The organism is Roseovarius sp. 217 (assembly GCF_000152845.1).
In the GTDB taxonomy this organism is placed as follows: domain Bacteria; phylum Pseudomonadota; class Alphaproteobacteria; order Rhodobacterales; family Rhodobacteraceae; genus Roseovarius.
In genome coordinates this window covers 2189432-2369619 of record NZ_CH902584.1, presented here as the reverse complement: position 1 = coordinate 2369619, position 180188 = coordinate 2189432, and the positions used below count along the sequence as shown (strand labels likewise).

Annotated in this window: 157 protein-coding genes, 1 other RNA gene and 1 pseudogene (1 of these 159 cut by a window edge); 64 read left to right on the top strand and 95 right to left on the bottom strand. The window is 61.6% G+C overall.

From position 1 onward, the window contains the following. Nucleotides 1-776, bottom strand: a 776-nt coding sequence (locus ROS217_RS11290) for a c-type cytochrome (protein ID WP_157046688.1), incomplete at its 3' end; no start/stop codon positions are given. Nucleotides 777-993: 217 nt separating this feature from the next. Here ROS217_RS11290 and ROS217_RS23185 point away from each other — a divergent pair. From ROS217_RS23185 to ROS217_RS11260, 6 genes are all read left to right on the top strand, one after another. After that, the gene (locus tag ROS217_RS23185; protein ID WP_009817876.1) at nucleotides 994-1560 is read left to right on the top strand and encodes a helix-turn-helix transcriptional regulator; all 567 of its coding nucleotides are present in this window, start codon (nucleotides 994-996) and stop codon (nucleotides 1558-1560) included. Nucleotides 1561-1676: 116 nt separating this feature from the next. After that, entirely contained in the window at nucleotides 1677-1994 is a 318-nt protein-coding gene (locus ROS217_RS11280) for a hypothetical protein (RefSeq protein WP_009817875.1), read from the top strand. A 61-nt stretch (nucleotides 1995-2055) separates the two neighbouring features. Then, nucleotides 2056-2526: a DUF2271 domain-containing protein gene (locus tag ROS217_RS11275; RefSeq protein WP_009817874.1), complete on the top strand. Its 471-nt coding sequence runs from the start codon at nucleotides 2056-2058 to the stop codon at nucleotides 2524-2526. Nucleotides 2527-2538: 12 nt separating this feature from the next. Further along, entirely contained in the window at nucleotides 2539-4746 is a 2208-nt protein-coding gene (locus ROS217_RS11270) for a PepSY domain-containing protein (protein WP_009817873.1), read from the top strand. Further along, on the top strand, nucleotides 4727-5707 hold the full coding sequence (locus ROS217_RS11265) for an FAD:protein FMN transferase (RefSeq protein WP_040650548.1): 981 nt from the start codon (nucleotides 4727-4729) through the stop codon (nucleotides 5705-5707). The genes ROS217_RS11270 and ROS217_RS11265 overlap by 20 nt, the downstream gene beginning before the upstream one ends. A 5-nt stretch (nucleotides 5708-5712) precedes the next feature. Beyond that, nucleotides 5713-7596, top strand: coding sequence for a heavy metal translocating P-type ATPase (locus ROS217_RS11260; protein WP_040650546.1), 1884 nt, complete (start codon nucleotides 5713-5715; stop codon nucleotides 7594-7596). A gap of 59 nt (nucleotides 7597-7655) precedes the next feature. On the opposite strand, the gene ROS217_RS11255 is transcribed toward ROS217_RS11260, so the two are convergent. Together ROS217_RS11255 and ROS217_RS11250 are read right to left on the bottom strand one after the other, a co-directional pair. Continuing rightward, nucleotides 7656-10001 carry a Tex family protein gene (locus ROS217_RS11255; RefSeq protein ID WP_009817870.1) on the bottom strand — a complete coding sequence of 782 codons (2346 nt, stop codon included), beginning with the start codon at nucleotides 9999-10001 and terminating at the stop codon, nucleotides 7656-7658. A 75-nt stretch (nucleotides 10002-10076) separates the two neighbouring features. After that, nucleotides 10077-10547, bottom strand: a complete 471-nt coding sequence (locus ROS217_RS11250) for an RrF2 family transcriptional regulator (protein WP_009817869.1) — start codon at nucleotides 10545-10547, stop codon at nucleotides 10077-10079. Between the two features lie 142 nt (nucleotides 10548-10689). Here ROS217_RS11250 and ROS217_RS11245 point away from each other — a divergent pair, with 142 nt between their 5' ends. The 8 genes from ROS217_RS11245 to ROS217_RS11210 are packed head-to-tail and all read left to right on the top strand — an operon-like array spanning nucleotide 10690 to nucleotide 19777. Further along, complete coding sequence (locus ROS217_RS11245) at nucleotides 10690-11076, top strand: hypothetical protein (protein WP_009817868.1); 387 nt, start codon at nucleotides 10690-10692, stop codon at nucleotides 11074-11076. Nucleotides 11077-11087: 11 nt separating this feature from the next. Further along, a complete protein-coding gene (locus tag ROS217_RS11240) occupies nucleotides 11088-13307 on the top strand; it encodes a 4Fe-4S binding protein (protein WP_441295878.1) in 2220 nt (739 codons plus the stop codon). Nucleotides 13308-13309: 2 nt separating this feature from the next. Continuing rightward, nucleotides 13310-15262, top strand: a complete 1953-nt coding sequence (gene nosZ / locus ROS217_RS11235; protein WP_040651354.1) for a TAT-dependent nitrous-oxide reductase — start codon at nucleotides 13310-13312, stop codon at nucleotides 15260-15262. A gap of 3 nt (nucleotides 15263-15265) precedes the next feature. After that, nucleotides 15266-16600, top strand: coding sequence for a nitrous oxide reductase family maturation protein NosD (locus ROS217_RS11230; protein WP_009817865.1), 1335 nt, complete (start codon nucleotides 15266-15268; stop codon nucleotides 16598-16600). Next, nucleotides 16569-17462 carry an ABC transporter ATP-binding protein gene (locus ROS217_RS11225; protein ID WP_040650544.1) on the top strand — a complete coding sequence of 298 codons (894 nt, stop codon included), beginning with the start codon at nucleotides 16569-16571 and terminating at the stop codon, nucleotides 17460-17462. The genes ROS217_RS11230 and ROS217_RS11225 overlap by 32 nt, the downstream gene beginning before the upstream one ends. Beyond that, nucleotides 17459-18292 carry an ABC transporter permease gene (locus ROS217_RS11220; protein ID WP_009817863.1) on the top strand — a complete coding sequence of 278 codons (834 nt, stop codon included), beginning with the start codon at nucleotides 17459-17461 and terminating at the stop codon, nucleotides 18290-18292. The genes ROS217_RS11225 and ROS217_RS11220 overlap by 4 nt, the downstream gene beginning before the upstream one ends. Further along, a complete protein-coding gene (locus ROS217_RS11215; RefSeq protein WP_009817862.1) occupies nucleotides 18289-18861 on the top strand; it encodes a nitrous oxide reductase accessory protein NosL in 573 nt (190 codons plus the stop codon). The genes ROS217_RS11220 and ROS217_RS11215 overlap by 4 nt, the downstream gene beginning before the upstream one ends. Nucleotide 18862: 1 nt before the next feature. Beyond that, nucleotides 18863-19777: an FAD:protein FMN transferase gene (locus tag ROS217_RS11210; protein WP_009817861.1), complete on the top strand. Its 915-nt coding sequence runs from the start codon at nucleotides 18863-18865 to the stop codon at nucleotides 19775-19777. Nucleotides 19778-19786: 9 nt separating this feature from the next. Here the strand turns inward: ROS217_RS11210 and argE are convergent, their stop codons facing one another. Together argE and ROS217_RS11200 are read right to left on the bottom strand one after the other, a co-directional pair. Then, complete coding sequence (gene argE, locus ROS217_RS11205) at nucleotides 19787-20953, bottom strand: acetylornithine deacetylase (RefSeq protein WP_009817860.1); 1167 nt, start codon at nucleotides 20951-20953, stop codon at nucleotides 19787-19789. 2 nt (nucleotides 20954-20955) lie between these two features. Continuing rightward, the gene (locus ROS217_RS11200; RefSeq protein WP_009817859.1) at nucleotides 20956-22776 is read right to left on the bottom strand and encodes an ABC transporter ATP-binding protein; all 1821 of its coding nucleotides are present in this window, start codon (nucleotides 22774-22776) and stop codon (nucleotides 20956-20958) included. Nucleotides 22777-23076: 300 nt separating this feature from the next. On the opposite strand from ROS217_RS11200, the gene ROS217_RS11195 reads away from it, so the two are divergent. From ROS217_RS11195 to ROS217_RS11185, 3 genes are all read left to right on the top strand, one after another. After that, a complete protein-coding gene (locus ROS217_RS11195) occupies nucleotides 23077-24777 on the top strand; it encodes a peptide ABC transporter substrate-binding protein (RefSeq protein ID WP_009817858.1) in 1701 nt (566 codons plus the stop codon). An 89-nt stretch (nucleotides 24778-24866) separates the two neighbouring features. Further along, nucleotides 24867-25874, top strand: coding sequence for an ABC transporter permease (locus ROS217_RS11190; protein WP_009817857.1), 1008 nt, complete (start codon nucleotides 24867-24869; stop codon nucleotides 25872-25874). After that, nucleotides 25867-26799: an ABC transporter permease gene (locus ROS217_RS11185; RefSeq protein ID WP_009817856.1), complete on the top strand. Its 933-nt coding sequence runs from the start codon at nucleotides 25867-25869 to the stop codon at nucleotides 26797-26799. The genes ROS217_RS11190 and ROS217_RS11185 overlap by 8 nt, the downstream gene beginning before the upstream one ends. Before the next feature lie 244 nt (nucleotides 26800-27043). Here the strand turns inward: ROS217_RS11185 and ROS217_RS11180 are convergent, their stop codons facing one another. The 8 genes from ROS217_RS11180 to ROS217_RS11150 all read right to left on the bottom strand — a co-directional run bounded on the left by ROS217_RS11180 (nucleotide 27044) and on the right by ROS217_RS11150 (nucleotide 35550). Next, a complete protein-coding gene (locus ROS217_RS11180; protein WP_157046589.1) occupies nucleotides 27044-27613 on the bottom strand; it encodes a hypothetical protein in 570 nt (189 codons plus the stop codon). 158 nt (nucleotides 27614-27771) lie between these two features. After that, nucleotides 27772-28929 (bottom strand): endolytic transglycosylase MltG, encoded by a 1158-nt coding sequence (gene mltG / locus ROS217_RS11175; protein ID WP_009817854.1) that lies wholly within the window; start codon nucleotides 28927-28929, stop codon nucleotides 27772-27774. After that, nucleotides 28929-30188 carry a beta-ketoacyl-ACP synthase II gene (gene fabF, locus ROS217_RS11170; RefSeq protein WP_040650542.1) on the bottom strand — a complete coding sequence of 420 codons (1260 nt, stop codon included), beginning with the start codon at nucleotides 30186-30188 and terminating at the stop codon, nucleotides 28929-28931. The genes mltG and fabF overlap by 1 nt, the downstream gene beginning before the upstream one ends. Nucleotides 30189-30372: 184 nt before the next feature. Next, complete coding sequence (locus ROS217_RS11165; protein ID WP_009817851.1) at nucleotides 30373-31302, bottom strand: dihydroneopterin aldolase; 930 nt, start codon at nucleotides 31300-31302, stop codon at nucleotides 30373-30375. A 152-nt stretch (nucleotides 31303-31454) separates the two neighbouring features. Beyond that, nucleotides 31455-33128, bottom strand: coding sequence for a cytochrome c oxidase subunit I (gene ctaD / locus ROS217_RS11160; protein ID WP_009817850.1), 1674 nt, complete (start codon nucleotides 33126-33128; stop codon nucleotides 31455-31457). A gap of 317 nt (nucleotides 33129-33445) precedes the next feature. Then, complete coding sequence (rlmJ, locus tag ROS217_RS11155; protein ID WP_009817849.1) at nucleotides 33446-34225, bottom strand: 23S rRNA (adenine(2030)-N(6))-methyltransferase RlmJ; 780 nt, start codon at nucleotides 34223-34225, stop codon at nucleotides 33446-33448. A gap of 79 nt (nucleotides 34226-34304) precedes the next feature. Next, entirely contained in the window at nucleotides 34305-34616 is a 312-nt protein-coding gene (locus tag ROS217_RS25000) for a cation:proton antiporter domain-containing protein (protein ID WP_009817848.1), read from the bottom strand. Further along, the gene (locus ROS217_RS11150) at nucleotides 34582-35550 is read right to left on the bottom strand and encodes a cation:proton antiporter (protein WP_009817847.1); all 969 of its coding nucleotides are present in this window, start codon (nucleotides 35548-35550) and stop codon (nucleotides 34582-34584) included. The genes ROS217_RS25000 and ROS217_RS11150 overlap by 35 nt, the downstream gene beginning before the upstream one ends. A 169-nt stretch (nucleotides 35551-35719) precedes the next feature. Here ROS217_RS11150 and proS point away from each other — a divergent pair, with 169 nt between their 5' ends. From proS to folP, 6 genes are all read left to right on the top strand, one after another. Then, nucleotides 35720-37075, top strand: a complete 1356-nt coding sequence (gene proS, locus ROS217_RS11145) for a proline--tRNA ligase (RefSeq protein ID WP_009817846.1) — start codon at nucleotides 35720-35722, stop codon at nucleotides 37073-37075. Between the two features lie 276 nt (nucleotides 37076-37351). Beyond that, entirely contained in the window at nucleotides 37352-38638 is a 1287-nt protein-coding gene (locus tag ROS217_RS11140; RefSeq protein ID WP_009817845.1) for a lipoprotein-releasing ABC transporter permease subunit, read from the top strand. Further along, on the top strand, nucleotides 38631-39314 hold the full coding sequence (locus tag ROS217_RS11135; protein WP_009817843.1) for an ABC transporter ATP-binding protein: 684 nt from the start codon (nucleotides 38631-38633) through the stop codon (nucleotides 39312-39314). Before ROS217_RS11140 ends, ROS217_RS11135 begins: the two co-directional genes overlap by 8 nt. 71 nt (nucleotides 39315-39385) lie before the next feature. Further along, on the top strand, nucleotides 39386-39790 hold the full coding sequence (locus ROS217_RS11130; protein ID WP_009817842.1) for a c-type cytochrome: 405 nt from the start codon (nucleotides 39386-39388) through the stop codon (nucleotides 39788-39790). Nucleotides 39791-39843: 53 nt separating this feature from the next. After that, entirely contained in the window at nucleotides 39844-40242 is a 399-nt protein-coding gene (locus tag ROS217_RS11125; RefSeq protein WP_009817841.1) for a DUF4864 domain-containing protein, read from the top strand. A gap of 282 nt (nucleotides 40243-40524) precedes the next feature. Then, nucleotides 40525-41535 carry a dihydropteroate synthase gene (gene folP / locus ROS217_RS11120; RefSeq protein WP_009817840.1) on the top strand — a complete coding sequence of 337 codons (1011 nt, stop codon included), beginning with the start codon at nucleotides 40525-40527 and terminating at the stop codon, nucleotides 41533-41535. Between the two features lie 132 nt (nucleotides 41536-41667). Here the strand turns inward: folP and ROS217_RS11115 are convergent, their stop codons facing one another. Then, nucleotides 41668-42585, bottom strand: a complete 918-nt coding sequence (locus ROS217_RS11115; RefSeq protein ID WP_009817839.1) for a DMT family transporter — start codon at nucleotides 42583-42585, stop codon at nucleotides 41668-41670. A 66-nt stretch (nucleotides 42586-42651) separates the two neighbouring features. Beyond that, nucleotides 42652-43674: a ketol-acid reductoisomerase gene (ilvC, locus tag ROS217_RS11110; protein ID WP_009817838.1), complete on the bottom strand. Its 1023-nt coding sequence runs from the start codon at nucleotides 43672-43674 to the stop codon at nucleotides 42652-42654. 127 nt (nucleotides 43675-43801) lie between these two features. Between ilvC and ROS217_RS11105 the strand changes: the two genes are divergently transcribed. From ROS217_RS11105 to ROS217_RS11095, 3 genes are all read left to right on the top strand, one after another. Then, the gene (locus ROS217_RS11105) at nucleotides 43802-44257 is read left to right on the top strand and encodes an Lrp/AsnC family transcriptional regulator (RefSeq protein WP_040651353.1); all 456 of its coding nucleotides are present in this window, start codon (nucleotides 43802-43804) and stop codon (nucleotides 44255-44257) included. Further along, a complete protein-coding gene (locus ROS217_RS11100; RefSeq protein ID WP_009817836.1) occupies nucleotides 44254-44712 on the top strand; it encodes an Lrp/AsnC family transcriptional regulator in 459 nt (152 codons plus the stop codon). The genes ROS217_RS11105 and ROS217_RS11100 overlap by 4 nt, the downstream gene beginning before the upstream one ends. Before the next feature lie 64 nt (nucleotides 44713-44776). Beyond that, nucleotides 44777-45904 (top strand): aminotransferase class V-fold PLP-dependent enzyme, encoded by a 1128-nt coding sequence (locus ROS217_RS11095; protein ID WP_009817835.1) that lies wholly within the window; start codon nucleotides 44777-44779, stop codon nucleotides 45902-45904. Nucleotides 45905-45907: 3 nt separating this feature from the next. Here ROS217_RS11095 and ROS217_RS11090 read toward each other — a convergent pair whose 3' ends face one another. From ROS217_RS11090 to ROS217_RS11080, 3 genes are all read right to left on the bottom strand, one after another. After that, nucleotides 45908-47110: a UbiH/UbiF family hydroxylase gene (locus tag ROS217_RS11090; RefSeq protein ID WP_009817834.1), complete on the bottom strand. Its 1203-nt coding sequence runs from the start codon at nucleotides 47108-47110 to the stop codon at nucleotides 45908-45910. A 33-nt stretch (nucleotides 47111-47143) separates the two neighbouring features. Beyond that, a complete protein-coding gene (locus ROS217_RS11085; protein ID WP_009817833.1) occupies nucleotides 47144-47362 on the bottom strand; it encodes a hypothetical protein in 219 nt (72 codons plus the stop codon). 84 nt (nucleotides 47363-47446) lie between these two features. Further along, nucleotides 47447-48091, bottom strand: coding sequence for a pyrimidine 5'-nucleotidase (locus ROS217_RS11080; RefSeq protein ID WP_009817832.1), 645 nt, complete (start codon nucleotides 48089-48091; stop codon nucleotides 47447-47449). Between the two features lie 101 nt (nucleotides 48092-48192). On the opposite strand from ROS217_RS11080, the gene ROS217_RS11075 reads away from it, so the two are divergent. Further along, entirely contained in the window at nucleotides 48193-48843 is a 651-nt protein-coding gene (locus tag ROS217_RS11075; RefSeq protein WP_009817831.1) for a GntR family transcriptional regulator, read from the top strand. On the opposite strand, the gene ROS217_RS11070 is transcribed toward ROS217_RS11075, so the two are convergent. Next, entirely contained in the window at nucleotides 48784-50718 is a 1935-nt protein-coding gene (locus ROS217_RS11070) for a glycosyltransferase family 2 protein (RefSeq protein ID WP_040651351.1), read from the bottom strand. The genes ROS217_RS11075 and ROS217_RS11070 overlap by 60 nt on opposite strands. Before the next feature lie 95 nt (nucleotides 50719-50813). After that, on the bottom strand, nucleotides 50814-51962 hold the full coding sequence (gene carA / locus ROS217_RS11065; RefSeq protein WP_009817829.1) for a glutamine-hydrolyzing carbamoyl-phosphate synthase small subunit: 1149 nt from the start codon (nucleotides 51960-51962) through the stop codon (nucleotides 50814-50816). A gap of 161 nt (nucleotides 51963-52123) precedes the next feature. On the opposite strand from carA, the gene ROS217_RS11060 reads away from it, so the two are divergent. Beyond that, nucleotides 52124-52582: a GatB/YqeY domain-containing protein gene (locus ROS217_RS11060; RefSeq protein WP_009817828.1), complete on the top strand. Its 459-nt coding sequence runs from the start codon at nucleotides 52124-52126 to the stop codon at nucleotides 52580-52582. A 151-nt stretch (nucleotides 52583-52733) separates the two neighbouring features. Here the strand turns inward: ROS217_RS11060 and ROS217_RS11055 are convergent, their stop codons facing one another. From ROS217_RS11055 to gatC, 6 genes are all read right to left on the bottom strand, one after another. After that, nucleotides 52734-53240, bottom strand: coding sequence for a DUF2244 domain-containing protein (locus tag ROS217_RS11055; RefSeq protein ID WP_009817827.1), 507 nt, complete (start codon nucleotides 53238-53240; stop codon nucleotides 52734-52736). Between the two features lie 36 nt (nucleotides 53241-53276). Continuing rightward, nucleotides 53277-53708: RNase P RNA component class A (rnpB, locus tag ROS217_RS23250), an RNA gene on the bottom strand. Between the two features lie 12 nt (nucleotides 53709-53720). Beyond that, a complete protein-coding gene (locus ROS217_RS11050; RefSeq protein WP_009817825.1) occupies nucleotides 53721-54353 on the bottom strand; it encodes an N-acetylmuramoyl-L-alanine amidase in 633 nt (210 codons plus the stop codon). Between the two features lie 64 nt (nucleotides 54354-54417). Next, nucleotides 54418-55149, bottom strand: a complete 732-nt coding sequence (locus tag ROS217_RS11045; RefSeq protein WP_009817824.1) for a hypothetical protein — start codon at nucleotides 55147-55149, stop codon at nucleotides 54418-54420. 38 nt (nucleotides 55150-55187) lie between these two features. After that, nucleotides 55188-56675: an Asp-tRNA(Asn)/Glu-tRNA(Gln) amidotransferase subunit GatA gene (gene gatA, locus ROS217_RS11040; protein ID WP_009817823.1), complete on the bottom strand. Its 1488-nt coding sequence runs from the start codon at nucleotides 56673-56675 to the stop codon at nucleotides 55188-55190. Next, nucleotides 56675-56962 (bottom strand): Asp-tRNA(Asn)/Glu-tRNA(Gln) amidotransferase subunit GatC, encoded by a 288-nt coding sequence (gene gatC, locus ROS217_RS11035; protein ID WP_040651348.1) that lies wholly within the window; start codon nucleotides 56960-56962, stop codon nucleotides 56675-56677. The genes gatA and gatC overlap by 1 nt, the downstream gene beginning before the upstream one ends. Nucleotides 56963-57109: 147 nt before the next feature. On the opposite strand from gatC, the gene ROS217_RS11030 reads away from it, so the two are divergent. Continuing rightward, on the top strand, nucleotides 57110-57802 hold the full coding sequence (locus tag ROS217_RS11030; protein WP_009817821.1) for a metal-dependent hydrolase: 693 nt from the start codon (nucleotides 57110-57112) through the stop codon (nucleotides 57800-57802). Nucleotides 57803-57893: 91 nt separating this feature from the next. On the opposite strand, the gene ROS217_RS11025 is transcribed toward ROS217_RS11030, so the two are convergent. The 4 genes from ROS217_RS11025 to betI form a co-directional block, all read right to left on the bottom strand. After that, nucleotides 57894-58574: a thermonuclease family protein gene (locus ROS217_RS11025; protein ID WP_009817820.1), complete on the bottom strand. Its 681-nt coding sequence runs from the start codon at nucleotides 58572-58574 to the stop codon at nucleotides 57894-57896. 63 nt (nucleotides 58575-58637) lie between these two features. Next, nucleotides 58638-60296 (bottom strand): choline dehydrogenase, encoded by a 1659-nt coding sequence (gene betA, locus ROS217_RS11020; RefSeq protein WP_009817819.1) that lies wholly within the window; start codon nucleotides 60294-60296, stop codon nucleotides 58638-58640. Nucleotides 60297-60369: 73 nt separating this feature from the next. Continuing rightward, nucleotides 60370-61878 carry a choline-sulfatase gene (betC, locus tag ROS217_RS11015; RefSeq protein WP_009817818.1) on the bottom strand — a complete coding sequence of 503 codons (1509 nt, stop codon included), beginning with the start codon at nucleotides 61876-61878 and terminating at the stop codon, nucleotides 60370-60372. Beyond that, on the bottom strand, nucleotides 61875-62462 hold the full coding sequence (gene betI / locus ROS217_RS11010; RefSeq protein ID WP_254656409.1) for a transcriptional regulator BetI: 588 nt from the start codon (nucleotides 62460-62462) through the stop codon (nucleotides 61875-61877). Before betI ends, betC begins: the two co-directional genes overlap by 4 nt. Before the next feature lie 244 nt (nucleotides 62463-62706). Between betI and ROS217_RS11005 the strand changes: the two genes are divergently transcribed. The 4 genes from ROS217_RS11005 (at nucleotide 62707) to choV (ending at nucleotide 67226) form a co-directional block, all read left to right on the top strand. After that, nucleotides 62707-64260, top strand: coding sequence for an ABC transporter substrate-binding protein (locus tag ROS217_RS11005; protein ID WP_009817816.1), 1554 nt, complete (start codon nucleotides 62707-62709; stop codon nucleotides 64258-64260). Between the two features lie 103 nt (nucleotides 64261-64363). Continuing rightward, a complete protein-coding gene (gene choX, locus ROS217_RS11000; RefSeq protein ID WP_009817815.1) occupies nucleotides 64364-65293 on the top strand; it encodes a choline ABC transporter substrate-binding protein in 930 nt (309 codons plus the stop codon). A gap of 71 nt (nucleotides 65294-65364) precedes the next feature. After that, nucleotides 65365-66201: a choline ABC transporter permease subunit gene (gene choW, locus ROS217_RS10995; protein WP_009817814.1), complete on the top strand. Its 837-nt coding sequence runs from the start codon at nucleotides 65365-65367 to the stop codon at nucleotides 66199-66201. Continuing rightward, nucleotides 66198-67226, top strand: a complete 1029-nt coding sequence (gene choV / locus ROS217_RS10990; RefSeq protein ID WP_009817813.1) for a choline ABC transporter ATP-binding protein — start codon at nucleotides 66198-66200, stop codon at nucleotides 67224-67226. The genes choW and choV overlap by 4 nt, the downstream gene beginning before the upstream one ends. A gap of 12 nt (nucleotides 67227-67238) precedes the next feature. Here choV and ROS217_RS10985 read toward each other — a convergent pair whose 3' ends face one another. Beyond that, nucleotides 67239-68159 carry a DMT family transporter gene (locus ROS217_RS10985; protein ID WP_009817812.1) on the bottom strand — a complete coding sequence of 307 codons (921 nt, stop codon included), beginning with the start codon at nucleotides 68157-68159 and terminating at the stop codon, nucleotides 67239-67241. Between the two features lie 95 nt (nucleotides 68160-68254). Next, a complete protein-coding gene (locus tag ROS217_RS10980) occupies nucleotides 68255-68848 on the bottom strand; it encodes a LysE/ArgO family amino acid transporter (protein ID WP_009817811.1) in 594 nt (197 codons plus the stop codon). Between the two features lie 118 nt (nucleotides 68849-68966). Between ROS217_RS10980 and ROS217_RS10975 the strand changes: the two genes are divergently transcribed. Then, nucleotides 68967-69857, top strand: coding sequence for a LysR family transcriptional regulator ArgP (locus ROS217_RS10975; protein ID WP_009817810.1), 891 nt, complete (start codon nucleotides 68967-68969; stop codon nucleotides 69855-69857). Here ROS217_RS10975 and dusA read toward each other — a convergent pair. The 5 genes from dusA to ROS217_RS23530 form a co-directional block, all read right to left on the bottom strand. Next, nucleotides 69847-70872 (bottom strand): tRNA dihydrouridine(20/20a) synthase DusA, encoded by a 1026-nt coding sequence (gene dusA, locus ROS217_RS10970; RefSeq protein WP_083781539.1) that lies wholly within the window; start codon nucleotides 70870-70872, stop codon nucleotides 69847-69849. The two genes, ROS217_RS10975 and dusA, sit on opposite strands and share 11 nt — an antisense overlap. A 332-nt stretch (nucleotides 70873-71204) precedes the next feature. Beyond that, entirely contained in the window at nucleotides 71205-72206 is a 1002-nt protein-coding gene (locus ROS217_RS10960; RefSeq protein ID WP_009817807.1) for an IS30-like element ISRssp4 family transposase, read from the bottom strand. A gap of 661 nt (nucleotides 72207-72867) precedes the next feature. Next, nucleotides 72868-73278: a helix-turn-helix domain-containing protein gene (locus ROS217_RS24995; RefSeq protein ID WP_009817805.1), complete on the bottom strand. Its 411-nt coding sequence runs from the start codon at nucleotides 73276-73278 to the stop codon at nucleotides 72868-72870. Then, nucleotides 73278-73790 carry an Lrp/AsnC family transcriptional regulator gene (locus ROS217_RS10950; RefSeq protein WP_217623016.1) on the bottom strand — a complete coding sequence of 171 codons (513 nt, stop codon included), beginning with the start codon at nucleotides 73788-73790 and terminating at the stop codon, nucleotides 73278-73280. Before ROS217_RS10950 ends, ROS217_RS24995 begins: the two co-directional genes overlap by 1 nt. A 52-nt stretch (nucleotides 73791-73842) precedes the next feature. Further along, nucleotides 73843-74611 (bottom strand): IS5 family transposase gene (locus ROS217_RS23530; protein ID WP_157046586.1). Its coding sequence is split into 2 segments (ribosomal slippage): nucleotides 73843-74290 and nucleotides 74289-74611, totalling 771 coding nucleotides; the frame shifts between segments, so codons are not numbered across the junction. Between the two features lie 171 nt (nucleotides 74612-74782). Between ROS217_RS23530 and ROS217_RS10935 the strand changes: the two genes are divergently transcribed. Genes ROS217_RS10935 through ROS217_RS10920 form a run of 4 tightly spaced genes read left to right on the top strand, consistent with a single transcriptional unit; the run spans nucleotide 74783 to nucleotide 77440 of the window. After that, the gene (locus ROS217_RS10935) at nucleotides 74783-75526 is read left to right on the top strand and encodes a YqcI/YcgG family protein (protein ID WP_198134885.1); all 744 of its coding nucleotides are present in this window, start codon (nucleotides 74783-74785) and stop codon (nucleotides 75524-75526) included. Next, entirely contained in the window at nucleotides 75523-75879 is a 357-nt protein-coding gene (locus tag ROS217_RS10930) for a cupin domain-containing protein (protein ID WP_009817801.1), read from the top strand. Before ROS217_RS10935 ends, ROS217_RS10930 begins: the two co-directional genes overlap by 4 nt. Beyond that, entirely contained in the window at nucleotides 75872-77131 is a 1260-nt protein-coding gene (locus ROS217_RS10925) for an APC family permease (RefSeq protein WP_009817800.1), read from the top strand. The genes ROS217_RS10930 and ROS217_RS10925 overlap by 8 nt, the downstream gene beginning before the upstream one ends. A gap of 9 nt (nucleotides 77132-77140) precedes the next feature. After that, a complete protein-coding gene (locus tag ROS217_RS10920; protein ID WP_009817799.1) occupies nucleotides 77141-77440 on the top strand; it encodes a hypothetical protein in 300 nt (99 codons plus the stop codon). A gap of 72 nt (nucleotides 77441-77512) precedes the next feature. On the opposite strand, the pseudogene ROS217_RS24390 reads toward ROS217_RS10920, so the two are convergent. Both ROS217_RS24390 and ROS217_RS10910 read right to left on the bottom strand, forming a co-directional pair. Continuing rightward, a pseudogene (locus ROS217_RS24390) lies at nucleotides 77513-77725 on the bottom strand (IS3 family transposase); the annotation flags it as partial. Between the two features lie 118 nt (nucleotides 77726-77843). Continuing rightward, entirely contained in the window at nucleotides 77844-78071 is a 228-nt protein-coding gene (locus ROS217_RS10910) for a hypothetical protein (protein ID WP_157046585.1), read from the bottom strand. 99 nt (nucleotides 78072-78170) lie between these two features. Here ROS217_RS10910 and ROS217_RS10905 point away from each other — a divergent pair, with 99 nt between their 5' ends. Together ROS217_RS10905 and ROS217_RS23525 are read left to right on the top strand one after the other, a co-directional pair. Then, nucleotides 78171-78608 carry a hypothetical protein gene (locus ROS217_RS10905; RefSeq protein WP_157046584.1) on the top strand — a complete coding sequence of 146 codons (438 nt, stop codon included), beginning with the start codon at nucleotides 78171-78173 and terminating at the stop codon, nucleotides 78606-78608. Continuing rightward, a complete protein-coding gene (locus ROS217_RS23525) occupies nucleotides 78609-78782 on the top strand; it encodes a winged helix-turn-helix domain-containing protein (RefSeq protein ID WP_009817794.1) in 174 nt (57 codons plus the stop codon). Between the two features lie 70 nt (nucleotides 78783-78852). Here the strand turns inward: ROS217_RS23525 and cysG are convergent, their stop codons facing one another. From cysG to ROS217_RS10855, 10 genes are all read right to left on the bottom strand, one after another. Continuing rightward, nucleotides 78853-80256: a siroheme synthase CysG gene (gene cysG, locus ROS217_RS10900; RefSeq protein ID WP_040650537.1), complete on the bottom strand. Its 1404-nt coding sequence runs from the start codon at nucleotides 80254-80256 to the stop codon at nucleotides 78853-78855. A 13-nt stretch (nucleotides 80257-80269) separates the two neighbouring features. After that, nucleotides 80270-81196 carry a glycosyl transferase family protein gene (locus ROS217_RS10895; RefSeq protein WP_009817792.1) on the bottom strand — a complete coding sequence of 309 codons (927 nt, stop codon included), beginning with the start codon at nucleotides 81194-81196 and terminating at the stop codon, nucleotides 80270-80272. Then, nucleotides 81193-83823, bottom strand: coding sequence for a nitrate reductase (locus ROS217_RS10890; RefSeq protein ID WP_009817791.1), 2631 nt, complete (start codon nucleotides 83821-83823; stop codon nucleotides 81193-81195). The genes ROS217_RS10895 and ROS217_RS10890 overlap by 4 nt, the downstream gene beginning before the upstream one ends. Next, the gene (gene nirD, locus ROS217_RS10885; protein WP_009817790.1) at nucleotides 83823-84152 is read right to left on the bottom strand and encodes a nitrite reductase small subunit NirD; all 330 of its coding nucleotides are present in this window, start codon (nucleotides 84150-84152) and stop codon (nucleotides 83823-83825) included. The genes ROS217_RS10890 and nirD overlap by 1 nt, the downstream gene beginning before the upstream one ends. Further along, a complete protein-coding gene (gene nirB, locus ROS217_RS10880) occupies nucleotides 84149-86581 on the bottom strand; it encodes a nitrite reductase large subunit NirB (RefSeq protein ID WP_009817789.1) in 2433 nt (810 codons plus the stop codon). Before nirB ends, nirD begins: the two co-directional genes overlap by 4 nt. 4 nt (nucleotides 86582-86585) lie before the next feature. Next, nucleotides 86586-88271: an ABC transporter ATP-binding protein gene (locus ROS217_RS10875; RefSeq protein WP_009817788.1), complete on the bottom strand. Its 1686-nt coding sequence runs from the start codon at nucleotides 88269-88271 to the stop codon at nucleotides 86586-86588. Nucleotides 88272-88276: 5 nt separating this feature from the next. Continuing rightward, on the bottom strand, nucleotides 88277-89353 hold the full coding sequence (locus ROS217_RS10870; protein WP_009817787.1) for an ABC transporter permease: 1077 nt from the start codon (nucleotides 89351-89353) through the stop codon (nucleotides 88277-88279). Between the two features lie 75 nt (nucleotides 89354-89428). Further along, nucleotides 89429-90796, bottom strand: a complete 1368-nt coding sequence (locus tag ROS217_RS10865; RefSeq protein WP_009817786.1) for a CmpA/NrtA family ABC transporter substrate-binding protein — start codon at nucleotides 90794-90796, stop codon at nucleotides 89429-89431. A gap of 267 nt (nucleotides 90797-91063) precedes the next feature. Next, on the bottom strand, nucleotides 91064-92236 hold the full coding sequence (locus ROS217_RS10860; protein WP_009817785.1) for a CmpA/NrtA family ABC transporter substrate-binding protein: 1173 nt from the start codon (nucleotides 92234-92236) through the stop codon (nucleotides 91064-91066). Next, nucleotides 92233-92817 carry an ANTAR domain-containing response regulator gene (locus ROS217_RS10855; protein WP_009817784.1) on the bottom strand — a complete coding sequence of 195 codons (585 nt, stop codon included), beginning with the start codon at nucleotides 92815-92817 and terminating at the stop codon, nucleotides 92233-92235. The genes ROS217_RS10860 and ROS217_RS10855 overlap by 4 nt, the downstream gene beginning before the upstream one ends. Nucleotides 92818-92921: 104 nt before the next feature. Here ROS217_RS10855 and ROS217_RS10850 point away from each other — a divergent pair, with 104 nt between their 5' ends. Further along, nucleotides 92922-93230 carry a hypothetical protein gene (locus tag ROS217_RS10850; RefSeq protein WP_009817783.1) on the top strand — a complete coding sequence of 103 codons (309 nt, stop codon included), beginning with the start codon at nucleotides 92922-92924 and terminating at the stop codon, nucleotides 93228-93230. A gap of 360 nt (nucleotides 93231-93590) precedes the next feature. Here ROS217_RS10850 and ROS217_RS23175 read toward each other — a convergent pair whose 3' ends face one another. Beyond that, entirely contained in the window at nucleotides 93591-98639 is a 5049-nt protein-coding gene (locus tag ROS217_RS23175; RefSeq protein WP_009817782.1) for an ExeM/NucH family extracellular endonuclease, read from the bottom strand. A gap of 756 nt (nucleotides 98640-99395) precedes the next feature. On the opposite strand from ROS217_RS23175, the gene ROS217_RS10840 reads away from it, so the two are divergent. Together ROS217_RS10840 and ROS217_RS10835 are read left to right on the top strand one after the other, a co-directional pair. Next, the gene (locus tag ROS217_RS10840; protein ID WP_009817780.1) at nucleotides 99396-100028 is read left to right on the top strand and encodes a LysE family translocator; all 633 of its coding nucleotides are present in this window, start codon (nucleotides 99396-99398) and stop codon (nucleotides 100026-100028) included. A gap of 33 nt (nucleotides 100029-100061) precedes the next feature. Continuing rightward, nucleotides 100062-101117, top strand: coding sequence for an Atu2307/SP_0267 family LLM class monooxygenase (locus ROS217_RS10835; protein ID WP_009817779.1), 1056 nt, complete (start codon nucleotides 100062-100064; stop codon nucleotides 101115-101117). Here ROS217_RS10835 and ROS217_RS10830 read toward each other — a convergent pair. After that, nucleotides 101104-102006 carry a LysR family transcriptional regulator gene (locus ROS217_RS10830; RefSeq protein ID WP_009817778.1) on the bottom strand — a complete coding sequence of 301 codons (903 nt, stop codon included), beginning with the start codon at nucleotides 102004-102006 and terminating at the stop codon, nucleotides 101104-101106. The two genes, ROS217_RS10835 and ROS217_RS10830, sit on opposite strands and share 14 nt — an antisense overlap. Nucleotides 102007-102144: 138 nt before the next feature. On the opposite strand from ROS217_RS10830, the gene ROS217_RS10825 reads away from it, so the two are divergent. Both ROS217_RS10825 and ROS217_RS10820 read left to right on the top strand, forming a co-directional pair. Beyond that, nucleotides 102145-102777 (top strand): glutathione S-transferase, encoded by a 633-nt coding sequence (locus tag ROS217_RS10825; RefSeq protein ID WP_040651342.1) that lies wholly within the window; start codon nucleotides 102145-102147, stop codon nucleotides 102775-102777. A 27-nt stretch (nucleotides 102778-102804) separates the two neighbouring features. Beyond that, nucleotides 102805-104439 (top strand): pyridoxamine 5'-phosphate oxidase family protein, encoded by a 1635-nt coding sequence (locus ROS217_RS10820; protein WP_157046583.1) that lies wholly within the window; start codon nucleotides 102805-102807, stop codon nucleotides 104437-104439. Here the strand turns inward: ROS217_RS10820 and ROS217_RS10815 are convergent. After that, entirely contained in the window at nucleotides 104409-105983 is a 1575-nt protein-coding gene (locus ROS217_RS10815; protein ID WP_009817774.1) for a VOC family protein, read from the bottom strand. The genes ROS217_RS10820 and ROS217_RS10815 overlap by 31 nt on opposite strands. 271 nt (nucleotides 105984-106254) lie before the next feature. Between ROS217_RS10815 and ROS217_RS10810 the strand changes: the two genes are divergently transcribed. After that, nucleotides 106255-106656, top strand: a complete 402-nt coding sequence (locus ROS217_RS10810; protein ID WP_009817773.1) for a RidA family protein — start codon at nucleotides 106255-106257, stop codon at nucleotides 106654-106656. Nucleotides 106657-106724: 68 nt separating this feature from the next. Here the strand turns inward: ROS217_RS10810 and ROS217_RS10805 are convergent, their stop codons facing one another. The 9 genes from ROS217_RS10805 to ROS217_RS10765 form a co-directional block, all read right to left on the bottom strand. Then, nucleotides 106725-107687 (bottom strand): pirin family protein, encoded by a 963-nt coding sequence (locus tag ROS217_RS10805; RefSeq protein WP_009817772.1) that lies wholly within the window; start codon nucleotides 107685-107687, stop codon nucleotides 106725-106727. A gap of 31 nt (nucleotides 107688-107718) precedes the next feature. Continuing rightward, nucleotides 107719-109314, bottom strand: coding sequence for an MFS transporter (locus ROS217_RS10800; RefSeq protein WP_040650536.1), 1596 nt, complete (start codon nucleotides 109312-109314; stop codon nucleotides 107719-107721). Beyond that, entirely contained in the window at nucleotides 109298-109597 is a 300-nt protein-coding gene (locus tag ROS217_RS10795) for a GNAT family N-acetyltransferase (RefSeq protein ID WP_009817770.1), read from the bottom strand. Before ROS217_RS10795 ends, ROS217_RS10800 begins: the two co-directional genes overlap by 17 nt. After that, nucleotides 109594-109986, bottom strand: a complete 393-nt coding sequence (locus ROS217_RS10790) for a DoxX family protein (RefSeq protein WP_009817769.1) — start codon at nucleotides 109984-109986, stop codon at nucleotides 109594-109596. The genes ROS217_RS10795 and ROS217_RS10790 overlap by 4 nt, the downstream gene beginning before the upstream one ends. A 46-nt stretch (nucleotides 109987-110032) precedes the next feature. After that, nucleotides 110033-111997 (bottom strand): amidohydrolase, encoded by a 1965-nt coding sequence (locus ROS217_RS10785; RefSeq protein ID WP_254656407.1) that lies wholly within the window; start codon nucleotides 111995-111997, stop codon nucleotides 110033-110035. 61 nt (nucleotides 111998-112058) lie between these two features. Continuing rightward, nucleotides 112059-112748 (bottom strand): hydrolase, encoded by a 690-nt coding sequence (locus ROS217_RS10780; RefSeq protein ID WP_009817767.1) that lies wholly within the window; start codon nucleotides 112746-112748, stop codon nucleotides 112059-112061. Between the two features lie 37 nt (nucleotides 112749-112785). Continuing rightward, complete coding sequence (locus ROS217_RS10775; RefSeq protein WP_050766383.1) at nucleotides 112786-113775, bottom strand: alpha/beta fold hydrolase; 990 nt, start codon at nucleotides 113773-113775, stop codon at nucleotides 112786-112788. Beyond that, nucleotides 113772-114056: a XapX domain-containing protein gene (locus tag ROS217_RS10770; protein ID WP_009817765.1), complete on the bottom strand. Its 285-nt coding sequence runs from the start codon at nucleotides 114054-114056 to the stop codon at nucleotides 113772-113774. The genes ROS217_RS10775 and ROS217_RS10770 overlap by 4 nt, the downstream gene beginning before the upstream one ends. Nucleotides 114057-114788: 732 nt before the next feature. Beyond that, on the bottom strand, nucleotides 114789-115412 hold the full coding sequence (locus ROS217_RS10765) for a TetR/AcrR family transcriptional regulator (protein ID WP_157046582.1): 624 nt from the start codon (nucleotides 115410-115412) through the stop codon (nucleotides 114789-114791). A 196-nt stretch (nucleotides 115413-115608) separates the two neighbouring features. Between ROS217_RS10765 and ROS217_RS10760 the strand changes: the two genes are divergently transcribed. From ROS217_RS10760 to ROS217_RS24090, 3 genes are read left to right on the top strand one after another with little or no spacing between them, the layout of a single operon-like run. Beyond that, on the top strand, nucleotides 115609-116133 hold the full coding sequence (locus tag ROS217_RS10760) for a TetR/AcrR family transcriptional regulator (protein ID WP_009817762.1): 525 nt from the start codon (nucleotides 115609-115611) through the stop codon (nucleotides 116131-116133). Beyond that, entirely contained in the window at nucleotides 116130-117299 is a 1170-nt protein-coding gene (locus ROS217_RS10755; RefSeq protein ID WP_009817761.1) for an MFS transporter, read from the top strand. Before ROS217_RS10760 ends, ROS217_RS10755 begins: the two co-directional genes overlap by 4 nt. A 15-nt stretch (nucleotides 117300-117314) precedes the next feature. After that, entirely contained in the window at nucleotides 117315-117488 is a 174-nt protein-coding gene (locus tag ROS217_RS24090; protein WP_157046581.1) for a hypothetical protein, read from the top strand. A gap of 31 nt (nucleotides 117489-117519) precedes the next feature. Here the strand turns inward: ROS217_RS24090 and ROS217_RS10750 are convergent, their stop codons facing one another. Continuing rightward, entirely contained in the window at nucleotides 117520-118431 is a 912-nt protein-coding gene (locus ROS217_RS10750) for a LysR family transcriptional regulator (protein ID WP_217623015.1), read from the bottom strand. Nucleotides 118432-118488: 57 nt separating this feature from the next. Between ROS217_RS10750 and ROS217_RS10745 the strand changes: the two genes are divergently transcribed. Genes ROS217_RS10745 through ROS217_RS10720 form a run of 6 tightly spaced genes read left to right on the top strand, consistent with a single transcriptional unit; the run spans nucleotide 118489 to nucleotide 125412 of the window. Then, nucleotides 118489-119886 (top strand): aspartate aminotransferase family protein, encoded by a 1398-nt coding sequence (locus ROS217_RS10745; RefSeq protein ID WP_009817758.1) that lies wholly within the window; start codon nucleotides 118489-118491, stop codon nucleotides 119884-119886. Then, nucleotides 119883-120335, top strand: coding sequence for a cobalamin B12-binding domain-containing protein (locus tag ROS217_RS10740; RefSeq protein ID WP_009817757.1), 453 nt, complete (start codon nucleotides 119883-119885; stop codon nucleotides 120333-120335). The genes ROS217_RS10745 and ROS217_RS10740 overlap by 4 nt, the downstream gene beginning before the upstream one ends. After that, nucleotides 120332-121333 carry a methylmalonyl Co-A mutase-associated GTPase MeaB gene (gene meaB / locus ROS217_RS10735; protein ID WP_009817756.1) on the top strand — a complete coding sequence of 334 codons (1002 nt, stop codon included), beginning with the start codon at nucleotides 120332-120334 and terminating at the stop codon, nucleotides 121331-121333. Before ROS217_RS10740 ends, meaB begins: the two co-directional genes overlap by 4 nt. After that, nucleotides 121330-123021, top strand: coding sequence for a methylmalonyl-CoA mutase family protein (locus ROS217_RS10730; protein WP_009817755.1), 1692 nt, complete (start codon nucleotides 121330-121332; stop codon nucleotides 123019-123021). The genes meaB and ROS217_RS10730 overlap by 4 nt, the downstream gene beginning before the upstream one ends. A 10-nt stretch (nucleotides 123022-123031) precedes the next feature. Beyond that, complete coding sequence (locus tag ROS217_RS10725) at nucleotides 123032-123781, top strand: enoyl-CoA hydratase/isomerase family protein (RefSeq protein WP_009817754.1); 750 nt, start codon at nucleotides 123032-123034, stop codon at nucleotides 123779-123781. Beyond that, the gene (locus ROS217_RS10720) at nucleotides 123781-125412 is read left to right on the top strand and encodes an AMP-binding protein (RefSeq protein WP_009817753.1); all 1632 of its coding nucleotides are present in this window, start codon (nucleotides 123781-123783) and stop codon (nucleotides 125410-125412) included. The genes ROS217_RS10725 and ROS217_RS10720 overlap by 1 nt, the downstream gene beginning before the upstream one ends. A 72-nt stretch (nucleotides 125413-125484) precedes the next feature. Here the strand turns inward: ROS217_RS10720 and ROS217_RS10715 are convergent, their stop codons facing one another. Beyond that, entirely contained in the window at nucleotides 125485-126405 is a 921-nt protein-coding gene (locus ROS217_RS10715; RefSeq protein ID WP_009817752.1) for a LysR family transcriptional regulator, read from the bottom strand. 185 nt (nucleotides 126406-126590) lie between these two features. On the opposite strand from ROS217_RS10715, the gene bla reads away from it, so the two are divergent. Then, nucleotides 126591-127475, top strand: a complete 885-nt coding sequence (gene bla / locus ROS217_RS10710; RefSeq protein WP_157046580.1) for a class A beta-lactamase — start codon at nucleotides 126591-126593, stop codon at nucleotides 127473-127475. Nucleotides 127476-127539: 64 nt separating this feature from the next. Here bla and ROS217_RS10705 read toward each other — a convergent pair whose 3' ends face one another. From ROS217_RS10705 to ROS217_RS10675, 7 genes are all read right to left on the bottom strand, one after another. Then, nucleotides 127540-128226, bottom strand: coding sequence for a class I SAM-dependent methyltransferase (locus tag ROS217_RS10705; protein ID WP_198134883.1), 687 nt, complete (start codon nucleotides 128224-128226; stop codon nucleotides 127540-127542). Beyond that, a complete protein-coding gene (locus tag ROS217_RS10700; protein ID WP_009817748.1) occupies nucleotides 128226-129125 on the bottom strand; it encodes a trypsin-like serine peptidase in 900 nt (299 codons plus the stop codon). The genes ROS217_RS10705 and ROS217_RS10700 overlap by 1 nt, the downstream gene beginning before the upstream one ends. Then, nucleotides 129119-129808 carry a JmjC domain-containing protein gene (locus ROS217_RS10695; protein WP_009817747.1) on the bottom strand — a complete coding sequence of 230 codons (690 nt, stop codon included), beginning with the start codon at nucleotides 129806-129808 and terminating at the stop codon, nucleotides 129119-129121. The genes ROS217_RS10700 and ROS217_RS10695 overlap by 7 nt, the downstream gene beginning before the upstream one ends. Beyond that, the gene (locus ROS217_RS10690; protein ID WP_009817746.1) at nucleotides 129805-131019 is read right to left on the bottom strand and encodes a SagB family peptide dehydrogenase; all 1215 of its coding nucleotides are present in this window, start codon (nucleotides 131017-131019) and stop codon (nucleotides 129805-129807) included. The genes ROS217_RS10695 and ROS217_RS10690 overlap by 4 nt, the downstream gene beginning before the upstream one ends. Beyond that, nucleotides 131012-131971 (bottom strand): aKG-HExxH-type peptide beta-hydroxylase, encoded by a 960-nt coding sequence (locus ROS217_RS23170; RefSeq protein WP_198134882.1) that lies wholly within the window; start codon nucleotides 131969-131971, stop codon nucleotides 131012-131014. Before ROS217_RS23170 ends, ROS217_RS10690 begins: the two co-directional genes overlap by 8 nt. A gap of 142 nt (nucleotides 131972-132113) precedes the next feature. After that, complete coding sequence (locus ROS217_RS24085; protein ID WP_009817744.1) at nucleotides 132114-133496, bottom strand: hypothetical protein; 1383 nt, start codon at nucleotides 133494-133496, stop codon at nucleotides 132114-132116. A 122-nt stretch (nucleotides 133497-133618) separates the two neighbouring features. After that, a complete protein-coding gene (locus ROS217_RS10675; protein ID WP_254656479.1) occupies nucleotides 133619-134095 on the bottom strand; it encodes a GNAT family N-acetyltransferase in 477 nt (158 codons plus the stop codon). On the opposite strand from ROS217_RS10675, the gene ROS217_RS24380 reads away from it, so the two are divergent. Further along, nucleotides 134079-134291 carry a hypothetical protein gene (locus ROS217_RS24380; protein WP_198134930.1) on the top strand — a complete coding sequence of 71 codons (213 nt, stop codon included), beginning with the start codon at nucleotides 134079-134081 and terminating at the stop codon, nucleotides 134289-134291. The two genes, ROS217_RS10675 and ROS217_RS24380, sit on opposite strands and share 17 nt — an antisense overlap. Before the next feature lie 192 nt (nucleotides 134292-134483). Here ROS217_RS24380 and ROS217_RS10670 read toward each other — a convergent pair whose 3' ends face one another. From ROS217_RS10670 to denD, 9 genes are all read right to left on the bottom strand, one after another. Beyond that, nucleotides 134484-149108: a tandem-95 repeat protein gene (locus ROS217_RS10670; protein ID WP_009817742.1), complete on the bottom strand. Its 14625-nt coding sequence runs from the start codon at nucleotides 149106-149108 to the stop codon at nucleotides 134484-134486. Nucleotides 149109-150587: 1479 nt separating this feature from the next. Beyond that, on the bottom strand, nucleotides 150588-151361 hold the full coding sequence (locus tag ROS217_RS10665; protein ID WP_009817741.1) for a hydroxypyruvate isomerase family protein: 774 nt from the start codon (nucleotides 151359-151361) through the stop codon (nucleotides 150588-150590). After that, nucleotides 151361-152005 (bottom strand): 3-oxo-tetronate 4-phosphate decarboxylase, encoded by a 645-nt coding sequence (otnC, locus tag ROS217_RS10660; protein ID WP_009817740.1) that lies wholly within the window; start codon nucleotides 152003-152005, stop codon nucleotides 151361-151363. The genes ROS217_RS10665 and otnC overlap by 1 nt, the downstream gene beginning before the upstream one ends. Beyond that, nucleotides 152002-153243: a 3-oxo-tetronate kinase gene (otnK, locus tag ROS217_RS10655; protein ID WP_009817739.1), complete on the bottom strand. Its 1242-nt coding sequence runs from the start codon at nucleotides 153241-153243 to the stop codon at nucleotides 152002-152004. Before otnK ends, otnC begins: the two co-directional genes overlap by 4 nt. Next, nucleotides 153243-154133, bottom strand: coding sequence for an L-threonate dehydrogenase (gene ltnD / locus ROS217_RS10650; RefSeq protein WP_009817738.1), 891 nt, complete (start codon nucleotides 154131-154133; stop codon nucleotides 153243-153245). The genes otnK and ltnD overlap by 1 nt, the downstream gene beginning before the upstream one ends. After that, nucleotides 154130-155416 carry a TRAP transporter large permease gene (locus tag ROS217_RS10645; RefSeq protein ID WP_009817737.1) on the bottom strand — a complete coding sequence of 429 codons (1287 nt, stop codon included), beginning with the start codon at nucleotides 155414-155416 and terminating at the stop codon, nucleotides 154130-154132. Before ROS217_RS10645 ends, ltnD begins: the two co-directional genes overlap by 4 nt. Next, a complete protein-coding gene (locus tag ROS217_RS10640; RefSeq protein ID WP_009817736.1) occupies nucleotides 155413-155913 on the bottom strand; it encodes a TRAP transporter small permease in 501 nt (166 codons plus the stop codon). The genes ROS217_RS10645 and ROS217_RS10640 overlap by 4 nt, the downstream gene beginning before the upstream one ends. Nucleotides 155914-155974: 61 nt before the next feature. Next, nucleotides 155975-156943 (bottom strand): TRAP transporter substrate-binding protein, encoded by a 969-nt coding sequence (locus tag ROS217_RS10635; RefSeq protein ID WP_009817735.1) that lies wholly within the window; start codon nucleotides 156941-156943, stop codon nucleotides 155975-155977. Between the two features lie 57 nt (nucleotides 156944-157000). Further along, a complete protein-coding gene (gene denD / locus ROS217_RS10630) occupies nucleotides 157001-157984 on the bottom strand; it encodes a D-erythronate dehydrogenase (RefSeq protein WP_009817734.1) in 984 nt (327 codons plus the stop codon). Between the two features lie 232 nt (nucleotides 157985-158216). On the opposite strand from denD, the gene ROS217_RS10625 reads away from it, so the two are divergent. Both ROS217_RS10625 and ROS217_RS10620 read left to right on the top strand, forming a co-directional pair. Further along, nucleotides 158217-159242 carry a LacI family DNA-binding transcriptional regulator gene (locus ROS217_RS10625; protein WP_009817733.1) on the top strand — a complete coding sequence of 342 codons (1026 nt, stop codon included), beginning with the start codon at nucleotides 158217-158219 and terminating at the stop codon, nucleotides 159240-159242. Nucleotides 159243-159330: 88 nt separating this feature from the next. After that, nucleotides 159331-160653, top strand: a complete 1323-nt coding sequence (locus ROS217_RS10620; RefSeq protein WP_009817732.1) for an ABC1 kinase family protein — start codon at nucleotides 159331-159333, stop codon at nucleotides 160651-160653. A 21-nt stretch (nucleotides 160654-160674) separates the two neighbouring features. Here the strand turns inward: ROS217_RS10620 and ROS217_RS10615 are convergent, their stop codons facing one another. Beyond that, the gene (locus tag ROS217_RS10615) at nucleotides 160675-162126 is read right to left on the bottom strand and encodes a S8 family serine peptidase (RefSeq protein ID WP_009817731.1); all 1452 of its coding nucleotides are present in this window, start codon (nucleotides 162124-162126) and stop codon (nucleotides 160675-160677) included. A gap of 105 nt (nucleotides 162127-162231) precedes the next feature. Between ROS217_RS10615 and ROS217_RS10610 the strand changes: the two genes are divergently transcribed. After that, nucleotides 162232-162777 (top strand): RNA polymerase sigma factor, encoded by a 546-nt coding sequence (locus tag ROS217_RS10610; protein WP_009817730.1) that lies wholly within the window; start codon nucleotides 162232-162234, stop codon nucleotides 162775-162777. After that, on the top strand, nucleotides 162767-163513 hold the full coding sequence (locus ROS217_RS10605; protein ID WP_009817729.1) for a hypothetical protein: 747 nt from the start codon (nucleotides 162767-162769) through the stop codon (nucleotides 163511-163513). The genes ROS217_RS10610 and ROS217_RS10605 overlap by 11 nt, the downstream gene beginning before the upstream one ends. A gap of 171 nt (nucleotides 163514-163684) precedes the next feature. Here ROS217_RS10605 and ROS217_RS10600 read toward each other — a convergent pair whose 3' ends face one another. Next, nucleotides 163685-164572, bottom strand: a complete 888-nt coding sequence (locus tag ROS217_RS10600) for a LysR family transcriptional regulator (protein ID WP_009817728.1) — start codon at nucleotides 164570-164572, stop codon at nucleotides 163685-163687. Nucleotides 164573-164697: 125 nt separating this feature from the next. Between ROS217_RS10600 and ROS217_RS10595 the strand changes: the two genes are divergently transcribed. Together ROS217_RS10595 and ROS217_RS10590 are read left to right on the top strand one after the other, a co-directional pair. After that, nucleotides 164698-165294 (top strand): amino acid synthesis family protein, encoded by a 597-nt coding sequence (locus ROS217_RS10595; protein WP_009817727.1) that lies wholly within the window; start codon nucleotides 164698-164700, stop codon nucleotides 165292-165294. Continuing rightward, the gene (locus ROS217_RS10590; RefSeq protein WP_009817726.1) at nucleotides 165295-166089 is read left to right on the top strand and encodes an alpha/beta fold hydrolase; all 795 of its coding nucleotides are present in this window, start codon (nucleotides 165295-165297) and stop codon (nucleotides 166087-166089) included. 2 nt (nucleotides 166090-166091) lie between these two features. Here the strand turns inward: ROS217_RS10590 and ROS217_RS10585 are convergent, their stop codons facing one another. The 6 genes from ROS217_RS10585 to ROS217_RS10560 all read right to left on the bottom strand — a co-directional run bounded on the left by ROS217_RS10585 (nucleotide 166092) and on the right by ROS217_RS10560 (nucleotide 170761). Next, a complete protein-coding gene (locus ROS217_RS10585) occupies nucleotides 166092-166607 on the bottom strand; it encodes a GNAT family N-acetyltransferase (protein WP_009817725.1) in 516 nt (171 codons plus the stop codon). A 53-nt stretch (nucleotides 166608-166660) separates the two neighbouring features. Continuing rightward, entirely contained in the window at nucleotides 166661-167653 is a 993-nt protein-coding gene (gene acuI, locus ROS217_RS10580) for an acryloyl-CoA reductase (RefSeq protein WP_009817724.1), read from the bottom strand. A 106-nt stretch (nucleotides 167654-167759) separates the two neighbouring features. Further along, the gene (locus ROS217_RS10575) at nucleotides 167760-168869 is read right to left on the bottom strand and encodes a dimethylsulfoniopropionate demethylase (RefSeq protein WP_009817723.1); all 1110 of its coding nucleotides are present in this window, start codon (nucleotides 168867-168869) and stop codon (nucleotides 167760-167762) included. After that, the gene (locus ROS217_RS10570; RefSeq protein WP_009817722.1) at nucleotides 168866-169381 is read right to left on the bottom strand and encodes a DinB family protein; all 516 of its coding nucleotides are present in this window, start codon (nucleotides 169379-169381) and stop codon (nucleotides 168866-168868) included. The genes ROS217_RS10575 and ROS217_RS10570 overlap by 4 nt, the downstream gene beginning before the upstream one ends. Further along, nucleotides 169381-170010 (bottom strand): DUF1326 domain-containing protein, encoded by a 630-nt coding sequence (locus ROS217_RS10565; protein WP_009817721.1) that lies wholly within the window; start codon nucleotides 170008-170010, stop codon nucleotides 169381-169383. The genes ROS217_RS10570 and ROS217_RS10565 overlap by 1 nt, the downstream gene beginning before the upstream one ends. A gap of 16 nt (nucleotides 170011-170026) precedes the next feature. Next, nucleotides 170027-170761, bottom strand: coding sequence for a DUF2182 domain-containing protein (locus tag ROS217_RS10560; RefSeq protein WP_009817720.1), 735 nt, complete (start codon nucleotides 170759-170761; stop codon nucleotides 170027-170029). Between the two features lie 85 nt (nucleotides 170762-170846). Between ROS217_RS10560 and ROS217_RS10555 the strand changes: the two genes are divergently transcribed. Next, nucleotides 170847-171581, top strand: a complete 735-nt coding sequence (locus tag ROS217_RS10555) for a FadR/GntR family transcriptional regulator (RefSeq protein ID WP_009817719.1) — start codon at nucleotides 170847-170849, stop codon at nucleotides 171579-171581. Nucleotides 171582-171587: 6 nt separating this feature from the next. On the opposite strand, the gene ROS217_RS10550 is transcribed toward ROS217_RS10555, so the two are convergent. From ROS217_RS10550 to ROS217_RS10520, 8 genes are all read right to left on the bottom strand, one after another. Continuing rightward, nucleotides 171588-172949, bottom strand: coding sequence for a sigma-54-dependent transcriptional regulator (locus tag ROS217_RS10550; RefSeq protein ID WP_009817718.1), 1362 nt, complete (start codon nucleotides 172947-172949; stop codon nucleotides 171588-171590). Continuing rightward, the gene (locus ROS217_RS24375) at nucleotides 172946-173083 is read right to left on the bottom strand and encodes a hypothetical protein (RefSeq protein WP_009817717.1); all 138 of its coding nucleotides are present in this window, start codon (nucleotides 173081-173083) and stop codon (nucleotides 172946-172948) included. The genes ROS217_RS10550 and ROS217_RS24375 overlap by 4 nt, the downstream gene beginning before the upstream one ends. 4 nt (nucleotides 173084-173087) lie before the next feature. Further along, on the bottom strand, nucleotides 173088-174398 hold the full coding sequence (locus ROS217_RS10545) for a c-type cytochrome (protein WP_009817716.1): 1311 nt from the start codon (nucleotides 174396-174398) through the stop codon (nucleotides 173088-173090). A gap of 2 nt (nucleotides 174399-174400) precedes the next feature. After that, nucleotides 174401-175612 (bottom strand): formate dehydrogenase subunit gamma, encoded by a 1212-nt coding sequence (locus ROS217_RS10540; protein ID WP_009817715.1) that lies wholly within the window; start codon nucleotides 175610-175612, stop codon nucleotides 174401-174403. A 131-nt stretch (nucleotides 175613-175743) separates the two neighbouring features. Then, entirely contained in the window at nucleotides 175744-176340 is a 597-nt protein-coding gene (gene fdh3B / locus ROS217_RS10535) for a formate dehydrogenase FDH3 subunit beta (protein ID WP_008279844.1), read from the bottom strand. 12 nt (nucleotides 176341-176352) lie between these two features. Further along, on the bottom strand, nucleotides 176353-179322 hold the full coding sequence (locus tag ROS217_RS10530) for a formate dehydrogenase subunit alpha (protein ID WP_009817714.1): 2970 nt from the start codon (nucleotides 179320-179322) through the stop codon (nucleotides 176353-176355). Between the two features lie 104 nt (nucleotides 179323-179426). Next, on the bottom strand, nucleotides 179427-179618 hold the full coding sequence (locus tag ROS217_RS10525; RefSeq protein ID WP_009817713.1) for a ubiquinol-cytochrome c reductase iron-sulfur subunit N-terminal domain-containing protein: 192 nt from the start codon (nucleotides 179616-179618) through the stop codon (nucleotides 179427-179429). Between the two features lie 54 nt (nucleotides 179619-179672). Beyond that, nucleotides 179673-180188 carry the 3' portion of a TorD/DmsD family molecular chaperone gene (locus ROS217_RS10520; protein WP_009817712.1) on the bottom strand. 114 nt of this gene lie beyond the right edge of the window, so the window shows 516 of its 630 coding nt (coding positions 115-630); its start codon lies off the right edge, out of view — the gene reads right to left on this strand; the stop codon is at nucleotides 179673-179675.

Sequence of the window (180188 nt, the reverse complement as noted above, 5' to 3'; positions counted from 1 at the left end):
CTGACACGGTCCTGCACTGAAAACGCGCGCATGTTGATCATCGCAGCCCCCGGATGCGCGTTCGAAATCTTGTTGTAAACCTCGTCGGGCAATTCGGTGGCCTCGGTTCCCACGAAATTATGTGCCTCCCCCTCGCCCCAATCCATGGCGCGCCCGTCAAAGCCGTGGCAGGCGGCGCAGGTGGTCTGAAAGATGGCACGCCCACGCGTGAAATCTCCGGCCCCGGGAATGACCGTCCGCGTCTCATAGTCGACGAACGCGCGCATATCGGTCAGTCCCTCGCTGATAAAGGTTGCGACGCGCAGCATTTCCTCATCCGTGATCATCTCGGGCGTGTAGGGATGGTTGCCATCGCGCAGGGTTGCCATCAGGGATTCCGCAGGTCTGCCGCGCATGCCCATGACCCCCTTGATGCCGGTGAAATGACTGCCTTGCCTGTAGATGCCTTCAGCGCCCAGATAATCCCAACCGTGACATTCCTTGCATCGCCACGTTCCAGTTCCTTTCTGTTCCGCGCTGACGGGATAGGCCGGGTTGATTGCCTCGGGCGCTGGACGATCCAGCGCTTCCCACCAATTGTCATAGATCCGGCCACCGGCGGCCAGCGTCCATTCGAGTGACGGCAACTGTGGCGCGCCATGCACGAACTCCTGCTGGTTCGCCCCGTGTTCTTGCGGCTCAGCTGAAACGTCTGCGGCCACGGTCTGCGCACTGATCATGAGTGCGGCAAGCGCCCCAAAGGCAGCACTTTTGAGCATCAATCCCCTGAAATTCATCAAATCCCCTCCCAAAGATTAGCGAGGGCTGTGGGTGTTATCGTGGCGCTATAACGAGACGCGCGGCACAGCCTCTGGTCGCTATGGTCAGGTCTCTCTGGTGTTCCTGACAAGAGACAAAGCCGCGCATTCCTATGGTTGCGGGACCATGTTAGACTTTGGTTTAGAAGATTTCCGGCGTTTTTCTACCTAGGGTTTGGTTGAGCGGTGACATAGGATGACAGGTGAGAACAGCCATGATGCGAAACCACGCCGGGCCTCCAGCCGCACGGCCTCATTACGCTCGGAAAGGCTGACGTTTTGGCTGGCGGTCATTCAGTTGGTCTGTGCCTTCGTGTTTCTGTTTGATCTTATCGACGAGTTTCCGGACCCGCGCTATTGGCGCAATATCTCGCCAAGCGGGATGGTTCACCTGATCACGGAACTGACGATCATGGGTCTGCTTTTGCTCGGCGTCGCCATGGCGCGCCGCTCTCATCTTGATCTTGTGTCGCAACGCGATGGGCTGGAACGCAACCTCAGATCTCTGCGTGAAGATTTCGACGGCATCCTGACCACGCATTTCCAGACATGGGATCTGACACCGGCGCAGCGCGATATCGCCCTTTTGTGTCTGCGTGGCTTGCGCATCAAGGACATCGCAAGCTTGCGCAAATGTGCCGAAGGCACCGTCAAGGCGCATATGAGCGCGGTGTTTCGGGCCGCCGGTGTGCGCACGCGGGGCGAATTTGTCGGCCTGTTCATGGAAGAATTCCTTGATCACGGATCGACGTTCGGCGGCTGAAAGCGCGCCCCTCTCACAAACCTGACGCCAAGCTGAAGCGGAAATCGCTGCGCTGTCAGCGTGTCCTCAGGTCTACGCGCGAGATTGGGATCAGCAGACGAAAAGGAAACCCTGCCATGAAGAAAATACGCACCCTTCTTGTCGCCTCGACCGCGCTCACTGCCGCCATTGGCGTCCCGGCTTGGAGTGCGCTGCGCGCCTCTGAGGGCGAGGACCTCTGGCCGCTCGCCGCGCTTTTTGACGAGGGGTCACAAGCGCTGCCGCTCCTGCGCGTTAGCGGTAACGACGATGACCGTGATGACGACGAGAACGAGGACGAGGACGAGGACGATCATCGCGGTGGGGCGCGCAATCCTGCCCCCGCCGGAACGGTCGCGCCACCGCAGAACGGTCTCTTCGGCACCGGCACCCCGCCGCAAGTCAAGGTGAACTAACCATCGCTGCGGCGCTGTGCCCGCGTTCAATCTTACTCTATGAATTTGAAGGACCCACGCAATGAAATCAGTTCTTGCAACCCTCGCGCTGACAACGGCCCTGACCATGCCCGGCCTGGCCATGGCCCGTCCGGTGACACTGACCACCACCCTCAACAGCTATGGCGGCGACGGTGCCTATCTCGCGCTTTATGTGACCGATGCCTCTGGCGCCTATGCCGGTAGCCTGTGGATGGCCGGTGGAAAATCCAAATATTACAAACACCTGACCGACTGGCATCGTGCCACGGCGGGCGACGCAGCACAGGTCAACGGCATCACGGGGGCCAGCGTCGGCGCAGGCCGGACGCTTGAGATTACGCTCGACCTTGCCGATGCGCTCTTTGATGCGGGCTATACGCTTCATATCGACGCCGCCGTCGAGGACATGCGCGACAGCCCCAACGAAGTCGCTGTGCCGCTGACGACCCAAGGGGCGGGCACACCTGTGCGCGGTCGCCGTTACGTCGCTCGTTTCACCTACGACATGTAAGGACACAGGGCCATGATCCGCGCAATCCATCGTTGGCCGGGTCTCTTGGCCCTGGCCCTTGTCACGGTGCTCAGCCTGAGCGGCGCGGCCTTGTCGGTCTTTCCCGCCGCTGACCGACTTACCGCGCAACAGGTCGAGGCGGGCCTGAACATGGCCACGCTCGCCACCCGCATTCAGATCGCCTATCCGGGGGTCGAACAGATCCGCCGTGCGGCCTCTGGTCAGATCACCGCCTACTGGTTCGATCAGGGTGCGCCCGGTGCCGCCGTGATTGATCCCGCAACAGGACTGGGCGTTGCCTCTGCCGACCCTAATCCAGTGGAACACTGGCTCACCAACCTGCACAGATCGCTGTTTCTGGGGGATGGCGGTCGCATTGCAATGGCGGCTGGGGCGGCGGCTATGGTCTTTGTGTCGCTCACGGGCGCGGCGCTGGTTGCGCGGCGCACCGGGGGCTGGCGTCGCTGGTTCGCGCCGCTGCGCGGGCCGCTTTCGCATCGGCTGCATGTCGAGATTGCGCGCATCGCAGTGGCGGGCCTCTTGCTGTCGTCCATCACTGGCTTGTGGATGACGGCCTCAACCTTTGGTCTCTTGCCCGAGGCAGACAGCACACCGGCCTTTCCGGCGGATGTGAGTGGCCAAACCAATGTGGACCTTTTTGACATGCCGACGCTGGTCAGCACCTCTGTCACAGATCTGCGCGACCTCAGCTTTCCCTATCCCGGTGACGCGTCAGACGTCTTCACCCTCACGACTGACCGAGGCACCGGACATATTGATCAGGGCACTGGCGCGCTTCTGACCTGGGCTGATCTCAATGGATTAGAACGCGTGTCGGAAACGATCTACATGCTCCATACCGGTCAGGGCGCGGCAGCCCTCGGGCTGGCGCTCGGGCTCATGGTGCTCGGCGTGCCCGTGATAGGGGGAACCGGTGTGCTGATATGGCTTGCAGGTCGGCGCGGCCGCCCCCGCATCCGTGGCAATCAGCGCGCAGCCCAGGCCGATACGATCCTGCTTGTCGCCAGCGAAGGCGGCAGCACATGGGGCTTTGCCGCAACGCTGCACGCGGCGCTCACGCAAGCTGGACAAAAGGTCCACACAGCGCCCATGTCGGCGTTTGCACCGGGCAGCTACGCCCACGCCGCGCGGATCATCGTGCTGGCAGCAACCTATGGCAACGGGGACGCACCGGCCTCGGCCAAAGGTTTTCTCGACCGGCTCAAGGCTCTCGACGGCGAAACCCTTGCACCACTCGCCGTGCTTGGCTTTGGCGACCGTAGCTTTCCGGCCTATTGCGCCTTTGCCGAGACCATCGCGGCGACAGCCGAGGCACAAGGCTGGCGGGCATTGCTGCCCCTCGACACCATAGATCGCCAATCGCCGCAGGATTTTGCACGCTGGGGGCGGACCCTTGGGCAGGCCTTGGGGATCGACCTTGATCTCGTCTACCATCCGATCCGGCCCACAGCCGAGACGCTGACCTTGGTGTCGCGGCGTGACTATGGCGCAGAGGTGCAGGCCCCGACCGCAATCCTGCGCTTTGCCCTGCCGCGTGCATCGCTGTGGCACAGGCTGACCGGGGCGGGCTTTGCCCGGTTCAACGCAGGCGACCTGATCGGCATCCTGCCCGAGGGCAGCCCCCTGCCCCGCCTCTATTCGCTCGCCTCTGCGCGCCGCGACGGGTTCGTCGAAATCGTGGTCAAGAAACATCCGGGCGGCCTGTGCTCTGGTCAACTCAACGCGCTGAAACCGGGCGACACCATGAGCGCCTTTCTCCGCCGTAACCCCGGCTTTCAGCCGGGACGGGGCCACGCCCCGTTGATCCTGATCGGCGCGGGCACCGGCATCGGGCCGCTGGCCGGGTTTGTGCGCGCAAACGCGCGGCAGCGCCCCATCCACCTCTTCTTCGGCATGCGCCACCCAGACAGTGACTTCTTCTATAGTGACGAACTACCGACATGGCAGAGGGAGGGCCGGCTGGCCCAACTGGTTACCGCTGTCTCACGCGGGGCGCGACCCAACTACGTGCAAGAGGCGTTGCGCGGCGACGCCGCCGAGGTCGCCCGGCTGATCTTGGATGGCGCCCGCGTGATGGTCTGTGGCGGGCGCGACATGGCCGCAGGCGTCGCCGACGCGCTGACCGAGATACTCGCGCCAACCGGGCTGACCCCTGCGGTGCTCAAGGCGGAGGGTCGATATGTCGAAGATGTTTACTGAACAACAGCGCTTTGCCTTGAACGGCCCGACGATGGGCACCCGCTGGACGGCGCTCTTCTTTGCCCCAACCGGCCTTGACCCTGCCCCTGTCCGGATCGCCCTGCAATCCGCCGTCGATTGCGTGGATGCGCAGATGTCGACCTGGAGACCCGACAGCGACCTCATGCGCCTCAACGCCGCCCCAGTGGGACCATGGGTGCCCGTGCCGGAGCATCTGCGCCGCGTTTTGCTGCTCGGTCTCGAGATCGGGCGGGCCTCTGGTGGCGCATTCGACATTTCTATGGGCGATGCGGTCACCGCCTGGGGTTTCGGACCCGAGACCGCTGCCCCCGACCGTATCCGCAAGGCGATGACAGGCAAACGCACGTCGGCACAGGACGCGCTCGACATAAGCGAAATCGGCATCCGCAAATCGGCGCCTGTATCCATCGACCTCAATGGCATCGCCAAGGGCTACGGCGTTGATCGTCTGGCCGACACCTTGCAGGCGCAAGGGATCAACGCCGGGCTTGTCGGCATCGACGGCGAGATGCGGGCGCTGGGACTTCGACCGGATGGGACGGCTTGGACCATCGCGGTAGAGAAGCCGGATTCCACGCGCCGCGCGGCACATTCCATCCTTGCGCTGGAGAATGCCGCCGTCGCGACCTCTGGCGACTATCGCCATTGGGTCGAGGTTCAGGGACGCCGCCTGTCGCACACCATGGACCCGCACCGGGGCGCGCCCCTGATTGCCGCTCCAGCCTCGGTCACCGTCGTCGCCCCAAGCTGCGCCGAGGCCGACGCTTGGGCGACGGCCCTCATGGTGCTTGGGCCGCAAACCGGCGCACGCAGGGCCAAAGAGCGCGGACTCGACGCCCTCTTCCTGCTGCGCAATGATGCAGGCGAGGTGACAGAGGTCAGAGTCGGCCCGCTTTTCTCTCAAGACCCGGCGGCAGGTGCCTCAAACATGGGAACGTGAACGGCATGGACAAGATCGGCACCGACCGGTTCAAGACGGCGCTTCTGCTCTTCGCCGTGGCTGGATTGATCGCCGGTCTCGGGGTCTATGCCGCGGGCCAGCAGCATCTCGCAACCCTCGCATGGACCGCCGGGGTCACGCCCGTCCTCGCCACCCTCGTGGTTGAAATCCTGCGCAGCCTCAGGCGCGGCGAAGTTGGACTCGATATCGTGGCGGCGCTGTCGATGACAGCGGCCCTCGCCTTTGGCGAGACACTGGCAGCCGCAGTCGTCGCGGTGATGTTCTCCGGCGGAACCTTTCTCGAGAGCTTCGCCGAGGGGCGTGCCCGCCGCGAAATGCACAGCCTCTTGGCGCGCGTGCCCCGCACAGCCACCCGGCACCGCAAGGGCGGATTCGAAGAGGTGCCGCTCGACGCCATAGAACCGGGCGACCGACTGCTGATCCGTCAGGGCGATGTGGTGCCTGTGGATGGCAATCTGGTCTCTGCGTCCGCCTTTCTTGACCGATCCGCCATCAGCGGCGAATCGTTGCCCCTGCACATTTCGCGCGGCGCAGAGGCGCTGAGCGGGTCAACCAATGCCGGCGACGCCTTCAACCTTGTGGCGACGCAACGCGCAGCTCAGAGCACCTATGCTGGCATCGTGCGATTGGTCGAAGAGGCGCAACGCTCCAAGGCCCCGATGTCACGGCTGGCCGACCGTTGGTCACTGGGGTTTCTGGCGGTTACGGTCGCCATTGCCTGTGCCGCATGGTGGCTCACCGGCGATCCGATCCGCGCCGTCGCCGTGCTGGTCGTGGCGACCCCCTGTCCGCTGATCCTCGCCGTTCCGGTGGCCCTTGTCGCGGGCCTGTCGCGTGCCGCGCATTTCGGGGTGCTGATCAAGGGCGCTGGCCCATTCGAGACCATGGCGCGCATTCGCACGCTTATTCTCGACAAGACCGGCACCCTGACCGACGGACGACCGCAGATCGTCGCAATCGAGAGCCGGGATAACATGTCCCAAGACGAAATCCTGCGGCTGGCCGCAGCGCTCGATCAGGCCTCCAAACACCCTGTCGCACAGGCGCTTGTCACCGCCGCCAAGGCGCGTGGCCTCATGCTGCCGATCCCGTCCGAGGTTGCAGAGGTTCCCGGCGAGGGTGTGATCGGACTGGTCGAAGGTCGCCGGGTCAGTGTTGGGGGCATAGGCTTTGTGACCCACCATAGCGAAGCCGGATCTGGCGGCCATCCGGCGCTCGCGGCGGGGTCCGTGCTTGTCGCCCTCGCCGTTGACGGGCGCATGGCCGGACATCTGGTGATGTCCGACCCTCTGCGCGCAGGCACCGGGGCGATGCTCGACAGCCTGCGCCGGGGTGGGATCAGCCGCATCCTCTTGGCCACGGGTGACCGGATCGAGGTGGCAGAGCGCATAACCAAAGGGCTCGGTCTCGACGGTCTGCGCGCGGGCCTCACGCCGGATCAAAAGGTCTTGCTGGTTCTCACCGAGCGCAAGAACGGCCCGGTGATGATGGTCGGGGACGGCGTGAACGATGCACCCGCCCTCGCAGCGGCCGATGTCGGCGTTGCGATGGGCGCGCGCGGGGCAGCGGCCTCGGCAGAGGCGGCCGATGTCGTGCTGCTTGTTGACCGGATTGACCGGATCGGCCCCGCGCTCGATATCGCGCGGGCCTCCCGGCGGATTGCAATCGAAAGCGTGGTCGCCGGGATCGGTCTTTCGGTACTCGGCATGATTGCCGCAGCCTTCGGGTATCTCAGCCCGGTGCAAGGCGCGCTCTTGCAAGAGGTGATCGACGTGGCCGTGATCCTGAATGCCCTGCGCGCTCTGCGGATCACGCCGCAAGACCCCGCGACATCCGCCGTCGACACCAAAGACAGGACGGCGTCCTGATACCTGAATGATCCAGCCCGGATTGCCCGACACGGCGTCAGGCGTCAGGTCCGCCCCATTTATGACTTGCCACGCATCGCGGCACGCAGGGCATCGGCCAAGGCCCCCTGCCCCGCCTGCGACTCGGGCTTGGGAGTGCGCGCCGCCTCACCCTTTGCTCGCGCGCGGCCATCGGGTTTGCCCGCCTTTGACGGCTTGGCCCCAGCGGCCGCCTCCCGGGCCCGTTCCTCCGGCGCACTGCCGTCCTTGCGCATGCTGAGACCGATGCGTTTGCGGGCCACATCGACCTCGGTCACACGCACCTTGACCACATCCCCCGCCTTGACCACCTCATGCGGGTCCTTGACAAACCTATCGGCCAACTGGCTGACATGCACCAACCCGTCCTGATGCACGCCAATATCGACAAAGGCACCAAACGCCGCAACATTGGTCACAGTGCCCTCCATCATCATGCCCGATTTGAGATCCTTGATATCGTCTACCCCATCGGTGAACCGTGCGGTGACAAAGCTGGGGCGCGGATCGCGGCCGGGCTTTTCCAGCTCTGTCAGAATGTCCCGCACCGTGGGCAGGCCGAATGTCTCATCGACAAAATCCTCAGCCCGCACGCCGGTCAGCGCCTCGGGCGTCCCCATGATGGCGCGAATGTCGCGCCCGCAGGCCTTCACGATCCGGCGCGCCACGCCATAGGCCTCGGGGTGAACCGAGGTCGCGTCCAAAGGCTCGGCACTGTCCCGGATACGCAGAAACCCGGCGCATTGCTCGAACGCCTTGGGACCCAGCCCCGACACTTTCAAGAGCGCCTTGCGCGACGGGAACGCGCCCTCGGTGTCGCGATGCGCTACAATCGCCTGCGCCAGGGACGCCCCCAGCCCTGCCACCCGCGCCAAGAGCGGAGCAGAGGCCATATTGAGATCGACACCGACCGCATTCACCGCATCCTCGACCACGGCATCGAGCGTCTGCACCAAACGCCGCTGATCCACGTCATGCTGATACTGCCCCACGCCGATCGACTGCGGCGTGATCTTGACCAGTTCGGCCAGCGGGTCTTGTAACCGCCGCGCAATCGACACCGCGCCGCGCAGGCTGACATCGAGACCGGGAAATTCCTGCGCCGCCAGTTCCGAGGCGGAATAGACCGAAGCCCCCGCCTCGGACACGATCACGCTCATCGGTCGCTTGGCCCCCTGCGGCAAGAGCTTGAGCGCCTCCGCCACCATCCGCTCCGTCTCGCGGCTGGCGGTTCCGTTGCCGATGGCAATCAATTCCACGCCATGCTTGCGCACCAACTCCAGCACAGCCACCTGCGCGCCGCGCAAGTCGTTCTTGGGTTGGAACGGATAGAGCGTCGCGGTCGCGAGCAACTTGCCCGTGGCATCCACCACCGCCGCCTTGACGCCCGTGCGGATGCCGGGATCAAGGCCCAGCGTCGCACGCGGTCCGGCTGGGGCAGCCAGCAGCAAATCCTTGAGATTGCGCGCAAAGACCGTGATCGCCTCATCATGGGACCGCTTGCGCAATTCGCCCATCAGATCGACATACATCGACAGGCTCAGCTTGACCCGCCAGGTCCAGGCCGCCACGCCGCGCAACCACATATCCCCCGGACCCTTGCCCGGAATACCGATTGCCGCCTCGATCATGGCCACGGCACGCGGCGCGCCGGTGTCGGGATCGGGGGCGATATCCAACGTCACGATCTCTTCCTTGGCCGCGCGCAGAATGGCCAAGGCGCGGTGCGAGGCGATCTTTGACCAAGGCTCGCGGTGATCGAAGTAATCCGAGAACTTGGCCCCCGCCTCTTCCTTGCCCGGCAGCACACGCGCGCTGATCATCGCCTCGGCGCGCATGAACGCGCGCAAGCGGCCCAGAAGCGTGGCATTCTCGGTCAATTCCTCGGCCAGAATGTCGCGCGCGCCCTCCAGCGCCTCTTTCACGGTCGCCACGGTTTCACTGAGATAGCCTGCGGCCAGCTCCTCGGGCACGGCGGACCGCTCGGCCAGAATCGCCCGCAACAGCGGCTCCAGCCCGTTTTCGCGCGCGATCATCGCCTTGGTGCGGCGCTTTGGCTTGAAGGGCAGGTAAATATCCTCGAGCACCGCCTTGGTCTCGGCCCCGGCGATGGCACGCGCGAGCGGCTCTGTGAGCTTGCCCTGATCCTTGATCGAGCCAAGGATAACCGCGCGCCGCGCCTCCAATTCGCGCAGATAGGTCAGGCGCTCGGCCAGATTGCGCAATTGCGTATCGTCCAGACCGCCCGTCACCTCTTTGCGATAGCGGGCAATGAACGGCACCGTCGCGCCCCCATCCAAGAGCGTCACGGCAGAGGCCACCTGCGCCGGGCGTGCGTTGATTTCGGTGGCGATGAGGCGGGCGATGCGCTCGGCTGTGTCTGTCACTCTGGACTCCCTCGGATGATCTGAGAGATCAGTGATAGTCTCTGCGCGCCGGGACGCCAAGAGGGCGAGGTGGGATCAGAGGGAGTCAGACAGGTTTGGGCCGCGCTGCGGATAGCTCTCTTGCTCCGGCAATCCAAAGTATCGCGGCGCAAGCGCCACATCTGCCAGCGTGAAATCGTCGAATGTCTTGAGGAAATTGGACAGCGCCAAATTCAAAACGATCGGCAAACGACAGCCTTTTGTGACCCGACAGGCATTTTCCGGCAGGAAACATTCCGCCAGAGCAAAATCCGGCTCCGTCTTGCGCAAAAGCTGCCCGAGATTGATTTCATGGGCGGGCATGGCCAGCCGAAACCCGCCACTCCGCCCGCGCACACCTTCCAGAAATCCCTCATGGATAAGCCCGAGCACCACCTTCTTGAGATGCGCGCGCGAAATACCATAGAGGTTGGATGTCTCTTCTATCGTCGTCAGTTGCTTCGGCTTCAACGTCGCCGCATACAAAAGAACACGCAAGGAATAATCTGTAAACTTTGTTAGACGCATCTCAGGCTCCCGTTACTGTACATGATCCTGAAAGACCGGAATTTGGCAAGGGGCTGCGCCTGCGACATATACCTCATTAAAGAGATATTTAGATTGATCCATATCAAGATCGACTCGCGTCGGCTTTGGTAAAGTCTGCCTCATGAAACGGATCACTGGCCCCTTCATGCTCTGCCTGCTGCTGGCGCTTTCCATGGCGCTCGGCGGTATTGCCGCGGGCCGTGCTGCAGGGCGTGCGGTGCTTGAGGCGACCCTCACAGAACTGGTGATCTGTGCCGATGGCGAGGGGCATAAAACCGTCCATCTCACCCGCGATGGCACGCCTGTGGAACTGCCGAACTGCACCAAGATGCTCTGCGACCACTGCTTGCAGGCAGGCGCACAGGCGACCCTTGGCACCGCCGTATCCCACGCGGGCGTGGCCCGTGAAACCGCCGGAACCGCCCGGCCCGGCACCGCCCTGCATCACCCCAGCACCGTCTTGCAGCCGCGCAGCCGCGCGCCCCCGGCCCCGAAGGCCACTGTATGAAAGTCTTCTCAATGCCCCGCGCCTACCTCGATCCGACGTGCCGCACCATTGGCTTCGTTGTCGTATGGACCCTTGCCATCTGGATCATCCTGATGACCTCCGTCACGGCGGGTCTGGCGCAATCCCCGTATCTCGCAACCTATCTGACGGACGTGCCCGCGGCGACGCTGGTCGAGGGCGCCGACAGCTATGGCGCGATGCGCAGCGACCTGCCCGTGGCCCCGGTGCTGCGCGGCGGAGAAACCATTGGCTGGGCCTTCATCACGTCCGATTTCGTGGGCACAACAGGATATTCCGGCAAACCCATCCAGGTGATGGTCGCCGTCGGCCTTGACGCCAAACTGACCGGAGTCAAGCTGGTCAAACACTCTGAACCCATCGTCCTGATCGGCATCCCCGAGGCCAAGGTGGCCAAGCTGGTCGCGGATTTCGTCGGCCTCGATCTGGTGGCCGAGGCCGAAGCAGGCGGATCGGCGCATGAGTTGGACATCATTTCCGGCGCGACCGTCACCATCATGGTGATCGACGATTCGATCACCCGCTCAGGCATCCGGGTGGCACGGGCGCTCGCGCTGGGCGGCCTTGCACCGCTCACCGCCCCCTCTGGCCCGACGTTCGAACTAAACCCCGACGCAGAGGCCGCCGATGACTGGTTTACCCTCACCGGGGACGGCACGCTGCGCCGCATGTCGCTGGATGTGGGACAGGTCAACGCCGCCTTTGCCGCTATGGACGATCCCCGCGCCGCCGCCCGCCCGATCACCGCGCCCGAGGGCGACACCTATATCGACATGTATGCCACGCTCATCAGCGTGCCCGCCATCGGGCGCAAACTGCTGGGCGCGGCGGAATATGCCAATCTGACAGACTGGCTGGACGAGGGCGAGCATGCCATTCTGGTGGCCGCCCGTGGCCTCTACTCCTTCAAGGGCTCAGGCTATGTGCGCGGCGGTGTGTTCGACCGCATCATTCTGGTGCAGGGCGAGGACTCAGTGCGCTTTCGCGACCGGGGTCACCGCCGCGTGGGCGAGATCATGGCCGATGGCGTGCCGGTGCTCTCGGAGATGGATATCTTCAAGATCCCCGCAGAGGCTGGCTTTGACCCCGCAGAGCCGTGGCGCCTGCAACTGCTGGTGCAACGCGATGTCGCCGCGATCGAACGGGTCTTTACCACCTTCGACCTCGGCTATCAGTTGCCCGCGCCCTACCTGCGCGTCCTTGCCGCCCCGGCCCCGGCTGCCCCGCTGGCGCAAGTGTCCGATACCGAGAGCGCCGCCCAAACCGCCCTTTGGACCCGCATCTGGCGCGACAAAACCGTCGAGATCGTGGGGCTTGGCATCATGCTGACGCTCCTCACCCTCGCGTTCTTCTTCCAGAGCTATCTCGTGCGCTCCGAGCGGATCACAACATGGTTCCGCATGGGGTTTCTCACGGTCACGCTGGTGTTTTTGGGCTGGTATGCCAATGCGCAGCTTTCGGTCGTCAACCTGATGGCGCTCTTTGGTGCGCTGACCACGGATTTCAGCTGGCAGGCGTTTTTGCTTGATCCGCTGACCTTTATCCTCTGGTTCGCGGTTGCGGCCTCGCTGATCTTCTGGGGGCGCGGGGCCTATTGCGGCTGGCTCTGCCCGTTCGGCGCGCTGCAAGAGTTGACCAACCGTATCGCCCGCAAATTGGGCGTGCCGCAATGGACCCTGCCTTGGGGTCTGCATGAACGCCTCTGGCCGATCAAATACATGATCTTCCTCGGGCTTTTCGGGGTCTCACTCGCCTCGATCGAACAGGCCGAACATCTGGCCGAGATCGAGCCGTTCAAGACCGCCATCGTGCTCAAATTCGCCCGCGCCTGGCCCTTTGTCGCCTACGCACTGGCCCTCTTGGCGGCGGGGCTCTTCGTCGAACGGTTCTATTGCCGCTACCTCTGCCCCCTGGGCGCGGCCCTCGCAATCCCCGCCCGCCTGCGCATGTTCGATTGGCTCAAGCGCTACCGCGAATGCGGCAACCCCTGCCAGACCTGCGCCCATGAATGCATGGTGCAGGCCATCCATCCCACTGGCGAGATTAACCCGAACGAGTGCCTGAACTGTCTGCACTGTCAGGTTCTCTACCAGTCGGAGACCAAATGTCCGGTCGTCATCAAACAACTGAAGCGCCGCAAGAGCGCCTCTGACAGCGCGGCAGCGCTGGACCGGATGATCGCAAACCACCCAAACATGAAGAAAGGACAATGATCATGTCAACCGATGCCAAGAAAACCGGGATCAGCCGCCGGGGCCTGTTGGGCGCCACCGCAGGCGGCGCCGCTGCCCTCGGGGCCATGGGCGCGTCGCGCATGGCGCTTATGGGCGGGGCCGCCGGTGTCGCAACCGCCGTGGCGACCGCACCCACTCAGGCCACAGCCGCCGCTGCCTCGTCGCATCTCGCCCCCGGCGAACTCGATGAGTATTACGGCTTCTGGTCCTCGGGCCAGACCGGCGAGGTCCGTATCCTCGGTATCCCGTCGATGCGCGAATTCATGCGGATTCCCGTGTTCAACCGCTGCTCCGCCACCGGCTGGGGCCAGACCAACGAATCCCTCAAGGTGCTGACCGACGGGATGTCTGAGCGCACCAAGAATTACCTCGCCGCCAATGGCAAAAAGGTGCATGACAATGGCGACCTGCACCACGTCCACATGTCCTTCACCGAGGGCAAATACGACGGGCGCTTCCTCTTCATGAACGACAAGGCCAATACCCGCGTCGCGCGCGTCCGCCTCGACGTGATGAAGGCCGACAAGATCCTTGAGATTCCAAACGCCAAGGCCATCCACGGTCTGCGCCCGCAGAAATGGCCACGCACCAACTATGTCTTTGCCAATGGCGAGGATGAAGGCCCGATGGTCAACGATGGTCAGATCCTCGACGATCCGTCGCAATATGTGAACTTCTACACCGCCATCGACGCCGACAAGATGGAAGTGGCGTGGCAGGTGATGGTCTCGGGCAACCTCGACAACACCGATGCCGATTATGACGGAAAATATGCCTTTTCGACCTCCTACAACTCGGAAATGGGCATTTCTCTGGCCGAAATGACCGAATTCGAGCGCGATCACGTCGTCGTCTTCAATCTCGCCGAGATCGAGAAAGGCATCGCAGCGGGCGACTTTGTCGAGTTGAACGGCGTCAAGGTGATCGACGGCCGCAAAGGCCAGAACAAGACCTACACCCGCTATATCCCGGTGCCCAACAACCCGCATGGTTGCAACATGGCGCCCGACAAGATTCACCTCTGCATCGGCGGCAAGCTCTCGCCCACGGTCACGGTGATCGACGTGCGCAAACTTGATGCGGTGTTCTTTGACGGGGCCGATCCGCGCTCTGTCGTGGTGGCCGAGCCGGAATTGGGCCTCGGGCCGCTCCACACCGCCTTTGACGGTAAGGGCAACGCCCTGACCACGCTCTTTCTCGACAGCCAGATCGTCGTCTGGAACATCGAGGATGCGGTCAAGGCCTATGCAGGCGAGACGGTCGATCCGATCCGATCCAAGGTGGATGTGCATTACCAGCCCGGCCACAACTCGACCTCGATGGGCGAGACGCTGGACGCGGATGGCAAATGGTTCATCTCGATGAACAAGTTCTCCAAGGACCGGTTCCTCAACGTCGGCCCGCTCAAGCCTGAGAATGAACAGTTGTTCTCAATGGACGGCACCAATCTCACGCTTCTGCACGACAGCCCGACCTTTGCCGAACCGCATGACAGCATCATCGTTCACCGCTCTGTCGTGAACCCGCGCAACAACTGGGACCGCAACGATCCGATGTGGGCCGAAACCCGCGCGCAGGCCGAAAAGGACGGTGTGAATATCGACGATTGGGCCGATACGATCATTCGCGACGGCAACAAGGTGCGGGTCTACATGTCCAGTCAGGCACCGTCGTTCAGCCTTGAGAGCTTTACCGTCAAGGAAGGCGATGAGGTCACGGTCATCGTCACCAATATCGACGACATCGACGACCTCACGCATGGTTTCTGCATGGGCGATCACGGCGTTGCCTTTGAGATCGCACCGCAGGCCACCGCCTCCGCCACCTTTGTCGCGGCCAAACCGGGGGTTTACTGGTACTATTGCCAGTGGTTCTGCCACGCGCTGCACATGGAAATGCGCGGCCGCATGTTCGTCGAACCGAAAGGCGCCTGAGCCATGTTGCGCGCTCTCCTCGGCCTGATCCTGTTTCTCGGCGTGGCGACCTCGGTCACCGCTGCCGAACGGCATGTTCCGGCCCAGACCGGGGCGCTTGCCACTGCCATCGCCGGGGCATTGCCCGGCGATGTGCTCACCCTCGCGCCGGGCCAGCACAACGGCCCGGTGACACTTGACCAAGCCATCACACTCGACGGGCAAGGCGCAGCCACCATCGACGCCGACGGCACCGGCTCTGTCATCACCATCACCGGCAGCGATATCACCGTGCGCGGCCTCACCCTGACCGGATCAGGCAGCGACCATGACGCCATCGACAGCGGCGTGCAGATCACCCGGACCGCGGCGCGCGTGCTAGTCGAGGACAACGACATCCTCGGCAATCTCTACGGGGTCGATGTGCATGGTCCCAAACAGGCCACCGTGCGCGGCAACCGCATTGTCGGGCGCACCGATCACCATATGAACAGCCGGGGCAATGGCGTATATGTGTGGAACGCCCCCGGCACCGTCATCGAGGATAATGACATTCGCCTTGGTCGGGACGGCATTTTCGTGAACGCTTCCAACGATGGCATATTCCGCCGCAACCTGATGCGCGACCTGCGCTTTGCGGTGCATTACATGTATGCCAACAATTCCGAGGTGTCGGGCAATATCTCAATCGGCAATACCCTCGGCTTTGCGCTGATGTTCTCGAACCGTATCACTGTGCATAACAATCTCAGCCTCGCGGACCGCAGCCACGGCCTGATGCTCAATTATGCCAACAACGCCGATATTCGCGGCAATCTGGTGCGCGGCGGCACCGAAAAATGCACCTTCATCTACAACGCCCACCGCAACCTGATCTATGACAACCGCTTTGAGGGCTGCGAGATCGGTATCCATTTCACCGCCGGATCGGAACGCAACGCCATCACCGGCAACGCCTTTCTCGGCAACCGGACGCAAGTGAAATACGTCGGCACGAAGCATGTGGAATGGAGCCATGACGGGCGCGGCAACTATTGGTCGGACCATCCCGCCTTTGATCTGGATGGCGACGGCATCGCCGATGCCAGCTTTCGGCCCAATGATCTGATGGATCACATCCTGTGGTCCCAGCCCGCCGCCAGCCTCCTGATGGGCGCGCCTGCCGTGCAACTGATCCGCTGGGGTCAGAAACATTTCCCCGCCTCGCTGCCCGGCGGCGTGCTGGACAGCGCCCCCCTGATGCGGCCCGTCATCGTGACGGTGCCGGACGCTATCGCCGCGATGGAGGCCCGCGCCATGGCCACCGCGCGTAACAGAAAGACAGATGATGAACAGTTTGACCCTCTCGCACGTCACTAAGCGCTACGATGGCGTGACCGCCCTTGACGCGGTCGGCTTTACCGTGGCCCCCGGTGAACGGGTGGCACTCTTGGGCCATAACGGGGCTGGAAAATCCACGCTGATGAAGATCATCCTCGGCCTCATCCCCGCCACCTCTGGTCAGATCGAGGTATTGGGGGCCGCCCCCGGCAGTCCGAGCGCCCGCGAGGGCACTGCCTATCTACCTGAAAACGTAGCCTTTCACCCGGCCTTGACCGGGCTAGAGCAAATCCGCCTCTACCTGCGCCTGCGCGGCTGCGACCCGGCACAGGCGATGGATTTGTTGAGCCGCGTTGGATTGGACGACGCCGCCCGCCGCCGCATCGGCACCTATTCCAAGGGCATGCGGCAGCGCGTGGGTCTTGCTCAGGCGCTGATCGGCCAGCCGCGCCTCCTGATCCTTGACGAGCCAACCAGCGGGCTCGATCCGGTGTCACGCCGCGAATTCTACGCCATTCTCGACAGCTTGGCCGCAGAAGGGGCGGCGATCCTGCTCTCCTCCCATGCCCTGACCGAGGTCGAGGCCCGCACCGACCGCATCGTGATCCTGTCCCAAGGCCGCCTGATGGCCAATGACTCGCTCAGCGCCCTGCGCCGCCGTGCCGCCTTGCCGATCCGCTTGCAGGTCTCGGCCAGACCGGGGGCAGCGGACCGCGTGGCCGCGCAACTGTCAGGCGGACGGCGCAATGGCGTCATGGTCGATCTGACCTGCGCCCATGACGAGAAACTGACCCGTTTGGGCGATATCGCCGCGATCCAAGACCTGATCGACGATGTCGAGATCATCCCCCCCAGCCTCGAAGACCTCTACAGTCATTTCAGCCGGAGAGACGACCAATGACCGCCCTCCTCAGACCCGTGGCCGCCCTCGGCGCCACCGAATTCCGCATCGCCCTGCGCAACCGCTGGGTGACGATCACTGTGGCGCTGATGGCGCTCTTTGCCCTCGTGCTCTCCGCCGCAGGCAGCGCGCCCACCGGCGATGTCGGCGTGGATGCGCTCTCGGTCACGGTGGCCAGCCTGACTTCGCTCGGCGTCTACCTCGTGCCGCTGATGGCGCTTCTGATGGCCTTTGACGCCGTGGCCGGCGAGGTAGAGCGCGGCACGCTCTCGCTCACACTAACCTATCCGGTGTCGCGCTCCGGCATCCTCTTGGGTAAATTCGCAGCGCATCTGGCGGTGCTGACGATTGCCGTTGGCGTGGGCTATGGGCTGGCCGCCATCACAGCCCTTGCAACTGACCCCGAGGCGGTGACAGGCCTACCCGCGCTGCTACGCCTCTTCTGGTCTTCGATCCTCTTGGGCGCGGTGTTTCTCGCCTTGGGCTATGCGCTCTCATCCATCGCGCGGCGTCCGGGGACAGCGGCAGGGCTTGCCATTGGCGTCTGGCTTGCCCTCGTCGTGCTCTATGATCTCGGGCTCTTGGCGGCGGTCGTGGCCGATGGCGGCGGCGTGTTTACCTCCCGCGCCCTGCCTTGGCTCTTGCTGGCCAATCCCGCCGACGCCTTCCGCCTCTACAACCTCGCCGCCTCCGAGGCGACGGCAGCGGCCTCTGGCCTTGGCGGCGCGGCCCAGACCATTCCGGCAGCGCATGCGCTGATCTCGGTCCTCTTATGGCCTCTGGCCGCCTTCGGGTTGGCGGCCGCCGCCCTTCGGAGGGTCACGCCATGAAACTCCTGCCAATCCTCCTGTTGCCCCTCGCCCTTGCCGCCTGCAAGGAAGAGGTGGCGACCCGCCCCGACGCGGTGTCCCTCACGGCAGAGGCTGTCGGCCATTACTGCCAGATGGACCTGCTCGAACATCCCGGCCCCAAGGCGCAGGTGCATCTTGAGGGCTTGGATCACCCCCTCTTCTTCAGTCAGGTGCGCGACGCCATCGCCTATCAGCGCATGCCCGAACAGAGCCACGCCATCACCGCCATCTATGTCAACGACATGGCCGCCGCCGCCAGTTGGGACCAGCCCGGGGCCGAAAACTGGATCGACGCCACGGGGGCGCATTACGTGATCGGCTCGGATGCAACGGGTGGCATGGACGCGCCCGAACTGGTGCCGTTTCTCGGCGCAAAGGATGCTGCGGCCTTTGCAGAGGCACGCGGCGGGCATGTCCTGCGGCTGGCCGAGGTGGCGGATAGCGACGTTCTGTCGGCAGTGCCCATCGCGACCGGCATCACGGACCGCGCCGAAGAGGACGAATTCGAGGCCCGCCTGAACCAACTGTCCCGCGAAAGGCAGAATTGACATGACCCTCTCCCGTCGCCGTTTCCTGACCATCTCTGCCGCTGCCCTGACCTGTGCGCCGACCGCTCAGGCCACGACCCTGCATCGCTGGCAGGGCACCGCCCTTGGCGCACGCGCCACGATCACCCTCAGCCACCCCGAGGCCACGCGCATCACAAAGGCCGCCCGCGCCGAGATCGAGCGATTGGAGCAGATCTTCAGCCTCTACCGCACCAGTTCCGCCCTGAGCCAACTCAATGCCACCGGCCATCTCGACGCGCCCCCTTTTGAGTTGCTCGACTGCCTGTCTCTGGCCGCCACGGCACACCGCGCAACCCTCGGGCTGTTTGATCCCACCGTGCAACCACTCTGGGATCTCTATGCCCGCAGCCACAGCGCGGGCCATGCGCCCTCCGACACCGAAATCGCAGCGGCGCGCGCCCATGGCGCATGGTCTGATCTGCGCTATGACGCCAGCGCCATCACCCTGCGCCCCGGCATGGCGCTCACCCTCAATGGCATCGCACAGGGCTATATCGCGGATCGCATCGCGCATCTCTTGCAGGCCGAAGGGCTGAGCGACATCCTGATCGACACCGGCGAATTGCGCGCCCTTGGTGGCACTCCGCAGGGCGGCGACTGGCCGGTGACGCTCGACGCACCCGACCGCCCGCACATCAGCCTGCGCGACCGCGCTCTGGCCTCCTCCGCGCCTTTGGGCACCGTCTTCGATGTCGAGGCCACAGCAGGCCATATCCTCGATCCCCGGACCGGCAAACCCGCAACGCCACGCTGGCACCTCATCAGCGTCACCGCTGACAGCGCAGCACTCGCCGACGCGCTCAGCACCGCCATGTGCCTGATGTCAAAAGAGGAAATAGACGCCGCAGCTTCTGCTCTCAAAGGTGCAGAGGTGGTGCATCTCGCCCCCGCCTGAGCCAGTTTCTCACGCGCTCTTGAGCCGCTCCAACAACGCGCGCATGAAATCATGCCCGGCCTCGAACTGCGCCACGGTGATAAATTCATCCGGCTGATGTGCCTGCGCAATGTCGCCGGGACCACAGATCACCGCAGAATACCCGCGCTCCTGAAACTGCCCGGCCTCGGTGCCGTAGCTGACCACATGCCGCCCATTATCGCCGGTGATCTGCCGCACCAAGCCCTCAGCCGCGCCCGCCTCTTCGGGTTTCAACCCCGGCACCTGAAACTTGGGCCGCAGATCAATCCGGGCCTCCGCGTGCACCGCCCGCATATCGGCCTCCGCCTCAGCCACCCGCGCCTCGAACCGCCGCCCCCAGTCTTCGGGGTCCTCACCCGGCACAACCCGGAAATCCATGCCGAACCGGCAATCCTTGGCGGTGATGTTATGCGCGGTGCCGCCCGCAATCTGCCCCACATGCAAGGTGGTCCACGGCGGCTCAAACATCGACGCCAGTTCCGAAGGCCTGCGCGCCCGGTTCTCGGCATTCTGAACATTGGCCCAGTCGATCAAGGGCGCCGCCGCCATGATCGCATTGACCCCGCGATGCATGATCGAGCTATGCACCTCGAACCCCACCATATGCACCTCATAGCCCAGCCCGCCCTTGTGCCCCGTCACCGCCTGCATCATCGACGGCTCGCCGATGATCGCCAGATCCGCGCGTGGCAGCACCTCCAGCATTCGCTCGATCATCGGCGGCGCACCGACACAGCCCACTTCCTCGTCATAGCTCAGCGCCAGTTGCAGGGGCCGCGCCACACCGGCGTGCTGCGCCTCGACCAGCGCCCAGATCGCCAACGCATCAAACCCCTTCATGTCGCAACAGCCGCGCCCGTAATATTTGCCGTCGCGCTCCACCACCACAAAGGGATCGCTGGCCCAGGGCTGCCCATCCACCGGCACCACATCGGTATGCCCCGAGAGCACGACACCGCCCGCCACCTCCGGCCCAACATGCACGAAAATCGCCGCTTTCTCGCCGGTCTCGTCATAATGGCGATGGGCGGGTATGCCATGGCCCGCCAAATAATCCTCGACCCAGTCAACCAAGGGCAGATTGCTGTCACGGCTCACGGTTGGAAAAGCCACCAGCCGTTCCATGATCTCGAACGGCGTCAAACGCTCGGCCATGCTCAATACCCGCTCTCGGACGTCAGCACGAAATGCCCCGGATCGACCTCTTTATACACCGACGGCCCCGGCTCATACCCGACCCGGTGGATCGGCGAGGGGATCGGCTTGAAGTTCAGATCCTTTTCGGATTTCCGCCGCCGTGGATCGGCAATCGGCACCGCCTTCATCAACGCTTGCGTATAGGGATGCTGCGGGTTCTCGAACACCGCCGCGCGCGGTCCCCGCTCCACGATCCGGCCCAGATACATGACGCCCACATCATGACTGACCCGCTCAACCACCGCCATATCATGGCTGATAAAGAGGTAACTCAGCCCCAGATCGGCCTGCAATTCCATCATCAGGTTGAGCACCTGCGCCTGCACGCTCACATCCAAGGCGCTCACCGCCTCATCCGCGACAATCAGCTTGGGATTGAGCGCCAGCGCGCGGGCAATCGCCACCCGCTGCCGCTGTCCGCCGCTCAACTCATGCGGAAACCGCCGCAGGAAAGAGCGCGGCAACTCCACCCGGTCAAACAGCATCGCCACCCGATCCTCAATCTCGGACCCGGTCGCCAGCCCATAATTGCGCATCGGTTCGGCCACCTGCGCCGCCAGCTTCATCTGCGGATTGAGGCTCGCGAACGGGTCTTGAAACACCATCTGCATATCCACCCGCGCGCGGCGCAACTCGGGCGGCGTGAGCGCCATGATATCCACTCCGCCCAGCCGCACCTCGCCCGAGGTTGGCTCGATCAGCCGCAGGATCGACCGCCCGGCGGTGGATTTGCCACAGCCCGATTCCCCCACAAGGCTCAGCGTGCGCCCGCGTGACAACGTGAACGACACATCCTCGACCGCGTGCACATTGGCCAGTGTCCGGCGAAAGAACCCGCCCTTGACCGGGAACCGCGTGGTCAAACCGCTGACATGCAACAATTCGTCATCGTAGCCCTTGATCGGCTTGATCTCATGCGCATCGGACCCCAACAGGCGCATCGGCTCGGGATAGGCCTTGCCCCGCATCTCGCCAAGTTTCGGCACAGCGGCCAAGAGCGCGCGGGTATACTCATGCGCCGGGGCCTCGAATATCTGCTCCACCGTGCCCTCTTCGACCTTGTTGCCGCGAAACATCACGACCACCCGGTCAGCCATCTGCGCCACCACCGCCATGTCATGGGTGATGAACACCACCGCCGTCCCGGTCTCGCGCTTGAGCCGGTCAATCAGCGCCAGAATCTCGGCCTGAATCGTCACATCAAGCGCCGTCGTCGGCTCATCCGCAATCAACAGGCGCGGCGCGCAGGCCAGCGCCATGGCAATCACCACCCGCTGCCGCATCCCGCCCGACAATTCGTGTGGATATTGATCAAGCCGCCGCTCCGGCTCGGGAATGCGCACCTCGCGCAACAGGTCCAGCGCGCGCGCCCGCGCCTCTGCCTTGCTCAAACCGCGATGCACCCGCAACCCTTCGGACAATTGCCGCCCCACGGTGAACACCGGGTTAAGCGCCGTCATCGGCTCCTGAAAGATCATCCCGATCTCATTGCCCCGGATCGTGCGCATCAGGCTTTGATCCGTCTGAGCCAGATCAATCGCCCCACCCTCCTTGCGATCAAAGATCATCTGCCCGCCGGCAATCGTGCCACCGCCATATTCCACCAGCCGCATTAGCGACAGCGACGACACCGACTTGCCCGACCCGGATTCACCGACGATGCACACGGTCTCACCGGCATTGACTGTAAAGGAGACATCCTCGACCCCAACCACCTGCCCATCCCGTGTCTCGAACTCAACCCGGAGATTCTCGATCCGGACAATCGGGGTATCCAGCATGCGCCGCGACCTCTCACCTTTGGGGAACACTGCTCAAACGCTACTCACTTTGCCGCCTCCGAGTCAAATAACACGGGGATTGTGATGCTCCTTTGCGCACACGCCCAAATGGAATGCTTGCAATTTAAACTTATCCGGTCTGAGATGCCCCATGTCGTCTGGGGATGCGGCAGCCTGACACCGACGGTGCGGGCGGCTTCTCTTTGCGGCACTCGCCCGGTCACGTCCCTGACGCGCCGGGAAAAAAGCGAATGAGATGGCACAACAAACCGCTGTCCAACACCGGAGGAAGACCCACCCATGACACTGAAATCCCTACTCCTTGGCGCGACCGCCGCCACCAGCCTCGCCTCTGTCGCGATGGCAGAGCGCGGCGCGGATGGCCATGTCAATCTGATCTATTGGCAAGCGCCCTCGATCATGAATCCCTATCTCTCGGGCGGCACCAAAGAGGTCGAGGCCGCCAGCCTCGTGATCGAACCCTTGGGCCGCTACAACACCAAGGGCGAGATGATCCCCTATCTGGCCGAAGAAATTCCAACCGTCGAGAATGGCGGCGTGTCCGAGGATCTCACCTCCATCACATGGAAGATCAAGCCGGGCATCCTGTGGTCGGACGGCACGCCCTTTACCGCCACGGACGTGAAATTCACCGCCGAATACTGCATGCACCCCGAGGGCGGCTGCGCCCAGCTTGGTAAATACGAAGGCGTGGAGTCGGTCGAGGTCATCGACGACCTGACGGTCAAGGTCAACTTCTCACAGCCCACCCCGGTGCCCTACGGCCCGTTTATGGGCGGTCAGGCCCCGATCATTCAAGCCGCGCAATTTGCCGAATGCCTTGGCCCCAAGGCCCCGGAATGCACCGATGCGAATTTCTCGCCCATCGGCACCGGCCCGTTCACGGTGGACGAATTCCGGCCCAATGACGTGATCTCGCTCTCGGCCAACCCGAATTACCGCGACCCGGCCAAGCCGCGCTTTGCCACCATGACCTTCAAGGGCGGCGGCGATGCCACGGCGGCAGGGCGCGCGGTGCTGGAAACCGGCGAATTCGACTATGCGTGGAACCTGCAACTCGCCCCCGACGTGATCGCCAATATGGAGGCGGCAGGCAAGGGCGTGGCCATGTCGGCCTTTGGCACGCTGGTCGAGCGGATCGAGATGAACATGACCGACCCCTCGCCCGACCTGCCCGAGGGCGAGCGCGCCACGGCCAAGCACCCGCATCCGATCCTGACCGACATACGCGTGCGTCAGGCGCTCTCAATGGCAATTGACCGCGAATTGCTGGTCGAAGTGGGCTATGGCAAAGCAGGCCGCGCCACCTGCAATCTGGTGCCCGCACCGGAAATTTTTGCCTCCGACAACACCGACTGCTTGGTGCAGGATATCGAAGGCGCCAAGGCGCTTTTGGAAGAGGCGGGCTGGACCGTTGGCGGGGACGGCATCCGCGAAAAGGACGGCAAGAAACTGTCGCTGCTCTATCAGACCTCGACCAATGCGGTGCGTCAGGATTTTCAGGCCCTGATCAAACAGTGGTGGTCGGAAATCGGTGTCGAAACCGAACTGCGCAATATCTCGGCCTCTGTCTTCTTCGGCAGCGATCCGGGCAGCCCCGACACCTTCCCGAAATTCTACTCCGATGTGGAAATGTACGCCAACAACTTTGACGGCACCGATCCGCAGTCCTATCTGGCGGGCTACACCTGCAACAAGGCACCGCGCCCCGAAACCCAGTGGCAAGGCGAGAATATCAACCGCTTCTGCGACCCGGCCTATGACGAGTTGATCAAGGAACTCGGCCGCACCGCAGAGCTGGATAAGCGCGCGGAAATCGCCAAAACCCTCAACGACATGCTGACCAAGGACAGCTACACCATCGTGCCTCTGGTGGACCGTGGCCGCGTCTCGGCCCGCTCCAACACGCTGGGCGGGGTCGAGTTGAACACTTGGGACACCGAGCTTTGGAACGCTGCGGACTGGTTCCGGATCAAGTGATCTGATCCGAAACGGCTGCCCCGGATCACCTCCGGGGCGGCCCCTTGATTGCCCGACAACGATAAGAACGACCGCATAAGGCGCCGCGCATGCTGACCTATACGATCCGACGGCTTGTCCTCGCGATCCCGACGCTGCTGTTTATCAGCCTCGTGATCTTTCTCCTGCTCGAACTGGCCCCCGGCGACCCGATGGCACAGGTGCCGCTGACCGTGCCGCCTGACGTCAAGGAAAAGATGCGTCTGGCGCTGGGGCTGGGCGAACCCACCCATATCCGCTTTGTCAAATGGATGTGGCAATTCTTCGTGGTCGAGCCGATGATGTTCATCGACTGGCTGTTTGGCACGGCCTTGGCCGAAGGCCAGCAGCGCGTGCTCAGCTGGCAATTCCGCTCGCCGGTGATGGATGTGGTCGTACAGCGCATGCCGCAAACCCTCTGGGTGGTGGCCATGTCCTATGTGGTGGGTATCCTCATTGCCCTGCCCATCGGCATCTATTCCGCCTACCGGCAGTATTCCGTGTTCGATCAGACCGGCACCTTCATCACCATGGTCGGCTATTCGGTGCCGCCTTTTTTCTCCGGCGTGCTGGTGATCGTGATCTTTTCGGTGCAACTGGGCTGGCTGCCCTCGATCTATGACACCACGCTGGTGGTGGTCGACTGGCAAACGTTCAAACTGCAACTGATGCAGATGGTGATGCCGGTGATGGTGCTGGCGCTGCAAACAACCGCACAGATCAGCCGCTTCATGCGCGCCTCGATGCTCGACAATCTCAATCAGGACTATGTGCGCACCGCCCGCGCCAAGGGGCTTTCGGAATGGTCAGTGGTCATGGTGCATGTGCTGCGCAACTCGATGATCCCGGTGATCACGGTCATCGCCCTCGGCGTGCCGTCGATCTTTGGCGGCGCGATCATCACCGAACAGATATTCAAGGTGAACGGCCTCGGCCAACTCCTGATCACCGCCATTCAGGCGAATGACCTGCCGATGGTGCAGACCGTGACCTTCATCATCGCGGTGCTGATCGTGTTCTTCAACATCATCGCCGATGTGCTCTACGGCGTGCTCGACCCGAGGATACGTTATGACTGAGACCCCCAAACCCATCGCGGCCCTCGCCGATACTGGCCCCACCGCCCCGCCGCGCAGCCAGTGGCGCGATGTCTGGGACCAGTTCAAGAGCCACCGGGGCGCCCTCGCCGGGGGGGTTATCCTTGTGCTTATCATCGTTGCCGTGTTCATCGGACCCCATGTCTGGCCCTATGACGCCACCTTCATCGACATCCGCGCCCGCAATCAGGGGCCAAGCTGGGCCCATCCCTTTGGCACCGACCAGTTGGGCCGCGATACGCTGGCGCGGATGATGGCGGGCGGGCAGACCTCGATTGCGGTGGGTCTGACGGCGATGTTGCTGGCCTTGGTGCTCGGCTCACTTGTAGGCGTGCTCGCGGGCTTCTTCCGCCGCCTCGATGGACCGCTCATGCGCCTCACCGACCTCTTCCTGTCGCTACCACTTCTGCCGCTATTGCTCGTGATGGTGCTCTTGTTCCGCGAGGCGCTCAACGGCACCTTTGGTCCCGAGCGAGGTATTTTCATCCTGATCGTGGTGGCCATCGGCGTGACAAGCTGGATGCCCACCGCCCGCATCGTGCGCGGCGATGTGCTGGCGCTGAAAGAGCGCGAATTCATCCTCGCCGCCCGCTCCATCGGCACCACCAATTTCGGCCTCATCACCCGGCATATCCTGCCCAATGTGATGTCGCCGATCATGGTCTCGGCCACGCTGGGCATCGCCAATGCGATCATTACTGAGAGCGCGCTCAGCTTTCTTGGTCTGGGCTTTCCCCCCGATTTCCCGACCTGGGGGCGGCTCTTGAACGACGCCACACAGTATCTACAGGACTACCCCGAGCGCGTGTTCTGGCCCGGCCTTGGCATCTCGCTCACGGTGCTGTCGATCAACTACATGGGCGATGGCCTGCGCGATGCACTTGACCCGAGGATCAGGGGGCGGTGACGGGGGAGCAGACTTGGGGCTCGCCTGACATGGACATTTCGTTGCACGGTCACCGTGCCGCGTGATCTCCAGACCGCGGTTTGGCGATGAAACGGCGGCAACTGCCACTTTATGCCAGCCAAGTCAGTGTAACCTCGAAGCGCTGCGCTTCGCTGCAAAATCGCCAGACCGGGGGGCGGTCTGGCGATCGCGCGGCACCTTCGGTGCTATTCGCGCGAATGGCCCCATCCCCATGCGCCTTCCCTCAAGAGGACTTGCCATAAATCCGCCCCTTGGTTTTCTTAGCCAGATCCGCCGCAGCCAATTGCACCTCCATCGCAGGTGCCTTGATCGCCGCCGCGCCAAAGATGGTGGGCCGCGCCCCCGAACTTCCGGTCACATCCATGCCGCGCCCGACCTGCGCGCCAGTATCCGTGCGCCGCAGAATCGTCTTGGCGGTGATGGAACTGGCCCCGCTGCCCATCAGGATGGCGGCGGCCCCGTTGGTGATAAAGACATTGAGCACGGTCACTTCGGCCGTCACCGGCACCGTTCCGCCGGGATTGGCCGCCGGCAGCGTCCGCAGCATCGCGGCCTTGACCTCTGCCAGAATTGCGTCGTTGGGATGGTCAAAGGTCCGACCTGATTGCGTGATATGGTCGACGAATTTCACATCGACATCCACGATCCGAACATCGGCCATTGCAACGGTGCCATCAGTGACAGGGGCCGTTGCAGGGGCCTTGGACGAAGGGGCGCTGCCCCCCGTGGTTGTCTGACAGCCTGCCACAAGACCGGCAAACGAGACCCCCAGAAACACTCTACGATTTATCATGGGATAGACCTTTCAACCTACATACCTACCAATTCCGACAGGCTGAACTGCCTATTCCGCTGATTTCAAAAGAATACAAGGGGGCTCAGCGCAAATTTTCCGTAGCGTGCAAAATGGCGTCGGCAGAGTGGGACAAGACGTCAAAGCCCCAGCCCCCCTCAGTTATTCCCGCGCTCCGCCTCGATCTCACGCCAGCGGGCGACGTTGCGGTTATGCTCATCCAAGGTCTCGGCAAAGGCATGGCCACCAGAGCCATCGGCCACAAAGAACACGTAGTCCGTGCTATCCGGGTTTACCGCCGCCTCGATGCTGGCGCGGCCCGGATTGGCGATGGGCGTCGGCGGCAGCCCCTCGATCACATAGGTGTTCCAAGGCGTCGCGCCGCGCAATTCGCTCTGCCGCAAACCCCGGCCCAAGACGCCCTTGCCCTCGGTCACGCCATAGATCACCGTCGGATCGGTCTGAAGCCGCATACCCCGATTGAGCCGGTTGACAAAAACGCTGGCCACCTGCCGCCGCTCATCCGCCACGCCGGTTTCCTTCTCGATGATCGAGGCCAGAATCAGCGCCTCTTGCGCCGACTCGAGCGGCAGCCCCTCGGCCCGCCCCTGCCAGGCCTCTGCCAGAATGACCGCCTGCGCCTCGCTCATCCGCGCCAAAACGCTCTCGCGCGTGTCATCCACGCTCACCTCATAGCTGTCGGGGGCCAGCGTGCCCTCGGGCGGCACCTCGGCCACCTCGCCGGTCAGCACATCAACGGCCTTCAACGCCTCGACCACCTGCCAGCTTGTGACCCCCTCGGCTAGGGCCACACGGTAGCGCGTATCGGCCTGTTCGCGCACGCGGGTGAAGTCCTCCGGGATTTCGCCCTCGGCGGCGGGATCGAACTTGGCGCGTTCCTCATACCGGCCCGTGGCCGCATCCAATTCGCGCACCACCACCTCGGAACTGGTCACGCCCAAGCGGTACACCACCTCGGTGCCACAGGTGCTGGCCCCGCCGCGTGTGATCAGATCCGTGATCTCGGCCATGCTCGCCGCTTCAGGGATAAGCCAGCTTCCAGCCTTGAGCAGCCCGGTCTTGTCCCCATATTCCGCGCCGATGCGGAAAATCGCGCCGCTGCTGACCGCGCCCTCGGTTTCCAGCTTCGACGACACCCGGCGCATGTTGCTGCCGGGATCAACCCGCAGACAGATCGCATCTGACAAGGGACCGCGCGCCGAATATTGCTGTTGCCCCCAGAGGATCACGCCCCCAAGCAGAAACACCGCCACCACCAGTAGCGTCAGAAAGTTTGAAACGATGTGTCGCCACATCAGCGCGGTTTCCCGACAATCAGCGCCGCATTGGTGCCGCCAAAGCCAAAGCTGTTGGAGAGCGCCACGTCAATCTTGCGCTCACGCTTGGCATTGGGGGCCAGATCAAGCGGGGTCTCCACCGCCGGATTGTCCAGATTGATCGTCGGCGGGGCCACCTGATCGCGGATCGCCAGAATGCAGAAAATCGCCTCGACAGCACCTGCCGCCCCAAGAAGATGCCCGACCGAGGATTTCGTCGAGCTCATCGTCACATTGGCCGCCGCACTGCCCAAGAGCCGCTCAACCGCCTTCAACTCGATGGTATCGGCCATGGTCGAGGTGCCATGCGCGTTGACATAATCAATATCCGACGCGGTCAGCCCGGCCCGGTTCAGCGCCGCCTGCATCGCCCGGAACCCGCCATCGCCCGTCTCGGACGGGGCGGTGATGTGATAGGCATCCCCCGAGAGACCATAGCCCAGAATTTCGGCATAGATTTTCGCGCCCCGCGCCTTGGCATGCTCGTATTCCTCAAGCACCACCACGCCCGCGCCCTCGCCCATGACAAACCCGTCGCGGTCTATGTCATAGGGGCGGCTTGCGCCCTTTGGATCATCCGCGCGCTTGGTCGACAGCGCCTTGCAGGCGTTGAATCCGGCAATCCCGATCTCGCAGATCGAGGCCTCGGCCCCCCCCGCCACCATCACATCGGCGTCGCCCCATTGAATGAGCCGCGCAGCATCGCCAATCGCATGCGCGCCCGTGGCGCAGGCAGTCACGACCGAATGGTTCGGGCCTTTGAAGCCATAGCGAATGCTCACCTGCCCCGAGATCAGGTTGATCAGCGCGCCGGGAATAAAGAACGGCGACACCCGCCGCACACCTTTTTCGCGGATGATGCCCGCCGTTTCCTCGATCGAGCGGAGCCCGCCGATGCCCGATCCCAGCATGACGCCGGTGCGCTCGCGCGCGGCCTCATCCTCGGGCATCCAGCCCGAATCCTCGACCGCCTGCTGTGCTGCGGCAATGCCATAGAGGATGAAATCATCGACCTTGCGGCGCTCTTTCGGCTCCATGTATTTGTCGGAATGAAAGGTGCCATCGGTGCCATCACCCAAGGGAATCTGGCAGGCGTATTTCGTCACCACATTGACCGGGTCAAATCGGATGATCGTCCCCGCCCCGGATTGACCCGCCAAAAGACGACTCCAAGTCAGTTCGACCCCATCGGCCAGCGGGGTCACCAGACCCATACCTGTGACAACGACACGCCGCATGATGCTGCCTCTCCCTTGGTTGTGCTTTTGCTGCTCTTACCCCGGCTTTACCCCAAGGAGCAAGAGCATCACACCGTCACGCGCATGGCCTTGCCGGTCAAGGGGGCAAAACAGGCTGCGGTGACTTGGATGTGATGGTCAGCAGCGGCCAAGTCTTCGCGCAGAGCGGTGCCAATGACCTCTGTCACAGACCCGATTGCGCCACGTCCTGAAACAGCACCGGCACACGACAGGACTTCGGCGGAGCCTCTCCGATCATCAGCAGATCCGACGCCTCGATATACCCCGCAAACCATGCCGCAAGCGCCACCGGATCATCCGTCGCCACCCCCGGCCCATCCACGGCGTCAAGCACGATCTTTGAGGGGGCCCAAACGCTGATCTGCCCGTGTTTCATCGACCAATCCAGCTCGGTGCGGGTCGCCACCACGACGCAGCGCTCATCGCGCCCCGCCAGCACCCAGGCATTCTGCTCCATCGCCAAGAGATCCACGCGACGTTGCGTCATCCGGTGCCCGGTCTGTGGCGCGGGTTGATCGGCGCGTCCGACGCAGAGGATCACCGGCTCTGCCCGCGCCTCAAGCTGGTCAAGCCAGCGGCCAAGATTGGGCGAGCCGATCGCGGTATTGGTCAGGAACACCACATGCGGATGCGGCGTGGTGGCGGCATGCGGCGTGATCGGCTTGGTCTTGAGATCATTGACCGAGCGCACGATCTCGACACCCAACGCCCCCGGTCCCCGGTCCAGTTTCTCGATCCGCACAAAGGTGCGCACCGCCTGTGGTTCCCACAGGATGCGCTCTGCGATACGTTCGGCGAGGGTTTCCAGCAGGTTCAGCCGCTCCTCCGCCAGTTCGGCGGCAATCGCCTCTGTTACCTTGTCATAGCTCAGGATGCGGTCCACATCATCCTCGATGGCATCGGTCAGCGGGCGCACCTCGACCACGACATTAAAGCAAAGACGCTGCGTCGTGCCACGCTCGGCCTGAAAGGCACCGATCTCGACCGCGACCACATGGTCGCGCACCGAAATGCGATCCAGTGGCCCATCGGGCGAGGTGGCGCGCGCGCGGGCCGACGGATGCTCAAAAGCGAGGCGGATTTCTTGGGTCATGGCATGGTTCCTGCGTAACTTGGGCAAGGGGATAGCATGCGGACCAAAGCCCTTGAAAGGGCGAATGCGACAGTCGGGGAACGCCGCGCGGCAGCCGCAACGCAAAAGGCCCCGGATATGTCCGGGGCCTTTGCCGTATCATGTCGTCCCGTTCAGTGCGCGGGCTGCTTGTCCCAGTCTTCACGCTTGGGGAGCGTCTCAAACGTATGCTCCGGCGGCGGCGATGGCAGGGTCCATTCCAGCGTGTCCGCATATTCGTTCCACGGATTCGGCCGCGTCTCACGGGCACCGCGCAGCAGCGTGTAGACCACCAGACCTATGAAGAACACGAAGGAGGCAAAGGACAGGAATGCTCCAATCGACGACCACCAGTTCCAGACCGCAAAGGCCTCCGGATAGTCGATATAGCGACGCGGCATGCCCTGACGACCCAAGAAGTGCTGCGGGAAGAATGTCAGGTTCGCACCGATGAACATCGCCCAAAAGTGCAGCTTTCCGGCCCACTCCGGCAACATGCGTCCGGTCATCTTGGGGAAGTAAAAGTATATCCCCGCAAAGATGGCAAACACCGCGCCAAGGCTCATCACATAGTGGAAATGCGCCACGACATAATAGGTGTCGTGATAGGCGCGGTCGATCGCGGCCTGGCTGAGCACGATGCCGGTGACGCCGCCGACGGTGAACAGAAAGAGGAAGCCGAACGCCCAGAGCATCGGCGTCTTGAACTCGATCGAGCCGCCCCACATGGTGGCGATCCACGAGAACACCTTGACGCCTGTCGGCACCGCGATGACCATCGTGGCCAGCATGAAATAGCTCTGCTGGGTCAGCGACATGCCCACCGTGTACATATGGTGCGCCCAGACGACAAAGCCCAGAACCCCAATCGCGATCAACGCCCAGACCATCGGCAGATAGCCAAAGATCGGCTTGCGCGAGAAGGTGGCGATCACATGGCTGATGATGCCGAAACCGGGCAGGATGATGATATACACTTCCGGGTGGCCAAAGAACCACAGGATGTGCTGATAGAGGATCGGATCGCCGCCGCCCGAGGGATCAAAGAAGGTGGTCCCAAAATTGCGGTCGGTCAGAAGCATGGTGATCGCCCCCGCCAGAACCGGCAGGCTGAGCAGGATCAGCCAGGCTGTGACAAAGATCGACCACGAGAAGAGCGGCACCTTAAAGAGCGTCATGCCCGGCGCACGCATGTTGAGGAAGGTGGTGATCATGTTGATCGCACCCAGAATCGAGCTTGCACCCGACACGTGGACCGCGAAAATCGCCAGATCCATCGACATGCCGGCCTCATTGGTCGAGAGCGGCGGATAGAGCACCCAGCCCACACCCGAGCCCAACTGACCATTGCCACCCGGTGCCAAGAGCGACGCCACACCCAGCGAGGTGCCCGCGACATAGAGCCAGAACGACAGGTTGTTCATGCGCGGAAACGCCATATCCGGCGCGCCGATCTGCAACGGCATGAAATAGTTGCCAAACCCTCCAAAGAGCGCCGGGATGACGACAAAGAACATCATCAAAACGCCGTGATAGGTGATCATCACGTTCCAGAGGTGGCCGTTGGGCGTACAGTCCGCGACATCAGAGGCGATGAACCGCGCGCCTTCCATGCACATATACTGAACGCCCGGTTCCATCAGTTCCATCCGCATGTAAACGGTGAACATGACCGAGATCAGGCCGACGAAAGCCGAGACGATCAGATAGAGGATACCGATATCCTTGTGGTTCGTGGACATGAACCACCGGGTGAAAAACCCGCGCTGATCTTCGTGTTCGTGGCCGTGAATGGCTGCATCTGCCATTGTTTGCCTCCTGCTGGTGTTAGTGCCGCAGCATGCAGAACGATTGAGTCCCACCTGCCCGTGATCTATTTGGGTTTTAGAATGTCCGGTGGGGCGCGGCAATGCGCGAAATTGATGCAGATCAAAGAATTTTGTCGCACCCCCTTGCGCTTGGGGCGCGGGATGACGGGGGAATTTCAGGATGTCCGTCATCCTCGGGCCCGACCCGAGGACCTCCCACCGCAAACACCCCCGTCATCCTCGGGCTCGACCCGAGGACCTCCCGCCTCCAGAGATCCTCGGGTCAAGCCCGAGGATGACAACACCACAAATCTCCCTCACCCCCGCGCCGCGAAGACCTCCGTCACCCGCGCCAACTCCGCCTCCAACCCATAGGGCGCATTGACCACGAAGAGCCCCGAGCCCACCATCCGGTGCCCTGCCCGCACCGGCGCAAATCGGACCTCGTGGCGCAGCGCCTCCGGAAAGGCCGCGCCGAGGTGGGTGAGCATCCCCTCATGCGCCCCGCTGGTCAGGATCGGATACCAAAGCATCAGAATACCCACATTCCATTTGCGGGCGATCTGGGTCAGGTGCCGGGGAATGCTCTCGTATTCGGTCTTCACCTCATAGCTCGGATCAACCAGCAAGAGGCCGCGCCGGGGCGTCGGCGGGCAGATCTCCTGCGCCATCTCGAACCCGTCCTGCTGGCGGATCTTCACGTCATAGCCCGCCAGATTGCGGCGCAGATGGGCATTCTCGCCGGGATGCAACTCCGCCAGATGCAGGCTGTCCATCGCCCGCAGGCTCTGTGCCGCAATCAGGGGCGAGCCGGGATAGGCCTGCGCGCCCAGCGCCAATCGGGTCTCCTTCAAACGCAGGAGGTAAGGATGCGCCACAGCAAATCCCGCCTCCAGCCGCCCGATGCCCTGCGCCGCCTCGCCGGTTTTCAGCGCCGCCGCATCGCCCAGATCATAGAGCCCCCGCCCGGCATGGGTCTCGATATAGCTGAGCGGCTTGTCCTTCTGCGTGAGATAGTCAAGCACCCACGCCAAGCCTGCGTGCTTGTGAACATCCGCCGGATTGCCCGCGTGATAATGGTGCTGATAACTGAGCATGCGGGCTGGTAGCAGGTGCGGCGGGGTTGGGGAAGAGGGGCAGATGTGTCACGGCACAACGCCCGCCCATCCGACACCCTCACGCGTCCTCGAGACCGTCCATCGCCCGTCCAACACTGAACCCGTGCAGGATGGTGGAAATCAGGATGACCAGAGCGATAAGGGACCACAATTGCGCCTCATTGGCGAAATCCACATGACCCGCCGCGTAGCAGAGATAGTAGATCGAGCCGATGCCACGCACCCCGTAGACCGACACCACCGCCCGGCTCCGACGGTCGAGATCCGATCCCCAGAGCGCCACCCAGCCCGCCAGCGGGCGGATCACCAGAATGAGCAGCGCCGCCATGCCCACATCAACCCACCTCAGGTCCACGAACAGCAGCGGCATCACGCTGCCCAGCGCAATGAAGCAGCACGGCGGTCAGCGCATGCTCGATGGAGTCCGAGAAATCGTGCAGCCGCCGATGGAAATGGTGCTCCGTCTCGATGCGCCGCAGGGTCAGCCCCATGACCGCAACGGCAATGAAACCATACCCCTCGATCAATTCGGTCGACCCGTAACAGAGCAGAACCCCCGCCAGCGCAATGATCCCCGAGCTGGTTTCCGCAAGCGCGGCATCCTTGGGCACCGAGAACAGGATATAGCCCAAGGCCCGCCCCCCGAGCCAACCCATCGCAACCCCCAGAACGATCCGATAGACGACATCGCGCAGCAGCCACTCCACAGCCCAGGCTCCCGGGTTCGCCCCTTCGACCGCCACGATCAAACCGAGATAGACAAACGGAAACGCCAGACCGTCATTGAGACCGGCCTCCGTGGTCAGAGTAAAGCGCACCGGATGCTCGCCACCCTCTTGCGGCGGTCCCACCTGCACATCGGCGGCAAGCACCGGATCGGTCGGTGCCAGCACCGCCCCCAGCAGGATCGCCCCGGCGAGCGTAAGCCCGGCCAAACCAACCCCGAGGAGAGCGATGGCCAGTATGGTCAGCGGCATTGCGATGGCAAGCATGCGCACCGTCGGCATCCAGCGCCTCCAAGGACGCAAGCCGTCGATGCGCATGCCGGTGCCGAACAAGGCCACGATTACGGTCAGTTCACTCACCAACTCCCACGGCAGCGGCGCCTGACGCGGGTCCGGCACTGTCGGCAGCCCGGGGATCACGAGCGTCGCCGCCGCGCCGAACAGGATCATCAGCGGCGCGGACGCCGGTTCGCGGTTCGAGACCAGCCGCGGCAGCCACCGCGCGGCGATCACGGTCAGGCCGATCACAGCCAGCGCGATGTGATAGGAATTCAGCGCAAAAAGGGGTTCGTCCTGCATGTCTCGCGTCGATCCTCACCAGTGATACCGCATCTCCTATAGGGAAATGCCCGCAACGGCCAGTTGACGCATGCCAAGGGATCGCACCAAACCGCTCAACGCTTGCGGTGCTCCGCGCCCTAGGATACTCGAGGGCAACCAAGCATTTCATCTCAAAGGTGCCCTGCCCATGCGTCTGAGCCGTTATTTTCTGCCTGTTCTCAAGGAAACCCCCTCGGAGGCGCAGATTGCCTCGCATCGGCTGATGCTGCGGGCGGGGATGATCAAGCAGGCGAGCGCCGGGATCTATTCCTGGCTGCCCTTGGGCTTCAAGATCCTGCGCAAGCTGGAAAACATCGTGCACGAAGAACAGGTGCGCGCCGGGCATATTCCGGTGCTGATGCCGACGCTGCAATCGGCGGATCTGTGGCGCGAGTCCGGGCGCTATGACGATTACGGCGCGGAAATGCTGCGGATCAAGGACCGGCACGACCGCGACATGCTCTATGGTCCCACCAACGAGGAATTGATCACCGATATTTTCCGCGCCCATGTCGGCAGCTACAAAGACCTGCCGCTGACGCTCTATCATATCCAGTGGAAATTCCGTGACGAGGTCCGGCCGCGCTTTGGTGTGATGCGCGGGCGTGAATTCCTGATGAAGGACGGCTACAATTTCGACCTGACCAAGGACGACGCGCTGCATGCCTATAACCGCCACATGGTCAGCTACCTGCGCACCTATGAGCGCATGGGGCTTCAGGCCATTCCGATGCGGGCGGATAGCGGCCCGATCGGCGGCGATGACACGCATGAATTCCTCGTGCTGGCCGATACCGGCGAGTCGGAGGTGTTCTATGATAGTGCCATCACCGATCTGAGCCTTGGCGACCGGGTGGTGGACTATGCCAGCCGCGCGGAATGCGCGGCCATCGTCACCGAATGGACCACGCCCTATGCGCGCACCGACGAGACCCATGATGCGGCGCTCTATGACGCCATCCCCGAGGCGCGACGCCGCGCCAGCCGGGGCATCGAGGTGGGGCAGATTTTCTACTTCGGCACCAAATATTCCGAGCCGATGGGCGCCAATGTGCAAGGGCCGGATGGCAAATCCGTGCCGGTCCATATGGGCAGCCATGGCATCGGCGTGAGCCGTCTGGTGGGCGCGATCATCGAGGCCAACCATGACGACAAGGGCATCATCTGGCCCGAAGGCGTCACGCCCTTCCATGCCGGGATCGTCAATCTCAAGCAGGGCGATGCCGAGGCGGACGCCGCCTGCGAAGCGATTTACGCCTCTTTGACAGCCCTCGGGATGGAGCCGCTCTATGATGACCGCGACGAGCGGGCGGGCGGCAAGTTTGCCACGATGGACCTGATCGGCCTGCCTTGGCGGATCACGGTGGGGCCGCGCGGCCTCAAGAATGGTGTCGTCGAATTCACCAGCCGCCGCACGGGGATAAGCGAAGAACTGCCGCCCGAGGAGGCGGTGGCGAAGCTGGTGCAGATCTATGCGGGGCATGTGCTCCGGCCGAGCCTGTGAGGGTGTAAAGGGGGGTGAGCCGCGCGGAATCAAGGCGCGGAACGCGCCGCCGCGCGATCGCTGGGCCGTCCCGCGGCCTAGCGATTTCGAGAGGGCGCGCATCACTGAGGGGTTACACGGACTCGGCAGGCATAAAGTGGCAGTCACGTCCGTTGCTTCGCTAGTCCCCGGCCCAGCGACCGCGCCGCTCATCGCTCGGGGCGGAGGTTACCCCCTCCCTTGACGCCCCCACCCGAAACCCCCACTCTCCGCCCAACCCAAGACCAAGGAACCGCAATGGCACGCACGCCCCCTCCCTTTGCCGCCTTCGAATGGATGATCGCCTGGCGCTACCTGCGCGCCAAGCGCGCCGAGGGCGGCGTCAGCGTCATGACCTGGATCAGCCTGATCGGCATCACGCTTGCGGTCTTTGCCCTCATCGCCACGCTCGCCGTGCGCTCGGGCTTTCGCGCGGAATTTGTCGATACGATCCTCGGGGCAAATGCGCATGTGACGGTCTACAACTCCGGCTCGGTCGATGCCTCGGGCCGGGTGGATCGCAGCCTCGAGGATTATGCCGCCATGGCCGACCGGGTGCGCGCCGTCCCCGGCGTCACGCGCGTCGCGCCCCTGGTCAAGGGTCAGGTCATGGCCAATGCCAGCGACCGCAACGCCGGTGTGCAGGTCTATGGTATCACGCCCGAGGATCTGCAAACCATCCCCCGCGTCGCCGATCCCGAAACCTCCCAAGGTGACATCGCGCGCTTTTCCCAAGGCATCGCCATAGGCTCCGGTGTGGCGCAGGAATTGGGCATCACACTGGGCGACCGGATCAAGCTCATCTCCCCCAACGGGGTCAAGACGCCCCTCGGCACCAGCCCCCGCGTCAACGCCTATGAGGTGGTCTATATCTTTTCCGCCGGGCGCTACGACATTGACCGGGTCCGCGCCTATCTCCCCTTCGAAGAGGCACAGAGTTTCTTCAACCGCGATGGCCGCGCCGATGAGCTTGAGGTGATGGTGGAAGACCCCGAAACCGTGGACAGCCTGACCCTGCCGCTCTTGCAGGCGGCGGGCGAGCGCGCAATGCTCTGGACGTGGCAAGACGCCAGCGGGTCGTTTTTGCGCGCCCTCGAGGTCGAGGATAACGTGATGTTCGTGATCCTGTCGATCCTCGTGCTGATCGCCGCGATGAACATCACCTCCGGCCTCATCATGCTGGTCAAGAACAAGGGCCGCGACATCGGCATCCTGCGCACCATGGGCCTGACCGAGGGGTCTGTTCTGCGGGTGTTCTTCATCTGCGGCGCCTTCACCGGCATGATCGGCACGGCGATGGGCGTGATCCTCGGCTGCCTCTTTGCGCTCTATATCGACCCGATCTTCAGCTTTGTGAACATGGCGATGGGCGGTCAGGTCTGGGACCCCTCCATTCGCGGCATTTACCGCCTGCCCGCGCAACTGAGGTCCGAGGATGTGCTCTCAGCCGTGATGCTGTCGCTGGGCCTCAGTTTTGTGGTCACGATCTTTCCGGCGCGGCGCGCGGCGCGGATGAACCCGGTGGAGGCGCTGCGCTATGAGTGACGCAATGCTGCGCCTCATGGGCGTCGAGAAAATCTACAATCGCGGCCTCAGCTCTGAAGTCCGGGTCTTGAACGGCGTCGACCTGACCCTCGCACGCGGCGAGATGGTGGCGCTGGTCGCCCCCTCCGGCGCGGGCAAATCGACGCTTCTGCATATCGCGGGGCTGCTCGATACGCCGGACGCAGGCCGGGTCGAGATCGGGGCTGAGGACATGACCGGCCTCAACGACAGGCGGCGCACGGCGGTGCGGCGGCAAGAGGTGGGCTTTGTCTATCAGTTCCACCATCTTTTGCCCGAGTTCAGCGCGCTGGAAAACGTCGTGTTGCCGCAACTGGCCAATGGCGTTGCCCGCCGCACCGCAGAGGCGCGCGCGCAAGAGTTGCTGGAACAGGTGGGCGTTGGGCCGCGCGTCGCGCACCGGCCCTCGGCCATGTCGGGGGGCGAGCAACAGCGCGTGGCCTTTTGCCGGGCGCTGGCCAATTCCCCCCGTGTGCTCTTGGCGGATGAACCCACCGGCAACCTTGATCCCGGCACCTCGGATCAGGTGTTCGAGGCGCTCACAGGGCTGGTGCGCGGCACCGGCCTCTCGGCCCTCATTGCCACCCACAACCTTGATCTGGCCGCCCGGATGGACCGCATCTTGCGATTGGATCAGGGACAGGTCGTGCCGGGCTGATGTGGATCAAGGTGCGTGCCCCGAAAATCGGGCACCATCCAGAAACACGATCAGCAGCAAGGAGGCCACTTATGCGGGCGACATTCTGCACATTGACCCTCGTCACCCTCAGCCTGATGCACCCCGCACAGGCGCAGGACACCCGCGCGGGCGAGCAAACCTTTGAGCGCTATTGCGCCGCCTGTCACGGGCTGGACGCCACCGGAATGGGACCGATGCAAGTGGTCCTCTCGGTGCAGCCGACAGACCTGACCATGTTGCAGGCCAAGAACAACGGACAGTTCCCCGTCGAACGGGTGGTGCGTCGGATCGACGGGCGTGACCCGCTGGTCTCGCATGGCAGCCCGATGCCGATCTACGGCAGTTTCTTCGAGGATCGCGATATCGGGCTCATGACCGAACGCGGACAGACCATCCTGACCAGCCAACCGGTTGTCGATCTGGTGACCTATCTGCAAGGGCTGCAAAAATCCTGAGCAGTTGACGCAGGCCAGCGCAGGGCTATCTCTACCCGAAACGGAGGTGCGCCATGCGGTATTTGATCCTGTCTCTGGCTCTGGCCCTTGGTCTGGCCGCTCCCCTACGCGCCGATGAGGGCGCACAGGCCATCATTTCCGCCCAGATCGAGGCATTTCTGGCACAGGACGTGGCGCGCGCCTATGGCTACGCCACCCCCTTTATCCAGCAGAAATTCGGCACCCCGGAACAGTTCGGCGCGATGGTGCGCGATGGCTATCCGATGGTGTGGAAACCGTCCGATGTCATCTTTCTCGACGCCAAGGACATCGCCGGCAAACTCTGGCAGAGCGTGAGCCTGCGGGACGCGACCGGCGCGGGCTGGATCGTTGAATACGAGATGGTCGAAACCCCGGATGGCTGGCGCATCAATGGCGTGCGGGTCACGCCTGCGCCTGACGCCACCGCCTGAGCCTGCATCCGCCCCACCACAGGCCCAAATCTCCGGCCCCATCCTGGTCCCATCACAGGCCCAATCTCCGGCCCCATCACAGGCCCCATCTCTGGCACCATCTCTGGTCCCATCACAGGCCCAAGCTCGGGCCCCATCACAGGCCCCATCGCCGACCCAATCTCTGGCACCATACCGGGCCCGATCTCCGGCCCCATATCCGGCCCCATCCCAGGCCTTGACCCCGCGACTGCACCCGCTTACCTCACCGGTTCAACGCTCCGCGTCGTTCCGAGGTCGCTCATGCCCTATTACCGCCCGATCCCCCGCACCGATCCTGCCCGCCCAACCGGCGCCTTGACCCTTGCGGGCGGCTGGTGCTGGTTCGATACGGTCGAGGTGTTGGACCGAGGCGCGCCCTCCTCTCTGATGCCCGCCTCGGACCTGCCAGCCGACGCGTTGCATCACCTCACCACCCCGCGCGCGCCCATCGCCTCGCTCGACATGGCCACGCCCCAGATCATGGGTATCCTCAATGTCACCCCGGACAGCTTTTCCGATGGCGGTCGGCATTTCGATCCCGAGATCGCGCTCGCCCATGCCCGGCAGATGGCGGCTGATGGGGCCAGCATTCTTGACGTGGGCGGTGAATCCACCCGCCCCGGCGCGGCCCCGGTGCCCATCAAGGACGAAATCGCCCGCACCGCCCCGGTGATCGCGGCCCTGCGCGCGGGCCTCAGCACCCCCATCTCCATCGACACCCGCAAGACGCCAGTGGCCAGTGCCGCCCATGCCGCAGGGGCCAACCTGATCAACGATGTGGCGGGCTTTACCTATGATGCCGCCCTCGCCCCCTTTGCCGCCACCCACGCCCTGCCCGTTTGCGTGATGCACGCTCAGGGCACGCCCGAAACCATGCAGGCCGACCCACGCTATGACACCGTGCTGCTCGATGTCTACGACTGGCTCGCAGCCCGGATCGAGGCGCTCATCGCCTTGGGCATCCCCCGCACCCAGATCATCACCGACCCCGGCATCGGCTTTGGCAAGACCGTGGCGCATAACCTGACCCTCCTGCAAAACCTCTCGCTCTTTCACAGCCTCGGCTGCCCCATCCTGCTCGGTGCGTCGCGCAAACGCTTTATTGGCGACATCAGCAGAACCCCGGTCGCCGCCGACCGCGTCCCCGGTTCAATCGCCGTCGCTTTGGCAGGTCTTGCGCAGGGCGTTCAGATCCTGCGCGTGCATGACGTGGCCGCAACCCGCGCGGCGTTCGATCTCTGGCGTGCAACACTCTCTGCTCCTCGATTTTGAGCTTGTCTGAATCAGACCTTCGCCTGACACTTACCCAAAGATAATCCGGGAATAGTTACCAAAACCTTACATTTTTGGACGATGGACGCGATTGCGTACATTTCACGCCCGAAAATGTACCGCCTGTACGCATCACCCCCGGCCAAACACCCGCCGCAGAGCGCCCCATTGGCTCATCCCGACGCCGATCAAGATCAACGTCATCGCCGCCAGCAAACTCGGCGGCAGCGCCTCGGACAAGACCAAAGCGCCAAGGATCACCGACCAGACCGGCACCATGTAATTGACAAGACTAAAGAAACTCGGCCCTGCCTCGCGATTGACCTGCACCAACAACAATTGCGCCACCCCTGTGGGCAGGATACCAAGATAGAGGAGGGCCAATAAACTCTTCATATTCAACGCCGTAGGCCAGCCCTCGACCACCATCGCCACCGGCACGATAATCCCCGCAGCCAGCATCAGGACCAAGGCGGACAGGGACAAACGGTCCACTTCCGGCGACAACCGCGTCGCAATCGAGCCGATCGCATAGCCGCCCGCAGCACCTAGGCAGGCCAATCTTGCCAAGGATTCCAGATCCTTACCGGTCGATGTGAAAGCATCCGGCCCGATCAGAACCACGACGCCCACGGTCCCAAGGACGAACCCCACCAACCGGCGCAAACTCATCCGCTCTCCCGGCACCAGAAAATGCGCCAAGGGCAAGATCAAGAGCGGCACCGCCGCCATGCAGACCCCGGCAAACCCCGAGGCCACGGATTGTTGTGCCCAAGACAAAAGGATGAAAGGAAAAACGTTTGAAAACAACGCCATGATCAGGGCAAATCGCCAAATTCTCTGACCATCTCCCTGACGTAAAGGTGGCAGTTTCCGCCCCTTGATCCGCAATAGGCACAGCAGAAACCCCGCCCCCAACACGATCCGCACCGCCGCCAAAAAGAACGGCCCCACCCCGGTCAACGCGACCGAGACAAACATGAAGGACGCCCCCCAGATCATGCCCAACGCACCAATTCTCAACCAGTTGAGTGCTGAAATCTCTTGCATGGGCATCCCCTCAGACACAAAAGGGCACCCACAAGGGATGCCCTTTCGCGTTATATTTCAATAGGTTCAGTTCTTCTCTTGATCTACGAGCTTGCCCGCCGAAATCCAGGGCATCATGCCACGCAGCTTGGCCCCGACGTCTTCGATCTGATGCGCGTCGTTCATCCGGCGCGTCCCCTTGAAGAACGGCTGCCCAACGGCGTTTTCCGTCATGAAATCACGGACAAAACGCCCTGTTTGAATGTCGGTCAGAATGGCCTTCATCCGCGCCTTGGTCTCGTCATAAGGCAGCACACGCGGACCGCTGACATATTCGCCATACTCAGCCGTGTTCGAGATCGAATAGTTCATGTTGGCGATGCCGCCCTCATAGATCAGATCGACGATCAGCTTGACCTCGTGCAAGCACTCAAAGTAAGCCATTTCAGGGGCATAGCCCGCCTCAACCAGCGTCTCAAAGCCCATGCGGATCAGTTCCACAAGGCCACCACAGAGCACAGCCTGCTCGCCGAACAGGTCGGTTTCGCACTCTTCACGGAAGTTGGTCTCGATGATCCCCGAGCGTCCGCCGCCGATCGCCGAGCAATAAGAAAGCCCCAGTTCCAAGGCCTTACCAGAGGCATCGTTGTTGACCGCCACAAGGCAGGGCACGCCGCCGCCCTTGACATATTCACCGCGCACCGTGTGACCGGGGCCCTTGGGCGCCATCATGATGACATCGACGCCCTCTTTCGGCTCGATCAGGCCGAAATGGATGTTGAGACCGTGGGCAAATGCAATCGCCGCACCGGGCTTGATGTTATCATGAACATATTTGCGATAGGTCTCGCCCTGCAATTCGTCGGGCATGGTGAACATCATCAGATCACACCAGGCGGCCGCTTCTGCGATGCCCATGACCTTGAGGCCCTCTGCCTCGGCCTTCTTGGCCGATTTCGATCCCTCACGCAACGCAACCACAAGGTTTTTTGCCCCTGAATCCCGCAGGTTAAGCGCATGGGCGTGGCCTTGGCTGCCATAGCCCAGAATGGCGACTTTCTTGTCTTTGATCAGGTTGATGTCACAGTCACGATCGTAATAGACGCGCATGGCGTTCTCCTCTTTCATTGGATAGCCGCAGCATAGTGACTCCACGCGCAAAGACGCATGTGAATTCGGTTTGAAATTCGGTAATTTTTGTGCAATCATTCACAAACTCACAATTGACAAAAATATCATGTTCGACGACACAGACCGCCGCATTCTGCGGCAATATCAGCATGCACCGACTCTTGGCCCCGCCGAGTTGGCGGAGCGATCAGGTGTGGCACCTGCGACCTGCACACGTCGGTTGGAACGTATGCAGGAAGAGGGAATACTGCGTGCCAACCGCGCCGTCATCGACTGGCGTGCCCTTGGCTATGAAGTCGAGGTTTCGCTTCGCATAACGTTGGACAAAACCCAGCCACGCGCCTTTGACGAATTCATGGCAGCGGCCAGAAATGTCCCGGAAGTTCTTGAAATTCAAACATTTCTCGGTCGCGTCGATCTTCGACTGTCGATCATAGCCCGCGATATGGGGCATTACCAACAGCTGTATCGCAGCGCCATTCTCACCCTGCCCCATATCGCCGATATCGAGGCGCTCATGCATGTCGCCCGGATCAAATCCGACGAGGTGTTGCCGCTATGATCGAACTCGACACCACCGACCGCCTGATCCTGCGTGAACTCGTGCGTGACGCCACCCAATCCGCAAGCGCTATCGGCCGCATCCTCGGCCTGTCGCAACCTGCGGCTTGGCGGCGCATCAACCGCCTGCGCGAAACCGGCGTGATCAAAGGGCAACGCCTTGAATTGGATCACGAAAAGCTGGGCTTTGGGGTCACGGTGTTCCTTGGCGTCAAACTCGCCACCAAGGGCCGGGTCAGCCTGGAGGATTTCGAGCGTGCGGTATCGGCCATCCCCGAGGTACAGACGGTCGAACATATCCTGGGCCTCTATGACTATCGCCTGCGCGTGGTGGCTCGCGACATTTCCGATTTCGAGCGCGTGCTGCGCCGCCGGATCATGACCCTACCTGGGGTCGGCGATGTCGAGGCCAATGTGCTCTTGAGCGAGGAACGTCGTCCGGGACCGATTGGCTGACGTGACGCACTGGACTTATGGGCCATCCCGCGCCATCTTGCCCGCAAGATAGAGGAGACATCCCATGACTGCCCTGCTCGACCACGTCGACCCCGATGGCCTGCTGGAATATTCGGTGGTATTCACCGACCGCTCGCTCAACCATATGTCCGCCTCTTTTCAAGAGGTTATGCGCGACATTTCATCCTTGCTCAAGGACGTCTATGCCGCCGATGCCGTGGTGCTCGTGCCCGGCGGTGGCTCTTATGCGATGGAATCCGTGGCGCGGCAATTCGGGCGCGGCGCGCATGCGTTGATCGTGCGCAACGGCTGGTTTTCCTTTCGCTGGAGCCAGATTTTCGACGCGGGCCAATTCACCTCAGACACCACCGTGTGCATGGCGCGGCAAACCGGCAACGGGGCGACCACGCCCTTTGCGCCCGCACCTATCGACGAGGTCGTGGCCAAGATCCGCGAAGCAAAGCCCGATGTGGTCTTTGCCCCGCATGTGGAAACCTCTGCCGGTCTGATCCTGCCCGATGACTATATTACGGCCTTGGCCGGGGCCGCACATGAGGTGGGCGCGCTGATGGTGCTGGATTGCATCGCGTCGGGCTGTGCCTGGGTCGATATGCGCGCCACGGGCGTCGATGTGCTGATTTCCGCGCCGCAAAAGGGCTGGTCGGCCTCTCCCTCCGCCGGTCTCGTGATGCTCTCGGCGCGCGCGGTGGCGCGGCTGGAAGAGACCACGTCGGACAGTTTCGCGCTCGACCTCAAGAAATGGCGCGCGATCATGCAGGCCTATGAAAATGGCGGTCATGCCTATCACGCGACCATGCCCACCGATGCGCTGCGCGGGTTCCGCGATACGATGATCGAGACTCGCGATTATGGATTCGAGCGGTTGCGGACTGCGCAATGGGAATTGGGCAATGGCGTGCGCGCCATGCTGGCCGCGCGCGGCGTGACCTCTGTTGCCGCCGAGGGATTTGGCGCGCCCGGTGTCGTCGTGAGCTACACCAGCGACCCCGACATTCAGAACGGCAAAAAATTCATGGCAGAAGGCATGCAGATCGCCGCTGGCGTGCCACTGCAAGTGGGTGAACCCGAGGGTTTCCGTACCTTCCGCCTCGGGCTTTTCGGCCTTGATAAGCTCTACGATGTGCCCGCAGCGCTGAAACGGCTGGAGGTGGTGATCGCTAAGGTGCTCTGAGCCTCACCCCCGTGCCCCAAGTCCCATCTTCATCAGGGTCTTGCGCACCGGGGCAAGCGAATAGATCGCGCTCAGCGCCTGCGCGCGTGCATCCCGCAGGGGCTGTGCGCTCAGCATCGAGGCGCGGTTAAGCAGGTCGATCCCCGTCACGCGCGCCTGCACTTCCCAATGCCTGCGGCGATGGTAGGTGTCGAGCATCTGGCGGTCGCCCAAACGCTCGGGGTTCGCCTCGGCCAGGTCCAGCAGCACCCGCATATCGCCAAGCGACATGTTCAGACCCTGTGCGCCAATCGGCGGCACCACATGCGCAGCCTCAGCCACAAGCGCCACCCGCTCGGTTGACATGCGCTCGGCCACTTGGCTGATGATCGGCCAGACGCTGCGGCGCGACGCCAGCGTCAGGAGGCCAAAGAGCTGACAGGAGCGGGCGTTCATCGTCGCTTCGAATTCGGCCACCGGCAGCGCGGCCAGGCGCGCCACCTCTGGCCCCTCTTCCATCCAGACCACCGCCGACGACGGCCGTCCCTCATGGTCAGGGAGCGGCACAAGAGTGAACGGCCCACCAGAACGGTGAATTTCGGTCGATACATTGTCATGCGGGATCGGATGCGTGACGGCAAAGGCAAGCGCCTTTTGCCCATAACGTGTTGTTTTCACACGAATGCCTGCTGCTTCGCGGATCGGCGAATTGCGCCCGTCGGCGGCAATCACCAAACGGCATCGCACGCGGGCACCGTCAGTCAGCCCCACGCGTGCCTCTGCCTCGCGGGTAAAGAGCGTGGTGGTGCCGGTGCCGGGCCTGAACGTGACCGAGGGCAGGCTTTCCAGATGCGCCACCATCTCGCGGCGCAAGAGCCAGTTGGGCAAGTTCCAGCCAAAGGGACGCTCGGAAATATCGCTGGCGTTGAATTCTCTTACAACGCGTGGCTCAGCCACTTCTCCGCCCGCATCAACGATCCGCATCACTTGCAGGTCGGTGGCAAACGGGGCTAGCCGCGCCCAGAGACCTGCCTGATCCAAGAGTGCCTGGGCGGGTTGCAAGAACGCCGTAGTGCGCAAGTCAGACCCTTCGGCATCACGCGCGGTCACCGGCGGCGCGGGATCAACGCAGAGCACGGAAAAGCCCGCGTGGCCAAGGACCGCAGCCGCCGTCAGACCGGCAACCCCGCCGCCCGAGACCACGATATCATAGTCTGCCTGCGCCATTCTCAGAGCCTCCGAAAGCGGTCGAGTGCTTGCTCAGCCGCGCGAGATCAAAATCAGCATCACCCAGATCACCGGGACAAGGGCCAGTGCCGGAATATAAAGCCCCGGAATGCCCCAAAGCACAATGCTTGTGGCCCATCCGGCCAGAAAAACCGCCACGCTCAACAGGATCGGGCCAACGGCGGCGGCGTCGGGATCATGGCTCTTGGCGGGGGCTTGCTTGGCATCGCTGGGGGCTGCGGTCGCGGTCATGTCGGGCCTCTTGGTCTAAGATGAATCTCGTGACGCATAAATATGCCCCCCCCCCGCGTTCAAAGGGACGTATCGCCGCAGCGCTCAGACCAGACCCGCCAGAAATCCACCTAAATCATCGGTGTGATGATGAATGTGCGCTGCCTCGATCCGTTCGGGGGCCACATGCACGGTGCGCATTCCCATGGCATGCGGCGCCGCAAGATTGCGCGGGTCATCCTCGAACATTGCCGCAGTTTGAGGCGCGCTCCCATCCTGCCTCAGTATGATCTCAAACGCTTCGGCCTCGGGTTTCGGCCGATATCCGGCATGTTCCACGCCGTAAACCGCGTCAAACGTCCCCGTCAGTCCGCGCACCGTGATCACCCGTTCCGCATAGGGGGCTGAGCCGTTGGTATAGACGATCTTGCGCCCCGGCAGCGCGCGAATAGCTGCATTCAGCGCGGCGTCCGGCTCCAGATGATCAAGCGAGATATCGTGGACAGCCTGTAGATATGGTCCCGGATCAAGATCATGCAGCCGCATCAACCCCGCCAGTGTCGTACCATGCTCGCGCCAGTAGTGATGCCGCAACTTATCCGCCTCGGCATGGGTCACGCGGAGCGTTTCCATCACAAACCGCGTCATCCGCACTTCGATCTGGTCAAAGAGCCGTGCCGAAGGAGGATAGAGTGTGTTGTCGAGGTCAAAGACCCATGTGTGGATGTGAGAAAAATCTGTCTTGGACATGGCGCAGATATAGGCGGCCGCGACATTGGGCGCAATCGCCCAAGGCTTGATCCCGCGCCCAAAGCGCGTAAGGTTCCCACCAACAATCAGAAGAAACGGACATGCTGATGAAACCGCCCCCTACCGATGCCTATTCGCTCATCCTTGAGGCGATAGATGTTGGCATCTTCAAACCCGGTGACCGACTGGTCGAGAGCGATCTTGCCGAACGCTTCGGCGTCTCGCGCACGCCCATCCGTGAAGCGCTGCAACGACTCGAGACGCAATCCATGCTCAGCCGCGACGGTCGCAGCCTGATCGTGTCGTCCCTGGACTACAACCAGTTGGCCGAACTCTACGTGGTGCGCGCCGAATTGGAGGGTCTGGCCGCGGAACTGGCCGCACGCCATGCGACCCCCGAAGAGGTGCGCGTGTTGCGCGACATGGTCGAGGATGATCGCACGCTCTTGGGCAAACCGGTTGAGTTGGCACGCGCCAACCGGCGGTTTCACAAGCAGATTCACTTGGCCTCGCACAACCGCTTTCTGGTGCAACAACTCGATCTTGTGCATCGCTCGATGGCGCTTTTGGCGACCACGTCCCTTGCGGCGGTGGGGCGGGATGAGGATGCGCTGCGCGAACATGACGCGATCGTCGTCGCCATCGAGGCCCATGATGGCAAGGGTGCGGCACAGGCCCTGCGCGATCACATCTCAAAGGCCTTTGTGACCCGGCTCAAGCTTGATTCCGGAGAGGTCAAATCCACCGTCTGACGTGCGCCGCCCTCGGGCGGCGACCGACAGGCCATGCGCGGTCTTATCCCAGAAAAACGGCTTGAGGATCAGCTCGTACAGCGCCTTATAGGCGGCAATAGCCCCCAAAGGTGAGTAAAAATGCATGGTCGGGGCCCACGCCATCAGATGTCGGTGACGCGGCCCCGCGACAGAGGCCATGTGAATGCAGACATTCAGAACCTCGACCGTCAGAAAGAGGCTGCCTAACCCCACCAGCACCCAATGCGGCAGAACCGGGTCGAGCGGATGCGGCAGACCAAACAGCACCAGCCAGAAGGACCATAGGAACGGCGCCAGCAGAAATTGCGAGAGCGCCGAGACGAAATGTGCCTGGAACCCCCAGAACTTGCGCGGTCCGAGCTGCGCATAAAGAAATCGGGGCTGGCGCATATGCACGAGATAGGTGGTCATATAGCCCTTGAGCCAGCGGGAGCGTTGCTTGATCCAAGGCCAAACGCGGCAATTGGCCTCTTCCTCGGTCACGGTCTTGATCATTTCGGTGCGGTAGCCATGCCGTGCCAGACGAAAGCCCAGATCGGCATCCTCGGTCACGTTATGCGCGTCCCAGCCGCCCAATTCTTCTAGCACATCGCGCCGAAAGTAGAGCGTGGTGCCCCCAAGCGGAATGGCCAGCCCCAGCCGCGCCATGCCGGGCATAAGAGTGCGGAACCAGGTGGCGTATTCGATGGTAAAGCAACGCGCCAACCAGTTCTGTGTGGGGTTGTAGTAATCCAATATCCCCTGCAAGCAGGCCACCTCACGCGGCACCTGCTGAAACCGGCGGGCAACAACAGTGATCTGATCAGCCTCAGGCGCGTCCTCGGCATCGAAAATGCCGATGATGTCGCCTTCGCAGAAATCCAACGCATAGTTCATCGCGCGCGGCTTGGTGCGCGGTTTGCCATCGGGCACGATCACGGGCCGCACCCACGGCGGCAGGTCGATACCCGCCAGCGTCTGACGGGTCAGATCATCCTCCTCTTCGAGCACGAGGATCACGTCGAGCAGGCATTTCGGGTATGTGAGACGGCTCAGCCGGGCAATGAGCGCATGGGCGATTTCGGTTTCGCGAAAGAGCGGCACAAGGATCGACACCTTGGGAAGGGGACGTTGGGATCGAGGATCGAGCGCCGGAGTCGCCGTCTTGGCCACACGATGCGCCACAAAGGCAGCGATCTTGAGCCCGGCAGACACCACAAGGGTCAAGCACGCCCAAAAGGCAAACAGAGCGAAAATCATCACCGGAAACGCAAGGCTGAGCAGTGCGATTCCGGCCAGACCGGCCAATGTTATCCGCAGGCGGCGGTCAAACGCCCCCTCCCAAGTGCGGCAACTCTCAGTCTCCGCCACGCGGGCCTCTGCCCGCGCTCGCAAGAGGTCACGGTGCTCTTGGGCGATGCGGTCCTGAATCGCGTGGCGCGGCGCCATCACTGCACGCGCACGCGCCAACGATTTGGGCAAGGATGGGCGCAACGCCGCAAGGCTCTCTGGCCCACCCGTGGCCAGAACCGTCGCCCCAGAGGCGGCGGTCAGAGGCAGCACGCCATATTTGAGCAGGATGCGTGGGTCGAGGCCCGCGTCAACCGGCTCGGCAACCGCGAGGTCTTGGACCGTCCACCGTTGGCTGGACAGGCGGCGGGCGTGGGCCGCGAGCAAATCGTCTTCGGTCGCCAGCCCCTCGGCCTGCAGAATACGGTCGAGGGACGTATCGCAATGCCGCCGCACCATCTCGGCCAAGGCGGCATCGGATCGGCTGATGGCACCGGCCCGCACCAGGGCGCGCCCCAGCGGATTGATCGGCACCCGCGCACCAGGCCCGTGCGCGCCCATATGGCGGAGTTCGGAAATTCCCATGCTGCGCCCTTTCCCCATTCGGTTCAAGGAACGCTAGCGCGCCGTTGGTTAACGATGTTTTAAGGAGAAGTTAACAGATACGAATTTCTGCCGGCTTAACCCGCCATTGAGGCCGCAAACCGCTCGAACAGATAGAAACTGTCTTGCGGTCCGGGGCTGGCCTCGGGGTGATGCTGAACCGAAAACACAGGACGATCCTTGATCCGGATGCCACAATTCGATCCGTCAAAAAGCGAGACATGCGTCTCGACAACCCCTGCAGGCAGGGTCTGACTATCAACGGCAAAGCCATGATTCATAGAGGTAATCTCGACCTTGCCGGTTTCCAGATCCTTGACCGGGTGGTTGGCCCCGTGATGTCCGTGGTTCATCTTGATCGTTTCCGCCCCAAGCGCCAGTGCCAACATCTGATGCCCGAGACAGATACCAAAAAGCGGTAGCCCCGTCCCCAGAACACCCTGAATCATCGGCACGGCATATTTTCCGGTCGCCGCCGGATCTCCGGGTCCATTGGACAGGAACACACCATCCGGTGAATGGGCCAGCACATCCTCGGCGGTCGCCGTCGCAGGCAGGACGGTCACGTCACACCCGGCACTTGCCAAACAGCGCAGGATGTTGCGTTTGGCGCCGTAATCGACCGCGACAACCTTATACCGTGCCTCGGTCTGACGCAGATATCCGTCGGGCCAGGCCCAGCGCATTTCATCCCAGCGATAGGATTGCGCGCAGGTCACATCCTTGGCCAGGTCCATGCCCTCGAGCCCGCCAAAGCCGCGGGCCCGTGCCACCAACGCCTCAACGTTGAAATTTCCCTCAGGATCATGGGCAAGGGCCACATGCGGCGCCCCCTGCTGCCGGATGGCGCGGGTGAGACGACGGGTATCTACCCCCCCGATCGCAATCCGACCGCGCCGGGCCAACCAGCTTGTCAGATGCTCTTGCGCGCGCCAATTGCTCGGCTCGGTCGGGTCCCATTTCACCACCATACCTTCGGCGACAGGCTCGGCGGTCTCATCATCCTCGATGTTCACTCCGGTGTTGCCGATATGCGGAAAGGTGAAGGTCACGATCTGCCCGGCATAGCTGGGATCGGTCATGATTTCCTGATAGCCCGTCATCGCGGTATTGAAGCACAGCTCTGCCGTGGTCACGCCCACCGCGCCAAACCCGTAGCCGTAAAAGAGCGAACCATCCGCGAGGGCAAGGCAGGCAGTCGGGCGGGGAGTGGAGGCGTGGGCCATGGGTGCGAGTCTCCGGCGCGGGCAAATTTGCGCATACCTACGGGCGTGCCCCGGTCGGGTCAAGGCCCAGTTGCCCGGCAGACCGACACGTCAGGCAGTTGCCATCACACCCCATTAACGTTAGGCTCCTCCTCTTGTAAAGATCATGGGGATGAACTGGAATGGAATTGCGCAACCGGGTCGATCAGGCCCTGAAACAGGCCATGCGGGACAAGGCGGCAAGCCGACTGGCAACGCTGCGCCTGATCAACGCTGCAATCAAGGATCAAGAAATCGCCGGCCGAAGCGCTGACGGAGCCACGCCCGTCGGCGATGCCGATATCTTGGCCATTCTCGCCAAGATGACCAAGCAACGCAACGAGAGCGTACGCGCCTATGAAGAGGGCGGGCGTCTTGATCTGGCCGAACGGGAACGCGACGAAATCAAGGTCATCGAGGAATTTTTGCCACGTCAACTGACAGAGGACGAGGTCAGCGCAGCCATCGACAAGGCAATCAGCGACGTTGGGGCCAGCACGATCCGCGACATGGGCAAGATCATGGGCAAGCTCAAGGATCGTCATGCCGGACAAATGGATTTCGGCGCGGTCGGCCCACAAGTCAAAGCCCGGCTCGGTTAGGCGCATCGACCGGGCGGTTCGTCCGTGATGACCAATTGCTGCCTTTCCCCTGCCCTCCGGACGCAGACCAATGCGGCGATATGCACTGCGGTGCAAGGGTCATGGCAAGATCATGCTCGCGGAATCATCAGGCCCAATGGTTCGCGCCCCCTTACCCGGCCAGCGGCGTAGGCGGGCGCAGCGCGTGCGCCAATTCGCCGTAAAGCACCTTGCGCTCCTCCTCGGACAGAAACGCGCCGATCTCAACCTCGCGCCCGGCCCCCTTGAGCGTGAGGTAATGCGCCACCGGCCCGCCTTGGTCATGCATGTTGACCTGCGCCCAATAGCGATTGCAGGTCCATTCCTGCACATCACCGCGCGGATTGGTGCGCACCAGATGCACGTCTTCCGGCGCGATGGTCAAAACCTCACTCAGCCGCGCGGTGCGATAGCTATGCTCCAGCGCCCACCACACGCCCCCGACCGCCAAGAGCAAAAATGGCAACAGCCCCCAGAGCACCGCCGTGCCAAGCAGCGGATAGAGGGGCACGGTGATGAGCGTGAAAGTGGTCAGCACAAAGGCGGCAAACCCCCGACGCGGCAGCGACCGGTGCGGCCAGAGAGACAGGGTAACTTCTTGATCAGCCTCGGCGCGAGGCCCGGTCCATTTATACGGCATATCAGGGTTTTAGCCTGCCTGTCGGAAATGAAAAGAGCGCGCGGAGGGCCTATAAGCCGGATTCTGTCCACCCCGGACCGTGATCCGGGGTTGGATGACCATTCCTCTTGAGACGTTGTTGCCAACGCCCCTCTAGCTGCCAACCCGGACCGCCGGGCCAAGACGTGCCTGCGGGCGGTATCGGTTGCCCGACCTGTCCCCACGCGCGGTCCCTATTTGGCATTGCTCCCGGTGGGGCTTGCCGTGCCGGTCCGGTTGCCCGTCCCGCGGTGGGCTCTTACCCCACCGTTTCACCCTTACCCGTGCGCAGTCTCCCTTGGCGAACCGCAGGTGCGACGGGCGGTTTCTTCTCTGTGGCGCTTTCCCTTGGGTTACCCCAGCCGGGCGTTACCCGGCACCGTTGTCTTGTGGAGTCCGGACTTTCCTCGTCACCCCTTTGGGGGATGCCGCGGCCATCCGGCCCTCCGCGCAAGCGCTGACTTAGGCGCTTGGCGCGGTGCGGTCAACGGCGAAGCGTGCGGCGAGATCTGCCATCATCGCGCAATCCTCCGGCTCCAGCGGGCCAGTGACATGCGGGCGAAACCGCAGGCGAAAGGCGCGCAGGATATCGGCGTCGCTGACGCCTTCGGCCCTGATGTAGCCAAAGCGCCCGGCATCGCGGGCGAATTGCGCGGCCGTGGCCTCGCCCCCTGCCCCAAGCTCTGGCCAGATCGACAGCCCCTGCCGCGCCAGCCGCCGCCAGTCGAAACGTGGCCCCGGATCGCTCTTGCGCGCAGGCGCCATATCGGAATGGGCAATGACGCGCGCGGGCGCAATATCCCAGCGCGCCATGATCCCCGCCATCACCCCTTCAAGCGCCGCCATCTGCGGCTCGGAAAAGGGATGCGCCCCAGTGTTCGCCAACTCAATTCCAATGGAGCGCGAATTGACATCCGTCACATCCCCCCATTGCCCAGCCCCGGCATGCCAGGCGCGCGCGCCCTCCTCGACCAGATGCCAGACGCGGCCATGTGGGCAGATGAGGTAATGCGCCGACACCTCGGCCTGCGCATCACAGAGCCGCTCCAGCGCCGCCTCTGTGGTCGCCATCGCCGTGTAATGCAAGACAATCATGTCCGGCCACACGCCCCCTCGGCGCGGACCGAAATTGGGCGAGGGCCGCGAGATCACGGGCCTGTCAGCCGCGCACCGCATTGCGGTACGGGCGCGGATCCCACCCGCAAGCATAGCCATCGCCATCGGGGTCAAGACCTTGGCGGTCCTTCTCCGGCCCACCACGCCGCAGGAAATCCAACTGCGCCTGATCCGCCGAGGGGTATTGCGCGCAATTCCGCTCGAACTTGCTCGACGCACTCAATCCCATCCGTCGATAGACCGGCGTGCCCACGGCATGTTTACTGCTCAGCGCATATTCCACGATATTGGGACCAACGTCATTGGGACGGCTGCCAATCGCCTGCGGCTGGACCACCTGATATTGCGCGCGATTATTGGCAATCCGCGCAGCATCCTCTTCGATGGAACGCTCTGCGCCAACGGCATCAAAATTGTTCTCTTCTGAGATCCCGGCAGCATTCTCGACTGCGGGCGGAGGGTTGGACGGGCTTGCCTGTAACGGCACCTCACCGGAATTGGCCGCCGCCGCATCAAGAGCGGCGCGCGCGTCAGCCGCGATGGCCGCTGCATCATCGGTCCCCGCCGACATGGCCTGTCCTGTGGCGTTCAGCGGTTCGGTCGACACCGCATCGGGCGGTGGCAACGCCCCTTGCGCCAAGGCGGCTTCGCGCGCCGCTTTCTCGCGCTCGTAGGTGCCATAGTCCTCAAACCCGACCCCAGCACCGCTGTCGGGAACTGCGGGCGCGCAGGCCACAAGCGCCACGAGGGCGACCAAACCGAGAGTGAACCGCATCTGTCCTAATCCTGCCAAAATCTCTATCGACCCGCGCCTTACCACCATTTTGCGGGCTTGGCCACAAAGCCTGCGGCCTCTTCCAGCGCATAAGCGGTGTTGAGCAGATCGCCCTCTTCCCAAGGTCGCCCAATCAGTTGCAGCCCCAAAGGCAGCCCCTGCGCGTTCAGCCCCGCAGGAACAGCAACGCCCGGCAAACCGGCCAGATTGACCGTCACGGTAAAGACATCGTTGAGATACATCTGCACCGGATCGGCATCCGTCATTTCACCCAGACCAAAGGCCGCACTTGGCGTGGCGGGTGTGAGGATCGCATCGACGCCAGCGGCAAAGGCCTCGTCAAAGTCGCGCTTGATCAGCGCGCGCACCCGGCGGGCGCGGTTGTAATAGGCATCATAGAACCCGGCAGAGAGCACATAGGTGCCCACCATCACGCGGCGCTGCACCTCATGGCCAAAGCCTTCGGCGCGGGTTTTCTCATACATTTCCGTGATGCCATCGCCCTGCGCTAGCTTGGCGCGGTGGCCATAGCGCACCCCGTCATAGCGCGCGAGGTTGGAGGACGCCTCGGCTGGCGCAATCACGTAATAGGCGGGCAGCGCATATTTCGTGTGCGGCAGGCTGATGTCGCGAATCTCTGCCCCGGCATGGCGCAGCATATCGGCCCCATCGGACCACAGCTTTTCGATCTCGGCGGGCATGCCCTCCATCCGGTATTCGCGCGGAATCCCGATCACCTTGCCGCGAATATCCCCCGTCAGCAGTGCCTCGAAATCGGGCACAGGCATGTCGGCCGAGGTGCTGTCTTTTGGATCAAAGCCACACATCGCGCCCAGCATGATCGCGCTATCGCGCACCGTCTTGGTCATCGGCCCGGCCTGATCGAGGCTTGAGGCAAAGGCCACGATCCCCCAACGCGAACAGCGGCCATAGGTGGGCTTGATGCCGGTGATGCCGGTGAAGGCCGCAGGTTGGCGAATCGAGCCGCCCGTGTCGGTGCCCGTCGCACCCAGGCAGAGATCGGCGGCCACGGCACTGGCCGACCCGCCAGAGGAGCCACCGGGCGTAAGCTCGGTCGCGTCATTGCCACGCCGCCACGGATTGACGGCATTGCCATAGCATGAGGTCTCGTTCGACGATCCCATGGCAAACTCGTCCATGTTGAGCTTGCCCAACATGACCGCACCCGCATCAAACAGGTTCTGCGACACGGTCGACTCATACTCAGGCAGGAATCCTTGCAGAATCCGGCTCGCAGCTTGGCTTGGCACACCCTTGGTGCAGAAAAGATCCTTGATGCCCAAGGGAATGCCACACATCGCGGGCGCATCGCCCTTGGCAATCCGCGCATCCGCCGCCTGCGCCTGTGCCCGCGCCAGATCGGGCGTGTGATGCACAAAGGCATTGAGCGCCCCGGCACCCTCGACTGCCGCGAGACAGGCCTCGGTCAGCTCAACGCTGGTCACATCCCCCTTGCGCAGCGCATCGCGCGCCTCGGCAATCGTCAGTCTGTTCAGCTCGGTCATTATTCAACCACCTTCGGCACGGCAAAAAAACCCTCGCGCGCATCCGGCGCGTTCGACAGCACCGCCGTCTGCTGATTGCCGTCATTGACCACATCCTCGCGCCGCCGCAACCGCATCGGCGTCACAGAGGTCATCGGCTCCACGCCCGACACATCAACCTCGTTCAACTGCTCGATAAAACCGAGAATCGTGTTGAATTCATCGGCCAGCGCCGGCAGCGCCTCGTCCTTGACGGCTATCCGCGCCAGCTTGGCCACCTTGGCGGCGGTTTCGAGATCAATCGACATGAGCCTCTCCCATGATCCGTTTGCCCTGCGTTTACCGCCGGGGCCGCGCGGGCGCAAGCGGATCGCGGCGCGCAGCGTCATCCGCCCCTTTCCTTGAGCGGCTGGACCGCTAAGATAACGCAATCAGGAAACCACGCGGAGATAACAATGCAGATCACATGGCTCGGCCACAGCTCTTTCCGGATCGAAATCGGTGGACAGGTCCTGCTCCTTGACCCTTGGCTGGGCGGCAACCCGATGCTGCCCGAGGATCAACATGGCCCCGCCACAGAGGGTGCCACCCATATCCTGCTCACCCACGCGCATTTCGACCATGTCGCCGATGTTCTGCCTCTGGCCAAACGCCTCGGCGTGCCGGTCGTGGGGCAATATGACCTCATGTCCCATTGGGAGACCAAGGAGAGCATCCAAACCCTCGGCTTCAACAAGGGCGGCACGGTCGATCTGGGCGGCATTCAGATAACCATGGTGCACGCAACCCACTCCACCTCGATCGCCACGGATGCCGGACCGCAGGTCACGGGCAGCGAATGTGGCTATATGATCGCAGGCGAGGGCCACGTGATCTATGTCTCGGGCGATACCGATGTGATGGCCGATATGGGCGTCTTCAACGCGCTGCATGCGCCCGATATCGGCATTCTCTGCGCGGGCGGGCATTTCACCATGGACATGCGCCGCGCTGCTTATGCGGCCCGGACCTTCTTTGATTTCAAGACGGTGATCCCCTGCCATTACCGGACCTTCCCGATCCTCGAGCAATCCGCCGAGAAGCTCGCCGCGGCCCTGCCGGGGGTCGATGTGATCGAACCGCAGGTGATGCAGCCGATCACGCTCTGACCGACCCGCCCCCGCCGTGAAGGGGCAGGTCCCCCGCCCCTTTCACTGTTCCAAAAATACTCAAAAATCCGGCCTGCCCGCCCGATCCGCCTCAGCGTTTGGCGCGCCGCCATCCGGCGGCCCGCGCCTCGGCCTCAGAGCAAAACCAGCGCTCGCCCTTGGCCTCGGTGATGACCGTAGCGTCATAATCCGCCTGTCCGGGCATGTGATAGATGCGCCGGTCCGATCCGCTGCGGTTGCCCTTGATATTACAGCCCGCTCGGGCTGCGGGCGCATTGGCGCTGGCCGCCGCCGCGCGCTCTTCGCGCACCATGCGGCGGTGATCCTCGGGGCGGGCCATCAGCGCCTCATGCAGCCCGCGCCCGGCGATCACAGCCGCTTTCTCGTCCAGATCATAGGCCATGGAATATTTGCGATAGGCCAGCGCCAGACCGTCCGCCACCAGCATCCGGCCCAGATCTTGCCCCACCACCTCGCAACGTGCGACGGTGCGGTCATATCTGTCGGTATCCACCGCCTCGCAGCGCGCCTCGCGCCCCTCGATCCGGGCGCGCACCTCTTCGGCCACCCATGTGCCGCAATCCCAGGTCCCGCCATCAGGGTTGGTGCAGATCTGCCCCAGTTCCGGCGCGTCGATCCCGTGCAGGCGCACACGCGTTTCCCCCACGTCAAACGTGTCGCCGTCGATCACCCGGATCAGACCGCCAAACCCCTCAGCCGCCGCAGAGAGCGGGACCAGACCAAGACCGATGAGTAAACAAATTCTTAACATGCCCCCTTATGCAAGAGGCCGCGCCGGTCATTCAAGACAGAAGGTGAACAAAAGGTTAACGGATCACCGCTGGCTCTGTGCCCAGTCGGGATGCATCCAGGGCTCTGCATTCTCGGGCGGCAGCGGGCTGCGGCCCAGCACGGCATCGGCGATCTTTTCGCCCACCATGATCGAGGGCGCGTTGAGATTGCCATTGGTGATGCGCGGGAACAGGCTCGAATCCGCGACGCGCAGACCGTCGACCCCAATCACCCGGCCCTCTGGGTCGACCACCGCCGTCGGGTCGCTGGCGCGTCCCATCTTGCAGGTGCCGCAGGGGTGATAGGCGCTCTCGGCATGCTCGCGGATGAACTCATCCAGTTCATCGTCGCTCTGCACCGCCGCACCGGGCTGAATCTCATGCCGGACAAAGGGCGCAAAGGCCTCTTGCGCGAAAATCTCGCGGGTGAGGCGGATACATTTGCGGAAATCCTCCCAATCCTGTGCGTCGCTCATATAGTTGAAGCGGATCACCGGATCATCGGCGGGATCGGCACTGCGCAGGGTCACAGCGCCGCGCGACGGGCTGCGCATCGGGCCAACATGCGCCTGAAACCCATGCCCCTCGGCGGCCGCCTTGCCATCATAGCGCACGGCGATCGGCAGGAAATGATACTGGATGTCCGGATAATCCACACCTGCCCCGGACCGGATAAAGCCACAACTTTCAAACTGGTTGCTCGCCCCCGGCCCGCTCTTGGACAAGAGCCACTGCGCCCCCACCCAAGCCTTGCCAAAGAGGTTCCAGTATTTGTAGAGGCTGACGGGCTGGCTGGCGGCCATCTGGATGTAAAGCTCCAGATGATCCTGAAGGTTCTGTCCGACGCCGGGGCGGTCGGCGACCACCGGGATGCCATGGTCCGCCAGATGCGCAGCCGGACCAATCCCGGACAACATCAAGAGTTTGGGGGAATTCAGCGAGGAGGCAGCAAGGATCACCTCTTGTCGGGCCCGCACGACCTGCTTGTGGCCCTTGATGATCACCTCGACGCCCACCGCGCGCCCCTCTTCGATCACCACGCGGGTGACAAGCCCCCGCAGCAGATCGCAAGCCTCGCGTTTCAGCGCGGGCCGCAGATAAGCATTGGCCGCCGACCAGCGCTGACCTTTGTGGACGGTCATCTCAAAGGGGCCAAACCCCTCTTGCTGATGGCCGTTGTAGTCATGCGTCTCGGGATAGCCCGCTTGCTTGCCCGCCTCGACAAAGGCGCGCACCAGCGGATTGTCCCGCTGCCCCCGGCTGACATGCAGCGGGCCATCATGGCCGCGCCAGCCCGCATCGCCGCCATGACCGCCGTCGTGCCAGTTTTCCATCCGCTTGAAATAGGGCAGCACATCGGCATAGCCCCAGCCGTCGCAGCCCTGATCGCGCCAATGGTCATAGTCGCGCGCATGGCCGCGCACATAGACCATCCCGTTGATGCTGCTGGAGCCACCAATCACCTTGCCGCGCGGACAGGCGAGGCGACGATTGCCCAGATGTGGCTCGGGCTCGCTCAGATAGCCCCAGTCATAGCGCTTCATGTTCATCGGGTAGCTCAGCGCGCCGGGCATCTGAATGAAAGGGCCCGCATCGGTGCCGCCATGCTCGATCACGAGCACGGATTTTCCGGCCTCGGCCAGACGGTAGGCCATGGCACAGCCTGCGCTGCCCGCGCCCACGATGACATAATCGGCTTGCATCAGTCTCTCTTTCCTTGCGCGCAATCCCTGCCGAAACCGGCCGAAATTGAGTATTTAAAGAACGATGAACGCATCACTCGCCCCGCGGGAAGCGCTTGCTTTCCTCCAGCACGTTGAGGTCCATGTGGTTGCGCATGTACCGCTCAGAGGCCTTTTGCAGCGGCTGGTAATCCCAAGGGTAATAGCCGCCCTTGCGCAGCGCCTCGTAAACCACCCAGCGGCGCGCCTGACTTTCGCGCACGGCGGCGTCAAAGGCACTGAGATCCCAGCGCGCCGCGGCCTTGGCCTGCAATTGCGCGAGCGTTCCGGCATGGGCGGGGTCATTCGCCAAATTGCGCAGCTCATGCGGATCGGCCTCCAGATCAAACAGCTGATCGGGATCAAGCGTGCAGCGGTTGTATTTCCACTTGCCATAGCGCAGCGACACCAGCGGCGCTTGTGACGCCTCGGCGGCATATTCCATCGCCACAGGCGCCTCGCGTGTGCCCCCCTGCCCCAGATAGACCAGCGATTGCCCTTCGGTCCAAGGGGCCACCTCGGACATATCAGCCCCTGCCAGATCGCAAAGCGTCGGGCAGACGTCGATATTGCTGACCGGATCGGTGATCAGCCCCGGTGCCATGCCGGGGGCCGAGATCATCAGCGGCACGCGGGCAGAGCCCTCGTAGAAACACATCTTGAACCACAGCCCGCGCTCGCCCAGCATATCGCCATGGTCCGAGACAAAGAGGATGATCGCCTCTTGCCGGGTGCTCTCCAGCGCCTCCAGAACCTCGCCGATCTTGTCGTCAAGATACGAGATATTGGCGAAATAGGCGCGGCGCGAACGGCGGATGTCCTCCTGCGAGATGTTGAAATTGCGCCAGTCATTAGCGTCAAAGATCCGGCGTGCATGGGCATCGTGATCCGCATAGTCCATCGCCGGAACCTCTGGCTGCAGATGGTCACAGTCCTCATAGAGGTCCCAATATTTCTTGCGCGCCACATAGGGATCATGCGGATGGGTGAAACTGACCGTCAGACACCAGGGCCGCGCGTCCAGGCCCCGCGCCAGATCATAGACTTTGGCGCGTGCGTTATACGCCACCTCGTCGTCATACTCCATCTGGTTCGAGATTTCCGCGACCCCAGCGCCCGTCACCGAGCCCATATTGTGATACCACCAGTCGATCCGCTCTCCGGGTTTGCGATAATCCGGCGTCCAGCCGAAATCGGCGGGGTAGATGTCGGTCGTCAACCGCTCCTCGAACCCGTGCAACTGATCGGGGCCGACGAAATGCATCTTGCCGCTCAGGCAGGTCTGATAGCCCGCGCGGCGCAGGTGATGCGCATAGGTGGGAATATCGGCGGCGAATTCCGCGGCATTGTCATAGACGCGGGACCGCGACGGCAGCAGCCCCGACATGAAACTCGCCCGTCCCGGCGCACAGAGCGGCGAGGCGGTATAGGCATTGGCAAAGCGCGTGGACCGCGCCGCCAACGCCTTGAGATTGGGCGCGTGCAACCAGTCGGCCGGACCATCGGGAAAGAGGGTGCCATTCAACTGATCAACCATGAAAATCAGGATATTGGGGGCGGTCATGTCAGATCCTTCTGAGGCAGGCTGGTGTCGAGGTAATGCAAGAGCACATCAATCGCGAGGCCCGGCTGCATCGGCCCTTCACGCAGCGCCTGACGGATGTAGAGCCCGTCGATCATCGCCGCGAGGCCACGCGTGAGCGTGCGCGCCTCATCGGGGGCCAACGCGCGAAAGGCGTGATGCAGGTTCGACCGCAAACGCCGCTGATAGATGTGCAGCAAACGCCGCGCCTCCTCCGAGCGCTGCGCCTGCACATAGAAATTGAGCCAGGCCGACACCATCTCGGCGCGAAATTGCACGGGCGTGAAACTGGCGCGGATGATGGCCTCGATCCGCTGGCGCGGGGTCTTGGCCATGATCAGCGCGCCGCGCACCTCCGCCCCATAGAGCGTCAGGATATGGCGCATCGCGGCCACGAACATCTGCTCTTTGGAGCCGAAATAATGATGCGCCAAAGCCGAGGACATGCCCGCCCGCCGGGCAATCTGCGCCACCGTCACATCAAGACTGCCATGCGCGCCGATCTCTGAAATCGTGGCCTCCACCAGCGCGCTGCGCCGGATCGGCTCCATCCCAATTTTCGGCATGCACCCCCTCCAAAGACCAGTTGCCAGACCGGCCTAATCGTGTTTAATTGACTCGTCAATCAATAAAAATCACAAAGGACCGCATCACAAGACATACCCCCCTGCCAGAATGGCGTTGTATTTCATGACAGCGTCATATTAGCCTTGGCAGGTATAAACCGACCGCCACGCGGCAGGGGGCCGCGGAGACCTCAAAGAGGCACAAGGACGGTTCGGGATAGCAAACCAAAGGGAGACGACCACCATGACCATTCTCAATTCTGGCCGCATCAACCGACGCGGCTTCATGGCCACCACCGCTGGCGCGGCGCTCATTGCAGGCTTGCCCCTGCGGGCCAAGGCGGCACCGTCACGCGGCGGACATCTGCGCGCGGCCATCGGCCACGGCCAGACCACCGATGTGCTCGATCCGGGCACCTATTCCAACAGCTTCACCACCTCGCTCGCCTTTGCCATCCATGGCCGGCTGACCGAAGTGGCCGCCGATGGCACGCTCATCCCCGAACTGGCCGAAAGCTGGGAAGCCTCGGACGATGCCACCGTTTGGCGGTTCAAGCTGCGCTCAGGTGTCACCTTCCACTCCGGCAAGACTGTGACAGCAACCGATGTTGCGAACTCGCTCAACTTCCACCGTGGCGAAGGATCGACCTCGGCGGCAGGGCCGTTGGTGGCTGAAATCACCGACCTTGCCACCGAAGGAGATGACACGGTTGTCATCACCCTTGGCGGCGGCAATGCCGACTTCCCCTTCTTCCTCAGCGACTATCACCTCGTGATCTGCAAGGCCGAAGGCGAAAGCATCGACTGGAAATCGGGCGATGGCTGCGGCAGCTATGTGCTCAAGGATTTCAATCCCGGTGTGTCCTACGCTGTCGAACGCAATCCGAACCACTGGCGCGATGATGTGGCATGGTTCGACACCGCCGAAGTGCTTGCCATCGTCGACCAGAACGCCCGGACGACTGCGCTCGTCTCCGGCGATGTGGATGTGGCAGACCGGCTCGACCTCAAGACCGTGGGCCTTCTGGCGCGCAATCCGAACATCCAGATCAACTCGGTCGCAGGCACCCAACATTACACCTTTGCCATGGACACCCGCGCCGAGCCCTATAACAACAACGACCTGCGCCTAGCCCTCAAATACGGCATTGACCGGCAGGAACTGGTGGACAAGATCCTGTTCGGCTACGGGTCGGTTGGCAATGACCACCCGATCGGTCGCGGTCAACGCTTCTTCAACACCGATCTGGAGCAAAAGTCCTTTGATCCCGACAAGGCAAAATTCCACCTCAAGGCGGCAGGCCTCGACAGTATCGAAGTCAAACTTTCGGCGGCAGACGCGGCCTTTGTCGGGGCCGTAGACGCGGCGGTGCTCTATCAGAGCTCGGCGGCACAGGCAGGCATCAAGCTGACCCCGGTCCGTGAACCCAATGACGGCTACTGGTCCGATGTCTGGATGAAAAAGCCGTTCTGCGCAGTCTATTGGTCCGGTCGTCCGGTAGAGGATCAGGTCTTTGCCACAACCTACAAATGCGGGGCGGCATGGAATGATACATTCTGGTGCAATGACCGCTTTGAAGAGCTGATGCTCAAGGCGCGCTCGGAGCTCGATGAGGCCAAACGCCGCGATATGTATTTCGAAATGCAGGCGATCTGTAGCGATGATGGCGGCGTGATCGTTCCGATGTTTGCCAATTACGTCTTTGGCAACTCCTCCAAAGTGGCGCATTCCGACACGCTCGGCGCCAACTGGGATGTGGACGGCATGCGCTTTGTCGAGCGGTGGTGGATGGCCTGATCCACACCGTCTGACTTGACTGCAAGGCCCGGGGGTTCTCCCCTCGGGCCTTTGCCAAACCGGGCCAAGCGCCCGCATAATCCGAAACCGGGAGAGACCTGCCATGACCTTCAAAACAACTCTGACCGCCATTGCCCTCGCCACGGCAGCCGCCGGGCCCGCACTGGCAAATTGCGACAGCGTGACCTTTGCCGATGTCGGCTGGACCGACATCACTGCAACCACGGCCGCCACCACCGTCGTGCTCGAGGCGCTCGGCTATGAGACCGACATCAAGGTGCTCTCAGTGCCGGTTACCTACACGTCGCTCGCCGCGGGCGATATCGACGTGTTCCTCGGCAACTGGATGCCCACCATGGAAGGCGACATCGCCCCCTACCGCGAGGCCGGCACCGTGGACACGGTGCGTGCCAACCTGGAGGGCGCAAAGTACACCTTGGCAACAAATGCGGCGGGTGCCGCCCTTGGGATCAGCTCGTTCGACACGATCGCGCAACACGCTGAGGCGCTCGACTCCACCATTTACGGCATCGAACCTGGCAATGACGGCAACCGCCTGATCCTCGACATGATCACAGCGGATGCCTTTGGCCTCAAGGGGTTCGAGGTCAAGGAAAGCTCGGAACAGGGGATGCTGGCGCAGGTGACGCGCGCGGATCGCCGCGAAGAGCCGATTGTCTTCCTCGGTTGGGAACCGCACCCGATGAACGCCAATCACGACATGACCTATCTGACGGGGGGCGATGACTGGTTCGGCCCCGATCTGGGCGGCGCCACGGTCTTTACCAACACCCGCGCGGGCTATGCCGCGGAATGCGGCAATGTGGGCAAGCTTCTGGAAAACCTCGAGTTCACGCTCGCCATGGAAAACGAAATCATGGGCGCGATCCTCAATGACGGGGCCAAGCCCGAAGAGGCCGCAAGCGCTTGGCTCAAGGCCAATCCGGATGCCATCAGCCCCTGGCTCGACGGCGTGACCACCAAAGACGGTGGCGATGCGGCGGCTGCGGTCAAGGCGGCACTCGGCCTCTGAACGGCCAAGGGCGGCGCAGACCGCCGCCCTTACGCCCTATTTTCCAGACAGATCAGATGTGAGGCACCCGCATGGACTGGCTGAGCGATCACAAAATCCCGGTGGGGAAATGGGCCGAAGGCTTCTTCCTCTGGCTTCAGGACAATGCAGCGGGCTTCTTCGACGCCCTCGCGGCGCTGATGGAGGGGCTGATCGACGCCTTTCTCTGGGTGCTGCAAACGCCGCATCCCTTGGTCATCATCGGCGTCTTTGTCGCCCTGACCTGGGCGTTGCAGCGCAGTTGGAAGACCTGCCTCTTCGTCATCCTCGGATTTCTCTTCATCCTCAACCAAGGCTATTGGGAAGAAACCACCGAAAGCCTCACTCTGGTGATATCCTCCTGCATCTTCTGCATGGCCTTGGGCGTGCCTCTGGGCATCGCCGCCGCCCACCGGCCCCGGCTCTATGACGGAATGCGGCCGGTGCTAGATCTCATGCAGACGCTGCCGCCTTTTGTCTATCTCATTCCCGCGATTGTGTTTTTCGGCATCGGCATGGTGCCGGGCCTGATTGCCACGGTGATTTTTGTCGTGCCCGCCCCCATTCGCCTCACGCATCTGGGCATCTCCAACACCCCGCAACCGCTACTAGAGGCAGCGCAGGCCTTTGGTGCCACCAACAGCCAGACCCTGTGGAAGGTGGAACTGCCCTACGCCCTGCCGCAGATCATGGCGGGGCTCAACCAGACCATCATGCTGTCGCTGTCGATGGTGGTGATCGGCGCGCTGGTAGGGGCGGACGGCCTCGGCGTGCCGGTGCTGCGCGCGATCAATACCGTCAACATCGCGCTTGGCTTTGAATCGGGGCTGATGATCGTCGTCGTGGCCATCGTCCTTGACCGCATGCTGCGGATGGAGGGACGCAAATGACCGATACAATCGTCAATTTCAACAAGGTCTCCATCGTCTTTGGCGATGCCCCGCAAACCGCGCTGCCACTGATGGATCAGGGCATGACCCGGCCCGAAATCCAGCAACAAACCAGTCAGGTTCTGGGCGTGCATGACTGTGACCTCTCGGTCGCACCGGGCGAAATTCTTGTGCTGATGGGCCTCTCGGGATCGGGCAAATCCACCCTTCTGCGCGCCGTCAACGGCCTCAACCCGGTGGTGCGCGGCACGGTCGAAATCCACGACGGCACTGGCATGGTGGATGTGACCCACGCCAACCCCGCAACCCTGCGCCGGTTACGCCAGCACCATATCGCCATGGTGTTCCAGCAATTCGGCCTGCTGCCCTGGCGCTCCGTGCGCGAGAACGTGGGCCTCGGACTGGAACTTGCGGGCATCCCCAAGGCCGAACGCAACACGCGGGTGGAAAAGCAACTCTCCCTCGTCAACCTCTCAGACTGGGCAGACCGCCGCGTGGGCGAGCTTTCGGGCGGCATGCAACAACGCGTGGGCCTCGCCCGCGCCTTTGCCACCGATGCGCCAATCCTGCTGATGGACGAACCCTTTTCTGCCCTCGATCCCCTGATCCGCAACCACCTTCAGGACGAACTCATCGACCTGCAAAAAACCCTCGGCCGCACCATCATCTTTGTCAGCCATGATCTGGATGAGGCGTTCAAACTGGGCGACCGCATCGCCATCATGGAGGGCGGGCGCATCGTGCAATGCGGCACGCCGCAGGATATCTTTACCAATCCCGCCACGGACTATGTGGCGGATTTCGTGGCCCATATGAATCCGCTTGGCGTGCTCTGCGCCCGTGACGTGATGGAACCGGCCATTGGCACGCCCGAAACCTGCGTCGGCCCGGATGCCAGCATTCAGGACGTGATGGAATGCGCCCAAGGGCATGATCGCCCGGTCGGCGTCACCGAAAATGGCAAACTCATGGGCCAGATCACCCGCAACCGGATCTTGGCCAAGCTGCTCGATCCGCGCGCCTGAGCGGGCGCGCGCTCAGACCTTGGTGGCCGATACCGTCGGCGTGATCCGCCGCTTCAGCACCGCCTCGCGCCAGCTGATGAAACTGACGGCGCCCACGATCACCATACCGCCCAGAACCACGAACACATCCACCCCCTCGCCAAAGACAAGCGCGCCCAAGAGCACGGCCCAGACGAGTTGCAGGAACGTCACCGGCTGCGTCACCGCCAGTGGGGCCGCGCGAAACGCCAGCGTCATCGTGTAATGCCCCGCCGTCGCCAGCGTCGCCACCGCAAAGAGGATCGCCAATTCCCACGGCGTTGGCGTGACCCAGACCGCCGCCGCCACAGGGGCCAGACCAATCGTGACCGTGATCGACAGCATCGCCACCACCACGCCGGGGCTGCTGCGGCCGGATACCACCTTGGCAATCAGGTAAGACGCGCCAAAGAAGATGGCGGTAAAGATCATCGCCAGATGCCCCGGCCCCACCTCGCGAAATCCCGGCCGCAGGATGATCAGCGCGCCGATCAGGGCCACCCCCACCGCCAAAATCCGCCGCAGCGCCAAACGCTCGCCCAGAAAAAGACCCGCGCCAAGCGTGACATAGATAGGGGCCAGATAATTCATCGCCGTCACATCCGCGATGGGAATCCGCGCCATCGCATAGAACCACAGCGCCACGCCCACCGTATGCACCATGCCGCGCGCCGCAAAAAATCCCCAGGTGCCGCGATCCAGCCGCAACCGCCAGAGCGATCCGAGCATCGGAATGAGAAACACCAGCCCCATGGCATAGCGCAAAAACGCCGCCTGCGGGGCTGGCACCCGTGTGCCCAACACCTTGACCAGCGCCGTCACCCCGACAAAGAGGATACCCGTCACCACCATCCAGAAGATGCCCCAGCCCGGTTGTGCCGTGCTCTCTGCCGTGCTTGCCTGTTGCGCGCTCATGCCTGCATTAATTCATGCCTCTGCCCGCCTGTCGAGGCTGGCTTGGCGCTTTGCCATGCGCTTTGCGCAACACACCCTGCCATAGCGCGCATAGCTCAGCCCCGCAGCAACCCAAATGCAATGGCCCACATCACACAGCCCACCCCGGCATCGAGCACGCGCCAACTGCCCGGACGGCGAAACAGGGGGGCCAACAGACGTGCGCCATAGCCCAGCGCAAAGAAAAACACAAAACTCGCACAGACCGCCCCCAGACCATAGGCAAAGCGATCCGCATATTGCGCCGACACCGATCCCAGCAACACCACCGTATCGAGATACACATGCGGATTGAGCCATGTCAGCGCGAGGCATGTCAGCACCGCGCGCCGCAGACTGCCCGCACCCTCGCCCGCCTCAAGCGCCGCGCCGCCGCGCCACGCGGCCCAGAAACTGCGCGCGCCATAGGCCAGCAAAAACGCCGCGCCGCCAAAGCGCATGATCCGCTCCAGCCCCGGCACCGCCTCGGCCAGAACTCCAAAGCCGGTCACACCCGCCGCCACCAGCACCGCATCTGACACGGCACAGACCAGCACCACCGCCAGCACATGCGCGCGCCGGAGGCCCTGCCGCAGCACAAAGGCATTCTGCGCCCCGATTGCCAAAATCAAACTCAACCCAAGCGCAAATCCCGCCAGTCCCGCCTGCATGCATCCGCCCCTTTTTCTTGGATCAAATACTCATCCGCGACCTTGCCGCCGGGGCTTGCCTATCGGTTGGCTCTTCATTACTCAAATTCAATATACTTATCTGGGATTAGATTTCTTAATGTCGCTGCCGCCCGAACATCTCGCCACCCTCACCGCGATTCTGCAAACTGGCAGTTTCGAAGGCGCGGCACAGGCGCTTGGCCTCACGCAATCGGCCATCTCGCAGCGGCTCAAGGCACTGGAAACCCGTGTCGGCGCGCAGCTCCTCCACCGCACCACCCCCTGCACCGCAACACCCGTGGGCCAGCGTCTTGCCGCCCATGCCGATCAGATTGTCCTGCTCGAGGCGCGGCTTGGGGATGATCTCTCCGGGCTGACCCCCGCGCCGCAAACCCGCCTGCGCCTCGCCGTCAATGCCGATAGCCTCGCCACCTGGCTGCCCGCGGCCTTGGCCAGCCTACCCGATCACCTCTTTGATCTGGTGATCGACGATCAGGATGTGTCCCACGACCGGCTGATGCGCGGCGAAGTTCTCGGCGCGCTCACCACCCGCGCCAGCCCCCTGCCCGGCTGCGATGTCATGGCGCTCGGACTGCTACGCTATCAGGCCATAGCCAGCCCCGATTTCATCGCCCGCCACTTTGCCACCGGGATCACGCCGGACAGTCTCGCCACAGCGCCGATGCTACAATTCAACAGCCATGACCAGTTGCAACATCGCTGGATCGCGCAGGCGACCGGCGTCGCGCTCCGCCCGCCCTGTCACCGGCTGCCGTCGTCCGAAGGGTTTGTCACCGCAGCCCGTCTTGGCATGGGTTGGGGCATGGCCCCCGAGGCGCTCTTGCGCGCGGATCTCATGCGCGGCACGCTCACCCTGCTGCGCGCAGATTGCCCGCTCGATACCGCGCTCTACTGGCAATGGAGCCGGCTTCTGGGCAAGGCGCTCGCGCCGCTCACCCGCGCCCTGCGCCGTGGCGCGCGCAATAGCCTGCGCGACCTTACAAAATAGGGGATGATTCCTTAAGGTCTGTAACCTCGGCCAAGGCCCGCTCGACCAGTTCCGGCCCCGCTCCGGGCCGCGTCGCGCCCTCTGACAGGTGCCGCCGCCACGCCCGCGCACCGGGCCGCCCGGCGAAAAGCCCCAACATATGCCGCGTAATCTGGTTCAACCGACCACCGCTTGCGAGATGCGTCTCGATATAGGGGAGCATGGCCTGCACGGCCCCTTCCGGGGTGGTGTCTGGCTCTGTGCTGCCGAATATCCGCCGATCCGCCGCACAGAGAATATCCGCCGGCTGATGATAGGCCGCCCGCCCCACCATGACCCCGTCAAGCCCTTGATCAAGTAGGCTAACGGCTTGATCCAGCGATGTAATTCCGCCGTTGATTGAGATATGGAGGTTGGGGAACAGCATTTTCATCCGCTGCACCAGATCGTAATTCAAGGGCGGAATATCACGATTCTCCTTGGGGCTGAGACCGTCGAGCCAGGCCTTGCGCGCATGAATCTGCACCCGCTGCACGCCTGCGGCGATGATCTGGGCAAGGAACTCCGGCAACACCTCCTCAGGGGTCTGATCATCCACCCCGATCCGGCATTTTACTGTTACTTCAACGGGTTGCGCGTCTATCATGGCGGCGCAACACTCGGCCACAAGGGCCGGTTCCGTCATCAGAATCGCCCCAAACCGCCCCGATTGCACCCGATCCGACGGGCAACCGCAATTGAGGTTGATCTCTGCATATCCCGCCTGCGCCCCCATCCGCGCCGCCCGCGCCAGCTCTGCGGGGTCCGATCCCCCCAATTGCAAAGCGACCGGGTATTCTTCCGGGCTATGCTCCAACAAATGCACCGCCCCTCCGCGCACCAAAGCAGGCGCCGTCACCATCTCGGTATAGAGCAACGCATGCCGACTAAGCCGCCGATGCAGATACCGGCAATGCCGGTCCGTCCAATCCATCATCGGGGCGATGCTTAGGCGGTGAGCATCACAAAGCCCTTTTTTTGTTGGAAAATCAGTCATATATGGAGGATCTCGCTCGGACGTATTTGGTGCTATCTTGGCATAATTGGGGCTATGCATCCTTATCAGTAGTCCACCGGACTACCAAATTCTTGTCGAGGACTACTGAAATGGGCTCAATCGTCGAACGCAAACGCAAGGATGGCACGATCAGCAATCGCGCGCAGATCCTTATAAAGTCGAAGGGCCGGATCGTCCACCAAGAGTCGTCACGCTTCGATCGGTTGGCGACAGCGAAAGCCTAGCTGAAACGTCGGGAAAAGGAACTTGCGACACCTGGTGGCTGTGAACTCACGCTGAAGCGCAATTTCTGTGGGGTCATTTTATCTGGATCATGGCCCTCCTTCCATCAGTTTTGCCCGGAATACCTCAGCCGGTGTTTGATACCCCAGACACTTGCGTGGGGTCGCGTTGAGGCGGTCACAGATTGACCTCAAATATCGATCTGTGAACGCCGTGGGATCAGCCTTGCGGGACAGGTAGCGGCGCAGGCGATTGTTGGTGTTCTCGACCGTTCCTTTTTGCCACGGCGACTGAGGATCGCAGAACCATGGTTCGACGCCCAGACCATCCTTTAGATGCTGCCATGCGCTGAACTCAGTGCCGCGATCAAAGGTGATGCTGCGACGCGCTTCAGCTGGCAGGGGAGACAGGTTGGCGATCAGGCTCTCCATCACCGGTTTTGACTGGCGATCCGGGTTCTTCAAAACGAGAGCAAACCGGCTGACACGCTCGACCAGAGACGTCACATTGGCTTTGCCAAACTCCTTGCGGAACATCACCAGGTCGCACTCCCAGTGACCGAACTGGTCACGTTCGGCTATCGCTTCAGGGCGGTGCGCGATGGCCAATTCATCAAGGATATGACGCCCATGATGCCTCCGAGTTCCACGTGGCCTGCGGCGATGGCGATGCATGGGTAAGTGGCGGTAGAACTTCTCAGCACGGCCGGCTTTTGAATAGGCATATCGATAGATCGTCTCGTGGCTCACACGCATCGGATGGCGTTCCAGGCGCATACGTCCTGCAATTTGTTCAGGGGACCATCCGGCGTCAAAACCACACCGCACGGCAGCCATGATCTCGGGATATAAGATCAGCTTGCGATGCACCGCACGGCGATCTTCGCTCCGATCCTGCGCGGCCAACGCATGATAGCCGTTCAACTCAGGTTGATCGTCGAAACGGCACGAGTTGCGCTTGATCTCGCGGTAGATTGTCGATGCATCTCTGCACAACCGATCAGCGATCTCTTTGATTGATATCTTCGCTTCAAGCCATTTGGCCAGATTACGCCGTTCGTCGAGGTTCAGGTGAGGGTAGCAGCGTCCCATAAATTAACTCCATGCAATTCAATACCTTGTTAAAGAAATTGCACTTCATTTGTGAATTCACCGGCCTTGACTCTGTACGCCGATAATCAGGATCAGTTGGTGACGTCATTGAAGACGACCTGAAAGCCACCGGCGGCAACATCGGCCGCACAAAGGGACAGATGTTGCGTAAGATCCGCAATGACTTTGTTATCAGTGACATTCCCTGTGATGGACTGCGTGCAAGTGACGTCACGACCTTTGCCCGGGCTTTGTAAAATGGCCGGTCCGCCGCACCAGTGCAGAACATAGGTGGTCCTGCTTTTTCGACCAGATTGCAGCCCAGTTAAGGTCGATCAGGGTTTCCTATCAGGCTGCTGTTCTCATCGGTTCAGTTTGGTTGGCATGGACCTCATCTGGGGTCAAGACGCCGTGGGTCGAGTGGGGCCGCTCGGCATTGGGAGAGGCCAGCCATTTGCCGATGCCGTCGCGGACCTGTCATCCGATCTCAAAAGCGCGCAGGTAAACGCATTCGTATTTCAGCGATCGCCAGAGACGATCAATCATGCGATCCACCTTAACAAAGGGTCCGAATTTCTGCGGCCACCCCTCCAAAACTGCGGCCCATGTCGTGGTTCGCACGGGTCAGCGCAATGCAAACCTCATAAAGATTGACTGGCCTTTACCGCTCAACTCGCCCTTCATTTTGATCCAATACGGCAAGCAAATTTAGGACGGACTGTAGAACCTCCGTGTCGCGGACGGATGCAAGGCCGGATATTATTTTCCTGCAATGCTCTGGCTTGGCAAACTGCAAGCGGTGCCATGCGCTGTCCACGGGATCGCTCCTGTCGCGACCAAGGAGCTCTTGCACTTGGTCAATCAATTCGGCGGGTGGTATGCCCAAGGCGTTGGACAGGATAAACAATCGGCTGACCGATACGCGGTTTGATCCGGATTCGTATTTTTGAAGCTGCTGGTGCGTGACGCCGCACTGCGCTGCGAGTGACGTCATGGTATGGCCTGACGCCAAACGAGTTCGCCGCAGGACCCGCCCCACGATGACATCAATATCATTCTGTTTGGAGCACATTACTGAACATCAGACCTCTCTTTACGCAAAATCACATAGTCTTTGGGTGCCGTTTCATGGATGCCTGAAATGCGCTCGCACCAGGTTTTCAGGATCATCGTTGTCGTCAGAGAGGCCACTTCGGGATGACGCGCCAACCGATCACGAAGCTCTTCCACGATGGACTGATCCGCCGCCTCGATCAGAACCCGCATGTCAATTGATCCAGATGTCGACCAGACCGACACGACTTCTTTCCAGTCCGAGATCGAGGCAAACACGATCCCGCAGATCTTGCGCCGAAGTCTCACATCGAACATGGCGCGCACGCCCGAAGGACGCACATCCAGATCGGGATCGATATCGACCGTGAAGCGGCGGATAAAACCGCGCTCGACCAACTGGTCTATATGATACGCAACGGTGGTCCGGCTTGTGCCAACAATTGCAGCCATTTCCGAGACCGTCGAGCGGCTGTTCTCACGCAACAATTCAAGAACCATTCGGCTGGTCGCGCAAAGGGGCTTGGCCAAGACGGAATCCTTGGGAGGGGCAGGTGCCATTTAGCTCTACCCTAGATGGTTTTTAGGCAGCCGACTCATAAAACTCGATCCACAGCCTGATCGATGCCAGTTTGATCATCGACAGGAAATTGCGTGAGGTCTTCTCGTATCGGGTTGCGATACGGCGGAACGAGGCTTTCAGCCTGCCAAAGAAGCGCTCGATTTTGTTGCGTTCCCGGTAGATTTCAGCATCAAATTCGGCGGGTAGTTTACGGTTGACCTTGGGAGGGATCACGTCGATAGCGCCCTGTTCCCAGATCATATCCCTGATCCAGTCTGCGTCATATGCTTTATCCGCGAGCACATGTTGTCCAGGTTGCAAGTTGTCCAGTAGCGTCTTGCACGGCGGCGCGTCATGGGCTTGACCGGGTGTCAATTCATATCGGATCGGCAGCCCATCCTGATTGGTAAGTGCATGTATTTTCGTCCCTAATCCGCCCCGTGAACGACCTAAACAGCGGCGTGGGTCTTTTTTTGAGCGTGGTGGCGGAATGATGCGCACGCACGCTAGTCCCGTCGACCATCACCATGTCAACGTTATGCGCGTCGGCGATGGCCTCCATGATCCGGTCCCAGTGGCCCGCATAGCTCCACCGGTTGAAGCGGTTGTAGACCGTGGTCGGTGGGCCGTATTGCTCTGGTAGATCAGCCCAAGGGATGCCGGTGCGCAGGACGTAGAAAATGCCGTTGATCACGCGGCGGTCATCAACCCGCTTCTTGCCACGTGTTTTGTTGGGCAAGACAGCTTTGATGAACTCCCATTCCAGATCGCTCATATCTGATCGCGCCATTTGCATTCTCCCGCCCAGTTTTGTGCGAGAGTGAATCACAAACTTATGCTTCTAAACAAGAATTAATGAGTGTGCTGCCTAGTCAAAATGAAGAGATTTCTGCATTTTGCAAGGTAGCCCTAAAGGAGTTTCCGGAAAATCTTATGCGATATGCATAAAGGAGCCTGCATGATGGGTAATCATATCTCAGTGGCCGATGTCGAAGATCATTATCCTGAGCAGAGCTGGCAGCGGCTTGTCTTCGCGGATCTCAAATCGACGCTCACCAGCACATCCCGCCCATTTCCCTGCGTCTTCGGGGCGTCCGCAATCAAGTCGCGCCAGCTCAGGGTCGCGTTTGTAGACCCGTTGACCCCCGATCACTTGGGACCGATCTTGCGTGACTATATCACGCATGCACGGGACTACGGGCGCATGACCTCTTTGGTGGTATTCGCGCGTCCGGGCCCCGTGCGCGACATGAAGAGCTACGAGGACCAACTCTGGACCTTGCTTGACGGAATGGAGCGCACGGATACGACCCCAAGACCGCCAGCGATACCCGCAGAGATCGATCACCCGAATTGGGAATTCTGCTATGCGGGCGAGCCCATCTTTGTGTCCTGCGCGACCCCTGCCCATGTCTTGCGCGCTAGCCGCAGATCGGCCACCTTCATGGCCGTGTTCCAGCCACGTTGGATATTCAAGGGGATCATGGACAGTGATGAGCCTGCCGTGCAGCGGTCCTTGCATAACATTCGCGATCGGATCATGGCGTATGACGCGGTCCCCGTATTTCCCTATCTCGGCAGCTACGGCAATCCAGAGGCCCGAGAGCATGTCCAGTATTTTATCTATGACACCAATGAAAGGCCCGCTTGCCCTTTCCATCAACTCGGACAGACCAACAGGCCAAACGAGGGAGAGGTCGCATGAACCTGAACGCTCGGTCGAATGCGCGCAACCAGGATTTCAGCGTCTTCACCTCTCGGATCGACACCGCAGATTTGGGCCCCCTGATAGAGTCGTCCTTGCCGGATCAGGGACATATCGAAGTGCGCCGCGATGTCCCCGGCAAACATCACAGCCAGCATGATAGCGAAACAGACGAAACCCTGATCGTTCTCGCGGGACATCTTCTGTGCTACTGGGACAGCGGAGAGACTATTGCGGGAACCGGCTCAGTCGTCGCATTTCCAGCGGGCTTCACCTATGGCACTGTCGCGCTCGATGAGGGCGCAACCTATCTGATCGTGTTCGACCAAATGAAAATGCCATTTGATGGATGAGATGCGCGCAACCCTCTCTCCGCTTCGCGGCGCAGCGGTGATGCTCAATATCGTATTGGGCGCAGGACTGCTCACCCTTCCCGGACTGGCGGTTCAGCACGCTGGCGAGAACGCTCTGACGGTCTGGTTGGCCTGCGCGGTTGCCTCCATACCCTTGCTTGCGGCCTTTGCCGTCATCAGCCGAAGCCACCCCGATCAAGGGGGATTGGCAAAGATCGCCGGACTCGCCTTTGGACGCTATGGATATGCGGCCACAACATTCCTGTTTCTCGGTGCAGTCCTCTTTGGATTACCGTCAATAGCCTTGACTGGCGGCTATTATGCCAGCGCTATGCTTGGTGGCTCACCGCATGTGTTCGCAGTTGGTATGTTGCTTTTTGCTGTGGCGATAAACCTGGTATCGGTTGAATGGACAAGCCGCATCAATGCGATCATCGCAAGCGTGGTGCTAGTGGCGCTTGCGGGGATCGCGCTCGTCGGCGTGACCCTCGTCAGCCCAAGCTGGGAGACCCTGCGCCCGCCACTACCTCCAACGATTTCGCTGCAGGTGTTTGGTCAGGTCTTTATGATGATTTTCTTTGCCTTCACCGGTTGGGAACTTGCTGCGAACCTCAGCGCAGATTTCCATAATCCTCGCCGCGATGTTCCAATCGCAATCGGTCTGTCTTTCTGCGTCGCTGTGCTGCTCTACGTGGTGCTTGCCGTCATCGCCGGATCTTTGGGACTGAGTGATAAGGCAGCAGCCCCCTTTGTCGTTTTGTTCGAAACACGCTTGGGATGGATGGGCGGCACATTTATCGCCGGCGTCGCGGTCATTCTGGTGATCGCAAATCTGGCGGCGGCTGTCTGGGCTGTGTCTCGCATGGTATGGGCATCGGCGGGCGAAGGGCTTTTGCCCAGGAACCTGCGGTCTTTGAAAAACGGCACCCCCTATCGCGCCGTCATCACAACAGTCAGCGCGCTCGTCGCGGTTGAGGTGATTTCCGCCGTGGGCGCGTTTGATCTGGGCGTCATGCTGGGCGTCGCGGGGCAGAACTTTCTGTTGATTTATGGCATTTCCGCTTTGGCTCTCGGGGTATCCAGCCCAAAGCGCGCCGAGAAAATACTTGCCTTGACCTGCATCACCGAGGTGCTGCTCTTGGTGGCATTCCGCGCCGGTGAGGGACTCGCTTATCCGATTTTTCTATGCGTGATCGCGATTGCGGTCGTGCGGCAAGGACATAGACCCGCAATACTCGGAACACTGGACTAGACGGCGGGCATGATGGAGACACCTAAATCGCCTGATCCCGCAAAGCCCGCCTTCGCAGAGGCCGAGATCGTATCTGTCTTACGCAACCTGTCGAATGCACGCGTTCGGCTGGTGGCGGAATTCATTGCCCAGATTGCCATGGTTCATGATCCAGACGTCGTGAAAACCTTTCTGGCATGGCGCTCTGATCCTCGGCTCGATACGCTCTTGCTGCTTGCAAGCGAACTCGACGTCGATGCCCTCGATCAACTCTTATTCAAGGCAGAGGACCTCTCCGCGCAAACGCATGACATGATGCCAGGCAAATGACCGTGGACCAACCGCGCCCGGCTTCCTTGTCACACGCTCATGTCGTGCAACAGCCTTGAAAGCCTTTGGGCGTTAACCCGGGACATATCCGGTAGGCTCGAAGGCGGTGTGAGGTGCCCCTAGTTTCCAGAGACCCGCTTCCTTCAGTTTCTGCTGTCTGACCTCGAAGTCAACGGGCGACAGCATGCCGTTGTTCGTGTGCGTGCGTTTCGGGTTGCAGACCATCTCGATGTATTCGAACACGCCCTGCCTTGCAGCGTCGCGTGTGCGGTATGTGCGGCGTCGTGCCGATGTCGGCCCGGGCCTCTCGGATCAAATCAGTCTGACGCACAGGCGCCGAAGCGCCGAGAGCGCCGTGCTGCATGGAACACGGGTGATGTGACGTGTCACGGATCAAACCTCCTCAATTCTCGCCGACGATGCGCAGATCGTAATCTGGCAGGTCGGGCGTGGTGAACTTGCCGCTATCGGCCTCGTCCTTGGTCACCACATAATGCCCCACATCCTCGCGCAGGTTCATGTAGTTGGGCGTGCCCAGCGTGGCGTAAAAGCGCAGCATGGTGATCTGTCGCTGTGCCGTCTCATCAAGCGTCTCAGGATCGAAGCCCAGAAAATCGGGGTGATCCGGCATGCCTGTCGCGTGCAGCCCGCCATCCGACAGCATCGCACCGGAATGACAGGAGGCACAAGAGAGCCCGGTGCACCCGATATGCGCGAGTCGAAGAAGAGCATGTTGCCCAAGTCCGCGCGCGCGGCGTTGACCTCTTTCGCCCCCGGCAGCGGGGAGAGCGGTGCGGCTTCGTCCGCGCCCGACATGGGCGCGGCGGCGTTGGCCGTCAGGTCGTCAGAATCTGATGGAGGTGGGTCGGGTCTGCCAGCACGGCGATGGTCGTACACTCGCGCCCCCCTCGATCCGGATCGTTGGCGGGATGGCCGTCAGGATAGCCTTGAAATGATGCGCGGTGGGGCCATCCTCGGCACGCAACGGCAGGATGGTGCTATCGACCCAATAGCTTCGGCCCGCCCGGTCGAGATTGCGCAACACCCCGCGCCAGACCGATCCCCGCACCTGCGTCGCGGGACCAACCGGACACTCGATGCGCGCGCGCTATTCCTCGATGGTGGCCCTTATGGTCTCCAGCGCGCGGCGGCCGTGGCGAGCGTATAGGTGCGTTTGATCGAGGTCACGTCGGCCCTTTCCCGCGCGCGTTACGACCGCGCCATTCACGCCCATATCGCCCGGCTGCGCAAGAAGATCGCCACACATGGCGGCTGCGAGTCGCTGATCCGCACTGGACATGGCGCTGGCTACAGTCTGGCTGCGGAGGTCTGTACCGAATAGGACACGTGTCAAACGGGCCAAATATGAGTCAAAAACACCATCGGTTGCCCCGGATTTGCAAACGCGTTCTTCATATATGAACAACGTTGCCAGCTGGCTCCTTTGAGTATGCGGAATTTTCAAGTACAAGCGGCCAGGTTACCAGAATGATGGCGCAATTCCTGATCTGGTTGTGAGCCATGTCTTTTGGCAAATCGGCTATGGTTGTCCGAAGCAAATTTTGGGTCTTTTTGGAGACATCAGCGCAAACATCGACCGGACTGTCGGCAGGCAGACCTTGTTGCATGAGCCGTTGCGAAATCCGGGCCGCGTGCCGCGCTGACATGTAAAAAGCCGTGGTCGTTCCGGGGCCGGTCAAACGTGTGCACTCCGGCAAGGGATTGTCCGCACAGCCCGATCCGGTGGCAATGACAAAGCTATCCGCGACGCCACGTTCGGTCAGGCTTTGGCCAAGTGCTGCCCCTGCGGCCGAGGCCGCGGTGACGCCGGGCACCAGTTCAACGGGCACACCGGCGGCCTGCGCGGCCGCGATCTCTTCGCTCGCCCGGCCAAAGATACCGGGATCGCCCGACTTCAGGCGCACGACCCGTTTGCCTCGCAACGCCTCGGCCAGAATGACCTTGTTGATCTTGTCCTGCGGCCAGGCATGTGCACCGACATCCTTGCCCACAAAGACGCGTTCTGCGTCGCGCCGGGCAAGCTCGAGCACCTCTGCGTCGACCAGCCTGTCGTAAAACACCACATCCGCCTCTTGCAGCCGTTCGACCGCGCGCAGGGTCAACAGATCGCGGGCACCGGGGCCTGCCCCCACCAGAGAAATCTGGCCTTTTCCGGATCGTGACGGCAGGCCGCCCGCCGCAATCGCCCGTTTGATCGCGCGCGCCGCATCGCGTTCCGCGCCGCGGCTCCATTGATCCCGCGCATCCCCCTTGAAGACCGAGGCCCAAAAGGCGCGGCGCTGATCACGGGGTACATTGCGCGCGACACTCGGACGCAAACGCCCCGCAAGCGCGGCAAGCCCGCCAATGTTTATCGGCAGCAGTTCCTCGAGCCGTGTCTTGATGTCGCGGGTCAGAACGGGGGCTGTGCCTTCACTGCCGATGGCCACAACGATCGGATCACGGTCGACAATGGCCGGGGTGGTCATATCGCACAGTTCCGGTTGATCGACCACGTTCACCAGACAGCCCGAGGCTTTGGCAATTCCATGGGCCGCGGCGTCGAAGGCGGGGCAACCGGTGCCGATGAAAACCATGGCCGCCCCTGCAAAAACCTCTGTCGAGAGGGTTGTGATCAGCTGCGCCCGGCCATCCTTCACGATGCCGTGCAGTTCATCCTCAAGCCGTGCCGCCACAAGAACCAGATCCGCATCGGTCTTGAGCAGCAGGCGCGCTTTTTGCGCGGCCTGTTCGCCGCCGCCGACAATCACCACCTTGCGCCCGGTGGTGCGAATGAACATTGGAAAGGCTTTCATGGGCGTCCCCTTCTCAGGCAGCGGTTTGTGAGGTCTGATCAGACGCGGAACGCGCACCAAGGGTGTCAAAGGCGGCTGCCGCGGTCCCTGCCACCACAGCGCGTTCAAAGACGTCGGGCGATTGCGTGGCCCATCGTGGGCCGAGCGTTTCACCCAAAGGCTCGGACAGGCGTCGGGTTTCGGGTAAGAGGGCAGGCAACACGTCGTCCCAGGCGACGCCGCCGCGCAGGCCGAAGGCCGAAATGGCCTTGGCCGGGTGCCGTTCAAACTCGCCCCCGCCGCCTTTGATGACGCTCAGCGCTTCCCAGCCCAAGAGCTCCGCAGCATCCGCCTGCAAGAGCCGATAGGACGGGTGGAACACGCCTTGCACGCTGGCCGGGGCGGCGGCCGGGTTCAGCATGCGGCACACGGTGTTGATGCAAGAGCGCAGCCCCAGAACCTCACGCAGCTTCAAGATGCGAAACAGCGCGGGATGAAAGGTTTCAAGCGGCAAATAGGCAATCCGGTCACGCTCCAGCAAGGAGGCAGCATGATCGGGGTCGGTCGCGATCCCGATGCAGACTCCCGCCAATCCCGCGCGCACCTTTGGGTCGTTGCCGTTCCAGCCATGCAAAAGAACGCGGTGCCCCGCATCCGCCACCTGCCGCGCGGCGCATAGAAACCACGGCGCCCCCCGGGTGCGGCCCGCGGCATAGCTTGGCCAGTCCAGATCGGCGTTCGGCAAGGCAGGCAAGGCGATCTGCGCCGCACGCGCGAACCCGGCGATTTCCTCGGCGGTTTCGCCTTTCATGCGCAGCAACATCAGCACGGCGCCCACTGCTTCTGGTGCTGCATCACTGCGCAGCATCAGGCGCATGGCGTCCGCCGCCTCGTCCTGCGTCAAGCCCCGCGCACGCCCCGGCCCCCGGCCCAGTGTCCGGACATGATCGGCCAGGCTCATTCCGCAGCCTCACGCGCGCGCACGCGGCCCAGCAGGTCCGCAAGTTCGGGGCGGCAGGAACCGCAATTCGTCCCCGCGCCGAGAGCCGCGCCAATCTGCTCGACAGAGATCAGCCCTTGGGTCTCAATCGCCGTCACGATGCTGTTGACCCCAACCCCGAAGCACGCGCACAGAACCGGCCCCGGATCGGCCATATCGGGCGGCGTGCGCCCCGTGATCGCGCCCGCGCTGTCGGTTCCGGGCAAGGTCGCAAGATAGTCGCGCATGACAGCGACGGGCGTCGCGGCGACAAACAGCGCCCCGATCATCACCCCGTCCTGATAGAGCACGATCCGCGCATTGCCGGCTTTTGCGTCAAGCATGCTGACCAGCCGCGCGTCGGGGGCACCAAACAGACGCCGGGCCTCAACCTCCCAATCGGCAATCGCCCTAACTCCCGCAAGCTCGGCCCGGTAACCCCGGCTCGTGCGGGCAAGGGCCCAGTAATCGCTGCTCAGCACCATTGGATCACGCGCCACCGCAAAACCATACCACGCGGCGTCAAACCGGGCGAGCGCGACCACGCTCGCCTTGCTCTCCGGCTGTCCAGAAACCGGATCGCAGGCCGCGGCCACCAGCGCGTCAATTCGGGCCGAAGGCGCTGTTTCCCCGGTCCAGTGCATCGGGGCAAAGACCTGTCCGACCTGCACCGCATCGGTGATCCGGGCGCGTAGGATCGCGCGGCCATGAGGGCTTTGCAGCGTGACCAGATCCGACCGCGCAAGGCTCAATCGCTCTGCATCTTGCGGATGAATATCCACAAAGGGTTCCGCCAGATGCGCCGACAGGCGCGGGCTGAGCGCGGTGCGGGTCATGGTGTGCCACTGATCGCGCACCCGACCCGTGTTGAGACGGAAGGGATAGCGCGGCTCGGTTCTGGCGGCGGGCGGTTTGCATGACACCGGCAGCAGCCGGGCCTTGCCATCCGGCGTGAAGAATTGCCCATCGGCGAAAAAGCGTCCTCCGCTGCGCGCCCGCGTCAGCGGCCAGCGCTGAGGGGAAAGGTCGTTATACGCTGCGTCCGACAGCGTCGAGAGCGCCGAGATATCAAAATCCCGACCCATCTGACCGGCAAGGCCCGACAGCGCTGCATATTCACGGAAAATTTCGGCCTCACTGGCGAAATCAAAGGCCGCCTCGAACCCCATGCGGCGGCCAACCTCGGCAAGGATGTCCCAATCAGGACGCGCCTGACCCGGCGCAGCCAAGACCCGGCGCTGGCGACTGATGGTGCGATCCGAGTTTGTGACGGTGCCGTCTTTCTCGGCCCAGGCGGTTGCGGGCAGCAGCACATCGGCCAACCGCGCCGTGTCGGTCTGATCGGTGATGTCGCTGACCACCGTAAAGGGGCATGCGGCAATCGCATCGCGCACGGCATCGGCCTCGGGCATCGACACGGCCGGGTTGGTGTGAATGATCCAGAGCGCCTTGATCCGGCCGTCACCCACCGCGCGGAACATGTCGACCGCCTTGAGTCCGGGCGCCTCTGGCAGCGGTCCTGCCCCCCAAAACCCGCGCACCACAGACCGGTGATCGGCGTTTTCAAGGTCAAGATGACAGGCCAGCATATTTGCCAGCCCGCCCACCTCGCGCCCGCCCATGGCATTTGGTTGGCCGGTGACCGACAGCGGCCCGCATCCCGGCTTGCCGATCCGGCCCGTGACCAGATGACAGTTGAGGATCGCATTCACCTTATCCGCGCCAGAAGTCGATTGATTGACCCCTTGGGAATAGATGGTGACAATCTTTTCGGTGCGCATCCAAAGCGCGCAAAAGGCGGCGATATCCGCCTCGGCCAGGCCAATCGGCGCGCTCGGGTCGTTTTGCGCCGCCTGCAGCGCAGCATCGAATCCGGTGGTATGGCGTATGAAATCCTTGTCCAGCGCACCGCCTTGCCAAAGCATGATGAACAGGCGATTGAACAGCGCCACATCTGATCCGGGTTGCAGCGCCAGATGCATGTCTGCCCCGTCGCAGCTTGCGGTGCGGCGCGGGTCGATGACGACGATCCTGGTGCCGCGCGCCTTGCGGGCCGCAAGCAGGCGCTGATACAGCACCGGGTGGCACCAGGCGAGGTTCGATCCGACCAGAACCACAAGATCGGCCTCGTCAATATCCTCATAGGTGCCGGGCACCGTATCGCTGCCGAAGGCGCGTTTGTGCCCGGCAACCGATGACGCCATGCACAACCGCGAATTGGTGTCGATATTGGCCGAGCCGATGAAGCCTTTCATCAGCTTGTTGGCGATATAATAATCCTCGGTCAGCATCTGACCAGAGACGTAAAAGGCCGCGCTGTCCGGCCCGTGGTCTGCGATGGTCCGGGTGAACCTGTCGGCCACCAGTTGCAGCGCGCTCGGCCAATCCGTGTGCTTGCCCGCCACGCGCGGGGTGAGCAGCCGGTGACCCAGCCCCACGGTTTCGCCAAGCGCCGAGCCTTTGGAACAAAGCCTGCCAAAATTCGCCGGATGCTCGGGATCGCCCCGCACAGCCAGACCGCCCTGCCCGTCCGGGCGCAACAAGACCCCGCACCCTACCCCGCAATAGGGGCAGGTCGAGCGCGTTTCGGGAAGGCCGCTGCCGTCCATCACGCGGCACTCCGCGCCGCAAGGCTGGCGCCGTCGATCCAGACGCGGCCCTCGCGGACCTGCACGGGAAAGATGGTTATACTCGCGTCTTCGCCCCAGGCCTGACCCGTGTTCAGGTCAAACACCCAGTTGTGCAACGGACAGGTGACCGACTGCCCATGCACGATCCCTTCCGAAAGCGGCCCGCCCTTGTGGGGGCAGCTGTCAGTGGCGGCAAAAACCTCATCGGGGCCGGTGCGAAACACTGCGACACACCCCTGCGCCGTCTTGATCTTGCGCGCCCCGCGCAGGGGGATGTCGCTCACCGGGCCAATATCGATCCAGCTCATTCTGCGGCCTCCAATGTCAGGTCGGCAAGCGGCTGATAGGCCTCGGCCCGCTTGGCGTGATCTGCCCAGGGATCCTTGCGGTAGATCGATTGCGACAGCTCAAACGCCGCGATCAATCGCGCGCGCTCGTCCAGATTGTCAACGACGCGGCCCTTGACCCAATCAAGCCCGACCTTGGCCACCCATTTATAGGGCCGGTCGAGGTATTTGGCGGTTTCACGATAAAGCTGGATAAAGGCGACCGTCACGGCAATCGCCTCGGCCTCGGTGGGCACGTCACACAGACGCTCGGTTTCCTTCAAATCCATGCCAGCAGCGCCGGCAACGCCGACCTGATACCCGCTGTCGACACAGATGATGCCGACATCCTTGCAGGTCGCCTCGGCACAGTTTCGCGGGCAGCCCGACACCGCCAGCTTCACCTTGTGCGGCGTCCACGACCCCCACAACATCTGTTCGAGCTTGATGCCGAGCCCGGTGCTGTCCTGCGTGCCAAAGCGGCAGTGATCGGTGCCCACACAGGTCTTTACCGTGCGCAGCCCCTTGGAATAGGCGTGCCCGGACACCATCCCGGCCTTGTTCAGATCCGCCCAGATATGCGGCAGATCCTCGCCCTTGACACCCAGCAGGTCGATCCGCTGGCCGCCGGTGACCTTCACGGTGGGCACGTTGTACTTGTCCGCCGCGTCGGCGATGGCGCGTAACTCGCGCGGGTTGGTGATGCCGCCCCACATGCGCGGCACCACCGAAAACGTGCCGTCCTTCTGGATGTTGGCGTGCTTGCGTTCATTCACGAAGCGGCTTTGCGGGTCATCCCGATACTCCAGCGGCCAGTCGGCGAGCAGGTAGAAATTCACCGCCGGGCGACAGACATGACAGCCATTGCGGGTCGTCCAGCCAAGCTCCTGCCAAACCGCATCCTGCGATTTCAACGGCTTCGATTTGATCAGGCGGCGCAGGTCCTCATGTGTCAGATCACAGCAACCGCAGATCGGCTGCGCGGCAGGCATCTGAAAATCATCGCCAAGCGTGACCTGCAACAATTGTTCCACCAGCCCGGTGCAGGTCCCGCAGGACGCGCTGGCCTTGGTTGTGGCCCGCACCGCGCCCAGATCGGCTGCGCCGCCTTCGATTGCATCCACGATGGTGCCCTTGCATATGCCGTTGCAGCCACAAATCTCCGCATCACGCGGCAATGCTGCAACGGCTGAGAGAGGGTCCGCAGAGGCACCCCCCTGATAGGCCGGGCCAAAGATCAGCGTCTCGCGCATCTCCGAGATGTCGGTCTCATCCTTGATCAGACCGAAGAACCAGTTGCCATCGGCGGTATCGCCATACATGACCGCACCGATCAGCCGGTCGTCTTCGATCACCAACCGCTTGTAGATGCCTCTGCCGGGATCGCGCAGCACGATGTCCTCGCGACCCTCGGCTTCGGCAAAGTCCCCGGCGCTGAACAGATCACAGCCCGTTACCTTGAGCTTGGTCGCGGTATCCTTCACGACAAAGGCGTCGGGCTCGTTCAGAAGCGTGCGGGCCAGAACCCTTGCCTGATCGTAAAGCGGCGCGACAAGGCCAAACAGGGTGCCATCGAACTCCACGCATTCGCCGACGGCAAAGATATCGGGATCCGAGGTCTGCATCTGCGCGCTCACCTCGATCCCGCGCGCGACGTCAAGGCCCGCATCCGTCGCCAGCCGCGTCTCGGGACGGATGCCGACAGCCATGACCACCAGATCGGCAGACAGGGTCTCGCCGCTTTCCAGAACCACCGCCTCGGCGCGGTCCTTGCCGATGATCGCCTTGGTCGAGCCCTGCGTGCGGATCGTGATGCCGCGCTTTTCCAGGTCCTTGCGCAGCAGGTATCCGGCGGCCTCATCCAGTTGGCGCTCCATCAAATGCCCCATCAGATGCACGACGGTGACCGCCATGCCGCGTTCGGCCAGCCCCGCCGCCGCCTCAAGACCCAACAGGCCACCGCCGATGACCACGGCAGTGCCACCCTGTGTGGCGGCCTCGATCATCGCATTGGTATCGTCGAGATCCCTGTAGGTGATGACGCCCGGAAGATCCTTGCCGGGGACCGGGATGATAAAGGGGGCAGAGCCGGTCGCGATCACCAGCTTGTCATAGGACACAGGCCCGTTTTGCCCTTCGACGACCTTCCTCTCGGGGTCGATTCTCACCACATGCTCGCCGAACCGGCAGGTCACGCGATGCTGTGCGTACCAGTCGTCACCATGAGTGATGATATCCTCGTACGCCTTCTCACCAGACAAGACGGGACTAAGCATGATGCGATTGTAGTTCCCCCGCGGCTCAGCGTTGAACAGCGTGATCTCGAAGGCGTCGGGGTCGGTCTCGACCAGGGTCTCGATGACCCGGCCAGACGCCATACCGGCACCGATGATAACAAGTTTCTGGGTCATGTCTTCACTCCGCCGCGACGGCCTTTGGGGCCGCGAGTTTGGGCTTTGGTGTCGCCCCGTGTTCGTAGTCTTCAAGGAAATCAAGAACCTCCTGACGATAGGCATAGTAATCAGGATGCTCCAACAGGGCCTTGCGAGTGCGCGGGCGCGGCAAATTCACATAGGTGATCTTGCCGATGGTGGCCTTCGGTCCGTTGGTCATCATGACGACCCGGTCCGCCAACAGGATCGCCTCGTCGACGTCATGGGTGACACAGATCGCCGTGACCTTGGTCCTGCTCCAGACCTCCATCAGCACTTCCTGCAATTCCCAGCGGGTAAGACTGTCGAGCATGCCGAAGGGTTCATCCAGAAGCAGCAGTTTCGGCGACAGGGCAAAGGCCCGCGCGATCCCCACGCGCTGCTGCATGCCGTTCGACATATCGCTGGCAGGCTTGTCCATCGCATCGCTCAGACCAACGCGTTCAAGGTAGTACTCCACCACATCCTGCCGTTCGGCCTGAGACGCCTTCGGGTATACCTTGTTCACCCCGATGGCGCAGTTCTCGCGCGCCGATAGCCATGGGAAGAGGTTCGGCGACTGGAACACCACCGCGCGTTCAGGGTCCGCCCCCTCCACATGACGCCCGTCCAGCTTGATCGCCCCCTTGGAGATCGGGTTCAAACCGGCGGCCATGGTCAGCACCGTGGATTTGCCGCAGCCCGAGTGCCCGATCAGCGAAATGAACTCGCCCCTGTCGATCTTCAGATCAAAATTCTCGACCACCGTCAGCGGCCCGTTCGGCGTCGGATAGACCTTGTGCAGCTGAGAAAAATCGAGGAACCGGTTTTCGATCAGACCGTGCTGCGCCTCCTTGACCGCTGCCGGCACACCGTGGATCGGCGTCACGTTCGGCAAATGCCGCGTTCCCTCGACCTTGGCCTCGATCCCGACTTCCATCAGATACTTGGTCACATCCGCACGCAGACGCTTGAACGTCTCGTTGGTGTTCATTCGGGTCCGGTCGCGCGGGCGCGGAATGGTCACCTTGAACTCTGTCCCAAGCGTGCCGTCCGGGTTCAGCGCGATGATGCGGTCCGCGAGGATAATCGCCTCATCCACGTCATTGGTGATCAGAACGCAGGTCTTCCTGTCGGCCTGCCAGATGCCCTCGATCTCATCGGCAAGATTGGCCCGCGTCAGCGCATCCAGCGCCGAGAGAGGTTCGTCCAACAGCAGCATTTCCGGGTTCATGGCCAGAGCGCGGGCCACGTTCACCCGCTGGCGCATGCCGCCCGACAACTCTGCTGGACGGCGCGTAGCGGCGTGGCTCAGCCCTACCATCTTGACGTAATGCGCGACCTTCTCGGCCTTATCCGCCTTCGACAGACCGGGGAAAACCGTGTCAACGGCCAGCCGGACATTGCCGTTCACCGTCAGCCACGGCATCAGGGAATAGCTTTGGAAAATCACGCCGCGTTCCGGGGCGGGCTCTGTAATCGGCGCGCCCTTGAAGGTGACCTTGCCCTTGGTGGGCGTTTCAAGCCCCGCCATCAGGTTAATCAGCGTCGTCTTGCCGGTCCCGGAAAAGCCAAGAAGAACCAGGAACTCGCCCTCTTGCACGTCCAGGTTGATATCGTTGAGCACATGGCTGGCATGCGCACCAGTGCCATAGCTTTGGCTTACCTTGTCGAGTGTCAAAATCCCCATGGCGCTCACCGGTTGTTCGTAAAGGTAAAGAGCGATTGCAGCGCATACATCACACGGTCCAGCAGGAAGCCGATGATGCCGATGCTCAGGACCGCGACCATGATCCTGGCGAGGCTGGAGCTGGAGCCGTTCTGGAATTCGTCCCAGATAAACTTGCCCAGACCGGGATTCTGCGCCAGCATCTCAGCCGCGATCAACACCATCCAGCCCACGCCAAGCGACAGACGCAACCCGGTAAAGATCAAAGGCAGAGCCGACGGCAGGACGAGCTTGGTGATCTTGGTCCAGGTGTTCATCTTGAGCACCTTCGAGACGTTCACCAGATCCTTGTCGATACTCGCCACACCAAGGGCGGTGTTGATCAGGGTCGGCCAGAGCGAACAGAGCGTCACTGTCACCGCCGAAATGACAAAGCTCTTGGCAAAGACCCCGTCATTGGAGGCCGCCAGCGCCGAGACGATCATCGTCACGATCGGCAACCATGCCAGCGGCGAGACCGGCTTGAAGATCTGGATCAGCGGGTTCAGCGCGGCATTGGCGATCGGCGACAGACCCGCGGCGATCCCAAGCGGCACGGCGACGACCGTTGCAATCAAGAAGCCAAAGAACACCGTCTGAATAGAGGTCCAGATCTGCTGGTAATAGGTCGGCGCCCCGGTATATGCGCGCGCAACCGGCTCCTGCCCTTGTTGGACACGGCGTTCGTTCAACTGCGCGACCTGCGCGTCAAACCGGGCCTTGCTGTCGGCCTTGGCCAGCGCGTCCTCGTGCAGGTTGACAGCCTCGGCCCAGACCTGAGCAGGTCCGGGAACCGCACCAAGCGATGTCTGCACTTTCGGCGCCAGCGTGCCCCAGAGCATCAGGAAAACGACAATCGCGATGACCGGAACCGCCAGAAGCCGCCAGATTTCCTTCATCTGCGCGCTCGGGTTGTCGCCGGCTGCGGCCCTCAGAACAGGTGTCAGCCAGGACAGGCCAAGAACCTGGAACCATTTATCGGCCGCATTGATACGGGTAAAAAGCCGGGCGCGACGCGCCTCGCGGTCTTTTGTTTCGGCGAAATTGGGATCAACGGTTGTCATGTCTCACATGTCCTCATCGGCGAGAGAGAAAGGCCCCGGGCCAAGCCCGGAGCACAGCGTGTTTGCAGGCGCGGATCAGCCCTTGACCTCATTGCCATCGACCGTCTGTTCGCCCTTCAGGCCGATCGGCAGGCTGTCGAGATAGGCATTGGGCGCGCGCCCGTCATAGGGAATGGCGTCGATGATATCAGCCGCGGGCGTCGGTTCTTTGTAGCCGTCGCTGTCCCAGGGAAAATCCGCCTCGTTGGCCAGGCCTTCGTCGACCAGAAGGCGCGCCGCCTCAAGGTAGATGTCGGGTTTGTAAACCGATCTGGCAACCTCGTCATACCAGGTGTCCGGCTTGGCCTCGTCGATCTGCCCCCAGCGGCGCATCTGTGTCAGATACCACACCGCATCGGAATAGAACGGATAGGTCGCGTTGTACCGGAAGAACACGTTGAAATCCGGGATGTCGCGCTTGTCGCCCTTTTCGAATTCGAAAAAGCCGGTCATCGAGTTGGCGATCACCTCGTAATCCGCGCCGACATATTCCGGGCGGCTGAGGATCTCCACGGCTTGCGCGCGGTTGGCGTTGTCGTTCTCATCGAGCCACATGGCGGCCCGGATCAATGCCTTGGTGATGGCCAGCGTTGTATTCGGGTTCTGTTCCGTGAACTCTTCAGTCAGACCAAAGACCTTTTCGGGATTGTTCTTCCACAGCTGGTAATCGGTGATGACCGGCACGCCGATCCCCTTGAACACCGCCTGCTGATTCCACGGCTCGCCGACGCTATAGCCGTGGATCGTCCCCGCCTCGAGCGTGGCAGGCATCTGCGGTGGCGGGGTGACCGACAGAAAGACATCCGCCTCGATCTGGCCCGAGATGTTGTCGGGGCTGTAATACCCCGGATTGATACCGCCGGCGGCCAGCCAGTAGCGCAGTTCATAATTGTGGGTCGACACGGGAAACACCATTCCCATGTTGAAGGCCTCACCCCTGGCGTTGAAGTCCTCGATCACGGGCATCAGCGCCTTGGCAGAAATCGGGTGCTGCGGGCGGCCATCCTCCATAGACGGGATATGCGGGCGCATCATGTCCCAGACCTCGTTTGACACGGTGATGCCGTTGCCGTTCAGGTCCATCGAGAAGGGCGTGACGATATGCGCCTTTGTGCCATAGCCGATTGTCGCCGCAAGCGGCTGACCGGCCAGCATATGCGCACCATCCAGTTGACCGTCGATCACACCATCCAGAAGCACCTTCCAGTTGGCCTGCGCCTCCAGCGTGACAAACAATCCCTCGTCAAGAAAATAGCCTTGATCATAGGCCACCGCGAGCGGCGCCATATCGGTCAGTTTGATAAAGCCAAAGGTCAGTTCGTCTTTTTCGAGATCAAGCAATTCGGCAAATGACGGGCTGGCCAGAGCCGTGGTGGCGGCAAAGCTCAGAAGGAGCCTTCTCATGGTGTATCCTTTCAAAGCGCCCGGTCTGTCGGGAAAAAGACAAGACCGAACAAGAACAGAAATAGGGCCGACACTGACCACCGGATGATACCGGCGGAGAGTGAGCGGCCCTGCTCAGAGTGTCCCGATCCTGGGAGGAATTCGATTTGCTCACATCGTTGCGAGCACAGTCAAACGATGCCGCAACGCAGCAAAGCTTTCCATATAATTCGCGGGGAAAGGTGTCAGATCACCGGCACTTTTCTCATCTGCACAAAAAAGCGACGGTCAATCCAGGTGAAAGTCAAAAACCTGTGCATCAAAAAAGCGATTGGGCAGGAGCGTCAACGTACCACCCGCCGATGCCACAGGGGTCGCATGCAGAATCGCCCCTTCGACTTTCTCGGAGGCGCCGGGCATGTCACAGCCGGTCATGCCCATGTGCATGCGGTACAGATCAGCGCGATAGACCTTGGCTATGACGTCGATATCCGCTTTGGTGCCAGTGCCGTGGTATTGCGCAAGATGCTGGCCAATCCACTTTGCCTGACTGCGCCAGGGAAAATTCGCCGCACCATGATGAAACATCAAAAAGCCATCGACCCGGCGCTGCTCGCCGCGGTCTGACACCACAAGATGCCCCGACAGCGCCCGGTCGATCAGTTCGGGCGAAAGATCCAGATAGGATTTTCGCGACAACAGGGTCGCTGCCGTCAACCTTGCATCAGGATCGGCAAGCCAGCGGCCGGCCCGCCACACGGCACGCATCAGCCGTCCCGTGAGGTCCGGCTCGGTCTCGGCCCACTCGGTGCGCACCGCCAACACCTTTTCCGGCGCAAAGCTCCAGATCGCGACGCCGGGCAACAAAAGCGCACCAGCGCCCTGCTCCACCGCCACCGAACCCCACGGCTCACCCACGCAAAAGGCGTCGATATCGCCTGCCGCCAAGGCGTTCGCCATCAGCGGTGGCGGCACGGTGCGGATCACGATGCCATCAGCACCAAGCTCGGTCGCCGCACTCCAATAGCGCAACAGTTCGACATGCATCGAAAACGGGAACGGCACGCCAAAGGTGATCGGCCCCTGCCGAACCTCGGCCAATGCACGGGCAGCCTTCGCAGGATCAGCGAAATCAAACTCAAAGCCGATGGACCGGAGCCGGTCCTCAAGCGGTTTGCCCACGCCGATGACGTTGCCATTGACCGACAGCACCGAAAGCGCACTCATCGCTGTCGCCACACCGCCCAGCCCCATGGCCATGGCCACGGGAACAGGAGAAAGCATATGCGCCGCATCAACCCGTCCGAAGGCCAGCATATCGCGAACCGAAGACCAGGACGGCGCGGCAATCAGATCAAGCGCAATACCTTCGGCATGCGCAAACCCCATCTCCTGCGCGACAATCAGAGGGGCCGCATCAACCAGCGGCATATAGGCGACAGGAACCGTGACCCGCGTCATCCCAAAAGCCCCGCTGCCGTCACAAGCGCCTCGGCAACATCGGCGACCCGGCGCCCCCGATCCATGGCGGTCTTGCGCAAGAGCGCATAGGCCGCATCTTCATCAATGCCCTTGGCTTTCATCAGCAGCCCCTTGGCGCGATCAATGACCTTGCGCTCTTCCAGGGCTCGCCGCGTCTCGGCCAATTCATTGCGCATCTGCCGCACCATGGCAAAGCGCGCAATCGCGGTATCCATCACCGGCTTGAGGCGCTCTGGTGCCAGACCGTCAACCACATAAGCTGAAACGCCCGCCTCGATGGCCGCTGCCGCCAGCCCATCGGAATTGCCCGAGACAAACATCGCCACAGGACGCTCCAGCGGCCCGGAGGCAAGGGTCAGTTCCTCCAAAATATCGCGGGTCGGATTGTCGATATCAATCAGGACAATATCGGGGCCGTACCCCGCGATCTTCCGCTCCAACCCACTGGTATCGCCGACAACCAGGACGTCACAGGCGCAGGCGTCTTTCAGGGCGTCAACAATTGCCAAGGCTCTGTCGCGGTCCTGTTCGACGACGACAATTCGGATCGAGTTTTTCATGATCTGGAAGTGCAATGGTTCTTGTGGAGGATGCAATTGATTGACGATCAAACGGACATGTTTCTTTTACAGAACATGTCCACCCCAAACAGTGTGCCCATAAAATGGGCGAAAGCCCGATTTTCCTGGGTAGGTTCTCAAGTGTTTGCCGACGCTGCGGTTCGACACCACACCCGTTTTCCACATGCGGTCAGATCGGGCAGGCGCGGCGCGGCCAGCTTTCCGGCAAATCCCTTGACGACACTCAAAGCGAAGAGCGCAAGAGTTTAGCCTATGACACGGCGAACTATGAACTCACGCTGACCGCAGAGCAGGATCACGACATCTTCTGGCGCGCAATCGACCACCCCATCATCATCGCCGCCCTGCACGAGAAGATGGATATCCTGCAGTGGCTCAACGACAGGCTTTAGTCGCCTTCCCGAAATCCCCTCGAATTCCGGCCTTCGAGACGTTTTCCAAGAGCGCCCCAGATCCGCAAGAACGAGCAAGATCCGTGTGGCCTATTCGCCAAAGCCTTGAGGATGAGGGGTAACCGCTCCGATCCTCCAGAAACCTAGCAACCCTTTCCTATATGCCTTGAAGTGGATCCACACAGCAGCAAGCGGAGGGGCAACTCTGTTGCATGCAAACCCTCCGACCGCTCGGTTGGTTAAAGGGCAAGGTTCGGAAATCTGACGTGACCCGGCAGGTGCCGGGACAAAACACCTGCGCGGATGCACTGCCAGACCATGACATACCCCGGCCCCCCACAGGAGGACCGGGGCATTGACTCAGCCGACGAGCAGGTCGGGCTGGGTATCGAGCCCAACAATCAGCGGATCGTGGTCGGACGAGGCAAACACGTCCGGGCTGAAGAAACCGGGATTATTGAACTGGCTGTTGTAGTTGAGCAGATCCGGTTCCTGCGCGTTGATATGCCACTCGGTCACGCCGGTGACGAGCCCAGCGATGTCGCTGGATGCGAGCGCCTGATCGAGCGTGCCTTGCTGGCCATCGAAGATGAAGCTGAACGCCTCCTCTTGACCGATGAAACTGTCGATCAGATCGACATAATCCGGGTCATCGGCAATGGTCTGCACCGGGTCTTCCTTGGCATAGGCGTTGAAATCGCCGAGCAACAGGGCATTGTCCGTACCGGTGCCGTTATACCCGGTCTCGAGCCATGTGGTAAGCTCGCCCGCCGCATCCGCACGCACCGCGTTCCAGAAGCCCTGACCGTCGCCCTGATCGAAATTCGGATCGGCCCGCAGCGCGTCGATATCGGCTTGGGTGATGCCGGTGCCGCCGCCATCGAGATACGCCTGCGCCGCCTCAGCCAGACCCACAAGGCCGCTGTCGCCCTTGGATTTGAAATGGTTGGACGCCACGGTAAAGGTGACACCCGACAGCTTGTCCTCGAACTCCGCCGCCACCACGGGCCGGTTGCGCTGGAAATCCTCCAACTGATTGCCAGAGGCAACGACCGGGTTGAGCACCTCGGCAAGCGCAAAGGTCTCTGCCGCCGACGCCTCGGTGAACACGTTGAAATCGGAGCTGACGAGATCGAGCGCGTTGCTGTCGTAGATCAGGCCGGTGGTGATGGCGTCTGTCCCGATGGGGCCGCCGTCAACGGTTGGATCGACAAAGGCATAAACGGCCGAAGAGCCACGCAACGCCGCTTCGGCATTGAGCGCCTCGACAAAGGCCGCGATGGCAGAGCCCTCGCCAAAGCCGTTATTCTCGATCTCCTGAATGGCAAAGACCTCGGCCCCGGTCTCGAAGAACGCCTCGACCAGCTTGGTGGTCTGCCGCTCAAGGTCGCTGGCCGTTGACGCCCCGCGCGCCTGCCCGGCGGGATTGGTCGCCGCGCCGTCACTGAGCGAGGTGAAGTAGTTGAGCACGTTGAACGCCGCCACCTGAATATCGCCGCCCACATCTTCGGGCAAGGCCGGGCGCGCGCCCTCGTTGGTGGTCGGGTCGATCACCAACTGGCCATCGATCAGCATCCGGTATTCGCCAAAGCCGAACCGCATCACGCCGGTGATATCGTCCTGCCCCGCGTCGCCGGTCACCCCGGTAATTTCCGAGCCGAGCCGCAGCGTCGCCCCCTCGGCGGTGAAAGTATCGCCCGCGTCAAGAATGCCGTTGCCATTGTCACCCGGTGTCAGGTTGGGGATGAACTCGAAGCTATCCGGGTTCTGCCCCGATTGCCCGTCGTCGATGATCAGCCGGTTGTTGAGGTTGCCCTCGATCACCTGCGCCACCTGCGCGGCCTCGGTCTGCGCATCAAACAGCTGGGTTGCCTGGGTCTGGGTGCCCGCGCTCACAGTGATCTCGCCAAAGCGGTCGAGGTTGAAATTCTCGATCACGGTGATCTCTTCATCCGCGATGCCGCTGGAAAGACGAAAGCGCATACCCTCCACCGCCTCGAAATCCGAAGCGCTCTCTGAGAGCATGATCTCGGCCATGGTCGGCAGCGGGTTGCCCGAGGAGTGCACGGTCACATTGGTGACATTGCCGATCTGGGTTTCCTCGAAAAACTCCGTCACCGTGCCGGTTACCGAAACTTGATCCCCAAGGCTCGGCAGGGCAAAACCGCCGCCGGTGAAGACGAATATCCCCTCTGAGGTGGCGTCATTGCCGTCGCTGTCGGCATCCTCTTCCTGAAGGAAGAAGCCATCGTCAACGAGATAGGTCACCACCGCGCTCACCGTGACAACCTCACCAAAGCGTGCCGCGACCGGGCCTGCGCCCTGCACCTCGGAGATCAACGCCGGGGTGGCGAGAGCAGCGGCGTTGGTGGCACCGGGCGTGTCCGCCGAGGTGTCACCAAAATCCAACTGCACAAAGTCACCGCTGCCATCGGGGTCGCGTGCCCCGCCCGCCATAGTAAAGCTGCCGTCCGGCCCGAACACGGTCGCGCTATAATTGACATCCGGCGTGGCATCGCCATCTACCAACGAAACCGACGCCAGAACCGTGCCGACATCGGTGTCGAACGTGCCGTCATTGTCCGTATCCAGATCGTCGCCCGCGCTGCCGGTAAAGCCGTCAACCACAAGGAATGTCTGCGGCGAGCCAAAGAAATCCAGCCCCGCAACGCCGACATCACCGATGCCGAGCGCCGGGTTGCTCGCCTCTGCGATGAGAAGAAAGCCATTCTCATCGGCAACAGCTCCATCGAGAGAAATCGCGAAATCGACCTGACCGGGTGCAAATTCGCCCGATATGGCCAGCAACGTCAGCCCGTCAAAGCTTTGCCCCGGCGTCGCGGCAATCTCGACGAAATTCGAGGTATCATCACTGGCACCACTGCTGGAGACACGGAATTCGTTGATCGCCACGCTCGGCGGCGGTGTGGTCCCGTCATTGGCACCCCCCCGGGTCTCGGCCTCGGGGTCGCGCCAAGTGCCATCCGCATTGCGCTGGAGCGAGAAGCCAACAGGCGTGGTGCCGAGTTCGGTCACACCCACATCAGTCGAGGTCAACCCCGCCGCAGGCCCGTCCGCCGCAATCATGGCCCCTTCATAGCTGAGGAACTCGACCACCGTGCCGCCGTTGATCAGCGCGATCCCGTCCGGGAAACCGTTTTGCAGGCCGGGCGCATCCACCACGTAATAGTCGAACACACCATCCGACGTGGCCGGGGCCGCAGGCAGATTGAGAGTCGCATAGAGACCTCCGCCATTGCCATTGTAGAGCGCGAGCGTTGTCGCACTCACGTCCGTGCCCGCGGCCACACGCACCTCGATGAATTCTCCGATATCAGCGCCGTCATTGTCATAGTGAAACTCGTTGATCCGCCCGACAAAGACCTGCGGCGGCGTGCCGTTCTCCGCCCCCGGCGTGCCCAGATCGCCCGCGCCAAAGCTCTGCGTCGCGGTCGTCCAGTTGCTGCCATCGTTGTTGTCGGCGGCCAGATCGACCAGTTCCATCGAGGCACCATTCGGGTCGGGAAAGGCAGGGCCGCCATCATATGCGACGCGGTCCACCTCGCGGCCTTGGGTATCGGTCAGAACGATCTCGTCGGCCCCATTGGCCAGCGCGATGCCGCTATACTGATAATCGACCGCAACCCCGCCATTGGTGGCCGTATCAGCATTGCGCCCCAGCACCAGAAACGCACCCGGCGCGATCAGCAGCGGGCCGCCGTTGTCGATCACATGGACATCGACATCATTGTCAGAGATGGTGTAGCCGTTGAGATCAATCGCGCTGTCACCGGCGTTGAATATCTCGAAATACTCGCCCGCGTCGTCCGAGACAGCCGCCGGGTTCTGCATGATCTCGGAGATGACAAGCTGCGCCAGCGGCACGAAATCGTTGTTGAGCCCGCGCGTGTCCTGATCCGCGACCGACCAGCCCTCACCCTCCTCGGCCCGCTCCAACGATGCACCAATGGGCGTGCCGCTGCCCTCGTCCACACCGATATCGGTCGAGGTGACGCCGGCTGCGGTGCCTTCGGTCGCGGTCAGCGTGCCCTCGTAACTCAGCAGTTCGATAAGCCGGCCATTGTTAGACAGGGCGATGCCGTCCGCAGCGCCGTTCTGAATGCCGTTCACGGGCATCTCGACGAGGTAATAGTCGAAACCACCCTCGCTGCTCGCGGGTGCATCAGGCAGGCTGCGGCTGTCATAAACGGTGCCGTCATCGCGGTAGAATTCCAGCAAGAGGCCGGAGACGTCCTGCCCCGCGCCGACGCGCACTTCGACGAACTCGCCGACATCAGTGCCCGCGTTGTCATAATGGATCTCGTTGATCCGCGCGTCGATCTCTGCAACATCGGCAACCGTCACAGCAATATCGGCGGTGGTGGTCACATCCCCGTCGCTCACACCGATCTGCACGTCATAGACATTGTCGCCCCCCGCATCCGCGGGCGCTTCGAAATCGGGGGCCGAGACGAAGCTGAGCGCGCCGGTCACCGCATCAATCGCAAACAGCGCGGCGTCGGCCCCGCCGGTGATCGCAAAGCTGAGCACATCGCCATCGACGTCACTGGCCAGAATATCCGCCGGAACGGCAATGCTGTTCTCGTCGATGGTGACAGAGGCAAGGGCAGACAGGACCGGGGCATCGTTGGCGCCCAATATGGTGACTGTCACCTTGGCTTCGGTCACGCCGCCGCGACCGTCATCGACCGTATAGGTAAAGCTGTCGGTAGCTGTCTCGCCATCGTCGAGATGGTCAAAGATCGAGCCGGGATCATACACCACCTGATCACCGTCGATCCGAACCGAGGCCCCAGCCTCGGAATTGGCCGAAACCGCCGTGATCGCGACGGTATCCCCGTCGAAATCCCGGTCATTCGCCAGAAGGTCCGCCACCGCGATAGCGGTTGTGCCATCTTCGCTCACCGTTGCGCTGTCGTCGCCCGCGATGACCGCATTGTTGCGCCCGTCGATAAAGATCGTCAGGTCATCAGCCGCGAAATAGAGCGCCTCAACCCCGGTGAGCCGGTCGTGGCCAGCATCGGCCACCGTGGCGGTGACGCTCGAGACCGTTGCTGTGCGCCCGAACCAGCCGCCGCGCACGGAAATCTGGTAGTCGTCAATGCCGCCCTGATAGACCGCCGTGTCAAACCCACGCCCGCCGCTCAGAAAATCATCGCCCGCACCTCCGGCAAGCGAGTCGTTGCCCCGGTCCCCATGGAGCGCGTCCTGTCCTGTTCCGCCATCAAGGATGTCATTGCCCGAACCGGCCAAGAGCAGATCATTGCCGCCACCGCCAGACAGGATGTCATCCCCGCCAAACCCGAGCAGGATATCCCTCTTGTCCGTTCCGTTGAGAACATTGGATTTCTGAGTGCCAAAAGCAAAGTTGCGCCACCAAGCGGTCATGCCGATTCCTCCGACTGCATCAAATGATAGTCGTGGGTGTGACACGCAAACGTATAAGGTTTGTGTCAAACACGACAATTGGGCGTTTCCGACACGAGCGTTTTGTGGGATCATCGCCCCTGCCCGCACGATACTGACGCCGACCGGGTCCTGTCAGAATTCGGGGGGGAAATGGCGGACTTATCAGGGTTCGAACCTCAGGCCTCTGCCTTGGGAGGCGCTATCAAGACCTTTCCCATAATCGCCATAGAACGCGACGGAGCACGACAGGACGCTGAATAAAATTGTCTTTTTCGTACATCGCGCCAAAGTGTCCATCCAGAAACAGGTCGCAGATTTCGCCCTTCTGCTCACGTCATGCGTTCGTGCGAAGGCTGAGGGAAGATCAGAAAGGTCTGTCGTCGCCTCTGCCGCCGGGATGCCGATGGCCGCAGCCTGCCTGAGGCATCAGACCTCATTCTCGGTCAACCCCGGCAGGGTCGGATTGTCCGGTTTCACGATCAGGGTCGAAGCACAGCCCTGACGGCGTGTCTCAACCGACGTCTGCGAAACCCTGGACTCTGGCCGCGCTGCCGTCAGTCCCCAAGGTGACAGCAAGACCGGCACCATGACCGCAGCCACTGCGTCGCAGGGGTCAAAGTTAGCTGTTACATCAAGGTCTCAGGTCCCACGCAGCACGAAGGACAGAACCATGATCAATCCCTGCCCGACCCATTCCGCGACACCTGCATGTCATCTGCCTGATTTGGCGGCGTGATGGAGCTTTCCGCATATCTCACCTTTGTGATCGTCAGCACGGCACAGGTTGCGACACCGGGACCATCCACGTTGTTCATCGTCAACAATGCCATCGCCCACGGGTGGCGCCGTGCATTGGCCGCGCTCAGCGGCGATCTGATCGCCATCGCGCTGCTGGCCACGCTTTCCATTGTGGGTCTCGGCACCTTGCTGACCACCTATCCCACGGCTTTCCTCGTCCTGCGCCTTGCCGGTGCGGCCTATATCATCTGGCTCGGTCTGACCTTTCTGCGCACGCCCCCGCCACGACCAGACCCATCAGCCGTCGGATCAGCAGATGCGCGCAGTAGCCTGCTGCTTTGGGTCCATTCATTCGGCGTCGGCATAAGCAATCCGAAAGCCGTTCTTTTCTTCGCCGCTTTGTTCCCCCAGTTCATCCCTGCAGGAAGTGGTCCGGCAGTCCTTGCCATATTGGTATCGACTTTTGTTGCAGTGAAACTGGTCGTTCTGGGCGGCTATGCGCTTGGGGCACGACATGCTGTCCGACTGCTCAGCAAGCCCGAGCACGCGCAGCGAGGCCGGTTGCTGACGGGCATCATCTTTCTGGCTTTCGGGGCATGGATGGTCTGGTCTGCCTGGGGCGACATCTAGACCCCCCGCGATTCACACGGAACAGGAAACGTTATGGAAATAGGTATCGACAGTTTTGCCGCGATCTTTCCCGATCCCGCCACTGGCAAGGTTCCAGCACAAGCCGACCGCATGGCGGCACTGCTCGACGAAGTCGTGGCCGCAGATCAGGCAGGGCTGGACGTGTTCGGCATAGGAGAACATCACCGACCGGAATTTCTGGATTCAGCACCCGCTGTCATTCTTGCCGCCGCCGCCGCCCGTACCAACCGGATCCGGCTGACAAGTGCAGTGACCGTCTTGAGCGCTGCCGACCCCGTGCGCGTGTTTCAAGAGTTCGCAACCCTCGACCTGATCGCCAAGGGGCGTGCCGAAATTGTCGTCGGCAGAGGGTCGTTCGGCGAGGCCTTTCCCCTGTTCGGTCTGGACACGCGGGCCTATGATGCACTGTTCGCGGAAAAACTCGATTTGTTCCTGAAACTGCGCGATGAGACCCATGTGACATGGGACGGACGCTTTCGCCCTGCGCTGACGGGTCAAGGTGTTTTCCCGCGTCCGCAACAACACCGCCTGCCGCTCTGGCTGGGCGTGGACGGCACCCCACAATCCTTTGCCCGCGCAGGGCAGTTGGGCCTTCCGTTGATGATTGCAATCATCGGCGGCCGTTTTGATCGTTTCCGGCCTCTGGTCGATCTCTACCGTGAGACCGGCCTGCAGGCGGGGCACAATACCGACCAGCTTTCGGTGGGCGTTCACGCGATGGGTTTTGTCGGCGACACCGACACGGCAGCCAAGGATACGTTCTATCCCGGCTGGGCGCACATGACAGAGACCATCGGACGCGAACGTGGCTGGTCAGCGCCCACGCGCCAGCAGTTCGACGCGATGGCCGGCCCCGAAGGCGCGTTTCTTGTCGGGGGGCCGGAAATGGTGGCCGCAAAGATGCTTCATGCCAGTGAAGTATTGGGCGGTCTTTCACGCATCACCTTCCAGATGAGTACAGCTTCGCTTGAAACCGCGGCAATGCAACGTTCCATCGCACTTCTGGGCAATGAGGTTGCACCAGTCATCCGCAAGGCCACGGCAGGTGCGGTCGTCACCGTTCACTAAGGATGGCATTCTGGCGCAGGCGGTCGGCAGCAAAATCGATGAAGCTGCGGATCTTGGCAGGTGCCCGACGCCCTTCTGCGTGAACGAGATGAATCGGAAGAGGCTCTGCCTCTTCCGCCTCCAGAACCGTCTCGAGGGTTCCCGCTTCTAGATCAGGGCCGATCTGATAGGACAAGACCTGACAGAGCGCCCATCCCCGCCGCGCAACGTCGATGGCGGCGGCGACACTGCTGACCGCCAGTCGCGGTTCGATCTTGACGCTTTGCGTGCCGCCGTTGCCAAATCTCAAATGGTGTCCGGCATTGAGCGGAGCAATCGACACGACCCTGTGTCCCGCGAGGTCCTCCAGAAAATTCGGGCGTCCGTGCGAGGCAAAATACGACGGAGCGCCGCAAATCACCCTGCGCACCTGTCCGACCCGCACCGCAGTCAGCCCGGAGGATGGCAAAGGCCCGATGCGAAGCGCGACGTCAAAACCTTCCTCAATGATGTTGACCAGTCGATCGACCATCAGCACATCGGCGGTAACGCCCTTATGTCGATCCAGAAAATCCAGCAGGACCGGCGTGATGTAAATGCGCCCGAATTCCTGAGGACAGGTGATGCGCAACTGCCCGACGGGGGCCGCAGCCGTACCCGTCGCCGCCTCGTCTGCGGCTTGCAATGACCAGAGTATTTCTCTGACATCCTGGAGATAGGCTCTGCCAACATCGGTCAGCCTTACGGTCCGGGTGGTCCGGGTAAACAGCCGGGCGCCAAGATGCGCCTCGAGCGCGTTGATCCCCCGTGTCGCCGATGGCGCACTCATTCCGGCCACGCGCGCACCGGCGACAAAACTTTCGGCTTCGGCCACCGCGACAAAGACCTTCAAGGTTTGAAGACGATCCATCCTGCCCACCATTAATGCAGATCGTGAAATACTGACTTACAGAATAAGGTTATTATTTTATCTTTAGGGATGTTCTACCTCTGTGTCTATCGAAGGCTGCAAGACAGCGGCCTGTCGCCCACACAAAAGGAGACCACCATGCCCGCCAGCAACGAAGCGCCCGTTCTTCTCTACCGAAACCCGAAATCCGGGCACTGTCACCGCGTCGAGCTGATGCTGTCGCTCTTGGATGTGCCCTATGAAAATGTCGATCTCGACATGGCGAACGCCGCGCACAAAGCGCCCGAATTCCTCAGGCTGAGCCCGCTTGGGCAGGTTCCGGCAATCGACGACAATGGAGCTGCGCTGTCGGATTCCAACGCGATCATCACATATCTGGCCGAACGCTACGGCGACGCCGAAGAGTGGCGGGGTCAAACCCCATCAGAAAAGGCCGAAGTCCAGCGGTGGCTGTCCATAGCAGCCGGAGAGATTGCGTCAGGGCCCTGTGCCGCGCGATTGGTGACCCTATTTGGCGTGTCCCTTGACCACGAGGCCGCCAAGGCGAGAGCACATCGCCTCTTCCATATGATGGAGGCGCATCTTACAGGCCGCACATGGCTCGTGGCAGAGCGGCCCACGCTGGCCGATATCGCTGGCTACAGCTACATCGCGCACGCCCCCGAGGGTGCAGTCAGCCTTTCCCCCTATCCAAATATCCGCAGATGGCTCTCGGGCATCGAAGCACTGCCGCGCTTTGTCGGCATGGCACGATCACCCGTGCTGGCCTGACGGTGCCTCGGACCAAGGAGCATCATGATGACCAACCACCACAATCCCTTTCATCAAGGCGAACTCGAGGCGCAGCGACGTGCCAACGTAGGTGATGTTGCGTCTTGGGCCGGCGGGTTCATCCGCGACCACATGCCGGATCAGCACCGTGACTTTTTCACGGCACTGCCGTTTCTGGTGGTCGCGGGTGGCGACAGCGCCGGCCGCCCTTGGGTGACACTTATGGAAGGTCGGGAGGGCTTTATCCGCTCGCCCGACCGGCACAGCCTGAAGGTGGATGCAAACCTGCACCACCAGGACCCGCTCCACGACACGTTCGCCCCCGGTTCTTCGGTGGGGATGCTGGGGATCGAGTTGTCAACGCGTCGGCGAAACCGGTTGAACGGCATCGTCACAAGCTCTGGCAAAACCCTCGCCATCGACGTCCGGCAAAGCTTTGGGAATTGCCCGCAATACATTCAGGAACGCGAATGGTGGCGGAAACCGCTTTACGACATTCCAAAGGCGCAGGTTTCCAGACAACTGGACGCGCGCCAGAAAGCGATGGTCGCGGCAGCTGACACCTTCTTCATAGGCACGGGATCGTTCGGAGCGAATGGCCAGCCCTCATCAAACGGCTACGACGCCTCGCATCGCGGCGGTCCGTCGGGGTTTGTCCGCGTCACTGCCGACGGGACGCTGCTGATCCCTGATTACGCAGGCAACAAATACTTCAACACGATCGGAAACCTCCTGCGAGACCCGCGCATGGGGCTTGTCTTCGTTGAGTTTGAAACCGGTCGCCTGCTGCACATCACGGGACGGGCACGGATCGACTGGGCACCAGTCGGCAGCCATGACCCCAATGCGCGACGCATGATTGAGGTGACAGTGGACGAGGTCATCGACCGCCCTGCGGCGCTGTCGCTGAGATGGCGCAGAGATGACGGGGCGCAAAGGAGACTGAAAGTCGTCGATAAGGTACAAGAGAGCGACGGCATCACGTCTTTCCATCTTGCCTCCGTCGATGGCAGCGCACTTGCGCCTTTCAAAGCCGGACAATTTCTGCCAATCGACCTGAAGGTTCCGGGACAGGCTGACGTGGTCGCGCGAACCTATTCGCTATCCGGCGCCCCCGATGCGGCAACCTACCGGATCAGCGTCAAGCGCGAGCATCTTGGCATCGCCTCAAACCACCTCGCGTCCGATGTTCATATCGGTGCCACGATCGAAACACGGCCCCCGTCGGGCGATTTCGTCATACCCGATGACGTCAGCCCGCTTGTGCTCGTGAGCGTCGGAGTGGGCGTCACACCGATGCTGTCGATGCTGCATGCCAGTGCGGCGATCGGGTCCGATCGACCAGTCTGGTTCGTACACGGGGCCCGCAACGGACGGGAACACGCGTTTGGACGTGAAGTCGATAGGCTCGTGGCGTCGCGTCCGAACCTCATGCGACGGGTCTTTTACAGCGCCCCCCTACCAACGGACACCAAGGGCGAGACATTCGATGCCGTCGGTCGCGTGGGGGCCGATGATCTCATCAGTCTCGATGCCGGACCGGATGCACATTACCTGCTGTGCGGCCCCGAACATTTCCTATCCGCAGTTCGTACCGATCTGGAACAGGCTGGTGTATCCCAAGACCACATTCACGTCGAAGCCTTCGGTCCGGTCGGCTGACCGCCCTGCGTTTCCCGAAGCCATCGGGCCGTCTCGGCGATGTCCGCTTGGGACGGCTCATGGCCCGCTGCAACCAGATGGGCTTCGACGCTGGCTCCTCGGGCCTTGAGGTCGCCCGCCAACATAGACGGCTTGTGGACCAGCGTGTCGTCGCTTCCATCAAGAAGCAGCACATGTGTCTGCGACAGATCTTCGGCGGGCGAGTCTTCCAATACCTGCATGGCGCGCAACAGGGCCGCGTGGCGCACGAGGCCTGGATAGGACTGGATCACAGCCGCAAGAAAATTCGCGCCATTGGAGTAGCCCAGAAAGACAAGCCGTTCGGCGGCAAGCCCATAGCCTCGGATCGCGCCCTCGACAAAGGCCGCAAACGCTTCGGCTTCGCTGCGGATATCCGTCTGATCAAAGGTCGCGGCGTCGATCCGGCGGAACCAGCGATTGCTTCCCTCTTCGGTCGCCCTGCCCCGCACCCCCAGCAGCGTTGCGCGCGGCGCGATACGGCGGGCAAGCGGCATCAGGTCGGCCTCGTTTCCCCCGGTGCCATGCAGCAGAACCAAGGTCGTGCCGTCCGGGTCTCGGGGCCGGTTGAAACGATGGGTAAAGGGCAGTTTGCGCACCGGGAACCGCTCTTCTCCGGGTAGGGCGAACTGCGGCAGCATGGCCTTCAGATCGTCGGCACGGTCAACGTCCGAAGGCGGCAGAAACAACGTCCGGCCAAGCGCGTCCGGCGCTTCATCGACGGTCATTCCGGGCCCGTCCGTGGCATATTCCAGCAGAATACCCGCCGGATCGCGCACATAGAGCGACACAAAATACTTTCGGTCGTGAACTTCGGTCGGCCCATGATCCCTGAGCGATAGCCGCATGGATCGAATAGCATCGGCATCCGGCGCGCGAAACGCCACGTGGTCCGGCACCCCTGCGCCAGCGACGGATGGCACGTACCCCGACACTTCCCGCACATCGACCACATCAGTGTCGGACACCATGCGGTGCGTCAGGCCCTCGCGCAGGCCCGGCTCATATCCAAACCTCGACAGAAACGATGCAGTCTCTTCCGCCTTGTCGGTCAAAACTGTAACGCCCCGCACCCGCGTGGGCGCATCAGCCAGCGCAGCCGCCGTCGGCATGTCGATGCCCACCAGCTTCACGATCAGCCCGTCGGGGTCTTTCAACCGCAGCACCGGCTCATTGAATTCGCGGGATGGTCCCTCAAACGGGACGTTGGCCGCGAGCGCTTTGGTCACCCAATCACCCAAGGATGCGGGCGACACGGCAAGCGCCACCTCCGAGACCTGTCCGATGCCGGTCCGGCCCCGTCCCGACGCCTCCCACACGAGAAACGTCAGCAGCGATCCCGGGCTGCCGATGCCGTCACCATAAATCAGGTGCAACTGTTCAGCGTCTGCATATCCGCCGGTCTGCTTTACCAGCCTGAGGCCAAGGAAACCGGCGTAAAAATCCACATTGGCCTGCACATCACCGGTAACGCCGGTGACGTGATGAATGCCAGTTGCAGATTTCGTGCTAATCGTCGCGCTCATTTTCCTGGCCTCTTGCGTTGTATTTCTGTTTTTCCGGACTTACGAAAAATCCCTCTTAAAGTCTCGGACGTCCGCGGACTTGCACCGCAAAGCCTGCCGATCTTGCTGCCTTTCCGGTTTGTGCAGCACACGGCTTGTCCCAGACACATCAAACTTCGCTTGAGATCCGCCGCTCACATCCATTGACATACGCAGCGTATCTTATTATTTCACATACGTCTCGTATCTCAAACAGTGACACCCCTTCAACCTACAAAATCCCGAGGACAAAATGAAACTCGCAAACGAAGCAATTTTCCCCGCAGACCGCCATGCGCTTTACGAAGAACACGGTTATTCGGCAGCGATCAAGTCAGGCGATCTGGTCTTTGTATCCGGCCAGGTGGGCAGCCGCGAAGACGGCTCGCCGGAACCCGACTTCAAGAAACAGGTCGCGCTTGCCTTCCAGAATCTTCAGGCTGTGCTGAAAGCCGCCGGATGTACGGTCGACGACATCGTCGATGTGACCACCTTCCATACCGACCCGGAAACGCAGTTCGCGGATATCATGGACGTACGGTCGACCGTCTTTGATCAGGCCCCCTACCCGAACTGGACCGCAATCGGCGTGAACTGGCTTGCAGGGTTCGACTTTGAAATCAAGGTGATCGCCCGCGCTCCGGCTTCGGCCTGATACAGTCTCTTCCGCCGCGCCATGATAGCGCGGCGGACGATGGTGTGCCGTGGCCGAACGTCCACCCCCTAAAACCGTTTGGGGCTTGTCCGATCCAGTGCCGCAGAAATCGGGATGAATTCGGCGTCATCCCCCGGCGGAAGGCGGAACGGTCCCTTGGTCCAATCGCCAGCTTTCCAGTCTTCCTTGGCCTGCTCGATGCGGTCTTTCGAAGACGAAACGAAATTCCACCAGATATACCGCTCCTGGTTCATCGTGGCCCCGCCCAATGCCATCAACCGCGCGCCCGCAGGCCCGGCCTTGACCGAGATGCTGTCGCCCGGACGGAACACCATCATCCGCCCCTCGTCAAAGTGGTCGCCTGCAACTTCGACGGAACCTTGGGTGATATAAAGCCCGCGATCTTCGTGGTTGTCTGGCAGAGGAAAGGCCGCTCCGGGCTCGAGAACCACATCCAGATAGAAGGTCTCGGATTGCATCGTGACGGGGCTGGTTTCGCCATAGGCCGATCCAAGGATCAGCCGCGCTTCAGCTCCGTTATCGCGCAGCACGGGCAGCGCTTTTTCCTTGTGATGCTCAAAATCCGGCTCCATTTCTTCACGATCTTCGGGCAGGGCGATCCATGTCTGGATGCCAAAGACCTTGTGGCGCGTCGCGCGTGTTTCGGCGCTGGTGCGCTCGGAGTGCGTCACGCCCTTGCCCGCGACCATCCAGTTCACCTCGCCGGGATAGATCATCTGATGCGTGCCGATGCTATCACGGTGTTCGAATTCGCCATTATACAGATAGGTCACAGTGCCGAGGCCGATGTGCGGATGCGGACGCACGTCGATGCCGCCTTCGGTGATGAATTCGGCGGGGCCCATCTGGTCGAAAAAGATGAACGGCCCCACCATTTGGCGCTCTGGCGAGGGCAGTGCGCGCCGCACCTCGAATCCCCCCAGATCGCGGGCGCGCGGAATAATGAGGGTTTCGAGCCCGTGGGTGCCAGTGGTTGGACATTCGGGGGTATGGGTCGGGTTCCAGCTCATGGAAGTCTCCTTTGCAGGTTGAGAGGGAGGTCTAATGCGATCCGATATAGTGACGCACGCGGGGTGCATCCGGTCCTTGGTGCAGGCTGCGCAGATCCGTGTGCAGGTCCATATCCGCAACACTGACCCGACCATGCTGTTCGAGGTGCTCGGCCCAACTCGGCAGGTGAAAGGTCTCCAGCCAGAGAGCAGGCTCCTCGACGCCTTGGTGAACATACCACTGTGTGGCACCGTTGCGTAGCCGCTCTTTTGCGACCGCCTTCATTCGTTTTTGAAACTCCGCCGCAGCCTCGGGCCGGATGCGGTATTCGACAGTGACCATCGCGGGCTGGTCACCACTTTGTCCACCTGCCTGCGTCGGCGCTTCGGGCCAGACGGACGCCGGGCTGTGATCCAGCACCTCGCCTTGACCGACCATCAGGTTGCGTGTGAGGACAGCGCCGACGCCAAGGCCCAGAGCGGCAATGAACAGAGCCGTTGCGATGGACGTCGCCGCCGCCACCTGCCCCCAAAGGATCGACCCCAGCGCCATGGAGCCGAAGAACACCATCAGGAACACGGCAAGCCCCCGCGCCCGGATCCAGTTCGGCAGGGCGGTCTGCGCAGAGACGTTGAAAGAGCTCAGCACGGCGATCCACGACATGCCGCCCATGAACGCAGCCGCCAGCAGGGCCACGGGGACTTGCGCCAACGCCATCAGGATCAGTGCGAATGCCGTGCCTGCGGTGCCGATCCGCACCGTCGCGTCCGAGGAGGCGACCCGCTGGAGCCGAGGCAAAAGCACGGCACCCGTCACCGCCCCCGCCCCGATCAGTGCCATCAGCGCACCGTAAAGCGTCGCTCCGCCGCCTTCGGCACTGCGCGCGATCAGCGGCAACAGGGCCCAATAGGCCGAAGCGAACAAAAAGAAGGCCGCAGCCCGCACGACAGTGGCCAGCATCGCAGGGTTGTGGCGGACATGGCGCAGGCCGGTCGCCATGTCAGACAAGAGCGATCCGGTGGGACGTCGCCGTTCCGTTTTCTCGGGCCGCCAGAGCGCCAGCGCCGTGAGAATCACCAGAAAGCTGAGGGCGTTGACGGCGAAAGGTGCGGCAAGGCCAACGCTGGCGATCAGCGCCCCCGCGATTGCCGGACCGATGGCGCGCGAGATGTTGATGCCCATGGAGTTCAGCGCGATGGCAGGCTTCAACTGCTCGCGTGGGACCAGTTGCGGCACGATGGCCTGCCATGCAGGGGCCATGAAGGCAGCACCCGTTCCAATCACCAGCGTAAATACGATCAGCAGCACCGGCGTCATCGCCTCTAGCCAGACCAGCACGGTCAACAGGCTGACAACGACCAGCAGCCCCATATTGATCCCCAGCAGCATCCGCCGCTTGTCCAAACGGTCGGCCAATGCGCCGGCCAGCAGGGCAAAGCAGAACACCGGCAGGGTCGTCGCCGCCTGCACCAATGTGACAACCGCAGGGCTGGGATCGAGCGTGGTCATCAACCAGCCCGCGCCCACATCGTGCATCCACGTGCCGATGTTGGAAATCAGCGTTGCGGTCCAAAGCAGGGCAAAGGCGGCTTGACCGAACGGAGCGTAGGCGCTGACCGCTACGGGAGCGTTACCACTGGATGACATCAGCCAGCTCTTCGCGGTGTTTCATGACATGGGCCCGCACAAAGGGACACAGCGGCACGATGCGTTGACCCTTGGCGCGCGCGTCCGCAATCAACTGTTCGGCCAGAGCCCGACCGACGCCGGTGCCGCGCATGCTGTCCGGAACATCGGTGTGATCCGCGATCACAAGCCTGTCCGAAACCTTGGAGGTGGTCAGTTCCGCCTCGCCGATCTTGCCCTCGACGGTTGCCGCATAGCGGCCCTTGCTATCGGTCTCGGTGTAGGTGATTTTTGATGATGTCATGGATACTTGTCCTCTTGGAGTCTGATCAGGATCGCCGCGGCGATCAGCCCGCCGATCAGGCCCATGTTGGCCGTGAACGCTGCGAAATTCGGAAGGAAGGCGTCCTGTGACATGCTCCAGAAATGATGAGCAAGAATCGATGCGGCCACTGAGAAGAGCACCAGCATGGCGGCCCCGACGGGCGCAAACAGTCCAGTGATCAGACTGATGGAACCGCCCAGCTGCACCAGAACCGTCATGGCGGCGACGAAGACAGGCAAGGGCAGCCCCATAGCGGCGACCTCGGCCACGGTGCCTTCAAAATCGGCAGCTTTGACCATGGCACTGGCCCAGAATGGGCATGTAATTACCATGTTGGTCGCGGTCACAAAGGCACGGCTCAGGTACATTGATCGGTCCCCTGTGTAGCGGCGCGCACCCTGCGCCCGCCCGTGTTCAAACCGCAAAGCATGCACACCCCAATGCCCCCCAGAAGGCCGATGCGTCCCGCACCGGAACAGGGTTGGCCCATGCGATGCCGTGACTGTGGCCGTGCAGGCCGCACCCGTTAGAGCAGCCGTCGTGACACGCGCGCATGTCCATTGAGGCGGGTGCCAGCGATGCCTGCCGTTGCGCCGGGCTTGCGAACTGTGCGTTGGCGGCCCAATCAGGGCTCGCGGGTGGCAGCGGCGGGTTGTGGTCGGCAAAGTCGCCCTCGGCAAAGACCACCTTGCCCCCGACCACGGTCATCACTGACGTAATTCCGCGCAGCTTGCCATCGGGCACGTTCATCAGATCATCCGACAACACCGCAAGATCACCGTACATGCCCACCGTCAGGCGACCTTTGACCGATTGCTCGCCTGAGAACCACGCCGAGCCGGTGGTCCAAAGCGCCAGCGCCTCCTCGCGGTTCAACAGTTTGTCGTCCCCATAAAGCGTCATCCCGCCCACAGTCTTGCCCGTGGTCAGCCAGTGCATCGAAACCCAGGGATCGTAGCTGGCGACGCGCGTGGCGTCGGTGCCAGCGCCAACGGGCAGACCGGTGTTCAGCATCTCGCGGATCGGCGGTGTGGCGTCGGCGGCCTCCGCGCCGTAGCGGTCCACGAAATATTCACCCTGAAACGCCATCCGGTGCTGGGTCGCAATGCCGCCACCCAAGGCCTTGATCCGTTCGATGTTGCGCGTGCTGATGGTTTCGGCGTGGTCGATGATAAACCGCGTCTTGAACGGCGTGTTGCCGTTGACCCGTTCGAACACATTGAGGAATCGGTCGATGGTCTCGTCATAGGTGGCATGGATGCGGAACGGCCATTCGTTCGTCGCCAGCAGTTCGACGATGCGCTCCAGCTCCTCCTCCATCACCGGCGCGGGATCGGGGCGCGGCTCAAGGAAATTCTCGAAATCCGCCGCCGACCACGCCAGATTCTCGCCCGCCCCGTTCATCCGCAGCCAGCCGTCACCCGCCCCCGGTTCGGTCATGCCAATCCAGCGCTCATAATCCGACAGTTCCTGTCCGGCGGTCTGCGCGAAGAGGTTGTAAGCCACGCGCAGCGTCATCTCGCCCGCGTCATGCAGCGACTGGATCACGTCATAGTCCTGCGGATAGTTCTGCCCGCCACCGCCTGCGTCAATCACCGATGTGACACCCAAACGGTTCAGTTCGCGCATGAAATGACGGGTCGAGTTCTTTTGGTCCTCGATGGCCAGCTTTGGCCCCTGCGCCAGCGTTGAATAGAGGATCAACGCCGATGGCCGCGCGATCAGCATGCCGGTGGGGTTGCCCTTGGCATCGCGAGCAATCTCTCCACCGGGAGGATTGGGCGTGTCCTTGGTAAAGCCGAGCGCCCTGAGCGCCGCGCGGTTGAGAAGGGCCGCGGCATAAAGATGCAGCACGAACACCGGCGTGTCCGGAGACGCGTCGTTGATCTCGTCCAGCGTGGGCATCCGTCGTTCTGCAAACTGGAATTCCGACCATCCGCCGACGACCCGCACCCATTGCGGCGCGGGCGTGTTGGCGGCCTGCTTGCGCAGCATCGCCAGGGCGTCAGAGACCGATGGCACGTTTTCCCAGCGCAGCTCCATATTGTAGTTCAGACCGCCGCGGATCACATGGGTGTGGCTGTCGTTCAGACCGGGGATCACCCGGCGCCCCCCAAGGTCGATGACCTTCTCCACATCATCGCCATGCAGCCGCATCACATCTGCATCCGTACCGACAGCGGCCACCTTGCCGTCGATGATTGCGATCGCCGTGGCGTCGGGCGTGTCGGGATCAAGCGTGGTGATCTTGCCGTTGCGCAGAATGAGTGTGGTGTCGGTCATGGTCTTTTCCTGTGCGCAGGCAAATCGGGGATGGATCAGGCCAAGGGCCGTGGTGGCCCCCAGACCCGCCAGCACGGTGCGGCGGCGTGTGGACATGATGTTCTCCAGCTTCAGAAGATCGGGCCGCCGAGGCATGCGCCGCGGCAGCCCGAGTGATTTACTTTGCGGCTACCGGATCAAGACGTGTGCCGGTGTGTTGACTGCGGCTGGGGGCCTTGTGAACCATCGTATAAGCGTAGTCGACGCCCATGCCGTAGGCACCCGAATGCTCGCGAACCAATGCCATCACGGCGTCATAGGTGTCGCGGTGCGCCCAGTCGCGTTGCCATTCCAGCAGCACCTGTTGCCACGTGACCGGCACAACGCCAGCCTGAACCATCCGGTCCATCGCACGGTCATGCGCCTCAAGTGTGGTGCCGCCCGACGCATCCGTGACCATATAGATCTCGTAGTCCGTGTCGTTCAGGCAGCTGAGCGCAAAGGTGGTATTGCACACCTCGGTCCACAGGCCCGACACGACGACCTTCTTGCGACCCTTGGCTGCGTTCTTCGCCAGCGCATCGCGCACCTTCTGGTCGTCCCATGAGTTCATCGAAGACCGCTCCAATAGCGGTGCTTCGGGGAAAACATCCAGCAGTTCGGGATAGGTGTGGCCCGAGAAAGCATCGGTTTCGACGGTGGTGATTGTGGTCGGAACATCAAAGATCTTTGCAGCTTTGGCCAGACCGACTGTGTTGTTCTTCAACACCTGACGGTCAATCGATTGCACGCCAAAGGCCATCTGCGGCTGGTGGTCGATGAAGATTAACTGGCTGTTTGCGGGGGTAAGAACTTCGGTTTTGGACATGTTCGTGGTCTTTCTTCGGTTGTGACAAGGACGGATTTCAGGTTTCGATGAACGCCAGCAGGTCGGCATTCAGCACATCGGCGTTCACGGTCAGCATGCCGTGCGAAAAGCCGGGATAGGTCTTGAGCGTGCCGTTCGGCAGCAGCTTGACCGCCAGTTCCGCCGATGCGGCGATCGGAACGATCTGGTCATCTTCGCCGTGCATGATCAGTGTCGGGACGGTGATTGCCTTCAGGTCTTCGGTCTGGTCCGTTTCGGAAAAGGCCTTGATGCCGTCGTAATGCGCTTTGGCGCTGCCGGTCATGCCCTGACGCCACCAGTTCTGGATCACGCCGTCATGAACCATGGCCCCCTCGCGGTTGAAGCCATAGAACGGGCCCGCTGGAACGTCCCGGAAGAATTGCGCGCGGTTGCCTGCGAGTGCGGCGCGGAACCCGTCGAAAACCTCGATCGGCGTGCCGTCCGGGTTGCTGTCGGTCTTCAGCATCAGGGGCGGGATTGCGGCGACCAGAACCGCCTTGGCCACACGGCCCGCTGGTTCACCGTGTTGCGCAACATAGCGCGCCACTTCGCCGCCGCCTGTCGAATGGCCGATATGGACGGCGTTGGTCAGATCCAGCGCTTCGGCCACCGCAAAAGCGTCTGATGCGTAGTGGTCCATATCGTGGCCTTCGGACACCTGCGCCGACCGGCCGTGACCGCGGCGGTCATGGGCCACGACGCGGTAACCTTTCGATACGAAGAACAGCATTTGCGCATCCCAGTCATCCGAGCTGAGCGGCCAGCCGTGGTGGAACACGATGGGTTGGGCATCTTTGGGGCCCCAATCCTTGTAGAAGATTTCGGTGCCGTCTGGTGTCGTTACATAACCCATGGTCAGGTCTCCTGTTGAAGGGTCAAGGGGCGCCGGGCCCGCAGCAAACGCAGGACCGGAAAGCGAAAGCGCGGCCGCAAAGGTTGATCCGGTGATCATCACCTCGCGGCGGTTGAAAGTGAGGCTGGGGTGCGATTGATCGTCCGGTTTCATCCCGCGTTCTCCGATGGTGGTGTTTTAAGGTCGCTCGCCGCATCACGGCATTGAGGAAGCCGCCCAAACAGATGCGGGCCGCAGTGATGATTGAACCACGTCAGATTGACGCTGTTTCCAGACATGACCTGCCGCAGCAGCGGTACGGTCTGTTCGCCGATCAGGATGCCCAACAGGCCCACCAGTGCGATCACCGGCGGCGCAGGCGAACGGACGTTCAAAAAGCTGTAGATCGCACCGACTAAAATCCCCACGCCCAGTGATAAAAGGTAGATTTTCATGGTGACGTCGCTCCCGTTGGTGCTGGCCTTGCCTTGCCGATCCTCCGGACCCCGCGCGGCCTGAGTGTCGCGTGGTCCTTATTTTTGAATGAAACGGCTCAAGATTGCGCCGGCGCGGCCCTCGTCGCATTTGTCCGCAAAGCGCGACGCGCGGGTCGATCCAATAATGATGGCACTATGTGGTTCGGGCATTTTGCAAGTCCTGGCTGTTATGCCCACTGCAATTCGGATCGCTAACTGTAATCAGGCGCCTGGCAATGAGTTGTGAGATCTTCTTGGCAGACTCACAATAACAGGGCTTCAAAGCCATTGCGGCGCATCGTTTGCTGCGATGGTGCTGGGCTTGCGACTTCTGTCGGAGAGTCATCATATTTTTGCCTCTCAGACTTATCCGACCTCCGATTATCTCCCGGATGCCTAACGTCGGCGGTCAGATTTGAGGGAAATCTCCCTCTGGCCTAGCCCCCTTGCAACGCCTCTGTCTCCGTCTTGCACCTTGCGGATTGCCCGAGAGGTGCCCGCTGGAAAATGGCGAGTGCCGCCTGTGCTGGCGTCGGGAGAGGTATCGACGGCTCAGCGGCCAACTCAGCTTCTTGAAGCGCTCTGCGAAGGCGCTTGCTGTCGCGGGCAATGGTCGTGCCAATCTTACAGAGCGCTGCCGCCTTTGTTAGCCACTTTCGCTGACGTCAACGGGGCTTAAATCCGCGATCTCGAAACGTTCGATTTCAGACACTAAGGCAGGCGGACACTTGCGGATGTTATCTGTTGCTTTACGACGATCCCTGACGCAAGACACTCAAAGGCCGCGACGGCCTTTTGCAACGTGGCTTCGGGCGTCGCGCTTGACGCAACCCAAAGCGCCGCGTTGAGCGCCATGCCGTTCAAGAGGCGGGCCAACCCCTCGATGTCCACAGGCTTGATCGCACCTTGGATCGCAAGGTCGCTCAGGGTGGCGACAGTCGCCTGCAAGCATCTGTTCTGGCTGGGCCATTGCGACGGGTCACCCAGCACCGAAGGGCCATCCAGAAGCACGATCCGCTGAACTTCGGGCCTGAGTGCCATCTCGATATAGGCGTGGCCTTCGGCGAGCAGCCCGTCCCAGCCACCGCCCGCCCGCTCCCCGGCGGCCTGCGCATGCGCGGCCATCGCTGAATCGATCTCGTCGACCACCGCGGCGAACAAGCCCCGCTTGTCTCCAAAGTTGTGGTAGAGCGCACCGCGCGTCAAACCGGCCTCAGCGGTGAAATCGTCCATGGACGCGCCGGAAAAGCCCTTCTCCGCAAAGGCCTTACGCCCCGAAGCGATCAGCTTTTCGCGGGTTTCCTTCATCATCTCGCCGCGTGTTCTGGCTGCCATCATCATTCTCTGAGTAAGTCGGGGGGAAGCCCCTGATTATCAATATCTCGCTGAGCGCATTTTTAATGTACGCAACGTATATGAAATAACAAGGCTTCGCCGGATGCAGCAACCCGGTTGCAATCGTCCATACGGCCGCCTACATGTAAAGTGATCGTTTTACATTTACGGGCTTGATACCGAAAAGGACACTGTCATGGAACTGACGCGCAGGCTGACCGATGCAGCCGAGAAACTCTTTGACCGGTACGGATACACGGCAACCGGAATGGACCGGCTTACCAAGGCCGCCGACATGTCCAGCCGGACGCTTTACAAACATGCAGGCAGCAAGGCGCAGCTTATGGCGATGGTGCTATCTGAACGCGACAAACGCTTTCTGTGCCGTACCGACGTAAAGAGCGTCGAGGCGCTCTTCGACGCGCTCAAGGACTGGACCGCAACCGAAGGCGCGCGCGGGTGTCTGTTCTTGCGCGCCTTGGGCGAGACAGGCGGAGACACACCCGAAATCACCGCAGCGGTCGAGGCGCACAAGGCCGCATTCGCGGCGCGCATAGGCGACATCGTGGCCATGGATATCGGCCGCGATGACCCCTTGTTGACAGAGCAGATCATTGTCCTCTTCGAGGGCGCGGCGCATGCCGCGATCTATCGGGGCAATGGCGCAGTTGACGCCGCTCGGGTTGCTGCAGCGGCGCTGGTAAAGGCAGCTCGGACATGAGCCCCGCCGTTCGTATCAGCGCGACTGGTTTCGCCCTGATCGCCGTCTGCTACGGTTTTGCACGTTTCGCCTTCGGGCTTTTCCTGCCGCAGGTGGATGCCGATCTTGGGCTCGGTCCCACACTGAGCGGGGTGATATCGGGCGGTGCTTTCGCAAGCTACTGCGTCGCGATCATTGGCTCCGCCGTATTGACAGAACGGTTGGGCGCGCGGGCGGTTGCGACGGGTGCCGCCCTCATTGCCGCCCTCGGCATGGCGGGTATCGCGTTGGCACCGACGCCACTGTTTCTGGCGGCGGCCGTGATCTTCGCAGGAGCAAGCACAGGTCTTGCCTCGCCTCCGATGGCGGCCGCTGTGGCGGCGGCCGTGTCACCAGTTCGGCAGGATCTGGTGAACACGACGATCAATGCTGGCACAAGCGCGGGCGTCGCACTTTCAGGCCCGATCGCCTTTCTGCTGGCAGGGCACTGGAGAACCGCCTTCGCTTTTCTCGCCGTTCTGGCGCTGATCGTCGCCGTCTCAGTGGCACGATCCCTACCCCCTTCGCGCGCCGACACGATCCCAAAAGGGCTACCGCCCTTCAACGCGTCGATCCGACGCCTGATCGCCGCGTCCTTCCTCATGGGGGCGGCAAGCACGGCGGTCTGGTCCTTTGGCGGGCAACTGGTGTCGATTAATCTGGACTGGGGGCCTGAAAAGATCGGGGGGCTCTGGGTCTGCATGGGTCTTGGCGGAATTGCGGGCGCGGGCGCAGGCGGCCTTGTTGCCCGGTTCGGGCTGAACACGACCCACGGCATCTTCCTTGTATTGATGGCGGTCGGCATATTGGTCATTGCAACGGTTCAGGCCACACCGGTCCTGGTGTTGACCGCAGGTGCGGTGTTCGGCGGTGCCTATGTCATGCTGACGGGGGTCTACCTGATCTGGGGCGTGCGTGCCCTACCCGACCGTCCGGCCACGGGGCTGATGGTGGGCTTCCTTACGATCGCGATCGGACAGACTGCGGGCGCGCCTGTGTTTGGCATGGTCTTGGGGCAATTGGGACCATCCACGGCGGGGGCGGTGTTCGCCACCCTTGCGCTGATCGGCGGCGTGTTCCGCACGCGCCGCTTGTCCGTGGACGCCGCTGAAATCAGGTGCCCGCGACCGCACGGTCAAAAGGTCTGAAACTGCGGCGGTTCCGTGAGATGGCAGACGATCCACAGCCCGCCGCGCGCGTTGTTCCTGCTATTCAACGAGGCGCAAAAGGCGCGTCTGTTGCGCAACATTGCCACGCCGATGCTGGCCGTGGGGTGCATGGGCCAGAGTGAGAAAGACCGCCTGACCCAACTCATGAGTATCGCAGCGCTGCGATGACAACCCTCCACTGGTCCTGACGTCAGCCAAGTCACAGAGAGGGTAGCAGATTGCGGATATGCTCCCCAAAGGTCTTCACCACCGCAGAGCGTTCTGTGTCTGAATAGTCCACAAGAACCCCGATATGTGGCAGGCGCGGCAAGTAGCGATCAAGGATATAAAGGTCCGGCGGAACCGCCTTCTGCGTAAAGACGCAAACTGCCAATCCTGATCTTGCAATGGCAATCAAGCCACCCAAACTGTTACTTGCAAAGGATATTCTGTAGTTGATCCCAGCCCGATCCATCGCATCGCAGGCCGCCTTGTGATCCATTGTATTGGAGGCTGATAGAGCCAACGGTAAGGTGTCGCCATACTCTTCCAAGGCAAGTTTGGGTTTGTTTCCAACCCAAACCAACTTTTCCTGCCGCAGGATTTCATCTGCTTCTGTCGGATGCGAGGTAGAGATCAGAGCCAGATCAATCTGGCGCTGCTGCACCAATCGGCGCAGTTCGACTGTCGGCGCGGCAACAACCGTGATGTCCACAGCAGAATGAATGGCCCCGAAACTTTGCAACAAAGACGGGCCGAAGGCGATCAGATAGTCCTCCGGGCACCCAAAACTGAGTGAACCATAGAGACCCTTGTTGGTAAACTCCGAGATCGCCTCGTCATGCGACTTCAGGATGCGCTCAGCATAGATCAGAAATCGCTCCCCAGCCTCGGTCGCACGAATACCGCTGCCCGACCGGTGAAACAGTTTCTGCTCCAGCACCTCTTCCAGCCGTTGGATTTGCATTGTGACGGCCGACTGTGTCCGCAGCACCTGAATGGCCGTCGCACTCAGCGATCTTGACCGCGCTGCACAAACAAATGTGCGAAGCAAGCGCAGGTCCAATGTTTGCAGCATATCAGAATTCCTAATATCCCAATTGATTATTATCAATTTTACTGGATTCACCACACGCGTCTAGTCTTTCCCGTGCAGATGGGTCTCCGGACAAGAAAGGTGAAATGATCTATGTCGGCGAACAGCAATCACGAGTTCTGGACCTCCGCTCGAACCCACCTCCTCCGCTATGGCGGAAGTTTTGATCCCGTCATCATCGAGCGGGCACAGGGCAGTTTCGTTTATGACGCTGATGGGCGTGCGATCCTTGATTTCACGTCGGGACAGATGAGCGCGCTTCTTGGGCATTCCCATCCAAGCGTGGTCGCCACAATTCAACGGCAAGCCGCTGAGTCAATTCACCTTTTTAGTGGAATGCTCTCTTGGCCAGTTGTCGATTTGGCACGTCGGTTAGCGGGAATTGCACCGGGATTGGATCGCGTGCTTTTATTGTCGACCGGGGCGGAGTCCAACGAAGCCGCGATCCGCTTGGCCAAGCTGGTGACAGGCAAGCACGAGATCGTCGCCTTTGCGCAAAGCTGGCATGGCATGACCGGGGTTGCGGCATCGGCAACCTATAGCGCTGGACGCAAGGGCTATGGACCATCATCCGTCGGCTCTTTGGCGATACCGGCACCAAACAGCTACCGCCCCCGCTTCAAAACCCCCGAAGGGCTCCTTGATTGGCAAGCCGAGTTGGATGATGGATTCGCGCTCATTGATGCGCAATCAACCGGAAACCTTGCGGCCTTCATTGCAGAACCAATTCTATCCAGCGGCGGTGTGCTGGAATTGCCTGAGGGCTATCTGAGCGCCTTGCAGCAAAAGTGTCACGAGCGCGGGATGCTGCTGATCCTTGACGAGGCCCAAACTGGGCTGGGTCGCACAGGCGACATGTTTGCCTATCAGCGCGACGGAATAACACCTGATATTCTGACACTTTCCAAGACAATCGGCGCGGGTCTTCCCCTTGCCGCAGTGATGACCACGGCCGAAATAGAAGACAAGGCGCATGAAAAGGGCTTTCTGTTCTACACCACCCATGTTTCGGATCCATTACCGGCTGCGGTTGGCCTGACCGTCATTGACGTGGTCGAACAGGAACGCTTGGTCGAACGTGCGCGCTTTATGGGCAAGCGTCTCTTCGCAGGGCTGCATGCGCTGAAACAGCGGTTTGATTGCGTCGGCGATGTGCGGGGTCGCGGCATGCTTGCCGGGCTCGAAATTGTGTCTGACCGGCAGAACCGCATCCCGGACCATGAGACAGGCGCGCGCATCGCCGCCGAAGCGTTACGCCGAGGCCTCAGCATGAACATCGTGAAACTTCCCAGCATGGGCGGTGTGTTCCGCCTCGCCCCCCCTCTCACGATTACCCAAGACGATCTCGAACAAGGGCTCGGTATAATCGCAGACGCGATAGAGGCCACCATGACGCGCGGGATCACACCCACCAACCAAGCCAGCGGCCAGAGCATCAAGATCGAGACAGCACATACGCGTGATGCCCGTGCAAAGGACCCACAGACATGACCGTCGAAAGAGACCGGATGCCCGGCTCAGAAAACCTGTCCAACACCCCAAGGATCCGCGTTCTTGTCGCAAAACTTGGCCTCGACGGGCATGATAGAGGTGCCAAAGTGGTTGCACGCATCCTTCGCGATGCCGGAATGGAGGTCATCTATTCCGGCCTCTACAAAACTCCCGCGCAAATTCTGGAAGCCGCGATTCAGGAAGATGTAGACGTGATCGGGGTCAGCCTTCTGTCCGGCTCCCATGTCCCTCTCTTTGCCGCGCTCGGCAGCCTGCTACGAGACCAGCAGGCCGATCATATTCTGCTCGTCGCTGGTGGCGTGATCCCGGAACAGGATTATGACGCGCTGATGAACAGCGGCGTGGATGTCATCGTGCCGCAAGAGGCGCGGTCTGATGTGATTGTATCTGCGATCCGAGACCTTGTAGACGCGCGCGGTCGCATATGACTTTGGTCACGCGAAGCGCCACACCCAAGCGGGGCATTTACCGCCCCTCGGCTGACCTCGTGCCCAAAGTGCTGGCGGGCTCCAGACCCGATATCGCCCGGATGATTTCGCGCGCCGAAGCTGGCTATGACGAGGCGTCTGATGCCTTGGCCGCACTCTATCGCCATGCCGGGCGCGCGCATGTGATCGGCGTCACAGGCGTGCCAGGCGGCGGAAAATCCTCGCTGATCTCAGCGCTGATCCGCGCCTACTCGGGCGACAGTCACAAGGTCGCGGTGGTCGCCGTAGACCCGAGCAGCCCCTATTCCGGCGGTGCCATCCTCGGCGACAGAATCCGCATGGGTGACAGCGCCGAGGCGCAGCAGGCCTTTGTTCGGAGCATGGCCACACGCGGCTATTTGGGCGGTCTTGCGCGGGCCACACTCCAAGCCGTTGATGTGCTGGATGCAGCGGGATACTCGCCCATTTTCATCGAAACTGTCGGTGTGGGCCAAGATGAGGTCGAAGTGGTCACCGCCGCTCATACGGTGGTGGTGCTGTCGCCACCCGGCCTCGGAGACGACATACAGGCCATCAAGGCCGGCGTGACAGAGATTGCTGACATCCATGTTGTCTCCAAAGGCGACAAACCCGACGCAGCGGCCACCGCCTCAGCGCTCAGGGGCATGATGTCTCTGACGCCTTTGGGCAGACCATCAGAATGGGAGACTCCGATCCTGACGCTCAGCGTCGCAACGGGGGATGGTATCCTTGACCTGAAGCAATGCCTCGACAGCCACCACGCCCACCTTGTGACCAGCGGCGAACTCGCCCTGCGTCAAAGATCCATTAGCCGAACGCGGGTTCTCGCGACCCTCAACCATCTCCTCCGCCGAGAGTTCGACGAAAATACCACAAACCTCGCCGCGCACTTGCAGGCTGTGGCCGACCGTAGCTCGGATCCGATGACGGCAGCTCTCGCGCTTTTGGGATTGAACAGGATGGAAGCCAAACCATGACCGACTATTCCCCAGAGACAACCGAAAAGCTGCGGGCAAGTCTTGCAGAATGGGAGCAGGATGAACTCGCCGCGACGCTGAACATCCGCCCCGAGGAAAAGACCGACTATCGCACCGAATGTGGCATCCCCCTCAAACGCATCTACACGGCGGCGGATGTGGCCGATATTCCACTCGAGGACATCGGCTTTCCCGGCAAGTTTCCCTTTACGCGCGGGCCTTACCCAACGATGTACCGTGGCCGTCCCTGGACAATTCGGCAGGTCGCAGGATTTGGCAACCCCGAGTCGACCAACCAGCGCTACAAGTACATGATCGAAACCGGGCAGACTGGCCTGTCCACGGACTTTGATCTTCCAACCTTGCTCGGTCTCGACTCCGATGATCCGATGGCCTTTGGCGAAGTTGGCCGCGTTGGGGTCTCAATCGACTCGATTGATGATGTTGACCGGCTGTTCGACGGGATCGACCTTGAAAAAATATCGGTCTCGCTGACGATCAATCCCTCTGCCTGGGTCATCTATGCGATGTTTGTCGCCAGTGCTGAACGCCGCGGCAATGATCTCACCAAACTCACCGGAACGCTCCAGGCCGATCCGCTCAAAGAATATGTTGCGCAGAAAGAATGGATCTATCCAGTGCGGCCAGCGGTTCGCCTGTTGCGTGACCTGATCATCTACAGCACGAAAACAACCCCGAAAATCAACCCAATAAGCCTCAGCGGCTATCACCTTTCGGACGTCGGCGGGAATGCCATTCAGGAAATCGCGTTCACCATGGCCTTTACCATCGCCTATTGTGAAGAGGTGATCGCCGCGGGCATGGACATTGACGACTTTGCCCCACGCCTGTCGTTCTTCTTCATCAGTCATCAGGATTTCTTTGAGCAGATCTGCAAATTCCGCGCGGCCCGGCGGGTCTACGCCAAGATCATGGCCGAAAGGTTCAGCGCGAAAAAAGCAGAATCCATGCGCTTGCGTGTCCATGTCCAGACCGCAGCGATGAGCCTGACCAAGATGGAACACAAGAACAACCTGATGCGAACAGCGTTTCAGGCACTTGGCGCTGTGCTGGGCGGCTGTCAGAGCATGCATACCAACGGCCTTGACGAGGCCTTCGCCATTCCCACCGAAGAGGCGATGAAGCTCGCAATCAGGACACAGCAGATCATTCGCGACGAGATCAACGTAACATCCGTCGTTGATCCCCTTGGCGGCTCTTACTTCGTCGAAAGCCTGACAAGCGAGATGGAGCGGGAAATCTGGAAGGTTCTGGACGAGGTGGATCGTCTTGGTGGGGCTGTAAAGCTGGTCGAAGACGGTTGGTTCCAACAGAAACTTGCGGATTCTGCCTATCAGACATTCAAGCTCATTGATCGAGGCGAGAAAATTTCGGTTGGGGTGAACCGGCATGTGGATGCAAATAGCGCGCCAGCAGCGGTTGAAATTCATCCCTACGACGAGAATTGCACCACCCTTCAGGTCAGCCGTCTGAAGGAGCTTCGCGAAAACCGAGACAACAGCTTGGTCAATGACCTTCTGAGCGACCTTAAACAACAGGCTCGGACAGAGCAAACCAACCTGTTGCCCAAAACGATCGAACTGGTCAAAGCACGTGCCACGCTGGGCGAAATCTGCAGCGCCTTGCGCGAGGTTTGGGAGGCTTATGATGAACCCAATATTGTCTGAGGAGTCGGAGATGCCTGAACCCGTCCTGACACACAATGATGGCCCGATACGCTGGATCAGGCTGAATCGTCCCGAAAGATTGAATGCAATGAACGGGCCACTGGTCGATGGGCTTGTTCGCGCGCTCGACTCTGCCAATACCGACGCCTCTGTCAGGGTCATCATCCTGCATGGAGAGGGCCGCGCGTTTTGCTCGGGCGATGATCTTAAGGATCTTGATGCGCAGACCGCCTCGGACGCCGCCACGGCGGCCTGGGTTGACACCATCCAACGCGTCACCTTGCAGATCATGGATTCCGACAAGATCGTTATCGCTGCCGTCCATGGCTGGTGCGTGGGCGGCGCACTCGAATGGGTGATCAATTGCGATTTCCGGCTGTTTGCTGCAACCACCCGGTGGTTCTTTCCAGAAGTGTCTTATGGGCTTTTCGTCACTGGGGGCGTTACGGCATTGCTGACCAAACAGATCGGCCCCCAAAAAACCAAGGAACTGATGATACTCGGCGCGCGTCAGGACGCTCAGATGGCACTCGATCTTGGCATCGCATGGAAGCTGGTCCCCGAAGACTCCCTTTTGAACGAAGCACGCCAACTGGCATCAGCGATCATCGAAAAACCCGCGGTCGCAGTCGCGGACATCAAGCGCGCGATCAATCAAGGGTTTCACTCGACACTCAAGGACGCAATGGAGATCGAAACCGAGGCGACGGTTCGCGGCTTTCTGTCACCCGCGTCGCAGGCCTTGGTGAGGGAATTCTGATGAGCGTCGACACTTCGGTTCAGGGCGTGACCTGTGACCCGGCGTCAGCGATGGCATCCATGCTGGATCGCGTCTTGCCGCTCATTCTCCGTCGACAGGCGGAACAATTGGGCGATATGCCATTCCTCGAAATCTGCGGGCGCCCGGTTACATTCGCCGAAATGGACCGGATCACCGACCAGCTTGCCAACGGCCTTCGGCAGCTCGGCGTCAAACACTCGGATCGCATCGCTCTGTTGCTTCCCAATTGCCTCGAATTTGTCACGCTATGGTTTGCGGCGTCCAAGCTCGGCGCGATTGAGGTGCCCAGCAATCCGGGGCTGCGCGGCGATCTCCTGGTCCACAATTTGCAGAGCAGCCGTGCCGAAGTGTTGGTTGCGGATGGCGCGACCCTCAACGAGATTGCCGCCGTTCAACAGCATCTTCCTCTGATCCGCACCCTCATTCTGGTTGACGCAACGCCAGAGTCAGCGCGTGCGGCCGGAGTGCGCATCGACCGGATCATTCCCTATGACGCGTGCCTGTCGTCACAAACTGCCTTTGATCGTCCGGATGTGCGGTATTCTGATCCAATGGCGATCTTGTACACTTCCGGGACAACGGGTCCGGCCAAGGGCGTGGTGATGTCGCATCATCAATGTTTTGCTTGGACCGAGGCGATGGCCCGCAATCTTGGCTATACGTCGTCCGACAGCTATTTTTCCGCACTGCCCCTGTTTCACACTGACGCGCAGATGTTCGGCGTCTACATGCCGCTCGTGTTTGGAACAAAGTCCACGATCGTTGATCGGTTCAGCGCCTCCCGGTTCTGGGATCAAGTGCGGGCCAGTGGCGCGACCGCATCCAACATGCTGGGTGCCATGGCGGTAATCTTGATGCGAGCACCGCCCGCCGCGAATGAGACCGAAAACCCTCTGCGTGTTTGCCAGTGCATCCCCCTCGTGCCTGACAAGCCAGCCTTTGAGAGCCGCTTTGGCCTGAAAGTTGTCACTGGCTACGGGCAAACGGAAACCAGCTTTGTCACACTGGACAGCGTTGATCAGGCCCGTGAGAATTCCTGTGGGCGCGCGCACCCCGATTGGGAGGTCGCAGTGGTTGACGAACATGATCGACCCGTTCTTGTAGGTGTGATTGGTGAGATCGTCGCACGCCCCAGGAAAAGTTGGTGCATTTTCTCCGGCTATGACGGCTTTGAGGCAAAGACGATCCAAACGCTCCAAAACCTATGGTATCACTCGGGAGATGCGGGTTATCTCGACGCAGAGGGCTGGCTTTATTTCAAACACCGCCTCAACGAGGCGATCCGGCGCAGAGGTGAGAATGTATCGGCCTATGAAGTCGAGAGCATCGCCGAGGGCCACCCAGATATCGTCGAAAGTGCTGCATTCGGCGTGCCGTCGGACCTGACCGAAGAAGATATCATGGTGGTCGCGTTGCGGCGTCCCGGTTCGGGTCTCAAACCAGAAATCCTGCGCGACTATTTTCTCGAGAATGCGCCACGTCACTTGGTGCCGCGATACATCGAGATCACCGACGATCCCCTCCCAAGAACGCCGACCGAGAAAACCTCTCGGGCAGCATTGAAACAGCGCGGTATCGGGATGCAGACCTTCGATACGTCGGAACGCTGATGCGACCACACGGGGCCGCCTCGCGGACCGACACCGGAACAAAGCCCCGCCACCCGAACCCACACCTGTCGCCTACTCCGACCTCAACCCTGTGATCTGCGCGTCATCAATCGGATGTAATTCAGCAGATGCCCGAGTGATCCATCTCGTAAAATCCATCATGGCTGGCGTCGATGGTCGTTCCGCCGGCCAGGTCAAAAAGTAGCGTCCTGCCGATACCGTGGTTGCAAATGGCTGAACCAGCTGTCCTTCGGCCAATCGTCGCGCAAACATCTCGACCGGCAACAGCGCCACACCTGCGCCAGCGGATGCAACGTCAGCCAGAGCGATGGACGAGTCAAAGATTGGACCCGTCAGCGCTGGACAAGATGCGCCCGCCGCCGCAAACCATCGCGACCACTCGTCACTGCGATAACTTCGAAGCAGGACTTGCCGACTCAAACAATCCGGGTGGCTCAGGGTTTCCGCGACGGATGGCGCACAGAGCGGCGTCAACGGCGCCTCCAAAACCAGTTCGGCATTGTGTCCTGTCCAAGTTCCCGCACCGTAACGTATGGCCATATCGAGGCCTTCTCGCAATATCTCAACCCTGTTGTTATTGGTCGAGATGCGCAGATCAATCGTCGGATGGCTACGTCGAAACTCTGACAGCCTTGGCAAAAGCCATCCAACAGCAAAGGTCGTGACGACACCGACTTTGAGCGTCTCGATGTGGCGGTGCCCGGTAATTCGGTCCAAGGCACGCGCGATAGCATCCAAACCATGCTCCAAAACCGGATACAAATCCCGCCCTTCATCGGTTGGAACCAAACCGCCGGAGGTGCGCAGAAACAGCTTGGCCCCAAGCCGGTCTTCCAGCCGCGCGATCTGATGGCTGACGGCCGCCTGAGTGACCCGCAATTCGATTGCCGCGCGTGTGAAACTGCCCTGCCTCAACGCAACCTCAAAGGTGCGCAACCCGTTCAATGGTATATCCGGACGATCCATTGCCATTACTCCAGCTAATGACAGGGGTTATACTTTGTCGTTTGAGGTCCGTAAATCGTAAGGTTATGCGGTCTCCATGACTTCAGGTGATATCGGTGATCACGTCGCGGCCAGACCCAAGGTCTTCGGCAAACACGCTCACCCGAGGGTCAGGCAAATACATAGGGTCTGATACAACCAAGGATATGCGCATGCGTCTCTCACATATTTCTATGCCGTTTCTGGCGGTCGGCTTGGCCTGTGGCCTTCTCGCTTCGTCGTCAGCCGTCGCACAAGACGCCGAATCCCGCCTTACCCAGACAATCACGCAGATTGAGCAAACCCTTGACGCACGCGTCGGACTCCATATCCACGACAGCGCAACGGGCTGGACTGTCACCCATCGGCCAAACGAGCGGTTTCTCATGGCCAGCACGTTCAAAGCCATGCTTTGTGGCGCGGTTCTGAGCAGGGTCGATAAGGGCACGCTCGCTCTGGATGAGCCGCTTGAAATCACAGAGCAGGACATCCTCGAATACGCGCCAATAACAGAAAGCGAGATCGGCAAAACCATGAGTCTCGGAGAGCTTTGCTTTGCGGCGCTTGATCTGAGCGACAACACGGCAGCAAACCTTCTGATTGACCGCCTTGGCGGACCTCACGAGGTTACGGCATTCCTACGCGCTATCGGTGACCCGGTCAGCAGGCTTGATCGACGCGAGCCGGACCTGAACACGTTCACGCCCGGTGATCCTCGCGACACGACCACACCGGCTGCAATGGCGTCAACGCTGGAAACCCTGCTGGCAGGTGATGCTCTGTCGCCTCAATCCCGTGCGCAGCTTGTCAAATGGATGAGTGCGGGCGGTGTCACAGGTGCCTTGATCCGCGCAAGCACCCCAAAAGGCTGGCAGGTCGCAGATAAATCAGGCAGTGGCGCCTATAACCGAAATATAGTTGCGATGGTGACGCCGCCGGATCAGTCCCCCTATGTCATCACGATGTTTCTGTCGGATGCCGATGCAGATTTCGCAACACGCAACGCCGCTGTCATCACATTGTCCAAGGCTGTGATGGATGTGGTTACTAGCCGCTGAACGAAACGCAGGACCATGGGCGACCTTGACGGCGCATGCCCCAAAGCAGCGACAGAGCGCGGCCTCATGGCTCCCAGGTGTAGAGTGGCGATAGACGACCCGACCGTCGCCGCAGAATAGTCATGCTGTTCTGCATCTTCTTATGCGGCTCCAAAAGGTTGATAAGCTCAAATTCACCGCTTGCCCGCTGACGATTGATCAAGACCTCGGTGAAAACCCGCAGCTCTGCATTTGTCAGGGTCGAATGATAGGCGATCAGACCGCCATTCGGATTGACCAGCGGCCAATACTCGAGCGTAAAGTCGACATAGGCCTCCAATCCTCCACAGTCGAACCACACCAGATCCAGTGGCAGCATGTCGTTTGACAGCTTGGCGGCATAGCCTTCAAAGACATCGCGACGCAGGTCGAGATAGGGCGCGAGGCCCAGATCATCGACAACACCCAAGAGCCGTTCAACCTTGTTCTGACCGTGGGATTGATCATCCAATGTCATCAGGCGTGGCGCATAGGGGCGATCATACCAAGACGTCTTGCCGTAAACATTGCGGTCAGAACTGCGATCGTCCTCGTCATCCGCTGCAGTGTCAGCGAGCGCTTGCAAGAGGTAAAGCGTGCTGAGCCCCGCTCCAACCTCGAATATCCGACGCGGTCTGACAAATCGTGCCAGCGCGTAGAGCAACGGCGCAGCGGTTTCAGTGCCAAATGTGCCATCCAGCGCCTGCGCCGCAGATCGGAACCCATTTGACATCATCGCAACATCCTCGCAAGCGCGACGGCAATTGAGCTGATCCGCACGCCTTCATTGACCAAAACCCGACGGCCATCAGCCGCCGTATGTTCGAACGCGGCATGATGCAGGGCCGCAAGCTGCCATTGGTCGTTCAGCACAGGTGCCCCAGAGGCACCCGCGGATGTGTCGCTGGTATAGTGAATCCAATCCTCAAAGACATCGACCACGACATTGTCGCGCAGACTGATGGTCTGAGCCTCGCCGTCACCATGCTGGATCACGTTCAGGGCTTCGCCGATCAGAGCCTTGCCTGTGTCGGGCAAGATGTCGATAGAGCCGAAAACCCGGTGTGCTGCGTCAGCAGCGTTGGGTTCAAAGGCAACCAATGTGAAATCGAGCACCACATCCGTCAGGAACAACGTTCCCGGATCCAATGCCAGAACGACGCGGGAATTCTGGCGCGCGGACTCGTTCGACCAATACCCGAATTCGACCTGTCCCCGCGCTGCGGCGGTCCAGTCCGGCAACACGTGATTGTTGGTCAGGATCAACCCCGGTGCCACCGCAAACCCGCTGCCCAGGGATGGCTGCCCCGAGTCTGTCAGCGTTGCGACACGGCAAACTGCATCGGCGGTGCGCGCGCCATCCACCAAAAAGCTGCGCGGCACTCGGTCATCACGCCCCACCACCGCCTCAAGGATGCGTCGCCCGTCCTGCAAATCGGACGCAGACAGCGCAGGACGGGCCTCGACCAAGAGCCGGGCACGTTCCTGCTGCCGTACCATCGGCTCAATCGAATTGGGGTCTACACTCTTACCCGAGAGCAAGTCGGATAAAGAGCCCAAGCGTTGTTGCCGCACGGCTGCGCGCTGTTGAAACCGACCCGCACAGGCGGTTTGCTGAAGTTCCTTCAACATAAGAGACGCAGCCCTTCTGGCAGACGTGTCGTGCCATTTGCCCAGAAATCAGCATTGAAACGCGGTCGGGTGCCCTCTGCAAAGGCAAGCGTCGCCGAAACCGACCCGCCATGAGAATACGTGCCGTGCCAGGTGCCCCACGGCAGCATCAGCCAATCGCCGGGTCGAAGATTAACGAAACTCATCTGTTCAGGCAGGGCGATCCGTTGACCAAGATGAAATGCTTCACCGGCTTGCTCGTCCGCCACGACATTGCAGAGCGGCTCCGTCACCGCTGGCCCCGGCCCCACTTGCCAAAGTTTGCTTCCCGCCAACTGAACCACGACACTCCAGCGGGTGTCGAAATGCATTGGCGCGCCAGAGTCAGGTGGCGAGATGTAGAGATTGATGCGATCAATCGCGTCACTCTCAACAGCGACCGGGGTCAGACAGTCGCGCAGCGCTGGCGATTGGCGTTCAAGGTGCATGGCGCAATAAGTGCCGCGTCGATCCGCCTTGCGAAGGCCATCACCAAGTGACACTTCCTTGTGGTGGCCCGACGTATCGCGGTAGAGCAGCTTGCAACTGCATTTGCCCAGCGCCTCTATGATGGCCACCTCGGTTTCAGCGCAAAGAGCGCTTGGGCCACTGCCAAATGCGACACAGGCCGTCTCTTCCAGAGCCTCGTGCGCCCCCCCTGTCATGATACGTCCACCCCAAGTGCCACCTCTTGTCTGGGGCGAGAGTGATCATCAATATCCTCCTCCAGCGTACCGGCTCCGGTCAGGCCGAATACCGGTTCCCGGATCGGATCGAGTCCAAGCTTCTCCTCCCAAATCTGGTCACGCAGCGCAATCGTATGAAAGGCCCCGAGTCCCTGCCAGGTTGCAGTCAGAAAGGCGCTTTGACTGCTGAACCCGACCTCGGAAATGACCGCTCTTGCCACTCTCGGATAGTTATATTTCCACGCCGTGCGCGGGAGAAAGGCAGTTATCAGAAAAACCACACCCGCCTCGGCCACCCATTGCTGGTCACCCGTCGCATGCGCAACCCAATCGCGCGGATCTTCGCGCGATAGCTCTTCCAGCGCGTGCCGACGGACGGAATAGTGATACAGACCGCGCGGAACCCCCTCGACATTCAGGACCACCGGATAGACCTCTACCGGGTGAAGCGATCCGCCACTGGGTGAGGTCTTGCGCAAAAACACATCTCCCAAAGGATTGGGCACGGTCTTGGTCTCGCCCCAGCCATAATACAACAGCGTTGAAAGCTGCGCCTCGGTCATCGGCTCGCCAGAGAAGCGTCGCGTGGTGCGACGGGACAGCAGCACATCCTTGAAGGACTTGCTACGACCCTTGCGGCTGTCGTTCGCCCCGGGTTCGGAGAGCTGCAAAACCGGCACGCCGGGGCGCTCGTAATAGGCAGAGGGCTGACGTTCCAGACGCGCCCGCTCGGCGAGCATCTGGTTGTATTCCTCGGGAATGGCAAAGATCGTATCCGCCGTCGTCCGCGTCGCAAGCAGAAACCGCAACGCAGGCTCCCAAGCCGGACCCGGCGGGTCAAGCCGCGCTCCGCTGAGATCGGCCGCGCGGTCTTCAAGCACACCCAGCGTCATGAGCCCGACGAGACGATCAAGCTCCGCATTGACCGCCGGGGCAATCTCATCGCCAGCCGCAACACGATGCACCGCTTCGGCCAGAATATCGCGCAAGGATCGCCAAGACATGTATCGACCCAGGCACTCTTCCTCCGCCCGCGCCCAGAACCGATAGCCGCCGGTGTCGCGATTGCCGATCAGAATGCGCTCGTCATCCATACCGACAATCGCTGCCTCCGAAAACCGCAGCACCAGATCGGCAGAAGGCACGGCTGCGCCGGGATCCTCGGCGTCATCTTTCTCCGACTCACCCATGGCTTTTCGCGATCTTCGACCAAGCGGAGTCTATGTCAGGGCGCAGCACCTCCATGTCTTTGGCCAGCGCTTCGACCAAGGTCCGCCCCTGAGGGCTAAGATTGTCATCCTTCAGAAGCATCGGGATTGCCTTTTCGGACCCGACAAGGATCACCGCGGCGCGGAACACGCAGTCTTTGTGTTCAGACTCGTTGATCGCGGCGCGACGCCAAAAATACTTGGTCAAAAGCGTGTAGATATAGAAGGCGTGCAAAAACCCGAAAAGATCACGTTTCGATCCCGACCACGGCAGCGTGTAATCATCCGTCTTGGGCGCGTCTTCCTTCACCAAGGGGACCAATTCACCCAAGCGATACAATACTTGATGACCGGCCTCGTGAACGATGGATTCTTCGATGTCGAGGATCCTCTCATCCAGATTCCCCAAGTAAACCACGCCTGCATACCGCGCCGCCGAACAACTTCGGAACGTCGCGTTAGGAAGGTAGCCGACAATCTGGACCACATCCTCGATCTGCGTCCGCAGCTCTGGCCACGCCTTGGCGATATTCTCGAACGCAAGACCCAAAAGCTCTTTCTGAAGGGCAAGCGGATGTCCGTAGCCATTCAGACCTTTCTCGGACGTCAAGAGCGGCTCAAAGTCATAAGACGGCGGCGTTGCGGCCATGATGTAGGGATCAAAATCGTCCTGTAACAGGGCAATCCGGGTTCCGGGGATATAATGCCTGTCCTCCCCGGCAAGTCGTCCCTTCACTCTTGCCATCACCTGCGCGACATTCTCGCAGTGGAACATGATTTCCTTTTCGTCGCCCCGCGCAAAGGCACGCCCAAGAAAATTCATCCAAGCGGTAAAGACAGGATCGACATAGAGACCGTCCTCTCCGTCGCCGTGGCCGGACAAAAGATCTAGAATCCCGTTCTGCACCGCTTCGCGGGTTGCGTCAGGTGCCACCGTCGCCGACACTTTTAGGCTTTTGCTACCCTGAGTGCGCCGCGAAGTTATAAAGGCTTCGCGCATGGCCTGAACGCTGGTCGCATCTGAATCGGGATGAAAGGACGCCGGCCAGGACGTCACTTGCGTTTGCACCTCCATCTCAGCGTCCTCCAAACAGCCTTCCGCCGCCCTGCTGCTGTTGCTGATCAAGGATCGCCGCCAACTGATCCAACCCGCGTGATCCGGTCTGCTGCTGTTGCTGATCGAGCAAAGCCGCGAGATTCGCGAGATTTCCCAGCTTGGCACCGCCCTGCTGCTGTTGCTGGTCAAGGATCGCTGCCAACTGATCCAACCCGCGTGATCCGGTCTGCTGCTGTTGCTGATCAAGCAAGGCCGCGAGATTCGCGAGATTTCCCAGCTTGGCACCGCCCTGCTGCTGTTGCTGATCAAGGATCGCCGCCAACTGATCCAACCCACGCGAGCCGGTCTGCTGCTGTTGCTGATCGAGCAAGGCCGCGAGATTCGCGAGACTGCCCAGCTTGGCACCGCCTTGCTGCTGCTGTTGATCCAGCAGCGCCGCCAAGTTTTCCATAAACTTGCCGCCGCCCTGTTGCTGTTGCTGATCGAGCAAAGCCGCGAGGTTGGCGAGACTGCCCATCCTGGCACCGCCCTGCTGTTGTTGCTGATCAAGGATCGCTGCCAACTGGTCCAACCCACGCGACCCGGTCTGTTGCTGTTGCTGATCGAGCAAGGCCGCAAGACCCGCGAGACTGCCCAGCTTGGCACCGCCCTGCTGCTGTTGCTGATCGAGCAAAGCCGCAAGATTCGCGAGACTACCCAGCTTGGCACCGCCCTGTTGCTGTTGCTGGTCAAGGATCGCTGCCAACGCGTCCAGCCCACGCGACCCGGTCTGCTGTTGTTGCTGATCAAGCAAGGCCGCGAGGTTCGCGAGATTTCCCAGCTTGGCACCGCCTTGCTGCTGCTGTTGATCCAGCAGCGCCGCCAAGTTTTCCATAAACTTGCCGCCGCCCTGTTGCTGTTGCTGGTCAAGAATCGCCGCCAACTGATCCAGCCCACGCGACCCGGTCTGTTGTTGTTGCTGATCGAGCAAAGCCGCGAGATTCGCGAGACTGCCCATCTTGGCACCGCCCTGCTGCTGTTGCTGGTCAAGAATCGCCGCCAACGCGTCTAACCCACGCGACCCGGTCTGCTGTTGCTGCTGATCGAGCAAGGCCGCAAGATCGGACAATCGACGAGAACCCTGTTGCTGCTGTTGATCAAGAACGGCTGCGAGTTTTGCTAGAATGCCACCCGCAGAAGATGAATAATTGGATATGGTCATTTCTGAATTCACTCCCAAATTTGAATTTGCGAAGGATTGAACTGCGCGAGAATCGATTGCCTGCAACGTTTCTAGTTCGTCTGGATTGAGCGAATAACCCAATGACTTTGCGAGGCTTTCTGGATCATCGCAAAAGGCCTTTGCAATGTCGGCATCCAAAAGAGCCGCCGATACAACATGAATAAGTGCCGCGCTATCCATTGGGCTGCCTCCACCGACTGCATCGTCAAGGTGTGACTTAATGTCGCTAAGATATATTAGATTCGGCAAAAATGCAACTTATGAGTGCAAGTTCTCAGAGCAAGAGCGCTTCACCCTTGACATTACAGACGAAGGCCATACCCACCGCTCTGCCTGCCAAACCCTAGTTTTTCGTACAAGGACGAGGCGGACGTGTTCCGAGGAGAAACATTGAGTGTGATCTCTGTGACGCCGTCTTGCTTGGCCAGCCGGATGAGTTCTATCATCGCCGCTTCCGCGATGCCCTTGTTTCGGTGCGGCGCAAAGGTCTCGATATAGAGCAGGTGCCATGTCTTGCGATCAGAGATCATGCGCTCGGTCTTCCAGATCACTCCGACCGGCTCCCCCTCACGTGCAATCGAAAGAAAGTTGGTCTTGGTCTCTGATCTTGAGATCGTCAGCTCTCGATTACAAATCTCCGTTGCAGTCTCTTCCGCCGTGAGAGGGTCCGCACCGCAGTCGCCAATGAGATGCTCAACAAACGCGTCTCTCACACGGTCAACGACCCAGGAAACCTTATCGGGATTTTCTGGGATCAAGCTGATGCCACTGTTCGACATGCGCGTCATGCAGAAAAGTGTAGAGTTCCAAAGCGGCGGTGAAAAGCGTGGTCCCGTCACAAGCCTGCACGAGGTTCACGCGATGCCCTTGACTGCGCCGGATCTTCACGCCGCGACAAATCTGCGTCTTGTATGCAACGCCTGCTCGCACTGCCGCGGAACGTACGAAATCACCGCACATCCGTACGGCCTTTGAGAGCGCGCCGACGTATCTGGATGCCAAAGATGGACTGAAACCCCGGACGATATCTCTGGGACAGGTAGGCACAGCACGTGACCAATAGCCCTTCGGGTCACTCGAAATAACCCAAAAGGCTATTGGGCATAGTCGGTAAATTCAAAAGGATGCGCGACCTTAACGACGATCACGCATCCTTTTTTCTTGTCTTTACAGGAACTGGAAGTCGTCAATTCCCAGCACAGAGGCATCAACACCCTCCAACAGAATGACCTGACCGTTCACATTGATCTGCGCGCCTGCATCTGTCTGGGTAATACCCAGCGCATCCACAAAGCCTTGCAAGCCATTGTTTCCGTTGCTTATGTTGGCCTCGCCGGTATCCGGATTGACGATCCGGATCAAGAAGCTGTCCGTTCCATCCGTGAAATCGGTAATGACATCAAACTCGCCATCAACAAAGCTACTGAAGACGAACTGATCCGAATCCGCGCCACCAGTCATGATATCGTTTCCGGTGCCGCCGTTGATCGTATCATTCCCTGTGCCGCCATCAATCACGTCGTTGCGCCCACCCCCGGCGAGGAAGTCATTCCCTGACCCGCCACTGATGTCGTCATCGCCCTCACCGCCACCGATCCGGTCATTGCCAGCGCCACCGTCGAGCGTATCACGCCCAGTGCCGCCACCAATCTGGTCATCTCCAGCCCCGGCATTGATCAGATCGTTGCCAAAGCTACCGGAGATCGAGTCATTGCCGTCGCCACCGTCGAGCGTGTCATTGCCCGCCCCACCGGCAACCACGTCAGCACCATTGCCACCCGACAATGAGTCGTCGCCAACGCCGCCACCCATGGTGTCGTCGCCGTCGCCACCGTCCAGCGTGTCATTTCCGAAACCGCCACCCAGAGAGTCATTGCCAGCGTCGCCGCTCACAAGGTCATCGCCATCCCCCCCTGCGACAGTGTCGTTGCCTTCACCACCGGACAGAGTGTCAGCACCAGCCTCGCCAAACAACGAGTCACTTCCCAACCCGCCGGAAATACTATCATTTCCGTCGAGACCACCGATCAGATCATCGCCATCGTTCCCGATCAGCGTGTCATTTTCACCGGTCGCTACGGGGCCCTCCTCGACGTCATTGACCGCGATGCTTAGTGACGCTGTGGCATCGGGATTCACACCGACACTGGCATCATTCACAGTGACCGAAACATCGAGCAGCGCATTGGTTTCAAAATCAAGCACCGCCCCAGCCCGCAGGAACAGGGCCGCACCAACGATCTCGAACAGAGCAGCATCAGCACCGACCAAGGCCAGAGTGTTGGTCCCCTGCGCGTCATCTGACACGACAATGTCGGCAACCTTGATCCGAGACGTGGTGTCGGCATTTTCAGCAACATTGGTGGTCACGTTTGCGAGTGCAACAGTCGGCGCATCGTTGACCGCGTTCACCGTCACATTGACCACGACCGTGTCCGTGCCACCCTTCCCATCCGAGACCGAGACCCTAAAGGCATCGACCCCGTTGAAATTGGCGCCCGGTGTGTAGGTGTAGCCGCCATTGGATGCGACCGTAACCGATCCGTTCGACGGGGCACCGCCCGAGGCCAGTGCAAAGCTCAGGCTGTCCCCGTCCACATCCGTGGCTGTCACAACACCCATAAACGGCGTGTCCTCATTCGTGCTCACCGCAGCATCCGCCTGCGCCACCGGCGCATCGTTGACCGCATCCACCGTCACATTGACCACAACCGTGTCCGTGCCGCCCTTCCCATCCGAGACCGAGACCGTAAAGGCATCCGTCCCGTTGAAATTGGCACCCGGCGTGTAGGTGTAGCCGCCGTTGGATGCCACCGTCACCGACCCGTTCGACGGGGCACCGCCCGAGGCCAGTGCAAAGCTCAGGCTGTCCCCGTCCACATCCGTGGCTGTCACAACACCCGTAAACGGCGTGTCCTCATTCGTGCTCACCGCAGCATCCGCCTGCGCCACCGGCGCATCGTTGACCGCATCCACCGTCACATTGACCACAACCGTGTCCGTGCCGCCCTTCCCATCCGAGACCGAGACCGTAAAGGCATCCGTCCCGTTGAAATTGGCACCCGGCGTGTAGGTGTAGCCGCCGTTGGATGCCACCGTCACCGACCCGTTCGACGGCGCACCGCCCGAGGCCAGTGCAAAGCTCAGGCTGTCCCCGTCCACATCCGTGGCCGTGACCGTCCCAGAGACCGCCTGATCCTCATCCGTGCTCACCGCAGTATCCGCCTGCGCCACCGGCGCATCGTTGACCGCATCCACCGTCACGTTGACCACAACCGTGTCCGTGCCGCCCTTCCCATCCGAGACCGAGACCGTAAAGGCATCGACCCCGTTGAAATTGGCACCCGGCGTGTAGGTATAGCCGCCGTTGGACGCGACCGTCACCGACCCGTTCGACGGCGCACCGCCCGAGGCCAGTGTAAAGCTCAGGCTGTCCCCGTCCACATCCGTAGCCGTGACCGTCCCAGAGACCGCCTGATCCTCATCCGTGCTCACCGCAGTATCCGCCTGCGCCACCGGCGCATCGTTCACCGGCAGCAGATCGAGAGTGGCACTTGCTGTGGCCGTCAACGCCCCGTCCGACGCTGTGTAGGAGAATGTCACATCGCCGTTGTCGTTCAGGTCGGGCGTATAGGTCCAGGTGCCATCCTCATTGTTGACAAGCAATCCGTTGCCGCTGGTCAGGCTCAGATCGGTGATCTCGAGCACTGCACCAGTGTCCACATCGCTGGCGCCCGTCAGAAGCTGCGCCTCGGTGATGACCCGAACCGTGTCTTCATTGGAGGCGACGAGCGTGACTTCGGCGGCTGTCGGCGCGTCATTGTCGCCTGTCACCCGCACGGTCACTGTCGTTGTCGATTGTGCCGAACCGCTGTCTTGCACGGTATATTGGAACGTGGCTGTTGAGGTCACGCCCGGTGCCAGACTATCCGGCGCGGTCAGCGTGTAGTCGCCATTCGCGCTGAGGAGCACCACGATCCCATCAACCGTCGTGATCCGGAACCCGTCAGCCGTTGCAACCGCGGTCGCGGTGACAGAGCTGCTGGCGTCCACAATGGTCGGGATATCGTTGATATCGACATCCGTATCATTCGCGAGAAGATTGCCCGTCACAGAGGCGGCGGTATCTTCTGTGGCCGTGATTGTGTCAGACACGGCCACGATCGCATCGTTGATACCAGTGATCGTGACCGAAACCGTGGCCGTATCCGTGCCGCCATTCCCATCGCTGATCGTGTAAATAAAGCTGTCAACCGCTGTCTCGCCCGCCGCCAGTTCATTGAACCGAGCGGTGGAGGAGGTGAGGTTATAGAACAGCTGCCCATTGGACTGCAGGGTGACCTCAGCGCCCCAATCGGTCGTGATAACACCGGCCGACACGCCGACGGCTGCCGACCCACCAACAGGCAGGGTCCCATCCGCCAGATCAGCCAGTGCCGTCACGCTGAGCGTGTCATTCTCGGGATCATTGTCCGCCGTACCAATGTTCAACACGTTGAAGGCCGAAGCAAACGATCCCTCGGTCACTCCAAAGGCATCATTGACAGCAATCGGGCTATCGTTCGATGCCGTGATCGTGACCGAAATGGTCTGCTGCACGGCTGCGGCCCCATCACCATCCGTCAGATCGAGCGTGATGTCGCGCGATGAAACGGGCGTGTCGTCTGTCGTCGCATAGCTCAGCGCGTTGACCACCGCCTGCACATCCGCCGCAAAGGCCGCTGCAAGGAAGCTGACCGAAAGCGTGGCGGTGCCTTGGCCCGTCACCGTGCCGACCTGCGTGCCGCCGACCGATACCGCACCATCCACAACGCTGACGCTGCCAGAGGTGTCAAGATCGAGAAGGTCGGTCGCATCGCCGTCCACCACAGAGGCCGTGAAGGTGCCGGTGTCATAATCCAGCGCATCCACATCGGTCAGGCTGACCTGACCCGCAACCAGTGTCGCAACGGGCGCGTTTGCATCGACCGCTTCGACATGTGTCGCCGCACTCTGGCTCGACACATCGATCTCAGTCGAGTCGTTTACGGCTGTAACCGTGACATCGACAACCTGCGTCACAGCCCCACCCAGCCCGTCAGAGACAGTCACAGTAAAGCTGTCCACGCCGTTAAAGTTGGCATTGGGCGTATAGGTCCAGGCGCCGGTTTCCGGATCTACGGTGGCACCACCGTTTGCCGCGCTATCCCCTTCCTCGATGGAAAACGCGAGGATCGCCCCGTCATCCACATCATCCGCCACAATCGTGCCGGTGATTGCACCGTCATCTTCTACCCCAGTGCCAGTGATGTCCGACTCCGCCACCACAATGACCGGCACATCATTGGTGCCGCGCACCGTGAATGTGATCGTGCCGGTATCGTCGCTCAGTCCCTCACTGTCGGTCACGGTAAAGCTCACAACAACCGAGATTTCTTCATCGACATCCAGCGACTGATAGACGTCAGTCGTCGCGTCAACAATGAATGCCCCGGTCTCACCGCTATAGGAGATACCTGCCTCGAGCAGCGTGGCCACGTTGCCCTCGACTGTAACGCCGTCGATGGACAGGGAAGACGGGTTGATGTTTCCATCCACATCGGACGCAAAGACCGAAAGCGGGATTTCACCGAGCGCTTCGCTGAACTCCGAGACGACAAGGCCGTTGAAGACTTCGTCCTCGATCACAATCGGGAAGGTCTCCGCCGAAACCTGATTGGCAACAGGTGCCTCGTTCACATCCGTCACAGTCAAGGTGAAGTCTGTCGTTACGTCTGGCGTCGCGCCAACCGTCGCGTCATCGACCACAACAGACACATCAAAGATGTTGTCCGCTCCTGCATCAGCCGGGTTCTCGAAATTCGGCGATCCCCCGACATAATGCAGCTCAAGCCCCGCCTCCGTGCTCACAACCGCAAAGAACGCGGCATCATCCCCCGTCAACGTGACATCATTCACGCCAAGTGCATCGTCAGTGATGGTGATATCCGCCACCTTGACGCCGGTTCCGATGACCGAATTTTCAGCCAAGGTCACCGTCGCATTGTCAAGGCTGACCGCGGTGGGGGCCTCGTTCACATCCGTCACCGTGATCGCAAACGCCTGTTCGGTCATATTGGTGCCATCAAAGGCCTCAACCACAACGTTGTAGACATTGTTGCCACCCAAATCGGTCGGCACTTCGAAATCAGGCGCCCCGACGAATTCGAGAGTATAGACACCCTCGACCTCAACAACCCGGAACGCCGCCTGATCATCGCCACCGACGATGGTAAAGCTGATCCCAGATTGATCGGTGTCCACATCGGTTGCGCTCAGCACGACGACGGATGTGTCATTCTCGGCCACGCTTTGTGCGGCGTTGATCGCAAACACCGGCGCGGTGTCATTCGCATCCACAATCGTGATCGTGAAGTCTTCGGTCGAGATCGAACCGTCCTCGCTCGTCGCCTGCACAGTGATCGTGTGGCTGTCCGCAGTTTCGAAATCAGGACGCGGGGCCATTTCTACAGTCGAAAGACGCACTTCGCCCGTCGTTGCATCAATCTCGAAAATCCCACCAGCGCTGTCCGTCAAACTATACGTAATGCCATTGGTGGTTGCATCTGCATCAGAGGCAGAGGCCACGATACCGACCGGGGTGCCGCGGGCAGCGTTTTCAGAAACCTCATTCACAGCGGCATTGCTATCCACCGGCGTGCTGACATCGAACTCATTCACATCGTTGATCGTGATCGTGAACGTCGAGGTGACGCTTGCCGCACCATTGGCCGGTGTCGCCTGAACTTCGATGGTCAGGGAATCATCTGTCTCCCGGTCTATGGCTGCGTCCGAGGCGACTGAAACGACGCCTGTTTCGCTGTCGATCTCAAACTGTCCCAAACCAGTGCCACCGACGATGGCGTAGCTGACCGCGCCAGATGTGACATCCGCATCGGTTGAGGCAGCGGTAATCCCGACCGTCCCCGTTGTGGCGTTCTCATCCACGCTCCCGCCCGCCAAACCGTCCGCATCCACCGGTGCCGTGGTCACGTTATCGTCCACATCCGTCACGGTGACGGTGATCTCTTGCGTATCGGTGCCCCCGTTTCCATCGCTGACCGTCACGGTCAGAACGTGCTCAAGCGCCGTTTCCGCATCCAGAGATTGACCAGCCACAAGTGAGATGTCGCCTGTGGTGGCATCAATCTCAAAGAGACCCGCAGCGTTCCCGGCGGAAATGCTGTAGCTCAGCACATCGCTCAAATCGACATCTGTTCCCGACGCGGTCGCAATAACCGTTGTGGCATCAAGATCCTCAGCAACCGTGGCCGCATCTGCCGCCGAGGCGACAGGGCTGTCATTGGTCCCGGTGATCGTGATGGTCACGGTCTGAGTGTCGGTCGCACTGTCGGTCTCGGACAAATCGTCGGCAGTCAGCGTATAGGTGACCACCAGTGTCTCACCCACAGCGAGGAAATCGAACGACGCGTCGCCCGACGACCCCGACGTAAAGGCCCAAGTGAACTCAGAGCCAGAGCCATCCGCGCCCAGAACCACAGTGTCACCAAATCCGGTTTCCGCCGCAGCGCCAGCCGCCACTTGCATCATCGCAGCAAGCGTCGCGTTTTCCAGAGGCACAGTGCCGCCAAACGTACCACCGGACACAACAGCCCCGGTCACCGAAACGGTCACCTCATCCCGCGTATCCTCATCCGAAACGGACAGCGTGCCAGAGGTCGTGATGGTCGCATCGACTGCACCATCGGCTGCCTCAGTTGCAGCACCGGTATCGGCCAGACCGCCCCCCAAAGCCCCGGCAATCACCGGCGCGTCATTGGTTCCGACAATCGCGATCGAGACCCGCTGGACGACCGACCCCCCATCACCATCGTTGACGGTGATGTCATAGACCTGCGGGCTGGTGCCGAGGGCTTCGCCTTCGGCCAACGCATTGAGCGTGGCATCAGGAATGCTGAAGGTCCATGTAAATGTCCCCTCATCCACGGTTTCGCCCGAGGGTGAAAACTGGATCGTCCCCACAAAGCCGGGCGCAAGCGCCGCAAAGCCAAAGCTCGGGATGCCATTGCTGTCGACATCGGCAAACGAAATGGTGCCAGACACGACAACCAGATTGCCTTCACTGGCCTCCGCCTGTTCCTTGGCAACTACATTCACCACACCTGCGTCAGTCGCAGGATCGGTTCCGGTGATGGTCGGGTTGTCGTTCACACCGTCGATATTGATCGCCAGAGCGGTCTCGGACGTGGCCCCCTGCGGATCTGTCGCGCGCAGCGTTGTCGTGATGACCGGGTTCTGAACGGCACGCAGGCTGTTGATACCCGCATCATTCGGCTCAAAGCTGTAAGCGCCGCTCGACTGCACCGTCAGCGTGCCCAATTCCACACCATTCAACGGCGCTTCGGTCACGACCTCGTTGCTCACACGATCAAAGTAGAACGTTTGCGAAGTGGCACCTTCTGCAACTTCCTGCCCTGCAATCGAATACACCATCGCGTCGACATGCCCGCTGTCGCGGTCTGTGGCAGACAGAGTCCCCCCTTGTGCTGCAAAATCATCCGCAGCGGCTGTGTCGGTGATGTTGATGGCATCGACCGCGGCCAGTTCCGGCGTGTCATTGGCCGGGGTGATATCCACCGTCAACGTCGCGGTATCGAACGCACCGTGCTCATCCGTCACAACAATCGTGAAGGTCTCATTCGGTTCGGCATCCGCGGCCAGCCCCTGCAACTTTGCCGCATCAGGCGTGTAAGTATAGCTGCCATCTGACAAGACCGTCAGCGTCCCATACTTACCCTCCAGGGAAGTCTGGCCCATTACGGCTTCTTGGCCGCTGATCGCATAGGTCAGAACCGCCCCATTATCGACATCCGACCCAACCAGCGTATCCGAAACCGAAGACAGCATGTCATCGCCAGCCGTATCGACAATCGCCCGTGTTGTCACGTCCTCCAGAACCGGGCCGTCATTTGTCCCAGTGATGGTGATCGTCGCGGTCTGAGACACCGTCAGGTTTCCGTCGGTCACAGTGTAGCTGTAAGTGATCACTTCGCTCTCACCCACCGCAAGTGCGGTGTAGGCATTGGGATTAACCGTCAGGCTGTTGCCATCCTCAGACACGGTCACGCCACTGGCGTCCCCGCTGCCGGGCGTCAATTCGGACACATTGAGCACATCACCCGCGTCGACGTCCGACGCACCGCTCAGCAGATTGACGGTAAAGCCCTCCGCATCCTCAGACTGCTCTACCGATAACGGGATTTCCACAACCGGCGCATCGTTGACCGGGTTGACCGTGATGATAACCGTGTCCACGTCAGTCAGTGCGCCACCCTCGCCGGTGTTGCCGCCATCATTCGTCGTCATGGTCAGGGTAACGTCGCCATTCGCGTCCTGCGCAGGCGCAAACACCGGTGTCGTTTCAGCCGCCAGATAAGCGTTGATATCCACCAATGTCCCGGTAAGCGTGATCGAATTGGTCCCCGACCCCGCAACCGTCACCAAACCAGCATCCGACGCCGCAATCGTGCCCGCGCCATCAGCGACGGCAAGGGTCACGGTAATCGTGCCCTCGCCCGCATCTACATCAGTCACCGACAATCCGGTAAGGGCCAAAGGGATGTCTTCATCCGTGGTCAGGGACTCGGGCACGGTGTTCTCAGGTGCATCGTTGACCGCTGTCACGGTGACAGTGACGACCACCGCATCCGTGCCGCCATTGCCGTCCGAAACCTCGACCGTAAAGGCATCCGCCCCGTTGAAATCGGCGTTCGGAACATAGGTGTAAGTGCCATCGGTGTTGACCGTGACCGACCCATTCGTCGGGCCACTCTCAACCGCAAGCGCAAAGCTCAGCTCGTCACCGTCCACATCCGTGGCCAGCACGGTGCCGGAAATCCCCTCCGCATCCTCGCTGCCACTGACCTCAACGTCAGACTCCGCAACAGTGATGACCGGCAGGTCATTCGTGCCAGTGATGGTAAAGGTGATGTCTTGCGTATCCGTGCCGCCGTTATTGTCCTCAACCGTCACCGTATAGGTGATGCTCAGAACCTCTCCCGCAGCAAGGAAATCAAACTCCCCATCGGTGATGTCAAACGTCCAACCGACCGTGTTGCCAACCGCCTCAGAGGCGTTTGCCGCTGTGGCATCGAAGGACAGGGAACCTGTCGGCCCTGCATAGCCTGCATCGACCTCAGCACCCAATGCAACGGAGGTCACTGCCGCAGTAACCGTGTGCGTATCCGCGCCACCCGCGCCACCGCTGGCCGGCAGGGTCGAGGTATCCGCATCGTCAAAGCTGATCGTGCCGGTCAGGGTCTGAATGGCCTCGGACCCGCTCTCGACGACGGCCTGATCTTCGGTCAGGGCCAAGTCGCCTGTTGTCGCAGTGATCACCGGCGCGTCATTCGTGCCGGTAAAGGTCAGCACGATATTGCGGCTCGTGGTGGCCGTGCCATCCGAGATCGACACTTGGTAGGATTGGGTAAAGGTCTCGCCTTCGGTCTGATTGTCGAGCACAAGATCATTGATGTTGAAGCTATAGAACACCTCGCCGACCTCAGCGACCGATGTGCCGGTCGGCGCAACGAAGCCAGCCGAGAACGTGCCGACATAATTCGCCAGAAGCGCGGCACCCTCACCAATGTCCTGCACAGGTTCAACTGTAACCTGAAGAGCAGCGATATCGCCCGGATCAACGTCATTGAACGTGATCGAGCCATTTACAGTCGGGCGCACGGCATTCTCGCCGGCATCCAAATCGGTCAACTCGGCAACAGAGGCGACAAAATCAGCCTCTTCCACGATATAGGGCGCATCATTCGCACCGGTGACGCGGATGAACGTTGTCACCTCATCATTGGTCGTGGTGCTGCCATCCGGCGAGGTGGTTGTGACCGTGTATGTCAGCGCCACATCAATGAATTCGCCATCGTCCAATGCGTCAAACACGGCCGCGTTGCGGTCAAAGGTGACAGTCCCGTTCAGCGCATCGCTAAGGTCAAACGCCGCATGAGCATCCTCCACAACAAATCCTGCGGGGATATCACCGAAAGCGGAAACACTGGTCGTCCCGGTGATCGCGCGGGTGTCGTTGGCATCCAACTCAGTGACCGTTGTCACCCAGATTTCATCGGCGCTGTCGTCACCCGCACCCAACAGATTGACCGTGACGGTCGCTGCTGGCGTCGGTGTGACCTGATCCAGCACGCTGTTTTCGTCGATGATCAGCGCGTCGCCTTCAACAAAGGCGTTGATTGCGTCCGCCACGACAAGCGGCGCATCATTGGTGCCGGTGATGGTGATCGTTACTTGCTGGACAGCGGAAACGGAATTCTCGTTGCCGTTCTCGTCGGTACCGTCAAACGCCCCGCCATCATTCACGGTAACATCATAGACCACAGTCAGCGTCTCACCGGCCCCAAGGAAATCTGCGAGGCTATCGGCAAGGCTGAAGCTCCAGTTGATCGTGCCGTTTGCGCCAATGTTGTTCGCGGCAAAGGCCGCATCCAGCGCCGCCTCCAGCCCTTCGGGCAGCGGCGTCACATCGGACGCAGTGCCAAGATTGTCGGCCCCATTCACATCCGTCCATGTCACAGAAGAGCGGCTGGCCGAAACGCTGTGCGTATCCGACAGATCCGCATCGGCGATGCTCAACGTGCCCGCGGCATCAAGGGACTCCCCCATCAGACCTGTCGATTCCGTCAAATCACCTGTGGCTGAATCCAATTCTCCGACCACAATCTCGGGCCGATCATTGGTGCCGTTGACCCTGACACTCACAGTCTCGGTGTCGGTCGCGTCACCGTCATTAGCAGTCACGGTAAAGTCGAGCGTAATGCTCTCGCCCGCAGCAAGATAATCGAACGTCTCTGCGCCGCTATCAAAGCTCCAGGTGATCTGGCCACTGGCATTTCCAGCGCCCGTCTCAAGTGGGGCACCTGCGCTGATGGTCATCATGCCCTGAAGCGCCGCGTCATCCGCTGCAAAATTGCCCAATGTGCCCGATGCCGAAACAGCGGTCACCGTTACCGCAACCGAGTCACCCGCATCCACATCCGATACGGTCAGCGTGCCGCTGGCAGTCAGGTTTGTGGCATCGGATTCCACAAGGATGGCCGACGCTGAATCCTCACCCAAGGGCCCCGCCAATTCGCCCCCGAAGAGTTCAATCACAGGCGCATCATTGGTGCCGGTCACGGTAACGGTGACAGTGTCCTCGGAATACCCGCCCAGCCCATCGGCCACGCGCACAGTGAAGGTATCAGTAACAATGACACCCGCGGCGAGCGCCTGTGTATCCGCGTCCCGATCATCCAACTGATAGGACCACCCACCAGCGCTGGTCAGAACAAGGGAACCATAGGTGCCAACGGCCTCTGCGGCGAGGCCATTGGCCACGGAATGCTCGATTGCCTCGCCGTTCACCCCGGTGATCGACCAGATCACCTGGTCTGCTCCTCCGGTGTCCACATCCGACGTCGAGAAGCTGCCCGAGGCTTCGGGATCACCCGACGGGACCGGACCTTCGGGCCCAACAATTGGATCCGCGCTGATGCCTTGCTCTGTGACCGAGGTGTCGGCCCCCAGAGTCGCAAGGATCAGCGGCACGTCATTGGTGCCGTTGATGGTGATCGCCACATCTTGCGTCGTTGTCGCGCCGCGCGTGTCGGTCACTGTGACCGTGAAGGTCTCAAAAACGGACTCCGAGTCGTGCAGCGATTGAACCGCTTCGGCCTCGTTATCCAGTGTAAAGGTCCAGTTGCCCGAAGCATCTATCGCAAAGCTGCCGTATGTACCCAGAATCTCGCCCAATTCCACGGTCTGACCGACGCCGGCCTGAACGCCCCATGTAAGGGCGGTGCCGCTGGCACCATGCTCGGCATCCACATCATCCGCACTCAGCGTGCCGGTGGCGGTGGTCGGCGGTGTGTTGATCGCGGCGTTTTGCGCATCAACGCCCTCTTCTTCGACCGTACCCACCTCCTGACCTTCGACAAAGCTGATGACGGGCGTGTCATTGGCGCCCGTGATATTGACGGTCAGCGTCGCACTTGCCTCATTGCCCACGCCACCGCCATTGTTGGCGATGGTATAGTCAAAGACCTCTGTGACACCTTCGCCGTCATTCAGCGCCTGCGTCGCGGTCCGCGTGTCATCCAGCACGTAACGATAGCTGCCATTGGCACTGACAAAGAGCGACCCATAGGTGCCCGCGATCTCGGTTTCGCCCTCAAAGGCGACCGCCACGCGGGTCTCTCCAAAGGCAATCTCGCTCACAACCAAGGCTGCGGCCTCGCCATCATCGGCATCGGTCCAATTGCCAACCGCCGACAGATTGCCTGTGGCTTGCGCTGTGCCCTCAGCGCCATTCTCTACACCGCCTGCTTCGATCACTGTGGTCCCGGCGGTGCTGCTGGCTCCGATCTGCGGCACGTCATTTGTGCCGGTAATGGTGATGGTCACGACCTGCGTATCGGTCGCGTTCCCGGTTTCGGAATCATCCGTCGCCGTGAGCGTATACTCCAGAACCAACGTTTCGCCCGCAGGCAGGAAATCAAACGGCGAGCTTTCGCTCGACCCGGCGGCAAACTGCCATGTGAACGATGACGGCGCGGATTGATCCGCCGTCAGCAAACCGGTGCTGCTGCGAAACTCACCACCCTCAGGAGCCACCTGCATCATGGCAAGCAAGGCTGCGTCGTCCAGCGGGTTCACCCCCTCGAATGCGCCCGAAACCAAAACCGAACTCACCTCAACCGCAACCTGATCGGTGGTGTCGATATCGGCCACGGTCAACGTACCCGTCGCGCTCAGCGATTGGTCACTGCTGCTGTCATCGACGACTTCAGTCAGATCCGCCGAAACGGCCGTGCCGGAAATCACCGGCGCATCATTGCTGCCTGCAATCGTCACCACGATCCGCTGGACAAAGCTCAGGCCGCCAACAGTTTCGGTCGTCGTCACATCATAGACCTGCGTGATGCTCTCGCCATCGGCCAGCGCATCGACAATCGCCATCTGGGTTGCGAGAACGGTCGGATTGGTGATCGGTGCGCCGATGTTAAAGGTCCATTGCACCGTGCCATTGCCATCACCCTGAATCGGATCAGAGAATCCCGCCTGGAACACACCAAGGAAGCTGCCGTTGGTGCTGGAAATATTGGACACCGTGACCGAGTGGCCATCAGCCACATCGTCGTCATGCACACCAAAGGTGCCGGTGATGCCAAAGGGCGTGGCATTCTCGCCAATCACCCCGTCCTCACGCTCGGTAACCGTGCCGGTCAGATCGTTGTCACCCGGCACCAGTTCCGGCGCATCGTTGAGATTGGTCAGCGTGATCGACAGGACCGACGCGGTGGTATTGCCCGCGTCATCCGTGCCGGTCACGGAAATGTCAAAGCTCGGACCGGTCTCTTCGAGGTCAAAGAACCCGCGCGCGGCCTCGGTGTCGATGATCTGGAGCAGGTATCCGGTATCGCCATCGCTGACGATCTCGACATGCGCATTGACCGCCGCTTCGTCTGTGAACGCATAGGTCGTGCCATCGGCCCCCGACAGCGTGGCCAGAACAACCGGCGTGCCAGTGATCGCGGCGTCCTGATCGGCGATTTCGGCAATCGTGACGGGCTCGGTCTCAGAGGCTGTGCTCTCGGTGTCAATCGCGGTGCCGGTGGACACCTCGGATACGGCAGAGATCACATTGCCCGCCACGTCCTGCGCGCCCGAGACACCCACTGTGATCGCGGCCAAATCGACGTTCTGATCGACGACCGTGTAGGTGATCGTCAGGCTCAAGCCATCAATCGACCACTCGCGCATGGTTTCGGTAAAGCTGCTGGCAGACGCCACATCCAGCGCAACAGTCGGATCAACAGCCGTATCCATCGTTTCGTTGAACGCAATCGTCAGCGTGGCAGAACCGCCCACGTCACTGTCGATCACAGCGCCATCAACACCGGTTCCCCCCGCAAGGGTCACAGTTGAAATCACCGGAGCGTTGGCGTCCAGATCAAACCCATTCGACTGGGCCTGCGCGGTATTGCCCGCCGTGTCGGCCACATCAAGCGTAACCGAAAGCGTGCCGTCGCTCAGCGCAGCCATTTGCAAAGGGCTGAGTGTGATTGGGCTGGATGACACGCTGGTCAGCCCCTCGACAACAACCGAGCCGCCACCAGTGGATGCAATCGTCAACGTCCCTGTTGCATCAGCATCAATGCCACTGAAAGCAACCTGGATCGGCTCTCCAGAATTGAATGTCGTGTCCGCGCCCGCACCCAAAAAGCCGACAGACAGGTTGCCATCCGCATCTGCCGACGTATCCGTCACAAGCTCACCGTCAGCAAATGTTCCGCCAGTGACAGCCAGCCCGCCGGACGCGCCAATAACGACGAAGCCCGCCCCGTTGGGCGCGTCGGCCGCAAGGAAAACGTCCTGACCACCGGTATTTTCCCAATAGAGCACCTCGACATTGTGCTCACCTGCGGTGAGGTTGACGGTCGAGAAGGTCGACCAATCAGGATTGATGCCAGTGCCGGAAAATCGTTGCGCGACAATCTCGCCGTCGATGAACAGAACAAACCCGTCATCGGCGTTGTGATTGAAGATCCAGTCACCTGCTTCAGTGAAATTCACCACGCCTTTGAAGCGAACGGCAAAACCATCCCCCGTCAATCCCGACAAATTGGGATCGGTCAAGCTGACAGTCGCGGACGTGGTGGACGTGGTCGCGCCATTCAGCAGTTCAACTGCGAGCTCGTTCGTATTGATGGTGCCGGTCGAGACCGCGAATTCAACATTAAATGCCATTGGTGATGCTCCTGCTCTATTTTTGGTGCCGTGCTCTGCGGCGTTATGTTTGCTTACACAAGCGGTGGGTGATGCCCCGCTTGCGCCGTGGAATTAGGATCTATGAGGGTCGCGGCTCTCGCGCGCGTGGATGGCAAGATGTGCCAATTGGCCCGAGGAAACCGCACAATCGTCAACAGTAGCCATTGGAAACTCTCCTGATCGGTCAGTAGGGGAATGGCCCGGCTGCACCGTGATGGAGGGCCGGGATCAACGTGATGGAAGAACAAGGGATGCGGGGTTGGCTGTGTCCGGACTGATCCGGCAACAGGGCTGTCGTGGTCTTGTTTTCGTGATGGCTGCGGCTGGGCGCGTCCGGCCCACCTGTGCTGATGTCTCTTGGGAAACGCCCGGCGTTGGCCCAAACCGGCCCGCCGTTGGCATGTAACACTCCCCGGTTGCCGCTTGGCTCTGGACACGAGTCCGAGTGCGTCTTGGGTCCTGCGGAAGATAGCCCATAACACTGAGCCCATGATCGATACGTAGAAATGTCGTGCCTCCCCACCTGACGCCAAGTTCGAACAGAACTCCGGTCACAGGCTTATTTCCGCATGAAAGTGCCTAAACACCAGACAATGCGGGATCTTGACGCGCAACGGCGTAGGTTTTGGTATCTGCTCTTAGGAATTTTAGGTCTGTGATGGAAATTCCATGTTTAGAGATTGAAACACTTGGCTACTCACACGCGAACATCGGTCCAATTGTACGAAGCACAGCCATCCAACGATGGATGATCGCCTGCTTCGGCATAAGGTAACCATTTCGTTACCCTTCAGGCAAGAATGAAACATGCATTTAAGTTGAATTTTGAACAAAAAATGCTTTTTATTCTCCCGAATTTGTAAAATTTCAATCAAAAGATTAATCAACAAATTGTGAGGACCCTGTAGGTTGCAGACTCCTTTTGAGATACCAAAGGGCCGCGGCAGCTGTCACTCCGGGTCAATCAACCTAAAAACAAAAATATATATTTAATATCAATATTTTAAGAAACTTAACTGAGCGCGTTCCAGCCCAACAATTCGCCCAATGCCCGTAAACTCCGAGCGAAACATCCGCCTGTCCAGACCCGGGATCGTGTTTTTACCTATAGAGATTAAAGGCTTAACAAGATCAGTAAAAGGTTACTGGCGATTGGATTTTGAACTAGAATAGTTAGAATATTCGCATAAGTTGCATGAAAAACTTTTAGTTTCGGCTTTCAATTAAAAAATCCACCCAATATGGCAAGATATGACGATCTGCGCATGATTGTAAGATTCATGATCCACACACGTCCACGTTGGCCCCTTTCAGCATGTCAAACCGGCGAGGCCGCCCCCGATCCTTGGATAATTCCGACACCAAATAGGTTGCAGAAAATCCATGCGCCGATACGCGGACCCCGTTACATTTCATGATCTATCCGGCACCGGGTCGCTCGCGGGTCACGTCACCGGCTTACACCGCCCCGAATTGCGCCAGCCAACCCAACGTGGCCTCTGTGCCCGCGTCGCCGGGGCGGTACTCCGCGCCGAACGGCAGCGGCCAGCCCAGATCAACCATCTGCGGCAAGAGCCAGCCATAATCCACCTCGCCCCGGTCCGGTGCCCCACGATCCGGCACCCCGGCGATTTGCACATGGCCGATGATCGACTGATAGCGCGCAAACCGCCGCAGCAGATCACCCTCCATGATTTGCAAATGATAACAGTCAAACATCATCCGCAGATTATCCCGCCCCAGCGCCGCAATCACCGCCGCCGCCGCAGAGCTCGACGACAGGTGATAGCCCGGCACATCGCGGTGATTGATCGGCTCGATCAGGATCATCTGGCCCAAGGGCGCGGCCAGATCGCAGGCATAGGCCAGATTGGCGCGAAATACCGCCTCCGCCTCGGCCCCGCCATCGGTGCATCCCGCCATGACATGCACCGCCCCTGCGCCAATGGCCTGCGCATAGTCCACAGCCTGCCGGATCGCCGCGCGGGCCTCTTCCTCGCGGCCCGGCACAGCAGCCAGCCCGAAATCCCCCGCCGCCCGGTCGCCCGGCGATGTGTTCAGCCCCAGCATCGGCAGGCCGGTTTCCTCAAGCGCCGCGCACACCTCTGCTGCAGCACACTCATAAGGAAAATGACACTCCACCGCCGCAAACCCCGCCTCTGCCGCTGCGCGGATTGCCTCGGGCAAGGGCCGATCAGTAAAGAGAAACCCGAGATTGGCAGAGAAACGCATCAGTCCCAATCCACCTCGAACTTGCGCACCACCTGCGCGATCTGCCCTGCATCCAGCGCGCGCGCGCCCGTGCCGCGCAGGATGAGCGCCAGACGCGCGGTTTCCTCCAGCTCTTCCATCGCGAACACCGCCGCCTCCAGATCTTTGCCCGCCACCACCGGGCCGTGATGGGCCAAGAGCACCGCGGCACGCCGCCCCGCCAGCCCCCGGATCGCCCCGGCCATCGCCGCGTCACCGGGCACAAAAAACGGCAAGAGCGCCACTTTGCCCACCCGCATCACCGCATAGGCCGTAAACGGTGGAATGGCATTGTCAGGATCGGTATCAGGAAGGATCGAGAGGGCGACGGAATGGGTCGAATGCAGATGCACCACCGCCCCCGCACTCTGCCGCGTCTCGTAAAACGCCGCATGCAGAGGCATTTCCTTGGTTGGGGCATCCCCGGAAATCAGCCGCCCACCCGCGTCAAACCGACTCAGCCGCGCCGGATCAAGCCGCCCCATGCTGACCCCCGTCGGCGTCACCAACAGCCCGCCGTCCTCGGTCCGAACCGAAATATTGCCCGAGGCCCCACCCGTCAGCCCGCGATCAAACATCGACTTGGCCCAGAAACACAGGTCTTCGCGCAGGCGGCTTTCGGTCATGCGGAATGCTCCATCATCTGCGCCGCCGCGACAAAGAAATCCGGCCCGCCAAAATTCCCCGATTTGAGCGCAAGAACAAGGTCATGGCCCGCCCGCATCACCGGCACGCCGGGGGTAATCTCGGGGCCAATCTCCAACTGCCTCAGGCCCAGCCCCTCGACCACCGCACCCGAGGTCTCACCGCCCGCGCTGATAAGCCGGGTCACACCGCGCGCCACCAGCGCCCGCGCCAATTCCGCAAAGAGCGCCTCGATAGCCCCGGCCACCGCCACAGCACCGAACCGCGCCTGATCCTGCGCCACCTGCGCCGGATCGGCTGAGGAATAGATCATCGGAATGCCATCCTGCGCCAAGGCCCAATCCGCCAGATCACCCGGCGCAACCCTGCCCGCAATGACCTCTGCTGCGGAAATCTCCCGCGCCGGATGGCAGGCCGCGTGCCGCGCCACCTGCCCGCGCGTGGCCACGGAACAAGACCCGGAGAGGACCACGGCAGGACCGGCCTGCCCGCACCAAACTCCCGCCCGCCCCGCCAACTCCCCCCTCGCCCGGAAATTGTCCGGAAGGCCCATGGCAATGCCCGACCCGCCTGTGATCAGCGGCAATTCCGCCGCCGCATGGCCCAAGGCCACCAAATCCGCGTCGCTGATCGCATCCGCGACGATCAATCTGTGCGCCTGCGCCGCCAGTGCCGCCCGGATCGCCTCCGGCCCTTGCCGCACGACCTGCGCGCCCAGATGCCCGACCGATCCGCGCACCTGCAACCCCAGCCAGCGACGAATATCGGGATCGGTCATTGGCGTCAGCGGGTGATGCTGCATCCCGCTCTCATTCAGCAGACAATCATTCACGAAGAGATGCCCCTGATAGACCGTCCGCCCTGCCCCCGGAAAGGCCGGGCACACGATCACCTGCCGCGCACCCAAGGCTTCGGCCAAGGCCTCGGCCACCGGGCCGATATTGCCCTCAGGCGTTGAATCAAACGTGGAGCAATATTTGAACAGGAATTGCCGGCACCCCTGCGCGCGCAACCAATCAAGCGCCGCCAGCGATTGCGCCACCGCCTCCGCCACCGGGATCGAGCGAGATTTCAGCGCCACCACCCCCGCCTCGACCGGCGCATCGACTGGCGAATCCGGCACGCCCACATATTGCACCGTCCGCATCCCGGCCTTGGTCAGCGTGTTGGCCAGATCGCTCGACCCGGTGAAATCATCGCCGATACAGCCCAAAAGCATCAGCCATCCCCCGGCAATCGCAGCCCGGCGCGCGCAGCGGTATGTTTGGTAATGGCCGCATCATCCTCGCGCCCCAATCCAGCCTCCGACGCCGCGCGATACTCGCCCAACGCCGCCTCAACCAATGGCAGGTTCAGTGGCACCTTCGCGGCGATATCCCGGACGATCCCCAGATCCTTGGGCCAGATGTCGATGGCCGAGCGCGGGCTGTAATCCGCTTCGATCACATGCGGCGCGCGGTTCTCGAACATCCACGAATTGCCCGCCGACACCTTGATCACCTCCAGCACACGGGCCAGATCAAGTCCCTGAGAGGCGGCAAAACACAGCGCCTCGCCCATCGCCGCGATATGCACGCCCGCAAGCAATTGATTGACCGCCTTCATCGCCGATCCCGGCCCGGCGCAATCGCCCAAGCGATGCACGGTCTCGGCTAGTGCCGCCAAAACCCCCGCCGCGCGGTCAAACGCCTCAGCCTGCCCCGACGCCATGATTGACAGCCGCCCCTCCGCCGCCTTGACCGCCCCGCCCGAAATCGGCGCATCGAGATAAAGCAGGCCCCGACGGGTGGCCTCTTCCTCCATTTCGCGGGCAAACTCCGGCCCGACCGTGGCACAGCCAAGGATCACACCACCCGCCTGCACGCCCTTGGCCCATCCTTGCGCCCCAAAGAGCGCATCGCGCGTCTGTGCAGCATTGAGCACGACGCAAACCAGCACCTCGGCCTTGGGTGACGCAGGCTCTAACGCGCGCCCGCCCGCTTCACGCAACAACAACCGACGGCCCGCGTCCGGATCATGGCCATAAACCTCAAACCCGGCCCGCAGCGCCGATTGCGCCATGCCAAGGCCCATCGACCCCAACCCCACAAAATGCACGATACCCGTCATGGTCCCACCGAAAGAATGGTCTGCATCGGCCAGAGCGTGATGGCCGGAATATAGGTGATCAGCATGAGCGCGCCAAACACGGTCAGCACGAACCAGAAAAGATGCGGAATGACCTTTTCAATCGAGAGATTGGCCACCGCACAGGCCGCGAAGAGATTGACGCCGAGTGGCGGCGTGATCATCCCCAGCGCCAGATTGACCACAAGGATCAATCCGAAATGCACCGGATCGACCCCGTAAGACACGGCAATTGGCGCAAGGATCGGCGCGAGGACAAGGATCGCTGCCGAGGTTTCGATAAACATGCCCACCACCAGCAGCATCAGGTTCACCACCAGTAGAAAGGCAAAGCGGCTCTCGAAAATATCCTTGAACCAGGCCGCGATTTCATTGGGCAGGCCAGAGCGCGTGATGAGGAACGAAAAAAGCGCCGCCGCAGAGATGATCAGCATGATCGCCGCCGTCGCCAACACCGTCTTTTTCAAGATCTCAGGCAGGTCCACAAAGCGCAACTCGCGGTAAAATCCCATGCCCACGATCACCGCAGCGGCCACGGCGGCGGTGATCGCTTCTGTGGGCGTGAAAACGCCCGAATAGATGCCGCCCAAGATGACCACCGGCACGATCAGCGCAGGCAAGGCGGACCAGAGCGCCGGACCCACCCGAGGCCGATCTCGTCCATCCTCCAGCCCGATGCCCCGCACCCGGCACAGGATCAGCACCAGCGCCATCAGCGACCCCGCCACCAGAAACCCCGGACCAATCCCGGCAAGGAACAACTGCCCAATCGAGGTATCGGTCGACACGCCATAGAGAATGAGCGGGATCGAGGGCGGGATCAGCACGCCCAATTCGGCGGAACTCGCCTGAACCGAGGCGGCCATCGGCGCAGGATAACCATGCTTCACCATCGCCGGAATGAGGATCGCGCCAATCGCAAAGGTCGTCGCGACCGACGAACCAGAGACCGACGCGAACATCATGCAGGTCAGCACACAGGACGCGGCCAACCCCCCTTGGATACCGCCCACGATGGATTTTGCCAATTCCACCAAACGATGCGAAATGCCCCCCGCCGACATGAGATTGCCCGCCAGAATGAAAAGCGGAATCGCCATCAGCGGAAAACTGTCAATGCCCGTGAACATCCGCTGCGCCACCAAGAGAAGCGGCAAGCGGCCATTGGCCTCGATCCCGATCACCGAGGCAAGACCAATCGCCACCGCAATCGGCACCCCGGCCAAAAAGAAAATCGCAAGGGACAGCGCCAGTGCCGCGTTCATTGCAGGCCCGCCGAGAACGCAACCGCGCCCTTTTGAACCGCCCGTATCACACAGCCCAAAATTGCCAGCAGGATAAAAACCGACCCCACCGGCAGCGCCGCATAGACCCAAGCGATAGAGATTTCCAGCGCCGCCAGCTTTTGCGACATCACCCGGTCGGTCATCGCCCAGCCCTGCCAGAACAGGATGCAGAAAAACACGACCGACAATCCCATCGACACCAGATAGAGCACAAAGCCAAGCCGCGGCGGCAGCATCTTTTGCACGATCTCGACCGCGATCATCGCCCCTTCGCGAAACGCTGGTGCGACAGCCAGAAACACACACCAGATCATCGCCGATCGCGTGATCACCTCAGACCATGTCGAGGGATGCCCAAAGACAAAGCGCGTCGTCACCTGATAGAGCGCAAGACTGACCGCGATCAGCAAAAAGCCAATCGCCAACCGCAAGGCCAGTTGCGTGGTCATGGCCTCAAATCTCAGAAACAACGACATCTTTCCCCTTCCGTCAGCCCCCGGCACGTTCCCCGCGCCGGGGTCAGGTTCGTGCCCTGGATCACTCGACGGCCTTGATCCGCTCGATCATCTCGCCGCCATACTGATCCGTATAGACCGAATAAGACGCCGTTTCGGCCAGCGCCGCAAACGGAGCTTTGTCGATGTCGGTGATCACCTCCATGCCGTTTTCCCGCAAGAGCGCGACACCCGCCTCTTCCAGCCGGTTGACCTCTGCCCGCGTCGCCGCCGCCGAGGCCTTGGCCGCCTCTGCAAACCAGCCGCGCTCTTCATCGCTCAAACTGTCGAGCAGGACCGGCGAGGCCAGGACGGCTGCGGGCGAATAGACATGTCCGGTGAGGGACACATATTTTTGCACTTCCCAGAATTTCGACGCCGTGATCACCGTGATCGGGTTTTCCTGACCGTCCACGACGCCCTGCTGCAACGCGGTAAACAGTTCAGGAAAGGCCATCGGGGTCGGAGCAGCACCCATGCCCTCGAACGCCGCCATATGCACCTTGTTCTCCATCGTGCGCAGCTTGAGCCCCGCCAGATCCTCGGGCGTGCGCACGGCGCGCTGCGAGTTGGTCACATGGCGAAACCCATTCTCGGACCAGGCCAGCGCCACCAGATTATTCTTGCTTATTTCATCCAGCAATTCCTGCCCGATCTCACCATCCAGCACGGTGCGGGCATGGTCATAGTCGCGGAACAGGAACGGCAGATCGAGCGCATAGACCTGCGGCACGAAATTCCCCAAGGGGCCGGTAGAGGTGATGACCACATCCAGCGATCCGATCTGCAAGCCTTCGATCATGTCGCGCTCGCCGCCCAACTGCCCGGCAGGTGCCTGTTCGCCGGTAAAGGCGCCGCCCGACAATTCGGTCAGCGTGTCGATGAACGCCTGCGCGCCCACGCCATAATGCGAGGTGGGCGAGAGCGCGTGCCCGACCACGATATTCTGTTGCGCCTCGGCCGCTGTGACCAGTCCCAGCGCAGCAATCGCGCCCAGTGCCAGATGTTTCATGTGATCCTCCTCCTTGGGTTTCCATTGGTTCAGTCAACCGGGGCCTCCCGTGCCCCGTCAGTTCCGTGCCAGACTATCCATATACTCCTGCACAATTTCGGCAAAATCCCGGTTGGGGGCAAATCCCATGGCCTCGGCGCGCGGCGTGATGATCTGCCCCGGCCATGTGGTCACGATCCGCTCGATCGCGGCATCGGGCCGCTCTGTCACCCGCGCGGCAACCTCGGGCCCCGCCAAGGTCTCCAACGTGTCCAGCATCGCCCCCACCGTGACCGAAATACCCGGCAAGGTGACGGTGGTCTCCAGCCCCAGCTCGGCTTGCGCCAGCGCAATGGCCGTCAGCGTATAGTCCAACGCCTTGGCGGGTGAGGCCAGATGCATCCGCAGCCCGCGCCCGACCGGCAACTCCGCCGCCATCCCGGCCAACGGCTCGCGGATAATCCCGCTGGCAAAGCCCGACGCGGCGCGATTGGGCTTGCCCGCCCGCACCGCGATGGTCGGATAGCGCAACGCGCGGCCCCGGATAAACCCTTTTCGGCTGGCATCGCGCACCAGCAATTCACCCATCAGCTTTTGCGTGCCATAAGATGACAGTGGCGCGGGCTGGGTCTCCTCTGAAATCGTGTCATTGTCGGTGCAGGAAAACACCGCAACCGATGAGGAAAAGACAAACACCGGCGGCTTGCGCAGGCTACGGCAGGCGTCGATCAGGGCAATCGTCGCTTGCAAGTTGACCGCCATGCCCAGCGCGTAATCCTCTTCCGCCTGCCCCGAGACGACACCGGCCAGATGGATCACCAACTCGGGCGCATCCTCGACAATCCGCGCCAATATTTCCGCACTATCCAGCGCCCCCGGCAGGGCATGCACCCGCCGACAGGACTGCGCAAGATCACGCAACGGAGCCTCGGCAATATCGGTGGCAAGGAGGGCCGCGATCCGGCGCTCTTGCCCATCCACGATTAGGCTATCGCGCTCCGAGAGCGCGCGCACGACCCGCTGACCGATAAATCCCGCTGCTCCGGTGATCAGAATACGCACGCCAAATCCCCCTCGACCCGGACTGAACCAAGTAATGACAGCGCTGTCAATATGGTTCTGTCCGATGGCGCCCGAGGTAGAGAAGCCGCCTTGGAACTTGAACTTCTGTATCGGCAAACATGGTCCTAACCTCCCCACGCGGAACAAGACCCAAAGCGCCGCCGCGCGGCTCTGCACCCCGTCCCACGCAGATTCTCAATGACAGCGCCATCATTTTGCGCAATCTAAAGGTATGGACCCGAACCCGCCCGATCCACCGTCCCGCCGCCCGACCCTCTCGCAGGTGGCCGAGGCCGCAGGCGTGAGTGAAATCACCGCAAGCCGCGCCTTGCGGGGCCGCAGCGCTGTTGCCAAGGACACCCGCCTCAAGGTCGAAAACGCCGCGCGCGCCCTCAATTACGTGCCAAATCGTCTCGCCGGAACGCTCGCGGGCGGGGCGTCGCGTCAGGTCGCGGTAATCCTGCCCTCGCTCTCGAACATTGTCTTTGCAGATGTGCTCAAAGGGCTGGAAACCCGCCTCGAACAGGACGGATATCACCCGATCCTCGGCATTTCACATTATGATGCCGCCCGCGAAGAGCACCTCTTGCGCGACCTGCTGTCCTGGCGGCCTGCGGGCCTCGTTCTGGCTCGAACCGCCGGGAACGCGGCGACGCGCAGCCTGTTGCGCGCCGCCGAAATGCCGGTGGTTGAGGTGATGGATACTGACTCGGATGTGGCCGATATGGTTGTCGGTTTCTCGCACCGCGCCGCCGGACGGTCGATGGCGCATTACCTGATCGGGCGCGGCTATCGCCGAATTGCCTATATCGGCCATGACATATCAACCGATTTTCGCGCGTTGGCCCGGCTTGACGGCTTCAAGGACGGTCTGGCCGAAGTGGGCCTGACCCTTGCTAACACGCTCATGCTCGACGGCCCATCCTCGGTGCCACTGGGTCGGACAGGTCTGGCGCAGCTTCTCGCCACCGCGTCCCCGGCCCCGAAAGCGGTGTTCTTCTCCAATGATGACATGGCCGTCGGCGGCGTCTTTCACTGTCAGACCGCCGGGCTATCGCTTCCCGGTGACATCGCCCTTGCAGGCTTCAACGGGCTCAGCATCGGGCAAGCGCTGCCGACGCCTCTCACCACCATCGCGTCCAACCGCGAACGCATCGGCTTTGTCGCGGCAGATCACATTCTGCGCAGCCTCGCGGGCGAAACTCCGCCAAAAATCACCCGCATAGAGTTCCGTCTCGTCCCAGGTCGCACCGCCTGACCGATTGCTTCTGCCCCCGCAACAGGGTCTGGCAATCATGCGACAGCGCCCCATCTTGCCCCTCACATCGGGCTGAGGAGTGGATCAAATGGCGCGCAACGACGATCTGGACGGGTCTTACCCCGTGCCCGGTCACCGTCTTGGCCGCTTGATGCGCCTTGGTGGCATGACCACCGGTATCTTGGGCGACATGGTGGCCAGCGGAGTGCGTCAAGCAGCGCAAGGCCAGCGACCACGGCTTCCCGGACTGCTGCTGACGCCCGCCACCGCCCGGCGCGTGACCCGAGATCTGGGCCAGATGCGTGGCGCGGCGATGAAGCTGGGGCAGATGCTGTCGATGGACACGGGCCTTGTGCTGCCGCCCGAGATGACGGCGATCATGGCCGCCCTGCGCGCCGAGGCGCCGCACATGCCCCCCAAGCAGCTGCAATCAGTGCTGAATGCCGCATGGGGTACGGGCTGGTACGGGCGGTTCAAACGCTTCGATCTGCGCCCCTTCGCTGCGGCCTCGATCGGACAGGTCCACCGCGCGCAAACCCTCGATGGTCGCGATCTGGCGATCAAGGTGCAATATCCCGGCGTGCGCGCCAGCATCGACAGCGACATCGACAATCTGGCGACACTCCTGCGCGTGCCGGGCGTGGTCCCGCGCGAGATGGACCTTGGCCCGATGCTGCGCGAGGCCAAGGCGCAACTGCATCAAGAGGCCGACTACCTCTCCGAGGCCCGACACCTCACCGCTTTTCAGACGCGTCTCGCGGGTTCAGACGCGTTCCGTCTCCCTGACCTCCACACCGATCTCAGCACACCACATGTGCTGGCCATGTCCTATATCGAGAGCCAGCCCATAGACGCGCTGATCGACGCCGCCCAAGACCTGCGCGACCACATTGCACGGCATCTGATCGCTCTGACCTTGCGGGAACTCTTCGACTTTGGCCTGATGCAGACCGATCCCAACCTCGCCAATTACCGCTTTGACACGGCCTCGCGCCGCATCGTCCTTTTGGATTTTGGGGCCGTAATGGCGATTGCCCCGGATCTCACACAGGATTTTCGTGGCTTGCTCAACGCCGCGCTCGCGTGCGATGCCGCTCGCACCCGCGCCGCCATGCTCCGCATCGGCTATTTCGATGCGGCGACCTCCACCCGGCATCAGGATCTGATCCTCGAGATGTTCAACGCCGCCATGGCCCCGCTGCGCCAGAGCACACCGTTTGATTTCGGCAGCGCCGATCTTATGCAAACCCTGCGCGATATGGGGCTGGCGATGGGGTCAGAGCGCGATCTGACCCATGTGCCCCCGCCCGCGACGATGTTCCTGCACCGCAAGATTGGCGGCATGTACCTGCTCGCCACCAAACTCCGGGCCCGCGTCGCTCTGCGCCCAATGCTGGAGCGTTACCCGTGACAGCCGTAGCTCCGGGCCAATCTAATCCGCCAGAACCGGAATGATGCCGACCCGAGCCGGTTTCGGGCAGCTATTCTCGAGATTGAGCAAACCATGACCAAAGATGTCATCCGTTCCAGCCTCCCCGAGATCCACCGCGCTTTGCGCCAAGGCGGCCCGGATTTCGGCTGGGGACGAACCCGGATGCGTCTGTTGCCAGAGCGCCACAGCAGCGGTGACATAGGGGGCGGCAAAGGATGTGCCGGTTTTCCACCGCGCCCCCTTGACGGACGCAGCCGTCCAAACCTCGACCCCCGGCGCGGCAAGATGCACATGCGGACCCCGTCCAGCGCGACGATAGGGGCCCCCTGCCTTGTCCACCGCCGTGACGGCAATCACGCTGTCGTAGGCGGCAGGATAGGCGGGCGGGGCATTGGGCCCGCCATTGCCCGCCGCTGCCACCACCACAATCCCCTCTGCGCTCTCCAACTCGGCCAATGTCTGCTCCAACACCGCATTGGCTGGCCCCGTGAGACTGAGGTTGATCACCGTTGCCCCGGCCTCGACCAGATGATCAAGACCGCGCACGAGGGTAAAAGCATCGGCACGCTCATCCCCTGACGCCTTGTGAAACGCATCCACCGCGACCAGCGGCAAACCGGGCAAGAGACCCGGCGCGCGCGAGGCAGGATCGCCCACCAAAAGAGCGGCCACAGCCGTCCCATGAATGGCATCCGAGGCCGTGTAATCTTCAGGTGCCACCCGCAGGAGCGCCACTTGCGCCCCCGCAAGCACCGCGTGGTCGGTATTGATCCCGGTATCAATCATGCCGATGGTGACCGGCACGCCGCAGCCCCCCGGCCCGATATGATCAGGCCAATTGATTAAACCGCGTGCCGGGCAATGCAGCCCCTCACATGGCTCCGCGACACTCTCTGTCCCCACGGCATCCGATGCCATGTCTCCACCGGCACGGTAGTAATGATTGAAATCCGCCACCTCACCCGTGGGCAGTGCCTGAACCGCCGCACGCGCCTCTTGCAAACTGGTGTTTTCGGGCACCAAGAGCCGCTGCATGGTCAATCCAAGGCTCGCCAGATCAACGCGCTCCAAAATGCCGTAGCCCTGCGCCACAAGCGCTGCGGCGTCGTCATCGCTCAGACCACGCGCAATGATCTCACGCTCGGCTTCGGTCGGGCGGGGCGCGGCGCGCGGTGCAGGGCTTGCGCGTTGCGTTCGGCGCGGCACCTGAAGATTGAACAGCGAGCGCAAATTACGGCGGTAGTCGCGGAAACTGGTTTCCCCGACACCGATACGACCTGCACCGGACCCGCCGCCGCCATCATCCCCGTCATCCCCATCATCGCCATCTCCATCCCCGTCGCCATCGTCTGCCCAGGCCACACTGACCGGGGACAGCCCAGACACCCACGGCCCGGTCAGGACAATGAGGCCAACCAAAATCAGCACGGCGCTTGGTCGCCACTGGCTCACCTGTTTTTCTCCTCTTGTCGTCCCCACCCTACATGCCATGTTATGTAAAACGAAATAGATCAGACTTTATTCCCGACATCCCCCAGTTTCAGAGGCCACGCCACAATGTCTGACAAGTTCACCGAGGACGTCGTGGCGCTTTTGCCCGCCCTCAAGCGATTTGCGCTGTCGCTCTGCCGCCGCGGTGATCTCGCCGACGATCTCGTACAGATCACGGCCGAGCGCGCGTTTCGCGCCCGAGACCGGTTCGACACCGCGACCCATCTACAGGCTTGGCTCTTTCGCATTCTCCGCAACGCGTGGATTGACACCCTGCGACGCGACGCGACGCGCGGCGAGACCGTTGATATCCACGAAAGTCCGCAACCTGACCCTATTGACAGCGCCGCCCAGACAGATGACCGGCTGACCCTGAACGCCGTGCGCATCGCAATGGCGGACTTGCCCGAGGATCAGCGCATGGTGATGCATCTGGTTTGCATCGAAGGGTTGAGCTATGCCGAAACCGCCGCGACACTTGACATCCCTCAGGGCACCGTCATGAGCCGCCTCAGCCGCGCCCGGCTTGCCCTTGCAAAAGCCGTGGGAATAGACAGCAGCCCCAGCCGTTATCCTCAGGCAAGGGGAAGGACCAGAACCGATGCAGATTGATGACGACACACTGATGTCCCTCGCCGATGGCGAAATCACAGGCCCCAAGGCCGAGGCACTGCTTGCCCAGATTGTCACCGACAAAGCCTTGGCTGCACGCTACGCCCTCTTCGTCGAGACCGCACAATTGGCACAGCAAGCGATGCAGGACCATCCCGATGCACAGGTCTCTGAGGCGCTCATCGCGCGCGTCCGCGCCATGGGCGAGGCCAGCGCGCCGCCAGAGGCATCCAATGTGGTGCCCCTGCGCACAGCGCCAGCGCCCGCCGCGCCACCTGCATCCCGCCTGCGCTGGCAGCCGATGGCCCTCGCCGCCAGCCTCGCCCTCGCCGTTGGAATCGGCGCGGGGCTGCTGCTGTCACGCGGGGCAGAGACCCCGCTTGGCGCACCCTTCAGCACGGCCCTTAGCGAACGCCTCGACAGCCTGCCGTCGGGCAATGCGGCGCAACTCTCGGATGGCACCACCTTGACCGTGGTCTCGTCTTTCACCGATGCGGCAGGCCAGTTCTGCCGAGAATATGAGGCGACAACACCCGAGCGCGGCGGCTATGTCGCCGTCGCTTGTCGCGACGATGCCGGGTGGCAGTTGCAATTTGCCATCGCCCAGGCCGGGGAGGTAGGTGGTGACACCGGATACACCCCCGCCTCAGCTCTCGAGGCGCTTGATGCCTTCTTTACCGCCACCGGCGCAGGCCAGCCGATGACCACAGACGAAGAGCGCGCCTTTCTGAGGTAGGGGAGGCGCTGAATAAGGCTGGCATGGATCTGAAGGGCGACGTTTACTTCAAACGCGCACGCGCGGAACAAGGCGCGGAGCGCCGCCGCGCGATCGCTAGGCCGTCCCGCGGCCTAGCGATCGCGCGGCTCCCTCTTAGGAGCATTGCCAGAACCAGTCACAATTCTCCCCCTAGCCCGGAATGACAAACCTCCGATCCGGATGCTCCAGCCAATCCGCCGACCGCGCCCTCAGCGCGCCCACCAAGGGCGCGAACCACTCCCAGTTCGCCGCGGCACTGTCATTGACCACCAGCATTTTCTTGCGGGTATAGATCGGCGCCTCGCGCAACTCATAGAGCCGCCCTTCCGCCACCAAGGGTACTGCCAGCGCGCGCGGCAGATAGGCCGATCCCCCCCGCTCCAGCAGAAATTGCAATGCCCACCAAGAACTATCGAAACTCACCCGCGCAATTCCGGCATCGTGATAGGTCTCGCCATGGGCGCGGCGATAGTCCTCGCCATGATCCACGAAAATATACTTGGGATCGGCCCGGATCGAGGTCAGTTCCCGGTCGGAATAAAGTACCAATTCCTCAGGCGGCAGCGCATAGACAGTCTGATTGCCCCGCGCCGAGGCCCCGTAGGTCAGGATCACATCCACCAACCCCGCCGCCAGCCAATCCTCCAACTCGCGCCCGCTACCCTGCTGCACCGACACGGCCATATCGGGATGCCCCTGCACCACCCCGTCGAAAAACGCCCGCCCCGGCCCGTGCCACAACTCGCGGTCACAGCCAAAGGTGCAGACCGAACTGAGGCCCGCAGGCAGGCCCGTCTCATAGCGCGCCTGCCGCCAGAGCCCGGTCATGATCCGCGCATAGCGCAAGAGCTTGGTGCCCGCCGGGGTCAGCGTCGTGCCCGATTTCTGCCGATTGAGAAGCTGCTGACCCAGCTCATCCTCCAGCGATTTGAGCCGCGCCGTCACCGTCGATTGCGTGACGTTCAGCTTTTGCGAGGCGCGCACCAGATTGCCGGTGTCGACAATGGCGAGAAAGGTCTGCAAGGCGGTGATGTTCATCACGGGCTTTCAATTCGAATTTTCCGCATATTTGCAGCAAAACAATTCGTTTTCAAGAATGCTTCTTTTATGCGACTTTCCCGCAACGCGCCGTCAAGGCGCTTCAAAACACCTAGGACAGCTCCATGACCATTGACCTTCGACGCAGCCTGACCCTCGTGCAACGCACCCACAGCGAAGGCGGCAAGGCGGTGGCAGATCCGACGCTGCTGGTCGCCGCCATGGCGATCATCCGCAACCCGTGGTTCGGGCGTGGTCATGTCGAGGATCTCGGCCCGGAAATTCGCGCGCACGGCCCAGAGCTTGGACGCATGCTGACCGACATGATCCTTGAGGTCACCGGCGACCGGCTCGAAGGCTATGGCAAGGCCAGCGTCGTCGGCATGGGCGGCGAGTTGGAACATGCCATGGCCCTCACCCATACGCTGTGGTTCGGCAACCAGTTCCGCGATGCGGTCAAGGCCAAGACCTATCTCGCCTTCACCAACACGCGCGGGGCCGCCGGGGCCGCCCTGATGATCCCCCTGATGGACAAGGACGACGCCGGGCGGCGCTCGCATTATCAGACCATCCACACCGTTGTGCCGGACGCGCCCGCCGAGGATGAAATCATCCTCGCGCTTGGGGCTTCCGTCGGCGGGCATCCGCATCACCGCATCGGCAACCGCTACGAGGATCTGCGCGAAATGGGCCATGATCCTGACAATCCCGCTGGGGTCTGAATGACACTCTCCCCTGATGGCACAGCCTATGACCTGACTGGACCGGTCGAGGCCCCCGTCGTGGTGCTGATCCACGGCCTCGGTCTGTCGCGCAACAGCACATGGGGCGTGATCGCGCCGCTCTTGGCCAAACGCTTCCGCGTGCTCAGCTACGATCTGCCGGGACATGGGCAGAGCGCCCCCCATGCGGGGCCGCTCACCCTCTCGACGCTGTCACTCCAACTCCTGACCCTGATGGATCGGCTGGCCTTGCCCCGCGCGGCTCTCGTCGGCTTTTCTCTTGGCGGCATGATCAACCGGCGCGTGGCCCTCGATCACCCGGCCCGCGTCACAGCCCTCGCCATCCTCAATTCGCCCCACGAACGCGCCCCCGACCTGCAGGCGCGGGTCGAGGCACAGGCCCGCGACGCCGCCTCGGGCGGTCCGGCAGCCACCATCGACGCAGCGCTGGAGCGATGGTTCACACCCGAATTCCGCGATCACGCCCCCGATCTGGTGGATAGCATTCGCCAAACCGTGCTCGCCACCGATCCTGTCAGCTATGCGGCGCATCGGCTCGTGCTGGCAGAGGGCGTAACCGAACTGATCCAGCCCCAGCCGCCGCTAACCCTGCCCAGCTTGGTGATGACGTGTGAAAACGACAGCGGGTCCACCCCGACCATGGCCGAGGCCATCGCCGCCGAGATCACGGATAGTCAGTGCCTGATCCTGCCCGCCCTGCGTCACCTCGGATTGATCGAGGCACCCCAAGCCTTTGCGGGAAGGCTTACGCAATTCCTCAGCCTGCACGCCTGAGATCACGCCTCCTCTGGGCCCAACCACTTGAACATGACGCGCGCGTCGACCAGACCCGCTTGGGGATGGCGAAACGCCCGAGGCAAACGCCCCACCGTCTCAAATCCCAGATGCTCCCAAAGCGCAATCGCGCCCCGGTTTGTCTCGACCACGAAATTGAACTGCATTGCCAGATAGCCAAGCTCGCGCGCCTCATCCTGCGACTGCACACACATGGCGCGCGCGATGCCCTGGCCGCGCGCCGCCTCGGCCACCATATAGCCTGCGTTGCACACATGGGCCCCGCCCCCGGCCTGATTGGTCTTGAGGTAATAGGTGCCCAGAACCTCGCCACCGCGTTCGGCCACATAGGTGGCACGCGGCACCTCCATCCAGAGCGAACGCACCGCCTCACGGGTCAGACCCGCCTCGATGGCATAGGTATCACCCAACCGGATCACATCGCGCACGATAGGCCAGATCGCGGCAAAATCCGCCTCGCGCGCCAGCCTGATCGTGATACCTGCCTGTTCTGTCATACCACTCTCCCCCGCCCGCAATGGCTAGCGGGGGCGAGACGCTTTGGCAAGTCTCAGCCGTTCAGATCGACCACAACCCGGCCCTTGACCTGCCCCTTCAGAATATCCGCCCCCAAACGCGGCAGATCTGCCAAGGTGGCAGGCGTGATCATCGCCTCGAGCTTGTCCATCGGCAGATCTCGCGCGATCCGCTCCCAGGCCCGCAGCCGGTTCGCATAGGGCTGCATCACGCTGTCGATCCCCAAGAGATTGACGCCGCGCAACAGGAACGGAATGACCGTCGCAGGCAGGCCCGCGCCCCCCGCCAACCCCACGGCGGCAACACTTGCGCCATATTTCATCTGGCCGAGAACCCGCGCCAGCATCGCGCCACCCACGGCATCGACGCAACCCGTCCAGTTCTCGCTCTCGAGCGGTCGCTTGACCGTCTCGGCCAGTTCCTCACGCGGCACGATGCGGCTTGCCCCCAGCCCACGCAGATAGCCCTCCTGCTCAGGCCGACCGGTCACAGCGGCCACCTCATGCCCCAGATGCGCCAGAATGGCCGTGGCCACCGATCCCACGCCGCCCGCAGCCCCCGTGACCAGCACCTCGCCATGCCCCGGCACCAGCCCATGATCCTCCAGCGCCATCACCGCCAGCATCGCGGTAAAGCCAGCGGTGCCCACCGCCATCGCCGCCCGCGTATCCAGCCCCTCGGGCAAGGGCACCAGCCAGTCGGCGCGCACCCGCGCCTTTTGCGAATAGCCGCCCCAATGCGCCTCGCCGACGCGCCAGCCGGTCAAAACCACCTTGTCACCGGGCTTGTAGCGCGCATCATCGCTCGCCTCGACCGTGCCCGCAAAATCAATTCCCGGCACATGCGGATAGGACCGCACCAGACCGCCGCCCGGCCCGATGCAGAGCCCGTCCTTGTAATTCACCGTGGAATATTCGACCGCCACCGTCACCTCGGCGTCCGGCAAATCGTCCAACGTCAAGGTCTTCACCGCAGCGGATGTCTTCCCGCTCTCTGCGTCTTTCTCGACGACCAATGCCTTGAACATTTCATTCTCCTTCTGTCATGCAGGCGTTACGCCCCGCTTCATCTGGCCCAAAATACTTCGGGGGGACGCCCGGTACGGGCGGCGGGGGCAGCGCCCCCATCCCCTCTCAGGCCCAGAACTTCTCTCGAACCCGTGCGGCGCGCGGCCCCTCCGGGGTCTCAACCGTCACCTCTGTCCCGGCATCCCAATGCGTCATTCGCACCATTGCGATCGCCACATTCACCCCGAAATCCGGCGACCACGTTGCCGAACTGACCCGGCCCACGCGCTTGCCTCCCGCCATCACCGGCCACCACCGGTCACAACGTGGCACAGCCGCTCCTTCGATCTCCAGCGCACGGATTTGCTGCACCGGCCCTTCCTTGGCCACCCGTAGCAGGGCATCCCGCCCGATACACCCAATCGCCGTATGGGTGTTGCAGAACTTGCCCAATCCGCATTCATGCGGCGTGTTGTCGTCGGTCATGTCATTGCCATAGCTCAGCAATCCGCCCTCGATCCGCTCGATCAGATTGGGGCATCCGGCATGGACATCCATGCCCTTCCCGGCCTCCATCAGCGCATGCCAGAGCGGCATACCGATATCGCCGCCCTCGACATAGATCTCGAACCCGCCCTGCTTGGAATAGCCCGAACGCGCGATCACCATATCGCGGCCCTGAAAATCGAAATGCCCAAACCGGAAAAAGCGCAGGTCGCGCACCGCATCGCCAAAAACCGCCGCCATCAGATCATCGGCGCGCGGGCCCTGCACCGCCAGCGGGCTCACGTCCGGCTCATCCACCAACACATCCAACCGCCATCCATGTGCCGTGGCCCGGATCCAATAGAGCAGGTCCGAATCCGCAATCGAAATCCACCAGCGATCTTCGGCCAGCTTGACCGCCACCGGATCGTTGAGCATGCCGCCCGTCTCATCGACGATGGGCACATAATAGCACTGCCCGGCCGTCATCCCCCGCAAATCGCGGGGCGTCAGCATCTGCATCAACTTTGCCGCATCCGGGCCGCGCAATTCCACCTGCCGCTCGCAGGCCACGTCCCAGACCTGCACCGCGTCTTTCAGGTGGCGATAATCTTCCTCAACCGAACGGAACACCGTGGGCAAGAGCATGTGGTTATAGACCGTATAGGCCTTGACCCCCGCCGCTTCGACCCCTTCGGAAAAAGGCGTGCGACGCAACCGGCGTGACAGGGACAAAAGGGGTGCGCTCATAAAGCCTCCTCAGGCATGAAAACAAGATCGGTGACCGGGGCGGGCAGGCCCGCGCGCGTCAGCATCGCATGGACCTGCCCTCGGTGGTGGGTCTGATGGTTAAAGAAATGGGTAACGCACATCGCCCTCGGGCGGCTGACCTCTACGCCCTTGACGGCGGAAAACCATGTCAGATCGCCGGTAAGGTCAAGGCTGTGCAGGCCCCGCGCCCAGAGCCGGAGCGCCCCATCGGTGGCGAACCGCTCCGCGCCCCACGCCGCCCCCGTCGGCGTGAGTGTCGTGCTCTCGGCCATTCTGCCCTCCGGCGCCGCGACCTTGGCCCCGAACCGATGCAGCCAGAGCCGGTCCGCCCAGAGAACATGATTGAGCGTGCCCAAGATCGAGCCAAAGAAAGCCCCGTGATCCTCGGTCAGCACCGTGCGGCTCACGCCATCCACGGCCCGCATGATCTGCGCGTTCTGCCAGGCATTATAGCGCGCCATCAGGCGCACATGATCCGCCGCCAGCAGCATCAGCGCGGGCCTTTCCAATCAATCTGGCAGATTTCCGCGCTGCGCCCGTCGAAATCCCACACCCGGCCAAAGGCGCGTACGCGGCCCTTGGTGGCGGTGGCGACGGTGATGTCGGGGCCCATCCAGTATTCGGTGTTGGTGACGACGATATCCTCGCCCTTGTGGCCCGGCACCGGCACCACTTCGCCTTGGATCATCTTGCCCACCATCAGGCGGCGTGCATTGCCCTCGGTCTCGAAAATGACCGGCGCGCGCTCAGCGCCCAGAAACTCGCTGACCAGCACCCCAAAGAGACCGGTCGTGCCGCGCGCCTTGCCGGAAAAGATATTGACCAGCGCCTCGTACCCGGCCTCGCTCGCGCGCTCGTCGATAAAGGCCGCCGCCTTCCAGTTGCCGCGCGCCATCAGACCGGGGATTTCCAGCATCAGACCGACGTTGAGGCCGCTCAGGTCCTCGTCGCCATAGTGACCCTCGTCGATGCGCACGCCCGACCACGCCTGACAATATCCCTCGGTGGGCGCATGTTTGCCCAATGAGACCACGCAGGGGCAGAATACCGTGCAGTTGCAGTTGAGGATCAACTCCCCCTTGATCGCCCAGGGCACAGTGCCCAACGTATCCAAAGCCATTTTCCAGCCTCCTCTTTCAGATTGACGTGAACAGAACCCAGACCGACGCCGCCATCAGCCCGGCCCCCAAGGGCCGTGTCAGATAGCGCCCGAGATCGGGAAGTTTTTCCAGAACCATGATCACCGTCGCCAACCCCATGAAGGCGAGGTTCATCACCCCCCCAACAAAGGCCAGCGCCATCAGCGCCCAGCAACACCCAAGGCACACAAGGCCCAACCGCACCCCGTTGCGCCACGCGCCCTCATCCCAATGCTGCATGAAGAACGACAGCGGGCGGCGGCATTTCGACAGGCACGCCTCCTTGGCCGGGCTGAACTGATAGGCCCCGGCCACGGCCAGCAGCCCCGCCGACAAGACGCCAGAGCGGCTATCGCCGAACGCCGTCAGCAACCCCGCCTGAAACAGCGCCATTTGTGCCCCCGCCGCAAGGATCGAAAACCCCAGCCAAACGCCCAGATACCCCGCCACCAACGCGCCAAACCGCGTTTCGCCAGTGTGGCTCAACTCTTCGTAAGTGGCGAATGCGGGCAGCGCCGTGGGGGCCATCATCGCCGCCGACATCAGCGCCCACATGAGGGCAATCCGTCCAAATCCGGCGGCATCGGGCGTCACGATGCACAGGCTTTGCAGGAAATCCGCCCCGTAAATCACCGCCCCGTCGCGCAAATCCTGCGGCAGCGCCATGGCATAAAGCAGCCCCCAGGCCCCCAGAATGAGACCGAACAGCACCAGCCAGTGCCCTCCCCCCATCCGCCTGACCCGTGCTGCAATCATGGCGCTCTCCCTGCGACTCACCTCTTGCGTTTAAATTGTCAGACATTTAAATGTATGACAAATGAAAATTGATCCAGATAACAAAGCCGACCTTTCGGCCCAGATAGCCGAGGCAATCCGCGATGCGATTGTCTCGGGTCAACTCATCGTCGACGAACGCCTACCCTCCGAGGCAGAGCTTGCCGATCACTTCGCGGTGTCGCGCCCCACCGTGCGCGAGGCGCTCAAGCGGTTGGCGGCGCAATCGCTCATTCGCACGCAGCGCGGCGCATTTGGTGGCGCCTTCGTCAACCGCCTCAGCTACACCGAGGCTTACGGCCAACAGATCACCACCGCTACGCTGCTGCTCAGCATGAACGCCATCAGCTTTGATGTCGCCTGCGAAGCGCGCTATGCGCTGGAACGCGCCTGCACGCCACTTGCCGCCCAGCGCCGCACACCCGATACCCTGGCCACCATGCGCGCCGAGATCCATCGCCAAGGGCAACCGGGACTGACCGACGAGAGCTTTTGCGCCTCTGACGTGGCCTTTCACCGCGCGTTGGTGGACAGCGCGGGCAACCCGGTGCTCAGCTATCAACTCGCAGGTGCGGTCGAGGCGATGCAACCCTTGATGAACATGATCACCTTCACGGCCCGCTCGCGCGAGGCGATCGTTGGCTTTCACACCCGCATCGCCGATGCGCTCGCCGGGTCTGAGGCCGAGGCCGCGCAAACGGCGCTGACCGAACTAGAGGCCTATACCCTCACCCTTGGGCGCGATGTCATGGCCGCCCGCGCCCGCGCGCCCAGATAGTCAGGCTCAGACTCCCCAAGCCGCGCACTTTCGGTCAATCGTCTTGCGCGCCACGCCCAGACGCCGCGCCGCTTCCGCCCGATTGCCGCCGCAGGCATCGAGCACGGCCATGATGTGGCGCTGCTCCACATGTTCCAGCGTCTCTAGCGCTGGTTCGCCTCCCTCCCGGCCAGAGCCCGCGAATTCCTCTGGAAGGGCCCCAAGGATCACCGACCGCTCAATCAGATTGCGCAATTCGCGCACATTGCCGGGCCAATCGTAGCGGCTGAGCTTGAGCAGAACCTCAGCATCGAGATCGAGCACCGGCATGCCCAGCGCGCCGGCAAACTCGCTCATGAAAAGCGCCGCCAGTTCGACAATATCCTCCTGACGCTCCTTGAGGCTTGGCATCTGGACATTGACGATATTGATCCGGTGATAGAGATCAGCCCGGAAACGGCCAGACCGCACCGCCTCTTTCAGATCGGCATTGGTGGCAAAGAGAAATCGCAGGTTCAGCGGGATCTCCCGTTCAGACCCAATGGGGCGAATGCGCTTGTCCTCCAGCACCCGCAACAAGGCCGCCTGCACATGTTCCGGCAGTTGCGCCACCTCGTCGAGTAAGAGCGTGCCACCATCGGCATGAAGCAAAAGCCCGTCCTTGCGCGCGCGCCCGTCCTCGACCACGCCAAACAGCTCCTCAGCGATGCGATCCGCCGAAATCGCGGCACAATTGACCGCGACAAAAGGCTTGTCAGCCCGGTTCGATAATCCATGCAGGGTGCGCGCCGCAATCTCTTTTCCGGTCCCGCTTGCGCCGGTAAACAGCACCGAGGTGGGTGCGGCCGCCAGCTTTCCCAACATTGCGCGCACGGCCTGAATGGCGGTCGAATTCCCAAGCAATCGCCCGCGCGCCGCCTGCCCGCCCGCCGACAGCTCATGCCGCAAGAGATAGTTCTCGCGCGCCAGATACTTGCGGTCCAGCGCCCGCGCCACGGCATTCAGAATCTGATTGGCGCGAAACGGCTTGAGCACAAAATCCGTGACCCCCGCGCGCAGCGCCTTGATCGCGGTATCAAGATCGGCATAGGCGGTGATCAGAATCGTATCGGCAAAGAGCCCGACACGCCGCTGCTCCTCCAGCCAATCGAGGCCGGTCTTGCCCGGCATGATATTGTCGAGAATTACCAGATCGAAATGCGCCTGATCAAGGATCATCGCCCCTTCTTCACAGGACCGCGCCTGCTCCACATGGCGGCATCTTGGCCCCAGCGTCTTGATCAGAAAATTGCGCATCCCCGGTTCGTCGTCAATGATAAGCACCGACGCATGCGCAAGGTTCTGACCATATTCGTCCCGTGTATCCTCGGGCGCAGGTTGCGGCATCATTCGGCCGCGTCACCCAGCCGGACCGCATCGCCTGCGCGCTTGGCCTCTGACGTATAGCCCAGCTCGTGCAGGACTGTCGGGGCCGCGGCGGCAATCACCGCGCAGGCTGCAAAGGCGGCAATCATTGCTTTCATTCTCTCAGTTCCTTCTTGTTGCGGTCGCCCGGCGCAGATAGTCGATCATATCCTGCCGGTCCTCTGCCGCTGTGATCCGTTGCATCGGCATCTTGGAGCCGGGAATATAGTGATCCGGTCCAAGGTCAAAAAGCGCGTCAATGGTGTCGTCAGTCCAGACGATCCCCGATCCGTCGAGGATCTCGGAATAGGCATAGCCGGGCACTGTGCCGGCACGACGGCCAAAGACACCGTAGAGGGTCGGACCCGCCTTGCGCGAGGGTGGCGGCGTCAGCGCGTGGCAGATCGAGCATTTTCGCATGAATTGCCGCTCGCCATTCTCCATCTCCTGCGCAGGCCGCAGAAAACTGTGCTCTGTTTCGCCCGCCGGATCATAACTGTCCAGCATGTCCACCGGCCAGCCATAGACCACCTCGCTCAGGCCGCCCGCATAGATCATACGCCCGTCCGGCGAAAATTCCAACGCCCAGACCGGGCCGCGCGCCATGGCCTGAAAATCGCGGGTGATCATCCAATCCTCCGTGTCGATCACCATGATATAGCCCTGCCCATCGCCCGCCGCCAATTGCGCGGTTGCCGCGTGATAGGCCAGCGACAGAACCGGACGGCGCTCCAGCGTGAAATCGGCGATCTGCTGACCGCTCCTCGGGTCGACCACCCGCGTCGCCCCGTCGACTGCGCCATAGGCCAGCCAGGCATCGTCCGGCCCCAGAACGATCCGATTGATGCCAAATCCCTGATTGAGCACCTCGCGCGGAGCAGCCCCCGCCTCGTGCCAGCGCCATTCCCGCAACGACCCGTCGGCTGAAGAGGAATACAAGAGCGCTCCGTCCCGGCCAAAGGCGACATCGCTGACCGCCCCGTCATGCCCGGTGAGAAACCGTCCCTTGCCCCCCGCCACCGGCCAAATCCCGATCGAGCCATCCCAACTGGCCGAAGCGATCCATTGCCCATCCGGCGACACATCAAGCGCCGCAATCTTGCCCTTGTGCCCCTCCAGACGTGTGCCCAGCCCGGTCGCCATGTCCCATACGATCACCGCGAAATCATCGCCCCCGGACACCAGCCGACCGGCCTCCAGTGCCTCGACCGTCACCACCGCTGCCGCATGGCCCTCCAACCAGCGGGGCGTGCGCCCCTGCCACAGCCCCACGGAATTGTCGAAACTGGCTGAAATCACCTGCCCGCTCTCGGGCATGATTGTCAGCCCCATGACAGGCCCACCATGCCCCTTGAGTGTGGTAAACTCCTGAGCCGCCAGCGGGCTTGTCCCCGCCAGCACCCAGAACCAGAGACCAAGGGCGCGCGCACGCATGGCTACTCCGCAGGTGTGGCGGCCTTGCCGTGAACTGGCGCTTCGCCCTTTTCCTGCAATTCCTTGAGCCACAACCCATGATGCTCACGCGCCCATTGCTCCTCGACCTCGCCCGAGCCCATGGCATCATAGGCACCCTCCATGCCGACAGAGCCGATATAGATATGCGCGAGGATAATCGCGGTCAGCACAAAGGCCATGATGCTGTGCCAGAGCGTCGCCAGTTGCATTTCCTCATGCGGCGCCAGCATCACCGGCAACTCGCCATAACCCACCGCCTGCGGCAATCCTGTCTGATTGAGAAGGGCAAAGGTCTTGGCAAACATCGGCAATTCGAATGGAAAGAGCAGCGACAGGCCAGAGGCTGAGATCGACGCGCCAAACACGATCACCGCCCAGAAGATCATCTTTTGACCCGCGTTGAACTTCTTGGCGGGCGGATGCACACCCTTGCTAAAAATCCCGCCGCCCACGGCCAACCATTTCAGGTCCGTCCGGTTGGGAATATTGTGCAGAACCCACATGAAGAACACCATCACGAGGCCAATCATAAACGCCCATGAGATGTTGTTATGCACCCATTTTGACCCGATCGCGATGGTCGAGAACGCCTCGTGCCCCAACAGCGGAATGACCACCATACGGCCAAAGAGCACGAGCAGCCCGGTGATCGCCAGCACGACAAAAGAGCCCGCCATGAGCCAATGGCCAAACCGCTCGACCGCCTGAAAGCGCGTCACAGTGCGCCCGGTCTTTTCGCCGTCAATGCGGATTCTGCCCCGAATGAGGTAGAACAGCGCCAATAGCGCCACCGTGCCTCCCAGCAACCACGCGCCATAGGTCGCCAGCGGCCCCTTGCGGAATTGCAGCCAGTTCATGCCGCCGTCCTGAATGAGCACCCGCGCCTCCGGCCCGCCGGTTGAGACCTTGACGTCATCAAGCCCATAGCGCAGCGCGCGCCACACATCGGCATCCGAAGATCCGCCCAAAGTGCCCAACTGCCCCGCCATCCCCGCCGCGTCATCCGGGTTGCCGGTGGCGTCACGGCGGAAACTGTCGTCGACCTTCTCGCCGCGCTGCCGGGCCAGAATATCGTCCAGAGTTTGTGCGCCGCCGGTGACGGACCGGTCAGGCCCAGTGGTCGTTGGCGTGTCCTGCGCCATGGCGGGCAGTGCGAGCAGAAAACACAAAGCCAAGCTGAGAAATGCGCGCATGATGTCCTCGATCTAAGTCTGATTTATCCGATTTCTTCAAAAGAAATCAGATCGGAAGCTTTTGAGGTTTCCGATTGTGTTCGGGCCGGTGCCAAAGGTCATGTCACCCTCCGGCACCGGCATTAGCGCGATCAGCCGCCGCTCTGCTGACCGTAAGCAGAGCCCCAGCCCCAAGCACCCGAGCCGAAACCACGGGCCACGACGCGCTCGCGGTAGATGGCCGACACGACGTCGCCATCCCCTGCCAACAGCGCCTTGGTCGAGCACATCTCGGCGCAGATGGGCAATTTGCCCTCGGCGATCCGGTTGCGCCCATACTTCTGGAACTCGGCCTCCGAGTGGTTCTCTTCCGGACCACCGGCGCAGAAGGTGCATTTGTCCATCTTGCCCCGGCTACCGAAATTGCCCGCCTGCGGGAACTGCGGCGCACCGAACGGGCACGCATAGAAGCAGTAGCCGCAGCCGATACACAGATCCTTGGAGTGCAACACGATGCCCTCCTCGTTCTGGTAGAAGCAATCCACCGGACAGACCGCCATACAGGGCGCATCCGAACAGTGCATGCAAGCCACCGAGATCGAACGTTCACCGGGGCTGCCGTCGTTGATCGTCACCACCTTGCGGCGGTTGATCCCCCACGGCACCTCGTGCTCGTTCTTGCAGGCCGTGACGCAGGCGTTGCACTCGATGCAGCGTTCGGCGTCGCATAGAAACTTTGCTCTTGCCATGTCTCTGTCTCCTTACGCTGGCATGATCTTGCAGAGAGTACACTTGGTCTCCTGCATCTGCGTGACCGAGTCGTAGCCATAGGTCTGTGCGGTGTTGGTGCTTTCGCCCAAGACATAGGGATCGGACCCGGCGGGGTAATTCTCCCGAAGATCCTTGCCCTCGAAATGACCGCCAAAGTGGAACGGCATAAAGACGACGCCTTCTGCCACCCGCTCTGTCACCATCGCCATGACCTTGACCTTGGCACCTTCAGCGCCTTCGACCCAGACCTGCGCACCATCCCGCACACCGATGTTATTGGCATCGCGCGGGTTGATTTCGACGAACATGTCTTGCTGCAATTCGGCCAGCCACGGGTTGGATCGGGTCTCGTCCCCGCCGCCCTCATACTCGACCAGACGGCCAGACGTGAGGATGATCGGATACTCTTGCGAGAAGTCCTTTTGCTGGATCGAGGCATACATGGTCGGCAGACGCCAGAACTTGCGGTCCTCATAGGTCGGGTAATCCGCCACCAGATCACGACGGCTCGTGTAGAGCGGTTCGCGGTGCAGCGGCACCGGATCGGGGAAGGTCCACACAACGGCCCGCGCCTTGGCATTGCCAAAGGGCGCGCATTCATGCGCAATCGCCACCCGCTGAATCCCGCCCGAGAGGTCGGTCTTCCAGTTCACGCCACCCACTTTTGCCGCGTAATCCGAGGGCAACTCGCCCTGCTGGCTGGTTTCGCCGACTTCCTCGGTGCCCGGCCGCGTATCGCGGAAACCAGCCACCCAGTCGATCATGGCCCGCTCCTGCGCGGTCAGATCGCCATCCCAACCCAGATCCACCAGCATCTGCATGGTGAATTCGGGATAGCCATCCTGAATCTCCGAGCCAGCCGAATAGACACCCTCGGCCAAGAGATTGTCACCCTCACGCTCGACGCCGAACCGAGCCCGGAAGGTCAAACCGCCCTGAGAGACCGGCAACGACATATCATAGAGATTTGCCGTGCCCGGATGGTTCATCTCTGCCGTGCCCCAGCAGGGCCATGGCAGACCGTAATAATCGCCATCGGCCGGACCGCCCTTGGCGCGCAACGTGGTGCGGTCAAAGGTGTGCTGGTTCGCCATATGCAGCTTGAGCCGCTCCGGCGATTGACCTGTATAGCCAATCGTCCACATGCCGCGATTGAACTCGCGGGTGATGTCCTCGACATTGGGCTCGCCGGTGTCGTCCATCGCGATATTGCGGAACATCTTGTCATCAAAGCCGAACTTCTTGGCAAAGAGCGCAAGAATCTCGTGGTCAACCTTGGACTCGAACAGCGGAGCCATCACCTGATCCCGCCACTGCAACGACCGGTTCGAGGCGGTGACAGAACCGCGCGTCTCGAATTGTGTCGTCGCAGGCAGCAGATACACACCGTCGGTGCGGTCGTTCATGACGGCAGAGACCGTCGGGAACGGGTCGACCACGACCAGCATGTCCAGCTTTTCCATCGCGGTTTTCATTTCCTTGCCGCGTGTCTGGCTGTTGGGGGCATGACCCCAGAGAACCATGGCCCGCACGTTGTTGGGCTGGTCCATATTCTCCTTGTCTTCAAGAACACCGTCGATCCACCGGGAAACCGTGATGCCGTTGAGGTTCATCATCTTGGTTTCGCCAAAGGAGGCATCCGAGAACCGGCCTTTCAACCAGTCAAGATCCTCGTCCCAAACCCGCGCCCAATGGGCCCAGGAGCCTTCCGCCAGACCATAATAGCCGGGCAGCGTGTCCGCCAGAACGCCCAGATCGGTCGCGCCTTGCACGTTGTCATGGCCGCGGAAGATATTGGTGCCGCCCCCCGCTACACCCATGTTTCCAAGGGCCAGTTGCAGAACGCAATACGCGCGGGTGTTGTTGTTGCCGGTGGTGTGCTGCGTGCCCCCCATGCACCAGATCACGGTGCCCGGACGGTTGTTGGCCAGCGTCCGCGCCACGCGGCGCAGCTGGCTGCCTGGAACATCCGTGACACGCTCGACCTCTTCGGGCGTCCACTTGGCCACCTCATCCTTGATCTGATCCATCCCCCAGACGCGGGTGCGGATGAATTCCTTGTCCTCCCAGCCATTCTCGAAGATGTGCCAGAGGATACCCCAGATCAATGCCACGTCCGAACCGGGACGCATGCGCACATATTCATCGGCATGTGCCGCCGTGCGGGTAAAGCGTGGGTCACAGACGATCAAAGGCGCGTTGTTCTGCTCCTTGGCCTTCAGCACATGCAGCAGGCTGACAGGATGCGCCTCTGCCGGGTTTCCGCCGATGATAAAGATGGCTTTGGAATTGTGGATGTCATTGTAGCTGTTGGTCATGGCGCCGTAGCCCCATGTGTTCGCAACACCGGCCACGGTCGTCGAGTGACAGATCCGCGCTTGGTGGTCGACGTTGTTCGTGCCCCAATAGGCGGCGAACTTGCGGAAGAGATAGGATTGTTCGTTATTATGCTTGGCAGATCCCAGCCAATAAACAGAATCCGGGCCGCTCTCTTCGCGGATCTTCATCATGCCGTCGCCGATCTCGTTGATCGCCTGCTCCCAGCTGATGCGCTTCCACTCTCCGCCTTCTTTTTTCATCGGATATTTGAGACGGCGCTCGCCATGCGCATGTTCGCGCACTGCGGCCCCCTTGGCGCAATGCGCGCCCAGATTGAACGGGCTGTCCCAGCCGGGCTCTTGTCCCGTCCAGACGCCATTCTGCACTTCGGCGACGACCGTGCAGCCGACCGAGCAATGCGTACAGACGGATTTCACCGTCTTGACGGCCTCATTCGCGGCGCTCTGCGCATTGGCGCGGGTCACGGTGCCCCCCATGGCACCAAGCGCGGCCAGGCCACCAATGGCCAGACCACTGCCGCGCAGGAACGCGCGACGATCGACGGACGACCCGGCGACCTCAGACAGGATACTGGTCCGCTGGGGGCGTCGTGCAACCCCGTTGGTCTTTTTCCTCAGCATGTTTCTATCTCCTCCCTAGGCCCTCTTGGGCTGGGTACTGCGGTTTCCTCTGACAGTCGGGCCTGAAGCAACCAGTCGTCAGCGGCGGGTGATTTCGTCCGATCCTAGAAACGGGCGCTCTCGAAATAGGCGCGGGTATGCGCGGTGTCCTGCATCTCGTTGGATGTCAGATCAGGCTCTGCGGCCTCTGCCGTGCCCGCCATCACCACGGTTGCAACCGCGACTGCGGGTGCGCCAGTGGCAGCCAGTTTGAGGAAATCACGGCGGCTGCTGCCAGCCTCGGTTTTCCGGGTCATATAGGTCTCCCTCCCCTCATTATGACGGATCGCTCCGCCGGTTGCGTCACGGGCTTACGCCCCGCTCATTCGAAAGCCTTGCGCTTCGATCTCCATGAACACTCGACCGACCGCGCCGACCGAAGCGTAGAGAACCGAATGGGTCGCCGCCTCCAAATCCGTGAAAAAATGCCCGGCCCAGGGGCCGATATGCTTGCCAAAGAACGCCTGCTGATCGCTGAGCGGCGCAGGCTTGCCAAATCGCCCCCGAATGAGGCCCGCCATCATCTCCATCAAGGAGGCGATATTGTCCTCGGGCTCATAGACATTCTGCGCCCGCGTCATGCCGCGCGCGGCCATGTCGCGACGCAATCCGGCAAGCGGCTTTTCATTGAGAAAGCCCGTCAGGTAGTAGCTCGCATAGGGCAGCAACTCGCCCCGGCCCAAGCCGATGAACAGCGCATTGAACTCGCGCTCGACACCTGCGGGCGTGCTGACTTTGGCCACCCGCGCCAGCGCTGATACAGCCTCGCCCATCGGGGTGGCATCGCCGCTCAATCCGGCGGTCTTGGTCAACATCTCCTGTCCCGG

What these genes read in the sequence shown, in the direction of transcription:
- ROS217_RS10910 (WP_157046585.1), bottom strand. Translation starts at nt 78,071, where the DNA reads ATGCCGGATCACCCCGATTTTCTGGGCTTCGATCCTGAGACGCTTGAT.
- ROS217_RS11130 (WP_009817842.1), top strand. Translation starts at nt 39,386, where the DNA reads ATGCGGGCGACATTCTGCACATTGACCCTCGTCACCCTCAGCCTGATG.
- ROS217_RS10720 (WP_009817753.1), top strand. Translation starts at nt 123,781, where the DNA reads ATGAGCGTCGACACTTCGGTTCAGGGCGTGACCTGTGACCCGGCGTCA.
- ROS217_RS11060 (WP_009817828.1), top strand. Translation starts at nt 52,124, where the DNA reads ATGGAATTGCGCAACCGGGTCGATCAGGCCCTGAAACAGGCCATGCGG.
- ROS217_RS11230 (WP_009817865.1), top strand. Translation starts at nt 15,266, where the DNA reads ATGTTGCGCGCTCTCCTCGGCCTGATCCTGTTTCTCGGCGTGGCGACC.
- ROS217_RS10760 (WP_009817762.1), top strand. Translation starts at nt 115,609, where the DNA reads ATGGAACTGACGCGCAGGCTGACCGATGCAGCCGAGAAACTCTTTGAC.
- ROS217_RS11050 (WP_009817825.1), bottom strand. Translation starts at nt 54,353, where the DNA reads ATGATTGTCTTGCATTACACGGCGATGGCGACCACAGAGGCGGCGCTG.
- ROS217_RS11260 (WP_040650546.1), top strand. Translation starts at nt 5,713, where the DNA reads ATGGACAAGATCGGCACCGACCGGTTCAAGACGGCGCTTCTGCTCTTC.
- ROS217_RS11200 (WP_009817859.1), bottom strand. Translation starts at nt 22,776, where the DNA reads ATGCTGGATACCCCGATTGTCCGGATCGAGAATCTCCGGGTTGAGTTC.
- ROS217_RS10870 (WP_009817787.1), bottom strand. Translation starts at nt 89,353, where the DNA reads ATGACAACCGTTGATCCCAATTTCGCCGAAACAAAAGACCGCGAGGCG.
- ROS217_RS10550 (WP_009817718.1), bottom strand. Translation starts at nt 172,949, where the DNA reads ATGATGCCGCAACCTGCGCCCGAGGATACACGGGACGAATATGGTCAG.
- ROS217_RS10645 (WP_009817737.1), bottom strand. Translation starts at nt 155,416, where the DNA reads ATGAACGCGGCACTGGCGCTGTCCCTTGCGATTTTCTTTTTGGCCGGG.
- ROS217_RS11115 (WP_009817839.1), bottom strand. Translation starts at nt 42,585, where the DNA reads ATGCAAGAGATTTCAGCACTCAACTGGTTGAGAATTGGTGCGTTGGGC.
- ROS217_RS11270 (WP_009817873.1), top strand. Translation starts at nt 2,539, where the DNA reads ATGATCCGCGCAATCCATCGTTGGCCGGGTCTCTTGGCCCTGGCCCTT.
- ROS217_RS11185 (WP_009817856.1), top strand. Translation starts at nt 25,867, where the DNA reads ATGACTGAGACCCCCAAACCCATCGCGGCCCTCGCCGATACTGGCCCC.
- ROS217_RS10635 (WP_009817735.1), bottom strand. Translation starts at nt 156,943, where the DNA reads ATGAAACATCTGGCACTGGGCGCGATTGCTGCGCTGGGACTGGTCACA.
- ROS217_RS10775 (WP_050766383.1), bottom strand. Translation starts at nt 113,775, where the DNA reads ATGAAACCGGACGATCAATCGCACCCCAGCCTCACTTTCAACCGCCGC.
- ROS217_RS10740 (WP_009817757.1), top strand. Translation starts at nt 119,883, where the DNA reads ATGACCGTCGAAAGAGACCGGATGCCCGGCTCAGAAAACCTGTCCAAC.
- cysG (WP_040650537.1), bottom strand. Translation starts at nt 80,256, where the DNA reads ATGAAAGCCTTTCCAATGTTCATTCGCACCACCGGGCGCAAGGTGGTG.
- folP (WP_009817840.1), top strand. Translation starts at nt 40,525, where the DNA reads ATGCCCTATTACCGCCCGATCCCCCGCACCGATCCTGCCCGCCCAACC.
- ROS217_RS10730 (WP_009817755.1), top strand. Translation starts at nt 121,330, where the DNA reads ATGACCGACTATTCCCCAGAGACAACCGAAAAGCTGCGGGCAAGTCTT.
- ROS217_RS10530 (WP_009817714.1), bottom strand. Translation starts at nt 179,322, where the DNA reads ATGCTGAGGAAAAAGACCAACGGGGTTGCACGACGCCCCCAGCGGACC.
- ROS217_RS10705 (WP_198134883.1), bottom strand. Translation starts at nt 128,226, where the DNA reads ATGTCAAATGGGTTCCGATCTGCGGCGCAGGCGCTGGATGGCACATTT.
- ROS217_RS10815 (WP_009817774.1), bottom strand. Translation starts at nt 105,983, where the DNA reads ATGAGCGCGACGATTAGCACGAAATCTGCAACTGGCATTCATCACGTC.
- choW (WP_009817814.1), top strand. Translation starts at nt 65,365, where the DNA reads ATGGACTGGCTGAGCGATCACAAAATCCCGGTGGGGAAATGGGCCGAA.
- ROS217_RS10565 (WP_009817721.1), bottom strand. Translation starts at nt 170,010, where the DNA reads ATGGCTTTGGATACGTTGGGCACTGTGCCCTGGGCGATCAAGGGGGAG.
- ROS217_RS10960 (WP_009817807.1), bottom strand. Translation starts at nt 72,206, where the DNA reads ATGGGACGCTGCTACCCTCACCTGAACCTCGACGAACGGCGTAATCTG.
- ROS217_RS11225 (WP_040650544.1), top strand. Translation starts at nt 16,569, where the DNA reads ATGAACAGTTTGACCCTCTCGCACGTCACTAAGCGCTACGATGGCGTG.
- ROS217_RS24380 (WP_198134930.1), top strand. Translation starts at nt 134,079, where the DNA reads ATGCCACTGTTCGACATGCGCGTCATGCAGAAAAGTGTAGAGTTCCAA.
- choV (WP_009817813.1), top strand. Translation starts at nt 66,198, where the DNA reads ATGACCGATACAATCGTCAATTTCAACAAGGTCTCCATCGTCTTTGGC.
- ROS217_RS10985 (WP_009817812.1), bottom strand. Translation starts at nt 68,159, where the DNA reads ATGAGCGCGCAACAGGCAAGCACGGCAGAGAGCACGGCACAACCGGGC.
- ROS217_RS10830 (WP_009817778.1), bottom strand. Translation starts at nt 102,006, where the DNA reads ATGGATCGTCTTCAAACCTTGAAGGTCTTTGTCGCGGTGGCCGAAGCC.
- ROS217_RS11180 (WP_157046589.1), bottom strand. Translation starts at nt 27,613, where the DNA reads ATGATAAATCGTAGAGTGTTTCTGGGGGTCTCGTTTGCCGGTCTTGTG.
- ROS217_RS10600 (WP_009817728.1), bottom strand. Translation starts at nt 164,572, where the DNA reads ATGAACATCACCGCCTTGCAGACCTTTCTCGCCATTGTCGACACCGGC.
- ROS217_RS10935 (WP_198134885.1), top strand. Translation starts at nt 74,783, where the DNA reads ATGGGTAATCATATCTCAGTGGCCGATGTCGAAGATCATTATCCTGAG.
- ROS217_RS10675 (WP_254656479.1), bottom strand. Translation starts at nt 134,095, where the DNA reads ATGTCGAACAGTGGCATCAGCTTGATCCCAGAAAATCCCGATAAGGTT.
- ROS217_RS10755 (WP_009817761.1), top strand. Translation starts at nt 116,130, where the DNA reads ATGAGCCCCGCCGTTCGTATCAGCGCGACTGGTTTCGCCCTGATCGCC.
- ROS217_RS10620 (WP_009817732.1), top strand. Translation starts at nt 159,331, where the DNA reads ATGGCGCGCAACGACGATCTGGACGGGTCTTACCCCGTGCCCGGTCAC.
- argE (WP_009817860.1), bottom strand. Translation starts at nt 20,953, where the DNA reads ATGGCCGAGCGTTTGACGCCGTTCGAGATCATGGAACGGCTGGTGGCT.
- ROS217_RS10890 (WP_009817791.1), bottom strand. Translation starts at nt 83,823, where the DNA reads ATGGACGGCAGCGGCCTTCCCGAAACGCGCTCGACCTGCCCCTATTGC.
- ROS217_RS11045 (WP_009817824.1), bottom strand. Translation starts at nt 55,149, where the DNA reads ATGCGGTTCACTCTCGGTTTGGTCGCCCTCGTGGCGCTTGTGGCCTGC.
- ROS217_RS11135 (WP_009817843.1), top strand. Translation starts at nt 38,631, where the DNA reads ATGAGTGACGCAATGCTGCGCCTCATGGGCGTCGAGAAAATCTACAAT.
- ROS217_RS10805 (WP_009817772.1), bottom strand. Translation starts at nt 107,687, where the DNA reads ATGAGCTGGAACCCGACCCATACCCCCGAATGTCCAACCACTGGCACC.
- ROS217_RS10820 (WP_157046583.1), top strand. Translation starts at nt 102,805, where the DNA reads ATGACCAACCACCACAATCCCTTTCATCAAGGCGAACTCGAGGCGCAG.
- nirD (WP_009817790.1), bottom strand. Translation starts at nt 84,152, where the DNA reads ATGAGCTGGATCGATATTGGCCCGGTGAGCGACATCCCCCTGCGCGGG.
- ROS217_RS11220 (WP_009817863.1), top strand. Translation starts at nt 17,459, where the DNA reads ATGACCGCCCTCCTCAGACCCGTGGCCGCCCTCGGCGCCACCGAATTC.
- ROS217_RS11005 (WP_009817816.1), top strand. Translation starts at nt 62,707, where the DNA reads ATGACCATTCTCAATTCTGGCCGCATCAACCGACGCGGCTTCATGGCC.
- ROS217_RS10980 (WP_009817811.1), bottom strand. Translation starts at nt 68,848, where the DNA reads ATGCAGGCGGGACTGGCGGGATTTGCGCTTGGGTTGAGTTTGATTTTG.
- bla (WP_157046580.1), top strand. Translation starts at nt 126,591, where the DNA reads ATGCGTCTCTCACATATTTCTATGCCGTTTCTGGCGGTCGGCTTGGCC.
- ROS217_RS23185 (WP_009817876.1), top strand. Translation starts at nt 994, where the DNA reads ATGACAGGTGAGAACAGCCATGATGCGAAACCACGCCGGGCCTCCAGC.
- ROS217_RS10665 (WP_009817741.1), bottom strand. Translation starts at nt 151,361, where the DNA reads ATGCGTTTCTCTGCCAATCTCGGGTTTCTCTTTACTGATCGGCCCTTG.
- ROS217_RS10700 (WP_009817748.1), bottom strand. Translation starts at nt 129,125, where the DNA reads ATGTTGAAGGAACTTCAGCAAACCGCCTGTGCGGGTCGGTTTCAACAG.
- proS (WP_009817846.1), top strand. Translation starts at nt 35,720, where the DNA reads ATGCGTCTGAGCCGTTATTTTCTGCCTGTTCTCAAGGAAACCCCCTCG.
- ROS217_RS11250 (WP_009817869.1), bottom strand. Translation starts at nt 10,547, where the DNA reads ATGCGTCTAACAAAGTTTACAGATTATTCCTTGCGTGTTCTTTTGTAT.
- ROS217_RS11245 (WP_009817868.1), top strand. Translation starts at nt 10,690, where the DNA reads ATGAAACGGATCACTGGCCCCTTCATGCTCTGCCTGCTGCTGGCGCTT.
- ROS217_RS11070 (WP_040651351.1), bottom strand. Translation starts at nt 50,718, where the DNA reads ATGGGAATTTCCGAACTCCGCCATATGGGCGCGCACGGGCCTGGTGCG.
- ROS217_RS10625 (WP_009817733.1), top strand. Translation starts at nt 158,217, where the DNA reads ATGGACCCGAACCCGCCCGATCCACCGTCCCGCCGCCCGACCCTCTCG.
- betC (WP_009817818.1), bottom strand. Translation starts at nt 61,878, where the DNA reads ATGACCGCCCCCAATATCCTGATTTTCATGGTTGATCAGTTGAATGGC.
- ROS217_RS10895 (WP_009817792.1), bottom strand. Translation starts at nt 81,196, where the DNA reads ATGAGCCTGGCCGATCATGTCCGGACACTGGGCCGGGGGCCGGGGCGT.
- carA (WP_009817829.1), bottom strand. Translation starts at nt 51,962, where the DNA reads ATGGCCCACGCCTCCACTCCCCGCCCGACTGCCTGCCTTGCCCTCGCG.
- ROS217_RS10690 (WP_009817746.1), bottom strand. Translation starts at nt 131,019, where the DNA reads ATGGGTGAGTCGGAGAAAGATGACGCCGAGGATCCCGGCGCAGCCGTG.
- ROS217_RS10545 (WP_009817716.1), bottom strand. Translation starts at nt 174,398, where the DNA reads ATGCGTGCGCGCGCCCTTGGTCTCTGGTTCTGGGTGCTGGCGGGGACA.
- ROS217_RS10810 (WP_009817773.1), top strand. Translation starts at nt 106,255, where the DNA reads ATGAAACTCGCAAACGAAGCAATTTTCCCCGCAGACCGCCATGCGCTT.
- ROS217_RS11090 (WP_009817834.1), bottom strand. Translation starts at nt 47,110, where the DNA reads ATGGCGCAGGCAGACTATGATATCGTGGTCTCGGGCGGCGGGGTTGCC.
- ROS217_RS10540 (WP_009817715.1), bottom strand. Translation starts at nt 175,612, where the DNA reads ATGCGCGCATTTCTCAGCTTGGCTTTGTGTTTTCTGCTCGCACTGCCC.
- ROS217_RS11240 (WP_441295878.1), top strand. Translation starts at nt 11,088, where the DNA reads ATGCCCCGCGCCTACCTCGATCCGACGTGCCGCACCATTGGCTTCGTT.
- ROS217_RS10770 (WP_009817765.1), bottom strand. Translation starts at nt 114,056, where the DNA reads ATGAAAATCTACCTTTTATCACTGGGCGTGGGGATTTTAGTCGGTGCG.
- ROS217_RS10605 (WP_009817729.1), top strand. Translation starts at nt 162,767, where the DNA reads ATGCAGATTGATGACGACACACTGATGTCCCTCGCCGATGGCGAAATC.
- gatA (WP_009817823.1), bottom strand. Translation starts at nt 56,675, where the DNA reads ATGACCGAGCTGAACAGACTGACGATTGCCGAGGCGCGCGATGCGCTG.
- ROS217_RS24085 (WP_009817744.1), bottom strand. Translation starts at nt 133,496, where the DNA reads ATGGATAGCGCGGCACTTATTCATGTTGTATCGGCGGCTCTTTTGGAT.
- ROS217_RS10840 (WP_009817780.1), top strand. Translation starts at nt 99,396, where the DNA reads ATGGAGCTTTCCGCATATCTCACCTTTGTGATCGTCAGCACGGCACAG.
- ROS217_RS10610 (WP_009817730.1), top strand. Translation starts at nt 162,232, where the DNA reads ATGTCTGACAAGTTCACCGAGGACGTCGTGGCGCTTTTGCCCGCCCTC.
- ROS217_RS10570 (WP_009817722.1), bottom strand. Translation starts at nt 169,381, where the DNA reads ATGCTGCTGGCGGCGGATCATGTGCGCCTGATGGCGCGCTATAATGCC.
- otnK (WP_009817739.1), bottom strand. Translation starts at nt 153,243, where the DNA reads ATGCTTTTGGGCTGTATCGGCGATGATTTCACCGGGTCGAGCGATCTG.
- nosZ (WP_040651354.1), top strand. Translation starts at nt 13,310, where the DNA reads ATGTCAACCGATGCCAAGAAAACCGGGATCAGCCGCCGGGGCCTGTTG.
- ROS217_RS10560 (WP_009817720.1), bottom strand. Translation starts at nt 170,761, where the DNA reads ATGGGGGGAGGGCACTGGCTGGTGCTGTTCGGTCTCATTCTGGGGGCC.
- fdh3B (WP_008279844.1), bottom strand. Translation starts at nt 176,340, where the DNA reads ATGGCAAGAGCAAAGTTTCTATGCGACGCCGAACGCTGCATCGAGTGC.
- fabF (WP_040650542.1), bottom strand. Translation starts at nt 30,188, where the DNA reads ATGCGGCGTGTCGTTGTCACAGGTATGGGTCTGGTGACCCCGCTGGCC.
- ROS217_RS11165 (WP_009817851.1), bottom strand. Translation starts at nt 31,302, where the DNA reads ATGACCCAAGAAATCCGCCTCGCTTTTGAGCATCCGTCGGCCCGCGCG.
- ROS217_RS10825 (WP_040651342.1), top strand. Translation starts at nt 102,145, where the DNA reads ATGCCCGCCAGCAACGAAGCGCCCGTTCTTCTCTACCGAAACCCGAAA.
- ROS217_RS11055 (WP_009817827.1), bottom strand. Translation starts at nt 53,240, where the DNA reads ATGCCGTATAAATGGACCGGGCCTCGCGCCGAGGCTGATCAAGAAGTT.
- ROS217_RS10780 (WP_009817767.1), bottom strand. Translation starts at nt 112,748, where the DNA reads ATGTCCAAAACCGAAGTTCTTACCCCCGCAAACAGCCAGTTAATCTTC.
- ROS217_RS11025 (WP_009817820.1), bottom strand. Translation starts at nt 58,574, where the DNA reads ATGTTAAGAATTTGTTTACTCATCGGTCTTGGTCTGGTCCCGCTCTCT.
- ROS217_RS11195 (WP_009817858.1), top strand. Translation starts at nt 23,077, where the DNA reads ATGACACTGAAATCCCTACTCCTTGGCGCGACCGCCGCCACCAGCCTC.
- ROS217_RS24375 (WP_009817717.1), bottom strand. Translation starts at nt 173,083, where the DNA reads ATGAAAGCAATGATTGCCGCCTTTGCAGCCTGCGCGGTGATTGCCGCC.
- dusA (WP_083781539.1), bottom strand. Translation starts at nt 70,872, where the DNA reads ATGACTGATTTTCCAACAAAAAAAGGGCTTTGTGATGCTCACCGCCTA.
- ROS217_RS11125 (WP_009817841.1), top strand. Translation starts at nt 39,844, where the DNA reads ATGCGGTATTTGATCCTGTCTCTGGCTCTGGCCCTTGGTCTGGCCGCT.
- ROS217_RS11030 (WP_009817821.1), top strand. Translation starts at nt 57,110, where the DNA reads ATGCAGATCACATGGCTCGGCCACAGCTCTTTCCGGATCGAAATCGGT.
- rlmJ (WP_009817849.1), bottom strand. Translation starts at nt 34,225, where the DNA reads ATGCTCAGTTATCAGCACCATTATCACGCGGGCAATCCGGCGGATGTT.
- ROS217_RS10585 (WP_009817725.1), bottom strand. Translation starts at nt 166,607, where the DNA reads ATGACAGAACAGGCAGGTATCACGATCAGGCTGGCGCGCGAGGCGGAT.
- ROS217_RS10640 (WP_009817736.1), bottom strand. Translation starts at nt 155,913, where the DNA reads ATGTCGTTGTTTCTGAGATTTGAGGCCATGACCACGCAACTGGCCTTG.
- ROS217_RS11190 (WP_009817857.1), top strand. Translation starts at nt 24,867, where the DNA reads ATGCTGACCTATACGATCCGACGGCTTGTCCTCGCGATCCCGACGCTG.
- ROS217_RS10790 (WP_009817769.1), bottom strand. Translation starts at nt 109,986, where the DNA reads ATGTACCTGAGCCGTGCCTTTGTGACCGCGACCAACATGGTAATTACA.
- ROS217_RS11150 (WP_009817847.1), bottom strand. Translation starts at nt 35,550, where the DNA reads ATGCAGGACGAACCCCTTTTTGCGCTGAATTCCTATCACATCGCGCTG.
- ROS217_RS10925 (WP_009817800.1), top strand. Translation starts at nt 75,872, where the DNA reads ATGGATGAGATGCGCGCAACCCTCTCTCCGCTTCGCGGCGCAGCGGTG.
- ROS217_RS10670 (WP_009817742.1), bottom strand. Translation starts at nt 149,108, where the DNA reads ATGGCATTTAATGTTGAATTCGCGGTCTCGACCGGCACCATCAATACG.
- ROS217_RS10525 (WP_009817713.1), bottom strand. Translation starts at nt 179,618, where the DNA reads ATGACCCGGAAAACCGAGGCTGGCAGCAGCCGCCGTGATTTCCTCAAA.
- ROS217_RS11215 (WP_009817862.1), top strand. Translation starts at nt 18,289, where the DNA reads ATGAAACTCCTGCCAATCCTCCTGTTGCCCCTCGCCCTTGCCGCCTGC.
- mltG (WP_009817854.1), bottom strand. Translation starts at nt 28,929, where the DNA reads ATGTGGCGACACATCGTTTCAAACTTTCTGACGCTACTGGTGGTGGCG.
- betA (WP_009817819.1), bottom strand. Translation starts at nt 60,296, where the DNA reads ATGCAAGCCGATTATGTCATCGTGGGCGCGGGCAGCGCAGGCTGTGCC.
- ROS217_RS10590 (WP_009817726.1), top strand. Translation starts at nt 165,295, where the DNA reads ATGACACTCTCCCCTGATGGCACAGCCTATGACCTGACTGGACCGGTC.
- nirB (WP_009817789.1), bottom strand. Translation starts at nt 86,581, where the DNA reads ATGACCCAGAAACTTGTTATCATCGGTGCCGGTATGGCGTCTGGCCGG.
- ltnD (WP_009817738.1), bottom strand. Translation starts at nt 154,133, where the DNA reads ATGACGGGTATCGTGCATTTTGTGGGGTTGGGGTCGATGGGCCTTGGC.
- ROS217_RS11280 (WP_009817875.1), top strand. Translation starts at nt 1,677, where the DNA reads ATGAAGAAAATACGCACCCTTCTTGTCGCCTCGACCGCGCTCACTGCC.
- ROS217_RS10795 (WP_009817770.1), bottom strand. Translation starts at nt 109,597, where the DNA reads ATGACATCATCAAAAATCACCTACACCGAGACCGATAGCAAGGGCCGC.
- ROS217_RS10860 (WP_009817785.1), bottom strand. Translation starts at nt 92,236, where the DNA reads ATGACGCGGGTCACGGTTCCTGTCGCCTATATGCCGCTGGTTGATGCG.
- betI (WP_254656409.1), bottom strand. Translation starts at nt 62,462, where the DNA reads ATGCCGAAAATTGGGATGGAGCCGATCCGGCGCAGCGCGCTGGTGGAG.
- ROS217_RS10575 (WP_009817723.1), bottom strand. Translation starts at nt 168,869, where the DNA reads ATGAGCGCACCCCTTTTGTCCCTGTCACGCCGGTTGCGTCGCACGCCT.
- ROS217_RS10595 (WP_009817727.1), top strand. Translation starts at nt 164,698, where the DNA reads ATGACCATTGACCTTCGACGCAGCCTGACCCTCGTGCAACGCACCCAC.
- ROS217_RS11095 (WP_009817835.1), top strand. Translation starts at nt 44,777, where the DNA reads ATGACTGCCCTGCTCGACCACGTCGACCCCGATGGCCTGCTGGAATAT.
- ROS217_RS11210 (WP_009817861.1), top strand. Translation starts at nt 18,863, where the DNA reads ATGACCCTCTCCCGTCGCCGTTTCCTGACCATCTCTGCCGCTGCCCTG.
- ctaD (WP_009817850.1), bottom strand. Translation starts at nt 33,128, where the DNA reads ATGGCAGATGCAGCCATTCACGGCCACGAACACGAAGATCAGCGCGGG.
- ROS217_RS11275 (WP_009817874.1), top strand. Translation starts at nt 2,056, where the DNA reads ATGAAATCAGTTCTTGCAACCCTCGCGCTGACAACGGCCCTGACCATG.
- meaB (WP_009817756.1), top strand. Translation starts at nt 120,332, where the DNA reads ATGACTTTGGTCACGCGAAGCGCCACACCCAAGCGGGGCATTTACCGC.
- ROS217_RS10855 (WP_009817784.1), bottom strand. Translation starts at nt 92,817, where the DNA reads ATGAAAAACTCGATCCGAATTGTCGTCGTCGAACAGGACCGCGACAGA.
- otnC (WP_009817740.1), bottom strand. Translation starts at nt 152,005, where the DNA reads ATGACCGAAAGCCGCCTGCGCGAAGACCTGTGTTTCTGGGCCAAGTCG.
- ROS217_RS10865 (WP_009817786.1), bottom strand. Translation starts at nt 90,796, where the DNA reads ATGAGAAGGCTCCTTCTGAGCTTTGCCGCCACCACGGCTCTGGCCAGC.
- ROS217_RS24995 (WP_009817805.1), bottom strand. Translation starts at nt 73,278, where the DNA reads ATGTGCTCCAAACAGAATGATATTGATGTCATCGTGGGGCGGGTCCTG.
- ROS217_RS11265 (WP_040650548.1), top strand. Translation starts at nt 4,727, where the DNA reads ATGTCGAAGATGTTTACTGAACAACAGCGCTTTGCCTTGAACGGCCCG.
- ROS217_RS11085 (WP_009817833.1), bottom strand. Translation starts at nt 47,362, where the DNA reads ATGACCGCGACCGCAGCCCCCAGCGATGCCAAGCAAGCCCCCGCCAAG.
- ilvC (WP_009817838.1), bottom strand. Translation starts at nt 43,674, where the DNA reads ATGCGCGTCTATTACGATCGTGACTGTGACATCAACCTGATCAAAGAC.
- ROS217_RS11100 (WP_009817836.1), top strand. Translation starts at nt 44,254, where the DNA reads ATGATCGAACTCGACACCACCGACCGCCTGATCCTGCGTGAACTCGTG.
- ROS217_RS10905 (WP_157046584.1), top strand. Translation starts at nt 78,171, where the DNA reads ATGTTGCCCAAGTCCGCGCGCGCGGCGTTGACCTCTTTCGCCCCCGGC.
- ROS217_RS10555 (WP_009817719.1), top strand. Translation starts at nt 170,847, where the DNA reads ATGAAAATTGATCCAGATAACAAAGCCGACCTTTCGGCCCAGATAGCC.
- ROS217_RS11075 (WP_009817831.1), top strand. Translation starts at nt 48,193, where the DNA reads ATGCTGATGAAACCGCCCCCTACCGATGCCTATTCGCTCATCCTTGAG.
- ROS217_RS10920 (WP_009817799.1), top strand. Translation starts at nt 77,141, where the DNA reads ATGATGGAGACACCTAAATCGCCTGATCCCGCAAAGCCCGCCTTCGCA.
- ROS217_RS10765 (WP_157046582.1), bottom strand. Translation starts at nt 115,412, where the DNA reads ATGGCAGCCAGAACACGCGGCGAGATGATGAAGGAAACCCGCGAAAAG.
- acuI (WP_009817724.1), bottom strand. Translation starts at nt 167,653, where the DNA reads ATGTTCAAGGCATTGGTCGTCGAGAAAGACGCAGAGAGCGGGAAGACA.
- choX (WP_009817815.1), top strand. Translation starts at nt 64,364, where the DNA reads ATGACCTTCAAAACAACTCTGACCGCCATTGCCCTCGCCACGGCAGCC.
- ROS217_RS11140 (WP_009817845.1), top strand. Translation starts at nt 37,352, where the DNA reads ATGGCACGCACGCCCCCTCCCTTTGCCGCCTTCGAATGGATGATCGCC.
- ROS217_RS10875 (WP_009817788.1), bottom strand. Translation starts at nt 88,271, where the DNA reads ATGGGGATTTTGACACTCGACAAGGTAAGCCAAAGCTATGGCACTGGT.
- ROS217_RS10695 (WP_009817747.1), bottom strand. Translation starts at nt 129,808, where the DNA reads ATGACAGGGGGGGCGCACGAGGCTCTGGAAGAGACGGCCTGTGTCGCA.
- ROS217_RS10930 (WP_009817801.1), top strand. Translation starts at nt 75,523, where the DNA reads ATGAACCTGAACGCTCGGTCGAATGCGCGCAACCAGGATTTCAGCGTC.
- ROS217_RS10715 (WP_009817752.1), bottom strand. Translation starts at nt 126,405, where the DNA reads ATGGCAATGGATCGTCCGGATATACCATTGAACGGGTTGCGCACCTTT.
- ROS217_RS10975 (WP_009817810.1), top strand. Translation starts at nt 68,967, where the DNA reads ATGTCGCTGCCGCCCGAACATCTCGCCACCCTCACCGCGATTCTGCAA.
- ROS217_RS10785 (WP_254656407.1), bottom strand. Translation starts at nt 111,997, where the DNA reads ATGTCCACACGCCGCCGCACCGTGCTGGCGGGTCTGGGGGCCACCACG.
- ROS217_RS25000 (WP_009817848.1), bottom strand. Translation starts at nt 34,616, where the DNA reads ATGCCGCTGCTGTTCGTGGACCTGAGGTGGGTTGATGTGGGCATGGCG.
- ROS217_RS23175 (WP_009817782.1), bottom strand. Translation starts at nt 98,639, where the DNA reads ATGACCGCTTGGTGGCGCAACTTTGCTTTTGGCACTCAGAAATCCAAT.
- ROS217_RS11080 (WP_009817832.1), bottom strand. Translation starts at nt 48,091, where the DNA reads ATGTCCAAGACAGATTTTTCTCACATCCACACATGGGTCTTTGACCTC.
- ROS217_RS10745 (WP_009817758.1), top strand. Translation starts at nt 118,489, where the DNA reads ATGTCGGCGAACAGCAATCACGAGTTCTGGACCTCCGCTCGAACCCAC.
- ROS217_RS10725 (WP_009817754.1), top strand. Translation starts at nt 123,032, where the DNA reads ATGCCTGAACCCGTCCTGACACACAATGATGGCCCGATACGCTGGATC.
- ROS217_RS10850 (WP_009817783.1), top strand. Translation starts at nt 92,922, where the DNA reads ATGGGCGAAAGCCCGATTTTCCTGGGTAGGTTCTCAAGTGTTTGCCGA.
- ROS217_RS10800 (WP_040650536.1), bottom strand. Translation starts at nt 109,314, where the DNA reads ATGTCATCCAGTGGTAACGCTCCCGTAGCGGTCAGCGCCTACGCTCCG.
- ROS217_RS11105 (WP_040651353.1), top strand. Translation starts at nt 43,802, where the DNA reads ATGTTCGACGACACAGACCGCCGCATTCTGCGGCAATATCAGCATGCA.
- ROS217_RS10835 (WP_009817779.1), top strand. Translation starts at nt 100,062, where the DNA reads ATGGAAATAGGTATCGACAGTTTTGCCGCGATCTTTCCCGATCCCGCC.
- gatC (WP_040651348.1), bottom strand. Translation starts at nt 56,962, where the DNA reads ATGTCGATTGATCTCGAAACCGCCGCCAAGGTGGCCAAGCTGGCGCGG.